Here is a 230,686-nt window from a genome sequence, read left to right on the forward strand (position 1 = left end):
TGCACGCGCTCTCGACGCACCGGGCCCCGACCCGAGTACGTCCAGTACTCGGGTCAGGGCCCGGCACGCCGAGAGCACGCACCTGACGCCGCGGGCCGCCCTTCGGGCGACGGCGGGATTTTGACGACAGGGCCTAGCGACCGGCTCCGCGCCCGTGGCCGCCCCCAGACCCGTGCCCGCCCTCGTGCCCGCCCTCGTCGTGCTCGTGCACGGAGTTCGTCGCCGCGATCTTCTTCCAGGACTTCGGTGCCTTCACGACCCCGGCCCCCCGCACGGTGACCCCCGTCCGCTCGGCCGCCGCGGCACTCGGCTTCACCGGCTGGTACAGCCACGTGTCGAACAGCGCGTCCAGGCGCCGACCCGACACCTCCTCCGCGTACGCGACGAAGTCGCCCACCGTCGCGTTGCCGTACGCGTACCTCGCCGGCCACCCCTTCAGGATCTCGAAGAAGGCCGCGTCCCCGATCTCGTTGCGCAGGGCCTGCAACGCCAGGGCGCCCCGGTCGTAGACGGCGATGTGGAACTGGTTCTCCGGCCCCGGGTCGCCGGGCCTGACCGTCCAGAAGGGGTCGCCGGCCGCGCGGGAGGCGTACACATGGTCGGCGATCTCCTGCGCCGTGCCCTCGTTCTCGTGCTCGGACCACAGCCACTGCGCGTACCGGGCGAAGCCCTCGTTGATCCAGATGTCCTTCCACCCGGCGACGGAGACGAGGTCGCCGTACCACTGGTGGGCCAGCTCGTGCACGACCACCGACACGTTCGACCCGCTCGCGAACTGGCGGGGACTGTAGAACGGCCGGGTCTGTGTCTCCAGGGCGTACCCCACCTGCGGGGTGGCGGGCACGTACCCGCCGAGCGCGTTGTACGGATACGGCCCGAAGTACTCGGTCAGCCAGGCCGCGACCTCGCCGGTGCGCTCCACACTCGCGCGGGCCGCGCCGGCGTCGTCGCCGAGGTCCTTGCTGTAGGCGTTGACGATCGGGATGCCGTTCTCGGTCCGCCCGGTCGTGATGTCGAACCTCCCGACGGCGAGCGTGGCGAGATACGTGGCCTGGGGCTTGTTGGAGCGCCAGTTGTAGCGGGTCCAGCCCGCGCGGGACGAGGTCGACTGGAGCGTGCCGTTGGAGAGGGCCTGCGTGCCGTCCGGGACGAGGACCGACACGTCGTACGTGGCCTTGTCGAGCGGGTGGTCGTTGCTGGGGAACCACCACCAGGCCGCCTCGGGCTCGCCCGCCGCGACACCGCCGTCGGGGGTGCGGAGCCAGCCGGTGAAGCCGTACGCCTCCTCGGTGGACGGCACCCCGGCGTAGCGCACGACGACGGTGGCCTCCGTGCCCTTCGGCAGCGGGTTCCTCGGCGTGATCTCCAGCTCGTGCTCGCCGGAAGTGGTGAAGGCCGCCTTGGTGCCGTTGACCCGTACCTCGCTCACGTCGAGGAGGAAGTCCAGGTTGAGGCGGGAGAGGTTCTCGGTGGTGCGGGCCAGCAGGGTCGCCGTGCCCTCCAACCGGTCCGTGCCCGGCTGGTACTTGAGCCGGAGGTCGTAGTGGGAGACGTCGTATCCGCCGTTGCCGTAGGCCGGGTAGTAGGGGTCGCCGATCCCCGGCGCACCGGGCTCGTAGGAGGCCGCCGATGCCGGGATCGCCAGCAGGAGGGAGGCCGCGAACGCGCCCGGGGCGATGAGTCTGCGGTGCACGAATCACTCCAAGTCGTCGGTGAAGGTGCCGCTTGTCTGCGCGGAGCCTATTGAGTCCCTGGGCGCCCAGCCGTGTCCATGACCACCGCTGTCACGCGATCGCCATTCGGCCGACATGAGTCACCCTCTCGACGCTCCTTTCGAGCCAACCCCGTGGCCGAACTCCCGCCCGCCCCAATGGGCCCTCTTTTGAACGGGAGTTGACAGCAGTACCGTCCGGCGCATGCCGATACCTGTGTGCCGTACACGCCTTTCGACCTGGAGATCGCTCGCGACGGTCGCCACGTCCGCCGCCCTGCTGGCCACCTTCGTCACCCCGGCGCTCGCCGACAGCGCGACACCCCGCGAGAGCCGGCCCGTCTACGCCTACGACAAGGCCATCCGCGAGGCCGTCTGGGTGGACACCGGGCTCGACGGCGACCGCGACGGGAGGAACGACCGCGTCGCCGTGGACATCGTCCGCCCGAGCGAACCGGCCCAGCGGGGCCGCAAGATCCCCGTGATCATGGACGCCAGCCCGTACTACTCCTGTTGTGGACGCGGCAACGAGAGCCAGCGCAAGACGTACGACGCGAACGGCGACGTCGTCCAGATGCCGCTGTTCTACGACAACTACTTCGTGCCCCGCGGCTACGCCTTCGTCGCCGTCGACCTGGCCGGAACCAACCGCTCCGACGGCTGTGTGGACGTCGGCGGCCGCTCCGACATCCAGTCCGCCAAGGCGGTCGTCGACTGGCTGGGCGGCCGCGCCAAGGCGTACACCACCCGCACGGGCTCCACGCGGGCCAAGGCCGACTGGACCAACGGCAGAACCGGCATGATCGGCAAGAGCTACGACGGCACCATCGCCAACGGCGTCGCCGCCACCGGGGTGAAGGGTCTGAAGACCATCGTCCCGATCGGTGCCATCTCCTCCTGGTACGACTACTACTTCGCCAAGGGCGCCCCCCTCTACGACTCGGGCCCCGACTGGCTGTCCGACGCCGTCGAGAGTCCCGAGGCCCGCGCCAAGTGCGCCCATGTGCAGCAGGCCCTCGTGGACGGCGCCCCGCGCACCGGCGACTGGACGCGGCTGTGGACCGAGCGCGACTACGTCAAGGACGTCCGCAAGATCCGCGCCAGTGTCTTCGTCATCCACGGGCAGCAGGACCTCAACGTCCGCCCCAAGCACTTCGGCCAGTGGTGGGACGCCCTCGCGAAGCACGGTGTGGAGCGCAAGATCTGGCTCTCCCAGACCGGCCACGTCGACCCCTTCGACTTCCGCCGCGCCGCCTGGGTCGACACCCTGCACCGCTGGTTCGACCACGAACTCCTCGGCTACGACAACGGCATCGACGACGAGCCCATGGCCGACATCGAACGCCACCCCGGCCAGTGGGTGAGGACGAAGGTCTGGCCGCCGCGCACGACGAAGCCCACCACCCTGCGCCCCGGCAAGGGCTCCCGGCCCGGCGTCGGCACCCTCGGCCTGCGCAAGCGGTCCGGCACCGAGACCTTCACCGACAACCCCGCCCTGAACGAGACCGACTGGGCCGCGCACATCGACCGGTCCACCCCCGACAAGGCGGGCTTCGTCACCGCGCCGCTCACCAAGAACCTGCGGCTGTCCGGCTCGGCCCGGGTGACCGTCACCGCCACGCCCACCACCTCCACCGCCCACCTCTCGGCGATCCTGGTGGACCTCGGCCCGGACACGATCCGCGACTACTCCGCCGAGGGCGAGGGCATCACCACCCTCACCGACCGCACCTGCTGGGGCGCGAGCACCCCCGGTGACAGCTCCTGCTACCTGAAGACCCGGGCGAAGACCGCCGCCGTCGACTACACCATCTTCAGCCGCGGCTGGGCCGACCTCGGCAACCACTCCGCTGACACCGGCGCCCCGCTCACCCCCGGCACCCCGTACACCCTCACCCTCGACCTGCACGCGAGCGACCACGTCGTTCCGGCCGGTCACCGGCTCGCCCTCATCGTCGCGGGCACCGACCAGGGCCTCATCGACCCGCCGTCGACCACCCCCACCCTGACCCTCGACCTCAAGCGCACCTCCGCCACGGTGCCGCTGGTCGGCGGACCCGCCGCCTTCGCCAGGGCGACCTCGGGCGCCACCGTCGCACCGACGGGCTCCGTCCTCGACGGCGTCGGCGACCCGCGCGAGGCCGCCCGCGTCCCCGGCGACGGCGTACGGGGTCCCGGATCGCGGCGCTGACCGCCACCGCCCGCGGACGAGCATTGCCGAAAACCACCACCGTGCTCGTCGTACCCACCGCCCGTCCCGACGGCAGGGCCGCCGGCACCCGGGGCGGCAGCGACGGCGTGGACAGCGACGGCGACCATCTGGGCCTGCGCACCGCCGAGGCCAGAGCGCTCGCCGCAGTCGTCTGCGATCGCAAATCCGACATTGTCCCCCATCCAGCGGTGACGGTGTCCTCGTTCCGTTGCGCCAGCAACTGCGCCCGCTCGTCCCCTTGCTCCTGGACGAGCGGGCGCAGTACCGCTGGACGGCGGCGGGACCCGACACCACCTGTTGAAGAAGAAAGGACCGGGGTCACATGTGGTAGGGCTCGCTGGGCAGGAGTAGCTCAGTTCCAGCCACTCGCGGAAAGGTTCCACCTGTGACGCACGATCACACCACCACCCACCACGGGGGAGGCGTGCTTCCCGGCTCGGAGGCGGGTCTCCCCGGCGGCGGGCGGCCCAGAACCGATCGCGTCGTGTTCGGCGTGACGGCAGCACTCACCTTGGCCTTCGTGCTCTGGGGCGCCCTCGCCACCGACTCGCTGGAGAGCGTCTCCGGCGCGATGCTGAGCGGCCTCATCCACAACGGCGGTTGGGCTTTCATGCTGGCCGCCTCCTGCTTCGTGGTCTTCGCCCTGTGGCTCGCCGCCAGCCGCTACGGCCGTATCCACCTCGGCGTGGAGGGGGAGAAGCCCGAGTTCCGCACGGTGTCGTGGGTCGCCATGATGTTCAGCGCCGGCATGGGCATCGGTCTGATGTTCTACGGCGTCAGCGAGCCCCTCGCGCACTTCACCACGCCTCCGCCGGGCACCGACCCGCAGGGGGCCGGTGAGCGCATGGAGACGGCGATGGCGACCACGCTGTTCCACTGGACGCTCCACCCCTGGGCGATCTACGGGGTGGTCGGCCTCGCCATCGCCTACAGCACGTTCCGCAAGCGCCGCCGCCAGACGATCAGCGCCGTCTTCACCCCGCTGATCGGCGAGAAGCACGCCAACGGCGCCGGCGGCCGGGTCATCGACATCCTCGCCATCGTCGCCACCATCTTCGGCTCGGCGGCCTCCCTCGGCCTGGGAGCGCTTCAGATCGCCTCCGGCGCGCAGGAGCTGGACTGGATGGACAAGGTGAGCACCGGGCTGCTCGTCGGCATCATCGCCGTACTGACCCTGGCCTTCGTCGCCTCCGCGGTGTCCGGCGTGGAGAAGGGCATCCAGTGGCTGTCCAACACCAACATGGTGCTGGCCCTGGTCCTGCTCGTCTTCGTCTTCGTGGCCGGCCCGACGATCCTCGCCCTCGACCTCCTGCCCACCTCGGTCTTCTCCTACCTCGGCGACCTGCCGCAGCTCGGCGGCCGCACCGAGGCGTCCGGCGGCAAGGGCGTGGCCGACTGGCTCAGCAGCTGGACGGTCTTCTACTGGGCGTGGTGGATGTCCTGGACACCCTTCGTCGGCATGTTCATCGCGCGCATCAGCCGGGGCCGCACCATCCGCCAGTTCATCGGCGGCGTCATCCTCGTGCCTAGCTCGGTCAGCCTCGTCTGGTTCGCGGTGTTCGGCGGCACGGCCATGAAGCTCCAGGACCAGGGGCGGCTCGGCGAGGAGTCCACGCCCGAGGGCCAGCTGTTCGCGGTCCTCAACCAGTTCCCGGCGGCCACCGTCACCTGTCTGCTGGTGATGGTCCTGGTCGGCATCTTCTTCGTCTCCGGCGCCGACGCCGCCTCCATCGTCATGGGCACGCTCTCCCAGCGCGGCGCCCTCGAACCGGGGCGCTTCGTCGTCGTCTTCTGGGGCGTCCTCACCGGAGCCGTGGCCGCGATCATGCTCCTCGTCGGCAGCGGCCAGGGCGACGCCCTCACCGGCCTGCAGAACCTCACGATCCTGGCGGCCGCCCCGTTCGTCCTGGTCATGATCGGCATGTGCGTGGCGCTGATGCGCGATCTGCGCCGTGACTCGGTGATCGTGCGGGAGGAGATGGCCTCCGAGGCCGTCGAACTCGCCGTCATCGAGGGCCACAAGCGCTACGACGGCGAGTTCGAGATCAGGGTCGGCCCCGGAGAGGGAACGGGGGTCGAGGGCGACCCCATCGGCCACCGCAAGGAATGACCTGCGCGGGGGAGCCGCGAACGTCCGCCCGGACGTGCGCGGGGGAGCCGCGAACGTCCGCCCGGACCCCCGCTCCGACGCCGCGCCCTCGCACTTACCCGCCCGCGAGTCGCGCCGCCTCTCGGGCGCAGCCCCAGGCGACCGTCACCCCCGCTCCGCCGTGCCCGTAGTTGTGCACCAACAGCCGCCCGCCCGCTCGCCGTTCACGCCCCAGCCGTACGGCGGGCCGGGTCGGCCGCAGTCCCACCCGGTGTTCGAGCACCCGCGCGCCGGCGATCTCCGGCCGTACGGCCGCGCACCGCCGCACGATCTGCTCGGCGATCAGGGGATCGGGCGTCAAGGACCACGCGTCCTCCTCCGCCGTCCCCCCGAGGATCAGTCCGCCCGGCTGCGGAATGAAGTACGTGCTCGTGGCGTCCCCGTGATCCACCGACGTCATCCACGTGGTGACACCCGGGTTCTCCACCACGACCAACTGCCCCCGTACCGGCCGCACCGACGGGTCCGGCACCAGATCGCGGGCGTCGAGCCCGGTGCAGTTGACGACCACACGGGCGTCGACCGCCGCGAGGTCCGTGACCGCGCGTTCCTCGACCGTCCCGCCCGCCGCGAGGAACCGCTCGCGCAGCCACCGCAGATGGACCGGCATGTCGATCACCGGCAGCCGCGCCCACAACCCGGTCCCCGCGTACTCCTCCGCCGTGGCCGCCCGCAGACCCGCCACCCGCGAGGCCCACGCACCGAGTCCGTCCAGCGCGGTCTCGCGATGTACGCCCTCGACCATGCGTACGCCCGTCTCGTCCGGCCGCGCCGCCAACTCCTCGTACACCGCGAGCGTGACGAGCGCCCACTCGCCGACGAGCGCCTCCGGCTCGATGCGATACGGCCACCACAGCCCGCCCGCGACGGCGGACGTGGTCCGCTCCACGGGCTCCCGTGCCCAGACCTCGACCCGTCTGCCGCTCTCCGCCAGCACGACTGCGGTCGTCAGACCGATGACGCCCCCACCGACCACGATCACATCGCTGTTCGATTCCTTGGTCACGAGGGGACGTTAACGGAATATGTCATGCCGTGCTCACAAGTCTGCCTTTGTGGGGATACTCACACCATGTCTGCCGAGTACGCGACCTTCGGCCTGGCACCGGCGATCCGAGCCGGTGGCGTCCTCGCCGACGGTGCCTACCAAGCCCACCGGGACTTCGTGGACTTCATCGTCGACGGACGCCCGCTGCTCTTCCAGCTCTCCGACCTCGACGCCGTCTCCCCGCTCGCCTCCGACGTCCCGCCCTCGATCTTCACCGCCCAGGTGCGCAGTCTGCTCCTGGAGGCCGACGCGCCCCTGACCGGCGGCCGGTACGTCATCTACGGCTGCCCCGAGTGCGCCGACCTCGCCTGCGGAGCCGTGACCGCGGTGATAGAGCGGGACGGCGACGACTACGTGTGGCGCGACTTCGCCTGGCAGACGGGGGAGGAGGCCGACCTCAAGCTGAACGGCTACACCGGCATCGGCCCCTTCCGGTTCCACGGCTCCGAGTACCGGAGCGCCCTGCAGTCGCTGCTGCGCGAGTCCGGCGACGAGGCGCCGCCCCGCCGACGGGTCCTCCTCATCGGTGCCCGGGTCGCCGTCCTCGCCAAACTCGCCGCCGCCCTGCGGGCCATCGGGATCGGCGCCGACATAGCGCACGACGCCGCAGGTGTGCCCGAGGAGGAACTGCGCGGCTACGGCGCGGTCGCCTTCGGCCGGGCCGTCGGCGAGGCGGACCGGGCCGCGGTACGGCGGGCCTTCGACCGGGCGGGGGTGACGGTCGCGTACGTCGACGGCTTCGCCCCGATCATTCCGCTCCTCGTCGCGCAGATCGAGAACGCGCTCGACCGCAGCCCGGCCGAACAGCGCCGGCTCACGCGGCTGATCGCGGCGGACGGGCAGGCCGGTGTCGAGATCACCTCCACCTGCCGGGTGGAGCTGACCGCGTACCGCCTCGACCGGCTGTACCGGACGCACACCTTCAAGTTCTTCGACGGGATCCTCCCGGCGGGCCGGCACCGGATCGGGCTGGACGCGAAGTCCGTGAAGGGCGAGTCGTTCATCGTGGCCCGGACCGCGGGGACGGTGCTGGTCGAGCCGATGGGGCGGTGACCGGAGGCGACGGTGACCGGAGGTGAGGGGGCACGTGGGGTGCTGGCCGGAGGTGAGGGGGCCCGCGGGGCGGTGACGGGCCGCGGTCGACGGCCGGCCGGGGGTCGTTAGGATCGCACCCTGTGACCGCCACCCTCGTCGTCAAGAACCTCGCCGCCGGCCACGGCGACCGCGCGCTCTTCTCCGGACTCGACCTCGTCGTCGCGCCCGGAGACGTGATCGGGCTGGTCGGCGCCAACGGCGCGGGCAAGTCCACCCTGCTGCGACTGCTCGCGGGCCTGCTCCCACCGGAACAGGGCGAGCTGCGGCTGTCCCCGCCCACGGCCACCGTCGGGCACCTCCCGCAGGAGCCGGAGCGCCGCGAGGGCGAGACGGTCCGGGAGTTCCTCGCCCGGCGCACCGGCGTCGCGGAGGCCCAGCGCGTGATGGACGACGCCACCCAGGCGCTCGTGGACGGGGCGCCGGGCGCGGACGACGCGTACTCGGCCGCCCTGGAGCGCTGGCTCGACCTCGGCGGCGCCGACCTCGACGAGCGGGCGGCGGAGGTCGTCGACTCCCTCGGCCTGGCCGTCGACCTGGACCAGCCGATGACCGGCCTCTCCGGCGGCCAGGCCGCCCGCGCCGGCCTCGCCTCCCTCCTCCTCTCCCGCTACGACGTCTTCCTCCTCGACGAACCCACCAACGACCTCGACCTCGACGGCCTGGAACGCCTCGAACGCTTCGTGGGCGGCCTGCGCGCCGGCACGGTCGTCGTCAGCCACGACCGCGAATTTCTCACCCGCACCGTCACCAAGGTCCTCGAACTCGACCTGGCGCAGCAGCAGATCAACCTCTACGGCGGCGGCTACGAGGCGTACCTGGAGGAGCGCGACACGGCCCGGCGGCACGCACGCGAGGACTACGAGGAGTACGCCGACAAGCGGGCCGCGCTCCAGGACCGGGCCCAGATGCAGCGCTCGTGGATGGACAAGGGCGTCAAGAACGCCCGGCGCAAGGCGGGCAACGACAACGACAAGATCGGCCGCAAGTTCCGCAGTGAGGCGAGCGAGAAGCAGGCCGCCAAGGCCCGGCAGACGCAGCGCATGATCGAGCGGCTCGACGTCGTTGAGGAGCCGCGCAAGGAGTGGGAGCTGCGCATGGAGATCGCGGCGGCCCCCCGCTCCGGCGCCGTCGTCGCGACCCTGCGCGACGCGCAGGTCCAGCGGGGCGACTTCGCCTTCGGCCCGGTGTCCCTGCAGATCGACTGGGCCGACCGCGTCGCCATCACCGGCGCGAACGGCGCGGGCAAGTCCACGCTCCTCGGCGCCCTGCTGGGCCGGATCCCGCTGGACTCGGGCGACGCCTCCCTCGGCTCCGGTGTCCTCGTCGGCGAGGTCGACCAGGCCCGCGCGCTCTTCCACGGCCCCGAGTCCCTCCTCGACGCCTTCTGCGCGGCCGTGCCCGACACCGAGCCGGTCGAGGTCCGCACCCTCCTGGCCAAGTTCGGCCTGAAGTCCCACCACGTCCTGCGCCCGGCCGTGACCCTCTCACCCGGAGAACGCACCCGCGCCGCCCTCGCCCTCCTCCAGGGCCGGGGCGTGAACCTCCTGGTCCTGGACGAGCCCACCAACCACCTCGACCTGCCCGCCATCGAGCAGCTGGAGTCCGCCCTCGACGCCTACGAGGGCACCCTGCTCCTGGTCACCCACGACCGCCGCATGCTGGACGCGGTGCGGGTGACCAGGCGCTTCGAGGTGACCTCGGGCAAGGTCACGGAGAGCTGAGCGACGGGGCGCACGGCACCGACGCGCCGGCTCAGCGCCGCTTCGGGTCCACCAGCCCGGCCTTGCGCAGCGCGTCGGCCATCGCGCTGTTCGCCGGAGCCGGCGCGGAGCCCCCCTGCCGGGAACCGCCCCCGCCGCCACCACCACGGCCCTGCCGCTGCTGAGGAGCCCGTGCCCCCCGCTGCGGCCGGGCGCCCCCGCCGGACTGCCCCTGCGGCGCGGCCTCGTCGTCCAACCGCAGGGTCAGCGAGATCCGCTTGCGCGGGATGTCGACGTCGAGCACCTTCACCTTGACGATGTCGCCGGGCTTGACCACATCGCGCGGGTCCTTCACGAACGTCTTGGACATCGCGGACACATGCACGAGCCCGTCCTGGTGCACCCCGACGTCCACGAAGGCACCGAAGGCCGCCACGTTCGTCACGACCCCCTCCAGCACCATCCCGGAGGCCAGGTCGGAGATCTTCTCCACGCCCTCCTTGAACGTGGCCGTCTTGAAGGCGGGCCGCGGGTCGCGCCCCGGCTTCTCCAGCTCCCTCAGGATGTCCGTCACCGTCGGCAGACCGAACGTCTCGTCCACGAAGTCACCCGGCCTCAGCGACCGCAGCACGCCCGTGTTGCCGATCAGCGCCGCGACCTCGCTGCCCGCCGCCTTCACCATCCGCCGTACCACGGGGTACGCCTCCGGGTGCACGCTGGAGGCGTCCAGCGGGTCGTCGCCGCCCCGGATGCGCAGGAAGCCCGCGCACTGCTCGTACGCCTTCGGGCCGAGCCGCGCCACGCCCTTCAGCTGGGAGCGGGAGGTGAACGGACCGTTGGCGTCCCGGTGGGCCACGATGTTCTCGGCGAGGCCGGAGGAGATGCCCGACACCCGCGCGAGCAGCGGCGCGGAGGCCGTGTTCACGTCGACGCCGACGCCGTTCACACAGTCCTCGACGACCGCGTCCAGCGAGCGCGACAGCTTCACCTCGGACAGGTCGTGCTGGTACTGGCCGACGCCGATCGACTTCGGGTCGATCTTCACCAGCTCGGCGAGCGGGTCCTGCAGCCGCCGCGCGATCGAGACGGCGCCGCGCAGCGAGACGTCCATCCCGGGCAGCTCCTGCGAGGCGAACGCCGACGCCGAGTACACCGACGCGCCCGCCTCGGACACCATCACCTTGGTGAGCTTCAGCTCCGGGTGCCTGGTGATCAGTTCACCGGCGAGCTTGTCGGTCTCGCGGGACGCCGTGCCGTTGCCGATGGCGATCAGCTCGACCGCGTGCTCCTTGGCGAGCCGGGCCAGCTTGGCGATGGCCTCGTCCCACTTGTTGGCCGGAACGTGCGGGTAGACGACGTCGGTCGCGACCACCTTGCCCGTCGCGTCGACCACGGCGACCTTCACGCCCGTACGGAAACCGGGGTCGAGGCCCAGCGTCGCGCGCGTCCCGGCGGGGGCGGCGAGCAGCAGGTCGCGCAGGTTCGCCGCGAACACGTTCACCGCCTCGTCCTCGGCGGCCGTGCGCAGCCGCAGCCGCAGGTCGATGCCGAGGTGCACCAGGATGCGGGTCCGCCAGGCCCAGCGGACGGTGTCCGTGAGCCACTTGTCGGCCGGCCGCCCACGATCGGCGATGCCGAACTTGTGGGCGACGATCCCCTCGTACGACGACGGGCCGTCCGTGGGCTCCTCCGGTTCCAGGACGAGGTCGAGGACGTCCTCCTTCTCGCCCCGGAGCATCGCGAGGACGCGGTGGGAGGGCAGCTCGGTGAACGGCTCGGAGAAGTCGAAGTAGTCGGCGAACTTGGCGCCCGCCTCCTCCTTGCCCTCCTTCACCTTGGCCGCCAGCCGGCCCCGCACCCACATGCGCTCGCGCAGCTCGCCGATCAGGTCGGCGTCCTCGGAGAACCGCTCGGTGAGGATCGCCCGCGCCCCGTCCAGCGCGGCCTGCGCGTCGGCGACGCCCTTGCCGGCGTCGACGAAGGCCGCGGCGGCGGCCAGCGGCTCCACGGTGGGGTCGCCCAGCAGGCCCTCGGCGAGGGGTTCGAGGCCCGCCTCGCGCGCGATCTGCGCCTTGGTGCGCCGCTTCGGCTTGAACGGCAGGTAGATGTCCTCCAGCCGCGCCTTGGTCTCGGCGCCGCGGATCTGCGCCTCCACCTCCGGCGTGAGCTTGCCCTGTTCGCGCACCGAGTCGAGGATCGCCGCGCGGCGATCCTCCAGCTCGCGCAGATACCGCAGCCGCTCCTCGATCGTGCGCAGCTGCGCGTCGTCGAGCATCTCGGTCGCTTCCTTGCGGTAGCGGGCGATGAAGGGAACGGTCGAACCGCCGTCGAGCAGTTCCACCGCGGCCTTCACCTGCCGCTCCCGTACGCCGAGTTCCTCGGCGATCCTGCCTTCGATGGACCCTACTTCGATGGATCCGGGTGTCGTCACGATCCCGTACCGCCTTCTCCACTGAGGTTGCGCGGCAATTGTGGCAGGTGACGCCGACAACGGGGGATCAGGGCGGCGCGTGCCGGTCACCCGGCCCGGAGGGACCGGGGAGCGGGTCCCGGACACGCCGGGAGCCGGACGCGTACGCGCGTCCGGCTCCCTCGGTCAGCGGCTCGGCCGGGATCAGGCCCGGCGGGCGCGTCCGGTGCGGCGCGTGGAGCTGGAGGCGCCGCCGAACAGTCGGGCCACAGCCCGGAACGGCAGGGTCACCACCGTGGCGACGGCCCCTCCGATCTGCCGCAACACATCTGCGATCGCACGGAACACGTACTTCCCCTTTCCTCTCCCGGCCGACCGGGCCGGGAGAGCACGGGTACCGCGTCGGGCGTCCTTCATGCGTGAACGGCGCGGGTCGGCCTGGGCAGGTCCCGGCCGGCGTGCCGGTCACTCCTTGCCGATCAACCCCGCCGGGAAGGCTCCCGCGTCGAGCATGGTCGTCACGATGCCGCTCATCAGTTCGGTGAGTCGTTCCACGCCGGCCGCGCCCAGGTGCTCGTACGGGGCCCGGTCGAGGCGGTCCGTCGCGGTCTCGATCTCCCCGCGCAGCGCGAGGCCCGCCTGCGTCAACTCGCCCTCCGCGTCGACCAGCCCGCGCTCCCGGAGCCGCCCGCGCGCCGCCTCCCAGTCGTCCTGCGTCCAGCCGCGGGTGCGGAGCAACCACTTCGGGGACATGCCCTTGCCGGTCGCGGTGTGGCTGACCAGGGCCTCGACCGGGTCGAGGCCGGCGCCGAGGAGGACCGTGAGATGCCCGTCCCCGCGGTGCTCGCGCAGCAGCGTGGCCGCGTGCCACAGGGCGAGGTGGGGGCGCTCGGGCACCGCGAGGTCGGCGTGCGCGGCGTAGAGGGGGCGGGCGGTCCGCTCGCACGCCTCGGTGGCGCGCAGGGCCAGCTCGGCCGCCTCCGCGACCTGCTCGGAGCCGATCAGCTCCTCGCCGAGCAGCCGCCGCAGCGTCGCGTCGGCGACCCGCTCACGGGCCGCCAGCACCACCGAGGGCGAGGCGGTCTCCCAGACGGCGGGCACGTGCTTCGCCACCAGCTCGTGCCGGAAGTTGAAGAACGTCGCCGTCACCACGCCCGCTCCGACCGGACCCATGGCGGCGGCCCGCACCGCGAAGTAGGCCGCGCTCGGATGCTCGATCCCCACGACCCCGAGCTCCCGCCCGAGTTCCGGGGAGAAGTAGTGCGCGGAGTGGAACGGATTGAGCAGGTGGTGGCAGCGCCGCTCGGCGCGCTCCGGCAGGGAGGAAGTCGTCATGCCCGGCAGGTTACCGACTGGTCGGTTCGTGGTGAGGGCGGCCCCGCGTGCCCCTGCTCACAGCGGCCGGGCCGGGCGGGGCCGGATGGCAGGAAAGGTGGGGTGCTCGTCATTGCGGCCATCGCCCGCGCTGCCAAGAATCGAGACATGCGCACAGTCCTGGTCGTCCTCTTCGACGGCGTGCAGAGCCTCGACGTCACGGGCCCCCTGGAGGTCTTCCAGGGCGGCGAGCAGCACGCCCCGGGCTCGTACCGCATCCGCACGGCCTCCCTGGACGGCGCCCCGGTGCGCACTTCCAGCGGCCTCACCCTCGTCCCCGACCAGGCGCTGACCGCCTCGGCCGCCCCGCACACCCTGCTCGTCCCCGGCGGCCAGGGCACCCGGCACCCGGCCGCGGACGTCGTCGCCTGGCTGCGCGAGCACGCCCCGCGCGCGGCGCGCCTGGTGTCGGTGTGCACCGGCGCGATCCTGCTCGCCGAAGCGGGCCTCCTGGACGGCCGCCGGGTGACGACCCACTGGGCGTACTGCGACAAGCTGGCCCGCGACCACCCCTCGGTGGAGGTCGACCCGGACCCCATCTACGTCCGCGACGGCCATGTCGCCACCTCCGCCGGGGTCACCGCCGGCATCGACCTGGCCCTGGCCCTCGTCGAGGAGGACCTCGGCCGCGAGGTCGCCCTCGGCATAGCCCGCCACCTGGTCGTCTTTCTGCGCCGCCCCGGTAACCAGGCCCAGTTCAGCGCCCAGCTCGCCGCGCAGACCGCACGCCGCGAGCCGCTGCGCGAGGTCCAGCAGTGGATCACCGAGCACCCCGGCGGCGATCTCAGCGTCGAGACCCTGGCCGCCCGGGCCCGGCTCTCGCCCCGCCACTTCGCCCGCGCCTTCCAGGCCGAGACCGGCACCACCCCGGGCCGCTACGTCGACCGGGTCCGCCTCGAACACGCCCGCCGGCTTCTGGAGGACACCTCCGACGGCGTCGAGGAGATCTCGCGCGCCTGCGGCTACGGCACCTCCGAGGCCATGCGCCGGGCCTTCGTCAAGGCCCTCGGCACGGCCCCGGCGGAGTACCGCCGCCGCTTCCGGCCGGCATCCGCCCCCACCCCCTGAAGGGAACCCCATGCAGATCGCCATCGTCCTCTTCGACCGCTTCACCGCCCTCGACGCCGTCGGCCCCTACGAGACCCTCGGCCGTCTCCCGGACGCCGAACTCGTCTTCGTCGCCGAGGAGACCGGTCCCGTCCGCAGCGACACCGGCGCCCTCGCCCTCACGGCGGACCGGACGCTCGCCGAGGTCCCGGCCCCGGACGTCGTCGTGGTGCCGGGCGGCCCCGGCCAGTTCGCGCAGATGGAGAACGAGACCCTGTTCGCCTGGCTGCGCGCGGCCGACCGCACGAGCGCCTGGACCACCTCCGTGTGCACCGGCTCCCTGATCCTGGCGGGCGCCGGCCTCCTCGAAGGCCGCCGGGCCACCTCGCACTGGCTGGCGCTGGACTTCCTCAAGCAGTACGGCGCCGAACCGACGGGGGAACGGGTCGTGTTCGACGGCAAGTACGTCACCGCGGCCGGCGTCTCCTCCGGCATCGACATGGGCCTCGCCCTGATCGGCCGGATCGCGGGCGACGAGCACGCCCAGGCCGTCCAGCTGATGACCGAGTACGACCCGCGGCCGCCGTACGACGCGGGCGCCCCGCACAAGGCGCCCGCCCACCTCGTGGAGGAGTTCCGCACCAACAGCCGCTTCGCCCTGATGTGACCCCCCGGGTCGCCCCGGCTTCTCACACCGTCCAGGTGAACCGGGGCGCCCTGCGCTCCAGGAACGCGGCGACACCCTCCGCGGCGTCGCCGCTGCCGCGCGCCTGCTCGGCCCAGTGGGCGTCCCGGTCCGTCCGGCCGTCGGCGAACTCCTTGGCCGCCGCCTGGGTCAGCCGGGAGCGCGAGACCAGCACCCGGGTGAACTGCGCGACCCGCTCGGCGAGCCCTCCCCCGGGCAGCACCTCGTCCACCAGTCCCGTACGCAGCGCCCGCTCGCTGTCGATCAACTCACCGGAGAACAGCAGGTACTTGGCGGTACCGGGTCCGACCAGCGACACCAGCCGCCGGGTGGAGGAGGACGGATAGACGAGCCCCAGCTTCGCCGGGGTGATCCCGAACAGCGCTCCCTCCTCCGCGAACCGCAGATCACAGGCCGCCGCGAGCTGCGAACCCCCGCCCACGCAGTGCCCCCGGATCGCCGCGAGCGTCGGCTTGGGAAAGGCCGCGAGGGCCTCCTCCGCGCGCACCGCCAGCCCTTGGGCCTCGCCCGGGGACTGCCGTAGCGTGGAGATGTCGGCCCCCGCACAGAACGTCCCGCCCTCCCCGGTCAGCACCAGTGCCCGCACGGAGGGGTCGGTGGCCAGCCGGTCGAGCAGCGGCGGCAGCGACCGCCACATCCCGGCCGTCATGGCGTTGCGCTTGGCCGGGTGGTGGATCACGACCGTCGCGACCCCGTCGGCGGTGGAATGCAGCAGCTGAGGGTCCATGCACGGGATGCTAGCCACCCCCCGCGTCCCTACGATCAAGAAGGGGCCCGAACGCGAGGGAGGCCCCGCATGCACGGATCCCGGCACACCAAGGACACACACACCCGGCACACCCACACGCCGCGCGGCACGAACCCGGCCACGGGCCGGAGGATCACCAGGGAAGCCGAGGCGGACACCGCCCGACTCGGCCGGGACTTCGGCTGGATCGCCGCGCTCGGCGTGATCCTGGTGATCGCGGGGCTCGTCGGCCTGTTCTACGTGGGGTTCGCCACCCTGACCTCGATGATCCTCTTCGGCTGGCTGCTGCTGATCGGCGGTGTGGTCGGCCTCCTGCACGCGGTGCAGGCCCGCGGCACCCATTTCTTCTGGCTCGGTGTGGTGGTCGCCGCGCTGAACATCGCGGCCGGCGTGGTCGTCCTCAAGACCCCGGAGGCGGCGGCCGAGGCGCTCACCATGTTCGCCGCGCTGCTGTTCCTCACCGGCGGGCTGTTCCGGCTGGTCGGCAGCCTCGTGGTGCGCGGCCCCCAGTTCGGCTGGACGCTGCTCCAGGGAGCCTTCGACCTGCTCCTCGGCATCCTGGTGCTCGCCACCTGGCCGAGCAGCAGCAAGTACGTCATCGGCACCTTCTTCTCGCTCGCCCTGCTGTTCGACGGTCTCGGGCTGATCGCCACCGGGTTCGGCGGGCGGCGCATCGTGGGCATGGTCTCCGAGAAACTCACGGAGAGTCACCATGTGACCGACGGGACGCGCGGGCACGGCACCGAACCCGTACAACCCGAATAGTTCCAAAAGCGGCATGCGGCCGACAGGATCGGTCATTCCGCTGGTCACTTCGAACGCGATCGGTCGGGAAAGCGTCGATACGCGCTGACTTGTGTTCAGTCATTTGTGGATGGCGTCGAGTCGCCAACACTTAACCCGTGGTGACAATCGAGCGCAAGGGCGGCGACCGGACCATGGACGACCGAGGGCGCGGGGGCGACCCACGCCCTGGAGGCGGCGGGCACGCTCCCGACGACCGGAGGCCGCCGGGACCGCTGCCGTACGAAGGGGTCTGGCGGTTCACCGCGGCCGCCGTCGACGCCTCGGTGCCGCAAGCGCGGCGCGCCGTCCGGGACCTGCTCGCCCGACAGGGCGTGCCGATCTCGGACGACCTCGTCCAGGGTTTACTGGTGATCGTCTCCGAGCTGGTGACCAACGCCGTCAAACACGCGGCGGTGCTCTCGCCGACCCTCGCCGTGGAGGTCGGGGTCGGAGCGGAGTGGGTGCGGGTCGCGGTGGAGGACAACCACCCCTACCGCCCGACCGCCCTGGAGACCGACCACGGTCGGCTGGGCGGCCGCGGGCTGCTGCTGGTGCGTGAGATCACCAGGGAGGCCGGCGGGGTGTGCGACGTCGAGCACACCGCGAGCGGCGGCAAGGTGATCTGGGCCGCCCTGCCGCTCAAACCCTCGCAGCTCCTCTGACGGGCGCGCCTCACCAGCCCGCGGACGGGCCCGTCAGCTCCCTGACCGCGGGACGGGCCGCGTCCAGCACCGTCATGAACCAGGCCGAGAAGGTGTCCTTCGCGTGCCGCTCGGCCAGCTCCTGGGGGGTCACGAAGGCCGTGGCCCCGACCTCCTCCGGGTCCGGCCGCAGCGGGGAGCGCACCAGCCCGACGAAGAGATGGTTGAACTCCTGCTCCACCAGGCCCGAGTCCGGGTCGGGGTGGTTGTAGCGGACCGTGCCCGCCTCACCGAGCAGCACCGGGGACACGCCGAGCTCCTCGTACGTCCGCCGCGCGGCCGCCGCGAACGGGGACTCGCCGGGGTAGGGGTGGCCGCAGCAGGTGTTCGACCAGACCCCGGGGGAGTGGTACTTGCCGAGCGCACGCTGCTGGAGCAGCAGGCGGCCCCGCTCGTCGAAGAGGAACACGGAGAACGCCCGGTGCAGCCGCCCGGGCGGCTGGTGCGCGGAGAGCTTCTCCGCCGTGCCGATCGTCGTGCCCTCCTCGTCGACCAGCTCCAGCAGGATCGCTTCCGTGGTGCTGTCCGGTGAATCGTGCACCGCGGTGGCAGGTGTGATCGGCATGCCCATCCTTCGCTTCGTTCCTCGAGCCCCAAGTCTGCCGTAGGGAACCGGCACTCCTGGCACTTCACGCCAACCCGCATGTCCTACCCCCGCACCCCCCACGGGGACACCCATGGATCGCGCGCCGCCCGGACGGGGTACCCGGATGCACGCACGAGGCGTGCCCGCGCCGCACCCGCGCGGGGACCGGTGGCGGGATCAGCGGCGGGGATCAATGGCAGAGCTTGGCCTCGTGCTCCGCGTGTCCGCCGGGCTCCAGCTGGAACGTGCAGTGCTCGACGTCGAAGTGGTCGCCGATGCAGCCCTGGAGCTCGTGGAGCATCTTCTCGTTGCCGATGGCGTCGAGCGTCTCGGAGCTGACCACGACATGGGCGGAGAGGACGGGCATCCCGGAGGTGATGGTCCAGGCATGCAGGTCGTGGACGTCCTCGACGCCCGGCAGGGCCAGGATGTGGGCCCGGACCTCCGCCATGTCGACGTTCTTCGGCGCCGCCTCCAGCAGGACGTCCAGGGTCTCGCGCAGCAGCTTCACCGTGCGCGGCACGATCATCACACCGATGATCAGCGAGGCGATCGGATCGGCGGCCTGCCAGCCAGTGAGCAGGATGATCAGGGCGGAGACGATCACCGCCAGCGAGCCGAGCGCGTCGGCGGCCACCTCCAGGAAGGCGCCCCGTACGTTCAGGCTCTCCTTCTGGCCCCGCATCAGCAGCGTCAGCGAGATCATGTTGGCGACCAGGCCGATCGCGCCGAACACGGCGGTCAGACCGCCCTCGGTGCCGACCGGGGTGAGGAAACGCTGGATCGCCTCGAAGAGCACATAGCCGCCGACGCCGAGCAGCAGCAGGCAGTTGGCGAGCGCCGCGAGTATCTCGGCGCGGGCGTAACCGAAGGTGCGGTTGCCGCTCGGCGGGCGGTTGGCGAAGTGGATCGCGAGGAGCGCCATACCGAGGCCCACCGCGTCCGTCGCCATGTGCGCCGCGTCCGCGACCAGCGCGAGGGAGTCGGCGAGGACACCGCCGACGATCTCGACCACCATGACGGTGAGCGTGATCGACAGCGCGATCCGCAGCCTGCCGCGGTACGCCGCTGCCGCCGTACCACTGGTCGGCGCGTGATGCGCGTGCCCGTGATCGTGCCCAGCCCCCATGGAATCCGCCCTTCCGCGTCCGTGTCTCGTGGTGTCTCCGGCTCCGGGATCACAGTCAACTACGGGTGGGGGGTATACGGCAACGCGGCATTGAACACCGTTGTCATATGCCCTGACCTGCGGAAACGATCCGCAGGTCAGGGCGGTGTCATGATCGGGAACCGGGTCGGAGGCCGTGGTGCAGGCACCAGCCCGCCCAGGCCGACTCGACCATCTCGCGCACCCCGCGCCGGGCCGTCCAGCCCAGCTCCCGCTCGGCCAGCGCCGCCGAGGCGACGGCCCGCGGCGCGTCACCGGGGCGGCGCGGTTCGACGAGCGCGGGCCGGTGGTCACCGGTCACCTCGCCGATGAGCGTGACCAGTTCGCGCACCGAGACGCCCTCGCCCCGGCCGATGTTCACGGTCAGGTCGCCGGACGCGTCCGCCGCACCGAGCCGCCGGACCGCGGCGAGGTGCGCCTCGGCGAGATCGGCGACATGGATGTAGTCGCGGACACAGGTGCCGTCCGGGGTGGGGTAGTCGTCACCGAAGACACGGGGCGCCTCGCCACGGGTGAGACGGTCGAAGACCATCGGGATCACATTGAAGACGCCGGTGTCGGCGAGCGCGGGCTCGGCCGCGCCGGCCACGTTGAAGTACCGCAGGCACACGGTGGCGATCCCGTGCGCCCGGCCCGCGGCGCGGACGAGCCACTCCCCGGCGAGCTTGGTCTCGCCGTACGGGCTCATCGGGGCGCATGGGGTGTCCTCGGTGATGAGGTCCGCATCCGGGTTGCCGTACACGGCCGCGGAGGAGGAGAACAGGAACCGCTTGACCCCCGCGCCCGCCGCCGCGTCCAGGAGCGTGGCCAGTCCGCCGACGTTCTCCTGGTAGTAGCGCGTCGGCTGGGCCACGGACTCGCCGACCTGCTTGCGGGCCGCCAGGTGCACCACACCGGTCACGGCGTGCTCGGCGAAGGTCCGCTTGAGGAGGTCGCCGTCCAGGGCCGAGCCGTGGACGAGCGGGATGCGGTCGGGGAGGCGGGCGGGAACGCCGGCCGAGAGGTCGTCCAGCGCGACCACCCGTTCTCCGGCGTCGGCCAGGGCCCTCGCCACGTGTGCGCCGATGTATCCGGCTCCGCCTGTGATCAGCCAAGTCATGGGCACCTACCTTAACCGGGTTCCCCGAGGTGTGCTGATTGTTTCTGTTGAGTAATGTTGATAACTGTTGGATCCAGCGAGGTGGGGGCGCCGACTTCGCCGCATATCGCCTATGAGCCGATATGCGAACCGGAGTTTGTGGCCCGGCCCCCGGATCCCCGATGATGATCGCGGCGGAGCCCCAGCAGCCCCACTTGATCGGGCCGTGAACGGGCGGTGAATCCTCGTTTCCCTTCATCCGATAACCTCTGCCGACACGCCGCCGGACCGTAGCGGGCCGGGGCGTCCCCACCACGCACATGCCCGGCGCGGTCGCGTCGGCACCCAGGGAGTGAGTTCGTCTGTCGACCGCCATCCTCACCGGTCAGCCGGTCCCCGGATCGTCGCTGGAGGGCGATCTGCGGTCGCTCGGCTTCGACGTGCGGGTCGCCTCCGACGCCGGTGACGCCGAGACGCTCCTGGCCACCGTTCCCGCCGGTCAGCGGGTCGCGATCGTCGACGCCCGGTTCGTGGGCCATGTGCACGCGCTGCGCCTCGGCCTCACCGACCCCCGCTTCGACGCCGCCGCCCTGCCCGGCGCCGTGACCGTCAGGCCCGCCGCCCGCCAGGCCCTCACCCGCGCCCTGGCCCGCGAGAACTCCGCCGCGAGCGGCAGCACCGCCGTCACCGTCGACAGCGTCGCCGACCGGATCGTCGCCGCGCTCGAGGCCGACGGCGTCCCCCTGCACCGGCCCGACCTCGGCACCCTGGTCGCCGTGGTCCCCGCCGACCCGCAGACCCGCAACGAGGCCCGCCAGGCGGTCGCCGCCGTCGACGACGAGGCCATACGGCTGCGGACGGCCGTGAAGTCCCGCGACGGCTTCTTCACCACGCACTTCATCAGCCCCTACTCCCGCTACATCGCCCGCTGGTGCGCCCGCCGCGGTCTCACCCCGAACCAGGTCACCACTGCCTCGCTGATCACCGCCCTGATCGCGGCGGGCTGCGCGGCCACCGGCACCCGCGGCGGGTTCGTCGCCGCCGGCCTGCTCCTGATCCTCTCCTTCGTCCTGGACTGCACGGACGGCCAGCTGGCCCGCTACTCGCTGCAGTACTCGACCCTCGGCGCCTGGCTCGACGCCACCTTCGACCGCGCCAAGGAGTACGCCTACTACGCGGGCCTCGCGCTCGGTGCCGCCCGCGGCGGCGACGACGTATGGACGCTCGCGCTCGGCGCGATGGTCCTCCAGACCTGCCGCCACGTCGTCGACTTCTCCTTCAACGAGGCGAACCACGACGCCACCGCCAACACCAGCCCCACCGCCGCCCTCTCCGACAAGCTCGACAGCGTCGGCTGGACGGTGTGGGTGCGCCGGATGATCGTGCTGCCCATCGGTGAGCGCTGGGCGATGATCGCCGTCCTCACGGCGGTCACCACCCCCCGGATCACCTTCTACGCGCTGCTCATCGGCTGCGCGTTCGCCGCGACCTACACCACGGCGGGCCGGGTGCTGCGCTCGCTGACCCGCAAGGCGCAGCGCACGGACCGGGCGGCGCAGGCGCTGGCGGACCTCGCGGACTCCGGTGGGCTGGCCGAACTGGTGGCCCGGGCCGGACGGCGACCGCGGGTCCGTCCGTTCTCCCGTTCGCCGGTGGTGATCGCGGCAGTCGGGGTGACGCTCATGCTGGTCTGCGCGGCGCTGGAGCCCTTCGGCAGCCCGCTCACGATCGTGGCCGCCGTCCTCTACGTGATCTTCGCGGGCGGTGCAGTCGCACGCCCCCTCAAGGGCGCCCTGGACTGGCTGGTTCCCCCGCTGTTCCGCGCCGCCGAATACGGCACCGTACTGGTACTGGCGGCCGAAGCCGACGTGAACGGAGCCCTTCCCGCGGCTTTCGGGCTGGTGGCGGCCGTCGCCTACCATCACTACGACACGGTGTACCGCATCCGCGGTGACGCCGGCGCGCCACCGCGGTGGCTGGTACGGGTGATCGGCGGTCATGAAGGCAGGACGCTGCTGGTCACCGTCCTGGCCGCGCTGCTCGCGCCCACAGATTTCAAGGTCGCGCTCACGGTTCTCGCCGTGGCCGTGGCGCTCGTGGTGCTCCTCGAGAGCATCCGCTTCTGGGTGATCGCCCACACAACCGGCGCACCCGCCGTACACGATGAAGGAGAACCCGCATGATCGGCCTCGTGCTGGCGGCCGGCGCCGGACGGCGTCTTCGCCCCTACACCGACACCCTGCCCAAGGCTCTGGTGCCGGTCGGCCCCGAGGGCAACGAGGAGAGCCTCACCGTTCTCGACCTCACGCTCGGCAACTTCGCCGAGATCGGCCTGACCGAGGTCGCGATCATCGTCGGGTACCGCAAGGAGGCCGTCTACGAGCGCCGCGAGGCGCTGGAGCAGAAGTACGGCCTGAAGATCACCCTGATCGACAACGACAAGGCCGAGGAGTGGAACAACGCCTACTCCCTGTGGTGCGGCCGTGACGCCATCAAGCACTCGGTGATCCTCGCCAACGGCGACACCGTCCACCCGGTCTCCGTCGAGAAGACCCTGCTCGCCGCCCGCGGCGACGGCAAGAAGATCATCCTCGCCATCGACACCGTGAAGTCGCTGGCCGACGAGGAGATGAAGGTCGTCGTCGACGCCGAGAAGGGCATGACGAAGATCACCAAGCTGATGGACCCGGCGGAGGCGTCCGGCGAGTACATCGGCGTCACCCTCATCGAGGGCGAGGCCGCCGACGAGCTGGCCGACGCGCTGAAGACCGTCTTCGAGACGGACCCGCAGCAGTTCTACGAGCACGGCTACCAGGAGCTCGTCAACCGCGGCTTCAAGATCGACGTGGCGCCGATCGGTGACGTCAAGTGGGTCGAGATCGACAACCACGACGACCTCGCCAAGGGACGTGAGATCGCGTGCCAGTACTGACGAGGCTCATCCCCTCGCCGGTCGTCGTGGACATCCGTCCCGGCGCGCTCGATGACCTGGCGACGATCCTGTCGGACCAGCGCATCGCGCCGTCGGGCCGGATGGCCTTCGCCATCAGCGGCGGCTCCGGTCAGGCGCTGCGCGAGCGGTTCGCGCCCGCGCTGCCGGAGGCGGACTGGTTCTGCGACGCCGACGGCACCATCGACGGCGCCGTACGGCTCGCCGACTCGATCAAGAAGGGCGGTCACTACGACGCCGTGATCGGTCTCGGCGGCGGCAAGGTCATCGACTGCGCCAAGTACGCCGCGGCCCGGGTGGGCCTGCCGCTGGTCGCCGTCGCCACCAACCTCGCCAACGACGGTCTGTGCTCCCCGGTCGCCACGCTCGACAACGACGCGGGCCGCGGCTCCTACGGTGTGCCGAACCCCATCGGGATCGTCATCGACCTCGATGTCATCCGTGAGGCCCCGGTGCGCTTCGTGCGGGCCGGCATCGGCGATGTGATCTGCAAGATCTCCGCCGTGGCCGACTGGGAGCTGTCCAGCCGCGAGACCGGCGAGAAGGTCGACGGACTGGCCGCCGCGATGGCCCGCCAGGCCGCCGAGGCCGTGCTCCGCCACCCCGGCGGCATCGGCGACGACGACTTCCTGACGACCCTCTCCGAGTCCCTCGTGCTGTGCGGGATCTCCATGTCCGTGGCCGGCGACAGCCGTCCCGCCTCGGGCGCCTGCCACGAGATCAGCCACGCCTTCGACCTCAGCTTCCCCAAGCGCAACGCCCTCCACGGCGAGCAGTGCGGACTGGGCGGCGCCTTCGCCACGTTCCTGCGGGGCGACAAGGAGATCGCCGGGCAGATGACCGAGGTCCTCAGGCACCACGGACTGCCCGTCCTCCCGGAGGAGATCGGCTTCACCATCGACGAGTTCGTCAAGGTCGTGGAGTTCGCGCCGCAGACCCGGCCGGGCCGGTACACCATCCTCGAGCACCTCGAACTGAGCACCGAACAGATCAAGGACGCATACGCCGACTATGCCAAAGCCATCGGTAGCTGAGCTCCGACCGGTCGTCCACCCCCCGGGTGTGAAGGACCGGCGGAGCGGTGAGCACTGGGCCGGCCGGCTCTACATGCGCGAAATCTCCCTGCGCATAGACCGGCACCTGGTGAACACCCGGGTCACGCCCAACCAGCTGACCTACCTGATGACCGTCTTCGGCGTCCTCGCCGCCCCGGCCCTGCTGGTGCCGGGCATCTGGGGCGCCGTCCTCGGTGTGCTGATGGTCCAGCTGTACCTGCTGTTCGACTGCGTCGACGGGGAGATCGCCCGCTGGCGCAAGCAGTACTCGATCGCCGGCGTCTACGTCGACCGGGTCGGCGCGTACCTGTGCGACGCGGCCGTGCTCGTCGGCTTCGGTCTGCGCGCCGCCGACCTGTGGGGCACCGGCCGGATCGACTGGCTGTGGGCCTTCCTGGGCACCCTCGCCGCCCTCGGCGCCATCCTGATCAAGGCGGAGACCGACCTCGTCGGGGTCGCCCGGCACCAGACCGGGAAGCCGCCGGTCCAGGAGTCGGCCTCGGTGCCCCGCTCCTCCGGCATGGCCCTGGCCCGCCGGGCCGCCGCCGCGCTCAAGTTCCACCGGCTGATCCTCGGGGTCGAGGCGTCCCTGCTGGTCCTGGTCCTCGCGATCGTCGACCAGGTCCGGGGCGACCTCTTCTACTCCCGGCTCGGTGTCGCCGTCCTCGCGGGCATCGCCCTGCTGCAGACCCTGCTGCACCTGGTGTCCATCCTCGCCTCCAGCAGGCTGAAGTGAGCGGCGGCATGAAGGTCGGCGCGGTCATCATCACCATGGGCAACCGCCCCGACGAACTCCGCGCCCTCCTCGACTCGGTCGCCAAGCAGGAGGGCGACCGGGTCGAGGTGGTCGTCGTCGGCAACGGCTCACCCGTCCCGGACGTCCCCGAGGGCGTCCGGACCGTCGAGCTGCCCGAGAACCTCGGCATCCCCGGCGGCCGCAACGTCGGCATCGAGGCGTTCGGCCCCGGCGGCGGGGACGTCGACATCCTGCTCTTCCTGGACGACGACGGCCTGCTCGCCCACCACGACACCGCCGAACTGTGCCGCGCGGCCTTCGCCTCCGACCCCCGGCTCGGCATCATCAGCTTCCGCATCGCCGACCCCGAGACCGGCGAGACCCAGCGGCGCCACGTGCCCCGGCTGCGCGCCTCCGACCCGATGCGCTCCTCCCGGGTCACCACGTTCCTCGGCGGCGCCAACGCCGTACGCACCCGGGTCTTCGCCGAAGTCGGCGGGCTCCCGGACGAGTTCTTCTACGCCCACGAGGAAACCGACCTGGCGTGGCGGGCCCTCGACGCGGGCTGGATGATCGACTACCGGTCCGACATGGTGCTGTACCACCCCACGACCGCGCCCTCCCGGCACGCGGTCTACCACCGCATGGTCGCCCGCAACCGCGTCTGGCTCGCGCGCCGCAACCTGCCCGCACTGCTCGTCCCCGTCTACCTGGGCGTCTGGCTGCTGCTCACCCTGCTCCGCAAGCCCTCGGGCCCGGCCCTGAAAGCGTGGTTCGGCGGTTTCAAGGAGGGCTGGACGAGCGCCTGCGGTCCCCGCCGGCCCATGAAGTGGCGTACGGTGTGGCGGCTGACCCGACTGGGCCGACCTCCCGTCATCTGACAAGCTCGATATCTGAGAGCATGCGGCGGTACCCGGTCCCAGGTTTCCGCCTCGGCCCGACCAGGCTGCGCACTTTGAGGACGAAAGTATCCATTTGTGAGTGAGACAACGCATGACGGCAGGCTCGCGGTGAGCGACCGTCCGTCGCCCGACGACGGGCTCTCAGCGGCGGAACTGGCCGCCAAGTACGGGCTGTCCGTGAGCGGTGCCCGGCCCGGACTCGCCGAGTACGTCCGCCAGATGTGGGGGCGGCGCCACTTCATCCTCGCCTTCTCCCAGGCGAAGCTCACCGCGCAGTACAGCCAGGCCAAGCTCGGCCAGCTGTGGCAGGTGGCCACCCCGCTGCTCAACGCGCTGGTGTACTTCCTGATCTTCGGCCTGATCCTCGACGCCGACCGCGGCATGTCCCGCGAGGTCTACATCCCGTTCCTGGTCACGGGTGTCTTCGTGTTCACCTTCACCCAGAGCTCGGTGATGGCGGGCGTCCGCGCGATCTCCGGCAACCTGGGACTGGTGCGCGCACTGCACTTCCCCCGGGCCTCGCTGCCGATCTCCTTCGCGCTCCAGCAGCTCCAGCAACTGCTGTTCTCGATGATCGTGATGTTCGCCGTGGCGATCGGCTTCGGCAGCTACCCGTCGCTGTCCTGGTTGCTGATCCTCCCGGCGCTGGCGCTCCAGTTCTGCTTCAACACCGGCCTGGCCCTCGTCTTCGCCCGGATGGGAGCCAAGACCCCCGACCTCGCGCAGCTGATGCCGTTCGTGATGCGGACCTGGATGTACGCCTCGGGCGTCATGTTCTCCATCCCGGTGATGCTCGCCGACCACCCCAAGTGGATCAGCGACGTCCTCCAGTGGAACCCGGCCGCCATCTACATGGACCTCATGCGCTTCGCGCTCATCGACGGCTACGGCTCCGAGAACCTGCCCCCGCACGTGTGGGCGGTCGCGGGGGGCTGGGCCGTTCTGGTCGCGCTCGGCGGCTTCGTGTACTTCTGGAAGGCGGAGGAGAGGTACGGCCGTGGCTGAGACCCGAGTCCCCACCGTCATCGCGGACGAGCTGCACATCGTCTACCGCGTCAACGGCGCCAAGACCGGCAAGGGCAGCGCCACCGCCGCGCTCAGCCGCATCCTGAAGCGCGGCGAGGAGCGAGGCGTCCGCAAGGTGCACGCCGTCAAGGGCGTCTCCTTCATCGCCTACCGCGGCGAGGCCATCGGCCTCATCGGCTCCAACGGCTCCGGCAAGTCCACCCTGCTGCGCGCCATCGCCGGTCTGCTCCCGGCGGAGAAGGGCAAGGTCTACACCGACGGCCAGCCCTCCCTCCTCGGCGTCAACGCCGCCCTGATGAACGACCTCACGGGCGAGCGGAACGTCATATTGGGCGGCCTCGCGATGGGCATGTCCCGCGAGCAGATCAAGGAGCGCTACCAGGAGATCGTCGACTTCTCCGGCATCAACGAGAAGGGCGACTTCATCACCCTGCCGATGCGCACCTACTCCTCCGGCATGGCGGCGCGACTGCGCTTCTCCATCGCGGCGGCCAAGGACCACGACGTCCTGATGATCGACGAGGCCCTCGCCACGGGTGACCGCAAGTTCCAGAAGCGCTCCGAGGCCCGCATCCGCGAGCTGCGCAAGGAGGCCGGCACGGTCTTCCTCGTCAGCCACAACAACAAGTCCATCCGGGACACCTGCGACCGGGTCCTGTGGCTGGAACGCGGCGAGCTGCGCATGGACGGACCGACCGAAGAGGTCCTGAAGGAGTACGAGAAGTTCACGGGCAAGTAGTCCGCCTCCACCCGGGCCCCGCCGGAACTGCTCCGGTGGGGCCCGGCGTCTGCGGAGGAGACGGGGACACGGCGTCCGCAAAGGAACCGCCAACTCCGGCAAGGAACAGTCAACTCCGGCCACCGGTAGGAATCTTGGGGGCAATCGGTGCGTTCCTGTGATGTGCCGGACACCCCGACGGAGCGTGGTGCGTTGTAGAACGTAAGCTGTACCGGTGCCGAATCGCGGCAAGTGGGTCCATAATGCGCGACACCCGGCATCCGCCGCAGACGCTGACGATTGGGCGGCGTGTCCGAAATAGTGCGTATTGGGTCGGCAGTGTAGAACGGGAGATGTGACGGCCATGGCTACGGAAACTCCCCAGCTCAACAACGCTGCCGCCGTCCCCGTGCCGGGTGACGGGCGGTGACCGAAACCGGGACGGCGCGCACCGGTGACCCGGAGCGCGACACCCTCGACAAGGCCGCGGCCGAGAACTTCCCCGTCGCGCCGTTCTTCCTGCCCCGGACCTGGCGCGACGACCTGACCGCGCTCTACGGCTTCGCCCGCCTCGTCGACGACATCGGCGACGGCGACCTCGCCCCCGGCGGCGCCGACGCCCGCCTCCTCGGCGTCTCCCCTAAGGACACCGACGACCGGCTCCTCCTCCTCGACGCCTTCGAGGCCGACCTCCGCAAGGTCTTCGACGCCACCCCGGCCCACCCGCTGCTCCGCGCCCTCCAGCGCACCGTACGTCGCCACTCCCTCGGCCCCGGCCCCTTCCTCGACCTGATCGCGGCCAACCGCCAGGACCAGCTCGTCACGCGGTACGAGACCTACGACGACCTGCTCGCCTACTGCGAACTGTCCGCCAACCCCGTGGGCCGCCTGGTGCTCGCCGTCACCGGCACCAGCACCCCCGAGCGGATCCGTCTCTCGGACGCGATCTGCACGGCGCTCCAGATCGTCGAACACCTTCAGGACGTGGCCGAGGACCTCCGCCGCGACCGCGTCTACCTGCCCGCCGAGGACCTGAAGCGCTTCCACGTCCAGGAGGCGGACCTCGCCGCCCCCTCCGCGGGCGCGTCGGTGCGCGCGCTGATCGCGTACGAGGCGGACCGCGCCCTGAAGCTCCTGGACGAGGGCACTGCGCTGGTGGGAAGCGTCCACGGCAGGCTGAGGCTGCTCCTCGCGGGGTTCGTGGCGGGAGGACGGGCGGCCGTCCACGCGATCGCCGCCGCCGAATACGACGTACTTCCCGGCCCACCCAAGCCCGGCAGGCTCCGGTTGCTGCGGGAAGTGGGCGCGACCCTGCGAGGAGAGAGGTGATCCGGACCGTGGAGTCGGACCCACACGCGTCCGCGCCGGTACTCGCCGCCTACAGCTACTGCGAGACCGTCACCGGACAGCAGGCCCGCAACTTCGCCTACGGCATCCGGCTGCTGCCGACGCCCAAGCGCCGCGCCATGTCCGCGCTGTACGCGTTCTCGCGGCGCGTCGACGACATCGGTGACGGCGCGCTCACGGCCGAGGTCAAGACGGCCCGGCTGGAGGAGACCCGGTCGCTGCTCGCCCGTATCCGCGCGGGCACCGTCGACGAGGACGACACCGACCCGGTGGTCGTGGCCCTCGCCCACACCGCGAGCCGCTTCTCCGTCCCGCTCGACGCCCTCGACGAACTCATCGACGGCGTCCTGATGGACGTTCGCGGCGAGACCTACGAGACCTGGGACGACCTGAAGGGCTACTGCCGCTGTGTCGCCGGGGCCATCGGACGCCTCTCGCTCGGCGTCTTCGGTACCGAACCGGGGGCGCGGGGAGCGGAGCGCGCGCCCGAGTACGCCGACACCCTCGGCCTCGCCCTGCAACTCACCAACATCCTCAGGGACGTTCGTGAGGACGCCCAGGGCGGCAGGACCTATCTGCCGAGCGACGACCTCGCGAAGTTCGGCTGCTCGGCGGGGTTCGCCGGGCCGCTCCCGCCGACGGACGCCGACTTCGCGGGTCTGGTGCACTTCGAGGTGCGCCGGGCCCGCGCCCTCTTCGCCGAGGGCTACCGCCTGCTGCCGATGCTGGACCGGCGCAGCGGCGCCTGCGTCGCGGCCATGGCCGGCATCTACCGGCGGCTGCTCGACCGTATCGAGCGCGAGCCGGAGGCCGTGCTGCGTGGCCGGGTCTCGCTGCCCGGACGCGAGAAGGCATATGTCGCCGTGCGCGGACTGTCCGGTCTGGACAGTCGGCATGTGTCCCGGCGTACCGTCAGGAGGCGTGTCTGATGGACAATCCGGTCCAAGGTCATCCCATCGGGGATAAGTGGTACGCAACCCTCCGCGACGCGGACGCGTCCCTGACTGCGACGGCCTGCCGCGGACCGATCCCTCGTACCGGCGGCCCGGCAGGGGAGGGGGCGCGATGACCGACGGAGCACACTCCGGGGGGCTGCCGGACGCGAACCGGACGGGACGGCCCGGCAGTACGGCCGTGGTGGTCGGCGGGGGACTGGCGGGCATCACCACGGCGCTCGCACTCGCCGACGCCGGTGTCCGGGTCACCCTGCTGGAGGGACGTCCGCGCCTCGGCGGCCTGGCCTTCTCCTTCCGACGCGGCACCCTGACCGTCGACAACGGACAGCATGTGTACCTGCGCTGCTGCACCGCCTACCGCTGGTTCCTCGACCGGATCGACGCCGCCGCGCTGGCCCCCCTGCAGAACCGTCTCGACGTGCCGGTCCTCGACGCCCTGGGCAGGCCCGGCCGACGGCTCGGCCGCCTGCGGCGCGACGCGCTGCCCGTCCCCCTGCACCTCGGGCGCAGCCTGGCCACGTACCCGCACCTCTCCCTCGCCGAGCGCGCCAAGGTGGGCCGTGCCGCGCTGGCGCTCAAGGCGCTCGACCTCGACGACCCGGCGCTGGACGAGCGCGACTTCGCCGGCTGGCTCGCCGCACACGGCCAGTCCGCGCGTGCCGTCGAGGCGCTGTGGGACCTCGTGGGCGTCGCCACCCTCAACGCGGTGGCCCGGGACGCCTCCCTCGGCCTCGCCGCGATGGTCTTCAAGACGGGGCTGCTGTCCGACCCCGGTGCGGCCGACATCGGCTGGGCCCACGTCCCGTTGGGCGAACTCCACGACCGGCTGGCCCGCAAGGCCCTGGACTCGGCGGGCGTCCGCACCGAACCGCGGACCCGCGTCACCTCCCTCACCGCCGCCGAGCACGGAGGCTGGCGTGTCGAGGTGCCCGGCGAGAGCCTGGACGCCGACACGGTCGTCCTCGCCGTACCCCAACGCGAGGCGTACGACCTGCTCCCCGAGGGCGCGCTCGACCGCCCCGAGCGGTTGCTGGAGATCGGCACCGCGCCGATCCTCAACGTCCATGTGGTGTACGACCGCAAGGTGCTGAGCCGCCCGTTCTTCGCGGCGCTCGGCTCGCCCGTCCAGTGGGTCTTCGACCGGACCGAGGCGTCCGGGCTGAGCGAGGGTCAGTACCTGGCGCTGTCGCAGTCGGCCGCGCACCACGAGATCGACGAGCCCGTGGCCGTGCTTCGCGAGCGCTATCTGCCCGAGCTGGAGCGGCTGCTGCCCGGCGCGCGCGGCGCGCGGGTGAAGGACTTCTTCGTGACCCGGGAGCGCACCGCGACGTTCGCTCCCACCCCCGGCGTCGGACGGCTCAGGCCCGGCGCCCGCACCAAGGCACCCGGCCTGTACCTGGCCGGAGCGTGGACCGCCACCGGGTGGCCCGCGACCATGGAGAGTGCGGTCCGCAGCGGCGTGAGCGCGGCGGACGCCGCCCTCGCCGCCCTGGGCCGGCCCCGGGACCACCTCTTCGCCTACGAGGAGGCAGCGTGACGCTCGAAGCGCACTCGAACGGTTCCCGCACTCTCGGCACCGCAACTAGAGGAGAGACTGTGCCCACTGTGCCCCCGGCCGCGACGGCAGCCGACGCGGTGGACGTGACCGCGCTCCTGGAGCGCGGGCGGACCCTGGCCACGCCCGTGCTGCGGGCGGCGATCGAGCGGCTGGCGCCCCCCATGAACACCGTCGCGGCCTATCACTTCGGCTGGATCGACACCCACGGCAACCCGGCCGCCGGGGACGGCGGCAAGGCCGTGCGCCCCGCGCTGGCCGTCATGTCCGCCGAGGTCACCGGCGCCGCCCCCGAGGTCGGCATCCCCGGCGCGGTCGCGGTGGAACTGGTGCACAACTTCTCGCTGCTGCACGACGACCTGATGGACGGCGACGAACAGCGCCGCCACCGCGACACCGTCTGGAAGGCGTACGACCCGGCCCAGGCCATCCTGGTCGGCGACGCCCTGATGGTCCTCGCCAACGAGATCCTCCTCGAACTCGGCACCGCCGAGGCGGCCCGCGCCACCCGCCGCGTCACCACGGCGACCCGCGCGCTCATCGACGGCCAGGCCCAGGACATCTCCTACGAGCACCGCGAGCGGGTCACCGTCGAGGAGTGCCTGGAGATGGAGGGCAACAAGACCGGCGCCCTGCTCGCCTGCGCCTGCTCCATCGGTGCCGTCCTCGGCGGAGCGGACGACCACACCGCCGACACGCTGGAGAAGTACGGCTACCACCTCGGGCTCGCCTTCCAGGCCGTCGACGACCTGCTGGGCATCTGGGGCGACCCGGTCTCCACGGGCAAGCAGACCTGGAGCGACCTGCGCCAGCGCAAGAAGTCCCTGCCCGTGGTGGCCGCGCTCGCGGCGGGCGGCCCCGCCTCCGAACGGCTCGGCGAACTCCTCGCCGCCGACGCCAAGAGCAGTGACTTCGAGAGCTTCTCCGAGGAGGAGTTCGCCGCCCGCGCCGCCCTCATCGAGCAGGCCGGCGGCCGGGAGTGGACCGCCGACGAGGCGCGCCGCCAGCACGCCGTCGCCATCGAGGCGCTCGACTCGATCCGGATGCCCGAGCACGTACGGGACCAGTTCACGGCGCTCGCCGACTTCGTCGTCGTACGGAAGAGATGACCGCCATCGGCCGAGCGCCGACCGTCATCGGTCGAATAGCCCTCGCGTAGTCGCCGGCCGGTGCCCGTTCACCGGAGACGCACCGGCCGACGGCTGACCCACCGCAGAGATCCGTCCACTGCACGAAGGGGAAGCCATGACAGCGACGACCGACGGAAGCGCCGGGGCCCTGCCGCCCCGCGCTGCCTCGGCCAGCGACACCACCACCGACACCCCGGTGGCGGCGGGGGTGGAGGACGCCGCCGAGCGCGCCCTGGGGCGTGCCACCGCGTTCCTCCTCGCACGTCAGGACGCCCAGGGCTGGTGGAAGGGCGACCTGGAGACCAACGTCACCATGGACGCCGAGGACCTGTTGCTCCGCCAGTTCCTGGGCATCCGCGACGAGGCCACGACCCGGGCCGCCGCCCTGTTCATCAGGGGCGAGCAGCGAGCGGATGGCACCTGGGCGACCTTCTACGGCGGTCCGCCCGAACTCTCCGCGACGATCGAGGCGTATGTCGCGCTGCGGCTGGCCGGTGACGATCCGTCGGAGCCGCACATGGCGATGGCGTCCGCCTGGATCCGGGGGCGCGGGGGGATCGCCGCGGCCCGTGTCTTCACCCGGATCTGGCTCGCCCTGTTCGGCTGGTGGAAGTGGGACGACCTGCCGGAGATGCCGCCGGAGCTGATCTACTTCCCGACGTGGATGCCGCTGAACATCTACGACTTCGGGTGCTGGGCGCGGCAGACCATCGTGCCGCTCACCATCGTCTCCGCCAAGCGCCCGGTGCGGCCCGCGCCGTTCCCGCTCGACGAACTGCACACCGACCCCGGCCGGCCCAACCCGCCCCGGCCGCTCGACCCGGTGGGCACCTGGGAGGGCGCCTTCCAGCGGCTCGACAAGGTGCTGCACGGCTACCACAAGGTGGCGCTGAAGCGGCTGCGCAGGGCGGCGATGAACAGCGCGGCCCGCTGGATCATCGAGCGGCAGGAGAACGACGGCTGCTGGGGCGGCATCCAGCCCCCGGCCGTGTACTCGATCATCGCGCTCCATCTGCTCGGCTACGACCTCCGCCATCCCGTGATGCGGGCCGGACTGGAGTCGCTGGACCGGTTCGCCGTGTGGCGCGAGGACGGCGCCCGCATGATCGAGGCGTGCCAGTCACCGGTGTGGGACACCTGCCTCGCCACCATCGCGCTCGCCGACGCCGGGCTGCCCGCCGACCATCCCCAACTGGTCAGGGCCGCCGACTGGATGCTCGGCGAGGAGATCGTCCGTCCCGGCGACTGGTCGGTCAGACGCCCCCACCTCCCGCCGGGCGGCTGGGCGTTCGAGTTCCACAACGACAACTACCCCGACATCGACGACACCGCCGAGGTGGTGCTCGCCCTGCGCAGGGTCAGACATCCCGACCCCGAACGCGTCGAGCGGGCCATCGCCCGCGGCGTGCGCTGGAACCTCGGGATGCAGTCGAGGAACGGCGCCTGGGGCGCCTTCGACGTCGACAACACCAGCACGTTCCCCAACAAGCTGCCCTTCTGCGACTTCGGCGAGGTCATCGACCCGCCCTCCGCCGACGTCACCGCCCACGTGGTGGAGATGCTCGCGGTCGAGGGCCTCGCCCACGATCCCCGCACCCGGCGCGGCATCGCCTGGCTGCTCGCCGAACAGGAGCCGAGCGGCGCGTGGTTCGGCCGCTGGGGCGTCAACTACCTCTACGGGACGGGGTCCGTGGTCCCCGCGCTGGTCGCCGCCGGCCTGCCCGCCGCACACCCCGCGATCCGCCGGGCCGTGGCCTGGCTGGAGACCGTCCAGAACGACGACGGCGGCTGGGGCGAGGACCTGCGCTCCTACCCCGACCCCGCCGAGTGGGGCGGCAAGGGTGCCTCCACCGCCTCCCAGACCGCCTGGGCGCTCCTCGCGCTGCTCGCCGCGGGGGAGCGCGACTCCAAGGCCGTGGAGCGCGGCGTCGCGTGGCTCGCACAGACCCAGCGCGACGACGGCGGCTGGGACGAGCCCCAGTTCACGGGGACCGGCTTCCCGTGGGACTTCTCCATCAACTACCACCTCTACCGGCAGGTCTTCCCGCTCACCGCGCTCGGCCGGTACGTCCACGGCGAACCGGCCGTCCTGAAGGCCGGGGCGAGCTGATGGACACGGCCGCCGTCCCCGCGCCGCTGCTGATCGCCTGCGCGCTCGGCATCGAGCAGTTCGCCCTGCGCAGCGGGGACCGGGGCGGCGCCGGGGGCCCGGTCACCGTCCTGCGGACCGGTATGGGGCCCAAGGCCGCCGAGCGTGCCGTCACCCGACTGCTCGCCGACCGGACGCTGGACGGGGCCGCCGTGCTGGCCACCGGGTTCTGCGCCGGACTCGCCCCCGGTATGCACCCCGGTGACCTCGTCGTCGCCGAGGAGACCTGGGGCCCCGGCGGCGCCGTCACGCCCTGTGTGGGTGTGGAACGGCTGGTCAAGGAGCTGGGACGGGCCGTGCCCGGACGCACGATCCACACCGGTCCGCTCATCGGATCCGGTCACGTCGTACGCGGCCAGGAACGGTCGGACCTGTTCGCCACCGGAGCGATCGCGGTCGACATGGAATCCGCGGTCACGCTCCACTGCGCCGTGCGATCGGGCGCGCGCCCGGTTGCGGCCGTCCGGGTGGTCGTGGACGCTCCAGAACATGAACTGGTCCGGATCGGCACGGTACGCGGTGGAATATCGGCTTTCCGCGTTCTTCGTGCCGTCCTCCCCGCTTACTACGAATGGCACCGTTCCTTGCTGCTCCCCAGGAGGTGAGCCAGATGGCCATGCCGCTCCGCCAGTCCATCAAGGTGGCGACGTATCTCGCTGAACAGAGGCTCCGCAAGCGCGACAAGTTTCCGCTGATCGTCGAGTTGGAACCGCTCTACGCCTGCAATCTGAAGTGCGAGGGCTGCGGCAAGATCCAGCATCCGGCGGGAGTGCTCAAGCAGCGGATGCCGGTGGCGCAGGCCGTCGGCGCCGTCCTCGAATCGGGTGCGCCGATGGTGTCCATCGCCGGTGGCGAGCCCTTGATGCATCCGCAGATCGACGAGATCGTGCGGCAGTTGGTGGCCCGGCGGAAGTACGTCTTCCTGTGCACCAACGCCCTGCTGCTGCGCAAGAAGATGGACAGGTTCAAGCCCTCGCCGTACTTCGCGTTCGCCGTGCACATCGACGGGCTGCGGGAGCGGCACGACGAGTCGGTGGCCAAGGAGGGCGTGTTCGACGAGGCCGTCGCCGCCATCAAGGAGGCCAAGCGGCGGGGCTTCAGGGTGACCACCAACTCGACCTTCTTCAACACCGACACCCCGCAGACCGTCATCGAGGTCCTCAACTTCCTCAACGACGACCTGAAGGTCGACGAGATGATGATCTCTCCCGCGTACGCCTACGAGAAGGCACCCGACCAGGAGCACTTCCTCGGTGTGGAGCAGACCCGCGAACTGTTCAGGAAGGCATTCGCGGGCGGCAACCGGCGCCGCTGGCGCCTGAACCACTCGCCCCTGTTCCTCGACTTCCTGGAGGGCCGGGTCGACTTCCCGTGCACGGCGTGGGCCATCCCCAACTACTCGCTGTTCGGCTGGCAGAGGCCCTGCTACCTGATGAGCGACGGCTATGTCCCGACCTACCGGGAGCTGATCGAGGACACCGACTGGGACGCGTACGGCCGCGGCAAGGACCCGCGGTGCGCCAACTGCATGGCGCACTGCGGCTACGAGCCCACCGCCGTCCTCGCCACCATGGGATCGCTGAAGGAGTCGCTGCGCGCCCTGCGCGAGACGGTCTCCGGGAACCAGGGGTGAGGCCATGACCGCCGTGTCCCTCGGGGTGCCGGAGATGCCCGTCCGGCCGATCGCCGAGCGCCGCAGGAGCCGGCAGATCCAGGTCGGGCCGGTCGCCGTGGGCGGCGGGGCCCCGGTGTCCGTGCAGTCGATGACGACCACCCGTACCTCGGACATCGGCGCCACCCTGCAGCAGATCGCCGAACTCACCGCGTCCGGCTGCCAGATCGTACGGGTCGCCTGCCCCACGCAGGACGACGCGGACGCCCTCGCCACCATCGCCCGCAAATCGCAGATCCCGGTGATCGCGGACATCCACTTCCAGCCGAAGTACGTGTTCGCCGCGATCGAGGCCGGGTGCGCGGCCGTCCGGGTCAACCCGGGCAACATCAAGCAGTTCGACGACAAGGTGAAGGAGATCGCGCGGGCGGCGAAGGACCACGGGACGCCGATCCGTATCGGGGTCAACGCCGGGTCGCTCGACCGGCGCCTCCTGCGGAAGTACGGCAGGGCGACACCCGAGGCGCTGGTGGAGTCCGCGCTGTGGGAGGCGTCGCTGTTCGAGGAGCACGACTTCCGGGATCTCAAGATCTCCGTCAAGCACAACGACCCGGTCGTGATGATCGAGGCGTACCGGCAGCTCGCCGCCCGCTGCGACTACCCGCTGCACCTGGGTGTGACCGAGGCCGGACCGGCGTTCCAGGGGACCATCAAGTCGGCCGTCGCCTTCGGGGCGCTGCTCGCCGAGGGCATCGGGGACACGATCCGCGTCTCGCTGAGCGCGCCGCCGGCCGAGGAGGTCAAGGTCGGCATCCAGATCCTGGAGTCGCTGAACCTGCGGGCGCGGCGGCTGGAGATCGTGTCCTGCCCGTCGTGCGGACGGGCGCAGGTCGACGTCTACCGGCTGGCGGACGAGGTGACCGCCGGACTGGAGGGCATGGAGGTGCCGCTGCGCGTCGCCGTCATGGGCTGCGTCGTCAACGGGCCAGGGGAGGCACGCGAGGCGGACCTGGGTGTCGCCTCCGGCAACGGCAAGGGACAGATCTTCGTCAAGGGCGAGGTCATCAAGACCGTGCCCGAGTCGAAGATCGTGGAGACCCTCATCGACGAGGCGATGAAGATCGCCGCGCAGATGGAGAAGGACGGCGTCGCGTCGGGGGAGCCGGCGGTCACCGTGAGTTGACGACACGGGCTGAAGAGCACGGATCGAGAGGGGGCCCGACGTGACGATTCTGGAGAACATCCGGCAACCGCGCGATGTGAAGGCGCTGACCGAGGCGGAACTCGGTGCACTGGCCGAGGAGATCCGGGAGTTCCTGGTGCACGCGGTCGCGAGGACCGGTGGTCACCTGGGGCCCAACCTGGGGGTGGTGGAGCTGACCATCGCGCTCCACCGGGTCTTCGAGTCACCCGTCGACCGCATCCTGTGGGACACCGGTCACCAGAGCTATGTCCACAAGCTGCTGACAGGACGTCAGGACTTCTCCAAGCTGCGCGGCAAGGGCGGCCTGTCCGGCTATCCCTCGCGTGAGGAGTCCGAGCACGACGTCATCGAGAACAGCCACGCCTCCACCGCCCTCGGCTGGGCCGACGGCCTTGCCAAGGCCCGCCAGGTGCGGGGGGAGAGCGGCCATGTCGTCGCCGTCATCGGCGACGGCGCCCTGACCGGCGGCATGGCCTGGGAGGCCCTCAACAACATCGCGGCCGCCAAGGACCGGCCGCTGATCATCGTCGTCAACGACAACGAGCGTTCCTACGCGCCGACCATCGGCGGCCTCGCGAACCACCTCGCCGCCCTCCGCACCACCGACGGCTACGAGCAGTTCCTCGCCTGGGGCAAGGACGTCCTGCTGCGCACCCCCGTCGTGGGCCACCAGGTCTACGAGGCGCTGCACGGGGCGAAGAAGGGCTTCAAGGACGCGTTCGCGCCCCAGGGCATGTTCGAGGACCTGGGGCTGAAGTACGTCGGACCGATCGACGGGCACGACGTCCAGGCGGTCGAGTCGGCGCTGCGCCGCGCCAAACGGTTCCACGGGCCCGTCCTCGTCCACTGCCTCACCCAGAAGGGCCGGGGCTTCGAGCCCGCCCTCGCCGACGAGGAGGACCACTTCCACACGGTCGGCGTGATGGACCCGCTCACCTGCGAGCCGCTCGGGCCCCCCGGAGGGCCGTCCTGGACATCGGTCTTCGGTGACGAGATCGTCCGGATCGCCGACGAGCGGGAGGACGTCGTCGCGATCACTGCCGCCATGCTGCACCCGGTGGGCCTCGGGAAGTTCGCCGAGAAGTTCCCCGACCGGGTCTGGGACGTCGGGATCGCCGAGCAGCACGCGGCGGTGTCGGCGGCCGGCCTGGCCACCGGCGGGCTGCACCCGGTGGTCGCCGTCTACGCCACCTTCCTCAACCGGGCCTTCGACCAGTTGCTGATGGATGTGGCCCTGCACCGGTGCGGGGTGACCTTCGTCCTGGACCGGGCCGGCGTCACGGGTGTCGACGGTGCCTCGCACAACGGCATGTGGGACATGTCCGTCCTCCAGGTCGTACCCGGGCTGCGGATCGCCGCTCCGCGTGACGCCGAACAGCTGCGGGCACAGCTGCGGGAGGCGGTCGCCGTGGACGACGCACCGACCCTGATCCGGTTCCCGAAGGAGTCGGTGGGCCCCGAGATCCCGTCCCTGGAACGGGTCGGCGGCATGGACGTCCTGCATCGCCCCCCGGCCTGCGCGGACCCCGAGGTGCTGCTGGTCGCCGTCGGCGTCATGGCGCCGGTGTGCCTGAAGGCCGCCGAGCTGCTGGAGGCGCGCGGCATCCGCTGCACCGTCGTCGACCCTCGCTGGGTCAAGCCGGTCGACCCGGCGCTGCCCCGGCTCGCCGACGAGCACCGGCTGGTGGCGGTCGTGGAGGACAACAGCCGGGCGGCCGGGGTCGGTTCGGCGGTCGCCCTGGCCCTGGGGGACGCCGACGTGGACGTACCCGTACGGCGGTTCGGCATCCCCGAGCAGTTCCTCGCCCACGCCAGACGGGGCGAGGTGCTGGCGGACATCGGGCTGACACCGGTCGACATCGCCGGGCGGATCAGCGCCTGCCTGGCCGCGAAGGAGAAGGAGCCCGGGTGGGGGACGCAGGCGACGGGCGCGCCGTCGCAGGGGGGTCCGACCGAGGCCGAGCCCGCCAAGGAGACACCACGATGACCACCGGCGAACCCGCCACCGCGACCGGGGAGTTCGACCTCGGCAGACTGCTCGCCGAGCGCGGAGCCGAGCGTTACGAACTCCATGCCCGGCACCTCAACCACCAACTGCCGCGCATGCTGCACACCATCGGCTTCGACAAGGTCTACGAACGGGCCGAGGGCGCGTACTTCTGGGACGCCGAGGGGCAGGACTACCTGGACATGCTCGCCGGGTTCGGGGTGATGGGCCTCGGCCGCCACCACCCCGTCGTCCGCAAGGCGCTGCACGACGTGCTGGACGCGCAGCTCGCCGACCTCACCCGCTTCGACTGCCAGCCCCTGCCCGGACTGCTCGCCGAACGGCTCCTCGCCCACAGCCCGCACCTGGACCGGGTGTTCTTCGGCAACAGCGGTACCGAGGCCGTCGAGACGGCGCTGAAGTTCGCCCGGTACGCCACCGGCCGCCCCCGCGTGCTCTACTGCGACCACGCCTTCCACGGGCTCACCACCGGCTCGCTGTCCGTCAACGGGGAGAACGGCTTCCGGGACGGCTTCGCCCCGCTGCTGCCCGACACCGCCGTACCGCTCGGTGATCTCGACGCACTGGCCAGCGAACTGGAGAAGGACGACGTCGCCGCGCTGATCCTGGAACCCATCCAGGGCAAGGGGGTGCACGAGGCGCCGCCCGGCTATCTCCGCGCCGCCCAGGAACTCCTGCGCCGGCACAAGGCGCTGCTCATCGTCGACGAGGTGCAGACCGGGCTCGGGCGGACCGGGGACTTCTACGCCTACCAGCACGAGGAGGGCGTGGAGCCGGACCTGGTGTGCGTCGCCAAGGCGCTCTCCGGCGGGTACGTGCCGGTCGGGGCGACCCTCGGCAAGGAGTGGATCTTCAAGAAGGTCTACTCGTCGATGGACCGTGTCCTCGTTCACTCGGCGAGCTTCGGCTCCAACGCCCAGGCCATGGCCGCCGGGCTCGCCGTCCTGTCGGTGATGGAGAACGAGGAGATCGTGGCGAACGCCCGCGCCACGGGCGAACTGCTCAAGAGCCGGCTGGGCGCGCTGGTCGACAAGTACGAGCTGCTCAGTGAGGTGCGTGGCCGGGGCCTGATGATCGGCATCGAGTTCGGACGGCCCAGGTCGCTGAAGCTGCGCGGCCGGTGGACGATGCTCCAGGCGGCGCGCAAGGGGCTGTTCGCGCAGATGGTCGTCGTACCGCTGCTGCAACGGCACCGCATCCTCACCCAGGTCTCCGGCGACCACTTGGAGGTGATCAAGCTGATCCCGCCGCTGATCATCGGGGAACGCGAGGTGGACCGCTTCGTCGAGGCGTTCACCGAGGTGATGGACGACGCGCACAACGGCGGCGGGCTGATGTGGGACTTCGGCAGGACCCTGGTGAAGCAGGCGGTGGCCAACAGGTAGCGCGTCCCGAGCGGCTTTTGCCTCTGAGACAAGAAATTTGCCCCGCAGGCAAAGCTGCGGCTGAATTGAGGGCATGAGCCCTTCCCAGGGTACGGACCCTCCCGAGCCCGTGGCCGAGGCGGATCTGCCCGTCGTCGCCCCGCAGCTGCGCGCCCTGCGCCGCCGGGCCTCCCTCACGCTGGAGGCGGCGGCCCGGGCCGCCGGGCTGTCGCCCGCACATCTCTCCCGGTTGGAGACCGGGCAGCGCCAGCCCTCGCTGCCGATGCTGCTCGCACTGGCCCGCGTCTACGGTACGACCGTCTCCGAGCTGCTCGGCGAGACCGTCGCCGAACGGGACGCCGTCCTGCGCGCCGACGACATGGAGCCCACCCGGGCCGGCGGCTGGACGTACTGGCAGGCGGGCGCCCCCGGTCGCGGGATGCAGGCGCTGCGCGTCCATGTGCCCTACGGCTCACAGGGCGACATCGTGCGCGTGCACCCCGGCGAGGAGTGGCTGTACGTCCTGAAGGGACGCCTGCGGCTGCGCCTCGGGGACACCGCGCAGCTGCTGGCCCCCGGGGACAGCGCGCACTTCGACTCGCTGACCCCGCACCGCATCGCCGCCGCCGATCACGACGGCGCCGATCTGCTCTTCGTCCACACCCTGCTGCAGAGCCCGACCGCCGCGCTGTGCCTCGGGCCGACCACCCCGGAGACCCCCCATGGCTGACATGGAAGAGAAGTTCCCCCGCGCCCTGTGGGTGCGGCTGATCATCTACATCGCCGTCGGCCATGTCTTCGCGGCCTTCATCTATCTGCTGTTCGAGGTGGGCGCCAAGCAGTGACCGGAGGCGGGAGTGCGGCAGACAGGCCCTAGTCGAGCAGGCGCTCGCGCAGCCGCTCGCGGTTGCCGGGGGTCAGCTTCAGGCCCTGCTCCAGATACGTGTCCACGTCGCCCCAGGTCTCCTCGATCGTGTCGAAGGCCGCCTGGAGGTACTCGGCGCGGGCGTCGAACAGGGGGCTCAGCAGCTCCATGATCTCCGGGGAGTAGGCGCTGGGGGAGTTGCTGCTGCGGCGCACCTTGTAGCGGCGGTGCTTGGCGTTCGACTCCAGGTAGTCGGCCACGATGGCCTCGCGCTCCACGCCGAGGGCGAGAAGGGTCACCGCTATGGACAGGCCCGCGCGGTCCTTGCCCGCCGCGCAGTGCATCAGCGCGGGCACGCTGTCCTCCGCCAGCGCGTGCAGCACTCGGGAGTGCTCGGCCGTGCGGTGCTTGATGATCATGCGGTAGGAGGCGATCATCCGGCCGGCCGCCTTGCCGTCGTCCAGCAGGGCGCGCAGCTGGTCCACGTCGCCGTCGCGGACCATCTTCCAGAACTCGGCGCCGTCCGCCGGGTCGGACAGCGGGAGGTTGACGTTCCGCACGCCGGGGAGTTCGACGTCCGGGCCCTCCAGCTTCTGGTCGGCCGCATTGCGGAAGTCGAAGATCGTGTGCAGTCCGAGGGAGCCGAGGAACGCGGCGTCCTCGTCGGTGGCGTGCGCGAGATGCCCGCTGCGGAACAGCACTCCGTGACGCACCCGGCGGCCGTCCACGGTGGGCAGGCCGCCCACGTCGCGGAAATTGCGCACCGCGGCCAACTCGGGCTCGGTCGACGGGATCTGCTGCGTCACGGGGGCTCCTCCCATCCGGCCGTCGGCGCCGATCGTCGACGGGCACGCGCTCGGCATCGAGGCGCCTCTCGACGATACGACACGCGTGGGCACCGCAATGAGTTGTCCACAGGCGTCCGCGGCGGTCCGGCGCGGGTTTTCCACAGGGGGCGGAGCGCTCCCACGACGACCTGCCATGATGTTGAAGCACGATCGCACCTGTTCGAATTTGTGAGGCCATGATGTTGGACATCGCCACGGACGGCCGGACCTGGCTTCTCACGGGCCCCCGGAGCAGTTACGCCCTGCGGCTCACCGAGAACGACGAGCTGCTGCACCTGCACTGGGGCCCGCGGATCGCCCTCGCCGACGCCGAGGAGCTGGTCGCCCGCCAGGAGTTGCCCTACTGGCCCTTCGAGGCCCCCCTGGACGGCCACGAGGAGTACCCCGTCGAGGGCGGGCCCCGTTTCACCCGCCCCGCTCTCTCGGTCCGCACCGAGGAGCGGCGCGGCACCGAGTGGACCTTCCAGGGGCACGAGGCGGACGGTGACGAGCTGCGTCTGCGCTTCCTCGACGACGGTCTGCGGATCACGCTGCACTACCGGATGCGCGACGACATCGTGGAGCGCTGGGTGACCCTCGCCAACGAGGGGCCCGCCGTGGAGCTGCTGCGGGCCGACTCGGCGACCTGGACCCTGCCCCGCCGCGAGGAGAGCTGGCGCCTGTCCCAGCTGCACGGCCGGTGGGCGGCCGAGTCCCGGCTGGTGCGCGGTGAGCTGACCTACGGGGAGAAGGTCATCGGCAGCCGCCGCGGGCACACCGGACACCAGCACCTGCCCTGGGTCGCTCTCGACACCGACGCCACCGAGGAGCGGGGCGAGGTCTACGGCTGCGCCCTCGGCTGGTCGGGCTCCTGGCGGATCGCCGTGGCCCAGCTGCCGGACGCGCGGGTGCAGATCACCGGCGGCGCCGGGTACGACGAGTCGGGCCTGCTCCGGCTGGAGACGGGTGAGACGTTCACCACGCCCGTCTTCGCCGGACTGTGGACCGACGCCGGCCACGGCGGGGCGAGCCGCGCCTGGCACGCCTACCAGCGGGCGTACATCATCCCGGACGCCGACCAGGACCGGCCGGTGCTGTTCAACTCCTGGGAGGCCACGGAGTTCGACATCTCGGAGGAGCAGCAGCGGGCGCTCGCCGAGCGGGCGGCGGCCATCGGGGTCGAGCTGTTCGTGGTCGACGACGGCTGGTTCGGGGCGCGCACCAGCGACCGGGCCGGCCTCGGCGACTGGACGCCCAACCCGGACCGCTTCCCCGAGGGGCTGAAGCCGCTCGCCGACCAGGTGCACGCCCTCGGGATGCAGTTCGGCATCTGGGTCGAGCCCGAGATGGTCAACCCCGACAGCGAGCTGTACCGGGCGCACCCCGACTGGGCGCAGTTCCAACCGGGACGAAAGCGGACGGAACTCCGCAATCAGCTCGTGCTCAACCTCGCACGGCCGGACGTCCAGGAGTACCTGTGGGAGAAGCTGGACGCCCTGCTCTCCAGTGCCCCGATCGACTATGTGAAGTGGGACTTCAACCGCTGCTTCACGGACGCCGGCTGGCCCGGTGAGCCCTACCCGCAGAAGCTGTGGGTCGAGCACGTGCACGCCTTCTACGCCCTGCTGGACCGGCTGCGGGCCGCGCACCCGGGCGTCGCCTTCGAGTCGTGCTCGGGCGGCGGCGGCCGGATCGACCTTGGGGTGATGTCCCGGACCGACCAGGTGTGGACCTCCGACAACACCGACCCGCTGGACCGGCTCGCCATCCAGCACGGGTTCAGTCACCTCCACCCGGCGCGGGTCATGGCCGCCTGGGTGACCGACAGTCCGAACAACCAGCTCAACGGCCGCGTCAGCTCCCTGCGGTTCCGCTTCGTCAGCGCCATGGCGGGCGTGCTCGGCGTCGGCGGCGACCTCACGAAGTGGAGCGACGAGGAGCTGGCCGAGGCGCGGGAGTGGGTGGAGCTGTACAAGGAGATCAAGCCCGTCGTGCAGCGCGGCGACCAGTACCGGCTGCGCCCGCCGGGCGGAGGCCTGAGCGCCGTGCAGTACGTCCACGGTGACGAGGTGGTCGTCCTCGCCTGCCTCCAGGCCCAGCACTACGGCGAGCCGCTCCCGCCGCTGCGGCTGCGCGGCCTCGACCCCGCGAAGACCTATGAATGCCGCGAAACGGGCGAAGTGCACCGAGGGGCTGTGCTGTTGCACCACGGCCTGCGGACCGGGCTGCGCGGCGACTTCGATGCGACGGTTATCCGCCTGCGTCGCATCTGAGCGTTCTGTCCGAAATGGAGCCATTAATCCAACTGGCCCTGGAATAAAGACTACTGAGGCGTAGGCGCGTGAGCAGCGTCATATCCGTGACGCACCGTCGCCGTCATGCTCACGTAATTCTTGGTCTTTTCCAGGGCGGTTGGAAATAGAAAGACGGCGCTCCATTACGGAGCGTAATCGGGATTCGTTGTATGGATCACGTAGGGAGACGCACGGGAAATCCCGATGGTTGTCTCTGTGGGGACAAGTCGCTTACGTTCACCCTCGATCCGGACGGACGCCCAATCCTGCCGCCGACCGGAGCCGCGTACCGACCCGATCCATGGCAGGAGCGGGGGACCCACAGGTAGTACCGCCTGTTCCGGTCTCCGGAACGGCTAGGGGTAAAGCCGAGCGCAAGCCCGGCCGGACATCTCCAGTCCGCACCCGACAGCTCACCTCGCAGGCGCCGGAGAGGAATTCGCCATGCCCGCGAAGGGTAAGCACCGCCGTCCGAAGTCCCAGCGTCTCACCCGCTCCATCGCCGCCGCCGGAACCGGTGGCGCCGCGCTCGCGCTGCCCCTGATGGGCGCCGCCGGCGCCCACGCCGCGACCCCCACGGCCGCCGTTTCCGGGCCTTCCGGGAAGACCGTCACGGCCACCCCCGAGAAGGGTGCCGTCGAACAGGTCGCCGCCAAGAAGAAGGCGACGAAGACCTACACGGTCAAGGCCGGCGACTATCTCGCGAAGATCGCGGACGAGCAGGACGTCCAGGGCGGCTGGAAGCGGCTCTACTCGGACAACCGCTCCGTGATCGGCTCCGACCCCTCGCTCATCCACCCGGGCCTGAAGCTCGCCATCGGCGGCAAGGCCACGTCCGCCGGGCTGACGCACACCTCGACGAAGACCCGGTCGCCGCAGCCGGCGAAGCCCTCCCAGCCGTCCAAGGCCTCCGGGTCCGCGGCCAAGGAGACGACCGCCGCGCCCGCCGGTCAGGCCGCCCAGACCAGCGGTTCCGGCTTCACCCTGCCCATCCAGGGCGCCACCGTCGGCACCGCGTACAAGACCGCCGGCAGCATGTGGTCCAGCGGCTACCACACCGGCGTCGACTTCGTGGCCCCGACCGGCACCAGCCTCAAGGCCGTGGGCGCGGGCACCGTCGTCTCGGCCGGCTGGGGCGGCGCGTACGGCAACCAGGTCGTCATCAAGCTCGCCGACGGCTACTACGCCCAGTACGCCCACCTCTCCTCGATCGGCGTCTCGGCGGGCCAGTCCGTCAGCGGCGGCCAGGAGATCGGCCTCTCGGGCGCCACCGGCAACGTTACCGGCCCGCACCTGCACTTCGAGATCCGGACGACCCCCGACTACGGCTCGGACATCGACCCGCTGGCCTACCTGCGGTCGAAGGGCGTCACCGTCTGACGTGCCGCCGACGGCGGACTGAGCGCGGCGCAGGCCGGACCCCGATCCCCGGGGTCCGGCCTGCGGCGTATTCCCTGGTTGAACGAATCTTGAAGCGTGGTCTATCTCACCGCCCGTCAACCCCTTATTACGGTCGCGTAGGTCACATCGGAAGGTGAATCATGACCCGATGTGGCAGACGATTCGAAGAACAGCAGATCAGTGATCGGGTCGTACGTGGCGGTGGGGGACAGCTTCACCGAGGGCGTCGGCGACCCCGGCCCCGACGGGGCGTTCGTCGGTTGGGCGGACCGGTTCGCGGTGCTCCTCGCGGACCGGGTGCCCGAAGGCGACTTCAGGTACACCAATCTCGCGGTACGGGGGAAGCTCCTCGACCAGATCGTCGAGGACCAGGTGCCGAGGGCTCTCGAACTCGCCCCGGATCTCCTTTCCTTCTGTGCCGGCGGGAACGACATCATCCGGCCCGGCACCGACCCCGACGAGGTCGCGGAGCGGTTCGAGCGGGCGGTGGCCCGGCTCACCTCGGCGATCGGCACGGTGATGGTGACCACCGGGTTCGACACCCGTGACGTGCCGGTGCTCCGGCATCTGCGCGGCAAGATCGCGACCTACAACGGGCATGTGCGGGCCATCGCCGACCGGTACGGGTGCCCCGTGCTCGACCTGTGGTCCCTGCGGACCGTGCAGGACCGGCGCGCCTGGGACCACGACCGGCTGCACCTGTCGCCCGAGGGGCACACCCGGGTCGCTCTGCGGGCCGGGCAGGTGCTGGGCGTGGAGGTGCCCGCGGACCCCGAGCAGCCGTGGCCGCCGTTGCCGCCGCGGGGGACGTTCGAGGTGCGCCGGGACAACATCCAGTGGGCCCGGGAGTACCTCGTGCCGTGGATCGGGCGGCGGCTGCGCGGGGAGTCGTCCGGCGACCATGTGTCGGCCAAGGGGGCGCTGTCGCCCGACGACATCAAGATGCGGATCGCTTCCGTGGCCTGAGGGCGTTCGGCCGGGTCCGCCCACAGTTCGTCGTGGGGCGGGCCCGCGCCGCCGCGGGGCCGCCCGTCCCCTCCCCAGGGGTCAGCTCGTCGGTGTCTCCGGCAGGTTCAGTTCGCGGGCCAGCGTCTCGTCCGCCCATAGCCGGGCCTTCGCGCGGGAGACCGCTCCGTCGTAGGACGTGAGCTGCACGGCCAGGCCGTCCAGGAGGGCGGTGAGGCGGAGGGCCGAGGCCCGGGGGTCGGGGCAGTGGAACTCGGCCGCGGCCACGCCCTCCTCGATGAGGCCGATGAGCGCGGCCTTCCACTGCAGGTCCAGGTCGCGGGTGACCTCGCGCAGGGCGGGGTCGCGGAGCGAGACCGCCCAGCCCTCGATCCACAGGCGCCAGCCCTTGGCCTGGCCGGTGGGGGCGTACCAGCGGACGGCCGCCCTGAGGCGGCGCAGCGCCGTCGTGCGCCGGGCGAGCAGCTTGCGGAGGCGGGCGAGGTCGTCCTCGGCGGCGTAGCGGAACGCCTCGGCGACCAGCTTCTCCTTCGTCGAGAAGTGGTACAGCACCAACGCGTTGCTCACGCCGAGGGAGGCGGCCACGTCGGCGATCCGCACCGCCGCCACACCCCGCGCCTCGATCTGTTCGATGGCCGCCCGCAGCAGCTCCTCGCGCCGCTCGGCCACGCTCAACCTGACCCTGCCCACGCGGCAACCTTACCTACGGGTCAGATCGGGCGGTGTCGCCCATAGCGTGCCTCGATGACGGGGAGGCGGTCGGCGGCGATGGCGTGGGCGGCCGCCCGGGGTGTCGTGCCGTCCCGCTCGGCGCGGGAGAGCATCAGATCCACGAGGGCGCGCATGGCGCGGCGGGTGTGGTCGAAGGAGCTCCGCGCGTCGGGGGCGATGTCGCCGAACAGGGTCCACCACCACCAGGCGTTCGTGGCGGAGTTGACCACGACGTCGGGGAGGATCGTCACCCCGCGGCCGGTCAGCAGGGCCTCGGCCTCGGGGAGGACCGGCATGTTGGCCGCCTCGACGATCAGGCGGGCGGTGATCAGCTCCTGGTTGGCCGGGTCGATGGCGTACGAGACGGCCGCGGGGACCAGGATGTCGGCGTCGGCGGCCAGCCAGGCGTCCGAGGAGGTCTCCCGGTCCTCCGGGCGGAGGGCGCGGCGGTCGACCGTGCCGTGGGAGTCGCGGGCGGCCAGCAGCGCCTCCACGTCCAGGCCGGCGGGGTTGAAGACGGTGCCCTTGATGTCGGCCACGGCGACGACGGTGAGCCCGGCCCGGGCGAGGAAGCGGGCGGTGGCGCCGCCCATGGTGCCCAGCCCCTGCACGGCGACCCGCGTCCCGGCGTACGGCGTGCCGGTCCGGTCCAGGGCCGTGAGGACGGACTCGGCGACCCCGCAGCCGCCCATCAGCTCGTCCAGTCCGATGCCGTCCACCTCGACGGCGAACGCGTCCGCCAGCCGCCGTCGGGCGGCCCGCTCGTCGTCGAGGAGGGGGTAGACGGCCTGGACCGTCGAGACGAGGCCCGCCTCCGCGGCCGCCCGGTCCACCAGGTCCTGGGTGAGTCCGAGATCCTCGCCGGTGGTCCAGAACTCCTCGATGTACGGGCGGGTCGCGCGCAGGTAGCGCACCAGGACGCCGTACGCCTCCGGGTCCCGGGGATCGCAGTCGATACCGCCCTTCGCGCCGCCCAGGGGGACGTAGCGGCCCTCGGGGTCGTAGTGCAGCGCTTCCTTCATGGTCATGCCGCGGGCCAGGCCGGCGACCTCGTCGAGGGTGCAGCCGGGCCGCATCCGCAGACCACCGCTGGCCACCCCGCGCACCAGCCGGTCCACCACGAGGAAGCCGCGCCGGCCCGTGACGTGATCGGTCCAGGTGAGGGAGAGGTACGGGGCGGACATACGGGCTCCTGAGGGTCGGCCGGGGCGGAAGTGGTGGCGGCGGTCGGGAACGGATGGCGGGCGCACCGGGTTGTAGGAGACAGGCGCCGACTCGGCGGTACCGGGGGAACGGCTGGCTCTACTGAACCGTTGGTCAGTATGTCACCGTGCCGGGACGGATCGGGCGCGGTGCTGTCAGAGGGGCGGACCATAATGGAATGCCTCAGCGAATCCACCAGGAGGTGCCGTGTCCGGTTCCCGTTCGCAGAGCTCGGGGCTGCGCGTCCAGCCAGCCGCCTTCGGTGCGGTTCCGACCGGTGCCAGGCTGGAGCGGATCCGCCGGTCCCCGCACTTCGCGAACGGCGCGTTCGTGAACCCGGAGGGTGCCCGTATCGCCCCCTCGCGCGGTGTCGCGCTGGAGATGGCCAAGGGGTACTTCCGCAAGGACGAGCGGGTCAGGCGCGCCCCCGCCGGACTGATCCCCGTGCACTCCACCACCCTCGCCGACCTGGCCAGACCCCCGGCCGGCGGTCTGCGCATCACCTGGATGGGCCATTCCAGCGTGCTCGCCGAGATAGACGGGCACCGGGTCCTGTTCGACCCCGTCTGGGGCGAGCGCTGCTCCCCGTTCGCCTTCGCGGGGCCCAAGCGGCTGCACCCCGCGCCGCTGCCGCTGGCCGCGCTCGGCCCGGTGGACGTCGTGGTGGTCTCGCACGACCACTACGACCACCTCGACATGCCCACGATCAAGGCGCTGGCCGGCACGGACACGGTCTTCGCCGTGCCCCTGGGCGTCGGCGCCCACCTGGAGCACTGGGGTGTCTCCGAGGGCCGCATCCGCGAGCTGGACTGGAACGAGGCGACGAAGGTCGGCGGCCTCACCCTGACCGCCACACCCGCCCGGCACTTCTGCGGCCGCGGTCTGCGCAACGCCCAGCAGACGCTGTGGGCGTCCTGGGTCGTCGCCGGGGACGAGCACCGGATCTACCACAGCGGCGACACCGGCTACTTCCAGGGCTTCGCGGACATCGGCGCCGAGCACGGCCCGTTCGACATCACCATGATCCAGATCGGCGCCTACAGCGAGTTCTGGCCCGACATCCACATGACGCCCGAGGAAGGGCTGCGGACACACCTCGACCTCCAGCGCGGTGAGGCCGCCGGTGTGCTGCTCCCCATCCACTGGGCGACGTTCAACCTGGCGATGCACTCCTGGGCCGAGCCCGGCGAGCGCTCCCTGTGGGCCGCGCACGAGGCGGGGGTCACCCTGGCCACACCGCGGCCCGGCGAGCCGTTCGAGCCGCGGAACACCCCGCCGGCCGACCCGTGGTGGCGGTCCGTCGCCCGCCGGCCGGCCGAGGGCTGGGCCGCCTGGCCCCCGGTCGGGGAACAGCTCGATCTGGTCGCCGAGAGCTGATCCCCCGGCCCCTTCGACGGGCCTCCGGGAAAAGGGACGACCGACATCGTCAACACACCGGGAATTCTCCCGACAGGGTGATTTTTCGATTGACGGCGAGGGCCGCGGAGCAGAGCGCTCCGCGGCCCTCGCCGCTTTTTGGCGCCCTGTTCCGATCGGCTCTGATCGAAATGGCGTCGCACAAAGAAAGCGAAAGGAACACCCGTCCGAAGAATGGTCGGTCTGTCGTGCGAAGCCTCATACCAGAGCCGCGCGCTTCGCGGGGCTCTTTGTCAACTGCGCACCGCACATGACGCGTTGGCGACTACTGTGAGTTGCCGTCGGACGACGCAGTGCCGAATTCTTCGACTCTCCCGACCGACACGCGATGGCGCATGCCCCATTCGCCCAGACGCGGCACCCCCCACACCCAGACGGACCAGTACGAGGACGCTGATGTCTCACCTTCGCGCACCGGCCGCACGCGCAGACCGCCGTGAGGGCGGGCGGCACGGGCGATCGGCCACCCGTGCCGTCCCCGCGTTGCCCGAGATCCACATACGGCCACAGCTGCTGCGTCTGGCCGTCCTGCCCCCCACCGCGGTGGCCCTGAGCGCCTGTGCCGCCGTGCTCTTCACCGTCCGCGCCGGCGCCCACCGTCCCGGCCCCACCCTGTGGGCGGTGCTCGCCGGCACGGCAGCGGTGGCCCTCGCCGCCGTCCTGATCGCCGCCGTGGCCGCCGGCCGCGCCGCCAGGTCCGTCCGCGAACGCCTCGGCGTCCTGCGCGAGTCGAGCGCCAAAGGGGAGGAGGACCTGAAGGCCCTCGTCGAGGCGCTCCGGCGCGGCGAGCAGCCGCCCGCGCGCGGTCCGCGCCCCAAGACCGGCCCGGACGCCGACGACTTCGGACTCCTCACCGCCGAACTGGCCCGCGCCCAGGACAGCGCCGTCACCGCCGTGGTCCAGGCCTCCCAACTGTCCAGCCACGCCGGCAACGAGCAGAAGCTGGAGGTCTTCGTGAACCTCGCCCGGCGGCTGCAGTCGCTGGTGCAGCGCGAGATCTCCATCCTCGACGACCTGGAGAACGAGATCGAGGACCCCGACCTGCTCAAGGGGCTCTTCCACGTCGACCACCTCGCCACCCGCATCCGCCGCCACGCCGAGAACCTCGCCGTCCTCGGCGGCGCCGTCTCCCGCCGCCAGTGGAGCAACCCCGTCCCCATGACCGAGGTGCTGCGCTCCGCGATCGCCGAGGTCGAGCAGTACTCACGGGTCAAGCTGGTACCCCCCGTCGACGGCACACTGCGCGGCCACGCCGTCGCCGACGTCATCCACCTGCTGGCCGAACTCGTCGAGAACGCCACCGTGTTCTCCGCTCCCCACACCCAGGTCCTGCTCCGCGCCAACCTCGTCACCTCCGGACTCGCCGTCGAGGTCGAGGACCGTGGCCTCGGCATGCCCGTCACCGAGCAGAACAAGATGAACGCCCTGCTCGCCGACCCCGACCAGGTGAACGTCGCGAGCCTCCTCCAGGACGGCCGCATCGGTCTGTTCGTCGTCTCCCAGCTCGCCCGCCGCCACGGCATCCAGGTCCGCCTCCAGAGCAACATCTACGGCGGGATCCAGGCCGCCTTCGTCGTCCCGCAGGGCCTGCTCGGCGCGGACCCGGCCGCCCCCGGCGAGGTCCCGCTGCCCCAGCCGCAGGGCCGGCAGCCCGGCGGCGCACGGCGTCCGAACCCCGGCCCCCGCCACGCCCAGCACGCCTCCGGGCGGCGGACGGCCCCGGCCGGACCCTCGGACGGCACCGTCCCCGCCCAGCAGTTCCCGGCCACCCCGTCCGGCCGGCCGGCGCAGCCCGGGCGCCCGGACTCCGGCCCCGCCGCCCCGGGCCCGCCCCGTCCCTCCGTGCCCCGGCAGCAGGGGCCCGGCCGAGGCGGTTCGCAGCAGGGCCTCCACACGGGCCGGGGCGGCGGGCAGAGCCAGGGCACCGGCCGGGGCAGCGGTCAGCAGGGTGCGGGCCGGGCCGGCGGAGGTATCACCCCGCTGCCCGTGCGCGGCGCGCGCGAGGACCGGCCCAACCCGTCCGAGGCCGTGCCCGGGATCCGCCCCGAGGACCGGCGCACCGTCGCCGACCACACCGGGACGCCCCCCACCCCGCGCGTCGGCGGCACGGTCCGCGGCACCATGGGCAAGCCCCAGCTGCCCCGGCGCCGCGCGCAGCAGCACATCGTTCCCCAGCTGCGGGGCGGGCCCGTCTCGACGTCCCGCCAGGACCCCGAGCACTACGTCGGCCACGATCCCGGGCTGATGGCCGCCTTCCAGCGGGGCATCGGCCTCGCGGAGGCCCGCCAGATGGAAAGCTCCGACTGGGACGCCGCCATGCTGGGCACGGCCTCGCTGGACCTGACGCCCCCGCAGAACCTGACCCGCGGGGAGACCGTCCGCCGGGACACGGACCGAGGGGACGCGACGTCGAACCCGGGCGCCGGCCGCGCGGACGCGACGTCCCACCTCGGCACGGGCCGCGCGGACGCCCTGCACATGGAGCCGGCGCCCATGGACGCGCCGCACAGGGACGCGACCCAGCCCCCGAGCGGCCCCACCCGGGGCGCCGCCCCCATAGCCGTACCGCCGTCGGGCCTCGACGCGGCACACGACCTGACGACCCGGCAAGACGGGAGCACACCGGCCGGATGAACACCCCCCTGCACACCTCCACCGCGGCCCCCTCCGCGGTGCCCGCCCCCTCCGCTCCCGCTGACCTTCGTACCCCAAGGAGTCGATCCACCATGGCGAGCGATGCGCCGACCGGCCATGTTTCCGACCTCGACTGGCTGATGAGCGGTCTCGTGCAGCGCGTACCGCACACCACGAGCGCGGTGCTGCTGTCCTGCGACGGGCTCGTGAAGTCGGTCCACGGCCTCGACCCGGACAGCGCCGACCACATGGCCGCCCTGGCCTCCGGCCTGTACTCCCTCGGGCGCAGCGCGGGCATCCGCTTCGGCGACGGCGGCGACGTGCGCCAGGTCGTCGTCGAACTCGACTCGACCCTGCTGTTCGTCTCCACTGCGGGCTCCGGCACCTGCCTCGCGGTGCTCGCCGGACGCGAGGCCGACGCGGCGGTCCTCGGCTACGAGATGGCGATGCTGGTCAAGAGCGTCCGCCCGTACCTGGTCACCCAGCCCCGCCAGGCCGTCGAACCCTCGGGATTGAGGCCTTGACCGTGGCCGCGTCCGGCGACGGGCCCCTGTACGACGACGCCGCCGGGCGTCTCGTACGGCCCTACACCGTCATCAACGGCCGGACCCGGCCGACCACCGCGCTCGATCTCCTCTCACAGGTGATGGCCACCGGGGCGACCCCCCTCGGCTATCTCGGCCCCGAACACGCACAGGCCCTCGACCTGTGCCGGGCACCCGTCTCGGTCGCCGAGGTCGCCGCCCACCTCAAGCTGCCGGCGGCGGTCACCAAGGTGCTGCTGTCCGACCTGGTCGACTGCGGGGCTCTCACCACGAAGCCCCCGGCCTTCCACCACAACCCGACAGACCGGTCTCTTCTGGAGGCAGTGCTCGATGGACTACGACGACAGCTCTGACCCCTTCCCCACCGCACTCAAAATCCTGGTGGCGGGAGGGTTCGGGGTAGGCAAGACGACCTTCGTCGGCGCGGTGAGCGAGATCGCGCCGCTGAGCACGGAGGAACTGCTCACCACAGTGAGCGCGGCGACCGACAGCCTCGAGGGCATCGAGAACAAGGTCGAGACGACCGTGGCCATGGACTTCGGCCGCATCACCCTCGATCCGCGGCATGTGCTCTATCTGTTCGGCACACCCGGACAGCAGCGCTTCTGGTTCATGTGGGACGAACTCTCCGAAGGCGCCCTCGGCGCGGTCATCCTCGCCGACACCCGGCGCCTGGAGGACTGTTTCGCCGCCGTGGACTTCTTCGAACAACGCGGCCTCGGATTCATCGTCGCGGTGAACGAGTTCGACGGGTCCTACCGCTACGACCCCGAGGAAGTGCGCGCGGCGCTCGACCTCGACCCGGAGATCCCCGTCGTCTGCTGCGACGCCCGGATCTCCAGCTCGGGCGTGCAGACCCTGCTCACCCTGGTGCGCCACCTCCTCGCGCACACCCCGGCCGAACTCCCGAGCCGTGGGGCCCACACGTGACGTACGACCCGCCCCGTCCCGTCGGCCGGCTGCTGCTCACCCCCGAGGACCGGGACGCCCCCGAGCGGGTACGGCGGCTACGGCTGCTGGGGCTCGGCGAGCACCCGGAACCCGCCTTCGACGCCTTCGCCGACCGGCTCGCCGAGGTCGCCTCCGTGCCGTACGCGATGGTCAACTTCATCGACGAGAAGCGCCAGTTCTTCGCGGGCCTGCACGCCCCGGCGGAGCCCACCGGTGAGGCCCCCGCACTCGGTGCCGTCCGCCATCTGGGCCGCGACCACGGCTTCTGCCCCCATGTGGTGGTCCGCCGCAAGGCGCTCGTCCTCGAAGACGTCGGCGACTACCCGAGATTCGCCGGCAACCCGATCGTCGACGACCACGGCATCCGCTCCTACCTCGGCGCCCCGCTCATCGACCGCACGGGCCTCGCCCTCGGCACGGTCTGCGTCCTCGACGTTCAGCCCCGGCCGTGGGGCAGGGGCGGCCTGGACACCATCAAGGCGATGGCGGCGGAGCTGGCCGGGCGGATCGAGGGGCGGGAGGCACTGCCCTGAGGGCGCCGTCCCCGAGCCCGGGAAACGGCACGGCACTTCATGGCGGATCAGCGTCCCCGCCGCTTCGTACGAACGGGTGAATGAACGGGGCCGGGGTGGGCGGGGTGTGAAGGAAAGCTGCGGCGGAGGTTAAGAAAACCTCGATGGACCCCATGGGCCGCCGTACGGCAGATTGCTCGGTGATCCCACCCCTCTCCCCGGTACGGGCGTACACGTCATGCCCGGCCGCGGGACCGCACCCACAGGAGCCGTGGCGTTGAAGGCGCTGGTCAAGGAGAAGGCGGAGCCCGGGCTCTGGCTCGTGGACGTTCCGGAGCCGGAGATCGGCCCCGGCGACGTACTGATCAAGGTGCTGCGGACCGGTGTCTGCGGTACCGACCTGCACATCCGGTCCTGGGACGGCTGGGCCCGGCAGACCATCCGCACCCCGCTCGTGGTCGGTCACGAGTTCGTGGGCGAGGTCGTCGAGACCGGCCGCGACGTCGTGGACATCAAGGCCGGTGACCGGGTCAGCGGCGAGGGCCACCTGGTGTGCGGCAAGTGCCGCAACTGTCTCGCCGGACGCCGCCATCTGTGCCGTGCCACCGTCGGCCTGGGCGTGGGACGCGACGGGGCGTTCGCGGAGTACGTGGCGCTGCCCGCGTCCAACGTGTGGGTGCACCGCGTCCCCGTGGACCTGGACGTCGCGGCGATCTTCGACCCGTTCGGCAACGCCGTGCACACCGCGCTGTCCTTCCCGCTCGTCGGGGAGGACGTCCTGATCACCGGGGCGGGCCCCATCGGTCTGATGGCCGCCGCCGTCGCCCGGCACGCCGGCGCCCGGCACGTCGTGGTCACGGACGTCAGCGAGGACCGGCTGGAGCTGGCCCGCAAGATCGGCGTCAGTCTGGCGATCGACGTCTCCGCGTCGAGCATCGCCGAGGGACAGCGCCGGCTCGGGCTGCGCGAGGGCTTCGACATCGGTCTGGAGATGTCGGGCAACCCCGCCGCGATGCGCGACATGATCGCCAACATGACGCACGGCGGCCGGATCGCCATGCTCGGGCTGCCGTCCGAGGAGTTCGCCGTCGACTGGTCCCGGATCGTCACCTCCATGATCACGATCAAGGGCATCTACGGCCGGGAGATGTTCGAGACCTGGTACGCCATGTCCGTCCTCCTGGAGGGCGGTCTCGACCTCGCCCCGGTGATCACCGGCCGCTACGACTACCGGGACCACGAGGCGGCCTTCGCGGACGCGGCGAGCGGGCGCGGCGGCAAGGTCATCCTCGACTGGACCGCGTGAGTCACCGGACCGCGTAAGCCATCTGTATCTCCGGACCCGTACCGCCGGGTCCGTACCCCTGGGAGCCTTCCGATGTTCGACTCCGTGCGCGACGACCTCCGCGCCACCCTCGACGAGATCCGCGCCGCCGGACTGCACAAGCCGGAGCGGGTCATCGGCACCCCGCAGTCCGCGACGGTGAACGTCACCGCGGGCGGCCGCCCCGGCGAGGTGCTCAACTTCTGCGCGAACAACTACCTCGGGCTCGCCGACCACCCCGAGGTCGTCGCCGCCGCCCACGAGGCGCTCGACCGCTGGGGCTACGGCATGGCCTCCGTCCGCTTCATCTGCGGTACGCAGGAGGTGCACAAGGAGCTGGAGGCGCGGCTGTCGGCGTTCCTCGGCCAGGAGGACACGATCCTGTACTCCTCCTGCTTCGACGCCAACGGCGGTGTCTTCGAGACCCTCCTCGGCGCCGAGGACGCGGTGATCTCCGACGCCCTCAACCACGCCTCCATCATCGACGGCATCCGGCTGTCGAAGGCCCGCCGCTTCCGCTACGCCAACCGTGATCTCGCCGACCTGGAACGGCAGTTGAAGGAGGCCACGGAGGGCGGCGCCCGCCGGAAGCTGATCGTCACGGACGGCGTCTTCTCCATGGACGGCTATGTGGCACCCCTCCGCGAGATCTGCGACCTCGCCGACCGCCACGACGCCATGGTCATGGTCGACGACTCCCACGCCGTCGGCTTCACCGGTCCCGGCGGCCGCGGCACCCCCGAGCTGCACGGCGTCATGGACCGCGTCGACATCATCACCGGCACCCTCGGCAAGGCGCTCGGCGGCGCCTCCGGCGGCTATGTCGCCGCCCGCGCCGAGATCGTCGCCCTGCTGCGCCAGCGCTCCCGCCCGTACCTGTTCTCGAACACGCTCGCCCCGGTGATCGCGGCGGCCTCCCTGAAGGTCCTCGACCTCCTCGAAGCGGCCGACGACCTGCGGGTCCGGCTCGCCGAGAACACGGCGCTGTTCCGCCGCCGGATGACCGAGGAGGGCTTCGACATCCTCCCCGGCGACCACCCCATCGCGCCGGTGATGATCGGGGACGCGGCGAAGGCGGGCCGGCTGGCCGAGCTGCTCCTGGAGCGCGGCGTGTACGTGATCGGCTTCTCCTACCCGGTCGTTCCGCAGGGCCAGGCCCGCATCCGCGTGCAGCTGTCCGCCGCGCACTCCACGGACGACGTGAACCGGGCGGTGGACGCGTTCGTCGCCGCCCGCGCCGAGCTGGAGGGCTGAGCGGGACCCGGTCAGGGGAAAAGCGGGGATTTGAGAGAATCGGTCCCATGATCGAGGCGCGGCGGCTCCACATCCTCCGTGCGGTGGCCGACCACCGCACGGTGACGGCGGCTGCCGCCGCGCTCTACCTCACCCCCTCCGCCGTCTCCCAGCAGCTCACCGCGCTGGAGCAGGAGACCGGTCACCGGCTGGTCGAGCGCAGCGCGAAGGGCGTTCGGCTCACACCGGCCGGTGAGATCCTGCTGAGTCACACCAACGCGGTCCTCGCCCAGCTGGAGCGGGCCGAGGCGGAGCTGGCCGCGTACCGCTCGGGCGCGGCCGGCACGGTCACCGTCGCCTCGTTCGCCACCGGGATCGCCCAGGTCGTCGCGCCGGCCGTGGCCCGCCTCGCGGTGTCCTCGCCCGGGATACGCCTCCGCGTGCAGGACGCCGAGGGGGACGCGAGCCTGCCGATGGTCCTGGACCGGCAGGTCGACGTCGCGGTGGCCGTCGAGTACCGGGGCGCTCCCGCCGCCGACGATCCCCGCCTCACCCATGTCCCGCTCTACGCCGAGCCCTTCGACGCCGTGGTGCCGCTGACCCACCGGCTGGCCGACGCCGGGGAGGTGCCGCTCGCCGAACTGGCCAAGGACCCGTGGATCGGCCCGTACCCCGGGAACCCCTGCCATGACGTGGTGGTCCTGGCCTGCGAGAACGCCGGGTTCCAGCCCCGCCTGGAACACTCCTCCGACGACTTCCGTGCCGTCGTCGCCCTGGCCTCGGCCGACGCGGGCGTGGCCCTCGTGCCCCGCTCCGCCCTGCGGGGCATGGACCTGACCGCGGTCGTCGTCCGCCCCGTCGACGGTGTGGCCCCCACCCGCCGCGTGTTCGCCGCGGTGCGGCGTGGGGCGGAGGTCCACCCGCTGATCAGCCCCGTACTGGAGGCACTGGGGGAGGCCGCCGGATAGGGCGGGGGAGCGGAGGCCTGCGGCGTCCAGCCTTGACCACCCCGCCGCGGGCTGTTTCATTTCTGGGATAGCATCCCGAATATGGGAATCGTAGAAGAGGTGCTGGACCCGGTCGATGTCCGCCTCGCCGCTCGTCTCGCCGAACTGCGGGCCGAACAGGGCTGGTCCCTGGGGGAGTTGGCCGAGCGGAGCGGGGTGAGCCGGTCGACGCTGTCCCGTGCCGAGCGGGCCGAGACCAGCCCGACGGCGGCGCTGCTGAACCGCCTCTGCCATGTCTACGGCCGGACCATGTCCCAACTGCTCAGCGAGGTGGAGACCGAGCCGGTCACCGTCGTCCGCGCCGCCGACCAGGTCGTCTGGGAGGACAGGGCCTCCGGGTTCGTACGGCGGTCGGTGTCGCCGCCCGCGGCCGGACTGCGCGGGGAACTGGTCGAGGGGCGCCTCGCGGCGGGCGCCGACATCGCGTACGACGGGCCTTCCGTGCCCGGCCTCGAACAGCACATCTGGGTCCTCGCGGGCGCCCTGCGCGTGACCGACCGGGGCGTGGAGCACGAGTTGGCCGCCGGTGACTGTCTGAGGATGCGGGTCTGGGGTCCGGTGCGGTTCCGATGCCAGGGGCCGGAGGACGTGCGGTACGCCCTGGTGGTGGTCGAACCGTGAGCGCGTCGGGTGTGCCGAGCGGGTCGAGCGCGTCGAGCGCGTCGGGCGGGGGTCCGTGGATCGAGCGGCTCGACGACCGTTCCCGACTGCTGCCGGTGCTGGAGGAGTTGGCGGATCTGCTGGTCCGCACCGTGAACGGCGGAGCCTCCGTCGGCTTTCTCGCGCCGCTCGACCCCACCGCGGCCGTCGCCTGGTGGCGGGGGCGTGTCGACGCGGTCCTGGCGGGAGAACTCGCCGTGTGGGTGGCGCGCGACGGCGACCGGGTGATCGGCACCGTGAGCCTCGCCTTCCCCGACAAGCCCAACAGCCGCCACCGGGCCGAGCTGGTGAAGCTGATGGTCCACCCGGACGGGCGGGGGCAGGGCGTCGGGAAGGCGCTGCTCGCGACCGCCGAGCGGGCCGCCCTCGATGCCGGGGTCACCCTGCTCCACCTGGACACGGAGACCGACAGCCCGGCCGAGCACCTGTACGCGAGGGCCGGCTGGACCCGGATCGGGGCGATCCCCGACTACGCGGCGGACCCGCACGGGAGCCTCAGGCCGACGTCCGTCTACTACAAGCGGGTCGGGGCGACCGCCGGTGACGCCGCGGGGGTGCCGGCTCCCGCCAGGTGATTGTCAGTGGTGGCCGCTACTGTGCGTCGCATGCCGGATGCTGAAGACGTACGACGTGTCGCCCTCTCGCTGCCCGACACCTCCGAGAAGGTCGCCTGGAGCATGCCCACGTTCCGGGTCGCGGGGAAGATGTTCGCCACTCTGCCCGAGGACGAGACGTCCATGGCCGTGCGCTGCCCCAAGGAGGAGCGCGACGAGTTGGTGCTGGCCGAGCCCGAGAAGTTCTGGATCGCCGACCACGAGGCGGGCTTCGCCTGGGTGCGGGTGCGGCTCTCCGCGGTGGAGGACGAGCCGGAGCTGCGGGACATCCTCGCCGACTCCTGGCGTCAGGCGGCCCCGAGCCGACTCCTCGACGCCCACCCGGAGTTGGGGATACCGGCTGCCGAGTAGGTCCGTGCGGAGGGGGGCGCGGCGCGCTGGACCGGGCCCGGCCGTGAAGGGCCGGGCCGGGGGACCGCGGTTGGACGGCGGCAGGGGATCGGGGTGTCCGACGCCGGCCGGGGCGGCGTCTCCGGCGCCGGCGGGCGACCGGCGTGTCAGACGCCGGTCCCGGATCCGAGGAAGCCGGTGATCCGCTGCCGGAGTGAGGCCGCGTCCAGGCCGTGCGCCATCACGTGCTCCTCGATCCGGCCGTACCGGCGCAACTCCGCGCGGCCGACCCCGAGTCCCAGGACGCGGTGCGGCACATCGGCGAGCGCGTCGTTCGCGGCGGTCGTGGAGGTGCCCGCCAGATACGGCTCCACGAGCACCACATCGGAGCCGGCCGCTCCGGTCGCCCGGCGCAGCGCCGTCGCGTCGAAGGGACGCACGGTGGTCGCGTACAGCACCGTCACATCGAGCCCCTCCGTCGCGGCGAGCACGGCGTCGAGCATCGGCCCGACGGCGACGACGACTCCCCGCCGCCCCTCGCGCACCGTGAGGAACCGCTGCCCGTCCACCGCCAGCGCCTGCCCGTTCGCCTGCACGGACAGCCGTACGTACACCTTGTCGTCCTTGTCCTCGCCCGCACCGACCGCGTGCCGGAGCAGGGTCTCCGCCTCGTCGGGGTGCCCCGGCACATGCACCGTCCAGCCGTCGAGCGTGTCGAGCAGGGCCACATCGCCCGGCGCCATGTGCGTGTAGCCGCCGGCGGGCCAGTCGAAGGAGGCGGCGGCGCTCACCAGCACCGCGCCCGCGTCCTGATGCCCGAGATCCAGCTTGACCTGCTCGAAGGGCCGCTCCACCAGGAAGCTCGCGAAGGTGTGCACCACCGGTCGCATCCCGGTCAGCGCGAGTCCCGCGCCCGCGCCGATCAGCAGCTGTTCGCGGATGCCGACATTGACGACCCGGTCCGGATGTCGTCGCTCCGCCTCCGTGAAGCCGTCCCTGCCGATCTCGGCGAGGACCACCGCGACCCTGGGGTCCTCGTCGAGCAGCCGGGAGACGACAGGGGCGAAGCGTTCCCGCATGGTGTCCATGAGCGCGCAGTGTCCTTTCGGAAGAGGGAGGGGAGTGCGAAGAGAGGTGGGGTGAGCCGTGGCGGGTCAGGGCTGCCGCGGTGCGGGGGCGTACTTGGACTCCACCCGGGCCACCACGACATGGGGGCGACCCGGATGCGGTGCGGTGAAGGCGGCGAGCAGCGCCTCGTGGTCCCGGCCGTCCACCGTCTGCGCGGACCAGCCAGCCGCCTCGAACCGCGCGGCGATACCGCCGGGCCGCGCATGGCTGGCGGAGGAGTTGTCGATCACGATCGTGTGCAGCCGGTCGAGTCCGGCCGGTCCCGCGAACGCGATCGCCTCGTGATTGCTGCCCTCGTCCAGCTCGGCGTCCCCGATGAGCACCCACACCGCCGGATCGGTCCGCCCCTGGGCCCGCAGGCCGAGCGCCGTCCCCACCGCGATCGGCAGGCCGTGCCCCAGCGAGCCGCTGCCGATCTCGGCGCCCGGCACCAGCACCCGGTCCGGGTGGTGACCGAGCGGCGAGTCGTACGAGCCGAAGCCGGGCAGCCACTCGACCGGCACGAAACCCTTGGCGGCGAGCACCGCGTAGTACGCCATCGGCCCGTGCCCCTTGGAGAGCAGGAACCGGTCGCGCTCGGGGTCGTCCAGCCGTCCGGGGTCCACCCGCAGCACCCGGTCGTACAGCACCCACAGCGCGTCCAGCGTGGACGTGGCGGCGGGGCCGTGCTTCTCGTCGCCCGTCATCAGCGCCATCAGCCGGGGCAGATCCGTGAACTCGTAGGTACGTTCCGTCGTGGTCGTCATGCACACGAGCCTCTTACCTCAACCAAGGTTGAGGTCAAGCGGTGAGCGGGGGCGAGTTCATGGCCAATAACGGGTGCGCGATCACCGGCCCGAGTGCGGTATTGTTTCCGTGCGCGTTCGGCCAGGGGAAAGCCCAGGTCAGACGGGCAACGGGACGTGGCGCAGCTTGGTAGCGCACTTGACTGGGGGTCAAGGGGTCGCAGGTTCAAATCCTGTCGTCCCGACTCGTGAGAGTCACAGGTCAGGGCCGGTTTTCGGAGTCATCCGAGACCGGCCCTCGGTCACTCCCGGGGACGTCACCGCCTCCGAGGGCCGTAGGGCCACCCCTGGGAACATCACAGCCGGACAGGCTTTTCGCCCGTGGGAAACGAAAAGTAGCTTGTGCTGCTGATCAGCTTTTCTTGTGTGCGAAAGAGGCTTCGCCGATGGGGCGTCCTGAACTACCGGTCGACCCGGCGGCGGGTCCGGTGCAGCGACTCGCCCACGATCTTCGCGAACTGCGCCGCTCGGCGGGCGGCGTGTCCTACCGGACCATGGCGCAGAAGGCCGGCTTCTCCGTGTCGACGCTGGCCAAGGCCGCGAGCGGCGAACGACTGCCGTCGTTGGCCGTGCTCCGGGCGTACGTCCAGGCATGCGGCGCCGACCCCGCCCCGTGGGAGGCGCGGTGGGCGGAGGCCGAGGCGCTGGCCGGGGAGGAGCGGCAGGAGGAGGCCGAGGCCGCCCCGCCCTACCGTGGCCTCGCGCGCTTCGAGCCGGACGACCGCGAGCTGTTCTTCGGCCGGGACCGGCTGATCGACGAACTGACCGAGCTGGCGTGCGGTTCCCCGTTCGCCGTGGTCTTCGGGGCGTCCGGCAGCGGCAAGTCCTCCCTGCTGCGGGCCGGGCTGATACCCCTGCTGCGGGAGAGGATCGCGGAGCAGGGACGTACGGCCGTCCTCCGGGTCCTCACTCCGGGAGACCGGCCCGCCGCCACCTACGGGCATCTGCTGACGCCGACGGCCGACGACCCCGAGTGCTGGGTGGTGGTGGATCAGTTCGAGGAGGTCTTCACCCTCTGCCGTGACCGGGCCGAGCGGGACCGTTTCCTCGACCTTCTGCTCTCCGCGCGGGACCCGGGAAGCCGACTGCGCGTCCTCATCGCCGTACGGTCCGACTTCTATGCGCGCTGCGCCGAGCACCCACGACTGGCAAAGGCGCTGCACAGGAGTGGGCTGCTGGTCCGTGCCATGACCGCCGACGAGCTGCGCGAGGCGGTGATCGGTCCAGCGCAGGCGGCCGGGCTCATCGTGGAGCGGGCCCTGACCGCACGGATCGTCGAGGACGTTCTCGACGAGCCCGGCGGACTGCCGATGCTCTCCCACGCCTTGTTGGAGACCTGGCGGCGGCGCAAGGGCCGGATGCTGACCCTGGCCGCGTACGAAGCGGCCGGCGGGGTACGCGGCGCGATCGCGGCGAGCGCCGAGGAAGCGTACGGGGAACTCTCACCGGCGCAGGCGCACGCCGCCCGGCACCTGCTCCTGCGGATGGTCGAGCCCGGCCAGGGCAACGCCGACACCCGCCGCCCGCTGACGTGGGAGGAGATGGCCGGGTGGCAGGATGCCGACGTGCGCGCCGTCGCCGGGCGGCTGACCCGGGCGCGGCTGCTGACCACCGACGACGACGGAGTGCAGCTCGCCCACGAGGCGCTCCTCACCTGCTGGCCGAGGCTGCGCGAGTGGATCGACGCGGACCGGGAGCGGCTGCGCCACCACCGGCAGCTGACCGACGCCGCCCGCACCTGGCTGGAGCACGACCGCGACCCGGGAACGCTCTACCGGGGCACCCGCCTGGCGCGGGCCGAGGAACTGTTCACCGACGACGACCGCGGCTACGAGGGGCTGACGTCCGAGGAGACGGCCTTCCTGGTCGCCGCGGCGGAGCAGCGAGCGGCGGAGGAGCGGGCCGCCACCCGGGCCCGGCGACGCAGCCGCACACTCGTCGTCTCGCTCTGCGCCGTGCTGGCGGTGGCCCTGGTCGTCGGCCTGACCGCCGTACGACTGCGTCAGGAGAGCGAGCAGCAGACCACCGACACGGCGGCCCGCCGGGTGGCCGCGGTCGCCGACGCGCTGCGGACCACGGATCCGCGCACCGCGATGCTGCTCGGTGTCGCCGCGTGGCGCCTGTCTCCGCTGCCGGAGTCACGCCGGGCCCTGCTGGGCGCGCTGGCCCAGCCCGAACTGGGCAGCTTCACCGACCCCGCGCCCGGTGACGAGCCGACGCGGTTCCTCGACGGCTCCGGGCGCACCCTGCTCAGCATCAGCGACGACACCGCCTGGCGGACGTGGGACGTGAACACCCACCGCCGTATCGCCTCGGGGCCGCTGCCTCACGGCCCGGTCCTCTCCGCGGGTCCGGACGGCCGGGTGCTCGTCATCCAGACCACCAAGCGGACCCAGCGGTTGTGGGACACCCGCACGAAGCGCTGGATCGGCGGTCCCCTGCCGTTCCGGGACACCGTGAGCTTCGGGGCCGGTGGCCGTCATTACCTGGTGTGGAGCACGTTCGACGACCGGGCCGGGCTCTACTCCGTCACCGACGGCCGTCTGGTCTTCCGGACCCGGTCGACCGGCGGAGGGGAACTGGCCCACGCGGCGGCCGGCGACGGCCGGCTGCTCGCCGTCTGCCCACGCGGCCGGACCCCGCAGGTCTGGGACGCCTCCACGGGCAGCGTCCGCTCCGGTGACTGGACGAGGGTTCGCGGCGTCTGCGGTGGCCACCCCTTCCTGAGCATCAGCGGCGGCCGGCTCCTCGCTGTCACCGGGGGCCGGGTGCGTGCGTGGGACACCACGTCGGGACGCCGGCTCGCCGACGTCACCCACGCGGGTCTCAGCGTCGTCGTCATGAGCGCGGACGGCTCGTTCCTGGCGACCGGCAGCGGCCAGGAGATCAGAGTGTGGCGTCTGCCCAGCCGCGGCGCCCCCGTCTTCCGGCACTCCCTGGGCAACGAGTCCCTGTCCGATCTCGCCTGGGACTCCTCGCGGCCGCTGTTGCGGTACCTCGAAGGGGGCACGGTCCACACACTCGACCTCACCACCACGCTCACCCGGGCCTGGCGCACGAGTCCCCTCGCCGGAGTCCGGCTCAGCCCCGACGGCAGGACACTCGCCACCGCCGAACGCATCGGGGGCCGCTACGTCTTCCGGCTGCGCACCACGCGCGACGGCCGTCTGCTGCGAACGCTGCCCACCCCGCCGTCTCCCCTCTTCCGCACCGGCGCACCGACGGCCCCCGCGGACATCACCGATCCCCTGATGTCCTTCAGCCCCGACGGCGACACGCTCGCGTATGGAATGTCCGTCTTCGGCGGCGAGGACATCGTGTCTCAGCGTCTGACGGTGTGGGACGTGGCCGCCGGACAGGTGAAGACCGCGGTGGACGTGGCGTCGGCGTCCGGGATGCCGACGCCCGAGATCGCCCTGGGGCCGGGCGGTCGTACGCTCCTCACCGCGCGCTCGACCGAGGACGGCTACGTCAACGAGACGTGGGACACCGCGCGACAGCGCAGGACGGCGGTCCTCCCCGGCCGGGGCGGTGATCGTCTGGCCGTCAGCCGGGACGGCAAGCTCCTCGTGACCGACAACCGCGTCGTGCGGGCGGGCCGCTCCCGCGCCCATGACCTCGTCCAGCACGACGGCATAGGAGCCGTCGCCTTCGCTCCCGACGGCGCCCGCCTGGCGGCGGGCGACTGGACGGGGCGGGTGGCCCTCTGGGACGGCGACCTGCGGCACCGGGCGGGCATCCTGCCGAACGTCTTTCCGGCGCCCGCCGATCCCTCCTCCGGTTCAGCCGAGTCGATCACGGCCCTCGCCTTCAGTCCGGACGGCAGCACGCTCGCCGTGGGGGGCGACTCGGGCACCCTCCAACTCTGGGACACCGCGACCCGCCAGCCTCTCGGCCCGCCCCTGCCCACCCCCGGCGAAAGCGTCGACACGCTCGCCTTCAGCCCGGACAGCTCCACGCTGTACGCGGGCGGCAGGCACGTCCCGCTCCAGCGGTACGTCGTGGATCCCGACCGAGCGGTGTCCCTCGTCTGCGCCCGTACCGGGAACGCGGAGCTGACCCGGGCGCAGTGGCGCACCTACGTCCCGGACCGGCCGTACCGGCGGGTCTGCCCCTGACCCTCCGGGTGCCTCGGGGTGAGCCCTCGCCAGGTCCTGGCCCGGGACCTATATTCGGCCAAATGATGTGGAACTCGATCCTCCGGAATTGTCTGCGGTGGGAGCAGGGGCCTGCCGGACAACCTTCTGGCTGTGAGGCTCGGTAGTGACACCGCTGCACGTAGAACAACCGGAGCACACCCATGCCCACCAGCGTCCTGGTCGTGGTCGCCTTGTCCGTCCTTCTCGGATTCCTGGTGATCATCCAGGGGTGGATGGACACCCACCGCAAGAAGCACATCGACTTCCCCCAGGTCCGCTGGAACATCAGCCGCGGCTCGGGCGCCTACCTGACCATGCTCGACCGGCTGCGGAACCTCGCTGAGACGTCCGCCGGCGACGACACGGAGAGCGGGAGTCTCGCCGAGGTCGTGATCAGCGGCGACGACGACACGCCCTCGGTGCGCGCGGTCGTACGGCTCGGCGACTTCTCCGTCGTGCGGTTCCTCTCCGACGACACCGCGCACGAGGTCGTGGCCCTCACCCGCTCCACGCACCAGTCGCCGACCTCCGTCAACCTCAGCCGGTCCAGCCTGGAGGAGAGCCTCAAGGACCTCGGTGCCCGCGACACCGACCGCACCGCCCGGGCACGCGGCACCCTGCGGTACCTCATCGCCATCACCGAGGCCGCCCGCTCCCGCACCGTCGCCGACCGCATCGCGAACGGTATGGACAGCGGGTCCGACGTCTTCATCACCACCCAGCGAAGCGACCCGCTCCCCTAGACCGGCCGCCTGCTCGGTGATCCGCTACCGGATGTGTTTCGCCGGCTTGGTCGCGGCGTGGAGGAGGTACTCCAGGGGGCCGCGGCGGAAGAAGCGGGACCAGATCGTGGCGAAGACGATCGCGGCCAGGATGTAGCTGAGCACGGGCAGCCAGGACGTCGCGGTGCCGGCGGCGGAGGCGGGCAACGCGGACTGGGCGAGGAAGTGGCCGACGTAGGCGGTCAGGGACATGGTGCCCACGGCGATGACCGGTGCGGCCAGGCGCCGCAGTCGCGGCAGGCGGTCCATCGCCACCGTCGCTCCCACGATCACGAGGATCGCGACGCCCACGCTGCCGATGATGTCGAACGTGGTGCCGCTGTGCGGCCCGGCCGCCAGGAGCGACGATGCCGGCAGGTCGGGGAACGAGCCGCCGCCGGAGGGCATCGAGGCACTGTCCAGGGGCATCGAACCGGAACCGCTGGAGGACGGCCCGTCCTCCGCGAGGCTCCGGAGCGCGCCCGGGCCGGCGAGCAGCAGGGACATGCCGTAGGCGGCCGCGGTGAGGGCGGCACCGAACGCGGCCAGACGCCGCCGGACCGTGCCGGAGGACAGGTCGAGGCGGCCCAGTGCCATGCCCGCGATCACGAACGACATCCAAGTGAGCGCCGGGTAGAAGCCGGTCAGCAGCAGATCGAGGACGCCCACCTCGCTGAGGCGGCGGAGCGGGTCGTAGGTGTTGACGCTCTCCTGGACCGACGGAGGCAGCAGCGAGTTCAGGACGTACGCCAGCTGGGGCGTGACCAGGGCGAACGCCGCCGCGACGATCGCGAGGGTCCGGGCGCTCAGTCGCACCAGGGGCAGGGCGAGCAGGAAGTAGACCCCGTAGAAGCCGAGGATGATCACTCCCCCGTACTCCCTCGCCAGCGCGGTTCCCAGCCCAAGGAGGATCACGGCGCGGATCGCGATGCGGGCCCGCGCCTGCCGGCCGGCCAGGCCGGTCTTCGGTTCACGGCGGCCCGCGATCAGCATCAGCGAGAACCCGGCGAGGGTGGCGAACAGGACCGACGAGTGACCGTCCGCGATGTACCGGATCCAGCTCGCGACACCGTGTGTGGCCGACAGCGGTGGGCCGATGTGCACGATGTACATGCCGAACACCGCCAGCGCGCGGGCCAGGTCCACCCCGACCAGGCGCCCCATCGAGGGACCGGACGCGGCGGACCCAGGGGACTCGGGGGCGGTCCGGGGCGGTGGAGACGCGTTCTCCGGGAGAGTCGTCGTCTCCTGCGGTGGCTGTGTCTGTGTCATACGGCAAACCTCGCGTGGACGGCCGGAGGCGGACCATCCGGCAGTTCGCGGTGACGGCACCGCCGATCGGCGGGAACCACCCTCCCGACCGGCGGAGCCCCGCCCGGCCCGTCCCGCGCGACCGGACGCCTCTTCAGCCACTCGGCGGGGGTGGAACCGACAGCTGCCGGATAGGCGCCGGCGGGCCCGGCTCCCAGGGTGGAGGCGCGGCACACCGGGCCGGTACGAGGAACGCGAGGACTCTCTCGGATACCTCGACCGTGTACCGGGTTGACGCCGCGCCACCGCAGAAGAAGGGAACGTCGTGAACACCGCATCCGCTCCGACGACGGAGGAGTCCCGTGAGACCTCCCTGTCCGCCCGGGAGACGGTCAGGGCGCTGTACGGATACGTCCGGCCGCACCGCTGGGCCGTCGTCCTCGGTCTGCTGTGTGCCCTGGTCGGGGCCGCCGGGGCCCTGTCGCAGCCGTTGGCCACGAAGGCGCTGGTGGACCGGATGGCCTCCGGGGGGACGATCACCGGGATCCTGATCGGGCTCACCGCGCTGGTGGTGGTGGGCACGGCGGTCGAGGCGTTCGGCGCGTACGTGCTGGAGCGGACGGCGGAGTCGGTGGTCCTGGCCGCCCGGCGCACCGTCGTGGGGCGGCTGCTGCGGCTGCGGATCGCGGAGTTCGAGCGGATCCCGCCGGGTGATCTGATGTCCCGGGTCACCTCGGACACGACGCTGCTGCGGGCGGTCAGCACCCAGGCGGTCGTCTCCGCGGCCACCGGCCTCGTGGCCTTCGTCGCGGCGGTCGTGATGATGGCGTTCCTGGACGTCGTGCTGCTGGGCGTGACGCTCGGCGTGGTCGTGGTGGTCGGCGGGGCCGTCGCGCTGGTGATGCCGCGGATCGCGCGGGCCACCGAGCGGTCGCAGCAGGCGGTCGGGGAGATCTCCGTCGCCTTGGAGCGGGCCTTCGGGGCGTTCCGCACGGTGAAGGCGTCCGGTGCCGAGGGACGGGAGACCGCCCGGGTGGAGGTGGCGGCGCGGCGGGCGTGGCGGCACGGCGTCAAGAGCGCCAAGTGGGAGTCCCTGGCGGGCTCGGCCGACGAACTCGCCGTCCAGCTGGCCTTCCTCGCGGTCCTCGCGGTCGGCGGGGCGCGCGTGGCGTCCGGGGAGATTCCCGTGTCCACCCTCATCGCCTTCCTGCTGTACCTCTTCTATCTGATCGAGCCGGTGTCCCGGCTGGTCGACGCGGTGTCCCAGTACCAGGAGGGGGCCGCCGCGGTCTCCCGGATCGCGCAGGTGGAACGTCTGGAGACGGAGCCGGTCATCGGGCGGCAGGACACTCCGCCCGCCCTGCTCCGGCAGGGGGCGGCGGTGACGGGCCCGGCGTCGGTCCGCTTCGAGGACGTGTCCTTCCGCTACCGCCCGGACCGGCCGTACGTCCACCAGCGGGTGAGCTTCGAGGTGCCGGGCGCCGGGATGACGGCCTTCGTGGGCCCGTCCGGTGCGGGCAAGTCGACGGTGTTCGCGCTCATCGAGCGGTTCCACGAGGTCACCGGCGGACGGGTCCTGGTCGACGGCGAGGACGTACGGCACTGGTCGCTGCCCCGGCTGCGGGCCGCGATCGGCTATGTCGAGCAGGACAGCCCGGTGCTGGCCGGCACGCTCCGTGAAAACCTCGTCTTCGCGGCGCCCGGCGCGAGCGACGACGACGTCCACGAGGTCCTGGCCCGGACGAGGCTCGACGCCCTCGTCGAGCGCCTGCCCCACGGCCTGGACACCACGGTCGGACACCGCGGCTCCCAACTGTCGGGCGGCGAGCGGCAGCGTGTCGCCGTCGCCCGCGCCCTGCTGCGCAGGCCCCGGCTGCTGCTCCTGGACGAGGCGACCTCGCAGCTCGACGCGGCCAACGAGCTGGCGCTGCGGGACGTCGTCACGGAGGTCGCCCGCGAGACCACGGTGCTGGTGGTCGCCCACCGCCTGTCGACGGTGACCGGCGCCGACCGGATCGTCGTCATGGACGCCGGACGGGTCCGGGCCGTCGGCACCCACGAGCACCTGGTGGCCGAGGACACGCTGTACGCGCAACTGGCGGCGACCCAGCTCCTGACCCCGGCGGGCTGACCCGCCACATCGCGGGCCCGCGCGACCGGCGGGACTTCTCTCAGTCCACGCTGAGGGGGACGCGCAGCCGCACCCGGTAGCCGCCTTCCGCGGTCGGGCCCGCCTCCAGGGTGCCGTGCAGGATGTCGGCACGTTCCCGCAGGCCCACCAGGCCCTGCTGGGAACCGGGGAGGGAGAGGGAGGGGCGCTTGGGCGGGGTGTTGGTGACGGTCACGCCGATGCTGTCGCCGTCCTGCCACAGCTCGACGCGGGCGGTGGCGCCGGGGGCGTGTTTGCGGACGTTGGTCAGGGCTTCCTGGACCGTGCGGTAGAGGGCTCGTTGGGCGGGTGTGCTGACGGTGGGTGGCAGGTCGCCCGTCAGCTGTGCGTGGGTTCCGCTGGTGTCGACGAGTTTGTGCAGGTCGGCCAGGGTGGGCTGGGGGGTCAGTTCGGTGGCGTTGCCGCCGGAGGCGCGCAGCAGGGTGACCATGGTGCGCAGCTCGTCGAGTGTGGTGACGCTCAGCGAACGGATCGTGCGGGCGGCCTCCTTGGCGTCCGCGTCCCGCGTGGCGACCTGCAAGGCCCCGGCCCGTACGGCGATCAGGCTGACCTGGTGGGAGACCACGTCGTGCATCTCGCGGGCCAGCTGGGCGCGTTCGCGGGCCAGCACGGCTTGTGCGTGCAGGGTCCGTTCGTGTTCGCGTGCTTCCTCGATCTCGGCCAGGCGCCGTGCCAGGTCGCGTTGTGCCTGGAGAAACTGGCCGAAGAGAACCGGGGCGGCGCTGGTGGCCAGGCCGTACACGAAGAAGATCAGGGTCATGGTCCGGTCGACCTCGGCCAGGGGCCAGGGAGTGCTGCTCGCGACGGCGGCCAGGGCGACGCACACGGCGAGAAGGCGGCGGTCGCGGGAACGTTCGGCCAGGGTGAACAGCGCCGCCAGCACCGCGACGGCGACATCCTGCATCAGGGCGATGGGCAGGGTGAGCAGGAAGACGACGAGCGGGAAGCGGCGCCGGAAGAGCAGCGCGGTGCAGCCGACCGCGGCCAGCGCGGCCTCGACGGGGGTGGGCGGCCACGTGTTCAGGCACGCGTCGACGGCCGCCGCCGCGACCAGGGCGAGGTCGGTCACCGGCGTGGGAAGCCGTTTCCACGCGGTGCGCGCGCGGCTCATCGCCCGGTCCGCCGCGGGTGCTCGTCGAGGAGTCCGGCTCGCTGGGCGAGGAGTGCGGCCTGGACGCGGCCGGCCACGCGCAGTTTCGTCAGGATGGCGCTGACGTGGTCCTTGACGGTGCCGGCGCCCAGGTGGATGCGGGCGCCGATGTCGGCGTTGGACAGTCCTTCGGCGACCAGGACGAGGACGTCGCGTTCGCGTGCGGTGAGCAGGCGGACCCGGGCGGCCTCCTCGTCGACGGCCGTCTGGGTGCCGGGGTGGCTGTGCAGGAGGGTGCGTGACGCCTTGGGGGAGAGCACGACGCCGCCGGCGGCCAGGGTGCGCACCAGCTGGGCGAGCTGTTCGGGCTCGGTGTCCTTGAGGAGGAAGCCGGCCGCGCCGGAGTGCAGCGCGGTCAGGATGTACTCGTCGGCGTCGAACGTGGTCAGCATCGCCACGACCGGCGCGTCCGGCATGGTCCGCAGTTCGCGCAGCACGGTCAGCCCGTCGACGTCCGGCATCCGGATGTCCAGCAGGACCACGTCGGGCCGCTCCCGGCGGACCGTCTCCACGGCCTCGCCGCCGCCCGCCGTCGCGACGACCTCGATGTCCTCGGACGCGCCCAGAATGAGCCCGAACCCCGACCGGATCAGGGCCTCGTCGTCCACCACCACCACCCGGATCACCCGCGCTCCGCCTCACCTTCATCCATGCCGTCCGGCCCCTGCCGACTCGACCCTAAAGCCCCGGTCGGTCCCGGCGGCCCGTCGAGCGGCAGCTCCAGCCAGACGGCGGGGTGACACCCACCGGTCGGCAGGGACACGGAAGCCTTCCGCCGGATGGTCCCATGATCGGCCCGGTCCTCAGCCTGGGGGGCATGACTCATCGCCCCGAGCCCGCGCTGCCGGGACCGCCGCGCCGGCCGGCGGCTGACGCGGCGAGCGCGGTGGCCGCGCGGGCATGCTGCACTCCTGGACCGAGCGATGGGGAGGCACCGCATGAGGATCGTCATCACGGGCGGCTTCGGCTTTCTGGGGCGGCTGGTCACCGGCGCGCTGCTGGAGCGGCGGACGTTCCGAGGGGCGCCGATCGAGCGCCTGGTGCTCGCCGACCGGGTCGTGCCGGCCGAGCAGTCGTCCGCCGCCGACCCGCTCGTGGAGATCGTGCCGGGCGAACTGGCCGACCGGCTCGACGCGGTGTTCGCGGAGCCGGTGGACCTGGTGATCCATCTCGCCGCCGCCGTCTCGGCCGAGTGCGAGGCGGACTTCGACCTCGGGATGCGCGCCAACGTCGACACGACCCGCGCGCTCCTCGAAGCGGCGCGGGCCCAGTCGGCGGCCGGCGGGCCGACACCGCGCCTGGTGTTCTCCAGCAGCGTGGCGGTCTACGGTTCTGACCCGGCGCTGCCGCTCCCACCGGTCGTCAGCGAGGCGACCCTGCCCACACCGCGATCCAGCTACGGGATCCAGAAACTCGTTTGCGAGCAGCTGATCGCGGACTGCACCCGGCGCGGGTTCGTCGACGGACGCGTCGCCCGCCTGATGACCGTGTCGGTGCGGCCCGGCAAGCCGAACGCCGCCGCCTCCGGGTTCCTCTCCGGCATCATCCGCGAGCCCCTCGCGGGTCTCCCCGCCGTCTGCCCCGTACGGCCCGACCTGCGGGTGGCCCTCGCCTCACCGCGCCGCACCGTCGACGCGCTCCTGCGCCTGGCGGAGGTCGAGCGCGGAACGGGGCAGGGCCGGCTCGACGGCCGACTGCCGGTCAACCTTCCGGCGCTCACCGTCTCGGTCGCAGAGATGATCGCCACGCTGCGGCAGCTGGCCGGTGACGACGTCGCCGACCTGGTCACGATCGCGCCCGACCCGGCCGTCGAAGCCATCGTCGGCTCGTGGCCGTCGGTCTTCGACCACTCCCGCGCCGCCGCGCTGGGGCTGGAACCCGACCCGAGCTTCGCATCCGTGCTGCGGGACCATCTCGCCGGTCTCCGGAGGGATTCCTGACCGGCCGGGATGTCGGGAGGGCGGCTCCGCGATGCCGCGGCCGGCGCAACGGTCAGTCCTTCAGCGCGACCAGGACGTGGCTCTCGCCGTACTGCCACACGGGGGTGACGTGGGCGAAGCCCGCCGCGTGCAGGAGTTCGACGTGGCACGTCAGGGGCAGGTCGTTGTCGTTGCCGTCGTGGTTGCCGGACGCGGCCCGGCGCTTCTCGCGCCGCGCGAAGAGGTCGGCCAGTTCCGGGTCCTCGGCGGCCGCGCTCCACCAGGACCCCCAGTCCTCGTGCTCGCCGGTGCGCGACCGCTCGGCGCGCCGCCGCCCCACCTCGGCGATGAGGTCCGAGCACCGGCGGTCGTCCACGGCGAAGTGGTCGCCGTTGACGAGGGCCCCACCGGGCCGCAGCAGGGCGAACAGGCTCCGGTACGTCCGCAGCAGGGTCCGCTCGGAGAGGTAGTGGAGTGCGGTGGTGGAGACCACCGCGTCCAGGGCTCGGTCCAGGCCGAGGGTGTCGGTCCAGCCGGTTTCGCCGATGACGGCGTCGACGAAACGGGCCGCGTACGCGTGGTGCGTACGGCCGAGTTCGAGGAGCAGCGGGTCCATGTCCACGGCGACGATCTCGGCGGCCGGGAGGCGTGCGGCGAGCCGGGCGGCCATCGACCCCGGGCCGCAGCCGAGGTCGAGCAGGAGCGGTCGGGGCCGGCCGGTGGTGACGTGCTCGACGACGTCGGCGATGACCGTGAACCGTTCCTCGCGGGCGACGGCGTAGTGCTCCTGCTGGCGTTCCCAGCGCTCGATCCACACCTCGGCCGTCTCCATGCTCACACCCATGGCCTCGCGTCGCCTCTTCCGTCTCGCACCGCCGGTCGTGATCAGAAGCTACCGGTTGTTGGAAACGGTTTCCATTCGCGTGGGTGTGCCGGGTGCCGGGCTCCGGGTGCCCGGGGCGGGCGTGCGGTCTACGCCAGCCCCGCCAGCACACCCAGCAACTCGTCGATCTCCGTGGCCGTGTTGTACACGTGGACGCTGACCCGTACCGAGCCGTCCCGCTTGTCGGTGCCGGCCTGGCAGAGGTTGTCGGCGCGGACCATGAAGCCGTGGCTGTACAGGATGAAGCCGAGGTCGTCCGAGGGGATGTCGCGGTGGCGGAAGGTGACGATGTCGTGGCGCCGCTGGACCGGGGAGTCTGCGGCCAGACTGGCCTGGCAGCCGAGGATCTCGTACGGCGCCAGGCGGCGCAGCCCCTCCGTGAACCGGGCCGTGAGCGCCGTGGTCCAGCGGGCGATCCGGTCCGTGCCCGTGGTGTCCAGCCAGTCCAGGGCGGCCTCCAGCGCGGCGATCCCCACCGTGTTGGGGGTGCCCTGCCAGCCGCCCGGCCGGAACTCCGGCCCACGGCCGGGGGAGTTGCGGGCCCACACGGCACCTGATCCGGGCAGGGCCAGCGCCTTGTGCCCGGAGAAGACCACGAAGTCCACGTCCAACCGGTCCACGGACAGCGGCACATGGCCGACGCTCTGCGCGGCGTCCAGACAGATCGGCACCCGCGGGCCGACGGCCTCGCGGACACGGTGCACGTTCATGTCGCCGCCGTACACATGGTGGACGTGGGTGACGGCGACGAAGCGGGTGCGCGGGCCGATGACCGAGGGCAGCGCCCGGTGGTCGTAGTCGCCGGACGACTCCTGGTACGGCAGCGGCCTCACCCGCACGGTGACGCCCTGCCGCGCCAGCAGGTCCCGGACCTCCAGCCAGGGGTCCAGGTTGGCCCGGTGGTCGGCGAAGGGGACGAGGATCTCGTCGCCTTCCGCGAGCAGGCCGGGGAGCCAGTCGCGGGCGATCGTCCGCAGCCCCTCGGTGGTGCCACCGGTGAAGTGGACGTCCGAGCGGTCCGGCTCGGGGTCGCCGAGGAAGTCCTTCACCCGCCGCCGGGTGCGCTCCACCAGGGCCGTCGTACGGTTGGCCCAGGGGTAACCGCCACGCCCCGCGTTGGCGTTGGCGGTCGTCAGATACGTCCGCACGGCGTCCAGGACGGCCCGCGGTTTCTGTGTGGTGGCCGCGCTGTCGAAGTAGGTGACGTCCGGGTGCGCGGTGATGATGGGGAACTGCTCCCGCACCTCCCGCTGCCAGCCGGCCAGTTCCTCCAGATCGTTTCCCGTCACCGGCTCAGTCCCTCACCAGCGGGGCGCCGGCGTCGCGCCACGCGACGATCCCGCCGGACAGACTGCGGACGTCGGGATGACCCATCCGGGTCAGCAGCGCCGCGTACCGGGCCGACTTCTCGCCGACCGGACAGGCCAGCAGCACCGGTTGCCGCTTGCTGAACGGCAGGCCACCGCGGACGAGTTCCTCGAACAGCTCGTCGGTGATGTTCACCGATCCGTCGATGTGCAGTGCGGCGTACGCCTGCGGCCCGCGCAGATCGACCACCAGCGGCCGGGGCTCACCGTGCTCGATCCACCGCCGCGCGTCCGCCGCGTCGACGACCGCGGCCTCCGCCCGCACCTCCGCGTCGGACAGGGCCGACGCGGAGTGCCGGCGGGCCGGCCGGCCCAGCAGCTCGGGGCGGCGCTGCCGTACGTACCCGAGATAGCTCTCGGCGCGGTCGCAGACGATGAAGACCGCCGTCCGCCGCTCGCCGTCCGCCGACTCCGCGTCCAGCGGACGGAGATGGCGCACCGCCCCCTGGAAGGCGGCGCCGCCCGTGGGGCCGGTCAGCAGTCCGCAGCGGCGGATCAGGGTCAGCATCCCCTCGATGGCCTCGTCGGAGGTCACCGACTCGATCGTGTCGTACGTCGCCGGGTCGAACAGGCCCACCTGGTGCACCTCGTCGATGGTGCGGATACCCGGGATGAAGTCCGACTTGTGGGCGACGAGGCCCACCACCCGTACCGCCGGGTCGTGTTCGCGCAGGACACGGGCCACGCCGGTGGAGGAGCCCGCCGTGCCCACGCAGGCGATGAACCAGTCGGGGGCCCGGCCGTCCAGGTCCTTGACGATCTCCGGCCCGGTGCCCGCCGCGTGGGCCTCTGTGTTGCGCGGGTTGAAGTACTGGTCGGTGTGCAGATAGGTGTCGTCCGGGCCGCTGAGCGTCTGGTGGAAGCGGGTCAGCGGGTCGTCGGTGTCGGTCGGGTCCAGGCACTCGCTCTGTCCGGGAAGCTCCTCGATCTCCGCGCCCAGCAGCAGGAGCAGGTCCTTGATCTCGGGCACCCGCATCCGGTTGGTGACGCTCTTGAAGCGCAGCCCGTGCATCCCGGCCAGCAGGGCCAGGGCCTTGGCGGTGTTGCCGCTGGACAGTTCCACGACCGTCGCCCCGCGTTCCGCCGCCGAGGCCAGTCCGGGCCCGGCCATGTGCCAGGCGGCCCGGTCCTTCACCGAGCCGAACGGATTGAGCATCTCCAGCTTGGCGTACAGGTCGATGTGGCGCAGCCCGTGCACGGCCGGGTCGATCCGCACCAGCGGCGTGTTGCCGATGGCCTCGGTGATGCTGTCGTACCTCATGAAACCGGTCCACCCGCTTCCGTGATCGGCCAGTACTCCTCGTCGAGGCGCCACCTCCAGGAGTCCCGCTCCCGGGTGACGGCGACCGTGCGGGCGAGCGGCTGCCGCTGCGCACGGTGGGCGTGGAAGTCCATCGCGTAGCCGGCCGTGTTGGCGAACGCCAACAGGTCGCCCACGGACGGCGGTCGGGGCAGGTGGACCTTGCGGCGGGTGATCAGATCGGCCTCCAGGCAGAGATTTCCAGCGAGATAGACCCCCACCGGTTCCTCGTCGTCGTTCGAGCGCGATCCGGCGTCATCCGGCCGCGATCCGTCGGTGTCCGCCCGCGGCCCGGGGCGGGCGACGAGGACCGGGTCGACGAGCACCCCGTGCTCCTCCAGGCTCACGTCACCGGCGTTCATGCCGAGCCGCACCAGCAGGTCGCCCGAGTCCGCGCCCGCCCGGCGGACGTCGAGGACCCGTGCCAGCGTCAGTCCGCACTGGTCCACCAGGGCCCTGCCCGGCTCGCAGGCCAGGTCGTAGAGGTGCTCCAGGAGCAGGGTGGCCGCCGGACGGCCCGAGGCGGGGGCGGGGTGGCGGAGCAGTTCGTCGAGGTAGCCGGGGCCCGCGGTGGGGCGGTGGGCCGGGTAGAGCGCCGGTGCCCCGCGCAGGGTGCCGCCGTCGTTGCGCAGCCCGTAGCCGTGGCCGCGCCAGGTCAGGGCGGGGCGGGTGCCGAGCACGGCCTCGGCCAGCTCGGTGGTGTAGCGCTCCCACTGGCCGGCGTCGGCGACGTACCCGACGCCGAAGCCGCCGCCGATGTCGATGACCCTGGGGTCCAGACCGCGGGCGCGGCACGCGTCCATGACCGCGACACACGTCTCCAGCGCGACGGCCTTCTCCGCGATGCCGGTGGTGTCCAGGTGGTAGGCGACCCCCGTCAGCCGGACCGCGTCCGCGTGCCGTTCGACCGCGTCGACCAGGGCGTCCACCTCGCGCACGGGGGAGCCGAAACGGCTGCGCCGGAACAGGACCCGGGTGCCCGCCGCGGCGGACGCGGACGCCTCGAACTCCGACAGCCGTAGCAGGACGTCGGTGTGGGGCAGGTCGTACTTCCGTATCAGCCCGGCCAGTTGCTCCAGTTCGGCGGGGGAGTCGAGGTTGACGCAGGTGCCGGTGCGGGCGGCCAGCCACAGGAACTCGGGGTCCTTGGGACCGGTGGCCATGATCCGGTCCGGGGTGAAGCCGCACTCCAGCGCGTGCCGCAGCTCGCCCAGCGAGGCGACGTCGATGCCCACCGCGGCCGGGTCGGTCGCCGTCAGCCGCCGTACCAGGCTGTGCGCCTGGTTGGCCTTGTGCGCGTAGTACACCCGCCCGCCGAGGTGGTGCTCGCGGTACACGGCGCGGAACGCGGCGGCGTTGTCCGCGATCCGGTCGGGCAGCAGGACGTTGAGCGGTGAGCCGAGCGAGTCGGCGAGGGAGTGCAGGAAGGGAACGGCTCGCAGTAACGCGTCGAGCGGTGGTTCCAGTCGTGGTCGCAGATACAAAGGCGTACGCACGGCAGGCGGCCCCCTCTGGTGTGCACCCGGCGTTGGCGGTTCCCGGCAGTCGAGCACCGCCGCGGAGTACCCGGCGGGCCTCACACAGCCGTTCGGGGATCAGCATTTCCCGGCGAATGTCCCTTTAAGCCCGGGGATGCGCCCTGGTCTCCGCGATCCTGTGGTCCGGGAAGCACCGTCCGGCGAAGGGTTCACGCCGGGGCGCCCGAGGGGCGCGGGGCGCCGCGCACGGTGGCGACAGTGCCGTTGGCGTATGCGGCACGCGCGACAGGGAGGGGAGACACCCCCAGGGCACCCTTCCCCGGACGGCCGGCACACCCGGACCCGGCGTCCGCCGACCGGCGCCGACCGGGGGCGCACGGTGGCGGGTCGCGTCGCTCCGCGTGTTCCCGGTGGACCGGACGGAGCGCCCCTCGCTTTGATGGGGGCGGCGCGGACCCCCGTGCCGCCCCGGGGCAGGAAGGCCCCACCGCACACGCGCCGGAGTGGAGCTGCCATGGTGACGGATCGGTACGGCAACCCCCTGTTCGAGTGCACCGCCGAGGCGGCGGCGCATCTGGACCGGGCCGTGGAGGGGCTGCTGTTCTTCCGCCCCGAGTTCCCCGCGGCGGTCGCCGACGCTGTCGCGGCCTGCCCCACGGCGCCGCTGGCCCAGGCGTTCTCGGCCTATCTGGGTGTGCTGGGCACCGAGCCGCGCGACGCCGCCGAGGCCCGCCGTCGTTTCTCCGAGTACCGCGCCGGAGTGGACTTCTCGACGCTGCCCCGCCGCGAGCGCGCGCACCTCGCCGCCGCCGAGGCATGGCTCGGGGGAGACATGGGGACGGCGGCCCGCCTCCTGGAGGAACTCGTCGTCCACACCCCCCGTGACCCGCTGGCCCTGGCGGTCGGCCACCAACTGGACTTCTTCACCGGCGACGCGACCCGGCTGCGGGACCGGATCGGCGGAGCACTCCCGGCCTGGGATGCCGACGACCCCCACCGCGGCCCCCTGATGGGCATGTACGCGTTCGGCCTGGAGGAGTCCGGGCACTACGACCGCGCCCAGGAGGTGGCCCTCGCCGCCGTCGAGCAGAACCCCCGCGACGTCTGGGCCATCCACGCCGTCGTCCATGTCCACGAGATGCGCGGCCGGTTCGCCGAGGGCATCGACTACCTCGACGCACGGCTCGACGACTGGGCGAGCGGAACCCTCCTGACCGTGCACAGCTGGTGGCATTACGCCCTCTACGCGCTGGAGGCCGGCGACACCGAAACGGCCACCCGGATCTACGACGCCGTACTGCACCACAAGGGCTCCAGCGGATTCGTCATGGAACTCCTCGACGCCGCCTCCCTGTTGTGGCGGTTCCTGCTCGCGGACCTGGACCAGGACGCCCGCTGGCAGGCCCTCGCCGACGCCTGGGCGGCCCGCGCCGACCCCCCGTACTACGCCTTCAACGACGTGCACGCCGTCATGGCGCTCGCCGGTGCGGGCCGGCTGGCCGAGGCGGACGCGTTCCTCGCCGAACGGCGCCGCTGGCTGGAACGGGACGACGCCCGCCGGACCACCAACCACGCGATGACCGCCGGGGTCGGGCTGCCCGTCGGTGAGGCGCTGGTCGCGTACGTCCGAGGGGACCACGAGACGGTGGTCGACCTGCTGTGGCCGGTCCGCCGCCGCGTGCACACCTTCGGCGGCAGCCACGCCCAGCGGGACGCCGTCCAGCGCACGCTCCTGGAGTCGGCCCTGCGCGCCGGACGCGACGACCTGGCCCGGCAGCTCCTCGGGGAACGCACCGGTCTGAGCCCCCACAGCCCCTACAACTGGCTGGGCCAGGCCCGGCTCGCCGACGCACTGGGCGAGGCCGGCCGCGCCGCCGTCGCCCGCGACACGGCGAACGAACTGGCGGCCCCGGCCGCGACCAGGCTGAACCGGCGACTGCACCGGCCGTATCTCGCCCGCACCCCCTGACTGCCACCGTCAAGCTCCCTGCGGAGCGACGGCGTCGACCTGGCTAGGCCCTGTCGTCACATTCCCACCTGCCCCGCGACGCCATGCACGCGCTCTCGACGCACCGAGCCCCGACCCGAGTACGTCCAGTACACGGGTCAGGGCCCGGCACGCCGAGAGCACGCACCTGACGCCGCGGGGCCGCCCTTCGGGCGACGGCGGGAATGTGACGACAGGGCCTAGGAGATGCAGCCGACATGGGCGAGGGCCTGCTTCAGCAGGACTCCCTGGCCGCCCGGCATCTCGTTCTGGACCGACGGCGACGCGGCCTCCTGCGGGCTGAACCACACCAGGTCGAGCGCGTCCTGCCGCGGACGGCAGTCGCCGGCGACGGGGACGATGTACGCGAGCGCCACCGCGTGCTGCCGGGGGTCGTGGAACGGCGTGATGCCCTGCGTCGGGAAGTACTCGGCGACCGTGAAGGGCTGCAAGGAGGCCGGTACGCGGGGCAGCGCCACCGGGCCGAGGTCCTTCTCCAAGTGGCGCAGGAGCGCGTCGCGCACCCGCTCGTGGTGCATCACGCGGCCGGACACCAGCGTGCGGCTGACCGTTCCGTCCGGGCCGATACGCAGCAGCAGGCCGATGCTGGTCACTTCACCGCTGTCGTCGACGCGCACGGGCACGGCCTCGACGTACAGGATCGGCATACGGGCGCGCGCCGATTCGAGTTCGTCGGATGTCAGCCAGCCAGGCGTGGTTTCGGTCATGTCAGACATTGGCCGATCATACGTTCAACGTCACCTGGCGTGCGCGTCGCTCCGATCACATGTCGTATGCCCGTGTCGACCGGCCCTCATGCCCCGCCGCGCCCCTGTCGCGTGCCACTCACTCGGGGGAGGCCCACTGGCCCCGCACATGACCGAGGTGGCGGGTCATCACCGCCCGGACGGCGTCCTCGTCGCGGTCGAGAAGGGCGTCGAGGAGCTCCAGGTGCTCCTGGGCGGACGCCGGCAGACGGCCCGCCTCGACGAGTGCGGTCAGCCCGTACAGACGGGAGCGTTTGCGCAGGTCGCGCACCACCTCGACCAGATGCGCGTTGCCCGCGAGGGCCAGCAGACCGAGGTGGAAGCGGGTGTCGGCCTCCACGTACGCGATGAGGTCCCCGGTGGCCGCGGCGGCCACGATCTCCCGGGCGGCGGGCCGCAGCGCCTCCAGGGAGACGGGGTCGGCGGTCCGCGCCAGGGCGACGGTGGTCGGGATCTCGATGAGCGAGCGGATCTGCGTGTACTCGTCGAGCTGCTTCTCGGTCACGGCGGTGACCCGGAAGCCCTTGTTCGGGACAGTGTCGACCAGGCCCTCCTTGGCCAGGTCCAGCATGGCCTCGCGGACCGGGGTGGCCGACACGCCGAAGCGGGCGGCGAGCGCGGGCGCGGAGTACACCTGTCCCGGCCGCAGCTCACCGGCGATCAGCGCGGCCCGCAACGCGTCGGCGACCCGTTCCCGGTAGCTGCTCCTCTTGCCGCCGAGCACCGGCAGGACGGGCGCCGGGGGAGCGGCGCCCTGAACGGCGGAGGCGGTCGGCGAAACGGGGGCGCCCGGTGCCGGGGAGGTGGCGCCGGTGCGCTGCGGGGCCATGGGGGACATGCGGTCTCTCCTGGAGTCCTGGAGCCCGGAATCCTAGGCCCTGTCGTCAAATTCCCGCCGTCGCCCGAAGGGCGGGGCAGGTGGGAATTCGACGACAGGGCCTAGAGGACGAATCCGGCGGGGAACGGGTCGGTCGGGTCGAGCAGATACTGGGCCGTGCCGGTGATCCAGGCGCGGCCCGTGAAACTGGGCAGCACGGCCGGGATCCCGGCCACCTCGGTCTCCCCGAGGAGCCGTCCGGTGAACCGGGTGCCGATGAAGGACTCGTTCACGAACTCGGTGTGCAGGGGCAGTTCGCCCCGTGCGTGCAGTTGCGCCATGCGCGCACTGGTGCCCGTGCCGCAGGGTGAGCGGTCGAACCAGCCGGGGTGGATGGCCATCGCGTGCCGTGAGTGCCGGGCGGTGGCGCCGGGCGCGTACAGGTGGACGTGGTGGACGCCGTGGATGGACGGGTCCTCGGGGTGGACGGGCTCCTCCTCGGCGTTGATGGCGTCCATCAGATCCAGGCCCGCGCGGAGGATGTCGTCCTTGCGGGAGCGGTCGAAGGGCAGCCCGAACTCCGCCAGCGGCAGGATCGCGTAGAAGTTCCCGCCGTACGCGAGGTCGTAGGTGACCGTCCGCCCGTCGGCCAGGGTGATCCGGCGGTCCAGACCGACGGAGAACGACGGCACGTTCCGCAGGGTGACCGCCTTCGCCGCGCCGTCCTCCACAGCGACCTCGGCGACGACGGGCCCGGCCGGGGTGTCGAGACGGATGGTGGTGACCGGCTCGACGACCTCGACCATCCCGGTCTCGACCAGGACCGTCGCGACCCCGATCGTGCCGTGGCCGCACATGGGCAGATAGCCGGAGACCTCGATGTAGACCACGCCCCAGTCGCAGTCCGGGCGGGTCGGTGGCTGGAGGATCGCACCGCTCATCGCCGCGTGACCGCGCGGTTCGTTCATCAGCAACCGCTTGACGTCGTCCCGGTGTTCACGGAACCACAGCCGCCGTTCGTTCATGGTCGCGCCGGGGATGGTGCCGATCCCGCCGGTGATCACCCGGGTCGGCATGCCCTCGGTGTGCGAGTCGACGGCGTGCAGGACGAGCTTGCTGCGCATGACCGTTCTCCTTCTTCCGCTCTCCCACCGCTTGCGCGCGCGTCAGGCGAGGCCCGCCGCGACGGCCTTCTCGGTGGCGGACCGGATCACGGCCTCCTGCTCCGGCAGCAGCTCCACCCGAGGCGGCCGGCAGCGCCCGCCGTGCCGGCCCACGATGTCCATGGACAACTTGATGGCCTGCACGAACTCCACCTTGGAGTCCCAGCGCAGCAGCGGGTGCAACTGCTCGTACAGCCCCTTCGCCGTGGCGAGGTCCCCGTCCACCGCCGCGTGGTACAGCTCCACGGTCGCCGCGGGCAGCGCGTTCGGGTACCCGGCGACCCAGCCCTTGGCGCCCGCCAGCGCGAGCTCCAGCAGCACGTCGTCGGCGCCGATCAACAGGTCCAGCTCCGGGGCCAGTTCGGCCAGCTGGTAGGCCCGGCGCACATCCCCGGAGAACTCCTTCACGGCCCGGATGTACCCCTCGCCGTGCAGCTTGGCCAGCAGCTCCGGGACCAGGTCGACCTTGGTGTCGATGGGGTTGTTGTACGCCACGACGGGCAGACCCGCCTTCGCGACCTCCGCGTAGTGCGCCACCACCGAACGCTCGTCGGCGCGGTAGGCGTTCGGCGGCAGGAGCATCACCGACGAGCAGCCCGCGTCCCGCGCCTGCTCGGCCCAGCGGCGGGACTCGGCGGAGCCGTACGCGGCGACGCCCGGCATCACCCGCGAGCCGCCGATCGCCGCGACGGCCGTCTCCACGACCCGCGCCCGCTCCTCGGGCGTCAGCACCTGGTACTCGCCGAGGGAGCCGTTCGGCACGACGCCGTCACAGCCGTTCTCGACCAGCCAGGCGCAGTGCTCGGCGTACTTGTCGTAGTCCACGGACAGATCGTCGCGGAGGGGGAGTGCGGTGGCGACGAGGACACCGCGCCAGGGGCGGTTGCCGGTGCGGGGCGAGCGCGCGGACGTGGTCATCTGCGGTTCCCTCCATGGGATGTGACATGGCACTGGGGTTGACGGTGACGTTCGGACAGGCGGCGGGGGAGCCCCGGCGGCCGCGGGCAGGGGTCTTCACGAGGGTCACTCCACGGGCGGGCCTCCCCGCTCCTCGGTCTCCCCGGCCCGCGCCAGGACACCGAGCGGCACGGGTCGGGCGAACGGCCGCCGCGCCACCGTCTCCGCGCACCCGGCGAGTCCCGCGACGGCCGGCCCGCACATCCGGCCCTGGCACCAGCCCATCCCGGCCCTGGTGAGCAGCTTCACCGTCCGGACGTCCCCGGCACCCAGCTCCCCGGCGGCCTCGCGGACCGCCCCGGCGGTGACCTCCTCGCACCGGCACACCACCGTGTCGTCGGTGACCTGCTCGGCCCAGTGCGCCGGCGGCGCGTACACGGAGTCGAGCGCGGCGAAGAACTCCCGCAACCGTGTACGGGAGGTGGCCGCTGCGGCCCACTCCCGCGGATCCGGTTCCCGGCCCCGGAGCCGGGCCGCCGCCGACCGCCCGGCGACATGCCCCTCGGCGAGGGACAGGGCCGCGCCGCCGATACCGGTGGCCTCGCCCGCCGCCCAGACGCCCGGCACGTCGGTGCGCTGCTCCTCGTCGACCGCGACCCTCGTGCCGTCCGCGTCGACCCGGCAGCCCAGGGACTCGGCGAGGTCGGTGTGCGGGACCATGCCGTGCCCGACGGCGAGCGTGTCGCAGGGGACGCGCCGCCGGCTTCCGGGCCGGACCCGCCCCCCGGCGTCCAGGGCGGCGACGGTCACGGCCTCCAGCCGGTCGGTGCCGTGCGCCTCGACCACGGTGTGGCGGACGAGGGTGCGCACCCGGCGGCGCAGCAACTCCACCGCGTACCCGGCTCCTTCGGCCAGCTTGTCCGCCCGCCCGGCCAGCGCCCCCGCCCGTCGCACCAGCGCCCGGGGATCGGCCGACTCGACCAGCGCGGCCACCCGGACACCGGCCGCCGCGAGCCCGGTCGCCACCGGCAGCAGCAACGGGCCGGTCCCGGCGACGACCGCCGTACGGCCGGACACCACGAGCCCGCCCTTCAGCATGGCCTGGGCGCCCCCGGCCGTGACCACGCCCGGCAGGGTCCAGCCGGGGAAGGGCAGCACCTTCTCGTAGCCGCCGGTCGCGAGCACGACGGCGTCGGCCGGCACCTCGACGGGTTCCTCCTGGCCGGGCCCGAGCAACGCGTGCACGACGAAGCCGCCGGGCGCCGTGGTGTGCGCGTGCCCGCCGGAGGAGGCGTCGGGCCGCCGCTCCACACACCACACGTGGTGGTCGGGGAGAGGGGTGAGGCGCCCGGCGGCGATATGCCGTTCGAGGCCGTCGCGCAGCCGCAGCCAGGTCCGCCACTGGTGGTGGAGCGACTGGGGGCGCCGTGCCCCGAGCCCCGCGGCGGGCTGCCGGTAGAACTGGCCGCCGGGCGCCTCCGCGGAGTCGACGACCGTCACATGGACGCCGCGCCCGGCCGCCGCCAGCGCCGCGGCGAGGCCCGCCGGCCCCGCGCCGACGACGGCGAGGCGGGGCGGTCGTCCTGGACGCGGCCCGACCGGTTCAGTGCTCATGCCCCGTCCCCTCCTGTGTGCGGATGACGTCGCCCGGCCGGACCGGCACCAGACAAGCCCGCTGGTTGGGGCGGTCGTTGACGGTCACCAGGCAGTCGAAGCAGACGCCGATCCCGCAGAAGACCCCACGCGGCCGGCCCTCGCCCCGGGTGGCGCGCCAGGAGGTCACCCCGGCCGCCCAGAGCACCGCCGCGACCGTCTGACCGGGCAAGGCCGACAGTTCCCGGCCGTCGAGGGTGACCCCGAACGCGGGCCCCGGCGCGGCCTGCGCCAACTCCAGCGGATTCATCCCGCCTCCTCCTGTGCGACGAACCGGCCGGGACGCTCGGGGGTCCCGTTCTCCTCGGCGAACCGGTCCGGGCGGAACGGCGTCAGATCCAGCTCGGGTGTTCCGCCGATGAGTACCTGGGCGATCAACCGCCCCGTTCCGGTGGCGAGCCCGATGCCCGCCCCCTCGTGCCCGCACGCGTGGAACAGCCCCGGCACCCGCGGGTCCGGCCCGATCGCGGGCAGATGGTCGGGCATGTAGGGCCGGAACCCGACGTACGTCCGTATCGCGCGCACCCGTTCCAGGAACGGGAACAACCGGGTAGCGCCCGCCGCCAGCGCCCGTACCACGGGCAGCGAGAACGAGCGGTCGAAGCCGACCCGCTCCCGGCTCGCCCCGATGAGCACCGGCCCGGCGGCCGTGCCCTCGACCACCGGGGAGGTCTGGAGCGCCGCCGAGTCGCTGGCCACGTCGGCCACGTAGTCGGCGGCGTACACCTTGTGCCGTACCAGGGGCGGGAGCGGCTCGGTGACGAGGACGAATCCGCGCCGGGGGAGTACGGGCAGCCGGACCCCGGCGAGCGCGGCCACCTCACCGCCCCAGGTGCCGGCGGCGTTCACCACCGCCGGCGCGTGGATCTCGCCCCGGTCGGTCCGTACGCCGCGTACGGCGCCGCCGGGTGAGCGCAGCACCCCGGTCACCGGGCGGCCGGTGAGCAGGCGGGCGCCCGAGGCCCTTAGGAGACGGGCGGCGGCCAGGGTGGGCATGACCTGGGCGTCCTGCGGGTAGTACACGCCGCCCGCGAGGCCGCGGGCCAACTCGGGTTCCAGTTCGGGCAGTCGCTGGGCGGCGACGGTCTCGGCCGTGACCCCGGCGGTGCGCTGCCCGGCCGCGAACTCCTCCAGCGCGGCGAGCCCTTCCGGTGCCGAGGCGACCACGAGCCCGCCCTTCGGGTCGTACTCGAACGCCGCCCCGAGTCCGGGTTCGCGGGCCAGTTCGGTCCACAAGCGGTGCGACAGCAGGGCCAGTTCGAGCTCGGGACCGGGCTCCTTGTCGGAGACCAGGACGTTGCCCTCGCCCGCCCCGGTCGTGCCACCGGCCACCGGGCCGCGGTCCACCACCGTCACGTCCAGACCCGCCCGGGCCGCGTACAGGGCGCACGCCGCGCCCACCATTCCCGCTCCGACAACCACGACGTCGCAGGTCAGTCGCTCGGTCACGCCAGTACTATGTCACATGGCGCAGTAGCCCGGAATACCACGGAACGAGCGGGGCGGTGGACTCAGCGCCAGTCGTCGATCACATAGGCGTCCGGGTGGCTGTAGCCGGGTTCGTTGGGCCGGTGCATGGTCACGCCTTGCAGCCAGGTGCGGAAGCCGCGGCCGGCCATGCGCCGGTAGGCGTCCTGGCGGGCCAGGTTGATCCCGGCGTCCAACTGCCCGAGTCCCTTCTCGCGGGCCAGCCGCTCGCACGCGTCCAGCAGTCGTTCGAACCGGTCCGCGGCGCCCGGACCGGGGCGTACGGCGCCGAACTTGACGAAGCACACGTCCTCTCCGGCCTCCGACCCCGCGCCGCAGTGACAGACGGCCAGACCGTCGAGACCGGAGTCGGCGCCCGCGAGGAGGACGGTGTCACCGAGCCCCTGCGCCTGGACGGCCGTGATCTCGCGCTCCAGGCTCAGGCCCTCGTACACGGACTCCGTCAGCGCGCGACAGAGGCTCAGCGCGTCGGGCCGCTCGGCGGCGGTCAGTTCGCCGTAGAGGAGGCGGCCGGGGACCGGGGCGGGGTCGGCGACCTGTTTCTTCATGATGGCTGTCAGGAACCGGGGCCAGAAGCCGTACCGGCGGTAGAGCTCCAGGTGCTTGGGGCTGTGCGAGAAGGTGAACAGGCCGAGGTGGCGGTTCTCCCAGGTGGCGAAGCAGGCCATGACCGGTTCCATCAGGCGCCTGCCGATGCCCTGGTCCCACAGGCCCGGTCGTACGGTCAGCGGGCCGAAGTACCCGACGCTGCCCCAGTGGGCGGCGAAGTTAGTTCCGACGACCTCGCCCTCGACGGTCGCCGCGAACGCCGCGTGCGGATCCGCCGCCCAGCGGGTGCGGACGTAGTCGGCGCTCCCGAAGAACGTCTCCGGCTCAGGGAACCCGAGGAACGTCCCGAAGGCGACCCGGAAGATCTTGTCGGCCCGGTCCAGATCCGGCTCGACCAGCGGGCGGACCGACACCGGGGCGGCGACACCCGTTCGCTGCGCTGCGGACATGACCGCTCTCCTTTCCGCCGCGGCCCCCGGTTCCATCGCACCACGGACGCGCGCCACAGGCGAAACGAGAGCCCCGGCAGGTACCGCGAGGCCCCCACGCTCCCCGAGGACCGGCCGCCCGCCCCCCAGGCCCCGACACAGCACCCCGGTCCCCGCGACTCGAACGCCCCACCCCGCATGCCCCCGCGCCCCCCAGGCCCCGACACAGCACCCCGGTCCCGCGACTCGAACGCCCCGCCCCACATGCCCCCGCGCCCCCCAGGCCCCGACACAGCACCCCGGTCCCGCGACTCGAACGCCCCACCCCGCATGCCCCCGCGCCCCCCAGGCCCCGACACAGCACCCCGGTCCCGCGACTCGAACGCCCCGCCCCGCATGCCCCCGCGCCCACCCGCCCCGACACTGACCCCATGCCAGGACACGCCCCCGGCGCCCGGTCGGGACCCAGCCCCATCGAGGACTACGCCCTGATCGGCGACCTCCTCACCGCGGCCCTGGTGGCCAAGGACGGCGGCATCGACTGGCTCTGCCTCCCCCGCTTCGACTCCCCGGCCTGCTTCGCCGCCCTGCTCGGCGACGAGGACAACGGCCGCTGGCGCGTCGCCCCCGCCGACGAGACCGGCGCGGTGGCCCGCCGCCGCTACCGGGACGACACACTGATCCTGGAGACCGAGTGGGAGACCCCGGCCGGGCGGGCCCTGATCACCGACTTCATGCCGCCGCGCGGCGAGGACGCTCCCTGTGTCGTACGGATCGTCGAGGGCCTGGCCGGCGCCGTGGACATGCGGATGGAGCTGCGGCTGCGCTTCGACTACGGCCGGGTGCTGCCGTGGATGCGGCACAAGGACGGCCAGCTGACCGGCATCGCCGGGCCGGACGCGGTGTGGCTGGGCACGCGGGTCCGGCTCACCGCGCACGGCACCTCCCACCGCGCGGTCTTCCGCGTCACCCCCGGCGAGCGCGTCCCCTTCGTCCTCGTCTGGCGCCCCTCCCATCTGCCGGCCCCCGACCCGGTCGACGCCTTCGACGCGTTGGCCGCCACGGAGACGTACTGGCGGCTGTGGCTGCGCCGGCTGACCTACGCCGGCCCGTACCGCGACGCCGTAGCCCGCTCCCTCATCACCCTCAAGGCCCTCACCTACGAGCCCACCGGAGGCATCGTCGCCGCCCCGACCACCTCCCTGCCCGAGGAGATCGGCGGCGTCCGCAACTGGGACTACCGCTACTGCTGGCTGCGCGACGCGGGGATGGCGCTGGAGGCGCTGCTGCGCAGCGGGTTCACCGCCGAGGCGGACGCCTGGCGCGGCTGGCTGGCCCGGGCTCTCGCCGGCCGCCCGGAGGACGCGCAGATCATGTACGGCATCGCCGGGGAGCGGCGGCTGACCGAGTGGGAGGCCGACTGGCTGCCGGGGTACGAGGGGTCGCGCCCGGTGCGGATCGGCAACGCCGCCGCGGCCCAACGGCAGCTCGACGTGCCCGGCGAGGTCATGGACACCATCCATCTGTCCATCGGCTGCGGACTGCGCCCGCGCCGGCACCTCGTCGACCTCCAGGCGGTCCTCCTCGACCATCTGGAACAGGTGTGGACCGAACCCGACCAGGGCCTGTGGGAGATGCGCGGCACCCCACGCCACTACACCCACTCCAAGGTGATGTGCTGGGTCGCCTTCGACCGTGCGATCCGCCTCGCGGAGACGCACGAACGCCCCGGCCCGGTGGAGCACTGGCGCCGGATCCGGGACCGTATCCACCGCGAGGTCTGCGAGCGGGCCTTCGACCCGCGCCGGGGCACGTTCACCCAGTCGTACGGCTCCGACGCGCTCGACGCCGCGCTGCTGCAGATCCCGCAGACCGGGTTCCTGCCCCCCGACGATCCCCGCGTCGTCGGCACCGTCGAGGCCGTACGCCGCGAACTCCTCGTCGACGGGCTGGTGGCCCGCTACTCGGCGGGCGGACCCGACTCCCCGGACGGCCTCCCCGGTGGCGAGGGCGCCTTCCTGGCCTGCTCCTTCTGGCTCGCGGACGCCCTGCTGTCCATCGGCCGCGAGGACGAGGCCCGCGCCCTGTACGAGCGGCTCCTCGGCCTGCGCAACGACGTGGGGCTCCTCGCCGAGGAGTACGACCCCCGCGCCCGTCGCCAGCTGGGCAACTTCCCGCAGGCGTTCACCCACGTGCCGCTCATCCGGGTCGCCTACGAACTCGACCGGCACGCCCCCCACGCCCGCCGAGGCCACCCCGAGGCGCTGCCGGGCACGGGGGAGGCATGAACCCCCCCGTCCGTCAGGTGAGACAGGCGACCGCTTCTCGGACACCCCCTTGACGGGGACCGGGAGGGCGCCGACACTCCATGAGGGGTATTTCCTAGTGAACAGGTAGGGAATGATGGGGCGCCTGGAGCCGGTGGTGACTCGTGTGCGACGCGCACACCGGCAGTCCCTCCTGCTGACCTCCCGCCGTCACATCGACCTGCTGCGCGTCTGCAGCGCGACCCACCCCTCCGGCTGAACCGGCGCGCGCCGCCGCGCCCCGCCCGCCGATCCGGCCGGCCCGCGAGGACCGTGCGCCCGCACGCGCGCGGGCGCAGCCGCCGTCCGTACGTCACGTTCGCGCACTCGACCCCCGGGAGACCCATGCCCGCCCTGTCCGTCCACGCCCTGAACGCCGTCCCGACGCAGCGGCCGCAGCCCGCCTTCCGGGGCCGGATCGGCTGTGACGCCCGCAGCGGTCACTACGCCGTGCCGCGCCGCTACCGGTTGCACCTGTCCCTGTCCTGTCCGGGCGCCCTGCGCATCGCCGTCGTCCACGGCCTCCTCGGGCTCGCGGACGTCTGCCCGGTCACCCTCCTGCCCGCCGTCCCCGACGGGCCGGACGGCGAACACTCCGAGCTGCGCCCCCTGTACGAGGCCAGCGCGCACCGCTACTCCGGTGCGGCCACGGCACCGGTCCTCAGCGACGACTGGTCCGGACGCATCGTCAGCACCCACACCCCGGACATCATGCGCGACCTCGCCCGCCGCTTCGGCGGCGGCCGCCCCGAGCTGTACCCGGCGGGCGCCGAGGCGGAGATCGATGGCGTCGCCCGCCTCTGCGCCCAGGGCGTCGACGCGGCCGCCCAACGCGCCGGACAGGCCGACACCGACGAGGGCGTACGCCGGGACGCGCTCGGCTCCCTGCTGCGCACCCTGCGCTCACTGGATGCCCGCCTCGCCCGGCAGGAGTACGCCCTCGGCGACCGGCTCACCGTCGCCGACGTCGAGTTGTGGACCAGCCTGGTGCGCCTGGACACCGTGCACCGCTGGCACCTGGACGCCTCCGCCGTGCACCGCGTCGCCGACCACCCGCACCTGTGGGCGTACGCACGCCGGCTGACCGCCCACCCCGCCTTCGGCCCCCGTCTCGACCTCGACGGCATCGCCCGCAGGCACCACGCCCACTGCCAGGGCCTGGAGGCCGCCGGAGCCGCCGTACAGATCCTGGACTGGGCCTCCCACGTCCCGGACCAGGACGTATCGGCCGACGGACACACGTCCCAGGGCGTGGACGGACCTTGACAGCGGCGTACCCGGCCTGTGTTGCTTACAGCCACCCGAAGAGCGCGAGGCCCCCTGGGGCCGGAAGACGATGGTGACGGACATGTACGCAACCCCGAGGCCGGCCGCATGGCGGCGCCACGGTTGCGTACCGCTCTGCGCCGACCGCGCCGTCGATCTGCTCCGGGTCAACAGCGCACTGTGTAGCGCACGTCGTACGGCCTAGTGCCGTTCCTCCGTCGAGGCTGACGGTTCACTGAACCCCTGGGGCGCCGCGTCCGCGGGTCCGCCCTCCTTTCCGCCGGCCCCGGTGTCGTGCGCATCCGTGCGTCCTCTCGCCCCCGAGCGGCTCCCGTCCGCCGTACGGGCCGAAGCCGCCTGCGCCGCCTGGGGTTTTCCCACACTCCTCCGGAGCTCTCGATGGGTGAACCCCCAGGCGCCGCCGTGTCCGTCGCCGAAGCACCACCGCCCCGCCGACACCCCGTCAAAAGACTTGCCCGCACAGCGACAGGGGGGCCGGCCCTACGACCTGAGCGGGTCGTGCCCCAGCGTCATCAGCCGGTGCCGGCGGTGCGTGCCGTCCGCGTCCGGCTCGTCCTTCCGCTGCGCTTCGACCGATTCCACGACCTCGTACATCACCCGGAAGTCGTCCTCGGTGAGGTCCGTGCGCCGCTTCTGCAGGATCTCCAGCACATGCCGGCCGGTGGGGGAGCCCAGCCGGTCCGGCCCCGGCTCCTCCTCGGCGTACCGGGTCTGGAGCCAGGCCCCCAGCTCCTGCGAGGTCATGTTCACCACGCGGTGGAACTCGTCCCACAGCGCGTCCCGTTCCAGGGCGTCGGTCATCGCAGCCCCCTTAGCTGCTCGTGCTCGCGTACGACCGCGGGACCCGTGCTCAGGCGTCCTCGCGCGGCCAGTTCTCCGCCTCGAACATCCAGCGCTGCTTCTCCAGCTCGGCGGTGAGGGAGATCAGCAGGTCCTGCGACACCTTGTCCGCTTCCTCGGTGGCCTCGATACGCTCCCGCAGCCGGCCGACCGCGGTCGTCAGCGCCTCCACCAGGAGCCGCACGACGTCGTTGTCCCGCAGCCAGCCCTCCTTGGTGCCCGGCAGGGCGAACCGGGCCGCGACCGTCTCCGGGCGGCCGTCGGGCGCGATACCGAGCGCCGCCGCGCGTTCGGCGACCTCGTCGGCGTACGTCCGCGCGGTGGAGACGACCTCGTCGAGCTGGAGGTGGATCGAACGGAACCTCGGGCCCACGATGTTCCAGTGGGCCTGCTTGCCGATCAGGGACAGCCCCAGCAGGTCGACCAGGGTCTCCTGCAGCGCGTCCCCGGTGACCCGGAGGGCCGACTCGGGCAGGGTGCTCCTCACTATCGTCATCAGGTGAAACTCCTCATCGCATCAATGGCGCGTCATCGCTTCTCGGCGCGCCGTCCCGTGCCGCGCCAACGCTTCGTGCCGGGCCGCCTCGACGCTCCCGGCCGTGCGGAGCAGTGCGGAGCGTTCCGCCTCGCACATGCCGCCCCACACGCCGGACGTCTGCCCGCTGCCGAGCGCCCAGTGCAGACACTCGCGCAGCACGGGGCAACGGGCACATACGCGCTTGGCGGCCTCGATGTCGTCGAGCGCAGGTCCTGTTGTGCCCACGGGGAAGAACAACTCCGGGTCCTCACCCACGCAGGCCGCTTGCCGCAACCACTCCATGCGGGGCCGGGTGCCCAGGACGCATGGGGGAAAACGCGGCACACCCCGGTAGTGGAGGCGGGCCTTCCACACCGGTGGGCGAGGGCCTCCCACACCGGTGAACGCGGCCTTCCGCACGGGGATGAGGCCCTTCCGGTCCTCCGCGCCCCCGGTCGCCGGGGCTCGCGCGCTCCTCAGCGGGCGAGCACGCCGTCCACGAACTCCAGGACGTCCGCGAGGACTTCGTCGCGGTTCGTCTCGTTGAACACCTCGTGCCGGGCACCCGGGTAGACCCGCTCCGCCCACTCGGTGCCGCGCAGCTCCTCGACTCCGGTACGGCTGCCGGCCAGCGGCACGATCCGGTCGTCGTCGCCGTGCACCCACAGCAGCGGCAGCGCCCCGACGCTGCCGTTCGCGGAGACGGTCTCCAGGGTGCGCGCGAACGCCTCCAACGTCGGCCGCTTGAACGGGCCGTGCCACACCAGCGGATCGTTCGCGTACGCGGCGCCGACCGCGGGGTCCCGCGACAACTGCTTCGGGTCGAGCGGCACGTCGGGCACCTTCGGCGGCGCGAGCAGCGCCCACACCGCCTTCCAGTCGCCGATCACCGGGCCGGACAGCACGAGCGCGGCCAGCCCGGCGCCGTACCGCTGGGCGTACCGGGCGGCGATCAGACCGCCCATCGAATGGCCGATCAGCACCACCGGCACCCCCGGGTACGCGGCGCGGGCCAGCTCCTCCACCGCGCGCACATCGGTGACCACGTCCTCGAAGTCCTCGATCAGCACCCGCTCGCCCGCCGACCTGCCGTGCCCCATGTGGTCCGGGCCGAACACCGCCGCGCCATGGGCGACCAGGGCGTCCGCCACGTGCTCGTACCGGCCGATGTGCTCTCCGTAGCCGTGGACCAGCAGCGCCACGTACCGCGCCCCCTGGCGCGGCCACTCGCGTGCGGTGACACCACCCCGGGTACCGGCGAAGGCGTGCTCCCGCGAGTCGGCCATGACTCCTCCAACTGCGTCGGTGAAGGTAACCCCGTGGATCTTGCCAGGCCGCCCGCCCCACGGTCCACGCCCCGCCCGACACCCCACCCCGAACCGGACACCCGGCGCACACCACCCGACGACCCCCGCCCGCGCCAACCCTCCCAGGGGCCGACTGGCGAGACGGTTCTCTAGGGGACCGTTAGGTGCGCATAGCATCGGTCTCCGCATGAACACGATGACTCTCTGGCACCTGTCCGCGGCCGAGTTCGCCGCACTCGCCTTCGCCGCCCTCCTCGTCGGTTTCTCCAAGACCGCCGTGAGCGGCGCCAACACCGTCAGCCTCGCGATCTTCGCGGCGGTGCTGCCGGCCCGCGCCTCGACCGGTGTCCTCCTGCCGATCCTCATCGTGGGGGACGTCCTCGCCGTGCTGACCTACCGCCGGCACGCCCACTGGCCGACCCTCTGGCGGCTCTTCCCCGCGGTCGGCGCGGGCGTCGTGGTCGGCACGCTGTTCCTCATGTGGGCCGACGACCAGGTCGTACGGACCTCGATCGGCGCGATCCTGCTGCTGATGACGGCGGTCACGGTGTGGCGCCGCCGCACCGCCGACCAGGACGATGAACCGGACTCCATCACCACCCGCGCCGGCCGTGTCAAGGCCCGCTCGTACGGGGTCCTCGGCGGCTTCACCACCATGGTCGCCAACGCCGGCGGCCCCGTGATGTCGATGTACCTGCTCTCGGCCGGCTTCCGCAAGCTGGGCTTCCTCGGCACGTCGGCGTTCTTCTTCCTGATCGTCAACGTCTCCAAGGTCCCCTTCAGCGTGGGCCTCGGCCTGATCGACGGCCCCTCCCTGCTGCTGGACGCGGCGCTCGCCCTGTTCGTGGTGCCGGGCGCCCTGCTGGGCAAGTGGGCGGTGCACCGCATCAACCAGCGGCTGTTCGAACAACTGGTGATCGCGGCGACGGTCCTCGGCGGCCTCCAGCTACTGCTGCGCTGACGACGCCCCTTCGCCGAGCCCCAGCAGCGCGGGCAGATCCGCGAACGAGTCCACCACGTGGTCGGGGCGACCGCTCGCCGCGCGATGCGTCTCCGGCTGGTACTTCCCGGTCCTGACGAGCACCCCGGTGACACCGGTCCGCTGCGCCGCCAGCACGTCCGACTCGATGTCGTCCCCGACCATCAACGCGTCCCCGGCCCCGACGCCGAGGTGCTCCAGCGCCGCCTCGAAGAACGCGGCGGACGGCTTGCCCGTGATCTCGGCCTCCCTGCGCGCCGCCCGCTCCAACCCGACGAGGAACGCACCCGAGTCCAGCTGGAGGCCCTCGTCCGTCCGCCAGTACAGGTTGCGGTGCATGGCGACGAGCCGTGCCCCGCGCTGGAGATGTCCGAAGACGCGGTTGAGCGCCGCGTAGTCGAAGCCGGGCCCCGCCCCGCCGACGACCACCACGTCCGGGTCCGCCTCGTCGTCGCCGGTCAGCCGGACCCCGGTGAGGTCCTCGCGGATGTCGTCGCCGCTGTTCAGCAGCGCGCAGCGCGCTCCCGGACAGTGGCGGGCGAGATACGCGGCGGTCCCGGTCGGCGCCGTCAGGATGTCGTCGGCCGTCACGGGGAACCCGGCGCCGGCCAGGACCCCGGCGATCGACGCCCGCGTACGGGACGTCGTGTTGGTGACCAGCGCGACCCCCAGACCGGCCTCGCGGATCTCCCGCAACGCCCCGACCGCACCCGGCAGCGGCTTCCACGAGACGGTGAGCACACCGTCGATGTCGACGAGAACAGCACGTTTCTCGGCCATAAAGGGACGATACGTCGGAGATCGCCGACGGGCAGTCGACCGGCAGCGACGGGCATCGTTCCGGCAGCCGGCCGGTGATCGCCGACGGGCAGTCGACCGGCAGCCGACGGGCATCGTCTCGGCAGTCGGCCGGTGATCGCCGGCGGTCAGCCGGTGGTCGCCGTCGCGCCGGACGGGACCGACTCGCGTTCCCGGGCCGGCAGGCCGTGCGTGAGGCCTCCCTCAGCGGCCACCAGCCGCGAGGCCGCTACCGGGACCCGTCCCCTCCCAGACGCGGCGCCCAGCTCCCCGCGTCCACCGGGCGCGCCTCACCTTCCACGACCCCGGCCAGCTCGCGGGCCCAGGTCGCGACATGCGCCAGGTCGATGCCGTACGGCCGCGCCCGGCCCTCGGCCGCCGCCCACTCCTCGACCGCTCCTGCCCCGCGGCGCAGCAGCCGGGCGCCGCCTGTCGCGTTGCCGCGCGCGGAGTGCGTGAGCCCGACGGCGAGCTGGGCCAACCCCCGCCACAGGGCGCGCTCCTCCTCCGGTCCCGACTTCCACGCATCCTCGAAAACCTCGTGCGCGTGGAACGGCTTCCCCGCGTCCAGCAGCGCCTGCGCCTCCGCGACGGTCTCCTGCGGCCCCCGTACGACGCCCTCCGGCTGCCGCTCCACACCGTCCGCCCCGTACGGCAACGGCCGCCCCAGCCCGTCCCGGGGCCGCGCGTTCCGGGCGCGCCCCTCCGTGTCGCGGTCCCGCCGCCGTGTCGTCCCGTCGCCCGATGTCGCGTCCATGCCCCGATTGTCCCTCGCCCCTCACCGGCCGCGGAGCACCGGCCGACGTACGGTAAAGTTCTGTCTGCGCTGATCACTCGGTTCCACCGCGGACAGCGCACCGGGACGTGGCGCAGCTTGGTAGCGCACTTGACTGGGGGTCAAGGGGTCGCAGGTTCAAATCCTGTCGTCCCGACTTTACGAAGTCGCAGATCAGGGGCCGTTTCAGGAGAAATCCGAAGCGGCCCCTTGATCGTTCTTGCGGACCGCGTGGGATCAACATGCTCGGAGGGGCGAACGCTTCCGGGGGCCCGCTGCTCCGATCAACCACTCCAGGCGGGGGCCGGCCGGCCCCGCACCGGGACCCTGCTCCAAGTCAGCGGAAAGCGGTCGATTTGCGATTTGGGTCGAAATTGGTGGCTGGACACCGTGCAACCTCTGATGCTTTACTTCTCAAGTAGGAATTCTTGTATTCCACTTCCGGTTGCCATTGTCGCCTGACTGTCGAAGCTCTCCGCAATGATTCCTGCAAGAGCCCGGAGTGTCGTTCTTCTCTGCCGCTCTCTCATGCCTTGTTCGCGCACCAAGAATGAGTGATAAATGAGTCGCACGTTTCCACTTCTCGCTTCGCAGCGCGAAGTGTGGCTGGGACAGCAGATCGATCCGACCAGCTCGGTCTACAACTTGGGGTTATATGTCGCCCTTCCCGGTGAATTATCTCGCTCTTCCCTTGAGGTCGCGTTAAACAGGGCGCTTTCGGAAACCGATGCTCTTCACGCACGCTTCGTTGAGGAATCGGGAACGCCCTTCCAGGTTCTCGACGGATCGGGTGACTGGTCCGTGTCGGAGGTCGACACCAGTGGTGCGGCCGATCCCGAGGCCGCGGCGCTCGCCTGGATGAGGGCCGAGGTCGCCACCCCGATCGACCTCTCCACATTCCCCACCTTCGCGTCGGCGCTCATCCGCATCGGAGCCGACCGGACCTGGTGGTATCAGCGTTTCCACCACATCACGCTCGACGCCGCGGGCTGTATGCGATTCGCCGCACGCGTCATGGAGTTGCTCGGTCGGTCCGGCGAAACCGGGACGGTGACCGACGACAACGCCGATTCCTCCATCAGGCTTCTCCTGGAGGCCGAGGAAGAGTACAAGCACTCCGCGGACTTCCGGGCCGACGAGAGCTACTGGAAAGCGAACGCGCGCGGACGGTACCCCCGGACCGCTCTTGGCTCGGCGCCGCCGGCGTCCCCCGCGCAGTTCCCGCAGCGGCGCTCCGTCGAGCTGTCGTCCGAGGTCAGGGCGGCCCTGATCGATGTCTGTGACAAAGCCGGTGTGCTCTGGCCCGCCGTCGCGTTCGCGACTGTGGCCGCCTATCTGCACCTGTACGACGGTGCGACGGACATCACGCTCAGCGTCCCGGTCAGGGCTCGTACCAGTCCCCGGACGAACACCGTTCCAGGGATGACCGTCAATATCCTTCCGCTGCGCCTGAGGGTCCACGGTGGCATGACGCTCAACACCCTGGTTCCGAGGGTCACCGCTGAACTCGACGATCTCCTCCTGCACCAGCGTTACCGCGGAGAGGATCTCCGCAGGCAGATCCGAGGCCAGGGAAGCGACACGCGGCTCTTCGGGCCGACGGTGAATGTTGTCACCATCGACGCCGGTGCGGAGCATTCCATGCCCACCTTTCTCTGTGGTGGACCGGTGGAAGAGTTCCAGTTCCAGTTCACCGGCGGATTGGACTGCCGGCAGCTCGGGATCGATCTTCTGGCGAATCCGGCGATATATTCACCGGAGGCCCTCGCGACGCATGCCGACCAGTTCTGTTCGCTGCTGGAGCAGTTGACGCGGCAGCCTGACAGGCGGCTGGGTCAGGCGACAGATCTGGTGCCGGTGACGTCCCAGCAGGATCTCGGACGTCCGGCGCCCTCACGGAACGAGGATTCCAAGGAATCGACGGGCACGACGGACGCTGCGGAGTCCAGCCTTCCCCCCGGTGACTCCGGGCACTCCCAGAGTCCCGGTATGCGCGGCTCCTCCCTCTCCCGTGAGGTCGCCATGGAAGGGCTGACCGAGATCTGGCAGCGAATACTCGAAATCGACGGGATCAAACCCGACGAACACTTCTTCGACCTCGGCGGTCACTCGCTCCTCGCCATGGACGTGATTGCCGCAGTGGAGGATGAGTTCCAGGTAAAGGTCTCCGTCCGGCAGTTCTTCGCCTGCCCCACCGTGCGGGAACTCGCGAACATCGTCCTCGATTCCGCCGTGGATGGCGATATGGGTGACATGGGTGGTCCGGACGACTCGATCCTCGACGTCGTGGCAGACCTTTCCGACGCCGAAGCCGCCACGCTGTTGAACCGTCTGCGAACAGGCGGTTCCACACCTGGCGAGGTGGACGCGTGACCCAGACCTCCGGCCGGGAGCTGTCCGCCACCCAGCGGGCGCTGTACCGGGAACTGGCCGAGCGGCGCGCGCGGACCCGCGCGTTTCCCTCCCTGCCGGCGGAAACCGCGGCCCCGTTGTCGTCCGCGCAGCAGCAGATCTGGTTCGCCCAGCAACTGGACCCGCAGACGCCGAAGTACCACATCCCCATGGCCTGTCGGATCCGCGGCCCACTGGACATGCCCGCCGTACGGGCCGCCCTGGACATCGTGACCAGGCGCCATGACGCGCTGCGGACCGTCTTCGAGGCCGACGGGGAATCCCAACGGGTGCTGGGGGACGTCGACATCGACGTTCCGGTCGTCGCGCTGGACGACAGCGGCGCCGAGGAACGGGAAGCGGAGGCGCGGCGTCGATGTGAGCGAGACGCCCTGCTTCCCTTCGACCTGGTCACCGGCCCGCTCCTGCGGGTACTGGTCCTGCGGCTGGCCGACGACGATCACATACTCCAGATCACCGTTCACCACATCGTCTTCGACGCCAGGTCACAGGCTGTCTTCTGGCGCGACTTCGGCGCGGCCTACGGTGTGGTGGTGCGCGGCGGCGATCCTGTGGACGACCTGCCGCCGCGACCGCCGGTGCGGTTCTCCGAGTTCGCGGCGTGGCAGCGACAGGCCCTCCGTGAGGGCGCGTTCGACTCCGATCTGCTCCACTGGGAAAAGCGGCTGGCCGGAGTCGCCCCGGTACTCGAACTGCCCTCCGACGGTCATGGCGGCGCCGACCGGCCGGCCCGGCCGTCGCGTGTGGCGAGACTCCGCGTCGACGAGCAGCTCGTCACCCGCGTGCGCGGGGTCGCCCGGCGGCGCGGCACCACCGACTACGTGGTTCTCCTCGCCGCCTTCCAGGTGCTGCTGTCCCGGTACTCGGGCAGCGACGACGTAGTCGTCGGTTGTCCCGCGTCCCTGCGCGGCCGTGCCGAACTGCGCGATGTCGTGGGCCCCTTCATCAACACCGTGGTGTTACGCGGGGACCTGGGGGGCGACGGACTGACCTTCGACGCCCTCGTCACCCGGGCGAAGGAGGTGACACTCGACGGTTTCCAGCATGCCGAGGTGCCCTTCGCCCACCTCGTCGAGCGGCTCAACCCACCCCGCGTTCCCGGGCGTCCGCCGTTGGCGCAGGTGCTGTTCCAGCTGCTGCACGGCGGACCCGCCGCGGGTGTACCGGCGCTGCCCGGCTGCGACGTCAGCCCCTTCCTGTCGGACCTCGGACTCAGCCGGCTGGACCTGGAGTTCATCGTCAAAGACGAACGCCCCGGTCCGAGGCACTCCGCACCGGGCCGTGAGAGCGGCATGACCATCGATGTGTACTCCGCGCCCGAGCTGTTCTCCGGCGCGGCCGTCGACGAGATGCTGCGGTGCTACCGGGATCTCCTCGACGCCCTGACCGCCTCACCCGAACTGCCGATCGACTCGGCGCGGACGGACGAGACGCGGTCGGCGGCAGCCGAGTCCGGACCCGTCGTGGAACCGCCGGACACCTCGCTGGTGGACATGTTCGCCGAACAGGCGGCGCTGACACCGGACCGCGTCGCTCTGGGCGGCGACGGCACCGAACTCACCTACCGCGAGCTCGACGACCGGGTCTGTTCCCTGGCCAACGCGCTGATCCGGCGCGGGGCGGGGCCGGAGCAGATCGTGGGCATCAGACTTCCGCGGTCCGTGGACCTGGTCGTCGCCATCCTGGCCGTCCTGCGCACGGGTGCCGCCTACCTTCCGCTGGATCCCGACTATCCGGCGGACCGGACCGCCTTCATGGTGGAGGACGCGCGGCCTGTCGTCGTCATCGACGATCCGCAGTCGTTGGTGGCACCGGAAGACCGGGCGAGCCGGCCGCCGCGTCCCCGGATCGGTCCGGGCTCGGCCGCCTACGTCATCTACACCTCGGGTTCGACCGGACGCCCCAAGGGTGTGGTCGTCCCGCACGGCGGCATCCTGAACCGGATCCTGTGGATGCAGGACACCTACCGGCTCGACGAGCGCGATGTCGTGCTCCAGAAGACGCCCGCGAGCTTCGACGTATCGGTGTGGGAGTTCCTGTGGCCGACGTCGGTCGGGGCGAAGCTCGTGCTGGCGGCGCCGGGCGGCCACCGGGATCCCGCCCTTCTCGCGCGACTGATCCGGGAACAGGGCGTCACCGTCACGCATTTCGTCCCCTCGATGCTCCGGGCCTTCCTGCGCGAACCGGCGAGCCGGGGCTGCACCGGGCTCAGAGACGTGTTCTGCAGTGGTGAGGCACTGGGCGCCGACCTGGCGGACTCCTTCCACGAGGCGCTCGGCGGTGTGCGTCTGCACAACCTCTACGGCCCCACCGAGGCGTCCGTGGACGTCACCGCGTTCCGCTGTGCGCCGGGCGCGGCGTCCGTGCCGATCGGCAAGCCGGTCCGGAACACGCAGACGTACGTGCTCGACGGCCGGTTGCGCAGAGTTCCGGTCGGCGTCGCGGGGGAGCTCTACCTCGCGGGCGTCCAACTGGCCCGCGGTTACCTCGGCAGGCCCGGACTGACCGCCGAGCGCTTCATCGCGAATCCGTTCGGTCCGCCCGGCAGCAGAATGTACCGAACCGGTGATCTGGTCCGCCGGAACGCCGACGGCAGCCTGCTCTACCTGGGCCGGACCGACCATCAGGTGAAGATCCGCGGGTTCCGCGTGGAACTCGGCGAGATCGAGGCGGCGTTGTGCGCGGACCCGGCCGTGGAGTCGGCGCAGGTCGTGTACCGCGACGAGCGGCTCGTGGCGTACGTGGTCACCAAGGGCGCGGCAGCGGGTGAGCACGAAGGTGGGGGCGCGGGCGAGGACACCGGCGGTCGCGTCGACGTACGTCGGCTTCGCTCCCGAGTGCGGAGCCTGCTGCCCGACCACATGGTTCCGACCGACTACGTCGTCCTTCCGGCCTTCCCCCTGACCCCCAGCGGCAAGGTCGACAGGAAGGCACTGCCGGCGCCGTCCCCCGTCGCCTCCTCCGACCGGTCGTACGTCAAGCCGCGGAGCCCCTTCGAGGAGCGGCTCTGCGACATCTGGAAGGAGCGTCTGGGTGTGCCGCGCGTGGGCCTCACGGACGACTTCTTCGACCTCGGCGGGCACTCACTGCTGGCCGTGCGGATCGTCGCCGACGCGCGTGCCCGGCTCGGTGTGGAGTTCTCGATCGAGACCCTCTTCACGGCCCGTACCGTCCAAGCCCTGAGCGACACGCTCGCGGAGAAGACCACCCTGCCCGGCCACGACCTCGTCGCCGACAGCGAACTGGACCTCCGCGTCGACGCGGGCGGCGGGAGTATGGCAGGCGTCCCCGTCGATGCGCCCCGCCGGATCCTGCTGACGGGCGCGAACGGCTTCCTCGGGGTCTTCCTGCTGCGCGAACTGCTGGAGCAGACAGAGGCGGACATCCACTGCCTGGTCCGCCGGGCAGGGGAGGAGAGCCCGCGAATCCGGCTGGAGCGGGAGCTCGACCGGCACGGCCTGCGGATCGACGAGCACCGGCATCGCGTGGTCGTCGTCGAGGGAGACCTCGCCCGCCCGTGTCTCGGCCTCGGTGAGGAGGGGTTCGACCGGCTGGCGCAAGACGTCGACCTCGTCGTGCACAACGGATCCGAGGTCAACCTCGCCCTGCCCTACGAACGGCTGCGCGCCGCGAACGTGGAGGGAGTCCGAGAGGTCCTGCGGCTCGCGGGCCGGCATCACGTCAAGCCCGTTCACTACGTCTCCACGGCAAGCGTCTCGGCCTGTCTCGCACCGGCCTCGGCACCCGTGCGAGCGGACAGCCTGCCACGCCTGGAGGCGCTGCCCATGAACGGCTACGTACGCAGCAAGTGGGTGGCCGAGAACCTGGTCAGGGCCGCGCGTGAGCAAGGCGTTCCCACGACGATCCACCGGCCCAGCACGATCAGCGGGCACTCGGTGACCGGCCTCGGCGGGGGTGCGGTGGCGTACTGGCAGTTCCTCCGGGCGGTCGTCGCGACGGGCACGGCCCCCGAGGGACTCGGCTGGCCGGAGAACCTGGTCCCGGTGGACTTCGTGGCCCGCGCCCTGGTGCGGCTCGCGCTCCGGCCGGAGTCGGCGGGGCAGTCGTTCCACCTGACCAACAACTCGACGGTCAGCTTCGCCGAACTGGTGGAGCAAGCCCGCTCGTTGGGGTATTCCATCCGCCCGGTCGACCCGGCCCGATGGCGCGAGGAGATCCAGGCCGCCGCGGTCGACCCGGACGGGCCCGGCCCCGACTCCCCGGTTGCCTCCGTGGCGGTCGTGCTCTCCGCTCTCGACACCGAGACCGTCGCACCGCCGCCCGCGTTCGACGTCACCGCCACCCGCGAGCTGCTGGGACCGGACCTGGCCTGCCCGGTCGTCGACGCCGGCCTGCTGGAGCTCTATCTGCGCGGTCTGGTCGAGACGGGCCAGTTGCCCCCGCCACCGACTGGCTCCGCCCGTACCTGGAGTGCCTGATGCACGTACTCGACGACCCGGACGGGAACTACGCGGTCCTCGTCAACGACGGCCAGGAGTACTCGCTCTGGCCGGCCGCGACCGCTCCGCCGCCGGGCTGGCAGGTCGTGCTGACCGGCAGCCGTACCACCTGCCTGGAACACATCGACCGGGCATGGCCGCCCGGAGCCCTCGGCCGGCCCTGAACACGCCGTAGGAGCGGCCTGGAGCGACCTGGAGCGACCCGGAGCGGCCTGGAGCGGCACGAGCGCGTGCCGCTTCGACCGGCCGACGGGCTGTCCGGTGGCCTCCGGCCGCTCGCCGGGCCTACCCGGTGCCTTGACCGGGCCTGCGTGGTGCCTGACCGAGCCGACGTGGCGCGGGCAGGCCGACGCGGTGCCGGACGGACTGCTGCCGCCGGACGGCCGAGTCACTCTGCCTTCCCCCGAACCGACGGGCCGCCTCCCGTCGACGTGTACATGAGGACTGACCATGGTGCGAACAGACGAAGACCATCACGATCCCGACCGGCTCATCGCGGTCGTCGGCATGGCCGGACGTTTCCCCGGGGCACCGGACATCGACGGTCTCTGGGATCTGCTGATGGCCCGCGGCGACGCGATCCGCCCGGTGCCCGCGGACCGCTGGGACACCTCGGCGCAGCTCGACCCCGAGAAGGACATCCAGGCCGTGGGCGGGTTCCTGGAGGACGTGGACCGCTTCGACCCCACCTTCTTCGGCATCTCGCCCCGTGAGGCGGAGGACATCGACCCCCAGCACCGGCTCCTGCTGGAGGAGAGCTGGCGGGCCCTGGAGGACGCCGGCCAACCCGCGGCGGACCTGCGCGGGACGCGTACGGGTGTGTACGTCGGCGCCACCTGGCACGACTACGAGATCCTCGGCAAGGAGCGTGGCCGGGGCGCCGGGCAGCACACCCTCGTCGGCAACTCGCTGGACATGACGGCCACCCGTGTCTCCTACTTCCTCGGGCTCAGAGGTCCGAGCATGGCGGTGGAGACCGGCTGTTCCTCGGGGCTGGTGTCGCTGCACCTGGCCGCGCGGGCGTTGCGGAACGGCGAGATCGACGGCGCCCTGGTCGGGGCGGTCACCTTGATGCTCGACCCGCACCCGACCATCGGCCTGACCCATTTCGGAGGGCTGTCCCCCACGGGCCGCTGCCACGCGTTCTCCGCCGCCGCGGACGGCTTCGTCCGCGGCGAGGGCGTGGTGATGCTCTACGTCAAGACGCTCGCCCGGGCGCTCGCCGACGGCGACCGCGTGCACGGCGTGATCGTACGGACCGCGGTCAACAACGACGGGGGAGGCCAGAGCCTGGTCACCCCCAGTCCGGACGGCCAGGAGGCGTTGCTGACCGAGGCCTACGGGGAGGACGCGATCCCCCTGGACCGGCTCGTCTACGTCGAGGCCCATGGCACCGGGACCCGGCGCGGCGACCCGATCGAGGCGGGAGCCATCGGCCGGGTCCTCGGCCGTCGGCGCGACCGTGCGCGGGGTCCGCTCGGGATCGGGTCCGTGAAGACCAACATCGGCCACCTCGAACCCGCGGCGGGCCTCGCGGGCCTCGTCAAGGCGCTGCTGTCGCTGAAGCACGGCGTCGTCCCGCCGAGCCTGCACTCGGAGAACCTCAACCCTGACATCCCCTTCGAGGAACTGGGCCTCCAGGTTGTACGCGAGCCGCTTGCACTGCCGTCAGAGGGGCCCGTCTACATGGGCGTCAACTCCTTCGGCTGGGGCGGCACCAACGCGCACGCCGTGCTGATGGGGACGCCGTCCAGGACAACCGAGCCGGAGCCGGCGGACACCGGCATGGACGGTGGAACGGACCCGTCCTCCCCGCCCGTGCTGCTCCCCCTGTCGGCGCACCGCGAGGAGGCGCTGCGGCAGCGTGCGCTGGATCTCGCGGAGCTGCTCGAAGCAGGGCCAGGTGTCACCGATCCGGTAGCGCCCGGTGTCACCGATCCGGTGGCGCCCGGTGCCACCGCTCCGGCCGTGCCACGGGCCGTGGCCCCGAACGGGCCGCTTGCCGTCGACCCGGCCGCGCTCGCCGGAACGCTGGCCCGGCGCCGCGACCACTTCCCCGTCCGGGCGGCTTTCGTCGGCTTCGGCGCCGAGGACCTGGCCCGGGGGCTGCGGAGATTCGCCGCCGATCCCACGGCCGAGATTCCGGGCGTCGTCGCCGGCCGGGCCCGGCGCCGCGGCCGTACCGCCTTCGTCTTTCCCGGCCAGGGTTCCCAGTGGGCGGGCATGGGGCGCGACCTCTGGGCGAGCAGTGAGGTGTTCGCCGATGTCGTCCGGCGCTGCGCGAAGGCGCTGGAGCCGCACTGGGACGCCGACCTCGAACAGATCGTCTCCGGCCGGGACTCGTCGGACGAGTGGCTGTCCCGTATCGACCTGGTGCAGCCTGTGCTGTGGGCCGTGTCGCTGGGCCTGGCCGAGTTGTGGCGCGAAGCCGGCGTGGTCCCCGACGTGGTGGTGGGCCACAGCCAGGGCGAGGTCACCGCCGCGACGCTGGCCGGGATCCTGTCCTACGAGGACGCGGCCCTCGTCATGGCGCGGCGCAGCGCCATCGCCCGCCGTGCCGCGGGCAACGGCCGGATGCTCGCCGTGGATCTCGACGTCGTGGCCGCCGAGCGGGCGCTGGCGGGCTTCGAGGAAAGCGTCTCGCTCGCCGTCGACAACGGCCCCAACTCCTGTGTCCTGTCCGGCGACACGGACGCGGTGCTGGAACTCAGGGACAGACTGGAGGCCGACGGTGTCTTCTGCCGCCTGGTCAAGGTGGACTACGCCTCGCACAGCCACCAGATGGACGCGCTGCGCGAGGACCTCCTCGACGCCCTGCGGCCGGTGAGCCCCCGCGTCGGCGACATCCCGCTGATGTCCACCGTGCGGGTGAGCCCGCTCAAGGGCCCCGAGATGGACGCCGGGTACTGGACGGCGAACCTGCGGCAACCGGTGTTCTTCGCCGACACGATGAGCGCCCTCTTCGACGAGGGGGTCACCCATGTCGTCGAGATCAGCCCGCATCCCGTTCTCGTCCCCGCCATCGAACAACTGGCCGCCTCGCACACGGACCCGCCGGTGGTCGTCGGAACCCTGCGCCGGGACGCCGGCGCCCCCGCCGACCTCGCGCGTGCCTTCGCGCGGGGCTACACCCAGGGCCTGGCGCCCTTCGCCGCCGGCCCATGCCGAACTCCCGCGCCCGTGCCCGTACCGGGATACCCCTGGCAGCGCGACCGGCACTGGATCGGTTCCCGCGCGCGCCGCGCCGGCTCGCACGGCGCGCTGTCGTTCGCCCTCACTCCCTCCGCCGGTGAGCGGGACGCCTGGCAGGGCATGCTGGAGCTGTCCCTGGACGACCACCCGTGGCTGCGGGACCACCAGGTGTACGAGGCGGTCGTGCTGCCCGGCGCCGCGATGATGGCGTTCGCCCTCCAGGCCGCCCGGGCCCGCCTGGGCGAGATGCCGGGCACGCTCACCGCCCTCGCCTTCCACGACCATCTGACCCTCACCGAGGACGACTCCGCCCGGATCAGCCTGCTGTGGCGTGACGACGTCCCCGGGGGCGGCGCTGTGAGCCTGCTGTCGCTGGCCCCCGGCGCGACGTCCTGGACGGGGCACGCCACCGCGCGTGCGGCCCGGCGCCGTACGGCCGAGGAGGCGAGGCCCTTTCCCGAGCGACTCGCGGCCGTGGAGCCGGGCGGCCCCGAGGAGTTCTACGCGGCCTGCTCGTCCCGCGGCCTCAGGTACGGCCCGTCGTTCCAGGGCGTCCGCGCCCTGCACGTGGACGGTTCCGCCGCCCTCGGCCGACTCGAGCTGCCGGCCCGCTGCCACACCGGCAGCCGCTCGTACGCGCTGCACCCCGCCCTGTGGGACGCGGCTCTGCAGGTGTCCCTGGCGCTCGGCGGGGGCGAGCAGCCGGTGGTGCCGGTCGCAGTCGAACGGGTCTGCTTCCACGCCGACTTCACCGACCCGGTCCTCGAACTGTGGTCGTACGCGGTACGCGACGACACCGGACGGCTGGACCTGACCCTCTACGACGCCGACAGGCAGCCTCTGCTCACCATGGAGGGCCTTGTCCTTCAGCCTCTGGCATCGGCCGGGACGGCCGGGCCCGGCACCGAGCGGGAACTGCGGCTGCGGTTCCGCGAGGCGCCGAGGCCCGAGGCCGAGCAGGCGACGGAGGGCACCGTGGCCGGAAGCTGGGCCGTGTGCGGGGGAGTCGGGACCGGGGAGGCCGCACGGCGGATGGGCGCGGCCCTCTCCGACGCCGGCGCCGCTGCCGATGTCGCGGTGATCTCGCTCGATGACGGCGACGAGGCCGCGCTGGCCGGACGGCTGCGCGGGTCCGGGGTCCCGGACGCCCTCGCGTTCCTCGTCCCCCCGGCCGCTGCCGGGCTCGCCGAACAGCGCCGGAGCCTGGTCACGCTGACCGCGCTGGTACGGGCGGTGCTCTCGCTCGGCGAGGCCCCGAGGCTGGCTGTCGTCACCTCGGGCGCGCAGGCCGTGACCCCTGCCGATCGCCCCGACCCGGGCGGCGCGCTGTTCTGGGGCTACACCCGGGCACTTCGGCGTGAGCATCCCGAACTGCGGCCGCTGCTCCTGGACGCCGGGGCCGACCCGGAGGCCGCCGACTGGGCCCGCGAGACGGTGTCCGAGCTGCTGAGCGGCGACGACGAGGACCAGGTGGCGTCGCGCGGCGGACGCCGGTACGTGGCCCGCCTGGTGCGGGGACCCGAGGGGGCCTTGGACCTGGTGGACCCGGTGGAACCTGTGGACCCGGCGGACCCGGCGGACCCGGCGGACCCGGTGGAGTCGGCCGACCTGGCGGCCGAACCGTGGCAGGGGCCGCCGCAGCCGTTCCGGCTCGCGCCCGGCCGGCGGCACACGGAGGACGGCCCCCGATACCTGGCGCTGGAGCGCCGTGCCCCCGGCCCCGGCGAGGTGGAGGTCGAGGTGACGGCGGCAGCCCTGCACTCGACCGAGGTGCCGACGGCGCCCGGCAGCCACCCCGGCACGGCCCGGACCGAGGCATCGGGCTTCGGCTGCGCCGGCCGGATCACCGCCGTGGGCGAAGGGGTCACCGGTGTGCGCCCCGGCGATCGTGTGGTGGCCTGTGCGTCGGGCCCGCTCGCCACGCACGTCACCGTGCGCGAGGACCACACGAGGCCGGTCCCGGCCGCGTTGGCCGACCACGACGCGGCGGCGCTCGTGCTGGTGACGGCGACCGCGTGGTACGGCCTGGTCGAGCTGGCCCGGCTCACGGACGGCGAGACGGTGCTCGTCCACTCAGCCCCCGACGGACTGGACCTGGCCGCGGTGCGGATCGCCCGGCGGCTGGGGGCCACGCCGATCGCCACGGCGGGCAGCGAGGCGAAACGCGCCCAACTGCGCGCCCTGGGCGTGGAGCAGGTCTTCGACTCCTCGGACCCCTTGTGGGCGGAGGAGGTCATGACCGCCACCGACGGACGGGGAGTGGACGTGGTGCTCAACTCGCTCCCCGGGCCGGCCGTTCCGCTCGGCCTGAGCGTGCTGGCCGCGGACGGCCGGTTCGTCGAGGCCGGCGAGCAGGCACTCCGCGAGGGCCGCACCGTCGGCCTGGACGTCTTCCGCAAGGGCATCAGTCTGGCCGCGGTCGACGTGCCGGGGCTCATGGTCCGGCGCCCGGAGCGGTTCGCGCGACTGCTGGCGGCGGCATGGGAGTCAGTAAGGGCAGAGGCAGAGGCAGAGGCAGAGGCAGGAGCAGGAGCAGCGGGGCCGGTGCCGCGACCGGTTGTCGCCACGTACGCCTTCCGGGAAGCCGCCGAGGCGCTGCGCGACCTGGCCTCCAGCGACCACACCGCCATGTTCGCGCTGGTCGGGCCCGAGACGGTCGGCGGTGTGGCCCCGGAGCCGATGCCCGGCGGCCGGTTCCGGGCGAACGGCACGTATGTGATCAGTGGCGGGCTGGGCGCGCTCGGTCTGTCGCTGGCGGAGTTCCTGGCGGCGGGCGGGGCCGGCGCCATGGTCCTGCTGGGCCGGTCGGAGCCGGGCGAGGAGGCGCTGGCACGGGTGGAGCGCGTACGGGCGCTGGGCACCCGGGTCCACGTGGCCCGGGTGGACGTGGCCGACGCCGACGCGGTGGACCGTGCGCTCGATCGCGCACGGGCCGAACTGCCGCCGCTGCGCGGGGTGTTCCACGCCGCCGGGTTGCTGGACGACGCCACTGTGCTCAGTCTGCGGCCGGAGCAGGTGGAGCGGGTGCTCGCCCCGAAGATCGACGGGGCGATGTGCCTGGACCGGGCGACCGAGGACGATCCGCTCGACCTGTTCGTGCTCTTCTCCTCGGCCGCGGCCCTGGTCGGCAACGCGGGGCAGGCCGCTTACGCCGCCGCCAACGCGTTCCTGGACACCTTCGCCGAGGCCCGCCGCCGCCGGGGCCGCCCCGCGCTGAGCGTGCAGTGGGGACCGTTCGAGGACATCGGACTCGCCACCGCCGACGCGGCCCGCGGCGCCCGGCTGGCGGAGCGCGGCATGGGCGGCTTCACCGCCGACGAGGCATGGCAGGCCCTGGCGCGCTTCCTGGACCGGGATGACGAACAGGTGACGGGCTACGTCCCCCTCGACCTCCCACGGTGGTTCGCCGCCTATCCGGACAGCGCGGAGCTCCGCAGCTGGGAGCTGCTGCGGCAGGCAGCGCAGGAGGGCGGTTCCGCCCAGGCGGGCGGAGGCGGGTTCCTGGCACGCTTCGAGGCGGCTCCGCAGCGGGAGCGGGTCGGGCTGGTCGAGGCGAGAGTCCGTCAACTCGCGGGCCCAGTACTGCAGTTGGACGCCGGGGCCATGGACGCCGAGGCCCCGTTCAAGGCGCTCGGCCTGGACTCGCTGATGAGTCTGGAGCTGCGCAACAGGCTGGAGGCAGACCTGGGCCTGAAGCTGTCGCCGACCCTGCTGTGGACCCACGGGACCGCCCGGGCCCTGGCCGGAGCGCTCACCGAGCGGCTCACCGAGCGGTTGGGCGAGCGACTCACCGAGACGGCGGCCGTCACCAACGCCCGCAGCGAGCAGCCGTGACCGGCCCCACCGATCTGCCCGAAGAGGGAGCAATGAGCACGCCTGACCTGAACCAGCGACTCGCCGACGTCGTCGCACGGTTCCCCGACCGGCCCGCGGTGCGCGACGAGTCGTCCCATCTCACCTACGCCGAACTGGACGCCGCGGTCGCCGCCGCGTCGACCACCCTGACCGCCCGGGGGGTGACACCGGGGTCGACGGTCATGGTGCGCTGCGAGGCCGGCGCGGAACTCGTCGTCGTCCTGCTCGCCATCCTGCGGGCCGGCGCGTGCTACCTACCGCTGGACCCGGCCACTCCCGCGACACGGGCCGACATGATTCTCGCCGACGCGTGTCCGGCGGCGATCGTGGAGCAGACGTCCGGGGCCGCCGAGAACACGACACCGCTCACCGCGACGACCCGGGTGCGCGTACTGGACCCGGGGCCGGGTTCGCGCCCGGTCCCCTACGCCTCGCCGGCGGTTCCCGCGGACCGGACGGCGTACATCATCTACACCTCCGGAACCACGGGCGTTCCCAAGGGCGTCCCGGTCACCCACCGCTCCCTGGCCGCCCTGTTCGACGCCGCGAGCGACGTGGTCGAACTGAACGAACAGGACCGCTGGCTGCTGCTCCACTCGACGAACTTCGACTTCTCGGTGTGGGAGATGTGGGGGGCGCTGCTGCACGGCGGTTACCTGTACGTGCCCGAACGCTGGTCCCTCATGGACGTCCGCGCGACGGCCGCGCTGGTTCGCGATCAGCGGATCACGGTGCTCAACCAGACACCCACGGAGTTCGGCGCGCTCGCCTCCGAACTCGTCCGCACGAAAGACGCGCCCGATCTGCGGTATGTCGTGCTCGGCGGGGAGCGGCTGCTCCCGGCGACTCTCAAGCCGTGGGCCGAGGCGTTCGGGCTCGATCGCCCGGCGGTCGTCAACGCCTACGGCATCACCGAGACGACCGTCGTCGCGACCATGCACCGGATCGTTCCCGAGGACCTCGACCAGGAAGACTCGGTGATCGGCTCCCCGCTGCGGGGCTTCCACGCGGTCGTGGTGGACGAGGACGGACGCCCCGCCACGCGTGGTGAACTGCTGCTCGCCGGCGAGCAGGTGGTCGCGGGGTATCTGAACCGCCCCGAACTGACGGAGCGACGATTCATCCGCCTCGATGACGACTTCGACGACGACTTCGACGGCGACTTCGACGGCGGCCGCGACGACGCCTTCGGCAGCGGCAAGGACCAGGACCAGGACCAGGACCGGGTCCACTACCGGAGCGGCGATGTCGTGGAGTACCGGCCGGACGGGCTTCTGCGGTATCTCGGCCGGATCGACGACCAGGTGAAGGTCCGCGGCTACCGCATCGAACTGGGCGAGATCGAGCACGCCGTCACGGCGGTGGAGGGCATCGCCGACGCGTGCGCCCTCACGATCCCGGGTGCCAAGGGTGACGTACTCGCCTGCGCCTACACCACCCGCGACGGAGTGGAGCTGAGCCCCCGTCAGGTGCGGTCCGAGATCCGTTCCCGGCTTCCGCTCTACATGGTGCCCACGAAGATCCGACCGGTGAACGCGCTGCCGCGCACCATCAACGGAAAGACGGACCGTGCCGCCCTGCGCTCGATGGCGTGGGACGTTCGCGACGAAACACAGCCCCTCGACCCCCCTCGAAAGGTGAACAGCATGCTGCACAGCAACGGCCGGATCGACGAAAGCGCCATCGACCGGTGGCTGGAACTCGAGAACACCGATCCGCGCCAGGTCATCGACACCTTCTACGCCGAGGACGTCGAAGTGTCGTTCCCCGGCCTGCCCGAGTTGACCATCCGCGGGCGCAAGGAACTCCACGGCTTCAAGGACGTGGCCGACAGCGCGTTCCGGGACCGCCGGGTGGAGATCTTCAGGTCGTATGTGTCCGGTGACTCGGCCGTGGTCTCGGAGGGCGCCCTGCGGGCCGTGAGCATACGGACGGGAGAGGCCGTCGAGCTGTTCTTCTGCTTGGTGTGGACCGTAAACGGTGAGGGGTTGATCGCCGCGGAACGGCAGTACCTGCAGAACGGTCCGATCCTGGCGGTGGCCCTCGGCCTCGGCGGCGAGGACGCGGGCGAGGCGGGCTGAGGATCCCGCCCCGCACCGGAGCGAGCGGGCGCACTCCCGCCGCTCCGGCGCCCCGCCTTCCCGGCGCACTTCTCTGTCCGCACGACGCGGCGCTCGGGCGGGTCCTCGGGCGCCGTCGATGCGCCGCCGACCACGGGGGGCGCGGCGCGGAGTGCCGGCCGCTCACACGAGGCCGGCATGCGCCAACGCGGTGCATGACGCGAGGCCGCACCTGATCCGCCAGGGCTGAGGGACGCGCGGAGTGCGGCAGACGAAGTGCCGCCTCGCGCGGGACGTCCCGGACGTGGCCGTGGGGTCAAGCAGGGTCCGGACTTCGCTGGACGGGGCCAGGGCGCCAGGTGACGGGTCGGCCGCAGGCGCGTGGGGATCCACCGCGCCCGGCGAAAGGGGCGCCGCGAGACTCGGCGGCGCCCGTCATGGGAAGGGCGGCGCGGTCGCTCAGATGGATCCGACGGCCAGGGTTTGGAACTCTCTGGGGAGATCGGCGCGCCTGGTGACGTTGAGCTTGCGGTAGACGCGGGTCAGATGCTGTTCCACCGTGCTGATGGTGACGCACAGTTGGTCGGCGATCTCCCGGTTGGAGTTGCCCAGGGAGGCAAGGGACGCGACCCGTCGCTCCGCGGCGCTGAGGGGATCGCGTGGAACGGTGCCCGGGTCGGGCGGTGTCTCCTCCCTGCCGCGCGGCGGCAGGGAGGGCTGCAGAGGTCCGGCGCCGCACATATCGGCCAGGTGCAGCGCCTGGTACAGCGCTCGCCGTGCCTGTTCCGCCTCACCGATCGCGCGCTGCGCGGAACTCAACGCGGCCAGGGCCCGGGCCAGTTCGAGCCTGTCCCCGGTGAGCCGCAGGACGCTGACTGCCTCCAGCAGCAGGCTCGCCCGGCGCCGCGGTTCGGCGATCTCGGCGAGCAGGCACATGGCGACGCCGCGGCTGCGGGATTTGGCGCTGCCGGGGCGGGCCAGCTCCGCATCCGCGAGTCGGCGGACCTGGTCCCGCTGCCCGAGGCGCAGATGTGCGGCCGCCGCGCCGCTGCGCCAGGGCAGAAAGGCGGGCAGATCCATGTCCCAGGCGCGGGCCTGGTCGCCGCAGCGCAGAAAGTCGTCGAGGGCCGCGTGCACCCGGCCGGTGGCCAGGCGGTGATGGCCCCGGGCGTAGAGATACTGCAGGCCGTACCGTGACTCGGAGATCGCCTCCGGTACCGAGTGCCGCAGGTACTCCTCGGCGACGTCGTCCGCCCCCATGGCGGTCGCGGCCAGGACGAGCGTGCTCAGCGGCGCACCGACGGCGACTCCCCAACTGCGGGGCGAGACGTGGGTCATGGCGGAGCGGGCGAGGGCGCAGGCCTCCTTCAGATCGCCCTGTCGCAGGGCCAGTTCGGCGCGGATCGCGGTGAACTTCGCCTGCCAGGTGGGCGCCTGCCGGACGGTGGCCTCCTGCAGGAGTTTGGCCGACCAGACGGACGCCTGGCCGAGCCGGTCCGCGTAGACGAGAGCGAGCAGCGCCGACTCCAGGGCGTACACACTGGTGTCGTCCAGGGGGCAGGAGCGCAGCACCTGTTCGGCGTTCCAGGCGCTGGACTCGTCGCCGCCGTTGCGCAGTGTCGAGCCGAGAACGGTCTCGGCGAGCAGGGAGGCTCTGGCGGTCGCGGGCTCTCTGCTGTCGCGGATGCCCGATCCGTCCTCGGCGGCGGGGAGGAGAGGCACCATCGCGGGATAGCGGTTCCGCAGCCACTCCCTGGCTTCCGTGAACAGGCCCTGCGGGCCCGGAATCTTCGGGCCCAGCGCGCGGATCACCTCGGCGGCCTCGTCGAAGCGCCCGTGCCACAGCAGGGCACGGGAGAGCGGGACGGCCAGGTGGGCGGGCAGGACGCCCGTCAGCAGCGCTTCGGACAGCGGTCCCAGACGGGGAGCCACCGTGGAGGGGTTGAGCTGCCACTCCAGCCGCGCGAGCATCATCGTCGTGAGCGCCCGCTCCCGCGCGTCGTCGGAGCCGGACAGCGCCAGTTCCAGGCACTCCAGGGCCAAGCCGACGTCGCCGCTTCGGCGCGCCTGCTCGGAGGCGTCCATCAGCACCGGGACGCCCCAGCAGGGTGGCACGTGTCGCGCGGCGACCAGATGCCGGGCGACCGTGGGTGTCGGAAGTCCTTCGTGGTGGAGCAACTTGGCGATTTCCAGCTGCTGTTGCCGTAACACGCCCCAGGGGATGTCGTCCAGGACGGCGGACCGTGCCGCCGGATGACGGAAACGGTTGCCGGCGACGAGCCCGGCGGCCTCCATGTGCCGCAGCGCGTTCGCCACCGAGGACGGATCGAGCCGGCGCAGGCGGCCTATTCGGTCGGGGGAGGAGCAGGAGTCCAGCAACGCCATCGTGCGGGCCACGCCGATGACGTCCGGCTCCCAGCCGTGCAGACAGGCGAGCACCGCTTGGGCGAACTCCTCACCCGCAGGCGGGACTTCGGACTCCCCGTCGCCATCACCGTCCGCCGGCCGGTCGCGGTGGTCCCTGAGCAGGGCGTGGACGAGCAGGGGATTTCCTCCGCTGAGGGAGTGGTAGACGGGGCCGAGGGCCTGTGCATCCTCCGTGCCCAGGGCCTTCGTCGTGAGCTCGGTCGTGCCCTCCGGGGACAGGGGAGCCAACCGGACACGTCGGTAGAAGGGATGGCGGAGCAGTTCGGTGCTCAGCAGCGGGAGACTGTGGCGGGCACTGTCCGGGCGGCTGAACAACAGCATCACAGGGGCGGATCTCGTGTGCGGAAGCAGTTGCAGCAGACAGCTCAGGGAAGCGGGGTCGGTGTGCTGGACGTCGTCGACGCAGAGCAGCAGGCCGCCGCCCGCCCCGGCCGCGTGCAGCAGCGCACGGCACAGTCCGCGGGCGACATGGGCCTGCAGGGCGCCCGACTCACGACGGGCGGGCGGATCGGAGGCGAAGCTGTTCTCCAGGATGGCCATCTGCGTACGGAGCGGGGTGGGCAGCGACATGTCCCGGACGAGCTGATGGACGATACCGAACGGGACGTCGCGCTCGTGTTCCCGGCCGACGGCTCGCAGGACCTCGGAACCGGTCGCGGACGCCTCCTCGGCAAAGGCATAGAGCAACTCGGACTTGCCGATGCCCACGGAGCCGCTGACGAGGGCCACGTGTCCATTGCCGCGGCGGCTGCTCGCGAGTAATTCGTGTAACGTGAATAGTTCGTCTTTGCGGTCGATCAGTATCATGCATGTACTCTTTGCAGCACGTCGGAACCTATTCGTAAACTGACGAGTAGTTTTCCGGAGGCTTGAGATTTCGTTACAGAGTCTTAGTAGAGCCCCTCGGGAGCCGAAGTGGTCTGTAGCGGAGTCACATTCGCGACTCCCTCGGACCGCCATCTCGAGTCGGTGTCGTAGCGCGGCGCCTGGTCGCGTTCGAGGATGTGGGGAAGGAACAGGTCTTCGTGCGGCACGGTCAGTCGAACCTGTCCTACGGTGCCGTAATCCAACGCCGTTGACCAGTCCTTCTGGGCACGACACTCATTGTCGCCTGCGGTCAATCCGGAACATAGGTCATGATTCCGCCGTTCTCGGCAGATGGGTGGTGTACTCGGCCGCGTCTGCCAGTCGGCCGGCCCGGACGAGTCGCTCGCCCCGGCGCGACGCTGTATCGAGCGGCACCAGGTCGGCCGGGTCCCGGGAGCGCGGGATGCCCATCGGACTCCACGCGTCGAGGTCGGTTTCGAGCCAGTTTTCGATCAGCGTGTCGCACTCCGCGCCCCGCACGGTGGCGACATGTCGGCCGCCGCGCTCACCGGGCCCGCGCGAGCGAACGTGCCGTGGTCAGGGTCTTGCGCTCCAGGCAGGAGACCAACGGTAGTTCGGCGGCGACGGTGCCCGGCGGAAGGTCGGCCGTCAACGCGTCCGGTGCCTTCCGCTCGCCCGGCAGCGTCAGGATCCGCACGGCCCCGTCGACCGCCGGCACGAGATCCCCGGCACATGCGCCCCGGCCCGGCCCTCGCCCCGGTACGCCGCCACAAGGTCGCCCTCGGCCGGCGCGGGCGCCGGCGCGAGCCCCTGCTCCGGCTCCTCGGGGGACGGTTCGCATGTGGGACGGGCGTGCGCCGGGATGTCACGGGATGGGCCTCGTACATCTCCAGACCATGCACTTCCGTGCCGACTCCGCCGCCGAACAGAAAGCCCGATGCCATAGCCGACTCCCGTGTATCCCGAACAAAAAAGGCGAGAACAGGACAATGGTGCTCTCGGTGTGCCAACTGCGCGACAAGGCCTTCGAGACCACTGATGCGCAGCTACCGTACCCATCGCCCGGCCCTGCGAAAAGAGTCATCTGACTCTGTTTCCAGCCACCGTGGGGTGTCGCGGGCCGCGCTACCGAAACGATATGCGGGACTGCGAGAGTTCTTCCGTGGCCCGAGTAATTCCTCTTGCCCGGATGGCCGGGAAGCCGGAAACGGAAGAAATGCCGAACAAGGACGACGGGGATCCCCGCGTGCCGATTGCGGTCGTCGGATACTCCTGCCGACTGCCCGGCGCGCCCGACCCGGAGGCGTTCTGGCGGCTGCTCGCGACGGGGCGGCACGCCATCACCGAGGCGCCGTCCGACCGCTGGGACGCCGACGCGATCACGGCGGCCGGGGCGGCACCGGACGCCGAACGCGTGCGGTGGGGCGGCTTCCTGGACCGGGCCGACCTCTTCGACGCCTCCTTCTTCGGGATCTCCCCGCGCGAGGCCACCGCCATGGACCCCCAACAGCGCCTGGTCCTGGAACTCGGCTGGGAGGCCCTGGAACACGCCGGCATCGTCCCCGGCACCCTGGCCGACACGCCGACCGCCGTCTTCGTCGGCGCCGCCACCGACGACTACGCGACCCTGCGCGCCCGCCTGGGCGCCGCCGGCATCACCCGCCACACCGCCGTCGGCACCCAACGCACCATGATCGCCAACCGGCTCTCCCACACCCTCGACCTGCGGGGGCCGAGTCAGACCGTCGACAGCGGACAGTCCTCTTCCCTGGTCGCCGTCCAACTGGCCTGCGAGAGCCTGCGCGCGGGCGACTGCACGGCCGCCCTGGCCGGCGGCGTCAACCTCAACCTCGCCCTGGACGGCGCGCTCGTCGCCGCCGGCTCCGGCGCCCTCTCGCCGGACGGGCGATGCCACACCTTCGACGAACGCGCCAACGGCTATGTACGCGGCGAGGGCGGAGCCCTGGTCGTCCTCAAGACCCTCGACCGGGCCATGGAGGACGACGACCGCATCCGCTGCGTGATCCTCGGCGGCGCCGTGAACAACGCCGGCAACGCCTCCTCCGGGCTGACCGTCCCCGACGAGAGCGCCCAGCGCGAGGTGATCCGGCTCGCCCACCGGCGCGCCGGGACCCGCCCCGACCAGGTGCAGTACGTCGAACTGCACGGCACCGGCACGAAGGCCGGCGACCCCGTCGAGGCCGCGGCCCTCGGCGCGGCCCTCGGCGCCATGAGGACACCCGGCAGGCCCCTGGCCGTCGGCTCCGCCAAGACCAACGTGGGTCATCTGGAGGCCGCCGCCGGTGTCGTGGGCCTGCTCAAGGTCATCCTGTCCATCGAGTACCAGGCCCTTCCACCCAGCCTCAACTTCACCGCCCCGCCCCCCTCGGTGCCCTTGGACCGCCTCAATCTGACGGTCCAGCGAGAACTGGCGCCCTGGCCCCACGACGACCTGCCGAGGACCGCGGGGGTGAGCTCGTTCGGCATGGGCGGCACCAACTGCCATCTGGTGCTGTCGGACTGGCGCGGCCGGGGCACCCCCGCGGCCCCCGACCCGTCGTACGCCCCGCTGCCCGCCCCCGTGGCCCTCTCCGGCCGCGACGAGGCCGCCCTGCGCGCCCAGGCGGCGCGCCTGCTCGGCCATCTCGCCGACCGCCCCGAACTCGGGACCGGCGAGATCGCGTACTCCTGCGCCACGACCCGTACCCACTTCGCGCGGCGCGCGGTCGCCCTCGCCACCGATCGCGACGACCTCCTCGCGTCGATCACGGCCCTGGCCGAAGGCCGCCCCGCGCCGCGACTGGTGGAGGGCACCGCACGCGAGGGCGGCCTCGCGTTCCTGTTCACCGGACAGGGCAGCCAACGGCCCGGCATGGGCGCGGCGTTGCACGCCACCTTCCCCGTCTTCGCGGACGCCTTCGACGCGGCGTGCGAGGAGATGGACCGCTATCTCGACCGGCCGCTGCGGGACCTGGTCCTCGACAGCGGCGGCACCCCCGACGCGGCCCTGCTCGACCGGACCGGCTACACCCAGCCGGCGCTCTTCGCCTTCGAGGCCGCGCTCTACCGGCTGCTCGAACACTGGGGTCTGACGCCGGACGCCGTCCTGGGCCACTCCGTCGGCGAGCTGGTCGCGGCACACGCGGCCGGCGTACTGGACCTGCCGGACGCCTGCTCGCTCGTCGCGGCCCGAGGCCGTCTGATGGACGAACTGCCGGGTGGCGGCGCCATGGTGTCGGTCCAGGCGTCCGAGGAGGAACTCCGCTCCGACCTGGAGGGTTTCGCCGGCCAGGTCACCGTGGCCGCGTTCAACGGACCCGCCTCGACCGTGCTCTCCGGCGACGAGGGCGCCGTGCTCCGCCTCGCCGGACGCTGGCGCGACCGCGGCCGCAGGACCAGACGGCTGCGGGTGAGTCACGCCTTCCACTCACCCCACATGGACGGCATGCTCGACGCGTTCCGCCAGGTCGCCGAGAGCCTCACCTACCGCACACCGCGCCTCCCCGTGGTCTCCAACCTGACCGGCCGAACCGCCACCGAGGACGAACTCCGCTCTCCCGACCACTGGGTCCGCCACGCCCGCGACGCGGTCCGCTTCCTCGACGGGGTCAGGACCCTGCACGCCCGCGGCATCGTCCTCCACCTGGAGATCGGGCCGGACGCGGTGCTCTCCACCATGGCCCGCGACTGCGCGCCCGACGGCGCCGACCAGCTCTTCGTCTCCGCCGTGCGGGGGGACCGCGACGAAGGGGCCACTCTCTACTCGGCACTCGCGGAGCTCCACGTGGGCGGCGCGGCCGGGACCCTGAACCAGCTCTTCTCCCGCTCCCGAGCACGCCGCGTCGCCCTGCCCACCTACGCCTTCCAACGGCAGCGCTACTGGCTCGGCTCCCCCGGCGCATCGCTCCCGCAGGGCCCGGCCGCGCCGGAACTCCCGTCGCCGGAACCCGACATGGCCGCCCCGACCGCCCCCGGCGACCGCCGGCCCGCACCGGCGGAGCTGGTGCGCGCACACGTGGCCCAGGTCCTCGGCCACGACTCGCCCGACGCCGTGCAGATCGGCACCTCCTTCAAGGAACTCGGTTTCAGCTCCCTCATGGGCGTCGAACTGAGCGACCTCCTCAGCAGATCGACCGGCACACGCCAGCCCAGCACCCTGATCTACGACCACCCGACACCCGAGGCCCTGATCCGGTACTTACGGAACGCGGCGGACGACGGCACGCCGGACGGTGAGACGCCGGGCCCGGAGGCCCTCACCCAGGCGGGTGTGGGGGAGCCGGTGGCGGTGGTGGGGATGGCGTGCCGGTTGCCGGGTGGGGTGGTGTCGCCTGCCGGGTTGTGGGAGTTGGTGGCGGAGGGTCGGGACGGTGTGTCGGGGTTTCCGGTGGACCGGGGTTGGGATGTGGAGGGGTTGTTCGATCCGGATCCGGATCGGCCGGGGACGTCTTATACGCGGCATGGCGGGTTTTTGCATGATGCGGCGGAGTTCGACGCGGAGTTCTTCGGGATCTCGCCGCGTGAGGCGTTGGCGATGGATCCGCAGCAGCGGTTGTTGCTGGAGGCGTCGTGGGAGGCGGTGGAGTCGGCGGGTGTCGATCCGCACGCGTTGCGGGGCAGCCGCACCGGAGTCTTCGCCGGCACCTTCACCTTCCGGGACTCCGACAACGGCCTCAGGCTGCCCGACTCCTCCGAGGGGCGCCGGCTGACCGGTGGTGCCGCGAGCGTCCTCTCGGGTCGGGTGGCGTTTTCGTTGGGGCTTGAGGGTCCTGCGGTGACGGTGGATACGGCGTGTTCGTCGTCGTTGGTGGCGGTGCATCTGGCGGTGTCGGCGTTGCGGGCGGGGGAGTGTTCGCTGGCGTTGGCGGGTGGGGTGACGGTGATGTCGTCGCCGGGGACGTTTGTGGAGTTTTCGCGGCAGCGTGGGTTGTCGGTGGATGGGCGGTGTCGGTCGTTCGCGGCGTCGGCCGGCGGGACGGGTTGGGCCGAGGGGGTCGGTCTGCTGGTCCTGGAGCGGTTGTCCGATGCCCGTCGTCTGGGGCATCGGGTGTTGGCGGTGGTGCGGGGGAGTGCGGTCAATCAGGACGGTGCGAGTAATGGGTTGACGGCGCCGAGTGGTCCGGCGCAGGAGCGGGTGATCCGGGCGGCGTTGTCGTCGGCGGGTGTGTCCGCTGCTGATGTGGATGTGGTGGAGGCGCACGGGACTGGGACGCGGTTGGGTGATCCGATCGAGGCGCAGGCGTTGCTGGCGACGTACGGGCGGGAGCGGCCGGCGGGGCGGCCGTTGTGGCTGGGGTCGTTGAAGTCGAACATCGGGCATGCTCAGGCGGCTGCGGGTGTGGCTGGTGTGATCAAGATGGTGATGGCGCTTCAACGGCGTGCGTTGCCGAGGACGTTGCATGTGGATGAGCCGACGCCGCTCGTGGACTGGGCTTCGGGCGGGGTCGAGCTGCTGACCGAGCAGCGGGAGTGGGAGGCGGTCGAGGGGCGTCCGCGCCGGGCGGGGGTGTCCTCGTTCGGGATCAGCGGCACCAACGCCCACCTCGTCCTGGAGGAAGCGCCGCCCGCCCCCGAACCGGAAGCGACCCCCGTCCCCGAACCGCAAGCGACCCCCGAGCCGTCGCCCGGAACGGTCCTGTGGCCGTTGTCCGGGCGGACCGAGCAGGCACTGCGCGCGCAGGCGCGGCGGCTGCGTGAGCATCTGAGCGTGACGCCCCGGGCGGGACTCGCCGACGTGGGTTTCTCGCTGGCCACCACGCGCGCCGCGCTGGAGCACCGGGCGGTGCTGGTCGGCGACGACCCGGACCGGATGCTCCTGGATCTGGCGGCGCTCGCGGACGGCGACCCGCCGTCCCGTGTGCCGTACGGCGTGCCGAACGGCGGGAAGACGGCGTTCCTCTTCACCGGACAGGGCAGCCAGCGCGTCGGCATGGGACGCGAACTCCACGCCAGGTTCCCGGTGTTCGCCGAGGCACTGGACGAGGTCTTCGAGGCGTTCGGCAACCGCCTCGGGCGGCCGCTGCGCGACGTCGTGCTCGCCGGGGCGGACTCCCCGGACGCCGCCCTGCTGGACCGGACCGTGTTCACCCAGGCCGGGCTGTTCGCCGTGGAGGTGGCCCTCTTCCGGCTCCTCGACCACCTCGGGGCGCGGCCGGACCGGGTGGCCGGGCACTCGGTCGGCGAACTGGCGGCGGCCCACGCCGTCGGGATGATGTCGCTGCCGGACGCGGTGACGCTGGTCGCCGAGCGCGGCCGTCTCATGGAGGCGCTGCCCGAGGGCGGCGCGATGGTCTCGGTCCGGGCGCCGGAGGAGGAGGTCGCCGCACTGCTGCGCGGCCAGGAGACGCGGGTGGCGATCGCCGCCGTCAACGGCCCGCTCTCCTGCGTACTCTCCGGCGACGAGGACGCGGTCGTGGAGATCGCCGACGAGCTGTCGGCGCGCGGTCACAGGACCAGGCGGCTGCGGGTCAGCCATGCCTTTCACTCGCCCCGCATGGATCCCATGCTGGAGGAGTTCCGCCGGGTGGCTCAGGGGCTCGACCTGTCGGCGCCCGCCGTACCGCTGCTGTCGGACATGACGGCACAGCCCGTCACCGGGCCGGCCGACGGCAGCCCGGCCGACGCGGACTACTGGGCGCGGCACGTCCGGGAGACGGTGCGGTTCGCCGATGTCGTACGCGCCCTGCGGGCGGACGGAGTGACGACGTTCGTCGAGATCGGCCCGGACGCCGTGCTGACCGCCATGGGCCGCGACTGTCTCCCTGACGACGACGAGGCCGCAGACGCCCAGGTGGAGTTCGTCCCCCTGCTGCGGCGTGACCACCCCGAGGAGCGGACCCTCGCGGAGGCACTCGCCCGGCTCCACGTCCGAGGCGTCGGCCCCGACTGGGCGGCGGTGTTCGCCGGCACGGGCGCCTCCCGCGTCGACCTGCCCACCTACGCCTTCCAGCGCAGGCGCTACTGGCCGAGCGCCGGACCGGCCACCGCCGGGGACGCTCCCGCGCTCGGGCTCGGTGCCGGCGGGCATCCCCTCCTCGGTGCCGCGGTGCGACCCGCGGACTCCGACACGCTGGTGCTCACCGGGCGGCTGTCCCTGGACGCCCATCCCTGGCTCGCCGACCACACCGTCCTCGGCACCGTCCTCTTCCCCGGCACGGGGCTCGTGGAACTGGCCCTGCACGCCGCCCGCCGCACCGGCTGCGACCTGCTGGAGGAGCTGACCCTGCAGGCACCGCTCGGGCTGCCGGACGAAGGCGCCGTCGAGCTCCAGCTCCAGGTGGCGGGTGCCGACGCCGACGGCCGGCGGTCCGTCACCGTGCACACCCGGCCCGCGGCGGCCCCGGCCCGCGACCAGCAGAACGGCGAGACGGACGGCGGCGACTGGACGCTGCACGCCGTCGGGGTGCTCGCCCCGGCCGCCGGGGCGGTGGCCGATACCGACCACTTCGCGAACTGGCCGCCCGACGCCGAGGAGGTGGACCTGACCGGCTGGTACGACGCGCTCGCCGCACAGGGCTTCGGCTACGGCCCCGCCTTCCGCGGGCTGCGTGCCGCGTGGCGGCGCGGCACGGAGGTCTTCGCGGAACTGGCCCTCCCCGAGGAACAGGCCAGCGCCGCGGCCGGGTACGGACTGCACCCCGCGCTGCTCGACGCCGCACTGCACGCCATCGAACTGGGCGCGCTGCCCGGCGGCGACGAGACCCGGCTGCCCTTCGCGTGGAGCGGGGTACGCCTGGACACGGCCGGGGCCACCGTGGCACGCGTCCGGCTGGCACCCGCCGGACCCGACGCGGTCACGCTCGCCTTCGCCGACGCGGCGGGTCGTACGGTGGCGTCGGTCGGCGCGCTGTCGCGGCGGCCGGTCTCCGCCGAGCGACTCCGCGCGGCACAGCGCGGGGGACGTGACCCGCTGTACCGGGTGGAGTGGACTGTGCTGCCCGGCATCGCCGGTCCGGGCTCCGGCGCGACCCCCGAGCGGTGGGCGGTCGTCGGCGACGCGGCCGACGCGGCCCGCATGGCCGGAGCGCCGACGGCCGCCGGTGCAGATGTCCGGACCCATCCGGATCTTCCGGCGCTCGCCGAGGACATCGACCGTACGGCGGACGTCCCGGCCGTCGTCCTGGCACCCCTGACCGGTTCCTCCCCGGACGGTACGGACGTGGCACGGGCCGCCGGGCGTGCGCTGGCCCTGGCCCAGGGCTGGCTGGCCGACGAGCGTTTCGCCGCCTCCCGTCTGGTCGTCGTCACCCGGGGCGCGGTCGCCGCGGGGCCCGACGAGGACGTGCCCGACCTCGCGCACAGCGCTGTCTGGGGGCTCGTCCGCACGGCACAGACCGAGCACCCGGACCGGATCATCCTGCTCGACCTCGACGACGAACCCGCCTCGCGGCGGGTCATGGCGGCCGCCCTCGCCGCCGCGGAGGTTTCGGGCGAAGCCCAACTCGCCGTCCGTGCCGGGCGCGTACTCGCCCCCCGAATGACACGTGCCACGACGCCCGTGCCTCCCGGGCCCGGTGAGGGGCCGTGGCCGGCGGACGGCACCGTACTGATCACCGGCGCGACCGGCGCCCTGGGCGCCGCCGTGGCCCGCCACCTGGTCACCGAGCACGGCGTACGCGATCTGCTGCTCGTCGGCCGACGCGGCGCCGCCGCCCCGGGCGCCGTCGAACTCCGCCAGGAACTGGGCGAGTTGGGAGCCAGAGCCACTTTCGCCGCCTGCGACGTCGCCGACCGTGCGGCGCTCGCGGCACTGTTCGCCACCGTGCCCGCGGACCGTCCGCTGAGGGCCGTCGTCCACGCCGCCGGTGTCCTGGACGACCGCGTCTTCGACGCCCTCACTCCCGAGAGCCTCGAAGCGGTCCTCCGGCCGAAGGCGGACGCCGCCCGGCACCTCAGCGACCTGACCCGCGATCTCGACCTGGCCGCCTTCGTCCTCTTCTCCTCCGTGCAGGGCCTGCTCGGCGGCGCGGGACAGGCCAACTACGCGGCGGCCAACACCTGCCTGGACGCCCTGGCACAGCATCGGCGCGCCCGCGGTCTCGTGGCCACCTCACTGGCCTGGGGCCCGTGGGCGGAGGGCGGCATGGCCGCCGGACTCGGCGAGGCGGACCGCCGCCGGTTCGCCCGCGCGGGCATCCACGCGCTCACCCCCGACCAGGGTCTGCGCCTCCTCGACGCCGCGCTGGCCTCCGGCGACGCCTGCCCGGTGCCGCTCGCCCTCGACACCGCCGCGCTACGGGCCGCCGGCACCGGCGTACCGCCGTTGCTGCGCGGACTCGTCCCGGCGCGCGTCCGCGAAGCGGCGGGCCCCGGCCCGAGCCCGTCCGGCGAAGCGCCGGGCGACCGGCTCATGGCCCGCCTCACCGAACTCGACGCCGCCGCGCAGGAGAAGCAACTGCTCGCCCTGGTGCGGACCGAGGCCGCCGCCGTCCTGAACTACGACCGCGCGGAGACGGTCGACGCGCGCAGGAGCTTCAAGGAACTCGGCGCCGACTCCCTCAGCGCCGTGGAACTGCGCAACCGGCTCGGCAGGGCGACCGGACTACGGCTGTCCGCGACCGTCGTCTTCGACCATCCGACCCCCACCGCACTGGCCGGACGGCTCCGGGCCGAACTTTTCCCCGCCGCAGGCCCGGAGGTCACGGAGAGCGAGGAGGACCGGGCTCACGACACCGTCCCCGACGGATCGGACCCCGCGGCCGACGCGGAGGAACTGGCCGCCGAGGAACAACTGATCGACGCCATGGATGTGGCGGAACTGGTCCGGATGGCCCGCGAAGGCATCGAGTCCTGAACAGCACTGGGAGAAGAAAGCTCATGACCCGAACGCCGTCGTCCTCCTCCGACACGACCGTCGTGGAGGCGCTCAGGGACGCCCTCAAGGAAACCGCCCGGCTGCGCCGCGAGAACCGGCAACTCCAGGCCGGTGTGGGGGAGCCGGTGGCGGTGGTGGGGATGGCGTGCCGGCTGCCGGGTGGGGTGGAGTCGCCTGCCGGGTTGTGGGAGTTGGTGGCGGAGGGCCGGGACGGTGTGTCGGGGTTTCCGGTGGACCGGGGTTGGGATGTGGAGGGGTTGTTCGATCCGGATCCGGATCGGCCGGGGACGTCGTACACGCGGCATGGCGGGTTTCTGCATGATGCGGCGGAGTTCGACGCGGAGTTCTTCGGGATCTCGCCGCGTGAGGCGTTGGCGATGGATCCGCAGCAGCGGTTGTTGCTGGAGGCGTCGTGGGAGGCGGTGGAGTCTGCGGGTGTCGATCCGCACGCGTTGCGGGGCAGCCGCACCGGAGTCTTCGCCGGAATCATGTACCACGACTACGGACCCGCACTGCACATACCCGCCGGAGGCGTGGACGGCCAGCGGCTGACCGGCGGTGCCGGCAGCGTCCTGTCGGGTCGGGTGGCGTTTTCGTTGGGGCTTGAGGGTCCTGCGGTGACGGTGGATACGGCGTGTTCGTCGTCGTTGGTGGCGGTGCATCTGGCGGTGTCGGCGTTGCGGGCGGGGGAGTGTTCGCTGGCGTTGGCGGGTGGGGTGACGGTGATGTCGTCGCCGGGGACGTTTGTGGAGTTTTCGCGGCAGCGTGGGTTGTCGGTGGATGGGCGGTGTCGGTCGTTCGCGGCGTCGGCCGGCGGGACGGGGTGGGCGGAGGGGGTGGGGCTGCTGGTGTTGGAGCGGTTGTCGGATGCCCGTCGTCTGGGGCATCGGGTGTTGGCGGTGGTGCGGGGGAGTGCGGTCAATCAGGACGGTGCGAGTAATGGGTTGACGGCGCCGAGTGGTCCGGCGCAGGAGCGGGTGATCCGGGCGGCGTTGTCGTCGGCGGGTGTGTCCGCTGCTGATGTGGATGTGGTGGAGGCGCACGGGACTGGGACGCGGTTGGGTGATCCGATCGAGGCGCAGGCGTTGCTGGCGACGTATGGGCGGGATCGTGCGGCGGGGCGGCCGTTGTGGCTGGGGTCGTTGAAGTCGAACATCGGGCATGCTCAGGCGGCTGCGGGTGTGGCTGGTGTGATCAAGATGGTGATGGCGCTTCAACGGCGTGCGTTGCCGAGGACGTTGCATGTGGATGAGCCGACGCCGTTGGTGGACTGGGCTTCGGGTGGCGTGGAGTTGCTGACGGAGCAGCGGGAGTGGGAGGCGGTCGAGGGGCGTCCGCGTCGGGCGGGGGTGTCGTCGTTCGGGATCAGCGGCACCAATGCCCACCTCGTCCTGGAGGAAGCGCCGCCCGCCCCCGAACCGGAAGCGACCCCCGAACCGGAAGCGACGCCCGAGCCCGACACCTCCCCCGTGCCGCTGGTGCTCTCCGCCCGTACCCCGGACGCACTGCGCGACCAGGCACGTCGCCTGCTGCCCCTGCTGCGGGACACCGCCGGGCCCGCCGCCCGCGACCTCGCCTTCTCCCTGCTGACGTCCCGTTCGCTGTTCGACCACCGTGCCGTCCTCGGCGGGGACCGGCGGGCATGGGAGGAAGGGCTCGCGGCGCTCGCCGACGGTGAGCCCGGCGCGGACGTGGTGGCGGGCGAGGCCGCCGCCACCGGACCGGTCGTGTTCGTCTTCCCCGGTCAGGGTTCGCAGTGGACCGGCATGGCGGCGGAGCTGCTGGCGGAGTCGCCGGTGTTCGCGGCCCGGATGGAGGAGTGCGAGCGGGCTCTGGCACCGTTCGTGGACTGGTCGTTGCTGGACGCCGTGCGCTCGGGACAGGCGTGGGAACGCGTCGATGTGGTCCAACCCGCCCTCTTCGCGGTGATGGTGTCGCTGGCGGCGGTGTGGCGGTCGTTCGGTGTGGTGCCGGACGCGGTCATGGGGCACAGCCAGGGTGAGATCGCCGCCGCCGTCGTGTCGGGCGCGCTGTCCCTGGAGGACGGGGCCAAGGTCGTGGCCCTGCGCAGCCAGGCGCTGGGTGTGCTGGCCGGACGCGGCGGCATGGTCTCCGTGGCCCTCGCGCACGACCGCCTGACCGACCTGCTCGCCGACCGCCCCGGACTGTCGGTCGCCGCCGTCAACGCCCCCTCCGCCGGGGTGGTGTCCGGCGACCCCGACGCCCTGGCCGCGTTGCTCGCGCACTGCGAGGCCCAGGGCGTACGGGCCCGGCGCATCGACGTCGACTACGCCTCGCACTCCGCCCACGTGGAGGAGATTCGCGAGACGCTCCTGGATGCCCTGGTCGGACTGCGGCCGACGGCCGCCCACGTGCCGTTGTACTCCACCGTCGAGGGCGGCTGGCAGGACACCGCCCGGATGGACGCCGACTACTGGTACCGCAACCTGCGGGCCACCGTCGGCTTCGCACCCGCCGTCCGCACCCTCGCCGAGTCCGGGTACACGGGGTTCATCGAGGTCAGCCCGCACCCCGTGCTCACCATGGGCATCGAGGAGACCGTCCACGAGGCGGGCTGCGAGGCCGTGGTGCTCGGTACGCTCCGGCGTGACGAGGGCGGGCTGCGGCGCCTGCACCACGCGCTCGGCGAAGCCTTCGTACGCGGGCTCCCCGTCGACTGGAAGCCGGCCCTCGCCGGCACCGGTGCCCGTCTCGTGGACCTGCCCACCTACCCGTTCCAGCGCCGCCGCTACTGGCTGGAGGCCCCGCGGGCGTCGGACTCCGCCGCCCCGGCCGACGACGGACTGTGGCGCGAGATCGAGGCCCAGGACTCAGCGGCCCTCGCCGACACCCTGGGGGTCGACCCCGGGGCGGTGGGTGAGGTGCTGCCCGCCCTGTCCGCGTGGCGTTCCGAACGCATCCGGGGGCGGCGCGCCGACAGCTGGCGTCACCGGGTGGGATGGCGTCCGCTGACGCTCGCGCCGAGGGCGTCGCTGTCCGGGCGGTGGCTCGTCGTGCTTCCGGCGGCCGACAGCGGCGCCGATGTGCTGGCCGCGCTGACGGCGGCCGGGGCCGAACCGGTCCCCGTCGTCGTCTCCGCCCCCGACCAGGACCGGGAATCCCTCGCGGCCTCCCTGCGTGCCGCGTCGGGCGCGGACCCCGTGGCCGGCGTGTTCTCGTTGCTGGCCGAGGAGATGCGCCCGCACCCCGCCCATCCCGACGTGCCCGCCGGGCTGTCCCTGACCCTCGCCCTCGTCCAGGCACTCGGCGACACCGGCACGGACGCCCCGCTGTGGTGCGCCACCCGGGCCATGGCGGCCGTGGGCGGCGGCGAGCGGCCGGGCACCAGTGCGCAGGCCGCGGTCACCGGACTGGGCCGGACGGTCGCCCTGGAACGGCCCGGCCACTGGGGCGGCCTCGTCGACCTGCCCGCCGTGCTCGACGAGCGGGCCGCGGACCGGCTGGGCGCGGTCCTCGCCGTCGTCACCGACGAGGACCAGGTCGCCGTGCGCTCCTCCGGCGTCTACGGGCGCCGCCTGCTCCCGGTCGGTCCCGGCCGCGCGGCCGAGGCCCACCACAGCCCGAGCGGCACCGTACTCATCACCGGCGGCACCGGCGGGATCGGGGCCCAGGTCGCCCGCGAACTCGCCGAGCGGGGAGCCGCCCACCTGCTGCTGCTCAGCCGCCGCGGCCCCGACGCCCCCGGCGCGGACGAACTGCGCGCCGAACTCACCGCGCTCGGCGCACGGGTGACCCTCGCCGCCTGCGACGTCGCCGACCGCGCGCAGCTGACGGCGGTCGTCGCCGCGATCCCCGAGGAGGAACCGCTCACCACGGTCGTGCACGCCGCCGGGGTCCTCGACGACGGCACCCTCGACGCCCTCGACCCGGCCCGCCTCGCCACCCTGATGCGCGTCAAGGTCACCGCCGCCCGCGCCCTGCACGAGGTCACCGACGGCATCGGCCTCGCCGACTTCGTCGTGTTCTCCTCCTTCATGGGCGTCCTCGGCAGCGCCGGCCAGGGAAACTACGCCGCCGCCAACGCCGCGCTCGACGCCCTGGTCGCCGAACGCCGGGCCGCCGGACTGCCCGGCACCTCCCTCGCCTGGGGCGCCTGGGGCGGCGGCGGCATGGTCGACGACCGGATCGCCGACCGCCTCCGCCGCCTCGGCATCACCCCCATGGAACCCCGGGCGGCCGTCCGGGCCATGACGGCCGCCCTCGCGGACCACGACGAACTCTGCGTCGTCGCCGACGTGGACTGGCAGCGCTTCCGGGAGGCCGTCGGACTGCGCGCCACGGCGCTGCTGAGCTGCCTGCCCGGATCCGCCGACGCGCGGACCCCGGCACCGGCCGGACCCGCCGAGCAGGACGGGCAGGACGGGCAGTTGCGTGGGCAACTCGCCGCGCTCCCCGCCGCCGAACGGTCCCGCCACATCACCGACCTCGTGCGCACCCACGCCGCGACGGTGCTGCGCCACGGCGCGGCCACCGACATCGCCCCCGGCCGGGCCTTCGCCGAACTCGGCTTCGACTCGCTCACCGCCGTGGAACTGCGCAACCGGCTCGGCACAGCCACCGGACTGCGGCTGCCCACCACCCTCCTCTTCGACCACCCCACACCCCAGGCACTGGCCACCCATCTCCTCGCCGAACTCGCCCCGTCGGACCCCCCGACCGAGGAGGCCGGCGCGGCCCTCCCCGGGGGGACGGCCGCCGTCGACGACGACCCGATCGCGATCATCGGCATCGGTTGCCGCTTCCCCGGCGCCGTCCACGGCCCGGACGCCTTCTGGCAGCTGCTCACCGAGGGACGGGACGTCATCGCCGACTGGCCGCCGGACCGGGGCTGGGACACCGACCGCCTCTACGACCCCGACCCGGACCGGCCCGGCACCACCTACAGCCGGCGCGGCGGATTCCTCCACGACGCCGGAGGCTTCGACGCCGCCTTCTTCGGGATCTCGCCCCGCGAGGCCCTGGCCATGGACCCGCAGCAGCGGCTGCTCCTGGAGACCTGCTGGGAGACCGTCGAACACGCCGGTATCGACCCCACCGCCCTGCGCGGCCGCCCGGTCGGCGTGTTCGTCGGCACCAACGGCCAGGACTACCCCGGCGCCCTCGACGGCGCGCCCGGCGTCTCCGAGGGCCACGTCATGACGGGCAACACCGCCAGCGTGATGTCGGGCCGGATCTCGTACGAACTGGGCCTCGACGGGCCCGCGCTGACCGTGGACACCGCGTGCTCCTCCTCGCTGGTGACCCTGCACCTGGCGGCCCAGGCCCTGCGCCGGGGCGAGTGCGCGCAGGCCCTCGCCGGGGGTGTCACCCTCATGACCACGCCCAAGCTGTTCGTCGAGTTCAGCCGCCAGCGCGGACTGGCCCCGGACGGCCGCTGCAAGGCGTTCGCGGCCGGCGCCGACGGCACGGGCTGGGCCGAGGGCATCGGCATGCTCCTCCTCGAACGCCTCTCGGACGCCCGCCGCGAAGGCCACCGGGTGCTCGCCGTGCTCAGCGGCACCGCCGTCAACCAGGACGGCGCCAGCAACGGCCTGACCGCGCCCAGCGGGCCGGCCCAGCAGCGCGTCATCCGGGCCGCGCTCACCGACGCCCGGCTCACGGCCGCGGAGATCGACGCCGTGGAGGCGCACGGCACCGGCACCCGGCTCGGCGACCCCATCGAGGCCCAGGCCCTCCAGGCCGTGTACGGCGCCGGACGGACCGCCGACGAGCCGTTGTGGCTGGGCTCGGTCAAGTCCAACATCGGCCACACCCAGGCCGCCGCCGGTGTCGCGGGCGTCATCAAGATGGTGCTCGCCCTGCGCCACGGCGAACTGCCCCGGACCCTGCACGCCGACGAACCCAGCACCCACATCGACTGGGACACGGCGGGCCTGCGGCTCCTCGGCGAGCACACCCTCTGGCCCCGGACCGGGCGCCCGCGCCGCGCCGGCGTCTCCTCGTTCGGCATCAGCGGCACCAACGCACACGTGATCGTGGAACAGGCACCCGATGCGGGCGATGCGGACGGCCCGGCCGGACAGACCGCGACCGGTGGCGCGGGGCGGACCCGCCCCTCCCCGGCCCGGACGCTGCCGCTGCTGCTGTCCGCCCGGACGCCGGCCGCGCTGCGCGACCAGGCCGCCCGACTGCTCGCCCACCTCGACACCGGCCCCGGCACCCCGCTGCCCGACGTGGCCCTGGCCCTCGTCCGCGGACGGGCCGCCCTGGAGCACCGGGCCGCCGTGCCCGGGAACGACGAGTCGGCCGCGCGCCGCGCGCTGGGCGCCCTGGCCGCCGGGACGTCGGACCCGGATCTGGTCACCGGCCTGGCGGCACCCGGGCGTACCGTCCTGCTCTTCCCCGGTCAGGGAAGCCAGCGGGCCGCCGCCGGAGCCGCGCTCTACCGCGACGAGCCGGTGTTCGCCGACGCGTTGGACGACGTACTCGCCCACTTCGCCCCCCACCTCGACCTGCCGCTGCGGGACATCCTGTTCGCCGCCGAGGACGACGAGCGGGCCCCGCTGCTGCACCGCACCCGGTACACCCAGCCCGCGCTGTTCGCGCTGGAGGTGGCCCTGTTCCGGCTGCTGGACCACTGGGGAGTCGTCCCGGACCTGCTCATCGGCCACTCGGTCGGCGAACTCGCCGCCGCGCACGTCGCCGGGGTGCTGGACCTGCCCGACGCCTGCGCCCTGGTCGCCGCCCGCGGCCGTCTCATGGACGAACTGCCCGGCGGCGGCGCCATGGTGGCGGTCGAGGCCGGCGAGGACGAAGTGCTCCGGGTGCTCGGCGAACTCGGTCTCCTCCGAGAGGCCGCCGACGGCACGGTCGGCATCGCGGCCGTCAACGGACCGGCGGCAACCGTGCTCAGTGGTGACGAGGACGCCGTCCTGCGCGCGGCCGAGGAGTTCCGCCGCCAGGGGCGCCGGACCCGGCGGCTCACGGTGAGCCACGCGTTCCACTCCGCCCGGATGGACGGCATGCTCGACGCCTTCCGCGAGGTGGCCGAGGGCCTGTCGTACGCCGAGCCCCGCATCCCCGTGATCTCCAACCTCACCGGTGAGCCCGCCTCCGCCGCCGAGTTGTGCTCCCCGGAGTACTGGGTGCGGCACGTGCGCGGCGCGGTGCGGTTCATGGACGGCGTACGGCGACTGGCCGACGAGGGGGCGACGACGTTCCTGGAGGCCGGGCCGGGCGGCGTGCTCTCCGCCCTGGTGCCGGCCTGTCTGCCGGAGGACGGGCCCGGCGTCGCGGCGGTCCCGCTGCTGCCCAAGGGACAGCCGGAGGGGGCCTCGGTCGTCGCGGCCCTCGCCCGCCTGCACGTCCGCGGGGTCGCCGTCGACTGGACCGCCGGGCACGGGGACACCACCGCCCCGCATGTCGACCTGCCCACCTACCCCTTCCAGCACGAACGGTTCTGGCCGCGCCCGGCCGCCCGGAAGGGTGAGGACGGCGCCCCCTCGGGCTCCGACGCCTTCTGGGACCTGGTCGGCACGGCCGACGCACCGTCGGTCGCCTCGCTGCTGGGACTCGACGAACGGGCGCCGCTCGGGGACGTACTGCCCGCGCTGTCCGCCTGGCGTGCGCGCCGGGACCAGGAGTCGGCCGCCGCCCGACACCACTACCGCGTCGCATGGCAGCCGCTGGCCCTGCCCGCCCGCATCCGGTTGTCCGGGTCGTGGCTCCTCGCGGTGCCGGACGACCCCGCGGTCACGGAGACGGCCGCGGCCGTCGAACGAGCCCTCGCGGAGCACGGCGCCGAGACGACCGTCGTCCGGATCGCCGCCGGCGCCGGACGCGCGGAACTGGCCGAACGGCTCCCCGCCGGGGCCACCGGTGTGCTCTCGCTGCTGGCGCTGACCGACCTCCCGCACCCGGACGACGCTCCGCTCGGGGCGGGGCTCGCCCTCACCCTGACCCTTCTCCAGGCCCTCGGCGACACCGGCAGCCGCGCCCGGCTGTGGTGCGTCACGTCCGGCGCGGTCGGGGCGGGCCAGGACACGCCGCCGTCGCCCGCCCAGGCCCGGGTGTGGGGACTCGGCAGGGTCGCCGCCCTGGAACACCCCGACCGCTGGGGCGGCCTGGTCGACCTCCCCGAACGGCTCGACCCCGCCGCCCTGCGCGGTCTGTGCGCGTGCCTGAGGGGTGCGGACGGCGTCGACGCCGGGCACGGCGACGGCTCGACGGCAGGGCTCGCCGGTGAGGATCAGATCGCGATCCGCCCGTCCGGTCTGCTCGGCCGACGGCTGGTAGGCGCCCCGGCGGGCCTCCCGGCCTCCGGCGGCCGTGTCATCGCCGTCGCCGATGCCGCCGCCACCGGCGACGATGTCACCCCCGACGCCGTACCGGCCCCGACCGACGCCGTACCGGCCCCCACCGGCTGGCGCCCCCGGGGAACCGTGTTGGTCACCGGCGGCACGGGCGGTATCGGGCGGCACGTCGCCCGCTGGCTGGCCCGGGAAGGGGCCGGGCACCTCGTGCTGGCCGGCCGGCGGGGAACGGCCGCCCCCGGCGCGGCGGCGCTCGTGGCCGAGCTGGAGCAGGCGGGGGCCCGGGTCACCGTGGCCGCCTGCGACCTCGCCGACCGGGCCGCGACGGCCGCGCTCGTCGAGCGGCTCCGGGCGGCCGGGGACACACCGCGCGCGGTCTTCCACGCCGCGGGCACCGTCTCCGACACCCGCACCGAGCAGTGCACACCCGCACAGCTCCACGCCGAACTGGCCGCCAAGGCGGACGGAGCCGACCACCTCGACGCACTCCTCGCCGACGAACCGCTCGACGCCTTCGTGCTGTTCTCCTCCATCGCGGGCACCTGGGGCAGCGGCGGCCAGGCCGCGTACGCCGCCGCCAACGCGCACCTGGACGCCCTCGCCGCCCGGCGCAGGGCCCACGGGCGCACCGCGCTCTCCGTCGCGTGGGGCCCCTGGGAGGGCACCGGCATGGCCGACGGCGACGCCGGCGCCGGGCTGCGCCGGCAGGGCCTCGTCGGCCTGCGGCCCGAAACGGCGCTGACCGCACTCCGCCAGGCCCTGGACACGGGACGCACCGAGGTCGTCGTCGCCGACGTGGACTGGCGGCGCTTCGTCCCCGTCTTCACCTCCGGACGCCCCAGCAGGCTCCTGGAGACACTCCCCGAGACCGCCGGGACCGCCGTTGCCCCCGAACCGTTCGAGGGCCGGCCGCCGGCCGGCACCGCAGCACCGGAGGACCACGCCGGCCGGTGGCGCGACCGGCTCACGGCTCTCCCCGAGGCTGAGGGCGACCGGCTACTCGTCGAACTGATCACCACCGAGGCGGCGGCGATCCTCGGCCACGGATCTGCCGGACGCGTCGACCCCGAACGCCCGCTGCGCGACATCGGCTTCGACTCCATCACGGCCGTCGAACTCCGCAACCGGCTCGTCGCCGCCACCGGCTTCCGCCTCCCGGTCACCGGCCTCTTCGACCACCCCACGGCGACCGGCCTCGCCCGGCACATCCGCGAGGGCCTCACGGGCGCCGCACGACCCCCCGCCGACCCGGACACCACCGCACCCCCGGCCCCGCACGTCACCGATCCCGCCGACGACCCGCTCGCCGTGGTCGCGATGGCCTGCCGCTTCCCCGCGGGCGTGCGCGCCCCGGAGGACCTGTGGCGGCTGGTGACCGACGAGGTGGACGCCATCGGCGCCTTCCCCACCGACCGGGGCTGGGACCTGGACTCCCTGTACGACCCCGACCCGGACCGGCCGGGCACCTTCTACAGCTCCGGCGGCGGATTCCTCGACGGGGCGGGCGACTTCGACGCCGCCTTCTTCGGGATCTCACCCCGTGAGGCGCTGGCCATGGACCCGCAGCAGCGGCTCCTCCTGGAGACGTCCTGGGAGGTCCTCGAACGCGCCGGGATCGACCCGCTGTCGGTCCGCGGCAGCCGCGGTGGCGTCTTCGTCGGCGTGGCCTCCCAGGGCTACGGCACCGGACCGGGCACGGCGACCGACGGAGTCGAAGGGCACCTGCTGAGCGGCAACGTCACCAGCGTGGCGTCCGGCCGGATCGCCTACACGCTCGGCATCGAGGGCCCGGCCGTCACCCTCGACACCGCCTGCTCCTCCTCACTGGTCGCCCTGCACCTCGCCGGTCAGGCGCTGCGCGCCGGTGACTGCTCCTTCGCGCTCGTCGGCGGCGCCGCCGTGATGGCCGCCCCGGACGTGTTCGTGGAGTTCAGCAAGCAGGGCGGTCTCTCGCCCGACGGCCACTGCCGCTCGTTCGCCGACGGCGCCGACGGCACCGGCTGGGGCGAGGGTGCCGGCATGATCCTCGTCGAGCGGCTGTCCGACGCCCGGCGCCTCGGCCACCCCGTGCTCGCCCTGGTCCGGGGTACGGCGGTCAACCAGGACGGCGCAAGCAACGGCCTCACCGCCCCCAACGGCCTCGCCCAGCAGCGGGTGATCCGCGAGGCACTCGCCCACGCCCGACTGACCACCGCCGACGTCGACATGGTCGAGGCACACGGCACCGGCACCGTCCTCGGCGACCCCGTCGAGGCACAGGCACTGCTGGCCACCTACGGCCAGGGCCGCCCGGCGGACCGGCCGCTCTGGCTGGGCTCGCTGAAGTCCAACCTCGGCCACACCCAGGCCGCGGCGGGCGTCGCGGGACTGATGAAGACCGTCCTGGCCATGGGGCACGGAACGCTGCCCAGGACCCTGCACGCCGCCGAACCCACCTCCCGGGTCGACTGGTCCGGCGGCGCCGTCCGGCTCCTCGACCGGGCCCGCCCCTGGGCGGCCCCCGGCCGCCCCCGGCGCGCCGGAGTCTCGGCGTTCGGCATGAGCGGCACCAACGCCCATGTGATCCTGGAGGAGGCGCCCCCGGAGCCGGCCATCCCGGAGCCGACCGCCGCTCAGGACAGCGGCGCCCGGCACGACGCCCCCTCGTCGCCCGCGCTGCCCTGGCTCCTGTCCGCCCGCTCGCAGCCGGCCCTGCGCGCACAGGCCGCGCGGCTGCACGCCCACCTCACCGACCGACCCGAACTGCGACCCGCCGACGTCGCCCACGCGTTGGCGACCACCAGGTCCGCCCTCCCGCACCGGGCCGTCGTCGTCGGCACCGGCCGCCGTGAACTGCTGGACGCGCTGGCCGCCCTCGCGGACCGGTCGGCCGCGTCCGGGGCCGTCGAGGGACAGGCCCGCGGCGGCGGCCGCACCGTCTTCGTCTTTCCCGGTCAGGGGTCGCAGTGGGCGGGGATGGGGGCGGATCTGCTGGACTCGGCTCCGGTCTTCGCGGAGCGGGTGGCGCAGTGCGAGCGGGCGCTGTCGCCGTACGTGGACTGGTCGTTGACCGGTGTGCTGCGGGGTGAGCCCGGTGCGCCCTCGTTGGAGCGGGTGGATGTGGTGCAGCCCGCGTTGTGGGCGGTGATGGTGTCGTTGGCCGCGCTGTGGCGGTCCTGCGGCGTGGAGCCGTCGGCAGTGGTCGGGCACAGCCAGGGGGAGATCGCGGCCGCCGTGGTGGCGGGGGCGTTGTCCCTGGAGGACGGGGCCAAGGTCGTCGCCCTGCGCAGCCGGGCCCTCGTGGCGCTGGCCGGGGCCGGCGGCATGGTGTCCCTCGCCGTCTCCGAGGACCGGGCCCGAGCCCTCCTGGCACCCCACGGCGACCAGGTCTGCGTGGCCGCCGTGAACGGCCCCGACGCGGTGGTGGTGGCCGGCCGGACGGACGCGCTCACGGACCTCCTCGCGGCCTGCGAGAGGGACGGCGTACGGGCCCGGCGCATCCCCGTCGACTACGCGGCCCACTCGGCCCAGGTGGCCCGGGTCCGCGACGACCTGCTGGCCGCACTGGCCGACGTGACGCCCCGCACGGGCGGGACACCGCTGTACTCCACGGTCACCGGCGAACCCCTCGACGGATCGCTGCTGACGGCGGACTACTGGTACCGGAACCTGCGCGAACCCGTCGAGTTCGCGCGGGCCACCGCACGGCTGCTGGACGCCGGGTTCGACCTCTTCGTCGAGACGAGCCCGCACCCCGTGCTCACCGCCGGAGTCGAGGGAACCGCCGAACGGGCGGGCCGGACCGTCACCACCGCAGGGACGTTGCGGCGCGACGACGGCACCCCCGCGCGGTTCCTCGCCTCGCTCGCCGAAGCCTGGACCACCGGAGCTCCGGTGGCCTGGCCGGATGTCGTGGCCCAGGCCGCGCCCGGCGCCCGACCCGTCCCCCTGCCCACCTACGCCTTCCAGCGGACCCGGTTCTGGCTGCCCACCCCGGGCCGCACCGCCCCGGCGGCCGCCCTGGCGGACGGCGCCGCACAGGACCGCTTCTGGGCGGCCGTGGACAGCGGCGACCCGGCCGGGCTGGCCACAGCCCTCGGCGCGGACGCCGACGCCACACCGGAGGGCTTCGTCCCGGCGCTGCGCGAGGTGCTGCCGGTGCTGTCCGGCTGGCGTCGCGCCCGGCTCGACCGGGACGCCGTAAGGTCCCTCGGCTATCGGGTCCACTGGCAGCCGGTGGCCGACCCGCCCGCCGCGCCGCTCGACGGCGACTGGCTCCTCGTCGTACCGAAGCAGCACACCGACGACCCGCTCGTCGGCGCGTGCCAGGACGCGCTGCGGCTCGGGGGTGCGCGGGCCCGTACCGTCACCGTCGACGCGGGCGACGCGGCCCGTACGGCGCAGGACGTCGCCGACTCCGTCGCGGACGCGGCCCGGCCGGTGTCCGGCGTGCTGTCCCTGCTGGCCCTGGACGAGCGTGCGGCGGCGCGGGAGGCCCTGGTGCTCGCCGGAACCGCCGCCACCCTCGAACTGCTCAAGGCCCTGGACACCCTGGGGATCGACGCCCCGCTGTGGTGCGTGACCGGCGGCGCGGTCGCCGTCCACCCCGACGAGCGGCTCACCCGTCCGGGCGGGGCCCAGCTGTGGGGGCTCGGCCGGGTCGTCGGCCTGGAACAGCCCGGGCGCTGGGGCGGCATCGCCGACCTGCCACCGCACCCCGGCCCCGACGAGGTACGCCGCCTCGCCGCGTTCCTCGCGGGCGGTCACGAGGAGGACCACCTCGCCGTACGGCCCACCGGCGCTCACGCGCGCCGACTCGTCCACGCCCCGGCGCCCGACGCCTCGGCGGGCCGCGACCGGACACCGGCCGGAGGGACCGCCCTGATCACCGGCGACACCGGGACGCTGGGCGCGGACATCGCCCGCTGGCTGGCCCGGCGCGGCGCCCGCCAGGTCGTCCTGGCCGGGGACCGGAACGCGGATCAGGAGGCCGTGGCCGCCCTGCGCGACGAACTCGCTGAACTGGGAGCCGAGTTGACCGTGCCCGACGGCCCGGACGCCCTGGCCGGCCTGCCCGGCGAAGCACCCCTGACCGTCGCCGTCCACCTCGCCCGCGCCCATGACCCCGGCGCGTCGCTCGCCGAACTCACCCCCGAGGACCTGGAGGGCGCCCTGCGTTCCGTCCTCGGCCCGGTGGCCGACCTCGACGCGCTGCTCGACGGCCACCCCGCACCGGACTCCGTCGCCCTCGCCGTGCTGTTCCCGCTGAGCGGTGTCTGGGGGGCCGCCCGGCGGGGCGCCGCCACCAGTGCCTACGCCGCCCTCGAAGCGCTGGCCCGCGACCGCCGGGACCGGGGCAGCCGCTGCGTCACCCTCGCCCTCGGCGGTCAGGAACCCGCGCCCGCCGGCTCCGACGCGGTGGAGCGCCCCCTGGAAGCGGACACGGTCCTCGCGGCCCTGCAGCAGTCGCTGGACCACGACGAACCCGCCGCGATCCTCGCCGACGTCCGCTGGGACCGCGTCGTGGCCGCCGTGCCCGACCCCCGCGCGCTGCGGCTGCTCAGCGAACTGCCCGAGGCCGCCTCCGCCCCGGACGACACCACGCGGGACGACGAGGACGACGCGGCCGCCGAACTCGCCCGCCGGCTCGACCCGTTGGACGAACCCGCGCGCCGCCGTCTGCTGCTCGACCTGGTGTGCGACCACGCGGCCGCCGTCCTCGGCCACACCGGCCGTCAGGCCGTCCCGGCCGACCAGGCGTTCTCCGCCGTCGGGTTCGACTCGATGCTCGCCGTGTCCTTCCGCAACCGGCTGCGCACGGCGACCGGTGTCCCCATCGCCGCGACGGTGGTGTTCGACCATCCCACCCCCACCGCCCTGGCCGACCACCTGTACGACGGGTTGTGCGCCCGTCCCCAACCGGCCGTCCCAGCGCTCGCCGAACTCCGGGCGCTGGAGGCGGCCCTGACCTCCGCCGACCCGCGCGCCCAGGGCGCCGACGAGCTCGGCGCGCGCCTGCAGGACCTCGTACGGACCTGGGCCCGGCGCACAGCGCCCGACACCGGCCCGGCGGACGCCGACGCGATCGGTTCGGCCAGCGCCGACGAGCTGTTCGACCTGCTGGACAACAACTTCGGAATGGCCTGAGGAGCACCGCGAAGATGCCGGACGAACAGAAGCTTCTTGAGTACCTCAGGCGGGCGACCGCGGACCTCGGGCAGGCGCGCCAGCGGCTGCGCGAGGAGGAGGACGCCAGGCACGAGCCCATCGCGATCGTCTCGATGAGCTGCCGCTACCCCGGCGGCGCCGACGACCCCGAGCAGTTGTGGGACCTGGTGTCCTCCGGCACCGACGCCATCTCCGAATGGCCGGCCGACCGGGGCTGGGACACGGCCGCCCTCTACGACCCGGACCCCGACCGGCCGGGCACCTCCTACACCCGGCACGGCGGATTCCTGCACCGGGCGGGGGACTTCGACGCCGCGTTCTTCGGCATGTCACCGCGCGAGGCCCTCGCCACCGACCCGCAGCAGCGGCTCCTCCTGGAGACCTCCTGGGAGACGCTGGAACGCGCGGGCCTCGACCCGGCGGCCCTGAAGGGCTCCGCGACCGGCGTCTTCGTCGGCGCCATGACCAACGACTACGGCGACGGCTCCCGAGACCGGTCCGACGTCCAGGGCCTGCTCCACACGGGCACCGCCGGCAGTGTGATCTCCGGCCGGATCTCCTACACCCTGGGCCTGGAGGGCCCGGCGGTGACGGTCGACACCGCGTGCTCGTCCTCGCTGGTCGCCCTGCATCTCGCGATACGCGCGCTGCGCTCCGGCGAGTGCTCCCTCGCCCTCGCGTGCGGTGTCACGGTCATGCCGCACCCCGACCCGTTCGTCGCGTTCAGCCGCCAGCGCGCCCTGGCACCCGACGGCCGCTGCAAGGCATTCGCGGCCGGCGCCGACGGCACCTCGTGGTCCGAGGGCGCGGGTGTGCTGCTGCTGGAGCGGTTGTCGGACGCCCGTCGCAACGGCCACCGGGTGCTGGCGGTGGTGCGGGGCAGCGCGGTGAACCAGGACGGGGCCAGCAACGGTCTGACGGCGCCGAACGGTCCCTCGCAGCAGCGGGTGATCCGGGCGGCGCTGGCGGACGCCCGGCTGCTGCCCGGCGATGTGGACGCGGTGGAGGCGCACGGCACGGGGACCCGGCTCGGGGACCCGATCGAGGCGCAGGCGCTGCTCGCGACGTACGGCCAGGACCGGCCCGCCGACCGGCCCCTGCTGCTCGGCTCCCTCAAGTCCAACATCGGGCACACCTCGGCCGCTGCCGGGGTGGGTGGCGTGATCAAGATGGTGCAGGCGCTGCGGCACGGGGTACTGCCCCGGACGCTGCACGTGGACGCGCCGTCCCCGCAGGTCGACTGGTCGACGGGCGCGGTCGAACTCCTCAGGGAGGAACGCCCCTGGGCCTTCGACCCCGACCGCCCCCGCCGGGCCGCCGTCTCCGGGTTCGGTGTGAGCGGCACCAACGCCCACGTGATCCTGGAGGAGGCACCGGAGTCCGCCGAGACCCCGGAGGCTCCGGAAACCGCCACCCCCCTGCCGCTGGTGCCCTGGGTCCTCTCCGCCCGTGGCGAGGACGCCCTCACCGACCGGGCCCGCCAACTGCTGGCCCTCGCCGACGCGGACGCCTTGATCCCGGGCGCCGTCGCCCGCGCCCTCGCCACCGGCCGCTCGCCGTTCGAACACCGCGCCGTGGTGGTCGCGGGCGACGCCGAGGGATTCCGTACGGGACTCACCGCGCTGGCGACCGGCGGCGAGGCCGCCAACCTGGTCCGAGGGCTCGCGGGACCCGCCGGCCGGACCGTGTTCGTGTTCCCCGGCCAGGGGACCCAGTGGACCGGCATGGCCCTCGAACTCCTCGACTCTTCACCGGTGTTCGCCGCCCGCATGATCGAGTGCGAACGTGCTCTCGCCCCCTACGTTCCATGGTCTCTGGCTGAGGCTCTGACCTCGTCCGAGGGCCTGGAACGCGTCGACGTGGTCCAGCCCGCGCTGTGGGCCGTCATGGTCTCTCTGGCAGCGCTGTGGCGCTCGGCCGGTGTCGAGCCGGACGCCGTGCTCGGCCACAGCCAGGGTGAGATCGCCGCCGCTGTCGTGGCGGGTGCGTTGTCCCTGGAGGACGGCGCCAAGGTCGTCGCCCTGCGCAGCCAGGCCATCACGGCCATCGCCGGACGCGGTGGAATGGCCTCCGTCCCGCTGCCGCCGGGGGAGTTGGCCGGCTATCTCGGCCCGTGGGGCGACCGGCTGTCCGTCGCCGCCGCCAACGGCCCGGCAGCCACGGTGCTGTCGGGCGACACCGAGGCGATCGACGGCGTGGTGGCCGAGCTCCAGGCCGACGACGTACGGGCCCGTCGCATCCCCGTCGACTACGCCTCCCACTCCGCGCACGTCGAGGAGATCCGCGAACGGCTCCTGGAGTGCCTCGCGGACATCGAGCCGACGGCCGGCCAGGTGCCGTTCTTCTCCACCGTGGACCTGAACTGGCAGGACTCCGGCGCGCTGGACGCCGAGTACTGGTACCGCAACCTGCGGCAGACCGTGCGGTTCGAGGAGGCCACCCGCACCCTGCTCGCCCAGGGCTTCCGCTTCTTCGTCGAGTCCAGCGCCCACCCGGTGCTCACCGTGGGCATCAGCCAGACCGCCGAGGCCGAGGAGTCCGACGCCGTCGCCGTCGGCACCCTCCGCCGCGACCAGGGCGGCCTGGACCGGTTCCTGCTCTCCCTCGCCGAGGCCCACACGGGCGGACTCGCGCCGGACTGGGACACCCTGCTCGCCGGGCAGCCGGGCGACACCGTCGACCTGCCCACGTACCCCTTCCAGCGGCGCAGGTACTGGCTGGAACGGCCTTCGGCCGACGCCGAGAACACCGTCGGCGCCACCGACCCGGCGGACGCCGCCTTCTGGGAGAGCGTCGGCGGACAGGATCTCCCGGCGCTCACCAAGACGCTCGGTGTCCGCCCCGAGGATCCGCTGACCGTCGTCCTGCCCGCCCTGGCCGACTGGCGCAGGCGGCGCGACGAACGCGCGACCGTGGACTCCTGGCGCTACCGGATCGACTGGCGGCCCCTCGCCGACGCCCCGGCCGGCCGCACCGCCGCCGCCCCGACCGGCACCTGGCTGGTGGCGGTCACCGACGGCACGGAGGGCGACCCGGTGCGGGACGCCGTCGTCCGGGCGCTGCGCGAGGCCGGCGCCGACCCCGTGCCCGTCGTCCTGACCGAGGCCCACACCGACCGGGCCACGCTGACCGCGCACCTGTCCGAGGCGAGCACCGGCCCCGTCCACGGCGTCCTCTCCCTCGTCGCCCTCGACGAGCGCCCCCACCCGAGCCACCCCCACCTTCCCCTCGGCCTCGCGCTCACCCTGACCCTCGTGCAGGCCCTGGGTGACACCGGCATCACCGCCCCGCTCTGGTGCGCCACCCGGGGAGCGGTCACGACGGGCCGCGACGACGCGGTGACCAGTCCCGGACAGCACATGGTCTGGGGCCTCGGCCGGTGCGCCGCGCTGGAGCACCCGCAGCGCTGGGGTGGTCTGGTCGACCTGCCCGACACGCTCGACGAGCGGGCCGCCGCCCGGCTGTGCGGCATCCTGGCCGGCCGGGACGACGAGGACCAGGTCGCCGTACGCCACTCCGGCGCGTACGGCCGGCGGCTGGTCCGCGCCCGCCCCGCCGACCCCGCCCGCGCGGACGCCTGGCAGCCGCGCGGCACGGTCCTGGTCACCGGCGGCACCGGCGGCGTGGGCGCGCACCTAGCGCGCTGGCTGGCCGAGGGCGGTGCCGAGCACCTCGTGCTGGTCGGCCGCCGGGGCGCCGACACCCCCGGCGCGGCCGAGCTGACCGCCGAACTGACCGCGCTCGGCACCCGGGTCACCGTCGCCGCCTGCGACGTCGCCGACCGCGACCGGCTCGCCGAACTGGTGGCCGGGATCGAACAGGACGGCTCCCGGATCAGGACCGTCATCCACGCCGCCGGCACGGGCCTGCTCGTGCCGCTGTCCGACACCGACCCCGACGAGTTCGCCGACATCCTCTACGCCAAGGTCGCCGGCGCGGAGAACCTCGACGCCGTCTTCGACCGGGACGACCTGGACTCCTTCGTCCTGTTCTCCTCCATCTCCGGCGTCTGGGGCAGCGGCGACCACGGCGCGTACGCCGCCGCCAACGCCCACCTCGACGCGCTCGCGGACCGGCGCCGCGCTCGGGGCCGCACCGCCACCTCCGTGGTGTGGGGCATCTGGGACCCCGAGGGCGGCGCGGGCATGGCCGCCAACCTCGTCGAGGAGCAGCTGCGCGGCCGGGGCATCCCCTTCATGGCCCCCCGGGTCGCGCTGACCGGGCTCCAGCAGGTCCTGACCGACGACGAGACCGTCGTCCTCGTCACCGCCGTCGACTGGGACCGCTTCGCGCCCGTGTTCACCTCGGCCCGGCCCAGCCCGCTCATCGGCGACCTGCCCGAGGTCCGCCGCGCGCTCGCCGAGGAGACCGCGCCCGGCCAGGACGGCGACGACACCGCCTCCTCGCTGCGCGACCGCATCGCGGACCTGCCCCCCGCCGACCGCGACCGCCTGCTCACCGACCTCGTACGCGCTCACGCCGCCGCCGTGCTCGGCCACGGCTCCGCCGACGCCATCGCCCCCGAACGGGCCTTCCGTGAACTGGGCTTCGACTCACTGACCGCCGTGGAGATGCGCAACCGGCTCAACGGCGCCACCGGTCTGCGGCTCCCGCTCACCGTCCTCTTCGACTACGCCTCGGCCGACGCGCTCGCCCGGCATCTGCGCGAAGAACTCCTGGGCCCCGACACCGCCGCCCCGACCGGGCCTGCCGTCCCCGCCCATGTGCCCGCCGACGCCGACGACCCGATCGCCATCGTCGGCATGAGCTGCCGCTACCCCGGCGACGTCCGCACCCCGGAGGACCTCTGGCGGCTCGTCGTCGAGGGCCGGGACGTCATCTCCGCACTGCCCGCCGACCGCGGCTGGGACCTGGACGGCCTCTACGACACCGACCCCGACCGGCCCGGCACGACCTACAGCTCCGAAGGCGGATTCCTCTACGACGCCGGGCAGTTCGACCCCGCCTTCTTCGGGATCTCGCCCCGCGAGGCGCTGGCCATGGACCCGCAGCAGCGGCTGCTCCTGGAGACCTCCTGGGAGGCCCTGGAGCGGGCCGGCATCGACCCCGCCTCCCTGCGCGGCGGCCAGGTCGGCGTGTTCGCCGGCGCCGCCTACCAGGGCTACGGCGGCCTGAGCGACGTACCCGAGGAGGTCGAGGGGCACCTCATCGCCGGTATCTCCACCAGCATCCTGTCCGGCCGCATCGCCTACACCCTCGGCCTCGAAGGACCGGCGGTCACCGTCGACACGGCCTGCTCGTCCTCGCTGGTCGCCGTCCACCTGGCGGCCCAGGCCCTGCGCTCCGGCGAGTGCTCCCTGGCGCTCGCGGGCGGTGTGACCGTCATGGGCACCCCGCTGTCCTTCACCGGCTTCAGCAGGCAGCGCGGTCTCGCCGCGGACGGCCGCTGCAAGTCCTTCGGCGCCGACGCCGACGGCTTCGGCATGGCCGAAGGCGTCGGACTGCTGCTCCTGGAGCGGCTGTCGGACGCCCGCCGCAACGGCCACCGCGTGCTCGCCCTCGTACGAGGCTCGGCGGTCAACCAGGACGGGGCCAGCAACGGGCTGACCGCCCCCAGCGGCCTGGCGCAGCAGCGGGTCATCCGCAGCGCGCTGGCCGGTGCGGGCGTGGCACCGGCCGAGGTCGACGTCGTGGAGGCGCACGGGACGGGCACCCGGCTCGGCGACCCGATCGAGGCGCAGGCGCTGCTCGCGACGTACGGCCAGGACCGCCCCGCGGACCGGCCGCTGCTGCTCGGCTCGCTGAAGTCCAACATCGGGCACAGCCAGGCCGCCGCGGGCGTCGCCGGGATCATCAAGATGGTCCAGGCGATGCGCCACGAAGTACTGCCCCGCACCCTGCACGCCGAGGAGCCGACCCCCAACGTCGACTGGTCCCTGGGCGCCGTGGAACTCCTGACGGAGCCCCGGCCGTGGACCCGGGGCGGCCACCCGCGCCGCGCCGGCGTCTCCTCCTTCGGCCTCAGCGGCACCAACGCCCACGTGATCATCGAAGAGCCGTACGGCGAGGAGCCCGCGCCGGAGCCCGAGGGGGACGCACCCGCGACCGCCGTGCCGTGGCTGCTCTCCGGCCGGACCCCGGAAGCGCTGCGCGAGCAGGCCGCGCGGCTGCACGCCCATCTGACGGACCGTCCGGAACTGCGGCCCCGCGACGTCGGCCTCACCCTGGCCACCGCCAGGTCCGCCTTCGAACACCGTGCCGTCGTCGTCGGCGCCGACCACGCCACCCTGCTCACCGGCCTGGCCGCGCTCGCCGCCGGACAGGACGACCCCGCCGTGGTCCACGGCACCGCGGCCACCCCGGGCCGTACCGTCTTCGTCTTCCCCGGTCAGGGTTCGCAGTGGGCGGGCATGGCGGTGGGGCTGCTGGATGCGGCTCCGGTCTTCGCGGAGCGGGTGGCGCAGTGCGAGCGGGCGCTGGCGCCGTACGTCGACTGGTCGTTGACCGATGTGCTGCGCGGCGAACCCGACAGCCCGCCGCTCGACCGGGTCGACGTCGTCCAGCCGGTGCTGTTCTCGGTGATGGTGTCGCTGGCCGCGCTCTGGCGGTCGTACGGTGTCGAGCCGTCGGCGGTGATCGGGCACAGCCAGGGGGAGATCGCCGCCGCCGTGGTGGCGGGGGCGCTGTCCCTGGAGGACGGCGCCAGGATCGTCGCCCTGCGCAGCCGGATCCTGACCGCGCTGGTCGACCGGGGCGCGATGCTCTTCGTCGCCCTCCCCGGCGACCAGGTGCGCGAGCGGATGGCGCCCTGGGCCGACCGGCTGTCCGTCGCCGCCGTGAACGGGCCCGCCGCCGTGACCGTCTCCGGCGACCCGGAGGCCCTGGAGGAGTTCGGCGACCGGCTGTCCGAGGACGGCGTCATGCGGTGGATGATCCCGGGCGTCACCTTCGCCGGGCACTCGCCCCAGGTGGAAGGGGTGCGCGAGGAACTGCTGGACGCGCTCGCCGGGGTGACACCGCGCCAAACCGACGTCGCCTTCTACTCCACCGTCACCGGGGGCGCCCTCGACACCACCGCCCTGGACACCGAGTACTGGTACCGCAACCTCCGCGAGCCCGTGGAGTTCCACCGCGCGGTCGCCGCGCTGATCGACGCCGGCCACGACACCTTCGTCGAGGTCAGCCCGCACCCGGTGCTGGCGGTGTGGGTGGAGAGGAGCCTGGAGGCGGCGGACGTCGCCGGGCTCGTCACGGGCACGCTGCACACCGACGACGGCGGCACCGGCCGGTTCCTGACGGCGCTCGCCGCGCCGCATGTCCACGGTGTCCCGGTCGACTGGCGGGCCGTGTTCGCGGGCACCGACGCCCGCCCCGTCGAACTGCCCACCTACGCCTTCCAGCGCCGCCGGTACTGGCTGGAGCCGACGGCGGCGCCCGCTGCCGGGGAAGGCGGTGCCCAGCCCGCCGACACGGCCTTCTGGGACGCCGTCGAACGGCACGACCTGCCCGCCGTCGCCGCCGCGCTGAACCTGCCGGACGAGGACGCCACGGCCCGTGCCTCCCTCGACGGGGTGCTCCCCGCACTCGCCGACTGGCAGCGCGGCCGCCGCGGCCGCACCACCATCGACGGCTGGCGCTACCGCGTCACCTTCAAGCCCCTGCACCTCACCCCCGGCACCCCCGCCCTCACCGGCACCTGGTGGGTCGTCGTACCGGCCGGCGCCGCCACCCACCCCGTGGTGGCGGGCGCGCTGCGCGCCCTCGAACGGCACGGCGCCACCGCCGTACCCGTCGAGATCGGCACCGCCGGCACCGACCGGGCCGAACTCGCCGCCCGGCTGGGGGCCATGACCGCCCCGGACGGCGGCGTGCTGTCGCTGCTCGCCCTCGCCGAGCAGCCGTACACCGACGGGACGGCTCTGCCGACAGGGCTCGCCCTCACCACCCTCCTCCTCCAGGCGCTCGGCGACGCCGGGATCAACGCCCCCCTGTGGTCCGCGACCTGCGGCGCGGTGTCCGTCGGGCGCTCCGACGCCCTCACCGCACCCGCCCAGGCGACCCTGTGGGGACTCGGCGCCGTGGCCGGCGTGGAGTACCCGGAACGCTGGGCCGGAATGCTCGACCTGCCCTCCGACCTCGACGAACGCGCCGGAGGCAGGCTGGCCGCCGTACTGGCGGGCCTCGACGGCGAGGACCAGATCGCGATCCGGCCCTCGGGCGTCTACGGCCGCAGGCTCGTCCGGGCCCGGCCGGCCGAGGAGACGACGGCGGACGCCTTCGAGCCCGACGGCACGGTACTGATCACCGGCGGCACCGGCGCCCTCGGCGCCCATGTCGCCCGCAGGCTCGCCCGCTCCGGCGCCCGGCACCTGCTGCTCACCGGCCGCCGCGGCCCCGACACACCCGGTGCGGCGGAACTGGTCGCCGAACTCGCCGGCCTCGGCGCGGAGACGACGGTCGCCGCCTGCGACGCCGCCGACCGGGACGCGCTCGCCGCCCTGCTCGCGGACATCCCCGAGGACCGCCCCCTGCGCACCGTCGTGCACGCCGCCGGCCTCCTGGACGACGGTGTCCTCGACACCCTCACCCCCGAGCGGGCCGCCGGGGTCCTGCGCCCCAAGATGGACGCCGCCCTCAACCTGGACGCCCTCACCCGCGACCTGGACCTGACCGCGTTCGTCCTGTTCTCCTCGCTCGCCGGCACCCTCGGCGGCACCGGACAGGGCAGCTACGCCGCGGCCAACGCGTTCCTGGACGCCCTCGCCGAGCAGCGGCGCTCCCTCGGCCTGCCGGCCACCTCCGTGGCCTGGGGCCTGTGGGCGGGCGACAGCGCCGCCGACTCGGCCCGCGAACGGCTGGTGCGCAACGGACTGCCGCCGATGGACCCGGAGCTGGCGGTCACCGCCCTGGAACAGGCCATGGGCCGGTCCGAACCCAGGCTGGTGGTCTGCGACTTCGCCTGGGACCGCTTCGCGCCGGCCTACACCGCCCTGCGGCCCAGCGCCGCCCTGCGCGACCTGCCCGACGCCCGCGACGTCCTGGCCGCCACCGGCGCCGACCGGCAGGAGACGGAGGCGGACTCCCTCGCCGCCCGCCTCGCGGCCCTGTCCCCACAGGAGCGGCAGGAGGAACTGACCCGCCTGGTCGCCACCGAGGTCGCCGCCGTCCTCGGCCACCCCGACCCCGACGGCATCGACCCCGACCGTGTCTTCAAGGACCTCGGCTTCGACTCGCTCACCGCGGTCGACCTGCGCAACCGGCTCTCCGAGGCCACCGGGCTGCGCCTGTCGGTCACCCTGGTCTTCGACCACCCCACCGTCACCGCCCTGGTGGACCACGTACGGTCCGAACTCGGCGGTACGGCACCGGTCCCGGCCTCCGCACCCGCGCCGGTCTCCGCATCGGCGCCGACCACGGTGGCCGACGACGACGCCATCGCCGTCGTCGCGATGAGCTGCCGCTACCCCGGCGGCGTCACCACCCCGGAGGAGCTGTGGCGGCTGGTGACGTCGGGCTCCGACGCCATCACCGAGTTCCCCACCGGCCGGGGCTGGGACCTCGACGAGCTGTACGACCCCGACCCGGAGAAGGTCGGCCGGACGTACGCCCGCCACGGCGGCTTCCTGCACGACGCGGACCACTTCGACCCGGCGTTCTTCGGGATCTCCCCGCGTGAGGCGCTGGCGATCGACCCGCAGCAGCGGTTGCTCCTGGAGATCTCCTGGGAGGCGTTCGAGCGGGCCGGTATCGACCCGGCGTCGCTGAAGGGCAGCCGGGCCGGGGTCTTCGTGGGCTCCAGCTACCGCGACTACGGCTCCCGCGTCCAGCAGCCCACCGAGGAGACCGAGGGCTACCTCGGCATCGGCAGCGCGGGCAGCGTCGCATCCGGCCGGATCTCCTACACCTTCGGCCTCGAAGGACCGGCGGTCACCGTCGACACGGCCTGCTCCTCCTCGCTGGTCGCCGTGCACCTCGCGGCCCAGGCGCTGCGCGGCGGCGAGTGCTCGCTCGCCCTCGCGGGCGGTGTCACGGTGATGTCCACCCCCGACGCGTTCATCGAGTTCAGCCGGCAGCGCGGGCTCGCCGCCGACGGCCGCTGCAAGCCCTTCGCCGCCGCGGCCGACGGCACCGCCTGGGCCGAGGGCGCCGGCATGGTCGTCCTCGAACGGCTCTCCGACGCCCGGCGCAACGGCCACCCGGTGCTCGCCCTGGTGCGGGGCTCGGCGGTCAACCAGGACGGCGCCAGCAACGGTCTCACCGCCCCCAACGGCCCCTCCCAGCAGCGCGTCATCCGCCAGGCCCTCGCCTCCGCCGGGCTCGGCAGCGCGGATGTCGACGCGGTGGAGGCGCACGGTACGGGCACCCGGCTCGGCGACCCGATCGAGGCGCAGGCGCTGCTCGCGACGTACGGCCAGGACCGCCCCGCGGACCGGCCGCTGCTGCTCGGCTCGCTGAAGTCCAACATCGGGCACGCCCAGGCCGCCGCCGGCATCGCGGGCCTGCAGAAGATGGTGCTGGCCATGCGGCACGGAGTCCTGCCGCGCACCCTCCACGTCGACGCGCCGACCCCGTTCGTCGACTGGTCGGCGGGCGCCGTGTCGCTGCTCACCGAGGACACCCCGTGGCCCGACCAGGGGCGACCGCGCCGGGCCGCGATCTCGTCCTTCGGCGTCAGCGGCACCAACGCGCACACGATCCTGGAACACGTCCCGGACGAGCACATGCCGGACGGCGTGACGGCTCCGGCGGGCGCCGACGAGCGGCCCGCGGGGGAGGAGGCCGAGACCGGCGAGGGCGCGGCGGCCGCCCCGGTGCCGTGGCTGCTGTCGGCGCGCAGTCGCGTCGCCCTGCGGGCCCAGGCCCGGCGGCTGCTGGAGCACGTCGACGCCCGTCCCGCCCTGCGTCCGGCCGACGTCGCGTTCACGCTGGCCACGGGCCGCAGCGCCTTCGAACACCGGGGCGCTGTCGTGGGCGACAGCCGCGAGGCGCTGATCGGCGGCCTCAAGGCGCTCGCCACCGCCGACGGCGCGCCCGGCGTCACCCAGGGCACGGCCGTGGCGGGCCGGACCGCGTTCCTCTTCGCCGGGCAGGGCAGCCAGCGCGCCGGGACGGGCGCCGAACTGTACGCCCGCCACCCGGTCTTCGCGGACGCCTTCGACGCGATCTGCGCCGAGCTGGACCCGCTGCTCGACCGGCCGCTGCGCGAGGTCGCCTTCGCTCCCGCCGGGTCGCCCGAGGCGGCCCTGCTGGACCGCACGGAGTACACACAGCCGGCGCTCTTCGCGGTCGAGGTCGCCCTCTTCCGCCTGGTCGAACACTGGGGCGTGGTGCCGGACCTGCTGCTCGGGCACTCCATCGGCGAGCTGGCGGCCGCGCATGTGGCCGGGGTGCTGTCGGCGCCCGACGCCGCCGCGCTGGTCGCGGCCCGGGGCCGGCTGATGCAGGCCCTGCCCGAGGGCGGCGCCATGGTCGCGCTGACCGCCTCCGAGGAGGAGGCCGCCGGGCTGCTCGCCTCCCACGAGGGCCGTGTCGCGGTGGCCGCCGTCAACGGGCCGGCCTCCGTCGTCGTCTCCGGCGACGCGGACGCCGTCCTGGACATCGCCGAGCAGTGGCGCGCACGCGGCGGCAAGGCCCGGCGGCTCACCGTCAGCCACGCGTTCCACTCGCCGCACATGGACGGCATGCTCGACGAGTTCCGGCGGGTCGCCGAACGCCTGGAATTCCGGGCGCCGCGCATTCCCCTGGTCTCCGACGTCACCGGTGAACTGGCCACCCCCGAGCAGCTGACGTCGCCCGAGTACTGGGTGCGGCATGTCCGTGAGGCGGTCCGCTTCCACGACGGCATGCGGCGGCTCGCCGCCGAGGGCGCCGTCACCTACCTCGAACTCGGCCCCGACGGCTCGCTGACCGCCATGGGACGCGACTGCCTCGCCGAGGACCCGGCGGACCCCGCCGACCCGTCGGCCGCGGGCGCCCTGGTGCCGCTGCTGCGCAAGGACCGGCCGGAGTCCCGTGCCGTGACCGACGCACTCGCCCACCTCCACGTCCGGGGCACGGCGGTGGACTGGCCGACCGTGCTGGACGCCGGTGCCCCCGGCGGGCCCGGAAAGGTCGACCTGCCCACCTACGCCTTCCAGCGCGAGCGCTACTGGCTGGAGGCCACCGCACCGGCCGGCGGCATGGCCGCCGCCGGGCTCCTCCCGGCCGACCACCCGCTGCTGGGCGCGGCCGTCCCGCTCGCCGACACCGACGGAGTCCTGTTCACCAGCAGGCTGTCGGTACGCACCCACCCGTGGCTCGCCGACCACGGCGTCTACGGCACCGCCCTCCTCCCGGCCACCGCCCTGCTCGAACTGGCGGTGCGGGCGGGCGACCAGGTCGGCTGCGGCCAGGTCGAGGAACTCACGCTGGAGGCCCCGCTGGTGATCCCCGCGCGGGGCGCGGTGGTCCTCCAGCTGTCCGTCGGCGCGCCGGACGCCTCGGGCGCCCGGCCGGTCAGCGTCCACACCCGGCCCGAGGACACCTCGTCCGCCGGCCTGCCGTGGACCTGCCACGCCCGGGGACTACTGGTTCCCGCCGTGGAGGAGGCGGCACCCGCCCCGTCCGTGGCATGGCCGCCGGCCGGCGCGGAGCCCGTGGCACTGGACGGGCTGTACGAGCGGTTCGCCGAAGGCGGGTTCGGATACGGGCCCGCGTTCCAGGGGCTGCGCGAGGTGTGGCGGCTCGGGGACGAGGTGTACGCGGAGGCGAGCCTGCCGTCCGAACAGCAGGCCGAGGCCGCGCGGTTCGGGCTGCATCCCGCGCTCCTCGACAGCGCCCTGCACGCGCTGATCTTCGGCGTCCTCGAAGGGACCGACCAGGGGTGGCTGCCGTTCTCCTGGAACGGCATACGCCTGCACGCCTCCGGGGCCCGCGCCCTGCGCATCCGACTGACCCCCGCGGGCAACAACGCGGTCTCCGTCCAGGCCACCGACACGGCCGGGCAACCGGTCGCCTCCATCCGGTCCCTGGTGCTCCGCCCGGTCTCCCCGGGCCAGGTACGCGCCGCCCGGACCGCGCACCACGAGGACCTGTACCGCCTCGAATGGCCCACACTGCCCCAGCCTGGCGACGCCGGCTCCGACACCTGGGCCGTCATCGGCGCCGAGGCACCCGACTGGGCGGCTCACGGCATCACCCGCTCCGCCACCGACCTCAAGGCGCTCTCCCGGGAGATCACCGAGGGAGCCGCCCGGCCCACGGCCGTCCTCGCCCACGTCCCCGCCGCACCAGCGGAACAGGGCACGGCCGACGCCGTACGGCATGTCACCGGCCGAACCCTCACCCTCGTACGGGACTGGCTGGCCGACAGCACGTTCGCCGACGCCAAGCTGGTGCTCGTCACCCAAGGCGGCGTCCCGACGAGCGCCGACGGCGACGCGCCGGACCTGACCCACGCCGCCGCATGGGGGCTGGTGCGGTCCGCGCAGACAGAGAACCCGGGCCGTTTCGTCCTCGCCGACCTAGACGGGACGGAAGGCTCCAGGGACGCTCTCGCCGCCGCCGTCGCGTCCGGCGAACCCCAACTGGCTTTGCGCGAGGGCCGTGCGCACATTGCCCGGCTCGCCCGCGTACCCGCCGCCGAGCAGTCGCAGACACCCGAATGGGGACGCCCCGGCACGGTCCTGATCACCGGCGGCACCGGCGCCATCGGCTCCGTGCTCGCCCGCCACCTGGTCGCCGAACACGGCGTGAAGCGCCTGCTGCTCACCAGCCGCCGGGGCCCCGCCGCCGAGGGCGCCGCCGACCTGGTCGTCGACCTCGCCGCACTCGGCGCCCACGCGGAGGTCGTGGCCTGCGACGCCGCCGACCGGGACGCACTGGCCCGACTGCTCGGCTCGCTGCCGGACGCCCACCCGCTGACCGCCGTCGTGCACGCGGCGGGGACCATCGCCGACGGGGTCGTCGACGCGATGACACCGGCCCGGCTGGACACCGCCCTGCGGCCCAAGGTCGACGCGGCCTGGAACCTCCACGAGCTGACCGAGGGCATGGACCTGTCGGCGTTCGTGGTGTTCTCCTCCATCGCCGGGATCTTCGGTGGCATGGGCCAGGGCAACTACGCGGCGGCCAACGCCTTTCTGGACGCGCTGGCCCACCACCGCCGGGCGAACGGCCTGCCCGCCGCGTCGCTCGCCTGGGGCCTGTGGGCCAACAAGGGCGGCATGAGCGGAGGCCTCGACGAGGCCGACTTCCGGCGCATCGCCCGCGGCGGCATCGTCGCCTTCTCCCCGGCCGAGGGCGCCGCCCTGTTCGACTCGGCCAACGCCACCGGCGAACCCGTCGTCCTGCCCCTGCGGCTGGACACCGGGGCCCTTGCCGCCCAGACCGGCACCGGCGGCGTTCCGGCGCTGCTGCGCGGACTCGTACGCCCGCCCGCCCGCCGCAGCGCGGCGGTCGGCGAGGCGGCCCCGGACGCGGCCGACACCCTGCGCCGCACCCTGGCCGGCCAGCCCGAGCAGCGGCGCGAACGGACCCTGCTCGACCTGGTGCGCGGCCACGCCGCCACCGTGCTCGGCTTCCCCGGCCCGGCCTCGGTGGACGCCGAACGCGGCCTGCTGGAACTCGGCTTCGATTCGCTGACCGCGGTCGAACTGCGCAACCGGCTCGGCGCCGCCACCGGCCTCAGGCTGCCCGCCACGCTGCTCTTCGACCACCCCACCTCGGCGGCGATCGCCCGCCAACTGTCCATCGAACTCGCCCCCGGGACCACCGGACCCGATCTCGCCGCCCACACCGCGGGCCTGGCCGAACTCGGCCTGCTGGAAGGCGCCCTGGACAACGGCACGGCCGGGCCGGAGCTGCTCGGCCGACTTGAAGAACTGATCAGCAGGCTGCGCCCGGGAACCGGTGGCGCGGCGCGGGACCGCCTGGAGGAGCGGATGGACACGGCCAGCGACGACGAGCTCTTCGAGTTCATCGACAACGAACTCGGCATGTCGTGACCCCCCTGCCCCCATCCGCGCGACGGCGGCTCCCCCTGCCCGGCCCCTCCCGCACGAAGGCCCCGAAGGTGACGGTGCACAGTGACTGACGGCACGCTCAACGACGACAAGCTCCGCGACTACCTCAAGCGGGTCGCGGCCGACCTGCACCGCACCCGGCGCCGGCTGCAGGAGGTGGAGGCCCGGCAGCAGGAACCCGTGGCCATCGTCGGCATGGGCTGCCGCTACCCGGGGGGCGTCGTGTCCCCCGAGGAGCTGTGGCAGCTCGTCGCCTCCGGCACCGACGCCGTCGCCGGCTTCCCCGCCGACCGCGGCTGGGACCTCGCCGCCCTGCACGACCCCGGCCGGGAGCGCCCCGGCACGACGTACGCCGCCGAGGGCGGATTCCTCACCGGCGCCGCCGACTTCGACCCCGGCTTCTTCGGCATCTCGCCCCGCGAGGCGCTCGCCATGGACCCGCAGCAGCGGCTGCTGCTGGAGACCACCTGGGAGGCCTTCGAACGAGCGGGCCTCGACCCGGGCGCGCTGCGCGGCAGCGACACCGGGGTCTTCGTCGGCGTGATGTACCAGGACTACGGACTACGGCTGCGCCAGGTCCCGGACGACATCCAGGGGTACATCGGCAACGGCAACTCCGACAGCGTCGCCTCCGGCCGCCTCTCCTACACCTTCGGCCTTGAGGGCCCGGCGGTGACGGTGGACACGGCCTGCTCGTCCTCCCTCGTCGCCCTGCACCTGGCCGTCCAGGCCCTGCGCCGCCAGGAGTGCGGGCTGGCGCTGGCCGGCGGCGCCATGATCATGTCGACACCGGTGCCGTTCGTCGAGATGAGCCGGCAGGGCGGGCTCGCCGCCGACGGACGCTGCAAGTCCTTCGCCGCCGGGGCCGACGGCACCGGCTGGGGCGAGGGCGTCGGCATGCTCCTGCTGGAGCGGCTGTCCGACGCCCGCCGCAACGGCCACCCCGTGCTCGCCCTGGTACGCGGCACCGCCGTCAACCAGGACGGCGCGAGCAGCCGCCTGACCGCCCCCAACGGGCCCGCCCAGCAGCGGGTCATCCGACGGGCGCTCGCCGACGCCGGGCTCACCCCCGCCGACGTCGACGTGGTCGAGGCGCACGGCACCGGTACGCCCCTCGGCGACCCCATCGAGGCACAGGCCCTGCTGGCCACGTACGGGCAGGACCGGCCCGCCGACCGGCCCCTGCTGCTCGGCTCGCTGAAGTCCAACATGGGCCACACCCAGGCCGCGGCGGGCGTCGGCGGTGTCATCAAGATGGTGATGGCGATGAGCCGGGGCGTCGTGCCGCCCACCCTGCACGTCGAACGGCCCACCCCCACGGTCGACTGGTCCTCGGGCGCGGTGGAACTGGTCACCGAGGCGGTGCCCTGGCCGGAGAGCGGAGCACCGCGCCGGGCGTCCGTGTCGTCCTTCGGGATCAGCGGCACCAACGGACACGTCGTCCTCGAACAGGCCGGACCCGAGCCGGAGCCCGAGTCCGCCCCCGCTCCGGGAACCGAACCGGACACCACCGACGAGCCCGGCCTCCCGACCGCCCTGCCCTGGCCCCTCTCCGGCCGCAGCCGCGAGGCCCTGCGCGCCCAGGCCCGCCGCCTCGCCGCCCACCTCGACACACACCCCGGACAGCGGCCCGTCGACATCGGCCACGCCCTGGCCACCACCCGGGCCGCGCTCGAACACCGTGCCGTCGTGGTCGCCGCCGACGAGGAGGGGTTCCGGCGCGGTCTGCGGGCCCTGGCCGAGGACACCCCCGAGCCCGGACTGCTCCGCGGCACCGGCAGCCCCGCGGCCGACACCGCGTTCGTCTTCCCCGGCCAGGGCTCTCAGTGGACCGGCATGGCAGCCGAACTCCTCGACACCGCCCCCGTCTTCGCGGAGCGGATCGCCGACTGCGAACGCGCCCTGGCCCCCCACACCGACTGGTCCCTGATCGACGTACTGCGCGACGCCCCCGGCACCCCGCCGCTGGACCGCGTCGACGTGGTCCAGCCCGCGCTGTGGGCCGTGATGGTGTCGCTGGCCGCGCTGTGGCGGTCGTACGGCGTCGAGCCGTCCGCCGTCGCGGGGCACAGCCAGGGCGAGATCGCCGCCGCCGTGGTCGCCGGGGCGCTGTCCCTGGAGGACGGCGCCAAGGTCGTCGCGCTGCGCAGCAGGGCCATCGTCGCGCTCGCCGGGGCCGGCGGCATGGCGTCCGTGCCGTTGCCGGTCGACGAGGTCCGCGCCCTGCTGAGCGACGGGGACGGCCGTCTGTCCGTCGCGGCCGTCAACGGGCCCGCCTCCGTCGTCGTCTCCGGCGACCGGCCGGCGCTGGACGACCTGATCGACCGGCTCACCGCCCGCGACCTCAGAGTCCGGCGGATCCCCGTGGACTACGCCTCGCACAGCGCCCACGTCGAGCGCATCCAGGACGAACTGCTCCGGCTGCTGGCCGACATCGCCCCCCGCCCCTCCGACATCCCCTTCTACTCGACCGTCACCGCCGAACCGCTCGACACCACCGGCCTCGACGCCGGCTACTGGTACCGCAACCTGCGCCGGACCGTCGAGTTCGAACAGACCACCCGCGCCCTGTTGGCCGCCGGCCACCACGTCCTCGTCGAGGTCAGCCCCCACCCGGTGCTCACCGTCCCGATGGAGGAGACCGCCAGGGCGGCCGGGGCCGACCGTGCCGATGGTGCCCTGGTCATCGGCACGCTGCGCCGCGACGACGGCGGCCGGGCCAGGTTCCTCGCCGCCGTCGGCGAGCTGTACGTCCACGGTGTACGCGTCGACTGGCGCGCCGCCTACGCCGCATGGCGCACCCGCCGGGCCGACCTGCCGACGTACGCGTTCCAGCGCCGCCGGTACTGGCTGGAGGACTCCGCCGCACCGCAGGGCGACATGGCCTCGGCCGGGCTCGCCGCCGCCGACCACCCGCTGCTCGGCGCGGTCGTGGCCCTCGCCGACGGGGACGGACTGCTCCTCACCGGCCGTCTCTCCACCCGCACCCACCCCTGGCTCGCCGACCACGCCGTCCGTGACGCCGCCCTGCTGCCCGGCACCGCCTTCCTGGAGCTGGCGGTCCGCGCGGGCGACCAGGTCGGCTGCGGCCAGGTCGAGGAACTCACCCTGGAGGCCCCGCTCGTCCTGCCCCCGGAGGGCGGCGTCGCCGTACAGCTCGCCGTCGGCGCGCCGGACCGGGACGGGCGCCGCCCGCTGAGCCTGCACGCCCGCCCGGACGGCACCGACGACGTGCCGTGGACGTGCCACGCCCGGGGGTTGCTGGCTCCCGCCGCCGAGGAGGCGGAGCCGGAGGCGGTGGCCTGGCCGCCGGCGGGCGCGGAGCCGGTGGATCTGGACGGGCTGTACGAGCGCTTCGCGCAGGGCGGCTTCGCGTACGGGCCGGCGTTCCAGGGGCTGCGTGCGGCGTGGCGGCTGGGGGAGGAGGTGTTCGCGGAGGCGAGCCTGCCGTCGGAGCTGCAGGCCGAGGCCGCGCGGTTCGGGCTGCATCCCGCGCTCCTCGACGGCGCCCTGCACGCGACCGCCCTCGGCGAGGCCGCCGAGGGCCGGATGCCGTTCGTCTGGACCGGCGCCGTCCTCCACGCGCAGGGCGCGACCGGTCTGCGGATGCGCATCACCCCCGCCGGCCCCGACACCGTGAAACTGCGCGCCCTCGACCAGGCCGGACGGCCCGTCCTGACCGTGGCGGGCCTGGCCCTGCGGCCGGTCGGCGCCGGGAGTTTCACGGCTCCGGCCGCCGGACGCCACCACGACTCCCTGTTCCGCCTCGACTGGACGCCGGTCCGCCCGGTGCCCGGCCCCACGACGGCCACCTGGGCGGTCCTGGGCCCCACCGAAGACACCCTGGGAGTCGCCCGCCACGCGGACCTCGCCGCGCTCCGCGACGCCGACGGGCCACTGCCGGAGTTCGTCCTCGCCGACCTCGGCGCGGCCCCGGACGACCAGGCCGACGGCCTCGCCGACACGACCCGCACCGCGGTGCACGACGCCCTGGCCCTCGTCCAGGACTGGCTCGCCGACGACCGGTTCACCGGGACACGGCTCGTCCTGGTCACGCGCGGCGCGATCGCCGCCCGGCCCGGCGAGGACGTACCGAACCTGCCGCACAGCGCGGTGTGGGGGCTGGTGCGCTCCGCGCAGACCGAGCACCCGGGCCGCCTCCACCTCGTCGACCTCGACGCGGACGCCGGCCTGCCGGCCGCCGTCGCCGCCGTGCTCACCGACATCGGCGAGACGCAGTTCGCGGTGCGCGGCTCCGAGGTCCTCGTACCCAGGCTGGCCAGGGTCCCCGTGCGGGACGACGACGCGGCCCCGCCCCTGGACCCCGACGGCACCGTCCTGATCACCGGCGGCACCGGTCTGCTCGGCGCCCGCGTCGCCCGTCACCTCGTCACCGGACACGGCGTACGGCACCTGGTGCTGACCAGCCGCGGCGGCCCGGAAGCCCCCGGTGCGGACGGACTGCGCGACGAACTGGCCGCGCTCGGCGCGCAGGTGAGCGTCGTCGCCTGCGACGCGGCCGACGCGGAGCGGCTCGCCGAGGTCCTGGCCGGCATACCCGTCGGGCACCCGCTGACCGCCGTCGTCCACGCCGCCGGAGTGCTCGACGACGGCGTAATCTCCTCGCTCACCCCCGAGCGGGTCGACGCCGTCCTGCGGCCCAAGACCGACGCGGCACTCAACCTGCACCGGCTCACCGCCGGCCTGGACCTCGCGGCGTTCGTGCTCTTCTCCTCCGCCGCCGGTACCTTCGGCGGCCCCGGGCAGGGCAACTACGCCGCCGCCAACGCGTTCCTGGACGCGCTGGCCCACCACCGCCGGGCCCAGGGCCTGGCCGGGCGGTCCGTCGCCTGGACGCTGTGGGAGCGGCGCAGCGCCATGACCGGGCACCTCGGCGACGACGAGGTCCGCCGTATCGCCCGCTCGGGCCTGCCGCCCCTGACCGACGCGCAGGGCCTCGCCCTCCTCGACTCCGCGCTCACCGTCGACGAACCGCTGCTGGTGGCCCTCCGGCTGGACACGGCCGCGCTGCGCGCCCGCGCCGAGAGCGAACCCGTACCCCGTCTGCTGCACGGTGTGGTCCGGCTGCCGGCCCGCCGCCAGGCCGCCCCGGCCTCCGCCACCGACGGTGACGGAGACCGCGGCCCCTTGGCCGAGCGGCTCGCCGCCCTGGACGCCCCCGGCCGCCGCCGTGAACTCCTCGACCTGGTCCGGGGTCAGGTCGCCGCCGTACTCGGCCACCCGTCGCCCGAGGCCGTCGAGGCGGGCCGTGCCTTCCGTGACCTCGGCTTCGACTCGCTGGCCGCCGTCGACCTCCGCAACCGCCTCGGCAACGCCACCGGACTGCGGCTGCCCGCCACCCTCGTCTTCGACCACCCGACCCCCGAGGTCCTCGCGGCCCACCTCGGCGGCGAACTGCTCGGCGCGGACACCGGCCGCGTGCCGACCGCCGCCCCGGCCGCCGGCGGCGCGGGCGCGGCGACCGACGACGACCCGATCGCCGTCGTCGCCATGGGCTGCCGTTACCCCGGCGGCGTCCGCTCGCCCGAGGACCTGTGGAACCTGGTCTCCTCCGGCACCGACGGCATCGCCGCCTTCCCGGCCGACCGCGGCTGGGACCTGGACGCCCTCCACGACCCCGACCCCGAACGCCACGGCACCTCGTACGCGCGCGAAGGCGGCTTCCTGTACGACGCGGGGGAGTTCGACGCGGGCTTCTTCGGTATCTCGCCGCGCGAGGCCCTCGCGATGGACCCGCAGCAGCGGCTCCTGCTGGAGACCTCCTGGGAGACGCTGGAGCGCGCGGGCCTCGACCCGGCGGCCCTGAAGGGCACCGCGACCGGCGTCTTCGTCGGCGTCATGCACCAGGACTACGCCGCCCGGCTCCTGCCCCACATCCCCGAGGAGGTCGAGGGCTTCCTCGGCGCCGGCAACTCGGGCAGCGTCGTCTCCGGCCGCGTCGCCTACGTCCTGGGCCTGGAGGGCCCGGCGGTCACCGTCGACACCGCGTGCTCGTCCTCGCTGGTCGCCCTGCATCTCGCGACCCGGGCGCTGCGCTCCGGTGAATGCTCCCTCGCCCTCGCCGGCGGTGTCACCGTCATGTCCAGCCCCGAACTGTTCGTCGAGTTCAGCCGCCAGCGCGGCCTGGCCTCCGACGGCCGCTCCAAACCCTTCGCGGCGGCCGCCGACGGTGTCGGCTTCGGCGAGGGCGTGGGCATGGTGCTGCTGGAGCGGTTGTCCGACGCCCGCCGCAACGGCCACCGGGTGCTGGCCCTCGTGCGGGGCAGCGCGGTCAACCAGGACGGCGCCAGCAACGGGCTCACCGCGCCCAACGGTCCCTCGCAGCAACGCGTGATCCGCGCGGCGCTCGCCGACGCCCGGCTGTCACCCGGTGACGTGGACGTCGTCGAGGCGCACGGCACCGGAACCCGGCTCGGGGACCCGATCGAGGCGCAGGCGGTGCTGGCCACCTACGGCCAGGACCGTGAACAGCCGGTGTGGCTCGGGTCGTTGAAGTCGAACATCGGGCACACGTCGGCGGCCGCCGGCGTGGGCGGTGTCATCAAGATGGTGGAGGCGATGCGGCACGGGGTGCTGCCCCGGACGCTGCACGTGGACGCGCCGACCCCGCAGGTCGACTGGTCCGCCGGCGCGGTGGAACTGCTGACCGAGGAACGCTCCTGGCCCGCCGGCCCCGACCGGCCCCGCCGCGCCGGAGTCTCCTCCTTCGGTATGAGCGGCACCAACGCCCACCTGGTCCTGGAGCACGTCGACGAGCACGTCGACGAGGACGTCGCGCGGCCCGCGCGCCCCGAGGGACCCGCCGTCCCCTGGGTCGTCTCCGGCCACACCCCCGAAGCACTGCGCGCCCAGGCCGAACGGCTCGCCGACCACGCCGACGCCCACCCCGGGCAGGGCGCCGCCGCGATCGGCCTGGCCCTCGCCACCACCCGCACCCGGCACGACCACCGGGCCGTCCTCGTCGGCGACCGCGAGCGACTGACCGCCGGACTGCGGGCCCTGGCGGCCGACGCACCCCTCGCCACCGTGGCCAGGGGCACCGCGACCGCCGTCGGGCGCACCGTGTTCGTCTTCCCCGGCCAGGGCGCCCAGTGGACCGGCATGGCACTCGACCTGCTCGACTCCTCACCGGTCTTCGCCGCCCGCATGGCCGACTGCGAACGCGCCCTCGCCCCGCACGTCGACTGGTCCCTGACCGGGGTCCTGGCCTCCGCCACGGACCTGGAGCGCGTGGACGTGGTCCAGCCCGCGCTCTGGGCCGTCATGGTGTCGCTGGCCGAGACCTGGCGGTCCTTCGGCGTCGAACCGGACGCCGTACTCGGCCACAGCCAGGGCGAGATCGCGGCGGCGGTCGTCGCCGGGGCGCTCACCCTGGAGGACGGCGCCAAGGTCGTCGCCCTGCGCAGCAGGCTGCTGCGCGCCGTCGCCGGACACGGCGGCATGGCCTCGGTGGCGCTGCCCGTCGACCGCACCCGCGAACTGCTGGCCGGCTGGGGCGAGAAGATCTCGGTCGCCGCCGTGAACGGCCCGCGCTCCACCGTGGTCGCGGGCGAGACCGCGGCCCTGGCGGAACTCCTCGCCTGCTGCGAGAAGGACGGCGTACGCGCCCGGCGCATCGAGGTCGACTACGCGTCCCACTCCGCCGAAATGGACCCCCTCCGGGCCGAACTGCTCGACGTCCTCGCCGACATCACCCCCGCCACGGCAGGCACCCGGATGTTCTCCACCCTGGAGGCCGACTGGATCGAGGGGCCCGAACTCACCGCCGACTACTGGTTCCGCAACCTCCGGGGCACGGTCGAGTTCGCGCCCGCCGTACGGGCCCTGACCGGCGCCGGATTCACCACCTTCGTCGAGTCGAGCCCGCACCCCGTGCTCGCCCCGGCCGTCCAGGAGGTGCTGGAGGACGGTGCCGTGACGGGCGTGGTCGTCGGCTCGCTGCGCCGCGACGACGGAGGCCGGGAGCGGCTGCTGCTGTCGCTGGGCGAGGCCCACGTCCAGGGCGTGCCCGTCGACTGGTCCGCGGCCCTCGGCCGCACGAGTCGGCCCGTGGACCTGCCGACCTACGCCTTCCAGCGCACCCGCTACTGGCTCGACGCCCCCGTCCGCACCGGAGACGTGGCCGCCGCCGGGCTGGGCGCCACGGACCACCCGCTGCTGGGGGCCGCCGTGGACCTGGCCGATTCGGGGGAGCAGTTGCTCACCGGGCGGCTGTCGACCCGGACCCACCCGTGGCTCGCCGACCACGTCGTCTCCGGGACCAACCTGCTGCCCGGCACCGCCTTCCTGGAACTCGCCCTGCGCGCCGCCGACGAGGCCGGGAGCGCCCTCGTCGACGAACTCACCCTCCAGGCCCCGCTGATCCTCCCCGAACGGGACGCCGTCCACATCCAGCTGCGCGTCGGACCGCCCGACGACAGCGGCAGGCGCCCCCTCGGCCTCTACTCCCGCCCCGAGGCCGACCCCGGCGCGGACTGGACCCCGCACGCCACCGGCACCCTCGCCCCCGGCGAGCGCGCCGACGGCCCGCCCGCGCCGCGCACCTGGCCCCCGGCCGGTACCGAGCCGGTCGACCTGGACGGCGTCTACGACCGCTTCACCGACGCCGGTTACCGCTACGGCCCCGCCTTCCAGGGGCTGCGCGCCGCCTGGCGCGACGGCACCGACGTGTACGCGGAGGTCGCGCTCGAACGGCAGTCGGACAGCGGCGGTTACCTCGTCCACCCGGCCCTGCTGGACGGCGCCCTCCAGGCGTCCGCCCTCCTCGGCGACCGGCCCGGCCCCGCCCGGCTGCCCTTCTCCTGGAACGGTGTCACCGCCCACGCCGCCGGCGCGTCAGCGTTGCGCGTCCGGATCGGCCCGGCCGGACCCGACGCGGTGAGCCTGGACGCCTGGGACCCGACCGGGCAGCCGGTGCTGTCCGCCGAGTCGCTGGTGCTGCGCCCGCTGTCCCCGGACCTTCTCACGGCGGCCGGGACGGGCCGGGACGGCCTGTACCGCCTGGACTGGACCCCGGCCCCCGGCGGCGCCGACACCGCCACCCCGCTCACCGGCTGGGCGGACCTCGACGACACCGGCTCCGGCGCGCAGCCCACGGCGGTCGTCTGGACCTGCCCCACCGCCCCCGGCCCCGACGAGGCCGCCCGCGTCCGGGACACCGCGACCGCCGCCCTCGCCGTCGTCCAGCGGTGGCCGTCCGACCCCCGCTCCGCCGACGCCCCCCTCGTGGTCGTCACCCGGCACGCGGTCGCGACCGGGCCCGGCGGACACCCCGCCGACCCGGCGCAGGCCGCCGCCTGGGGCCTGGTCCGGGCCGCCCAGACCGAACACCCGGACCGTTTCGTCCTGCTGGACCTGGACGACAGCGACGAGTCGGCGGACGCCCTGCCCCGCCTGCTCGGCCTCGCCCTCGCCACACGGGAACCACAGCTCGCCGCCCGCGCGGGGAACCCGCTCGTGCCCCGGCTGGCCCGGGCGGGGCGGCCCGGCACGCTGACACCGCCGGCCGGCGAAGCGGTCTGGCGGCTGGACACCACCGGTGAGGGCAGCCTCGACGGCCTCGCGCTCGTACCGTCCCCGGAGGCGGCTGCCCCCCTGGCCCCCGGCGAGGTCCGGGTGGCCGTCCGCGCCGCCGGCCTGAACTTCCGGGACATCGCGGTCTGCCTCGGCCTCGCCCCCGACCAGCGGATCCTCGGCAGCGAAGGGGCGGGCACCGTCCTGGAGACCGGCCCCGGCGTGACCGACCTCGCCCCCGGCGACCGCGTGTTCGGTGTCTTCGGCGGTGCCTTCGGCCCCGTCGCGGTAGCCGACCGGCGCACCCTCGCCCCGATCCCGCCCGGCTGGTCGTACGCCCGCGCCGCCACCGTGCCCATCGCCTTCCTCACCGCCCACTACGGCCTGTTCGACCTCGGCGGCCTGAAAGCGGGGGAGACGGTCGTGGTGCACTCCGCGGCCGGCGGTGTCGGCATGGCCGCCGTCCAGCTCGCCCGGCACGCCGGGGCCGAGGTGTACGGCACCGCGAGCCCCGGCAAGTGGGACGTCCTGCGCGGCCTCGGCCTCGACGACGCCCACATCGCCTCCTCCCGCACCCTCGACTTCGCCGACCGCTTCCTCGACGCGACCGGCGGACGCGGCGCCGACGTCGTACTGGACTGTCTGGCACGCGAGTTCGTCGACGCCTCCCTGCGGCTGCTGCCGCGCGGAGGGCGGTTCCTGGAGATGGGCAAGACCGACATCCGCGACGCCGGCACCGTGGCCGCCGCCCATCCCGGGGTCCGCTACCGGGCGTACGACCTGGCGGAGGCGGGCCCGGAGCGGATCGCGGAGACGCTCGACCTGATCCTCGGCCTGTTCCGAGAGGGCACGCTCACCCCGCTGCCGCTCACCTGCTGGGACGTACGGCGGGCCCCCGAGGCGTTCCGGTACGTCGGCCAGGCCCGGCACACCGGCAAGAACGTGCTGCTGCCGCCCACCGCCCTCGACGTCGACGGCACCGCTCTCGTCACCGGCGGCACCGGCACCCTCGGCCGCCTGGTGGCCCGTCACCTCGTCGCCGAACACGGGATACGGCACCTGCTGCTGACCAGCCGCAGCGGCCCCGACGCCCCCGGCGCGGACGCACTGCGCACCGAACTGGCCGCACTCGGCGCCGAGGTGAGCGTCGTCGCCTGCGACGCCGCCGACCGCGAACGGCTCGCCGAGGTCCTGGCCGGCGTGACACGCCCCCTCACGGCCGTCGTGCACGTCGCCGGACTCCTCGACGACGCCGTCGTCTCCTCCCTCACCGCCGAGCAGTTGGAGCGCGTACTGCGTCCGAAGACGGACGCCGCGGTGAACCTGCACGAGCTGACCCGGGACCACGACCTCGCCGCCTTCGTCCTGTTCTCCTCCGCCGCGGCCCTGCTCGGCGGCGGCGGACAGGCCAACTACGCGGCCGCCAACGCCGCCCTCGACGCGCTCGCCGAACGCCGCCGCGCCGAGGGCCTGCCGGGCCTCTCCATCGGCTGGGGCATGTGGGAGGAACGCAGCGGCATGACGGGCCATCTCGGCGACGTGGACCTGCGGCGGATGAGCCGCAGCGGGGTCACCCCCCTGACCTCCGCTGACGGGCTGGCCCTCTTCGACGCGGCCCTGCGCTCCGAGGACGCCTATCTGCTGGCCGCGCGACTGGACACCGCCGCGCTGCGCGCCGGCGGTGGGCAGGACGTACCGGCGCTGCTCCGCGGCCTGGTCCGGGCGCCGCGCCGTCGGGCCGCCGCGGCGAACGGCGACGGCGGTGGCCGGGCCGCGGGCCTCGCCGAACGGCTCGCCGGGCTGTCCGAGGCGGACGCCCACGCCGCGCTGCTGGACCTGGTGCGCGGCCACGCGGCGGCCGTCCTCGGCCACCCCTCGCCCGAACTGGTCCAGCCCAACCGGGCGTTCAAGGAACTCGGCTTCGACTCCCTCACCGGCGTCGAGCTGCGCAACCGGCTGTCGTCCGCGACCGGCGTCCGGCTGCCGGCGGGCATGGTCTTCGACCACCCCACCCCCGACGTACTGGCCCGCCACCTGGCGGCCACCACCGGCCGGCCGGCCCCGGCCAAGGCGGCCGCGCCGCTCGTGGAGCTGGACCGGTTCGCGGAACTGGTCGCCGGCCTCGCGCCGGACGCCCCCGACCGCGACCGGCTCTCCCAGCGGCTGCGCGAGGTGCTGGCCCGCCTCGAAGCCACCGAACCCGCCGGCCAGGTCACCGCGGACCACATCGAGTCCGCCTCACACGACGAGATCTTCGACCTCATCGACAACCAGCTGGGCATCTCGTGACGCCCCGGATCCACGTACAGCCGTTTCCAGGAGAAGGCGAGAACGCACAGTGAGCGACCGGACCGAGCAGAAGCTCCGCGACTACCTCAACCGCGTCACCATCGACCTCCAGCAGACCCGGCGACGGCTGCGGGACGTCGAGGAGCGCAGCCGTGAGCCCATCGCCGTCGTCGCGATGAGCTGCCACTTCCCCGGCGGGGTGCACAGTCCGGAGGACCTGTGGGAGCTGGTGGCGGACGGCCGCGACACCTACGCCGGGATCCCCGTCGACCGGGGCTGGGACGCCGCCGGGCTGGCCGTCTCCGGCGTCCCCGTCACCGGGGCCTTCCTGGAGGAGGCCGGCGGCTTCGACCCCGCCTTCTTCGGCATCTCGCCCCGCGAGGCGCTCGCCATGGACCCCCAGCAGCGGCTGATGCTCCAGACCTGCTGGGAGGCCGTCGAACGGGGCGGCATCAACCCCGTGTCGCTGCGCGGCAGCCGTACCGGCGTGTTCGCCGCCTCCATCGACCAGGGGTACATGTCGCTGGCCGACGGGGCGCCCGAGGGCGTCCAGGGCTTCCTGATGACCGGCAACGCGATCAGCGTCATGTCCGGGCGCGTCTCCTACGTCATGGGACTGGAGGGGCCCTCGGTCACGGTCGACACCGCCTGCTCCGCCTCGCTGGTGGCCCTGCACCTCGCGGCGCAGTCGCTGCGCAACGACGAGTGTTCGCTCGCGCTCGTCGGCGGCGTCAACGTGATGGCCATGCCGGGCGCCTTCGTGGAGATCTCCCGCCAGGGCGGCCTCGCCGCGGACGGCCGCTGCAAGCCCTTCGCGGCGGCGGCCGACGGCACCGGCTGGGGCGAGGGTGTCGGCGTGCTGCTCGTGGAGCGGCTCTCCGACGCCCGCGCCAACGGCCACCCGGTCCTCGCGGTGCTGCGGGGCAGCGCCGTGAACCAGGACGGCGCCAGCAACGGCCTGACCGCCCCCAACGGTCCCTCGCAGCAGCGTGTGATCCGCGCCGCGCTCGCCGACGCCCAGCTGGCACCGGCCGACGTCGACGCCGTCGAGGCGCACGGCACCGGCACCCGGCTCGGCGACCCCATCGAGGCCGACGCCCTGCTCGCCGCCTACGGCCAGGACCGCGCCGAGGACCGGCCGCTGTGGCTCGGCTCCATCAAGTCCAACATCGGCCACACCCAGGCCGCGGCGGGCCTGGCCGGTGTCATCAAGGTCGTCATGGCGATCCGGCACGGCGTCCTGCCGCAGACCCTGCACGTGGACGCGCCCACCCCGCACGTCGACTGGGGCTCCGGCGGCGTGCGGCTGCTCACCGAGCGCCGCGACTGGCCCGTCGCGGACCGCCCCCGCCGCGCGGGCGTCTCCTCGTTCGGCATGAGCGGCACGAACGCGCACGTCATCATCGAGCAGGCACCCGAGGCCGAGCAGCGGCCCGCCGACGAGCAGGCGCCCGAGGGCGGTCGGCAGGGCGCGGCCGAGCCGATCGCCGATGCCGGGCCGCGTACCGCGCCGGACGCCGGGTCCGGTCTCGCGTCCGTTTCCGCGTCCGGCGCGGACCCCCTGCCGACCGTGCCCTGGCCGCTGTCCGGCCGCAGCCCCGAGGCGCTGCGCGACCAGGCCGCCCGGCTCGCCTCCTGGCTCGCCGACCGGCCCGGCCTGCGCCCGGCCGATGTCGGCCACTCGCTGGCGGCCACCCGCTCCGCCTTCGAGCACCGGGCCGTCGTCGTGGCCGACCGGCCCGAGGGCTTCCTGCGCGGGCTCGCCGCCGTCGCCGCGGGCACCAGCGCCGCCGAGACGGTCACCGGCCGTACCGGCGCGGGCGACGGCAAAACCGTCTTCGTCTTCCCCGGCCAGGGCTCGCAGTGGGCGGGCATGGCACGGCGCCTCCTGGACGAGTCACCGGTGTTCGCCGCCCGCATGGCCGCGTGCGAACAGGCCCTCGCCCCGCACCTGGACTGGTCGCTGTCGGCGGTCGTGCGCGGCGAGCCCGACGCGGCGCCGCTGGACCGCATCGACGTCGTCCAGCCGGTGCTGTTCGCCGTGATGGTCTCCCTCGCCGCGGTCTGGCAGTCCTACGGGGTCGAACCCGACGCCGTCGTGGGCCACTCCCAGGGTGAGATCGCCGCCGCGTACGTCGCCGGCGCCCTGTCGCTCGACGACGCCGCCCGCATCGTCGCCGTACGCAGCCGCGCCCAGCTGGCACTGGCCGGCACCGGCGGCATGGCCTCCGTGGCGCTGCCCGCCGACACCCTGCGGGACCGCCTGCGCGCCTGGGAGGGCCGCCTGTCGGTCGCCGCCGTCAACGGCCCGGCCTCCGCGGTCGTCTCCGGGGACCTTGAGGCCCTGGAGGAGTTCCTCCGCCAGTGCGAGGAACGCGAGGTGCGGACCCGGCGGGTCGCCGTCGACGTGGCGGGCCACTCCGCGCACATGGACCGGCTGCGCGACGGCCTGCTCGACACGCTCGCGGGCGTCCGGCCCACCGCCGCCACGATCCCGTTCTGCTCGACGGTGACCGGCGGATCCCTCGACACGACCGGCCTGGACGCCGACTACTGGTTCCGGAACATACGGCAGACCGTCGAGTTCGACGCCGCCGTGCGCGACCTCGTCCGGCGCGGCCACAGCGTCTTCGTCGAGATCAGCCCGCACCCCGTGCTCACCGTCCCGACGCAGGACACCCTCGACGACCTCGCCGACCCCGACGCGGTGGTCCCGGCCCCGCCGACCCTGGTCACCGGCACCCTGCGCCGCGACGAGGGCGGCCTGCACCGGGTGCTCACCTCCCTCGCCCAGGTGCACGTGCACGGCGTGCCGGTGGACTGGGCGGCGGTGTTCGCCGCTCACCGCCCCGAGCGGGTCGAACTGCCGACGTACGCCTTCCAGAACCGGCGCTTCTGGCTGGAGCCGCAGACCCGGCCCGGCACCCCGCAGGACACCACCGACCCCGCGGACGCCGCCTTCTGGGCCGCCGTCGAACGCGAGGACGTCGCCGCGGTCGCCGCCACACTCGGCGTCGAGGCCGCCAGCTGGAGCGACGTCCTGCCCGCTCTCTCCGCCTGGCGCCGCGACCGCCGTGACCGGGCCGTCCTCGACGGCTGGCGCTACCGCATCGCCTGGCAGAGGCTCACGGCCAAGGCCGCCGGACCGCTGCGGGGCCGCTGGCCGGTCCTCGTCCCGGACGGCCACACCGCCGACCCGGCGGTGACCCGTGCCGTCGAGGCCCTGCGCGAGCGCGGCGCCGACCCCGAACTCGTCGTCCTCGACCACACCCACACCGACCGGTCCCGGCTCACCGGCCACCTGCGTGAACTGCTGGAGACCGGGCCCGGCACGGAGGCCGCCCCCGCCGGAGTGCTGTCCCTGCTGGCTCTCGACGAGCGGCCGCACGAGGGCCTGCCCGCCCTGCCCGTCGGCCTGGCGCTCACCACGGCCCTTGTCCAGGCGCTGGACGACCTCGGGGTCCGGACCCCGTTGTGGTGCGTCACCTCGGGCGCCGTCCCGGTGCACCCGTCCGAGCCGGTGCCCCACCCGGTCCAGGCCCTCGTCTGGGGCTTCGGCCGCACGGCGGCCCTGGAACACCCGACCCTGTGGGGCGGTCTGATCGACCTGCCCGAGCAGTGCGACGAACGCGCCGGACACCTGCTCGCCGACCTCCTGGCCGGCGCCGGCGACGAGGACCAGCTCGCGATCCGGGCCTCCGGCGCCCACGCCCGCCGACTGGTCCGCGCCACCCCCTCCACCCCCGCGCCGTCGGCTCCCTGGCGGCCCTCCGGCACGGTCCTCGTCACCGGCGGCACGGGCGGGCTCGGCGCGCACGCCGCCCGCTGGCTCGCCCGGGGCGGCGCCGACCACCTGGTCCTCGTCAGCCGCCGGGGCGCCGACGCCCCCGGCGCCGACGAACTGGCGGCCGAACTCACCGCCCTGGGCACCGGTGTGACCCTGGCCGCCTGCGACATCACCGACCGCGAGGCGCTCGCCGCGCTCGTCGACCGGGTCACCGCCGAGGGCCACCCGGTCCGCGCCGTCCTGCACACCGCCGCGGCCGCCCAGCTGTTCCCCATCCGCGACGAGAACCCCGAGAGCATGGCCGCCACCCTGGCCGCCAAGGTCCAGGGCGCCGCCAACCTCGACGCCGTCTTCGCCGACACCGACCTCGACGCGTTCGTCCTGTACTCCTCCGTCTCCGGTGTGTGGGGCAGCGCGGACCACGCCGCCTACGCGGCGGGCAACGCCTACCTCGACGCCCTCGCCGCCCACCGACGCGGCCGGGGCCTCGCCGCCACCTCCGTCGTCTGGGGCATCTGGAGCGCCGAGGGCGGCGGCCTCGCCACCAGCGACCTCGAACGCGCCCTCCTCGAACGCGGTATCCCCTTCATGGACCCGCGGCTGGCCGTCGGCGGGCTCCAGCGCGTCCTGGACGACGACGAGACCGTCGTCGTGGTCGCCGACGTCGACTGGGCCCGCTTCGTGCCCGTCTTCACCTCCGTACGGCCCAGCCCCCTCATCGCCGACCTCCCCGACGTCCGCGCCCTGGCCACCGCCGAGGACCGGACCGACCCCGACCCGGACGACGCCGACGGCGCCGCCGGACTGCGCCGCACCCTCGCGGGACTGCCCGAGCCCGAGGTCCGGCGGACCCTGCTGGAACTCGTCCGCACCAACGCCGCCGCGGTCCTCGGCCACGACTCCGCCGACGCCGTCCTGCCCGACCGGGCCTTCCGCGAACTGGGCTTCGACTCACTGATCGCCGTCGAACTGCGCAACCGGCTCAACCAGGTCACCGGCCTGCGGCTGCGCGCCACCGTCGTCTTCGACTACTCCTGCGCCGCGCTCCTCGCGGAACACCTGCGCACCGAACTCCTCGGCGACACCGCTCCGGCCGCGGCCACGGCGGCCGTCGTCCCCGTCGCCGACCCCGACGAGCCCATCGCCATCGTCGCGATGAGCTGCCGCTTCCCCGGCGGCATCGACACCCCGGAGCGGCTGTGGCAACTGCTCCTCGACGGCGGCGAGGTGCTCTCCGGCATGCCCGCCGACCGCGGCTGGCCCCTGGACCGCCTCTACCACCCCGACCCCGACCACCCGGGCACCTCCTACGTCCGCGAGGGCAGCTTCCTGCACGACGCGGGCGACTTCGACCCGGCCTTCTTCGGCATCTCGCCGCGCGAGGCCGTCGCCATGGACCCGCAGCAGCGGCTGCTCCTGGAGACCTCCTGGGAGGCGTTCGAACGGGCGGGCATCGACCCGGCGTCCCTGCGCACCACCCCCACCGGCGTCTTCGCCGGCGTCAACTACCAGGACTACACCTCGCTCGCGGGCTCCTCGCCGGAGGGCGGCGAAGGACATCTGGTCGCGGGCGGAGCCGCCAGCGTGGTCTCCGGGCGCGTCGCCTACACCCTCGGTCTGGAGGGCCCGGCGGTCACCGTCGACACCGCCTGCTCCTCCTCGCTGGTCGCCACACACCTCGCCGCGCAGGCCCTGCGCGGCGGCGACTGCTCGCTCGCCCTCGCCGGCGGTGTCGCCGTGATGGCCACCCCGGGCGTCTTCGTCGGCTTCTCCCGGCAGCGCGGCCTCGCCGCCGACGGCCGCTGCAAGGCGTTCGGCGCCTCCGCGGACGGCATGGGTCTCGCCGAAGGCGTCGGCGTGGTGCTCCTGGAGCGGCTCTCGGACGCCCGCCGCAACGGCCATCCGGTGCTCGCCGTGCTGCGCGGCAGCGCCGTCAACCAGGACGGCGCCAGCAACGGCCTGTCCGCCCCCAACGGCCTCGCCCAGCAGCGGGTCATCCGGCAGGCCCTCACCAACGCCGGGCTGACCGCGGCCGACGTCGACGTCGTCGAGGCGCACGGCACGGGCACCACCCTCGGCGACCCCATCGAGGCGGACGCCCTGCTCGCCACCTACGGGCAGGACCGCCCGCACGGCCGTCCGCTCTGGCTCGGCGCGCTCAAGTCCAACATCGGCCACACCCAGGCCGCCTCCGGAGTCGCCGGAATGATCAAGACCGTGCTCTCGCTGCGGCACGGCGTCCTCCCGCGCACCCTGCACGCCGACGAGCCCTCCCCGCACGTCGACTGGGCCTCCGGCGAGGTGGAACTGCTCACCGAGGCACGCGACTGGCCCGACACCGGCGCACCCCGCCGCGCCGGCATCTCCTCCTTCGGCTTCAGCGGCACCAACGTGCACGCCATCCTCGAACAGGCACCGCCCGCCTCCGACGCGGACACGGACGCAGGCGCCGGACCGGAGCCGCGGCACGCGCCCACCTTGCCGGTCGTGCCCTGGGTGCTGTCCGCGAGGTCGCCGCGGACCCTGGCCCACCAGGCGCAGCGGCTGCGCAGCCACCTCGCCGGGGGCGCCAGCGCCGACCCGCTGGACACCGGCTACTCCCTGGCGACAGGCCGCACCCCCTTCGAACACCGCGCGGTGCTCCTCGGTACCGGCGGCGACGCCCCGTCGGCCGCCCTCGACGGGCTGGCCGGCGGCGAGGACACCCAGGGGCTGATCCGTGGCGTGGCCGACACCGACGGCCGACGGGTGTTCGTCTTCCCGGGCCAGGGCGCGCAGTGGGCCGGCATGGCGCGGGAACTGCTGGACACCTCCCCGGTGTTCGCCGCCTCCATCGCCGCCTGCGAGCAGGCACTGACGCCGTACGTCGTCTGGTCGCTCGACGCCGTGCTGCGCGGCGCCCCGGACACGCCACCCTTCGAACGGGTCGACGTGGTCCAACCCGCGCTGTGGGCCGTGATGGTCTCGCTGGCCGCGCAGTGGCGCTTCTGGGGCGTCGAGCCCGACGCCGTACTGGGCCACAGCCAGGGCGAGATCGCCGCCGCCGTGGTCGCCGGGGCCCTCTCCCTGGACGACGGCGCCAAGGTCGTCGCCCTGCGCAGCCGCGCGATCCTCTCCCTCGCCGGGCACGGCGGCATGGTCTCCGTGGCCGTCCCGCGCGAGCGCGCCGTCGAACTCGTCGCCCGGTGGTCCGGGCGGCTCTCCCTCGCCGCTGTCAACGGACCGTCCGCCGTCGTCGTCTCCGGCGACGCGGAGGCCCTGACCGAGCTGATCGCCGTCTGCGAGAAAGAGCGCGTACGGGCCCGCACGATCGCGGTGGACTACGCCTCCCACTCCGCGCACGTCGAGCGCATCCGCGCGGAGGTGCTCGACGCACTGGACGGCATCGCGCCGGTGGCGGGCCGGGTGCCGCTCTACTCCACCCTCACCGGCGACTGGCTCGACACGACGGAGATGGACGCCGGGTACTGGTACCGGAACCTGCGCGAGACCGTCGAGTTCGACGGCGCCGTACGCGCCCTCGCCGACCAGCGCCACCACGTCTTCGTCGAGGTCTCGCCGCACCCGGTGCTCACCATGTCCGTGCAGGAGACCGTCGAGTCCGCCACGGCCGCCGAGTCGGCCGAGGCCCCGCGGACCGTGGTGACCGGCACGCTCCGCCGTGACGAGGGCGGCCTCGCCCGCGCGCTCACCTCGGCCGCCGAACTGTGGGTGCGCGGCGTCCCGGTGCTGTGGCCGGTCCTCTTCGAAGGCACCGGCGCCCGCCGCACCGACCTGCCCACCTACCCGTTCGAGCACCGGCGCTACTGGCTCGGGTCCGGTGAGCCGGCCGGCCCGTCGGGCACGACCGGCACGGTGGACGCGGAGGGTGCGGCCGACGCGATCGACGCGATCGATTCTGCGTTCTGGCGGATCGTGGAGCGCGGTGACGCCGCCGAGGCCGCCGGAGACCTGGCGGTGGACGCCGAGACGCTCGGCACGGTGCTGCCCGCCCTGAACGCCTGGCGCCGCAGGCAGCGCGAGGGCGCCGCCGTCGACAGCTGGCGCTACCGCGTCGACTGGCAGCCGGTCCCCGACCCGCCCGCCGCGCCCCTGTCCGGCACCTGGCTCGTGGTCCTGCCCGAAGGGCACGACGAGGAGCCGGGCGCCCAGCTCGCGCGGGACGCCGTGACGGCCCTCACCGAAGCCGGGACCGACGTCGTGACCGTGCGGCTCACCGACGCGGACGCCGACCGCGCCACGCTGGGGGAGCGGCTCACCACCGCCCTGGACGGCCGCACCCCGCAGGGCATCCTGTCGCTGCTGGCGATCGCCGGGCGACCGCACCCCGACCACCCCGCCGTCTCCGCCGGTTCGGCCCTCACCCTCGTCCTGGTCCAGGCGCTCGGCGACCTCGGCGTCGAAGCCCCGCTGTGGTGCGCCACCCACGGCGCCGTCTCCACCGGCGCCGGCGACCCGCTCACCGCACCCGACCAGGCGCTGGTCTGGGGCACCGGCATGGTCGCCGCCCTGGAGCACCCCACCCGCTGGGGCGGTCTGGTCGACCTGCCGCCGGCCCTCAACTCCCTGGCCCGCGACCGGCTCCGCGCGGTCCTCGCCGGTGCCACCGGTGAGGACCAGCTCGCCGTCCGCTCCGCCGGACTGCTCGGCCGGCGCCTGGTCCGCGCCCCCCGCCCGCCCGGCACCCGGCCCGGGTGGAAGCCCCGGGGCACCGTCCTCGTCACCGGCGGCACGGGCGCCCTCGGCCCTCACGTCGCGCGCTGGCTCGCCCGCGGCGGCGCCGAACACCTCGTCCTTCCCGGGCGGCGCGGCGCCGACGTCCCCGGAGCCGACGAACTGCGGGCCGAACTCGCCGAACTGGGCACCCGGCTGTCCCTGCCCGCCTGCGACGTCGCCGACCGCGCCCAGGTCGCCCGGCTGCTGACCGGACTGGAGGAAAAGGGCACCCCCGTCACCGCCGTGTTCCACGCCGCCGCCTACATCCAGCTGGCCTCCCTGGACGACACCCCGCTCGACGCCTTCGCCGAGGTCGTCGCCGCCAAGGCGGAGGGGGCCCGGCACCTGGACGAACTGCTCGACCGCGAACTCGACGCGTTCGTGCTGTTCTCCTCCGTCGCAGGTGTCTGGGGCAGCAGCAACCACGCCGCCTACACCGCCGGCAACGCCTATCTCGACGCCCTAGCCGAACACCGCAGGGCCCGGGGCCTGAGCGCCACCACCGTCGACTGGGGCGTCTGGTCGGCCGCCAACCCGTGGGCCGTCCGCGAGACCGTCGACGAGTCCGACTTCTACCGGGTGCAGAAGCAGGGCCTGCCGCTCATCGAGCCCGACCTCGCGCTCGCCGGACTCCAGCAGGCCCTCGACGACGACGAGACGGTCATCGCCCTCGCCGACGTCGACTGGGAACAGTTCGCCGCGGTCTTCGGCTCCGTACGCCCCAGCCGTCTGCTCACCGGCGTACCGGAGGCCAGGCGGCAACTGGAGGAGGCCGCGACGCCGGGTACGAGCGCCGCCACACCGGCCGCCGACGTGCTGCGCGAGCGCCTGGCCGGACTGGCCGGGGCCGAGCAGCGCCGCGTCGCCCTGGACCTCGTCCGCACCCACGCCGCGGCCGTCCTCGGCCATGACTCCCCGGAGGAGCTGCGGCCGGGCAGGGCGTTCCAGGAACTCGGCTTCGACTCACTGACCGCCGTCGAACTGCGCAACCGGCTCCGCACCGCCACCGGCCTCCCCCTGCCCGCCACCCTCGTCTTCGACTACCCGTCCGCGGCCGTGCTCGCCGAGCACATCCGCGCCGAACTGCTCGGCGAGCACCGGACGCCCGCCACGCGGGAGCCCGCGCCGGCCGGCACCGGGGTGGCCGACGAGCCGATCGCCATCGTCGCGATGAGCTGCCGCTTCCCCGGCGGGGTGCACACCCCCGAACAGCTGTGGCGGCTGCTGGAGGAGGGCGGCGACGTCGTCTCGGAGTTCCCGACCGACCGCGGCTGGCCGCTGGAGTCCATGTTCGACCCCGACCCGGACCAGCCCGGCACCAGCTATGTACGGCACGGCGGATTCCTCTACGACGCCGGTGACTTCGACGCCGACTTCTTCGGCATCTCCCCGCGCGAGGCGGTCGCCATGGACCCGCAGCAGCGACTGCTCCTGGAGACCTCCTGGGAGGCATTCGAACGCGCAGGACTCGACCCGGACCGCCTGCGCGGCACCGACACCGGTGTCTTCACCGGTGTCAACTACCAGGACTACGGCGCTTCCGTGGCCCAGACCCAGGAGAACGAGGGCCACCTCCTCACCGGCAGCGCGGCGAGTGTGATCTCCGGCCGGATCTCCTACACCCTCGGTCTGGAGGGCCCCGCGGTCACCGTCGACACCGCCTGCTCCGCCTCCCTCGTCGCGGTGCATCTGGCCGCCCAGGCGCTGCGTGCCGGGGACTGCTCACTCGCCCTGGCCGGCGGCGTCGCGGTGATGTCCAGTCCCGGCGCCATCATCAGCTTCGCCCGCCAGCGCGGCCTGGCCGCCGACGGCCGCTGCAAGGCGTTCTCCGACGCCGCCGACGGCATGGGCATGGCCGAGGGCGTCGGCGTGATCCTCCTCGAACGGCTCTCCGAGGCACGGCGCAACGGGCACCCCGTGCTGGCAGTCCTGCGCGGCAGCGCCGTCAACCAGGACGGCGCCAGCAACGGCCTGACCGCCCCCAACGGCCCCTCCCAGCAGCGGGTCATCCGCGCCGCCCTCGCCAACGCCCGGCTCTCGGCGGCCGACGTCGACGTCGTCGAGGCCCACGGCACCGGCACCACGCTCGGCGACCCCATCGAGGCCCAGGCCCTGCTCGCCACGTACGGGCAGGAGCGCACCGACGGGCGCCCCCTGCTGATCGGCTCCCTGAAGTCCAACATCGGGCACACCCAGGCCGCCGCGGGCGTAGCCGGTGTGATCAAGACCGTCCTGGCGCTCCGGCACGGGCAGGTGCCGCGCACCCTGCACGTCGACCGGCCCTCGACCCAGGTCGACTGGACGGCCGGTGCCGTGGACGTGGTCACCGACACGACCCCGTGGCCCGCGACGGGCCGCCCGCGCCGCGCCGGGATCTCCGCGTTCGGCATGAGCGGCACCAACGTGCACGCGATCCTGGAGGAGGCGCCCGAGGAGAGTCGGCCCCGGACACCGGACGAGGTGCCGGCCCGGTCCGTGGCCTGGCCGTTGTCCGCGAAGTCCCCGGACGCCCTGCACGGTCAGGCCGCGCGCCTGACCACCCACCTTTCCGAGGCACCGGACGCCACGCCCGCCGGCATCGGCGGGGCCCTGGCCGCCCGCACCGCCTTCGAACACCGCGCCGTCCTCGTCGGCGACGGCGCCCGGCTCCCCGCCGCGCTGACCGCGCTCGCCGACGGAGGCACCGCCCCCGACCTCGTACGCGGCGTCGCCGGCGCCGTGGGCCGTACGGTATTCGTCTTCCCGGGCCAGGGCTCGCAATGGGCCGGTATGGCACGGGAGCTGCTGGACGAGTCCCCCGTGTTCGCGGCCCGGATGGAGGAGTGCGAACGGGCACTGGCTCCCTTCGTCGACTGGTCACTGCTCGACGCCGTGCGCTCGGGCGGCGTCTGGGACCGGGTGGACGTCGTCCAGCCCGCGCTGTTCGCGGTGATGGTGTCGCTGGCCGAGGTCTGGCGGTCCTTCGGTGTCGTACCGGACGCCGTCGTCGGCCACTCCCAGGGCGAGATCGCCGCCGCCGTCGTGGCGGGGGCGCTGTCCCTGGAGGACGCCGCCCAGGTGGTCGCGCTGCGCAGCAAGACGCTCGACGCGCTGGCCGGTCGCGGCGGCATGGCCTCGCTGTCCCTGCCCGCCGACCAGGCCGAGGCCGCCCTCGCCCCCTGGTCCGGCGCCCTGTCGGTCGCCGCGCTGAACGGCCCCGCCACCACCGTGGTCGCGGGCGAGGCGGAGGCCCTGGCGGCCCTGCTCGCGCGGTGCGAGGCCCAGGGCGTACGGGCCCGGCGCATCGACGTCGACTACGCCTCGCACTCCGAGCACGTCGAGGAGATCCACGGCGTCCTGATGGACGCCCTGGCGGGTATCAAGCCGCTGCCGAGCGAGGTCCCGCTGTACTCCACGGTGGACGGCGGCTGGCTCGACACCACCGGCATGCACGCCGGTTACTGGTACCGCAACCTGCGGCAGACCGTCGGCTTCGACCCCGCCGTCCGCGCCCTGGCCGCCGAGGGGTTCACCTCCTTCGTCGAGGTCAGCCCGCACCCCGTGCTCACCATGGCCATCGAGGAGACCACCGAGACCGCCGGACGCGAGGCCGTCGTCCTCGGCACCCTGCGCCGCGACGAGGGCGGCCTGCGACGCTTCCTGCTGTCGGCGGCCGAACTGTGGGTGCGCGGAGGCGCGGTCGACTGGACCGCCGCGTTCCCCGGCGCGAGCACGGCCGAGCTGCCGACGTACGCCTTCCAGCGGCGCCGCTACTGGATCCAGCCGCCCGCGGCGACGCCCCGCGGGCCCGGTGCCACCGGTCACCCGCTGCTCGGCACGGCCGTCGAGGTCGCCGACACCGGCGACCTCGTGCTCACCGGCACCCTGTCGACACGCACCCACCCCTGGCTCGCGGACCACGCGGTCTCCGGCGTGGTCCTGCTGCCCGGCACCGGCTTCGTCGAACTGGCCGTACGCGCCGGTGACGAGGCGGACTGCCCCCGCGTCGAGGAACTGACACTCCAGGCACCGCTGGTGTTCGACCGGGACGCCGCCGTCCGGATCCAGGTGCGGGTCGGCGCGCCCGACGACGCCGGGCGGCGCACCCTCGGTGTGTTCTCCCGGGCCGAGGACGGCGCCGGCACTCCGTGGACCGGGCACGCCACCGGTGTCCTCGCCCCGGCCGGGTCCACCGACGGGGCGGCCCACCCGTACGGCACGGCATGGCCGCCCGCCGGGGCGGAACCGGTGCCCGTCGACGGCCTCTACGAGCGGTTCGCGGACGCCGGCTACGGATACGGCCCCGCCTTCCACGGCCTGCGCGCCGCCTGGCGCCTCGGCCAGGACGTCTACGCGGAGGTCCGGCTGCCGGAGGAGCTGCACACGGGGGCCGTCGGCTTCGGTCTGCACCCCGCGCTGCTGGACGCGGCCCTGCACGGTCTGTGGCTCGCCGACGGCGCCGACCAGAGCGACGCGCCCGGCACCGCCAGGCTGCCCTTCTCCTGGGAGGGTGTCCGCCTGCACGCCTCCGGCGCGACGGAACTGCGCGTACGGCTGAGCTACGACGACACCGGCTCGGTGGCGCTGGCCGCCGCCGACCCGGCCGGCCGGCCGGTCGCCGACGTGGCGGCGCTGGCCATCCGGCCCATCGCCGTCGACGCCCTGCGCGACGCCGCGGCGCCGGGACGCGATGCGCTGTTCACCCTGGGCTGGACCGCCCTGCCCGCCGCCACCGAGCCGCCCGTCGGCCGGTGGGCCGCCCTCGGCACCGAGCACCTGCTGCCCGAGACCCACGAGAACCTCGACGCGCTCACCGCCGCCGTGGACGGGGGCGCCGCCGTGCCCGACGTGGTCGTCACGCTCTGCCCGCCCGGCGGGAACAGCGCGGACGCGGCCCGCACCGCGCTCGCCGGCACCCTGCGCCTGCTGCAGACCTGGCTGGCCGACGACCGCTGGGCCGACACCCGCCTGGTCCTCGTCACCCGGGGCGGCGTCGCGACCGCGCGCGGCGAGGACATCGGCGACCTGGCCGCCGCCGCCGTGTGGGGGCTCGTGCGCTCCGCGCAGTCCGAACACCCCGACCGGTTCGTCCTCGTCGACGCCGAGGACCCGGCCGAGGCCCTCAAGGCCCTGCCCGCCGCCCTGTCCGCCACGGAACCCCAGCTCGCGGTACGCGACGGACGGACCCTCGCACCCCGCCTGACCAGGACCCCGCCGACGGATGCCGGGGCCGCGGCCGGCAAACCGTGGGACCCCGAGGGCACGGTGCTCGTCACGGGCGCCTTCGGCGTCCTCGGCGGCCTGGTGGCCCGTCACCTGGTCACCGAGCACGGGGTACGCCACCTGCTGCTGACCGGGCGGCGCGGCGCCGACACCCCCGAGGCGACCGCCCTGGTCGACGAGCTGACCGCCTTGGGTGCCCGGGTGGAGACCGCCGCCTGCGACGCGGCCGACCGGGACGCCCTGGCCGGACTCCTCGCGGGCGTCCCCGACACCCACCCGCTGACCGCCGTGGTCCACTCGGCCGGCGTCCTCGACGACGGGGTCATCGGCTCGCTGACCCCCGAGCGCCTCGACCGCGTCCTGCGCCCCAAGGCGGACGCCGCGCTCAACCTGCACGAACTGACCCGCGACCTGCCGCTGGCCGCGTTCGTGCTCTTCTCGTCCGCCTCCGGCACCGTCGGCAGCTCCGGGCAGGGCAACTACGCGTCGGCCAACGCCTTCCTGGACGCGCTCGCCCAGCACCGTCGCGCCCGGGGCCTGCCCGCACAGTCGATCGCCTGGGGCATGTGGGCGGAGCGCTCCGCCCTGACCGGCACCCTCGACGAGGTCGACCTGCGGCGCATGGCCCGGGGCGGCGTGGGGGCACTCACCTCCGACGAGGGCCTCGCCCTGTTCGACACCGCGCTCCAACGGGACGACGCAGTGCTGGTCCCGGTCCGGCTCGACCTGGCCAGGCTCCGCGCCAGGGCGGGCACCGGCGCCGTACCCGCCCTCTTCCGCGCACTGGTACGCGGCGCCACCCGCCGGACGGCGGCCACCGGTGGCGCCGTCGACGGGGCGGACGCCCTGCGCGGGAGGCTCGCGGGCCTGTCCGCCGACGACGCCCGCGCCGTCCTCGCCGACCTGGTGTGCGCGCACGCCGCCGACGTGCTCGGGCACGCCGGAGCCTCGGCCGTCGACCCCGAACGCGCCTTCCGGCAGCTCGGCTTCGACTCGCTGACCGCGGTGGAACTGCGCAACCGCCTCAACGCGGCGACCGGACTGCGGCTCCCCGCCACCCTGGTGTTCGACTACCCGAGCCCGGCGGCCGTCGCCGGGTACTGCGCCGACCGTCTCGCCCCGGCCGGCTCCGCGCAGGCCGCGGCGGCGCCGGCCCCGGCCGACGAGGAGATCACCCGCGCGCTGTCCACGATCCCGCTGGACAAACTGCGCGACTCCGGCCTGCTGGAGGCACTGCTGCGCCTGGCCGGACCGGACCGGGACGGCGGCACACCGGAGTCTTCCGAACGGACGGCCGACATCCAGGAGATGGACGTGGACGGCCTCGTACGGCTGGCACTGGGGAGCGAGAGTGCCTGACCGCGTACCGGCCCGGAACGGGATGTGAGGAGAGGGATGTCCACGGACAAGGTGGTCGAGGCGCTGCGCGCCTCCCTGCTGGAGAACGAGCGGCTGCGCGGCGAGAACACACGGCTGCGCGACGAGTCCCGGGAACCGGTCGCCGTCGTCGCCATGAGCTGCCGCTTCCCGGGCGGGGTCCGCACCCCGGAGGACCTGTGGCGGCTCCTCGTCGAAGAACGCGACGCGGTCAGCGAGTTCCCCACCGACCGGGGCTGGGACGCCACCGCGCTGTACGACCCCGACCCCGACACCCCGGGCACGTCCAACACACGCGAGGGCGGCTTCCTGCACGACGCCTGCGAATTCGACGCCGGTTTCTTCGGGATATCGCCCCGTGAGGCCCTCGCCATGGACCCCCAGCAGCGACTCCTGCTGGAGACCTGCTGGGAGGCCGTCGAGCGCGGCGGCATCGACCCGCTGTCCCTGCGCGGCAGCCGCACCGGCGTCTACGCGGGCGTCATGTACAACGAGTACGGCGCCCGGCTGGCCCGGATACCGGAGGACGTCGAGGCGTTCATCGGCACCGGCACCGTGCCCAGCGTGGTCACCGGCCGGATCGCCTACACCCTCGGCCTGGAGGGCCCGGCCGTCACCATCGACACCGCGTGCTCGTCGTCGCTGGTTGCCCTCCACCTGGCCTGCCAGGCGCTGCGGGCGGGTGAGATCTCCCTCGCCTTGGCGGGCGGCGTCACGGTGATGTCCACACCGAGCCTGTACGTCGGCTTCAGCCGCCAGCGCGGACTGGCGCCGGACGGCCGCAGCAAGTCGTTCGCCGCGGCCGCCGACGGCGCCGGCTTCGGCGAGGGCGTCGGCGTGCTGCTCCTCGAACGGCTCTCGGACGCCCGGCGCAACGGCCACCCCGTGCTCGCCCTGGTGCGGGGCTCGGCGGTCAACCAGGACGGCGCCAGCAACGGCATGACCGCGCCCAACGGCCCTTCCCAGCAACGGGTGATCCAGCAGGCCCTGGCGGCGGCCGGCCTCTCGCCGGCCGAGGTCGACGCGGTGGAGGCCCACGGCACGGGCACCCGCCTCGGCGACCCCATCGAGGCCCAGGCGCTGCTGGCCACCTACGGTCAGAACCGCCCGGCGGGCCGGCCGCTGCTGCTCGGCTCGCTCAAGTCCAACCTCACCCACACCCAGGCCGCCGCCGGGGTCGGCGGCGTCATGAAGATGGTGCTGGCGATGCGCCACGGCCTGCTGCCCCGCACCCTGCACATCGACCGTCCCACCCCGCAGGTCGACTGGAGCGAGGGCGACATCGCCCTGCTCACCACGGCCACCCCCTGGCCGGACAACGGCCACCCCCGCCGCGCCGGAGTCTCCTCCTTCGGCGCCAGCGGCACCAACGCCCACACCGTTCTGGAGGCGGCGCCCGCCGACGTACCCGCCGACGACGAGGTACGTGACGAGGTGCCCGGCCCCGTGGCCTGGGCGCTGTCCGCGAAGGGCGAGGCGGCACTGCGCGGACAGGCCGCCGCCCTGCACGCCCATCTGACCGACACCCCGCAGGCGCACCCCCTGGACGTGGGCTTCTCGCTGGCCACCGCCCGGTCCGCGTTCGCCGACCGCGCCGTCGTCGTCGGCGACGACCGTCCCGCCCTGCTGTCCGGCCTGGCCGCGCTGGCCGCCGGACGGCCCGACCCGGCGGTCGTCTCCGCCCGCGCGCGGCCCGGACGCAAGGCCGTCTTCGTCTTCCCCGGCCTCGGCTCGCAGTGGCCCGGTATGGCCGCCCAACTGCTCGACGAGTCACCCACGTTCGCGGCCCGCATGGCGGACTGCGCACAGGCACTCGCCCCGTACGTCGACTGGTCGGTCACCGACGTCCTGCGCGGCGCGCCCGGCGCGCCGTCCCTGGACCGGGTGGACGTCCTCCAGCCCGTGCTGTTCTCCGTGATGGTGTCGCTGGCCGCGCTGTGGCGGTCGTACGGCGTCGAGCCCGCCGCCGTCGTCGGCCACAGCCAGGGCGAGGTCGCCGCCGCCTGTGTCGCGGGCGCGCTCACCCTGGAGGACGGGGCCCGCGTGGTGGCGCTGCGCAGCCGGGCCCTCGCCGGACTCGCCGGTGGCGGCGGCATGGCCACCGTCGTGCTCTCCGCCGCCGAACTCGCCCCGTACCTGGAACGCCGCTCGGGCAAGGTCACGGTCGCCGCCGTCAACGGGCCGCGCGTGCTCGTCGTTGCCGGACCCGGCGACGAGGTCGGCGCCCTCGTCGACGAACTCTCCGCCGAGGGCGTCATGGCCTGGCGCATCCCGGTGGACTACGCCTCCCACTCGGACGACGTGAGCACCGTACGCGACCGGCTGCGCGAGGACCTGTCCTCGCTCGCCCCCAAGGCCCCGGCCGTGCCCCTGCTGTCCACGGTGGACGCCGACTGGGTCGGTGCCGGTGACCTCACCCACGCGTACTGGTACCGCAACCTCCGCCAGACCGTCCGCTTCCACGACGCGATACGCCTGCTCCTCGACGCCGGGCACCGCACCTTCGTCGAGGTGAGCCCCCACCCGCTGCTCACCTACGGCATCGGCGACACCGCGGCCGACGCCGGCGCGGACGACGCCGTGGTGCTGGGCACCCTGCGGCGCGACGAGGGCGGTCTGCACCGGATGCTGCTGGCGCTCGGCGAGGCGCACGCGAACGGCGTGGCCGTCGACTGGCGGCGCGTGTTCGACGGCACCGGAGCCCGTCTCACCGACCTGCCCACGTACGCCTTCCAGCGCACCCACTACTGGCTCGACGTGCCCGCGCACGTCGGGGACCCCGGGTCGGCGGGCCAGACGGAGACGGGCCACCCGCTGCTGACCGCCGCCGTGGATCTGCCGGACGGCGACGGAGTGCTCTTCACGGGGCGCATGTCAGCGCGCACCCATCCGTGGCTCGCGGACCACGCTGTCTCCGGCACGGTGCTGCTGCCCGGCGTCGCCTTCGTGGAGATGGCCGCGCACGCCGCCGTCCACGTCGGCTGCACCACGGTCGAGGAACTCACCCTGGCCGCACCCCTGGTCCTCGCCGCCGACGAGGCCCGACTGCTCCGCCTGACCGTGGACGCGCCCGATCCCGAGGGCCGCCGGGCCGTGGCGCTGTACTCCCGCCCCGACGACGCCGCCTCCACCGCACCGTGGGTACGCCACGCGGGGGGCACCCTGGCCGGGACGCCCGCCTCCGCACCGGGTGACCCCGGTCGGTGGCCGCCCGGCGACGGCGCCGAACGCCTCGACCTCGACCACCTGTACGCGGACTTCGAGGCGGCCGGGGTCCACTACGGCCCGCTCTTCCAGGGCCTGCGCGCCGCCTGGCGGGTCGGCGACGAGATCCACGCCGAGGTGGCTCTGCCCGAGTCGGCGCCGGGGACCCGCGCGAGCGGCTTCGCCGTCCACCCGGCCCTGCTCGACGCCGCGCTGCAGACGGTGGCCCTGCGCCCCGGCGGCACCCGCGACACGGACGCGCGCACGGGAGGCGTACCGCTGCCCTTCTCCTGGCACGACGTGACGATCGCCCCCACGGCCGACCCGGTCCTGCGGGTGGTGCTGAGCCCTACCCCGCAGGACGGTGACGCCGTGTCGGTGCGGGTCACCGACCGCACCGGCCGCCCGGTCGTGACCGTCGGCGCGCTGACCCTGCGGGCGGCGGGCGCCCCCGCCGCACCCGAGCGGTCCCTGTTCCGCCTCGACTGGACCCGGCTGCCCGGCACCGGACCGGCCACCGGAACCTGGGCCGTGCTCGGCACCTCCGGCGGCGGTCTGCTGCCGGCCGGCTTCCAGGCCGCGCCGTGCCCGGACCTCGCCGACGTGCCCCCCACGTGCGACGCCGTGCTGGCCCTGTGCCCGCCCGTCGGCGGCGCGGGCCCCGAAGCGGCCCGCGCCGCCCTGAACGCCGTACTGGACCTGCTGCACCGCTGGCTGGCGGAGCCGAAGTCCACCGAAACCCCCCTGGTGCTGCTCACCCGTGGCGCGGTCGACCTCGACGGCGCCCCCACGGATCTCGGGGGCGCCGCCGGCTGGGGGCTGCTGCGCACCGCCCAGCTGGAGCACCCCGGCCGCTTCGTCCTGCTGGACACCGACGGCGGCGACGGCCTCGAAGCGGCCCTCGCCACCGCCCTGGCCGAGGGCGAACCCCAACTGGCCCTGCGCGAAGGCATCGTGTACGCACCCCGACTGGTCCGCCCGCCCGTCGCCGACCGGCCCGCCGGGTTCGGCCCGGAGGGCACCGTCCTCGTCACCGGCGGCGGAGGCACCCTGGGCGGACTGGTGGCCCGTCACCTGGTCACCCACCACGGCGTACGGCGTCTGCTGCTGCTCGGCCGCCGGGGCGCCGCTGACGAGGGCATGGCCGCGCTCACGGAGGAGCTGAGCGCGGCGGGAGCCGAGGTCACCGTCGCGGCGTGCGACGTGGCCGACCGGGAGGCGCTGGCGGCCCGCCTCGCGGCGATCCCACCGGAGCACCCGCTGCGCGCCGTGGTGCACACGGCGGGTGTGCTGGACGACGGGCTGTTGACCGACCTCACCCCCGAGCGGCTGTCGGCCGTCCTGCGCCCCAAGGCCGACGGCGCCTGGAACCTGCACGAGCTGACCCGGGACCAGGATCTGACGGCGTTCGTGCTGTTCTCCTCCGCCGCCGGGGTCTTCGGCAGTCCGGGCCAGTCCGCCTACGCCGCCGCCAACGCCTTCACCGACGCCCTGGCCGCCGTCCGCCACCGGGCGGGGCTGCCCGGCACCTCCCTGGCCTGGGGCCTGTGGGAGCAGCGCACCGCTCTCACCGACGGCCTCGGCGACACGGACCTGCGGCGGATGGCCCGCAGCGGGGTGCGTGCCCTGCCCACCGAGGAGGGCCTGGCACTGTTCGACGCCGCACTGGCGGGCGACGACCCCGTCCTCGTCCCGGTGGGCCTCGACCTCCGATCCCGCCCCGGCGGCCCGGTGCCCCACCTGCTGCGGTCGCTGGTCCGGACCCCCGCCGCACGCCGGCGTGGCCCGGCGCCCGAGGCGTCGCTGCGGCCCCGGCTGGCCGCCGTGCCGGAGGCCGAACAGGGCGAGATCCTGCTGCGGCTGGTGCGGACCCAGGCGGCCGAGGTGCTCGGCCACGCCGACCCGGACGCGCTGTCCGAGGGGGACGCCTTCCTGGAGAGCGGGTTCGACTCGCTGACCGCAGTCGAGCTGCGCAACCGCCTCGCCGCCGCACTCGACCTACGGCTGCGCCCCACCGCCGTACTCGACTCGGGAACCCCCGCCCGGCTGGCCGGGCACCTGCGGGCGGAACTGACCCGGAGCACCGCTCCCGGAGCCGGGCGGGGGGTCGGTGAACCGCCGCACGACGCGGTCAGCGCCCTGTTCCGGCAGGCGTGCGAGGTGGGCCGGATCCACGAGGGCATCCAGATCCTCCAGCAGGCCGCGAAGCTCCGCCCCGATTTCGGGTCCGGCCCCGAGCTGCTGAACTCGTCCGGACGCCGTCCGGAGCTTTTGCGGCTGCACGTCCGCGACGACGCGCCCGAACTGGTCTGCTTCGCCTCGGTGGTGGCGCTCGGCGGAGCCCATCAGTACAGCCGCTTCGCGTCCGCCTTCGAGGGCCGCTACGGCGTCAGCGCGCTGGACGCGCCCGGCTTCGCCCCCGACGAGCCGCTGCCCGCCGGCATGTCCGCCCTGCTGGACTTCCAGACCGAGGTCCTCCTGCGGCGCCTCGGTGACCGGCCGAAGGTGCTGCTCGGCTCCTCGTCGGGCGGCACCCTCGCCCACGCCGCCGCCGCCCGCCTGGAAGCGCTCGGAGCCGGCCCGGCCGCCGTGGTGCTGCTGGACACCTATCTGTCCGGGGACGAGGCGATGACCCAGTTCGACGACGTCCTGGTCAGCGGCATGTTCGAGCGCGAGGACCGGGCCGCCCCGATGGACGGCACCCGGCTGACCGCCATGGGCCGCTACTTCCAGCTCCTGGACGACTGGGAGCCGCCCCCCGTCGCGGCGCCCGTGCTGCTGGTCCGCGCGTCGAGCCCCCTGGCGGAACCGGCACCGGACAGCGACATCGACTGGCGGGCCTCATGGCCGTCCGCGCATTCCGTCCTGGACGTTCCGGGAAATCACTGGTCGATGATGGAACAGCATCTCAAAACGACGGTCGAAGCCGTCGATGGATGGCTCGGCGAAACTGTGAAAAATGAAGGGGAGTGAAATGTCGGAAAACAATGCTGGTGGTGCCGAAAAGGCGCCTCGCCTCACTGTCCTGGGCGCAGGCGTCATGGGTGTCGGCATCACCACACTGGCGGTCGGTCACGGTGTGCCGGTGACGCTGGTCGACGTCGACCAGGCCAAACGTGAGGCGGCCGAAGCCCGCATCGCCCACGAACTGAGGATCGCGCGACTGATGGGCGCACTGCCGGACGACCTTCCCGCCGGGGAACTCGTCATCAGCGATTCCGTGTCCGACGCGGCCGGTTCCACCGCGGTCATCGAAGCCGTCACGGAAATAGCGGAGATCAAGGAGAAAGTGATCGCGGAGGTTTCCGCGGTCGTTTCCCCTGGTACTGTCCTGGTGTCCAACACCTCGTCCATTCCCATTGACGAACTGGCCTCGGCCGCCGTGCGTCCGGCAGAACTCGTCGGCACGCATTTCATGAACCCGTCCTATCTGATCCGCACGGTCGAGGTCATCCGCGGCGCCCGCACCGGCGATGCCGCCATGGACTCCGTACGGGCCCTGCTCACCACCCTGCGCCGTCAGCCCGTCGTGGTCAGGGACGCCCCCGGCTTCGTGACCAGCCGGGTCCTGCACCCGATGATCAACGACGCGGCCCGGGTGGTGCAGGAGGGGACCGCGACCGCCGAGGACGTCGACGCCCTGATGCAGGGCTGCCTGGGGCACGCCACGGGGCCGCTGCGCACCGCGGACCTCATCGGCATCGACAACCTCGTCGACTCGCTGAACGTGCTGTACGAGCGCACCGGTGACAGCGGCTGCCGTCCGTGCGACCTGCTGCTGGAGAAGGTGCGAGCGGGCCACATCGGCCGGAAGTCCGGCCGTGGTTTCTACGAATACGAGGGATGAAAGTCATGACCATGCCATCCGAGGCGACCGTCGAGAAGGAACTCCTCGACTTCCTGCACGTCCGCACCAAGACCGTCTGGGAGGAGGACACCGACCTCTTCGCGGCCGGCGGGCTCTCTTCCCTGTTCGCCATGGAACTCGTCGTCCACCTGGAGAAGTCCTACGGCATCGCGATCCGGGGCGCCGACCTGCGGCTGGACAACTTCCGTACCGTCACGGGAATGGCGGCACTGGTCCGCCGTCTGCGCGCGGCCGCCGGGGACGGCGGTGAGTGAGCGCCTCGCCGAGGCGACGGCCTCGGTCACCGGCCTCGTCGGTGACCGGGCCGGTGACTGGGACCGCTCGGGCCTGCTCCCCGCCGAGCTGCTGAGGAAGCTCGGCGCCGCCGGGCAGTTGTGCGCCGGTGTGCCCACCGAGTACGGCGGCCTCGGCTGGGACAGCCGCACCGGCGGCGAGTTCACCGCCCACGTCGGCAGCCTGTGCAGCTCCCTGCGCAGCGTCATGACCTCCCAGGGCATGGCCGCCTGGACCGTCGAACGGCTCGGCGACGAGGCCCAGCGCCGCGCACTGCTGCCCCGCCTCACCTCGGGCGAACTGGCCGCCGTCGGCTTCAGCGAGAGCCAGGCCGGCAGCGATCTGTCGGGCATCGACACCCGGATCACCGTCGACGGCGACACCGTCGTGGTCGACGGCCACAAGGTGTGGATGACGGCTGCCCACTACGCCGACCTGCTCATCGTCTTCGGACGGATGGGCGACGGCGCCGCCGCCGTGGTCGTACCCGCCCGGGCCCCGGGCGTCGACGTACGACGGGTTGCCGACCCCCTGGGCTGCCGCGCCGCCGGACACGCCGAGGTCCGCCTCGACTCCGTACGCCTTCCCGCCGACAGCGTGCTGGGCGGCGGGGGCCTGTCCCTGCCGCTGCTCGTGACCACCGCCCTGGCCTACGGACGGATGTCGGTCGCCTGGGGATGCGTCGGAATCCTGCGCGCCTGCCTGGCCGCGACGACCCGGCACGCCGCGTCCCGCGAGCAGTTCGGGCAGCCGCTGGCCCGTCACCAGCTCGTCGCCAAGCACCTCGCCGATCTCTTCGTCGCGGAACAGGTCGCCTCCCGCGCCTGCGAACACGCCAGCCACCGCTGGGACACCGGGTCCCCCGACATGGTGGTCGCCACCATCCTCGCCAAGCACGTCAGCGCCGGCCACGCCGCCCGCGGGGCCGCCTCCGCCGTACAGGTCATGGCGTCGGCGGGAGCCCAGGACGGCCATCCGGTGGCCCGCGCCTACCGGGACGCCAAACTCATGGAGATCATCGAGGGCAGCAACGAGATGTGCGAACTCCTGCTCGCCCAACACGCGTTGACAAGTGTGGAGCCGACATGAGCGACAAGTCCGGCGCCGACGCGCCGGCCCTCGTGAAGTGCCTGGTCTGGGACCTGGACAACACCCTCTGGCAGGGCACGCTGCTGGAGGACGCGGAGGTACGGCTGCCCGACGCGATACGGGCGACGATCGTCGAACTCGACGCGCGGGGCGTCCTGCAGTCCGTCTGCAGCCGCAACGACCACGACCTGGCCTGGGCCCGTCTCGAAGAGCTGGGCGTCGCCGAGTACTTCGTGCTGCCCGAGATCGGCTGGGGACGCAAGTCCGAAGCGGTACGGCGGATCGCCGAGGGCCTGAACTTCGCCCACCGGACCATCGCCTTCATCGACGACCAGCCCGCCGAACGGGCCGAGGTCGCCCACCACCTCCCGGACGTCCGCTGCTACTCCGCCGAGGAAGCGGTCACCCTCACCGGCCTGCCCGAGTTCAGCCCCGCCGTGAGCACGGTGGACTCCCGGCGCCGGCGCGAGATGTACCAGGCCGGCTTCCGCAGGGAGACCGAACGGTCCGCCTACGAGGGCCCCGACGAGGAGTTCCTCCGCTCCCTCGACCTGGTCATGCGCATCGGACGGGCCACCGAGGAGGAGATCACCAGGGTCGAGGAACTCACCCTGCGCACCAGCCAGATGAACGCCACCGGAGTGCACTACTCCGACCGGACGCTGCGCGAGTTGTCGGCGGACCCCGGCCACGAGGTCCTGGTCACCACCCTCACCGACCGGTTCGGGCCGCACGGGGCCGTCGGCGTCACGCTGGTCGAGAAGCACCCGGCCGTGTGGCACCTGAAGCTGCTCGCCACCTCCTGCCGCGTGGTCTCCTTCGGCGCCGGATCGGTCATCCTGAACTGGCTCGTGGACCAGGCCGCCGCGGCCGGCGTCCATCTCGTGGCCGACTTCCGGCGAACGGACCGCAACCGCATGATGGAGGTCGCCTACCGGTTCGCGGGCTTCGACGAAGAGCCCTGCGCCTGCCGCGACGCCGTGCGGCCCGCGTCGGCAGGGGCGGCAGAGGGAGCGGAAGAGGGAGCGGAGGAGCAGGAGACAGCGGAGGTCGAACGACTGCATCTCGTCGCCGCACCCCGGCCCGCCTCCACGACCGTCCGGTTGATCGCCCCCGACCTGACGGCGCGGCCCGCCACGGACACCTCGGTCGTGGCCCCGGCGTGACGGTCCCGCTGCCGAGGGCAGCTCACGGCGGGCTCCCGGACCACCTCGTCCGGGAGCCCGCCGAGGACTCGTACGACGTGGCGGTGGGGGGGGGGGGGGGGGGGGGGGGGGGGAGGAAAAAACACCCCCCCCCCCCCCCCCGGGGGAACTCACACCCCCAAACGGGGGGGGGGGAACTCCCCCCGGCCCCCCCCCCCCCCCCCCCCCCCCCCCCCCCCCCCCCCCCCCCCCCCCCCCCTTCTCCCCCCCCCCCCCCCCCCCCCCCCCCCCCCCCACGACCCGACCCTCCCCGAGGCCTCCGGGGGCCTCAGCCGCCCGACCGGATGCGGGCGACCGACTCCCTCGATGCCGACGACCGCGACCCGGGACGGCGAGATCGCAGACGAGGGGCAGGGCACCGAACCGACGCAGCGGCCCCGTGTCGGCGCCGGTGCGCGCCGGCCACGCGCTCTCAGGCGGGCTGCCGGCGCTTGAGGGGCTCCCACCAGTCCCGGTTGTCGCGATACCAGGCGAACGTCTCGGCCAGCCCGGACTCGAAGTCGTGCCGCGGACGGTAGCCCAGCTCGGTCCGCAACCTGGTGCAGTCGATCGCATAGCGCCTGTCGTGGCCCTTGCGGTCCGGTACCTGCCGTACGCGCGCCCAGGTCGCGCCGACCGCCGCGAGCAGCCGCGCGGTCAGTTCCCGGTTGCTCAGCTCGACACCGCCGCTGATGTTGTAGACACGGCCCGCGACACCGCCGGCGCGGACCAGCTCGATGGCCGCGCAGTGGTCCTCGACGTGCAGCCAGTCGCGCCGGTTGAGCCCGTCGCCGTACAGCGGGACGTCACCACCGTCGAGCAGCGTCGTGAGGAACAGCGGGATGATCTTCTCGGGGAACTGCCGCGGCCCGTAGTTGTTGCTGCACCGGGTGACCCGCACGTCAAGGCCGTGGGTGCGGTGGTACGACAGGGCCAGAAGGTCCGAGGCCGCCTTGGAGGCGGCGTAGGGGGAGTTGGGGTCGAGGGGGTCCCGCTCGGTGCGGGAGCCGCTCTCCACCGAGCCGTAGACCTCGTCCGTGGACACGTGCACGAAGCGGTCGACGCCGTGTCGCAGCGCGGCGTCCAGCAGGGTCTGGGTGCCCATGACGTTGGTGCGCACGAAAGCGTCGGCGGAGACGATCGAGCGGTCCACATGGGACTCGGCGGCGAAGTGCAGCACCTGGTCGGCGTGTTGCATCAGCTTGTCGACGAGGGGAGCGTCGCAGATGTCGCCCCGGACGAACGTCAGCCTGGGATCGCCGAGGTCGAGATTGTCCAGGCTCCCGGCGTAGGTCAGGCTGTCCAGCACCGTGACCTGGGACACCCCGCTGCGCTGTGCGGTGTCGCCCGCGAGCAGCATCCGTACATAAGCGGAGCCGATGAAACCGGCGGCGCCGGTGACCAGCAGATTCACAGCCCCTCCGAAGGAAGCGGAAGCAGCACGCCCGCCTTGCACAGGCGCGCCCGCTCCATGACGTACTCGCCGTAGGGCGAATTGCCCATGCTCGCACCCAGGGCTTGGCAGTCGTCCGGGTCGATGTATCCCATGTGCATGGCGATCTCCTCGATGCAGCCGAGGCGGGTGCCCTGCCTGCGCTGCGTGTCCCTCACGAAAGTGCTCGCTTCGAGCAGGGATTCATGCGTGCCGGTGTCCAGCCACGTGACGCCCCTGCCGAGCCACACCAGTTCGGCGGTGCCCATCTTCAGGTAGACGCGCAGCACGTCGGTGATCTCCAGCTCGCCCCGGGGGGACGGCTCCAGGTCTCTGGCGATGTCCGTGACCTGGGCGTCGAAGAAGTACATCCCCGGGATGGCGAGCTTCGAGCGCGGATTGAGGGGCTTCTCCTCGATGGAGACGAGTTCGCCCTGCGCGTCGATCTCGGCGACTCCGAACCGCTCCGGGTCGGCCACCTCGTGACCGAACAGCACACAGCCACCCATCTTGAGCGCGGTACGCCGCAGCATGGTGGGCAGATTGGCGCCGTGGAAGAAGTTGTCGCCGAGGATCAGCGCGCACTGCTCGCCGCGGATGTGGTTCTCGCCCACGAGGAAGGCGTCGGCGATGCCGCGCGGCTTGTCCTGCGTGGCGTAGCCGAGGGACAGCCCCAGCTGCCGGCCGTCGCCCAGAAGCGCCTGGAAGGCGGGGAGGTCGGCAGGACGCGTGATGATGAGGATGTCCCGGATGCCCGCCAGCATGAGCATGGAGAGCGGGTAGTAGATCATCGGCTTGTCGTAGACCGGCGCCAGTTGCTTGGAACCCGCGAACGTGAGGGGCTGCAGGCGGGTGCCGTTGCCGCCCGCCAGAATGATGCCCTTCATGCGCTCCACGCTCCCTCGTGATCGGTGTTTGGGCATCCGTCGGGGGCCCGTCCTGAGCCGTTCTCATGCGCGTCTTGGGGGAGCGGGGCCGACTACCGGCGCGGGGACTTCGAGCAGGGTCATCGCATGTTCGGGATCACCGGCGCGGTGGCCCGTACCCATGAGAACCGAGCGAGACCGTGCCTGCCCGAACGGTCATTCCGCCGGACGGGGCGTCAGGCCGGGGTCAGCGTCAGGTACCGCTGCTGCCAGACGTCGTACAGCTCGGCACGCACCTCGTCGGTGACGACGCCGGCCTCCTTCGCCAGCTCGCCGACGGTGCGCACGCCGTCCACGACGCCGAGCAGCGCGAACAGCTCCTCCGACACCCTGGTCACCGGAGCTCCGTAGTAGTCCAGGGAGATCTCGTGCCATGCGGGGCCTGCCGCGGCGGCCCCGGTGCCGAGCCGTCGCGCCAGCCTGGTCACCGGCCGCAACCGGGGAACGAGCGCGTCCAGGTCGGCCGATGGGGCCGCCGAACGCCGGCGCACCAGGAAGTCCTCGACCACCAGGTAATCCAGATCGGTGGTGAGGAAGCACGTCACCACGTCGTCGATGGTCTGCACGATCGGCTCCGCGTTGTTGTTGAAGGACGTGTTGAGCAGTACCGGTGTCCCGGTGCGCTCGCCGAAGGCCGTGACGAGCCGGTGGAACCGTTCGTTCGCGACCGGGTCGACGACCTGCACTCGCGCGGTGCCGTCGATGTGGGTGACCGCGCCCAGTTCCGGCCGGCGCTCCTCGCGGACGGGAACCACGTAGGACATGAAGTCGTAGTTCGCCTCGGTGGCGGGCAGGTCGAAGTACTCGGCGGCGGCCTCGGCGGTGACCACGGGCGCGAACGGCCGGTAGCTCTCCCGCTGCTTCACCATCGCGTTGATCCTGGTCTGGTTCTCCGCCGGCCGGGCGTCCGCGATGATGCTCCGGTTGCCCAGCGCCCGCGGGCCGAACTCCGAACGTCCTTGCGCCCAGCCCAGGACCGCGCCGTCGGCCAGCAGTCCGGCCGTGACCGGCACGATGTCCTCGTGCCGCTCGAAGTCGAGCACCGCACCCCACGCGCCCAGTCGGTCGCGGATTTCCGCCTCGGTACCCAGCGCGGGGCCTGAACTCGCGGTGCGGGACCGGCGGACGGGCCGGGCCGCACCGCCCAGCTGGTCGGCCGCGAGGAAGGCGGCACCCTCGCTCGCGCCGGCGTCGTGCGATGCCGGGTGCACGAACACCTCGCGGAACAGCCCGGAGCGCAGGATGTTGCCGTTCAGGGTGGAGTTGTGGGCCACGCCGCCGCCGAAACACAGCCGGGACAGGCCGGTCGACTCGGCCCAGTGTGTCAGCACGTGCAGCACGATCTTCTCCAGCGCCTCCTGGGTCGCGGCGGCGAAGTCCTTGTGCTGCTGGGTGAACGGCTCGCCCTTGCGGCGAGGCGTGATGCCCCTCGCGAGCATCGACGGGCCGACCAGGTCGGGCACCGACATGTTCGGCAGCAGGTTGTAATCGCCCTTGTCGCCCAACATGTACAGCGAGCTGACGGCGTCGCGGAAGGTCGCCGGGTCGCCGTAGGGCGCCAGACCCATCACCTTGTACTCGTCGCCGAAGCCGTAGCCGAGCAGCTGGGTGGCGTTGAGGTAGAGCATGCCCAGTGACTTGAAGACCGGGTAGTCGGCCAGCTTCTCCAGCCGTCCCCCGCCCGACCGGTAGACGGTGCCGGAGTTCTCCTCGCCGCGGCCGTCCAGGACCAGCACCAGCGACTCCGGCATCCCGGACCTGGCCACCGCCGCGATCGCGTGCGCGTCGTGGTGCGGGGTGAAGACGAGCTTGTCGTCGCTGAGATCCCAGGCGAACTCCTCGGCGAACCACTGCTTGATCAGCTGGCGGCAGTACACCGTGGGCACCTTCGGGTGGACGGTGTAGAAGAAGTTGAGCGTGGTGTCGACGAAGTCCTCACGGAAGTAGTACGCCACGCCGTCGAGCTGGTCGACCGTCACCCCCGCCACGTCCAGGCACGCGCGGATCGCGTTGACCGGGAACTTGGTGGTCTTCTTGATCCGGTTGAACCGTTCCTCCTCGACGGCGGCGATCACCTCGCCGTCCCGCACCAGACACGCGGCCGAGTCGTGGAACAACTGGTCCGGCATGAGGGGGACCAGATCCGAGTCCCGCGCGGAGAAGTTTCCGCTCAACCCGAGCACCAACATCGTGACCACCCCAACTCGTCGATGACTTGCCGACCCGCCTGCCGTCAGGCTCGGGCCCCTGTCGGACCACGACACTGAGCTGATGCGGGGTCCTGAGGGTGCGCTAGCAGCCTAGGAGGGACGGATAGCGGATGAATATCGCCGACGGCTGGACCGGACGCGCCAGGTCAGGACGGCAGTCCGTTGCGCGGACGAGTCCGACAAGCAGTTCGGCGCGCGATACCCCGGCCGGCTCGGCGCGCGATACCCCGGCGCGGTCGCTGGAGGGCGGAACGCCTGGGACAAGGCACCCCACCGGCTGGGGGCGAGCTCAGCCGGCGTAGTGGGCCACGTACCGGTCGAGTAGCCGATCGAGGTGGCCGGCGCCGCCCGGCAGGACGGCGGTCGGCAGCAGGGCCCGCAACCGGGCGGTGGAGACCGTCGTGCGCACCGGCGGGGCGTCGACGACCTCCAGCCGGGCCGGCAGGCCCATCCGAGCCCGCACCCCGGCGGCGATCGCGGTCACCGGCACCGGTGTGCCAGAGGCGACGTGCACCACCTCGCCCTGCACGCCGGCCGCCAGCAGACCGTCCACGGTGGACACGACATCGCGCACGTCGACCAGATCCCGGTAGGTGTCCCGGTACAGCCGGACGGTTCCCGAACGCACCTGCTCGACGAACGCGGGCAGCAGTTGGTGCGGCCGCTGTCGTGCGCCGACGACATGCGCCAGCCGCAGCACGAGCCAGTTCGCGCCCGAGTCCGCCACCTGCCGCTCCAGCCCGAGTTTGTGCCGCCCGTAGGGCGAACTCGGCGAGACGGGTTCCCGTTCCTCCACGACGTGGTCGGTCGAGCCGTACATCGCGTGCGACGCGGTCGACAGCACCACCGCCGTCAGGTTCTCTCGCAGGCAGCGCTGCGTCACATCGGCCATGAGCGCCCGCTCCCTGGCGAACTCCGCCGGATCGGTCACCCGTACGCTGGACACACCGGCAGCCACCACCACGGCGTGCGGGTGCCGGTCGGCGATCGTGCTGAGGTGGCTTGCGATGAAGCCCCGGCCGATGACGAGCATCAGTGTCCTCCGGACACGGTGACGACGCGAGCGGATGCCCTGATGGCGTCAAGAAGTCGGGCGGTGCACAGGGTGTCGGCATTGGAGGCCGCTGCCGGGTCCGGCACGCCGGCTCGGCGGGCTCGGACCTCGGCGGTGAAAGCGGCAGCCGATCGGGCGAACTGGTCGGCGGCCGGCGTCACGATCTCCTCGGCATGGTCCTGTTCATCGATGCGCAGCACCGGCTGGTGGGTCGGGGGTGGGGTGAACGCGCGCTCCAGCAGCAGCTGGGCGGACGAGCCCCACAGCCGGTAGCGGGAACCGTAGCTGTGCCGGAAGCCGAACTCGGCCGTCACGACCACGTCGCCGGTCGTGAGCAGCACGCTGCCGGACACGTCGACTCCGGTGACCGGATCCACGTGCAGCACCGCGCCGGCGACCTCGATCTCGTTGCCGAACAACAGTTGCGCCGCCCGGATCGGGTAGACACCGGCGTCCAGCAACGCCCCGCCGCCCAGTTCGGGCCGGTAACGCACGTCGGTGTCGGGAAGCGGCGGGAAGCAGAACGAACTGGTGAAGTGCCGAGGCTCGCCGATCCGACCGGCGCTCACCAGGTTCCGCACGACGGCGTGCACCGGGTGGTGCACGAACGTGAAGTTCTCGCGCAGCACGAGATTGTTCACTTCGGCCAGGCGCACCAGATCAGCCGTGTCGGCGGCGCACGTCGTCAGCGGTTTCTCCGCCAGGACGTGCTTTCCGGCCGCGAGCGCGGCCGCGGCCCACTCGTGATGGAGGGCGTTCGGCAGCGGGACGTAGACGGCGTCGATGTCGGCGCGCTCCAACAGCGCCGCGTACCCTTCGATCGGCTCGCCACCGAACCGCTCGGTGAACGCCGCGGCCCTGGACCGGTCCCGGCTCGCGATGGCCGCGACCGACACCCCGGCCGTACCGGTCAGAGCAGGTAGCATTCGCCGCCACGCGGTGGATGCCGTCCCCAGCACACCGATCCGCACTGTCGCCGCCGGGTCGAAGTCCGCTCCGGGGGCGGAGTCAGCGAGAGGCCGGGCCATCAGGCGCCCCCACCCGGCGCGACCGGACCGTCGTCGTCGCGAGCCACGAGGCTGTGCAGGCACGCCACCAGACTGCGGGCCTGCACGTTCACGTAGTGGCTGTGCCGTAGCAACCCGACGATCTGGGCCATGGTCATCCACCGGTGCCGGGCCGGTCCGGCACCGTTCTCCAGCACCGGGTCGACCTCGACGATCATGTGCCGGGTACGGGCGTGGAGGAACCGGCCGCCCTCCTCGGAGAGCTCGCTGTCGAACCGGATCCGGTCGGCCGGCGCGGCCAGCACGTCGTCCAGGAAGGGCGGCCTGGCTTCGGCCGGCAGGTGCTCGTAGTTGTCCGGCGTGCACTGCACCGTCGGCGCCAGCTCGACGAAGTCCAGGCCCGGCTCCGCATGGGCGCCGACCAGTATGTGCAACACCCCGGAGAACCGGGCGACCAGGAACGCCACGACGCCGAGCCCGTGCGGGGCGATGACCGGCTGCGTCCAGCTGTCGATCTCGCGGCCCCCGCCGTCCACCGCGACCGCGCGGACGTCGAAGAACACGCCCGTGTCGTGAGTGATCCGGTCGGGCTGCCGGCGCCAGCCGCGCACCTCGCACAGCGGGATCGGGGTGGCCTCGACCTCGCGGCGGGACCGCAGGTCGGTGATCCAGCTCAGGAGCTCGCCGTCGGTGTGCAGTGCGCCCCACTCCGTTCCGATCGACCGCACGAGGGCCGCCCGGAACCCGGACGCGCCACAGCCCAGCTCGCCGACGAGGTTCGGTCCGGACAAGGACAGGCAGGACAGCACAGTGCGCGTGTCCATGTTGACGAGGTGGTCCTCGGCGAGCAGCGCGTGCACCTGGCCCAGTGACAGCCAGCAGAAGCCGGGCAGCACCTCGACGTCCGCGGTGGCCTCCACGACGATGTTGCGGTTGCGTTTGCGGTAGAACCACGAGCCTTGCTCGGACTGCAGCACGTCGGCGAGCACCGACCGCGGTGGCGCGGACAGGAACATGTCCACATAGGGCACCGGGCGGCCGCGGTGTACCGCGGTGTAGTTGCTCTGCGTGGCCTGCACGGTCGGGGACAGTTGCAACACGTTGCAGTTGCCCGGCTCCATCTTGGCCTGCATCAGGCAGTGCAGCACCCCGTCGAACTCCTTGACCAGGATGCCCAGCACGCCGGTCTCCGGCTGATTGATGATGGGCTGCGACCAGCTCGCCACCGGGCCGTGAGCGGCGGCCACCGACAGGCCCTCGATGGTGAAGAACTTCCCGCTGTCGTGCACCAGGTTGCCGGTGTCGTCGGCGAAACGCCAGCCGACCAGGTCGGCGAAGTCGATGCCGACGACCGTGGTGGTCCCGGCCAGGGCCAGCCGTTCGGCGAACCAGGACCGGAAGTCCGGTGTGGCCGTCACGGTGCCCTCGGTGGACAGTGCTGACCGGACGACACGCAGCGCCGCCGACGGGTCGCGGGTCCGAAGCAGACCACCGGGGGCGACCGGGGATGCGGTCATTCGGACTCCTTCGTGGATACCCCGACCTTCGGGCCGGGAAGAGAACGAACTTCTGCGGGGCAGGGCAAGAAATCGCAGGACCGACGGCCGGCACTCCGGCCATCGCCGTGACAGCGGGTCGACAGCGGGCCGTGCGGCAGAAAGCGCGACTGGCGAGGGTCGGAACTCCCTGCCGCAGCCGGGAGAGCGGTCAAGGTTCCTCCAGTTCCGGCTGGGGAAGGGCTGCCACCGGAAGCCGTCAGCGCCGGGTGGCGGCGTGCTTCTCGATGACGTCCGCGGCGGCGGCCACGCCTCGATCAGCGCGCACCGAAACCGCCAGCGCCGCCGCCCGAGTGGCGATCGCCGGATCGTCGACGGCGGTTCGCACGGCGGCGGCCAGCCGGTCGCCGGTCAACCGGGAGAACGGCACCGGCGGCGGTGCGACGCCCAGCGCGGCCATCCGGCCCGCCCACACCGGCTGGTCGGCAAAGCAAGGTACGACGACCTGTGGCACGCCGGCGGACACCACGGCCGCGGTGGTGCCCTGGCCGCCGTGGTGCAGTACGGCGGCGGCGCGGGGCAGCAGCCAGACGAAGTCGGCGCTTTCGGTCCGGATCGCCTCGACGCCGGCGGGCAGCGGGCCGTCCGGGCCGCCGACGACCAGCAGCCGGTGTCCGGTCGCCGCCGCTGCCGCCACGCTCGCCGCGAGCAGTCCGGGACCGTCCACCGCCCAGGAGCTGCCGAAGGTGGCCACCAGGGGCGGATCGCCGCGTTCGACGAACTCGGTCACCTCCGCCGGGTTCTCCCAACGCGCGTTGTCCGACCAGTACCCGGTGATGTGACACTGCTCCGGCCAGTCCGCGGGCGGCGCGAACACGTGCGGGCTGAACTGGTACAGCAGCGGCCGGGTGACCCCGTCGTCACGGAAGGGTGAGCGGAGCCCGAGTCGCGGCAGCCCGGCGGCGGTCCGGCCGCGGTTCACGCTGGGCCGGTACACCAGCCACTCCAGCGTGCCCATGGCCCGGTGGGTGAACCGGTTGTAACCGCCGCCCAGCGACAGCTCCGGCGCGCCCAGCGCGGGCCACGCGGCGGTCTCGGTCACCGGCCAGGACGCGACCGAACACCACGGCACGTCCGGCCGGGCCAGCGCGCCGATCCGGGTCAGCGTGGTGTTGACGACCAGGTCCGCGCCCTTGCCGGCGGCCACCATCTCGTCGATCAGGGCCTGCTGCTGGGCACCGGTCAGCCGTGGCGCCGCCATGGCCATCCGGTACATCGACGGCCCACGTCGCAAGGCGGCCCGCACCTTAGGATCGCTCAGCACCGACTCGGCGTAGCCGGCGGGCAGCGCTTCGAGAGCCCGGAAGCCGAGACCGGCCCGGTCGGCCAAGCTCCTGAACTCCGCCCCGGCTGCCAGCACCACCTCGTGCCCACGAGCCTTCAGCTCGACGCCGAGCACCACGAACGGCTGCACGTCACCGCGCGAACCGATGGTCAGCAGGACGATCCGCATCGTTCTCCTCGAGTCCGTCACTCCGCCGGACGGGCGTCAGGCCGGGGTCAGCGTCAGGTACCGCCGCTGCCGGTGGTCCTCGCCCGTCGAATGAGCTGACGACCCGCCCGCCATCGAGCCGTCCCGGCCAGGCCGAGCCTAGGCGGGACGGATAGCGTCCGAATATCGCCGGACGTCTCGCCCGAGCGCGTCGCCGTCGAGGCGTTGCAGCAGACGGCGGATGGTGGCCGGATGCGGTACGGCCCCGGACGCCGGTGAGCGGGTCGGGTGGGAAGCCGAGGTCGCCCAGGACGGACGGCGCGGCGTCGGTGGTCCGTCCGTTCGCCGATCGGGACAAGGCAGCGGGCGCCGGCCGGCACGGCCGCGGCGGCCGCGACAAGGGCAGCGTCGGATACCGCCGTCCTCGATGGCCGCGTGGAACCACATGAGCACCGGCGCCGGCCACTGACGGCGTCGGCCCGCCGACGCGGCACATGGCCGGGCCCGAGCCCTGGAAGCGACGTGCCACGGCCCCAGGGATCGTGGTCCGGCCCGGGGTCCTTCTCCCGCGGAGACCGTCGGAAGGGCCCGCCCCTCGCCCGGAGCCCGGCGCCGTCAGGCGTCCTTGCGCCGGGCGAGCGTGATGCCGTCGGCCATGGTGAGCATGCTCAGGTCCACCCGCTCGTCCGCGCGCAGGCGGGTGTTGAGTTCACGGATGCCCGCGGTGTCGGCGTCCGTGAACTGCGGATCGGTGACCCGGCCGAAGAAGAGCGTGTTGTCCACGACGACGAGGCCGCCGGGTGCGAGCAGTTCCAGGGAGAGCTCGTAGTAGCGCGGGTAGTTCGCCTTGTCCGCGTCGATGAACACCAGGTCGAAGACGCCCCGGCCCTCGTCGGCGAGCAGCTTCTCCAGGGTCTCCGTCGCGTCGCCGACCCGGAGGTCGATCAGTCCGTCCACCCCGGCCCGCTTCCAGAACTCCGCGCCGATGGAGGGCCAGCGATCGGTGATGTCGCATGTCACCAGTCGTCCGTGGGCCGGCAGGGCGCGGGCCATGCACAGGGTGCTGTAGCCGGTGAAGGTGCCGATCTCCAGGACCGCGGCCGCCCGGGTGAGCCGGACCAGCAGCGCGAGCAACTGTCCTTCCTCCGCGGGCACCTGAAGGGCGACGCCGCCGGGCAGCCCGGCGGTCGCTTCGCGCAGTTCCAGCAGGATGTCGTCCTCGCGCAGCGAGGTCTGCCTGACGTACTCGAGAAGCTGTGGCGTCATGCCGATCTGCTCGGCCATGGGGGGGGTCTCCGTCCCGGTGGGAGTCGGTGTGAGCGGCACGCCAGGCGGCGGGGGAGCGCCGGGCGACGAGCCGTGCGTGCTCGGGTACGGACCCGCCTCGGCGTCGTTCCGCGCGATCAGAGCCCGGCGTGCCCGGGGGCGGGGGAAACCTGGGGGCCGTGGCCGCCCACGCCCTCGTCGTCCGCGCCGTGCCACAGCTTGGCGTCGTAGGGAATGTCGGACACCGCGATGGTGTCTCGTTCTCCGGCCGGCGGGCCGGCCGACACAGCGTCGGCCGGTTCACCGACGAGTGCGCGCACATGCAGGCGCAGCCGTTCCACGTCGTCGGCCAGTCTGGTGAGCGAGGGAGGCTCGCCGAATCCGGAGGACCGCAGTGAGCCGACGCAGTGCGCCAGCCGGTCGACGGTGTGGAGCAGTTCTCTGATGGCGGCTGGGGGCATCGAGCTTCCTCCGAGTCTGCCTAGTGAGTGCCCGCGCCGAAGACCGGGAGCGAGCTCAGGCGGTCGCGGACCATGCTGTGCACCGCGTCCGCGTGATCATTGAGAAAGAAGTGACCGCCCTTGAACACCTGCGTGGCGAACGGCCCCTCCGTGTACTCGCGCCACGCCTCGACCTCGGCCACGGCCGCACGCGGGTCGGCGTCCCCCGTCAGCGCCACCACCGGGCAGCGCAGTGGCGGTCCCGGCACATGGACGTAGGTCTCCGCCGCGCGATAGTCGCCCCGTATGGCGGGCATGACCATCTGGAGGATCTCCGGGTCGGCCAGCGCCACGGCGCCGGATCCGCCCAGCAGCTCCAACTCCCGCAGGATTCCCTGGTCGTCGCGCTGGTGGATGTACTCACTGCGTTCGAAGCGCGGCGCCCGGCGCCCGGAGAGGAACACGGTGACCGGACTGTTCGCCCCGCCCTCCCGCTCCAGTCGGCGGGCCACCTCGTAGGCGAGGGTGGCGCCCATGCTGTGCCCGAACAGCGCCAGCGGCCGGTCGTCGGCCGACGCGGTCAGGACCGGCACCAGCCGGTCGACCAGCTCCGGAACGTTGTCGACGCACTTCTCGGCCCGACGGTCCTGACGGCCCGGGTACTGCACGGCCAGCACCTCCGCGGCGGGCGGCAGCGCGCCCGCCATGGCGTGATAGGCACTCGCCGATCCGCCGGCGTGCGGGAAACACACCAGCCGTGTCCGGGCCCGGGGGGCGGCCACGAAGCACCGGAGCCACAGGTCCGTTTCCTCGGCGCTTCGATCCATCGTCCGTCCTTCGCCCTGGTAGGTCATGTGCCTGGCGGCAACGTAACGGAGGTTAGGCAGCCCGAATCGGTGGCGGCCACCCCTAGCCACCCCCTACCACCCCCAGAGATCCTCCCGGCCACCCCAGATCCGCTGCCTCGGCGCGGGCGGCAGCCGGTAGAAAGTGCTGCATGAGATCTTCCGGACGGGTATCAGGCAGGCTCATGGCAACAAGTGATCTTCATGTGGCCTATCCGGAGAACCGGCACATCGTGGCCGGCATGCGTCCCCGGTCCGACGACGACTGGCTCATCGTGGCCGGCGACGTCGGTGAGATTACCGAGGACTTCACGTGGGCGCTGACCCTGCTGCGAGAACGATTCGACACTGTGATCTGGGCACCGGGGAACCACGAACTCTGGACCCCTCCCGGCGACCCCGTCCAGTTGCGCGGCGAGGAACGCTACCGCCATCTCGTGGACATCTGCCGCGGGCTCGGCGTCCTCACCCCGCAGGACCCCTATCCCGTGTGGGACGGACCGGGCGGCCCCGTCACCGTCGCACCCCTCTTCGTCCTCTACGACTACAGCTTCCGCACCCCCACCGCCGCGACCAAGGAGCAGGCGCTCACCCAGGCATACGAGGCCGGTGTGGTGTGCACCGACGAGATGCTCCTGCATCCCGACCCCTACCCGAGCCGCGAGGCGTGGTGCCACGCCCGGCTGGTGGAGACCGAGCGCCGGCTCGCCGAGCGCGATCCCGAGCTGCCGACCGTACTGGTCAACCACTTTCCCCTGGTACGGGATCCGACAAGGGTCCTGTACCACCCGGAGTTCGCCCAGTGGTGCGGAACCGAACAGACCGCCAAGTGGCATGTGCGGTTCGACGCCAAGGTCGTGGTCTACGGCCATCTGCACATCCCCCGCACCACCTGGCACGACGGAGTCCGCTTCGAGGAGGTCTCGGTCGGTTACCCGCGCGAGCACCGGCAACGCGGCATGCCCCGAGGCGTCCTGCGCCAGATCCTTCCGGCGGTGACCGCGTGATCGACCAGTTGCTGCCCGCCACGGTGGCCTCCGCCTGGGCCAGGGAGGACCATCCCGACACCTGCCTGTTCCCCGAGGAGGAAGCGGCACTCGGCGACGCCGTCGACAAACGCCGCCGCGAGTACACCACCGTACGGGCCTGCGCCCGCAGGGCCTTCACCCAACTCGGCATGGAACCGGCCCCCGTCGTCCCCGGCCACCGCGGGGCGCCGCGGTGGCCGGACGGACTGGTCGGAAGCATGACGCACTGCGCCGGCTACCGTGCCGCCGCCCTCGCCCGGGCGTCCGACGCCCTCGCCCTGGGGATCGACGCCGAGCCCCACCAGCCCCTGCCGGAGGGGGTCCTCGACGTCGTGGCCCGGCCCGAGGAACGCTCCTGGATCGCAGGGCGGGGCGGTGGTACCGGAGTGTGGTGGGACCGGCTGCTGTTCGGTGCCAAGGAAGCCGTCTTCAAGGTCTGGTACCCACTCACCGGCCGAGAACTGGACTTCGACGAGGCCGTCGTCGATTTCCGTCCCCGGGAAGTCGCCCCGGGACACGCGTCGGGTGACTTCGACGCCCGGCTGCTGGTGCCCGGTCCACGCATGCTCACGGAACTCTCCGGCCGCTGGCTGGTGCGGGACGGCCTGTCCGTCACCGCGATCGTCCTGCCCGCTCGGCCACCCGTACACGGGTGACGGCTGCGGAGAGGGTTCCACCCACTGTCGCGTCGCGTGGTGCGCGCCCAGCGTGCCACGGGGGACCTCGCGATCGACGGAATCGCATCATGTTTTCGTAGGGGTGAGGCAGTTATGGAGTTCTTGTTGTTAGGTCCCCTGGTCATCCGGTCGGGCGGGAACGAGGTGAGAGTGCCCGCCGCGAGGCAGCGGGTCATTCTCGCCGCCCTGGTGCTCAACGCGAACCGAGTGGTCCCGGTGGACAACATCGCGAGCTTTGTCTGGGACGGCACCCCGCCGCCCAGCGCCACCGCCACGATCCGCACCTATGTCATGAGGTTGCGCCAGGTCCTGGGCATGGCCGGGAGGGCGCGGATCACCACCCGAGCGCCCGGCTATCTGATCGAACTGGAGGAGGACGAGACCGACCTCGGACGGTTCACCGCCCACCGGAAGACCGCCGACGCCCTCGTCCAGGCGGGCCGCACCGCGCAAGCCGCTGAGGAACTCCGCAAAGCGCTCGCCCTGTGGCGGCACGACCCGCTGATGGACGTACCCTCGCGCACCCTTCAGGACACGGAGGTCTCTCATCTGCAGCGGCTCCATCTGCAGACCCGCATCTGGTGCGTGGACCTCGACCTCGATCTTCAGCGCCATGCCGAGATCCTGCCCGAGCTGTGGCAGATGGTGCGGGAACACCCGCTCCACGAGGGGCTCATCGGCCGTCTCATGCTGGCGCTGTTCCGCTCGGGCCAGCAGCCGGAGGCCCTCGACCTGTTCCAGCGGACCCGCGCCGCGCTCATCGACCAGCTCGGCACGGAGCCCGGCTCCGAACTGCGGGCCGTCCAGCGGCGCATCCTGCGCGCCGAGGACGAGCCGCCGCGGCACCGGGCCGCCTTCGAGGAGCGCCCCGAGGTACACGGCGGCCCCGGCCGACCCTGGCCCGGCTGGCCGACCCCGGCCCAACTGCCCCAGGGCGTCACGGACTTCACTTCCCGAGACCGGGAGACCACCGCTCTGGAACGGCTGCTGCGGGGCAAGGCGCCCGCCGCGGACCCGGCCACCACGGTCGTGATCAACGGTGCGGCCGGCATCGGCAAGACCGCGCTGGCACTGCACGCGGCCCACGCCGTCCGCGGTGACTTCGCCGACGGACAGGTCTACGCGGACCTGGAGGGCAGCACGGGGAAACCCGCGCAACCCGCCGAGGTCCTCACCCGGCTGCTCGTCGGCCTCGGGGTGCCCGATGTCGCGGTGCCGAGAACGATGGTCAACCGCACCTCCCTCTTCCGGTCCCTGGTCGCCGACCGCCGCATCCTCATCGTGCTCGACGACGCCGTGAGCACCGCCCAGGTCCGCCCCCTCATCCCCGGCAGCGGGGGAAGCCGGGTGATCGTCACCAGCCGCCACCGGCTCGCTGACCTCGAAGGGGTCCACGACGTCAGCCTGGACGCGCTCGGCGAGGAAGCCTCGCTGCGACTGCTGGAACGATTCGTCGGTCGTTCCCGCATGGACGCCGAACGCGCCGCCGCACACCGGCTCGTCGAAGCGTGCGCCGGTGTGCCGCTGGCCCTGCGCATCGTCGGCACCCGGCTGCGCTCACGACCCCGCCGCAGCCTCGGAGCCCTGGCCCACCGCCTGCTCGAACAGCGGCGCCTGCTCGACGAACTGCACATCGGCGACCTGTCGGTCCGCACCGGACTCGACGCGGGATACGCCGCCCTGCGCGGCCGGTCCGTGCACGGCGTCGATCTCGCGGCGGCGTTCCGCAGACTCGGCGCGGGCAACATGCCGTACGTCCGCGGCGAGACCGCCGCGGTGCTGCTGGGCTGCTCCCAGGAGAACGCCGAGGACGTGCTCGACGTGCTGGTCGACGCACACCTGCTGCGCGAGCACGACCACTTCCGCTACCACCTCGACGCCCTGGTGCGCGCCTACGCCCGTGAGCGCGCCGAAGCCGAGGAGCCTCCGGAGTACCGGACGGAGACACTGCGCTGCCTGCTCCGGTGGTATCTGCAGACCCTCCTCCGGAGCGTTCGTCCAGGCCGGGCGGAGGAACCGGAAGGGACGTACCTACTGCGCCCGCCGACCGTGAACTGGACGGACGACGACCGCGCCGGACTCGTCGAGGCCCTCGCCGAGGCGGAGCGGATCGGCGTCGACCTGGTCGGCAGCCGACTGGTCGGTGAACTACGGGCACGGCTGCCACAGGTCGTGGCGCCCCACGCCGCGTCCGGATGAACCCCGCGCGACCACGGACCGCCGCCCGTCCCGTCCTCCCCGCCGCCGTTCCTACGGCACCTGGTCGAGGCCGGTGCGCCGGGCCGCAGGACGGGCAGGGGGCACTTGGTCCCGATGCGGGGCCGGCGGGTCCGCCGCATACGGCGGGCCCGCTGCTCGTTCTGGCGCCGTATGCGGCGCGTCCGCATTGAATCGCACCTGTGTGTGGCCCATCGCCGACAGGGGAAAAGGCTTGGACCCCGTGCGTCCCGGCGCGGGAGACTTCGTTTTATGCCCTCTTTATGCGCGTATGGCGCGGCCGTTCAGGCAGGGCATGTCCCCCAGGAGGCACGTGGCCGACGGCCACACGACAACACAGGGGCGGGATGGGATCACCTGAATCACGCACAGCGATGCCGGGCAAGGGCCCGGTCCTCCTCGCACTCCGCTACTACGGACGGGAGCTCGCCCGGCTCCGGCTGCTGGCCGTCCCCGGCATGCTCCTGCCGGCCCTCGGCAACATCGGCATCTACTACCTCGCACCGCTGGTCGTCGCGAAGCTCGTCGGCCGCATCGCCGACGACGCCGACGTCACCGTCGGCTCGGCGCTGCCCTACATCCTCGGCTTCGCGGGCGTCCTGCTGTTCGCCGAGGCGCTCTGGCGCCTCGGCCTGCACTGCCTGAACCGTCTCGACGCCCTCGGCATCGAGCGCCTGTACGTCATCGGCATGGACGAACTGTTCGCCAAGGACGCCGCGTTCTTCCACGACAACTTCGCCGGTTCGCTGACCAAGCGGGTCCTGAGCTTCGCCTCCCGCTTCGAGCAGTTCGTCGACACCCTGACGTTCTCCGTCCTCGGCAACTTCGTTCCGCTGCTGTTCGGGGCGGTCGTCCTGTGGCGCTACGAACCGCTGCTCGTCGTCGGGCTCCTGGTGATGATCGCGCTGACGGCGGTCTGCGTCGTGCCCCTCATCCGTCGCCGGCAGGCACTCGTGGGCCTGCGCGAAGAGGCCATCGCCCGGGTGTCCGGCCATGTCGCCGACAGCCTGATGAACATGGACACGGTCCGCGCGTTCGCCGCCGAGGAGCGGGAGGCCGCGGAGCACCGCTCCCGGGTCGCCGAGTCCCGGCGGCTCTCCCTGCGGTCGTGGGACTACGGCAACCTCCGCATCGACACCCTGGTCGCCCCACTGTCCGTGCTGACCAACGTGCTGGGCCTGGTGCTCGCGATCGCCCTCGGCGCCGGCGGGAACGGCGTCGAGGCGGTCGTCGTCGCCTTCACCTACTACACCAACGCGACGCGGATCATGTTCGAGTTCAACCAGATCTACCGTCGTATGGAGAGCGCGATGACGGAGGCCGCGCAGTTCACCGACCTGTTGCGGAACCCGCCCACCGTGCTCGACCCGCCGGAACCGGAGCCACTGCGCCCCGGCCCCGCCGACGTGCGCTTCGAGAAGGTGACCTTCGCCCACGCGGGCGCCGAACCGCTCTTCCGGGGCCTCGACCTGACGGTGCCCAGCGGCGCGAAGGTCGGTCTCGTGGGTCGTTCCGGCGGCGGAAAGACAACGCTGTCCCGGCTCCTGCTGCGCATGACCGACATCGATGCCGGCCGCATTCTCATCGGCGGCCAGGACATCAGCCGGTTACGCCAGGCCGACCTGCGCAGCCTCATCGCGTACGTGCCGCAGGACCCGGCGATGTTCCACCGCACCCTGCGGGACAACATCGCCTTCGCCCGGCCGGACGCCACCGACGCCGAGATCCGGCGGGCGGCGGAGGCCGCCCACGTCACGGAGTTCGCCGACGCCCTGCCCGACGGATTCGAGACGCTGGTGGGCGAGCGCGGCGTCAAGCTGTCCGGGGGACAGCGCCAACGGGTCGCGCTTGCCCGGGCGATCCTGCGCGACGCGCCGATCCTGCTGCTCGACGAGGCGACCAGCGCGCTCGACTCCGAGAGCGAAGTGCTCGTGCAGGAGGCGCTGTGGCGGCTCATGGAGGGCCGTACGGCACTCGTGGTCGCCCACCGGCTGAGCACGGTCGCCGGCATGGACCAGCTCGTCGTCCTCGACCGCGGCCGGATCATCGAGCAGGGCACGCACCAGGAACTGCTCACCTCCGACGGCGCCTACGCGAAGCTGTGGCAACACCAGTCGGGCGGCTTCCTGGACGACGGCCCCACGGACGACGGTTCGACCGACACCAAGCCCACCGACACCAAGCCCACCGACATCGAGCCCTCCGAGGCCGAGCCCGTCGACATCAAGTCCGCCGACCAGACCTCCGCCCATGACCGGCCCGCCGATCCGCTGGGCGTTCAGCCCCGGTAGCCCCGTAGTTTCCGGTACAGCGTGGCGCGGGCGATGCCCAGGGCCGCCGCCGTCCTGGCCTTGTTGCCGCCGTGGCGGTGGAGGGCGTCCAGGATGGCGGCGCGCTCCGCCCGCTCCATCGGGCTGAGCTGCCGGGCGGCGGGTCCCTCCCGCACCGGGCCCGGCAGCTCGGCCCGCCGGACGGGCCCAGTCGCCCGGCGCCGCTCGGCCAACGCGCGCACCAGGTGGGCCAGTTCGGTGACATTGCCGGGCCAGGGATGCTGCTCCAGCGCGCGCAGCGCGTCCAGGGTCCAGGTGAGCGGCGGCTGTCCCGGCGCCGGCCGGGGAGTGAGGGAGTCGAGCAAGTCCCTGATGTCCTCCGGCCGTTCGCGCAGCGCGGGCAGGGTGACCGAGCGCGCCGCCAGGCTGTCCAGCAGCCGTTGCAGGCAGGGGCCGGGAGGAGGGCCCGGGGTGTAGGTCACCAACAGGGGTGCGTCGGGCGGCACTTCGAGGAGGGAGTTGAGGGCCGCCACATCGCGCTGGGTCAGACGCTCGGCATGCCGGACGAGGACCGCCCGACCGCCCGCCAGCGCGTCCAGCGCCGTCCGGACCCCGCCCTCGGCCGCGTCCGCCGTCAGCAGCGGGGCTCCGGCCAGTTCCCGGGCGAGGGACGTCTTCCCGGTGCCGCGCTCCCCGACGAGCAGCAGCGGCTCCGACGACGCCCGCGCCAGCTCCGTCGCCCGTTCCACCGCGTGCCGCCAGGCCACCGAACGCCCGCCCGACCCCACGTCACCACGGCCACGACCACGGCCACGGCCACCGACACCGACACGGCGTCCAACGCCGCGATCGATGCCGCCACCGTCACCGCCGCCGAGCCCGGTCGCCGCCGCCCCGCCCCGCTCGCCCGCCCCGCCCGCCACCTTCCCCGCCTGCCGCACTCGCCCCACCGGTTCCACCGGTTCCACCGGTTCCACCGGTTCCACCGGTTCCACCGGTTCCACCGGTTCCACCGGTTCCACCGGTTCCTCCGGCTCTACCGGTTCCTCCAGTTCTATCGGTTCCAGCTCGGCGACCACGCCGATCACCGAGCCCAGGTGCGTCACCGGGGTCAGGATCGCGCGACACCTCGATCCCTCCGGCAACGTGAGCGCGTACCAGGGAGGGGCCGCCGTGGACGGGGACGGGGGGACCGCGAAGGCCGCCCCTCCCACCGCGGCGGCCGCACCGCGCTCCAGCGCCTCCAACCCCTCCGGTGACAGCAGCCGCCCCGCGGCCTCGCTGACCAGCCGGCTGCGCCCGTCCAGGGCGACGACCGCACGCTCTGCCCCCGGTCGCCCGCGCCCACCGCGCTCCCGGCCCTCCTCACCGTCCCGGCCGTGACGCCCCGCACCCCCCGACGCCGCCACATACGCGTCCAGCAGAACCCGTTCCGCCCCCTGCGACCGCGCGAGGAGTTCCGCCTCGACGGCGTCGGCGGCGGCCTCCGCGAGGGCGGCGCCCGGGTGCGGGCCGCACTCCGCGCAGAGCGTGGAGGCCACGGTCACCGTGCCCAGCGGCCGCCCGGTGCCGGGGGCGAGCACGGGCACGCTGACCGCGGAGACCTCCTGCCAGAGGTCGAGGAAGTGTTCGGGCCCGTGGACCTCGGCCCGCCGACCGGTGCTCAGCGCGCGGGCCGCGCTGTTGACACCGACCGCCCGCTCGGAGAGGTCGAAGCGGCAGAGGTCGTCCCGTCCGCCGCCGGTCGCCCACAGCACCCGCGGCCGCTCGTCGGTGAGGAGGAGGGCCGCCTGTTCCGCGGCGAGGGCGGGCGCGATGCGTTCGAGGACCGGCCGGGCCGCCGCCAGCAGGGCGGACCCCTCCGGCCGTACGGCAGGCGGTACCGGGTCGGGGGCCGGGCCCCGCGTGTCGTGCCGTACGCCGAAGAACCGGGCACGCTTCCACGCGGCGACGACCTCTTCCGGTACGTCGTCCGGCAGTTGCCGCCCCAGCAGGAACAACTCCCGGGCCCTGCGCAGCGAGGTGAGGGTGGGGCGGACGGAGACGGAGGGCTGCTCTGTGGTGGTCACGACACCACTCACCGTACCGGCACTCGTTGAATGAGAAACAAGCGCCCTGTTTCCGTACTCCGTGCCGTGGGCAGCCCGAAACGGGCGCCCGACCCCGTACGCGGAACCGTCACGTACGCCCAACCCTCCCGTACGCCGAACTGTCTCGAATTGAGACACCCACGCTCCCGCCCACCCGTCCATGATCTTGGACGGTCGGTGCCTGTTCTCATGTCCCTGGAGCGTTCCCCGTGCACACCGTCGAGCCCGATGTCGTGACCGACGTACTGATCGTGGGCAGTGGCCCCGCCGGCGCCTCCGCCGCGCTCGCGCTGAGCACGTACGGCGTGCCGAACATCGTCGTCACCCGCTACGCCCGTCTCGCCGACACGCCCCGTGCGCACATCACCAACCAGCGCACCATGGAGGTCCTGCGAGACCTCGGGGTCGAGGACGAGGTCGTCGCGAAGGCCACCCCGCAGCACCTGATGGGCGACACGACCTTCTGCACCAGCCTCGCGGGCGAGGAACTGGGCCGGGTCCGCTCCTGGGGCAACGACCCGCTCGTGCAGGCCGCGCACGAACTCGCCAGCCCCACCCGTATGTGCGACATGCCGCAGCACCTGATGGAGCCCGTGCTCGTCGACGCGGCGGTCGCGCGCGGCACCAACCTGCGCTTCAGCACCGTCTACAAGTCCTTCGTCCAGGACGCCGACGGCGTCACGGTCACCGTCGAGGACCGGCTGCGCGGCGACGAGTACACCATCCGCGCCAAGTACCTGATCGGTGCCGACGGCGGCCGCTCCCAGGTCGCCGAGGACGCGGGGCTGCCCATGGGCGGCCAGATGGGCGTGGCCGGCAGCATCAACATCGTCTTCGACGCGGACCTCACGAAGTACACCGCGCACCGGCCGTCCACCCTGTACTGGGTGCTCGCCCCGGGCGCCACCGTCGGCGGCATCGGCGCGGGCCTCGTGCGCTGCGTCCGCCCCTGGAACGAGTGGCTGATCGTCTGGGGGTACGACGTCACCGCCGGCGCCCCCGACCTCACCACCGAGTACGCCGAGGGAATCGTCCGCAAGCTGATCGGCGACGACGAGATCCCGGTGACCGTCAAGTCGTCCTCGGCCTGGACGGTCAACGAGATGTACGCCGAGACGTACTCCAACGGCCGGGTCTTCTGCGCCGGCGACGCCACGCACCGCCACCCGCCGTCCAACGGCCTCGGCTCCAACACCTCCATCCAGGACTCGTACAACCTGGCCTGGAAGCTCAAGCTCGTCCTCGACGGCACCGCCTCCCCGAAGCTGCTGGACACCTACACCGCCGAGCGCGCCCCGGTCGGCCGGCAGATCGTCACCCGGGCCAACAAGTCCATCGGTGAGACCGCCCCCGTCTTCGAGGCGCTCGACGGGCTCTCCCCGCAGACCCCCGAGCAGCTGTGGGCGAACATCGCCGCCCGCAAGGACGCCACCGAGGCCGCCGAGAAGCAGCGGGCGCGGCTGCGCGAGGCCATCGCGTACAAGGTGTACGAGTTCAACGCGCACGGCGTCGACCTCAACCAGCGGTACGCCTCGGACGCGATCGTGCCCGACGGCACCCCCGATCCCGGCTTCGACCGCGACCCCGAGCTGTACCACCAGCCCACCTCCCGCCCCGGCGCCAAGCTGCCGCACGCGTGGATCACCTCCGGCACCCGCACCCTCTCCACGCTCGACACCGTCGGGCAGGGCCGCTTCACCCTGATCACCGGCATCGGCGGCGCCCACTGGACCCGGGCGGCCAAGGCCCAGGTCCCGGAGGTCGCCACCGTCGTCATCGGGCCCGGTCAGGAGTACGAGGACCCCTACGGCGACTGGTCGCGGCTGAGCGAGGTGGCCGACGGGGGAGCCCTGCTCGTACGCCCCGACGGGTACGTCGCCTTCCGGCACGCCACGGCCGCCGCGTCCGCCGAGGACGCGGAGCGTTTGCTGACGGCGGCGTTGCGACGGATCCTCGGACATGCCTGACGGGAAGGATGCCCGGACATGAGCATCGACGCGAAGACCGACGCGAAGACCGACGCGAAGACCAAGACCGACGCGAAGACCGACACGAGCAACGACGTGAGCGGCGCGTTCACCACCCGGATCACCGAAGCGGTCGTCGACAGCCTGGCGGGCACCCCCGACCCCCGCCTGCGCGAGCTGCTCGCCGCCCTCACCCGCCATCTGCACGCCTTCGTCCGCGAGACCGAGCCGACCATGGCCGAGTGGGAGCGCGCCATCGCCTTCCTCACCGCGACCGGACAGACGTGCACCGCCACCCGGCAGGAGTTCGTCCTGCTGTCGGACGTGCTCGGCGTCTCGATGCTCGTGGAGACGATCAACAGCGAGCGGGGCGCGCACGGGGCCGACGGCGAGGGCGGCGAGCAGAGCGGCGGGGGAGACCGTCCCGGCACCGCCGTGACCGAGTCGACCGTGCTCGGCCCCTTCCACATGACCGAGTCCCCGGCCCGCGCGCTCGGCGCCGACATCGACCTCGTCGGCGGCGGCGAACCGTGCGTGATCAGCGGCCGGGTGCTGTCCCGCGACGGCACCCCGCTGCCCGGCGCGGCACTCGACGTCTGGCAGGCGAACGCCGAGGGCTTCTACGACGTGCAGCAGCCGGACGTACAGCCGCCCGGCAACGGCCGCGGACTGTTCACGACCGACCACGAGGGCCGCTTCTGGTTCCGCACCTGTGTGCCGAGCCCGTACCCCATCCCGACGGACGGCCCGGTCGGCGCGCTCCTGACAGCGACGGCCCGGCACCCCTACCGCCCGGCCCACATCCACTTCATCGGCTCGGCCGAAGGACATCGGCCGGTCACCACGCACATCTTCGTGGCCGGCAGTGACCACCTCGACTCGGACGCGGTGTTCGCCGTCAAGGAGAGCCTCGTCAAGGACTTCGCCGCGACCGACGACCCCGCGCTGGCACGGGAGTTCGGGATCCCTAACCCGTTCCGGCACGCCCGCTTCGACCTGGTGCTCGACACCCTCGACCGGGAGGGGGCGTGATGGAGTTCGTCCACGAGTCCCCGCCCGTGCGGGTCGTCCTCCGCCCCGGCGCCGCGGTCACCGCCGTGCCCGGGGAGGCCGAACGCCTCGGTCTGCGTCGGCTGCTGGTGGTGTCCGGCCCCCGGGGCGCCAAGACGGCCGGGGCGGTCGCCGGCTCACTGGGCGACACCTGCGCCGGACTGCACACCGAGGCCCGTATGCATGTGCCCGTCGAGGTCGCCGCACGGGCCGTCGAGGTGGTGCGCGCCGCCGGGGCCGACGGGTGCGTGGCCGTCGGCGGCGGCTCCGCGATCGGCCTGGGCAAGGCGATCGCGCTGCGCACCGGCCTGCCGCTCATCGCGGTGCCGTCGACGTACTCCGGCTCGGAGATGACCCCCGTCTGGGGCCTGACCGAACACGGCGCGAAACGCACCGGACGCGACCCGTCCGTCCTGCCCCGCAGCGTCGTCTACGACCCCGAACTGACCCTCTCCCTCCCCGTGCCGCTGACCGTGACCAGCGGCGTCAACGCCGTCGCCCACGCGGCGGAGGCCCTCTACGCACCGGACACCACCCCGCTGGTGTCGCTGACGGCGGCGGAGGGCGCCCGGGCCATGACGCGCGCGCTGCCCGAACTGGCGGCCGACCCGCACGACCTCGACGCCCGGGGCCGCGCGCTCTACGGCGCCTGGCTGTGCGGTGCCGCGCTCGGCGCGACCACCATGGGGCTGCACCACAAGCTCTGCCACGTCCTCGGCGGCACCTTCGGCCTGCCGCACGCCGAGACCCACACGGTCGTCCTCCCGTACGCGCTGGCCCACAACGCCCCCGCCGCCCCCGAGGCCCTCGCGACGCTCGGCCGGGCCCTGGACACCGACGACGCCCCCACCGCCCTGTGGGAGCTGGCCGGCCGCCTCGGCGCACCCCGCTCCCTCGCGGAACTCGGCCTGAAGAAAGCCGAGTTGACGGTGGCGGCGGCCCAGGCGGCCGGGCAGGCGTACCCCAACCCGCGCGAGGTCACCGCGGCGGGCGCGCTGGACGTACTGAGAGCGGCGTTCGCGGGCGGCCGGCCGTCACCCACCTGATCCATCCCCAGCGAACACCGCGAACTGAAAGGTGAACAGCATGCCCCTCGGACTGCTCCGGCGGCGCTCCTCCCAAGCCACCCGGGGGGCCGCGGGCCTGACGCTTCCGGTCCCGCCCGGCGCGGGCGCCCTCGTCCGCGAGGTCCTGGACCCGGTGAACCAGCCCATGGGTGCGGCCGAGGTCACGGTGACGGAACTCCGCAGCCACCGGGTCGCGGCCCGCGGCACCACCGACCCGTACGGCTACTTCATGGCCGTCCTGCCGCCCGGCGCGTACAGCCTGCTGATCGTGGCCGAAGGGCTCGAACCCCACCGGGAGTCCGTCGAGATCGTCCCGGACGCCGGCCCGACCCCGGAACGCGTCTGGCTGCGCTCGGCCCGTCAACTGGAACTCCCCGCCCCCGGCACCTGGCTCTTCGACCCGCCGCACACCGCTATCCGCTTCATCGCCAAGCACGTCGGCATGGCCCACGTCCACGGCCGCTTCGAACGCTTCGAGGGCGGACTGCAGGTCGCCCAGGACGTCACCGAGTCCCGCGTCCACGTCCGCATCGACGCGTCCAGCATCAACACCGGCAACCACACGCGGGACACGCACCTGCGTTCCGCCGACTTCCTCGACGTCGAGCGCTTCCCCCACATCGACTTCACCAGCCACCGCTTCGCCTACCGGGGCGGCAGCAAGTGGACGCTCCAGGGCTCCCTCACCATGCACGGCGTCAGCCGTTCCGTCGCCCTCGACACGACCTACCTGGGCACCGTCAACGGCGGCTACGGCGAGGAACTCCGCTGCGCCGCCCTCGCCAAGGCCGAACTGCACCGCGAGGAGTACACCCTCAACTGGCGCACCATGCTCGCCCGGGGCATAGCCGTCGTCGGCCCCACGGTCCAACTCGAACTCGACGTCCAGGCCATGTACCGCACCCACGACACGCCCACCCCGCCGGAGTAGGGAGCGGTCGGCGCTCCATGACCCGGTTGGCGCCAACTGTCTTGTGGACGTGCGAACGGCACTGACAGAGCATGGACAGGGAATGTATCCGGGCGGGGCACCTTCTCCGCACCCAGCGGCTCTCAGGGAGGCAGCAAGGCATGGACGCGCCTCAGAACAGCCACGACAGCACACGACTGGTCGACATCTCCACCGTGCCGGCCTGTCGGCTGACGGCGGTGGCACGGAAGAACACGGCGTGGGGTCATGCCGTGCGGCGCCACCTCCAGGAGCGAGACGGCTCGACGAGGACGATCGACGTCGTCTTCGACAGTGCGCTGTGACGACGACGAAGGCCGGTTCGGGGGACGCGCCCGTGGTTCCCTTCCGGCAGTTCCTGCTGAAGATCCACAGTTCATGCAACTTGTCGTGTGACTACTGCTATGTGTACTTCGCCGCCGACCAGAGCTGGCGCCGACGGCCCGGAGCGATGTCCCTCGACATCGTCCGCCGGGCCGCCGACCGGATCGCCGAGCACGCCCGTGAGCACCGGCTCCCCGCGGTCCGCGTCATCCTCCACGGCGGCGAACCCCTCCTGGTGGGCAAGGCCCGCCTCGGCGAACTCCTCACCGTCCTCGCCGAACGCCTCGCCCCCGAGGTCGAGGTCCGCTGCTCGATGCAGTCGAACGGCATCCTCCTCGACGAGGAGTTCCTCGCCCTGCTGCACCGCCACCGGGTCGGCGTCGCCGTCAGCCTGGACGGGGCCCCGGCGGCACACGACCGGCACCGCAGGTTCGCCAACGGCCGCCCCAGTCACGCCCGGGTCGCCGAGGGACTGCGCCTGCTGAACGACCCCCGCCACCGCGACCTCTTCGTGGGGCTGCTCTGCACGCTTGACCTGGCCAACGACCCCGTCGAGACCTACGAGGCACTGCTGGAGTTCGACCCGCCCCGCGTCGACTTCCTGCTGCCGCACGGCACCTGGCGACACCCTCCACCCGGCCTGGAGCACCGCCGGACCCCTCCCGAGCGCGCCCCGGCCGGCGTGTCGCCACCGGACGAGCCGACCCCGTACGCGCGCTGGCTCGGCGCCGCGTTCGACCGGTGGTTCGACGCCCTCCACAAGGAGACACGGGTGCGCATGTTCGAGGAGCTCATCTCCGGGGTGCTCGGCGGCGCCGTGAACACCGAGGCGTTCGGGCTCGCCCCGGTCGACCTCGTGGTCATCGAGACCGACGGGACCATGGAGCACTCCGACTCGCTGAAGGTCGTCGCGCCGGGCGCCCCCGAGACCGGCTTCGACGTCTTCAGGAACTCCTTCTCCGAGGCGCTGACGACCCCGACCGTACGCCGCAGACAGGCCGGCCTCCTCGGCCTCGCCCCCGTCTGCCGGGGCTGCGCCCTGGTCCAGGTCTGCGGAGGCGGCCTCTACACCCACCGCCACCACCCGTCCTCCGGCTTCGTCAACCCGTCGGTCTACTGCCACGACCTCGCCGCATTCATCACTCACGTCAGCTCTCGTATCCACACGGAACTGGCACAGGTCACCGAGGCCCCGCCGGAACAGCCGTCAGCCCTCCCCTGAGCCCGGAGCGCGCATCAGGGCGCACGCGTGAGTGCCGTGCAGCCTTCTGGGAACAACCACGCGGAGAAAGGGAGTTGGACGCGGAGATCAGGGGAATGCATGCATCGGGTCCTGCCGAGTAAGGGGCCCGTCAGGCCGGAGCGGAGTATCCTTCTCTGTCTCGGCACGACTCAACCAAGGCAATGGCTGAGGGGTACCGGTTGGGGGGTGAGGAGGTGTGGGAGGCAACCGAACCGCGCGCACTTCCGCCGGTGCCGGTCACCTCCCGAGGCACGAGAATCCATCCACCCCACGGTAGGGACCCCGCGATCGCGGCACGTCGGGGGCTCGTTGGAACCGTACTTCTTCCTGAGCTATGCGCGCAGGCGCGGACCGAGGGTCCTCGTCAAGCGTTTTTACGACGACCTGTGCGCCGAATTGCGCCAAGAGCTGCGGCGATTACGCAAGGGCAGGCCCGCGCCCTTCGACCCTCCTTTTCTCGACGTCCAGTCCATACAAATCGGCCAGGACTGGAACGCGGCCCTGGGGGACGCCCTGGGCCACTGCCGCACCATGCTGGCCCTGTACACACCGGACTACTTCCGCAGCGACTTCTGCGGCCGCGAATGGAAGGCATTCGAGGACCGGCAGCGCAGCCACCGGGAAGTGGCCGGAGTGGACGCCAAGGCCCTCATCCCCGTCCTGTGGGAGCCGGTGCGGAGCATTCCGGCGGGCGCCGCGCACATCCAGTACGACAACCTCGACTTCGGCGAGAACTACGCGCAACGGGGCCTGCGCCGCATCCTGGCGGCCGACCCGGGCGGCGAGGAGTACCGCCGCATCGTCAACCTCCTCGCACGGCAGATCCTCGTGGCCGCCGAACACTTCCGCATACCGGTGGCCGAGGGCCTGGACCTCACCGCACCCGAATCCGCCGGACCCTTCCCGTCCGCCGCCCAGCGCGCGGAACCGGGCAGCCACGCCCTGCTGCTCGTCGCCGCCCGAACCTCCGCGACCGCCCACCACCAGAGGTCGACGGACCCGGGGTGCCACGGGGAGAGCCCGACCGACTGGAACCCCTACCACACCGAGTCCCCGGAACCCCTGGTCAGGAGAGCGACCCAACTCCTGGAGGAGCGGGGCTTCACCGTGCGCACCGACGTCGTCTCGGACGTCCTCGGCGCCACGCTGGACGAGGCCCGTGGGCAGGGGCAGGTCGCGGTCCTCCTCGTCGAGGCGCGGGCCGCCGCGGACGAACCGTACGGAAGAGCCCTCCGCGCCTACGACCGGAGCAACCATCCGGGCAGCGCGGCCATCGTTCCCTGCGGTCCCGACGAGGCGGGTGACGGACCCCGGAGCAAACCCTACTGGGAGGCGGTCCGCAGCGCCCTACCGCTGAACTGGGCGAAAGGAGCGGGGGATCCCCTGCCGCTGCTCCAGTCCGGAATCGGCTCGGACGAATTCGACGGGGCACTCCACGCCGTCGTGGCCAAGGTGCAGAACCACCTCTTCTCCTTCCTGGAGACGATCCAGCTCGACTCGCTGGAGAGGACCCGGATCACCTCCACGTCGCTGCCCGTCCTGAGCACCGTGACCGTCGCCCGGCCAGAGCCGAACGGCCCGGTGCGCCCGAAGCCTGCCCGCCCCTCCTCCGATCCCTTTCCCTTAGAGCAGGAGCAGGACAGATGACCCATGACGACCGCGGCCGTGGCACCATCATCACCTTCTACTCCTTCAAGGGCGGTACGGGGCGCACGATGGCGCTGGTCAACACCGCCTGGATCCTCGCGAGCAACGGTCTGCGCGTCCTCGTCGTGGACTGGGACCTCGAAGCACCCGGACTCCACACCTATCTCCAGCCCCTGCTGGCCGACCCCGAACTCACCGAGAGCGCCGGCGTCATAGAGATGGTCAGCGACTTCGCCCGCCGCTCCGTGGCCCAACGCGTCGGCTCCGGTGCGGAGAACGCGGGCGCCGCCGGACCACCCCCGCGCAACGGCGGCCTCCCCGACGGCCCCGATGCCCGCGAACTGGCCCGCGTCGACCGCTACGCCGTCGGCACCGAACTGCGGCTGCCCCCCGGCGGCAAACTCGATCTGCTCCCCGCCGGCGTCCAGGACCCCGACACCTACGCCGTCACCGTCAGCACCTTCGACTGGGGCACCTTCTACCGCATGGGCGGCGCCGACTTCCTCACCGCGCTGCGCGACGACATGGCCGCACGGTACGACTACGTCCTCATCGACAGCCGCACCGGCCTCAGCGACACCGCGAGCATCTGCACGGTCGTCATGCCCGACATCGTCGTGGACTGCTTCACCCTCAGCCGGCAGGGCGTCAACGGCGCGGCACACGTGGCGCGTTCGGTACGCCGCAACTCCCACGCCCAGCGCGACATCCGTATCGTCCCCGTCCCCATGCGCGTCGAGGACGCCGGACGCGACCGCCTGGAGGCCGGCCGCCACCAGGCCCGCAGCCTTTTCGCGCCCTTCCTCGACTGGGTACCGGCCGACGAACAGGACCAGTACTGGAGCAGCGTCGAGATCCCCTACAAGCCCAGCTACGCCTACGAGGAGATCCCCGCGACGGTGGGGGAGCGCCGCCAGGACGGCACCCTGCTCGCCGCTTTCGAACGCCTCACCGCCCGGCTGACCGACAACCGGGTGACCCGGCTGAACAACATGCCCGAGCCGTACCGCCGGACCCTGCGCGCCGAGTACGAACGCACGGCCCCGACCCTCCGCAAGGACTTTTACGTCACCTACGCGGCGAGCGACCGGCTGTGGGCGGACTGGACCGTCAGCGTGCTGCGCGCCGCCGGCTACGAGGCGACCCTCGCCCCCATCGAGACGGACGACCCCGCGGCCGCCCCCGCGACACCGGCCGCCCCCGCGACACCGGCCGGACTCGACCGCACCCTCGCCGGCGAGGGGCGCATGATCGTACTGCTCTCCCCGCAGTACACCGCCCTGCCGCAGGCCCGCGAGATCTGGCAGCAGATCCGGCGCCGGGACCCGGCCGGCCAGATCGGCATGGTCGTCCCCCTGCGGGTCGACGACTCCCCGCCACCGCCGGAGTTCGCGCCCCCCTCGACGGTCAGCCTCGCCGGGGTCTCCGCCGAGGAGGCGGTGGCCCGGCTGCTGACCATGGTCGACCGCGGCAGCCCCACGGAACCGGGACCCCGCGCCACCGCCGTCGCCCTGGCCGCCGCCACCCGGCTCCCCGGCACCCCGCCCCAGGTCATAGGAGGACGTCCCCAGCGGAACGTCGCCTTCACGGGCCGCCGGACACTCATCGAACGACTGCGCGACAGCCTGCTCGCCGGCACGACCGCCGTACTGCCCCAGGCCCTCTACGGACTCGGCGGCGTGGGCAAGACACAGGTCGCCCTCGAGTACGCGTACCGCTTCGAGTCCGATTACGATCTGGTGTGGTGGATCAACGCAGCGGAACCGACGCAGATCCGCCAGGACCTGAACACGCTGGCCGGGCATCTCGGTGTGCCCCTCGGTGGCAAGGATTTGACGGCCATATGCAACGAGGTGCTGGACAAGCTGCGCCGCGGCACCCCCCACGCGCGCTGGCTGCTCGTCTACGACAACGCCGAGAAACCGGCCGACCTGGACGGTCTGGTTCCGGTCAGTGGACCCGGTCACCACATCCTCATCACCTCGCGGAACCCGGCATGGGCCGAACGCGCGGCACGCATCGAGGTCGACCTCTTCACCCGTGAGGAGAGCGTCGCGCTGCTGCGCCGCTACAACCAGGCCCTGGAGCCCGCCGAGGCGGCTCGGGTGGCCGAGGAACTCGGGGACTTCCCACTGGCCGTGAGCCTGGCCGCCGCCTCTTTGCAGGAGTCGGCGATGCCCGTGGCCACCTATGTGGAGATGCTCCGTACCCAGATGACCGACATCCTGCGCAACCAGTCAGCCCCCGATTACCCGACGTCGGCAGCGGCCAGCTGGTCACTCGATCGGCTGAAGTCCCGCACGCCCGCCGCGGCCGTCCTCCTCCAGCTCTGCGCGTTCTTCGGGCCGGACCCGATCCCCCGGGACATGCTCAGCAGCCGTCCCGCCCTCGAACTGCTCGAACGCCATGACCCGAGCCTCTCCGACCCGCTGATGATGAGCAGGCTCTACGGGGAGATCGTCCGCAACGGCCTCGCCCAGGTGGACCAGCGGACCGACACCCTGACCCTGCACCGCCTGATCCAGCGGGTCCTGCGCGACCAGCTCAGCCCGGAGGACCAGACCGCCATGCGGGAACGGGCCCACGCCGTCCTCGGGCAGGCCAACCCCAAGAGCCCGGACGAGTCCGAGAGCTGGCGCCGCTACAGCGCCCTGCTGCCGCACCTGTGGCCGACCCGCGCCCAGGAGAGCGACGCCCTGCCCGTACGGCAGTGGATCTGCGACACCGTCCGCTACCTGTGGCGCAGCGGCGACGCCGACACCGCCAACCGGACGGCCGAACGGGTCCTCACCAGCTGGCAGCCCCGCTTCGGCGAGGACGACGCGCTCGTCCTGCGTCTGCGCACCGAACTGGGCAACGCCCTGCGCGACCAGGGCCGCCTGCCCGAGGCGTACGACGTGACACGCGACGTCCACGAGCGGGCCACCCGGATCCTCGGCGAGGACCACCCCTACACGCTCGGCGCGGCCATGAGCCTCGGCGCGGACCTGCGCGGTGTCGGCAGGTACGCCGACGCGATGGAGAGCGACCGGGCCACGCTGCGGCGCACCCGCAGGGTCTTCGGCGACGGCCACCCGCGCACGCTGGCCGCGGCCAACAACCTCGCGGTGTCGGAGTTCCTGTCCGGCGACCGGCAGGCGGCCCGCGACACCAACCGGGACATCCTCAAGCAGCGCAGGGAGATCTCCGGACCCGACGAGCGTTCCACGCTCAACTCCGCCAACAACTTCAACCGCGACCTGCGGGCCGCCGGACGCTTCCAGGAAGCGCGCAAACTCATCGAGGACACGCTCAAGCGCAGCCGGCGGGCGCTCGGCCCCGAGCACCTGGTCACCTTCCGCGCCTCACTCGGCGCGGCGATCATCTACCGCCGGCTGGGCTCCTACGAGGCGGCCCACAAACTGACGAACGACACCTATGAACAGGCCCTCAAAGAGCTGGGCCCCGACCATCCCGACACCCTGGCCATCGCCACCAATCTCTCCGCGGACCTCTACGACCGCGGTGAGTCGGTGCGGGGCCGCGAACTGGCCAAGGACACGCTCGACCGCTACGAGCGCAAGTTCGGGCCGGACCATGTGTTCACCCTGGCCTGCGCCAACAACCTCTCCGTCCTGCTCCGGCTGACGGGGGAGCGGGACGCCGCACGGGAGCTGTCGACCCGCACGTTCGACCGCTTCCGCCGTCTCCTCGGCCCGCGCCACCCCTACACCCTCACCTGCATGCTCAACCACGCGACGGACCTCTCCGAGGGCGGAGACCACGAACGAGCCGTCGCGGTGGGCCGCGAGGCGTACGAAGGGCTCAAGGAGGTGCTCGGCGCCGACCACTACCTCGCCATCGCCGGCGCCTCGAACCTCGCGGTGGAGCTGCGCCGTGACGACTCCGACGACGCCGAGGAACTCCACGAGGAGGCCGGCCGGCTCCACGCCGACGCGGAACGCCGAGCCACCGGCAGTCCGGAGCTCGGCGGCGACCACCCCCTGACCCGGGCGGTCACCCGCTGGCAGCCCATCGACGCGGACATCGAACCCCCGGTGACCTGACACCACCGCGCCGGACGGAACCCGAGCGACAGGCCCTGCGGACGGCACCGTCCGCAGGGCCTCCTGCGCGGGACCGTGCGTAGGGTAGGGTTAACCTGCGTGTTCACACGGAGCACGGGCCGTCGGCCCGGCATCGTGGAGAGCGCGACGGGACGTGGCGCAGCTTGGTAGCGCACTTGACTGGGGGTCAAGGGGTCGCAGGTTCAAATCCTGTCGTCCCGACTCTACGGAGTCACGGATCAGGGGCTGTTCAGGGAAACCCGAACAGCCCCTCGATCATTCTCGCTGCCGCTCTGGGACCTGGACGCGGCCGTCGAGTCGGCGAACCACCCGTCAGACCTCGACCAGCACCTTCCCCCGGTTTCCCTCCCGGTTCACATACAGGCTGCGGTACGCGTGCGGGATCGTGTCGAAGCCGTGGTGCACGGTCTGGTCGTAGCGGATCTCACCGGCGCGGACGAGTCCGCCCAGCTCCTCGTGCATCCGCGTCAACAGCGGCTCGTGGAACCACTCCTGGGCGAAGATGCCGCGGATCGTGGTGCGCGGGAACATGATGTACGGCAGCAGCCCGGGCCCGGTCGTCGGGTAGAGCCGGCCGGCGCCAGACCTTCAGGTGGCTCGCGACCACCTCACCGGTCCGGGGGGAAGTCCGCCGGGTTCCGCAGCCCCACCGCGACGGGCCGCCGGCCGGGTCGCCAGGTGAAACTACCGAACGCGTGGTCCCGGACGGAGAGTTCGGAGCCCTGGTGACCGGCCTCCGACAGGTCGACGCTGTGATGCAGCCGGTGCTGTGAGGGTCCCGCGAGGACGTGGTCGAGCGGGCTTCCGCCCAGAGCGGCAGCACCGGGTGCCGTGGCGCGGCCCAGCGGACGACGGCCGCCACCGGCAGTTGGGCCAGGGCCCCGCCGGTCGTCGTGAGGACGAAGTAGACGCCGTAGCAGCCCCATTCACGAGAGCTCGGTACCCATTCCCGTGCGTACGGGATCAGCTGTTCGAGCAGGGTGAAGTAGGCGATGGTGCCGACGAGGAAGAGCTGGCTCACCCGGCCCGGGTCCCAGTGCTGGTGCAGGACGGTGATCGCGAATCACCGAAAGTATTCGTGCCGATATGAAGAGTGGCCACCGCTTTGGAGCGAGGGGCCTCCGAGGAAAATCAGAAAGGGTTGGATTATCCGATAGGCATTGGACGATGTGCGAGGTCGCGCCGACCGGTGCAGGCTGAGGATCATGCCAGGCAAGCGGGTGAGGCGCCCGGAGGCCGACGGGTCCGACCGGCCCGGCCGGTCGGACGGACCCGACGTCGAGACGGTGCTCGACGAGCTGTATGTGACCCCGCCGTCCGACTTCGTCGCCCGTCGGGAGGTGTGGGCGGCCGCCGCCAGGACGTCCGGTCGCGGGGACGACGCGCGGGCCATCCGGGGCGCGCGCCGGCCCACCCTGGCCGCGTGGGCGGCCAATCTGCTGCTGCGCTCCCGGCCCGAGGAGAGCCGGCAGTTCCTTGAGCTGGGGGAGTCCCTGCGCGAGGCGTACCGCACGCTGGACCCCGACGGGCTCAAGGAGCTGTCCGACCAGCGGCGTCGTGTCGTCGCCGCGCTGTCCCGGGAGGCCGCGGGGCTCGCCCGCGAGGCCGGGCAGCGGCTGTCCGGCTCGGTGCTGCAGGAGGTCGAGGCCACGCTGCGTGCCGTCCTGGCCGACGCGGACGCCGCCCGGCGGTGGTCCGGAGGTCGGCTGGAAACCGCCCTTGCCCCGCCGTCGAACTTCTCCCCCGACGCCGTACCGGCCCCCGCCGCCGAGGCGAAACGGCCCGCTGCCGCGAAGGGTAAGCGGCCCGCCTCCGCGAAGGGCGAGCGGCCGGCCCCCGCCGAGGCGTCCACGGCGCCGACCGCGTCGACGCGGGGCCGTGCCGGGAAGGACGAGCTGGCCGAGCGGCGTCGTGAACGGCAGCGGCGGCTGGAGCAGGAGCGGGAGCGGCGGCTCGCGGAGGCCCGCGAGGCGGCCGAGGCCGCCGAACGGCGGCTCCACGACCGGCGCGCGGAAGCGGAGGACGCCGACACGTCGCTGCGGCGGGCCCGCGACCGGTGGGACGAGGCGGGGCGCCGGGCGTCGGCCGCCGAGCAGCGGCTGCGCACGGCGAGGGAGGCCCTCGAACGCGCCGAGGAGGACGCCGGCCGTGCCGCGGAGGACCTCGACGGTGCCGAGCGGGAGCGGCGGCAGGCCGAGGAGAGACGGCGGGCGGCCACCGCCGCCCTGACCGAGGCCGAGCGAGAGGCCCAGGCCACCACCCGGACCCTTCACCGCCTCACCCGCTCAGACGGCGACTAGGCCGCCGCCCCGGCTGCCGCCCGGAGTGGGTCGACGCGCTCGCTTGACTTCGCGCGCGCTCCAAGCTGAAGACTGCCTCCGACGGCCCGACGAACGGGCCGGACGGGAGGTATCGGTATGAAGTACCGCACGGTCGGCAGTGACCCGAGAACCCGTCGCGAGGTGAGCGTGCTGTCGCTCGGCGCCATGCTGTTCGGTTCTCGGACCGACGAGAAGACGTCGTTCGCCGTGCTCGACCGCTATGTCGAAGCCGGCGGCAATTTCATCGACACGTCCGACAACTACGCCTTCTGGATCGACGGCGGTCAGGGCGGCCAGAGCGAGGAACTGCTCGGACGGTGGCGCCGCAGCCGGGGGATCGGCGACGAGGTGGTCGTCGCCACCAAGCTCGGCGCCCGCCCCCTCGCCCCCGGCACCAGCTACGTCGACAACGCCGAGGGCCTGTCGGCGAAGGTGATCCGGGAGTCCGCGGAGCGGAGCCGGGAACGCCTCGGCGTGGAGCGGCTCGACCTGCTCTACGCGCACGTCGAGGACCGTACGGTCCCGCTGCGGGAGACCGTCGAGGCGTTCGCGGAACTCGTCGCCGAGGGCACCGTCGGGCTGCTCGGCGTGAGCAACCACGCCGTCTGGCGGGTGGAGCGGGCCCGCGCCCTCGCCGCCGCGGCGGGACTGCCGGGCTACGAGGTGCTCCAGTACCACCACAGCCATCTCCGGCCGCGGACCGACGTCCCCAACGCCCTCTGGCCGCACGGCACGCTCGGCGCGGCCACCGCCGAACTGCTGAGCTATCTGGAGGCCGAGCCCGGCCTCACCCTGGTGGCCTACTCACCGCTGCTCACCGGCGGCTACATACGCCCCGAGAAGCTCCAGCCCGACTACGACCACCCGGGCACGCCCGCCCGTATGAAGGTGCTGCGGGACGTGGCGCGGGAGACCGGGGCGACCGTCAACCAGGTCGTGCTGGCCTGGCAGATGACGGGCCCGCTCCCGATCGTGCCGCTCGCGGGGGTCTCCTCGGTGGCGCAGCTGGAGGAGAACCTCGCCGCCGTCGACCTGGAGCTGACCCCGGATCAGCGGGAGCGGCTGGACACGGCTCACTGACCGAGGGGGAGACTTCCGGGCCGTACGCCGGTCAGTCCTGGCCGACGTTCGCGGTGAGCAGGCGCAGCAGTTGTTTGGCGAGGGCGTGCTGCTCGGGGGTGAGGCCCATGGCGGCGCCGATGTCCACCGGCACGGTCCGGGCCCGGTCCTTGAGCTGTGCCCCGGCCTCGGTGAGGCGGATGGCGACGGAGCGCTCGTCGTCGGGGCGGCGCTCACGGCGGAGCAGGCCGCCGGCCTCCAGGCGCTTCAGGAGCGGGGAGAGCGTGCTGGACTCCAGCTGGAGTGCGGCACCCACGTCGCGTACGGAGATCGAGTCCTGTTCCCAGAGGACCAGCATGACCAGGTACTGCGGGTAGGTGAGACCCAGTTCCTCCAGCAGCGGCCGGTAGCGGGCAGTGACGGCGCGCGAGGCGGCGTACAGCGCGAAACAGAGCTGGTCGTCCAGGAGCAGGGTGCGGCCCTGCGCTGTTTCCGCTCCGCCGGTGCTCACGAGTTCGCCGACTGTGCCGACTGTGCTCACGGTGTCGCTCCTCCGTCCCATGCTGTCCCTGTGCGCTTCAGCGCTTCAGCGCTTCAGCGATGCAATCGCACGCTATCGTTCCGCCGCCCCGTCCTTGACCACGCCGCCGCGGCCTTCGTCGAGGGCGTCACCACAGCACGCCGCCCCGACCGGGAGTGATCCCGGTCGGGGCGGCGGTGTGTGGCCGAGCGGAGCGTCAGGCGAAGTTCGCCAGCGCCTCGTTCCACGTGGCCGACGGACGCATGACCGCGGCGGCCTTCGCCGGGTCGGGCTGGTAGTAGCCGCCGATCTCGGCCGGCCGGCCCTGGACGGCGATCAGCTCGTCGACGATCTTCTGCTCGTTCGCGGAGAGCGTCTCGGCGAGCGGGGCGAACGCCTTCGCCAGGTCGGCGTCGTCGGTCTGCGCGGCCAGCTCCTGCGCCCAGTACAGGGACAGGAAGAAGTGGCTGCCGCGGTTGTCGATGCCGCCGAGACGACGCGAGGGGGACTTGTCCTCGTTGAGGAAGGTCGCCGTCGCGCGGTCCAGGGTGTCGGCGAGGACCTTGGCGCGGGTGTTGCCGGTGGCCTCGGCGTACTGCTCCAGCGACGGGACCAGGGCGAAGAACTCGCCGAGGGAGTCCCAGCGCAGGTAGTTCTCCTTGACCAGCTGCTGGACGTGCTTCGGGGCGGAGCCGCCGGCGCCCGTCTCGAACAGACCGCCGCCCGCCATCAGCGGGACGACCGACAGCATCTTGGCGCTGGTGCCCAGCTCCAGGATCGGGAACAGGTCGGTGAGGTAGTCACGCAGGACGTTGCCGGTGACGGAGATGGTGTTCTCCCCGCGGCGGATGCGCTCGACCGACAGCTTGGTGGCCTCGACGGGGGCGAGGATCCGGATGTCCAGGCCCGCGGTGTCGTGGTCCGCCAGGTACGTGTTGACCTTGGCGATCAGGTTGGCGTCGTGGGCGCGGGTCTCGTCCAGCCAGAACACCGCCGGGTCGCCGGTGGCGCGGGCGCGGGTGACGGCCAGCTTCACCCAGTCCTTGATCGGCGCGTCCTTGGTCTGGCAGGCGCGGAAGATGTCACCGGCGGAGACCGCCTGCTCGATGACCGCGACGCCGTTGCCGTCGACCAGACGGACCGTGCCCGTGGTCGGGATCTCGAAGGTCTTGTCGTGGGAGCCGTACTCCTCGGCCTTCTGCGCCATCAGACCGACGTTCGGGACCGAGCCCATCGTCGACGGGTCGTAGGCGCCGTGGGCGCGGCAGTCGTCGATCACGGCCTGGTAGACACCGGCGTACGAGGAGTCCGGGAGCACCGCGAGGGTGTCGGCCTCCTGGCCGTCCGGGCCCCACATGTGGCCGGAGGTGCGGATCATGGCCGGCATCGAGGCGTCGACGATGACGTCGGACGGCACGTGCAGGTTGGTGATGCCCTTGTCGGAGTCGACCATCG

At 73.1% G+C, this 230,686-nt stretch carries 130 protein-coding genes, 3 tRNA genes, 2 pseudogenes and 1 riboswitch (1 of these 136 cut by a window edge); of the genes and pseudogenes, 84 read left to right on the forward strand and 51 right to left on the reverse strand.

All coding sequences use genetic code 11. The features are described from left to right. Positions 1 to 133: 133 nt before the first annotated feature. Positions 134 to 1,693 (reverse strand): M1 family metallopeptidase, encoded by a 1,560-nt coding sequence (locus ACZ4Z2_RS07500; RefSeq protein ID WP_468073374.1) that lies wholly within the window; start codon positions 1,691 to 1,693, stop codon positions 134 to 136. 223 nt (positions 1,694 to 1,916) lie between these two features. Here ACZ4Z2_RS07500 and ACZ4Z2_RS07505 point away from each other — a divergent pair, with 223 nt between their 5' ends. The 3 genes and pseudogenes from ACZ4Z2_RS07505 to ACZ4Z2_RS07515 all read left to right on the forward strand — a co-directional run bounded on the left by ACZ4Z2_RS07505 (position 1,917) and on the right by ACZ4Z2_RS07515 (position 6,033). Further along, on the forward strand, positions 1,917 to 3,902 hold the full coding sequence (locus ACZ4Z2_RS07505) for a Xaa-Pro dipeptidyl-peptidase (RefSeq protein ID WP_468073376.1): 1,986 nt from the start codon (positions 1,917 to 1,919) through the stop codon (positions 3,900 to 3,902). 8 nt (positions 3,903 to 3,910) lie between these two features. Then, a pseudogene (locus ACZ4Z2_RS07510) lies at positions 3,911 to 4,099 on the forward strand (carboxypeptidase); the annotation flags it as partial. A 209-nt stretch (positions 4,100 to 4,308) separates the two neighbouring features. Continuing rightward, entirely contained in the window at positions 4,309 to 6,033 is a 1,725-nt protein-coding gene (locus tag ACZ4Z2_RS07515; protein ID WP_468073377.1) for a BCCT family transporter, read from the forward strand. 94 nt (positions 6,034 to 6,127) lie between these two features. Here ACZ4Z2_RS07515 and ACZ4Z2_RS07520 read toward each other — a convergent pair whose 3' ends face one another. Next, positions 6,128 to 7,078: an FAD-dependent oxidoreductase gene (locus ACZ4Z2_RS07520; RefSeq protein ID WP_468073378.1), complete on the reverse strand. Its 951-nt coding sequence runs from the start codon at positions 7,076 to 7,078 to the stop codon at positions 6,128 to 6,130. Positions 7,079 to 7,144: 66 nt separating this feature from the next. Between ACZ4Z2_RS07520 and ACZ4Z2_RS07525 the strand changes: the two genes are divergently transcribed. After that, entirely contained in the window at positions 7,145 to 8,173 is a 1,029-nt protein-coding gene (locus ACZ4Z2_RS07525; protein ID WP_468073380.1) for an oxidoreductase, read from the forward strand. Between the two features lie 122 nt (positions 8,174 to 8,295). Beyond that, complete coding sequence (locus ACZ4Z2_RS07530) at positions 8,296 to 9,936, forward strand: ABC-F family ATP-binding cassette domain-containing protein (RefSeq protein WP_468073382.1); 1,641 nt, start codon at positions 8,296 to 8,298, stop codon at positions 9,934 to 9,936. Between the two features lie 31 nt (positions 9,937 to 9,967). Here the strand turns inward: ACZ4Z2_RS07530 and ACZ4Z2_RS07535 are convergent, their stop codons facing one another. The 3 genes from ACZ4Z2_RS07535 to ACZ4Z2_RS07545 all read right to left on the reverse strand — a co-directional run bounded on the left by ACZ4Z2_RS07535 (position 9,968) and on the right by ACZ4Z2_RS07545 (position 13,660). Continuing rightward, a complete protein-coding gene (locus tag ACZ4Z2_RS07535) occupies positions 9,968 to 12,346 on the reverse strand; it encodes a Tex family protein (protein ID WP_468073384.1) in 2,379 nt (792 codons plus the stop codon). A 183-nt stretch (positions 12,347 to 12,529) separates the two neighbouring features. Further along, positions 12,530 to 12,673, reverse strand: coding sequence for an LPFR motif small protein (locus ACZ4Z2_RS07540; RefSeq protein ID WP_169800313.1), 144 nt, complete (start codon positions 12,671 to 12,673; stop codon positions 12,530 to 12,532). Between the two features lie 117 nt (positions 12,674 to 12,790). Further along, the gene (locus tag ACZ4Z2_RS07545; protein ID WP_468073386.1) at positions 12,791 to 13,660 is read right to left on the reverse strand and encodes an SCO6745 family protein; all 870 of its coding nucleotides are present in this window, start codon (positions 13,658 to 13,660) and stop codon (positions 12,791 to 12,793) included. Positions 13,661 to 13,807: 147 nt separating this feature from the next. Here ACZ4Z2_RS07545 and ACZ4Z2_RS07550 point away from each other — a divergent pair, with 147 nt between their 5' ends. Continuing rightward, positions 13,808 to 14,767, forward strand: a complete 960-nt coding sequence (locus ACZ4Z2_RS07550; RefSeq protein WP_468073388.1) for a GlxA family transcriptional regulator — start codon at positions 13,808 to 13,810, stop codon at positions 14,765 to 14,767. Between the two features lie 10 nt (positions 14,768 to 14,777). After that, positions 14,778 to 15,413, forward strand: coding sequence for a DJ-1/PfpI family protein (locus tag ACZ4Z2_RS07555; RefSeq protein ID WP_468073390.1), 636 nt, complete (start codon positions 14,778 to 14,780; stop codon positions 15,411 to 15,413). Positions 15,414 to 15,435: 22 nt separating this feature from the next. On the opposite strand, the gene ACZ4Z2_RS07560 is transcribed toward ACZ4Z2_RS07555, so the two are convergent. Further along, a complete protein-coding gene (locus tag ACZ4Z2_RS07560; RefSeq protein ID WP_468073391.1) occupies positions 15,436 to 16,179 on the reverse strand; it encodes an enoyl-CoA hydratase/isomerase family protein in 744 nt (247 codons plus the stop codon). 69 nt (positions 16,180 to 16,248) lie between these two features. Between ACZ4Z2_RS07560 and ACZ4Z2_RS07565 the strand changes: the two genes are divergently transcribed. Both ACZ4Z2_RS07565 and ACZ4Z2_RS07570 read left to right on the forward strand, forming a co-directional pair. After that, on the forward strand, positions 16,249 to 16,965 hold the full coding sequence (locus ACZ4Z2_RS07565) for an HdeD family acid-resistance protein (RefSeq protein WP_468073393.1): 717 nt from the start codon (positions 16,249 to 16,251) through the stop codon (positions 16,963 to 16,965). A 173-nt stretch (positions 16,966 to 17,138) separates the two neighbouring features. Continuing rightward, positions 17,139 to 17,648, forward strand: a complete 510-nt coding sequence (locus ACZ4Z2_RS07570) for an ATP-binding protein (RefSeq protein WP_468073739.1) — start codon at positions 17,139 to 17,141, stop codon at positions 17,646 to 17,648. 10 nt (positions 17,649 to 17,658) lie between these two features. Here the strand turns inward: ACZ4Z2_RS07570 and idi are convergent, their stop codons facing one another. The 3 genes from idi to galE form a co-directional block, all read right to left on the reverse strand. Further along, positions 17,659 to 18,252 carry an isopentenyl-diphosphate Delta-isomerase gene (gene idi / locus ACZ4Z2_RS07575; protein ID WP_468073395.1) on the reverse strand — a complete coding sequence of 198 codons (594 nt, stop codon included), beginning with the start codon at positions 18,250 to 18,252 and terminating at the stop codon, positions 17,659 to 17,661. A 211-nt stretch (positions 18,253 to 18,463) separates the two neighbouring features. Next, positions 18,464 to 19,402 (reverse strand): cation diffusion facilitator family transporter, encoded by a 939-nt coding sequence (locus tag ACZ4Z2_RS07580; RefSeq protein ID WP_468073397.1) that lies wholly within the window; start codon positions 19,400 to 19,402, stop codon positions 18,464 to 18,466. Between the two features lie 148 nt (positions 19,403 to 19,550). Next, positions 19,551 to 20,540 carry a UDP-glucose 4-epimerase GalE gene (gene galE / locus ACZ4Z2_RS07585; protein ID WP_468073399.1) on the reverse strand — a complete coding sequence of 330 codons (990 nt, stop codon included), beginning with the start codon at positions 20,538 to 20,540 and terminating at the stop codon, positions 19,551 to 19,553. Positions 20,541 to 20,881: 341 nt separating this feature from the next. Between galE and ACZ4Z2_RS07590 the strand changes: the two genes are divergently transcribed. The 20 genes from ACZ4Z2_RS07590 (at position 20,882) to ACZ4Z2_RS07685 (ending at position 42,076) form a co-directional block, all read left to right on the forward strand. Continuing rightward, positions 20,882 to 22,702 (forward strand): DUF5941 domain-containing protein, encoded by a 1,821-nt coding sequence (locus ACZ4Z2_RS07590; RefSeq protein WP_468073741.1) that lies wholly within the window; start codon positions 20,882 to 20,884, stop codon positions 22,700 to 22,702. Then, on the forward strand, positions 22,699 to 23,451 hold the full coding sequence (locus ACZ4Z2_RS07595) for a phosphocholine cytidylyltransferase family protein (protein ID WP_468073401.1): 753 nt from the start codon (positions 22,699 to 22,701) through the stop codon (positions 23,449 to 23,451). The genes ACZ4Z2_RS07590 and ACZ4Z2_RS07595 overlap by 4 nt, the downstream gene beginning before the upstream one ends. Next, complete coding sequence (locus tag ACZ4Z2_RS07600; protein WP_107461799.1) at positions 23,439 to 24,503, forward strand: iron-containing alcohol dehydrogenase family protein; 1,065 nt, start codon at positions 23,439 to 23,441, stop codon at positions 24,501 to 24,503. Before ACZ4Z2_RS07595 ends, ACZ4Z2_RS07600 begins: the two co-directional genes overlap by 13 nt. Positions 24,504 to 24,531: 28 nt before the next feature. Next, positions 24,532 to 25,260 carry a CDP-alcohol phosphatidyltransferase family protein gene (locus tag ACZ4Z2_RS07605; RefSeq protein ID WP_099966168.1) on the forward strand — a complete coding sequence of 243 codons (729 nt, stop codon included), beginning with the start codon at positions 24,532 to 24,534 and terminating at the stop codon, positions 25,258 to 25,260. Positions 25,261 to 25,268: 8 nt separating this feature from the next. Then, positions 25,269 to 26,141 carry a glycosyltransferase family 2 protein gene (locus ACZ4Z2_RS07610; protein WP_468073403.1) on the forward strand — a complete coding sequence of 291 codons (873 nt, stop codon included), beginning with the start codon at positions 25,269 to 25,271 and terminating at the stop codon, positions 26,139 to 26,141. Between the two features lie 96 nt (positions 26,142 to 26,237). Then, positions 26,238 to 27,167, forward strand: coding sequence for an ABC transporter permease (locus ACZ4Z2_RS07615; protein ID WP_468073405.1), 930 nt, complete (start codon positions 26,238 to 26,240; stop codon positions 27,165 to 27,167). Then, positions 27,160 to 27,927: an ABC transporter ATP-binding protein gene (locus ACZ4Z2_RS07620; protein ID WP_468073407.1), complete on the forward strand. Its 768-nt coding sequence runs from the start codon at positions 27,160 to 27,162 to the stop codon at positions 27,925 to 27,927. Before ACZ4Z2_RS07615 ends, ACZ4Z2_RS07620 begins: the two co-directional genes overlap by 8 nt. Positions 27,928 to 28,332: 405 nt before the next feature. Further along, entirely contained in the window at positions 28,333 to 29,235 is a 903-nt protein-coding gene (gene hpnC, locus ACZ4Z2_RS07625; protein WP_468073409.1) for a squalene synthase HpnC, read from the forward strand. Then, positions 29,232 to 30,182 (forward strand): presqualene diphosphate synthase HpnD, encoded by a 951-nt coding sequence (hpnD, locus tag ACZ4Z2_RS07630; RefSeq protein ID WP_468073411.1) that lies wholly within the window; start codon positions 29,232 to 29,234, stop codon positions 30,180 to 30,182. Before hpnC ends, hpnD begins: the two co-directional genes overlap by 4 nt. After that, the gene (locus ACZ4Z2_RS07635) at positions 30,182 to 30,322 is read left to right on the forward strand and encodes a DUF6380 family protein (protein WP_468073413.1); all 141 of its coding nucleotides are present in this window, start codon (positions 30,182 to 30,184) and stop codon (positions 30,320 to 30,322) included. The genes hpnD and ACZ4Z2_RS07635 overlap by 1 nt, the downstream gene beginning before the upstream one ends. Continuing rightward, on the forward strand, positions 30,319 to 31,746 hold the full coding sequence (gene hpnE / locus ACZ4Z2_RS07640; protein ID WP_468073415.1) for a hydroxysqualene dehydroxylase HpnE: 1,428 nt from the start codon (positions 30,319 to 30,321) through the stop codon (positions 31,744 to 31,746). Before ACZ4Z2_RS07635 ends, hpnE begins: the two co-directional genes overlap by 4 nt. Before the next feature lie 59 nt (positions 31,747 to 31,805). Then, entirely contained in the window at positions 31,806 to 32,873 is a 1,068-nt protein-coding gene (locus ACZ4Z2_RS07645) for a polyprenyl synthetase family protein (RefSeq protein WP_468073417.1), read from the forward strand. A gap of 136 nt (positions 32,874 to 33,009) precedes the next feature. Further along, a complete protein-coding gene (shc, locus tag ACZ4Z2_RS07650) occupies positions 33,010 to 35,004 on the forward strand; it encodes a squalene--hopene cyclase (protein WP_468073419.1) in 1,995 nt (664 codons plus the stop codon). Continuing rightward, the gene (locus ACZ4Z2_RS07655; RefSeq protein ID WP_468073421.1) at positions 35,004 to 35,648 is read left to right on the forward strand and encodes a phosphorylase family protein; all 645 of its coding nucleotides are present in this window, start codon (positions 35,004 to 35,006) and stop codon (positions 35,646 to 35,648) included. Before shc ends, ACZ4Z2_RS07655 begins: the two co-directional genes overlap by 1 nt. A 5-nt stretch (positions 35,649 to 35,653) precedes the next feature. Continuing rightward, positions 35,654 to 36,676 carry an adenosyl-hopene transferase HpnH gene (gene hpnH, locus ACZ4Z2_RS07660; protein ID WP_468073423.1) on the forward strand — a complete coding sequence of 341 codons (1,023 nt, stop codon included), beginning with the start codon at positions 35,654 to 35,656 and terminating at the stop codon, positions 36,674 to 36,676. A gap of 4 nt (positions 36,677 to 36,680) precedes the next feature. Then, the gene (ispG, locus tag ACZ4Z2_RS07665) at positions 36,681 to 37,838 is read left to right on the forward strand and encodes a flavodoxin-dependent (E)-4-hydroxy-3-methylbut-2-enyl-diphosphate synthase (RefSeq protein ID WP_468073425.1); all 1,158 of its coding nucleotides are present in this window, start codon (positions 36,681 to 36,683) and stop codon (positions 37,836 to 37,838) included. 40 nt (positions 37,839 to 37,878) lie between these two features. Next, the gene (gene dxs / locus ACZ4Z2_RS07670; RefSeq protein ID WP_468073427.1) at positions 37,879 to 39,846 is read left to right on the forward strand and encodes a 1-deoxy-D-xylulose-5-phosphate synthase; all 1,968 of its coding nucleotides are present in this window, start codon (positions 37,879 to 37,881) and stop codon (positions 39,844 to 39,846) included. Next, complete coding sequence (locus ACZ4Z2_RS07675; protein WP_468073429.1) at positions 39,843 to 41,252, forward strand: aspartate aminotransferase family protein; 1,410 nt, start codon at positions 39,843 to 39,845, stop codon at positions 41,250 to 41,252. The genes dxs and ACZ4Z2_RS07675 overlap by 4 nt, the downstream gene beginning before the upstream one ends. Before the next feature lie 73 nt (positions 41,253 to 41,325). Beyond that, positions 41,326 to 41,961: a helix-turn-helix domain-containing protein gene (locus ACZ4Z2_RS07680; RefSeq protein WP_468073431.1), complete on the forward strand. Its 636-nt coding sequence runs from the start codon at positions 41,326 to 41,328 to the stop codon at positions 41,959 to 41,961. After that, entirely contained in the window at positions 41,954 to 42,076 is a 123-nt protein-coding gene (locus ACZ4Z2_RS07685) for a DUF6126 family protein (RefSeq protein ID WP_055521055.1), read from the forward strand. Before ACZ4Z2_RS07680 ends, ACZ4Z2_RS07685 begins: the two co-directional genes overlap by 8 nt. A gap of 28 nt (positions 42,077 to 42,104) precedes the next feature. Here the strand turns inward: ACZ4Z2_RS07685 and ACZ4Z2_RS07690 are convergent, their stop codons facing one another. Then, positions 42,105 to 42,902 carry a tyrosine-protein phosphatase gene (locus tag ACZ4Z2_RS07690; protein WP_468073433.1) on the reverse strand — a complete coding sequence of 266 codons (798 nt, stop codon included), beginning with the start codon at positions 42,900 to 42,902 and terminating at the stop codon, positions 42,105 to 42,107. 221 nt (positions 42,903 to 43,123) lie between these two features. Between ACZ4Z2_RS07690 and ACZ4Z2_RS07695 the strand changes: the two genes are divergently transcribed. The 3 genes from ACZ4Z2_RS07695 (at position 43,124) to ACZ4Z2_RS07705 (ending at position 47,584) form a co-directional block, all read left to right on the forward strand. Further along, positions 43,124 to 45,196, forward strand: coding sequence for an alpha-galactosidase (locus ACZ4Z2_RS07695; RefSeq protein WP_468073743.1), 2,073 nt, complete (start codon positions 43,124 to 43,126; stop codon positions 45,194 to 45,196). A 302-nt stretch (positions 45,197 to 45,498) separates the two neighbouring features. Then, positions 45,499 to 45,657, forward strand: a riboswitch (cyclic di-AMP (ydaO/yuaA leader). 4 nt (positions 45,658 to 45,661) lie between these two features. Next, complete coding sequence (locus tag ACZ4Z2_RS07700; protein ID WP_468073435.1) at positions 45,662 to 46,597, forward strand: M23 family metallopeptidase; 936 nt, start codon at positions 45,662 to 45,664, stop codon at positions 46,595 to 46,597. Between the two features lie 201 nt (positions 46,598 to 46,798). After that, positions 46,799 to 47,584 carry an SGNH/GDSL hydrolase family protein gene (locus ACZ4Z2_RS07705; RefSeq protein ID WP_468073745.1) on the forward strand — a complete coding sequence of 262 codons (786 nt, stop codon included), beginning with the start codon at positions 46,799 to 46,801 and terminating at the stop codon, positions 47,582 to 47,584. Between the two features lie 81 nt (positions 47,585 to 47,665). Here ACZ4Z2_RS07705 and ACZ4Z2_RS07710 read toward each other — a convergent pair whose 3' ends face one another. Continuing rightward, complete coding sequence (locus ACZ4Z2_RS07710) at positions 47,666 to 48,274, reverse strand: TetR/AcrR family transcriptional regulator (RefSeq protein ID WP_468073436.1); 609 nt, start codon at positions 48,272 to 48,274, stop codon at positions 47,666 to 47,668. Positions 48,275 to 48,294: 20 nt separating this feature from the next. Continuing rightward, the gene (locus ACZ4Z2_RS07715; protein ID WP_468073438.1) at positions 48,295 to 49,479 is read right to left on the reverse strand and encodes a Glu/Leu/Phe/Val dehydrogenase dimerization domain-containing protein; all 1,185 of its coding nucleotides are present in this window, start codon (positions 49,477 to 49,479) and stop codon (positions 48,295 to 48,297) included. Positions 49,480 to 49,705: 226 nt separating this feature from the next. Between ACZ4Z2_RS07715 and ACZ4Z2_RS07720 the strand changes: the two genes are divergently transcribed. The 12 genes from ACZ4Z2_RS07720 (at position 49,706) to ACZ4Z2_RS07775 (ending at position 60,745) form a co-directional block, all read left to right on the forward strand. After that, positions 49,706 to 50,875 (forward strand): MBL fold metallo-hydrolase, encoded by a 1,170-nt coding sequence (locus ACZ4Z2_RS07720; RefSeq protein ID WP_468073440.1) that lies wholly within the window; start codon positions 49,706 to 49,708, stop codon positions 50,873 to 50,875. A 435-nt stretch (positions 50,876 to 51,310) separates the two neighbouring features. Further along, positions 51,311 to 53,548 (forward strand): sensor histidine kinase, encoded by a 2,238-nt coding sequence (locus tag ACZ4Z2_RS07725; RefSeq protein WP_468073442.1) that lies wholly within the window; start codon positions 51,311 to 51,313, stop codon positions 53,546 to 53,548. A 92-nt stretch (positions 53,549 to 53,640) separates the two neighbouring features. Continuing rightward, positions 53,641 to 54,072, forward strand: coding sequence for a roadblock/LC7 domain-containing protein (locus ACZ4Z2_RS07730; protein WP_468073444.1), 432 nt, complete (start codon positions 53,641 to 53,643; stop codon positions 54,070 to 54,072). 2 nt (positions 54,073 to 54,074) lie between these two features. Then, a complete protein-coding gene (locus tag ACZ4Z2_RS07735; RefSeq protein WP_107461818.1) occupies positions 54,075 to 54,446 on the forward strand; it encodes a DUF742 domain-containing protein in 372 nt (123 codons plus the stop codon). Further along, the gene (locus ACZ4Z2_RS07740) at positions 54,424 to 55,023 is read left to right on the forward strand and encodes a GTP-binding protein (RefSeq protein ID WP_468073446.1); all 600 of its coding nucleotides are present in this window, start codon (positions 54,424 to 54,426) and stop codon (positions 55,021 to 55,023) included. The genes ACZ4Z2_RS07735 and ACZ4Z2_RS07740 overlap by 23 nt, the downstream gene beginning before the upstream one ends. Further along, positions 55,020 to 55,577 (forward strand): GAF domain-containing protein, encoded by a 558-nt coding sequence (locus ACZ4Z2_RS07745; protein ID WP_468073448.1) that lies wholly within the window; start codon positions 55,020 to 55,022, stop codon positions 55,575 to 55,577. Before ACZ4Z2_RS07740 ends, ACZ4Z2_RS07745 begins: the two co-directional genes overlap by 4 nt. A gap of 256 nt (positions 55,578 to 55,833) precedes the next feature. Then, a complete protein-coding gene (gene tdh, locus ACZ4Z2_RS07750; protein ID WP_468073747.1) occupies positions 55,834 to 56,862 on the forward strand; it encodes an L-threonine 3-dehydrogenase in 1,029 nt (342 codons plus the stop codon). A 72-nt stretch (positions 56,863 to 56,934) separates the two neighbouring features. Further along, positions 56,935 to 58,134, forward strand: coding sequence for a glycine C-acetyltransferase (locus ACZ4Z2_RS07755; protein ID WP_468073450.1), 1,200 nt, complete (start codon positions 56,935 to 56,937; stop codon positions 58,132 to 58,134). Positions 58,135 to 58,181: 47 nt separating this feature from the next. Continuing rightward, positions 58,182 to 59,081, forward strand: coding sequence for a LysR family transcriptional regulator (locus ACZ4Z2_RS07760; protein WP_468073452.1), 900 nt, complete (start codon positions 58,182 to 58,184; stop codon positions 59,079 to 59,081). Between the two features lie 81 nt (positions 59,082 to 59,162). Next, positions 59,163 to 59,741, forward strand: a complete 579-nt coding sequence (locus ACZ4Z2_RS07765) for a helix-turn-helix domain-containing protein (protein WP_468073454.1) — start codon at positions 59,163 to 59,165, stop codon at positions 59,739 to 59,741. Positions 59,742 to 59,800: 59 nt separating this feature from the next. Further along, positions 59,801 to 60,355, forward strand: coding sequence for a GNAT family N-acetyltransferase (locus ACZ4Z2_RS07770; RefSeq protein WP_468073749.1), 555 nt, complete (start codon positions 59,801 to 59,803; stop codon positions 60,353 to 60,355). A 30-nt stretch (positions 60,356 to 60,385) separates the two neighbouring features. Next, positions 60,386 to 60,745, forward strand: a complete 360-nt coding sequence (locus ACZ4Z2_RS07775; RefSeq protein WP_468073456.1) for an MmcQ/YjbR family DNA-binding protein — start codon at positions 60,386 to 60,388, stop codon at positions 60,743 to 60,745. Between the two features lie 146 nt (positions 60,746 to 60,891). Here ACZ4Z2_RS07775 and ACZ4Z2_RS07780 read toward each other — a convergent pair whose 3' ends face one another. Beyond that, complete coding sequence (locus ACZ4Z2_RS07780) at positions 60,892 to 61,812, reverse strand: transketolase family protein (RefSeq protein ID WP_468073458.1); 921 nt, start codon at positions 61,810 to 61,812, stop codon at positions 60,892 to 60,894. A 66-nt stretch (positions 61,813 to 61,878) separates the two neighbouring features. After that, a complete protein-coding gene (locus tag ACZ4Z2_RS07785) occupies positions 61,879 to 62,598 on the reverse strand; it encodes a transketolase (RefSeq protein WP_468073460.1) in 720 nt (239 codons plus the stop codon). Between the two features lie 150 nt (positions 62,599 to 62,748). Between ACZ4Z2_RS07785 and ACZ4Z2_RS07790 the strand changes: the two genes are divergently transcribed. The 3 genes from ACZ4Z2_RS07790 to ACZ4Z2_RS07800 all read left to right on the forward strand — a co-directional run bounded on the left by ACZ4Z2_RS07790 (position 62,749) and on the right by ACZ4Z2_RS07800 (position 67,519). After that, positions 62,749 to 62,822 (forward strand) — tRNA-Pro (locus ACZ4Z2_RS07790). A gap of 201 nt (positions 62,823 to 63,023) precedes the next feature. Further along, a complete protein-coding gene (locus tag ACZ4Z2_RS07795) occupies positions 63,024 to 66,755 on the forward strand; it encodes an nSTAND1 domain-containing NTPase (RefSeq protein WP_468073462.1) in 3,732 nt (1,243 codons plus the stop codon). A gap of 182 nt (positions 66,756 to 66,937) precedes the next feature. Further along, the gene (locus tag ACZ4Z2_RS07800) at positions 66,938 to 67,519 is read left to right on the forward strand and encodes a ribosome-inactivating family protein (protein ID WP_468073464.1); all 582 of its coding nucleotides are present in this window, start codon (positions 66,938 to 66,940) and stop codon (positions 67,517 to 67,519) included. Between the two features lie 24 nt (positions 67,520 to 67,543). Here the strand turns inward: ACZ4Z2_RS07800 and ACZ4Z2_RS07805 are convergent, their stop codons facing one another. After that, on the reverse strand, positions 67,544 to 68,701 hold the full coding sequence (locus ACZ4Z2_RS07805) for a DUF418 domain-containing protein (protein WP_468073466.1): 1,158 nt from the start codon (positions 68,699 to 68,701) through the stop codon (positions 67,544 to 67,546). A gap of 412 nt (positions 68,702 to 69,113) precedes the next feature. On the opposite strand from ACZ4Z2_RS07805, the gene ACZ4Z2_RS07810 reads away from it, so the two are divergent. Beyond that, complete coding sequence (locus ACZ4Z2_RS07810) at positions 69,114 to 70,919, forward strand: ABC transporter ATP-binding protein (RefSeq protein WP_468073468.1); 1,806 nt, start codon at positions 69,114 to 69,116, stop codon at positions 70,917 to 70,919. Between the two features lie 40 nt (positions 70,920 to 70,959). On the opposite strand, the gene ACZ4Z2_RS07815 is transcribed toward ACZ4Z2_RS07810, so the two are convergent. Next, on the reverse strand, positions 70,960 to 72,069 hold the full coding sequence (locus ACZ4Z2_RS07815) for a sensor histidine kinase (protein ID WP_468073470.1): 1,110 nt from the start codon (positions 72,067 to 72,069) through the stop codon (positions 70,960 to 70,962). After that, entirely contained in the window at positions 72,066 to 72,722 is a 657-nt protein-coding gene (locus ACZ4Z2_RS07820; protein ID WP_468073751.1) for a response regulator, read from the reverse strand. The genes ACZ4Z2_RS07815 and ACZ4Z2_RS07820 overlap by 4 nt, the downstream gene beginning before the upstream one ends. A 324-nt stretch (positions 72,723 to 73,046) precedes the next feature. On the opposite strand from ACZ4Z2_RS07820, the gene denD reads away from it, so the two are divergent. Further along, the gene (gene denD, locus ACZ4Z2_RS07825; protein WP_468073472.1) at positions 73,047 to 74,048 is read left to right on the forward strand and encodes a D-erythronate dehydrogenase; all 1,002 of its coding nucleotides are present in this window, start codon (positions 73,047 to 73,049) and stop codon (positions 74,046 to 74,048) included. Positions 74,049 to 74,100: 52 nt separating this feature from the next. Here denD and ACZ4Z2_RS07830 read toward each other — a convergent pair whose 3' ends face one another. The 4 genes from ACZ4Z2_RS07830 to ACZ4Z2_RS07845 form a co-directional block, all read right to left on the reverse strand. Further along, on the reverse strand, positions 74,101 to 74,871 hold the full coding sequence (locus ACZ4Z2_RS07830) for a class I SAM-dependent methyltransferase (protein ID WP_468073474.1): 771 nt from the start codon (positions 74,869 to 74,871) through the stop codon (positions 74,101 to 74,103). A gap of 128 nt (positions 74,872 to 74,999) precedes the next feature. After that, positions 75,000 to 76,199, reverse strand: coding sequence for an aminotransferase class V-fold PLP-dependent enzyme (locus ACZ4Z2_RS07835; protein WP_468073476.1), 1,200 nt, complete (start codon positions 76,197 to 76,199; stop codon positions 75,000 to 75,002). Positions 76,200 to 76,203: 4 nt separating this feature from the next. Continuing rightward, positions 76,204 to 77,538, reverse strand: coding sequence for a pyridoxal-phosphate dependent enzyme (locus ACZ4Z2_RS07840; RefSeq protein WP_468073478.1), 1,335 nt, complete (start codon positions 77,536 to 77,538; stop codon positions 76,204 to 76,206). Continuing rightward, positions 77,535 to 79,073: a Y4yA family PLP-dependent enzyme gene (locus tag ACZ4Z2_RS07845; RefSeq protein ID WP_468073480.1), complete on the reverse strand. Its 1,539-nt coding sequence runs from the start codon at positions 79,071 to 79,073 to the stop codon at positions 77,535 to 77,537. Before ACZ4Z2_RS07845 ends, ACZ4Z2_RS07840 begins: the two co-directional genes overlap by 4 nt. Before the next feature lie 496 nt (positions 79,074 to 79,569). Between ACZ4Z2_RS07845 and ACZ4Z2_RS07850 the strand changes: the two genes are divergently transcribed. Next, the gene (locus ACZ4Z2_RS07850) at positions 79,570 to 81,024 is read left to right on the forward strand and encodes a tetratricopeptide repeat protein (RefSeq protein WP_468073482.1); all 1,455 of its coding nucleotides are present in this window, start codon (positions 79,570 to 79,572) and stop codon (positions 81,022 to 81,024) included. 218 nt (positions 81,025 to 81,242) lie between these two features. Here the strand turns inward: ACZ4Z2_RS07850 and ACZ4Z2_RS07855 are convergent, their stop codons facing one another. The 8 genes from ACZ4Z2_RS07855 to ACZ4Z2_RS07890 form a co-directional block, all read right to left on the reverse strand. Then, positions 81,243 to 81,770: an NUDIX hydrolase family protein gene (locus tag ACZ4Z2_RS07855; RefSeq protein ID WP_468073753.1), complete on the reverse strand. Its 528-nt coding sequence runs from the start codon at positions 81,768 to 81,770 to the stop codon at positions 81,243 to 81,245. A gap of 118 nt (positions 81,771 to 81,888) precedes the next feature. Then, entirely contained in the window at positions 81,889 to 82,638 is a 750-nt protein-coding gene (locus ACZ4Z2_RS07860) for a GntR family transcriptional regulator (RefSeq protein WP_468073755.1), read from the reverse strand. Positions 82,639 to 82,748: 110 nt separating this feature from the next. Continuing rightward, positions 82,749 to 83,750: a proline racemase family protein gene (locus ACZ4Z2_RS07865; protein WP_468073484.1), complete on the reverse strand. Its 1,002-nt coding sequence runs from the start codon at positions 83,748 to 83,750 to the stop codon at positions 82,749 to 82,751. Between the two features lie 42 nt (positions 83,751 to 83,792). Beyond that, positions 83,793 to 84,707: a dihydrodipicolinate synthase family protein gene (locus tag ACZ4Z2_RS07870; protein ID WP_468073486.1), complete on the reverse strand. Its 915-nt coding sequence runs from the start codon at positions 84,705 to 84,707 to the stop codon at positions 83,793 to 83,795. A 105-nt stretch (positions 84,708 to 84,812) separates the two neighbouring features. Then, positions 84,813 to 86,300 carry an FAD-dependent oxidoreductase gene (locus ACZ4Z2_RS07875; protein WP_468073488.1) on the reverse strand — a complete coding sequence of 496 codons (1,488 nt, stop codon included), beginning with the start codon at positions 86,298 to 86,300 and terminating at the stop codon, positions 84,813 to 84,815. Continuing rightward, complete coding sequence (locus ACZ4Z2_RS07880; protein ID WP_468073490.1) at positions 86,290 to 86,589, reverse strand: (2Fe-2S)-binding protein; 300 nt, start codon at positions 86,587 to 86,589, stop codon at positions 86,290 to 86,292. Before ACZ4Z2_RS07880 ends, ACZ4Z2_RS07875 begins: the two co-directional genes overlap by 11 nt. Next, positions 86,586 to 87,788 carry an NAD(P)/FAD-dependent oxidoreductase gene (locus tag ACZ4Z2_RS07885; protein ID WP_468073492.1) on the reverse strand — a complete coding sequence of 401 codons (1,203 nt, stop codon included), beginning with the start codon at positions 87,786 to 87,788 and terminating at the stop codon, positions 86,586 to 86,588. Before ACZ4Z2_RS07885 ends, ACZ4Z2_RS07880 begins: the two co-directional genes overlap by 4 nt. A 62-nt stretch (positions 87,789 to 87,850) precedes the next feature. Beyond that, positions 87,851 to 88,825 (reverse strand): GNAT family N-acetyltransferase, encoded by a 975-nt coding sequence (locus tag ACZ4Z2_RS07890; RefSeq protein ID WP_468073494.1) that lies wholly within the window; start codon positions 88,823 to 88,825, stop codon positions 87,851 to 87,853. Between the two features lie 410 nt (positions 88,826 to 89,235). On the opposite strand from ACZ4Z2_RS07890, the gene ACZ4Z2_RS07895 reads away from it, so the two are divergent. Together ACZ4Z2_RS07895 and ACZ4Z2_RS07900 are read left to right on the forward strand one after the other, a co-directional pair. After that, a complete protein-coding gene (locus ACZ4Z2_RS07895; protein WP_468073496.1) occupies positions 89,236 to 91,092 on the forward strand; it encodes a glycoside hydrolase family 15 protein in 1,857 nt (618 codons plus the stop codon). Between the two features lie 363 nt (positions 91,093 to 91,455). Then, a complete protein-coding gene (locus ACZ4Z2_RS07900; RefSeq protein ID WP_468073498.1) occupies positions 91,456 to 92,376 on the forward strand; it encodes a glutathione S-transferase C-terminal domain-containing protein in 921 nt (306 codons plus the stop codon). A 501-nt stretch (positions 92,377 to 92,877) separates the two neighbouring features. On the opposite strand, the gene ACZ4Z2_RS07905 is transcribed toward ACZ4Z2_RS07900, so the two are convergent. The 4 genes from ACZ4Z2_RS07905 to ACZ4Z2_RS07920 form a co-directional block, all read right to left on the reverse strand. Next, positions 92,878 to 93,198, reverse strand: coding sequence for a DUF3140 domain-containing protein (locus ACZ4Z2_RS07905; protein ID WP_468073500.1), 321 nt, complete (start codon positions 93,196 to 93,198; stop codon positions 92,878 to 92,880). Between the two features lie 49 nt (positions 93,199 to 93,247). Then, positions 93,248 to 93,733 carry a Dps family protein gene (locus ACZ4Z2_RS07910; protein ID WP_468073502.1) on the reverse strand — a complete coding sequence of 162 codons (486 nt, stop codon included), beginning with the start codon at positions 93,731 to 93,733 and terminating at the stop codon, positions 93,248 to 93,250. 21 nt (positions 93,734 to 93,754) lie between these two features. After that, positions 93,755 to 94,057, reverse strand: coding sequence for a WhiB family transcriptional regulator (locus ACZ4Z2_RS07915; RefSeq protein ID WP_468073504.1), 303 nt, complete (start codon positions 94,055 to 94,057; stop codon positions 93,755 to 93,757). Positions 94,058 to 94,230: 173 nt separating this feature from the next. After that, a complete protein-coding gene (locus ACZ4Z2_RS07920; protein WP_468073506.1) occupies positions 94,231 to 95,040 on the reverse strand; it encodes an alpha/beta hydrolase in 810 nt (269 codons plus the stop codon). A 208-nt stretch (positions 95,041 to 95,248) separates the two neighbouring features. Here ACZ4Z2_RS07920 and ACZ4Z2_RS07925 point away from each other — a divergent pair, with 208 nt between their 5' ends. Further along, the gene (locus tag ACZ4Z2_RS07925) at positions 95,249 to 96,022 is read left to right on the forward strand and encodes a sulfite exporter TauE/SafE family protein (protein WP_468073508.1); all 774 of its coding nucleotides are present in this window, start codon (positions 95,249 to 95,251) and stop codon (positions 96,020 to 96,022) included. Here ACZ4Z2_RS07925 and ACZ4Z2_RS07930 read toward each other — a convergent pair. Both ACZ4Z2_RS07930 and ACZ4Z2_RS07935 read right to left on the reverse strand, forming a co-directional pair. Then, positions 96,008 to 96,820: an HAD-IIA family hydrolase gene (locus tag ACZ4Z2_RS07930; RefSeq protein WP_468073510.1), complete on the reverse strand. Its 813-nt coding sequence runs from the start codon at positions 96,818 to 96,820 to the stop codon at positions 96,008 to 96,010. The two genes, ACZ4Z2_RS07925 and ACZ4Z2_RS07930, sit on opposite strands and share 15 nt — an antisense overlap. A gap of 247 nt (positions 96,821 to 97,067) precedes the next feature. Next, a complete protein-coding gene (locus ACZ4Z2_RS07935; protein WP_468073512.1) occupies positions 97,068 to 97,595 on the reverse strand; it encodes a DUF309 domain-containing protein in 528 nt (175 codons plus the stop codon). Positions 97,596 to 97,696: 101 nt separating this feature from the next. On the opposite strand from ACZ4Z2_RS07935, the gene ACZ4Z2_RS07940 reads away from it, so the two are divergent. From ACZ4Z2_RS07940 to ACZ4Z2_RS07965, 6 genes are all read left to right on the forward strand, one after another. Further along, positions 97,697 to 97,770 (forward strand) — tRNA-Pro (locus ACZ4Z2_RS07940). 404 nt (positions 97,771 to 98,174) lie between these two features. After that, positions 98,175 to 99,986, forward strand: a complete 1,812-nt coding sequence (locus ACZ4Z2_RS07945; protein WP_468073514.1) for a condensation domain-containing protein — start codon at positions 98,175 to 98,177, stop codon at positions 99,984 to 99,986. Further along, positions 99,983 to 104,464, forward strand: coding sequence for a non-ribosomal peptide synthetase (locus tag ACZ4Z2_RS07950; RefSeq protein WP_468073516.1), 4,482 nt, complete (start codon positions 99,983 to 99,985; stop codon positions 104,462 to 104,464). The genes ACZ4Z2_RS07945 and ACZ4Z2_RS07950 overlap by 4 nt, the downstream gene beginning before the upstream one ends. Continuing rightward, the gene (locus tag ACZ4Z2_RS07955; RefSeq protein WP_468073518.1) at positions 104,464 to 104,649 is read left to right on the forward strand and encodes an MbtH family NRPS accessory protein; all 186 of its coding nucleotides are present in this window, start codon (positions 104,464 to 104,466) and stop codon (positions 104,647 to 104,649) included. Before ACZ4Z2_RS07950 ends, ACZ4Z2_RS07955 begins: the two co-directional genes overlap by 1 nt. A gap of 286 nt (positions 104,650 to 104,935) precedes the next feature. Beyond that, complete coding sequence (locus ACZ4Z2_RS07960; RefSeq protein ID WP_468073520.1) at positions 104,936 to 111,511, forward strand: type I polyketide synthase; 6,576 nt, start codon at positions 104,936 to 104,938, stop codon at positions 111,509 to 111,511. A gap of 32 nt (positions 111,512 to 111,543) precedes the next feature. After that, positions 111,544 to 113,613 carry an amino acid adenylation domain-containing protein gene (locus ACZ4Z2_RS07965; protein WP_468073522.1) on the forward strand — a complete coding sequence of 690 codons (2,070 nt, stop codon included), beginning with the start codon at positions 111,544 to 111,546 and terminating at the stop codon, positions 113,611 to 113,613. Between the two features lie 438 nt (positions 113,614 to 114,051). On the opposite strand, the gene ACZ4Z2_RS07970 is transcribed toward ACZ4Z2_RS07965, so the two are convergent. Both ACZ4Z2_RS07970 and ACZ4Z2_RS07975 read right to left on the reverse strand, forming a co-directional pair. Beyond that, positions 114,052 to 116,979, reverse strand: a complete 2,928-nt coding sequence (locus ACZ4Z2_RS07970; protein WP_468073524.1) for an AAA family ATPase — start codon at positions 116,977 to 116,979, stop codon at positions 114,052 to 114,054. A gap of 412 nt (positions 116,980 to 117,391) precedes the next feature. Further along, complete coding sequence (locus tag ACZ4Z2_RS07975; RefSeq protein WP_468073525.1) at positions 117,392 to 117,565, reverse strand: hypothetical protein; 174 nt, start codon at positions 117,563 to 117,565, stop codon at positions 117,392 to 117,394. 498 nt (positions 117,566 to 118,063) lie between these two features. Between ACZ4Z2_RS07975 and ACZ4Z2_RS07980 the strand changes: the two genes are divergently transcribed. From ACZ4Z2_RS07980 to ACZ4Z2_RS08025, 10 genes are all read left to right on the forward strand, one after another. Then, complete coding sequence (locus ACZ4Z2_RS07980; protein ID WP_468073527.1) at positions 118,064 to 126,640, forward strand: type I polyketide synthase; 8,577 nt, start codon at positions 118,064 to 118,066, stop codon at positions 126,638 to 126,640. Between the two features lie 23 nt (positions 126,641 to 126,663). Beyond that, positions 126,664 to 141,060 carry a type I polyketide synthase gene (locus ACZ4Z2_RS07985; protein WP_468073529.1) on the forward strand — a complete coding sequence of 4,799 codons (14,397 nt, stop codon included), beginning with the start codon at positions 126,664 to 126,666 and terminating at the stop codon, positions 141,058 to 141,060. Positions 141,061 to 141,074: 14 nt separating this feature from the next. After that, positions 141,075 to 156,026, forward strand: coding sequence for a type I polyketide synthase (locus tag ACZ4Z2_RS07990; RefSeq protein ID WP_468073531.1), 14,952 nt, complete (start codon positions 141,075 to 141,077; stop codon positions 156,024 to 156,026). Between the two features lie 81 nt (positions 156,027 to 156,107). Continuing rightward, positions 156,108 to 167,867 (forward strand): SDR family NAD(P)-dependent oxidoreductase, encoded by an 11,760-nt coding sequence (locus ACZ4Z2_RS07995; protein WP_468073533.1) that lies wholly within the window; start codon positions 156,108 to 156,110, stop codon positions 167,865 to 167,867. A 49-nt stretch (positions 167,868 to 167,916) separates the two neighbouring features. Then, positions 167,917 to 182,931 carry a type I polyketide synthase gene (locus ACZ4Z2_RS08000; RefSeq protein WP_468073534.1) on the forward strand — a complete coding sequence of 5,005 codons (15,015 nt, stop codon included), beginning with the start codon at positions 167,917 to 167,919 and terminating at the stop codon, positions 182,929 to 182,931. Positions 182,932 to 182,967: 36 nt separating this feature from the next. Further along, the gene (locus tag ACZ4Z2_RS08005; protein WP_468073536.1) at positions 182,968 to 189,126 is read left to right on the forward strand and encodes a type I polyketide synthase; all 6,159 of its coding nucleotides are present in this window, start codon (positions 182,968 to 182,970) and stop codon (positions 189,124 to 189,126) included. Position 189,127: 1 nt separating this feature from the next. Next, the gene (locus ACZ4Z2_RS08010) at positions 189,128 to 190,000 is read left to right on the forward strand and encodes a 3-hydroxyacyl-CoA dehydrogenase family protein (RefSeq protein WP_468073538.1); all 873 of its coding nucleotides are present in this window, start codon (positions 189,128 to 189,130) and stop codon (positions 189,998 to 190,000) included. Then, the gene (locus ACZ4Z2_RS08015) at positions 189,997 to 190,275 is read left to right on the forward strand and encodes an acyl carrier protein (protein ID WP_468073540.1); all 279 of its coding nucleotides are present in this window, start codon (positions 189,997 to 189,999) and stop codon (positions 190,273 to 190,275) included. The genes ACZ4Z2_RS08010 and ACZ4Z2_RS08015 overlap by 4 nt, the downstream gene beginning before the upstream one ends. Further along, the gene (locus tag ACZ4Z2_RS08020) at positions 190,268 to 191,383 is read left to right on the forward strand and encodes an acyl-CoA dehydrogenase family protein (RefSeq protein ID WP_468073542.1); all 1,116 of its coding nucleotides are present in this window, start codon (positions 190,268 to 190,270) and stop codon (positions 191,381 to 191,383) included. The genes ACZ4Z2_RS08015 and ACZ4Z2_RS08020 overlap by 8 nt, the downstream gene beginning before the upstream one ends. Next, positions 191,380 to 192,549, forward strand: coding sequence for an HAD-IIIC family phosphatase (locus ACZ4Z2_RS08025; RefSeq protein ID WP_468073544.1), 1,170 nt, complete (start codon positions 191,380 to 191,382; stop codon positions 192,547 to 192,549). Before ACZ4Z2_RS08020 ends, ACZ4Z2_RS08025 begins: the two co-directional genes overlap by 4 nt. 451 nt (positions 192,550 to 193,000) lie before the next feature. Here ACZ4Z2_RS08025 and rfbB read toward each other — a convergent pair whose 3' ends face one another. From rfbB to ACZ4Z2_RS08075, 10 genes are all read right to left on the reverse strand, one after another. After that, positions 193,001 to 193,981, reverse strand: a complete 981-nt coding sequence (rfbB, locus tag ACZ4Z2_RS08030; RefSeq protein ID WP_468073545.1) for a dTDP-glucose 4,6-dehydratase — start codon at positions 193,979 to 193,981, stop codon at positions 193,001 to 193,003. Next, on the reverse strand, positions 193,978 to 194,886 hold the full coding sequence (gene rfbA / locus ACZ4Z2_RS08035; protein WP_468073547.1) for a glucose-1-phosphate thymidylyltransferase RfbA: 909 nt from the start codon (positions 194,884 to 194,886) through the stop codon (positions 193,978 to 193,980). The genes rfbB and rfbA overlap by 4 nt, the downstream gene beginning before the upstream one ends. Positions 194,887 to 195,101: 215 nt before the next feature. After that, a complete protein-coding gene (locus tag ACZ4Z2_RS08040) occupies positions 195,102 to 197,054 on the reverse strand; it encodes a carbamoyltransferase family protein (protein ID WP_468073548.1) in 1,953 nt (650 codons plus the stop codon). Positions 197,055 to 197,424: 370 nt separating this feature from the next. After that, on the reverse strand, positions 197,425 to 198,168 hold the full coding sequence (locus ACZ4Z2_RS08045) for an NAD-dependent epimerase/dehydratase family protein (RefSeq protein WP_468073550.1): 744 nt from the start codon (positions 198,166 to 198,168) through the stop codon (positions 197,425 to 197,427). Beyond that, on the reverse strand, positions 198,168 to 199,160 hold the full coding sequence (locus tag ACZ4Z2_RS08050) for a Gfo/Idh/MocA family protein (protein ID WP_468073552.1): 993 nt from the start codon (positions 199,158 to 199,160) through the stop codon (positions 198,168 to 198,170). The genes ACZ4Z2_RS08045 and ACZ4Z2_RS08050 overlap by 1 nt, the downstream gene beginning before the upstream one ends. A gap of 56 nt (positions 199,161 to 199,216) precedes the next feature. Then, the gene (locus ACZ4Z2_RS08055; protein WP_468073554.1) at positions 199,217 to 200,713 is read right to left on the reverse strand and encodes an NDP-hexose 2,3-dehydratase family protein; all 1,497 of its coding nucleotides are present in this window, start codon (positions 200,711 to 200,713) and stop codon (positions 199,217 to 199,219) included. A 238-nt stretch (positions 200,714 to 200,951) separates the two neighbouring features. Beyond that, positions 200,952 to 202,205: a glycosyltransferase gene (locus tag ACZ4Z2_RS08060; protein WP_468073555.1), complete on the reverse strand. Its 1,254-nt coding sequence runs from the start codon at positions 202,203 to 202,205 to the stop codon at positions 200,952 to 200,954. Between the two features lie 594 nt (positions 202,206 to 202,799). Beyond that, positions 202,800 to 203,468 (reverse strand): O-methyltransferase, encoded by a 669-nt coding sequence (locus tag ACZ4Z2_RS08065; protein ID WP_468073557.1) that lies wholly within the window; start codon positions 203,466 to 203,468, stop codon positions 202,800 to 202,802. Between the two features lie 119 nt (positions 203,469 to 203,587). Beyond that, positions 203,588 to 203,911, reverse strand: a complete 324-nt coding sequence (locus ACZ4Z2_RS08070; RefSeq protein ID WP_468073558.1) for a hypothetical protein — start codon at positions 203,909 to 203,911, stop codon at positions 203,588 to 203,590. 20 nt (positions 203,912 to 203,931) lie between these two features. After that, positions 203,932 to 204,717: a thioesterase II family protein gene (locus ACZ4Z2_RS08075; protein WP_468073559.1), complete on the reverse strand. Its 786-nt coding sequence runs from the start codon at positions 204,715 to 204,717 to the stop codon at positions 203,932 to 203,934. Between the two features lie 203 nt (positions 204,718 to 204,920). Here ACZ4Z2_RS08075 and ACZ4Z2_RS08080 point away from each other — a divergent pair, with 203 nt between their 5' ends. From ACZ4Z2_RS08080 to ACZ4Z2_RS08095, 4 genes are all read left to right on the forward strand, one after another. Further along, positions 204,921 to 205,742: a metallophosphoesterase family protein gene (locus tag ACZ4Z2_RS08080; RefSeq protein ID WP_468073560.1), complete on the forward strand. Its 822-nt coding sequence runs from the start codon at positions 204,921 to 204,923 to the stop codon at positions 205,740 to 205,742. Continuing rightward, positions 205,739 to 206,419: a 4'-phosphopantetheinyl transferase family protein gene (locus ACZ4Z2_RS08085; RefSeq protein ID WP_468073562.1), complete on the forward strand. Its 681-nt coding sequence runs from the start codon at positions 205,739 to 205,741 to the stop codon at positions 206,417 to 206,419. Before ACZ4Z2_RS08080 ends, ACZ4Z2_RS08085 begins: the two co-directional genes overlap by 4 nt. A 171-nt stretch (positions 206,420 to 206,590) precedes the next feature. Continuing rightward, a complete protein-coding gene (locus ACZ4Z2_RS08090) occupies positions 206,591 to 208,639 on the forward strand; it encodes an AfsR/SARP family transcriptional regulator (protein ID WP_468073564.1) in 2,049 nt (682 codons plus the stop codon). 392 nt (positions 208,640 to 209,031) lie between these two features. Beyond that, positions 209,032 to 210,948: an ABC transporter ATP-binding protein gene (locus ACZ4Z2_RS08095; RefSeq protein WP_468073566.1), complete on the forward strand. Its 1,917-nt coding sequence runs from the start codon at positions 209,032 to 209,034 to the stop codon at positions 210,946 to 210,948. Here the strand turns inward: ACZ4Z2_RS08095 and ACZ4Z2_RS08100 are convergent. Beyond that, a complete protein-coding gene (locus ACZ4Z2_RS08100) occupies positions 210,936 to 212,996 on the reverse strand; it encodes a helix-turn-helix domain-containing protein (RefSeq protein WP_468073568.1) in 2,061 nt (686 codons plus the stop codon). The two genes, ACZ4Z2_RS08095 and ACZ4Z2_RS08100, sit on opposite strands and share 13 nt — an antisense overlap. Before the next feature lie 230 nt (positions 212,997 to 213,226). On the opposite strand from ACZ4Z2_RS08100, the gene ACZ4Z2_RS08105 reads away from it, so the two are divergent. The 9 genes from ACZ4Z2_RS08105 (at position 213,227) to ACZ4Z2_RS08145 (ending at position 225,532) form a co-directional block, all read left to right on the forward strand. Then, a complete protein-coding gene (locus ACZ4Z2_RS08105) occupies positions 213,227 to 214,984 on the forward strand; it encodes an FAD-dependent monooxygenase (protein ID WP_468073570.1) in 1,758 nt (585 codons plus the stop codon). Between the two features lie 96 nt (positions 214,985 to 215,080). Then, a complete protein-coding gene (locus tag ACZ4Z2_RS08110; RefSeq protein WP_468073757.1) occupies positions 215,081 to 216,016 on the forward strand; it encodes a dioxygenase family protein in 936 nt (311 codons plus the stop codon). Beyond that, positions 216,016 to 217,080 carry a maleylacetate reductase gene (locus tag ACZ4Z2_RS08115; protein WP_468073759.1) on the forward strand — a complete coding sequence of 355 codons (1,065 nt, stop codon included), beginning with the start codon at positions 216,016 to 216,018 and terminating at the stop codon, positions 217,078 to 217,080. The genes ACZ4Z2_RS08110 and ACZ4Z2_RS08115 overlap by 1 nt, the downstream gene beginning before the upstream one ends. 40 nt (positions 217,081 to 217,120) lie before the next feature. After that, the gene (locus tag ACZ4Z2_RS08120; RefSeq protein ID WP_468073572.1) at positions 217,121 to 218,032 is read left to right on the forward strand and encodes a YceI family protein; all 912 of its coding nucleotides are present in this window, start codon (positions 217,121 to 217,123) and stop codon (positions 218,030 to 218,032) included. Between the two features lie 140 nt (positions 218,033 to 218,172). Continuing rightward, the gene (locus ACZ4Z2_RS08125; protein ID WP_468073574.1) at positions 218,173 to 218,355 is read left to right on the forward strand and encodes an FxSxx-COOH cyclophane-containing RiPP peptide; all 183 of its coding nucleotides are present in this window, start codon (positions 218,173 to 218,175) and stop codon (positions 218,353 to 218,355) included. Continuing rightward, on the forward strand, positions 218,352 to 219,596 hold the full coding sequence (locus ACZ4Z2_RS08130; protein ID WP_468073576.1) for an FxsB family cyclophane-forming radical SAM/SPASM peptide maturase: 1,245 nt from the start codon (positions 218,352 to 218,354) through the stop codon (positions 219,594 to 219,596). The genes ACZ4Z2_RS08125 and ACZ4Z2_RS08130 overlap by 4 nt, the downstream gene beginning before the upstream one ends. A 330-nt stretch (positions 219,597 to 219,926) precedes the next feature. Beyond that, positions 219,927 to 221,264: a TIR-like protein FxsC gene (locus tag ACZ4Z2_RS08135; protein WP_468073578.1), complete on the forward strand. Its 1,338-nt coding sequence runs from the start codon at positions 219,927 to 219,929 to the stop codon at positions 221,262 to 221,264. Further along, a complete protein-coding gene (fxsT, locus tag ACZ4Z2_RS08140) occupies positions 221,261 to 225,310 on the forward strand; it encodes an FxSxx-COOH system tetratricopeptide repeat protein (RefSeq protein WP_468073580.1) in 4,050 nt (1,349 codons plus the stop codon). Before ACZ4Z2_RS08135 ends, fxsT begins: the two co-directional genes overlap by 4 nt. Before the next feature lie 148 nt (positions 225,311 to 225,458). Next, positions 225,459 to 225,532: transfer RNA gene (locus tag ACZ4Z2_RS08145), tRNA-Pro, on the forward strand. 111 nt (positions 225,533 to 225,643) lie between these two features. On the opposite strand, the pseudogene ACZ4Z2_RS08150 reads toward ACZ4Z2_RS08145, so the two are convergent. After that, a pseudogene (locus tag ACZ4Z2_RS08150) lies at positions 225,644 to 225,889 on the reverse strand (MDR family NADP-dependent oxidoreductase); the annotation flags it as partial. 647 nt (positions 225,890 to 226,536) lie between these two features. Between ACZ4Z2_RS08150 and ACZ4Z2_RS08155 the strand changes: the two are divergent. After that, positions 226,537 to 227,631: a hypothetical protein gene (locus ACZ4Z2_RS08155; RefSeq protein WP_468073582.1), complete on the forward strand. Its 1,095-nt coding sequence runs from the start codon at positions 226,537 to 226,539 to the stop codon at positions 227,629 to 227,631. Positions 227,632 to 227,748: 117 nt separating this feature from the next. Beyond that, positions 227,749 to 228,732, forward strand: coding sequence for an aldo/keto reductase (locus tag ACZ4Z2_RS08160; RefSeq protein ID WP_468073584.1), 984 nt, complete (start codon positions 227,749 to 227,751; stop codon positions 228,730 to 228,732). A 31-nt stretch (positions 228,733 to 228,763) separates the two neighbouring features. Here the strand turns inward: ACZ4Z2_RS08160 and ACZ4Z2_RS08165 are convergent, their stop codons facing one another. Further along, positions 228,764 to 229,183: a MarR family winged helix-turn-helix transcriptional regulator gene (locus ACZ4Z2_RS08165; RefSeq protein ID WP_468073761.1), complete on the reverse strand. Its 420-nt coding sequence runs from the start codon at positions 229,181 to 229,183 to the stop codon at positions 228,764 to 228,766. Positions 229,184 to 229,448: 265 nt separating this feature from the next. Continuing rightward, on the reverse strand, positions 229,449 to 230,686 hold the 3' portion of the coding sequence (locus ACZ4Z2_RS08170; RefSeq protein ID WP_468073586.1) for an NADP-dependent isocitrate dehydrogenase. 982 nt of this gene lie beyond the right edge of the window; 1,238 of the gene's 2,220 nt are visible here — the last part of the coding sequence; its start codon lies off the right edge, out of view; the stop codon is at positions 229,449 to 229,451.

It is taken from the genome of Streptomyces sp. NPDC030183 (assembly GCF_055573455.1).

Excerpts from the sequence above, each read along its gene's own strand:
- ACZ4Z2_RS07685 (WP_055521055.1), top strand. The coding sequence starts at position 41,954 with ATGGCTGACATGGAAGAGAAGTTCCCCCGCGCCCTGTGGGTGCGGCTG.
- ACZ4Z2_RS08065 (WP_468073557.1), bottom strand. The coding sequence starts at position 203,468 with ATGGCCGAGCAGATCGGCATGACGCCACAGCTTCTCGAGTACGTCAGG.
- ACZ4Z2_RS07595 (WP_468073401.1), top strand. The coding sequence starts at position 22,699 with ATGATCGGCCTCGTGCTGGCGGCCGGCGCCGGACGGCGTCTTCGCCCC.
- ACZ4Z2_RS08015 (WP_468073540.1), top strand. The coding sequence starts at position 189,997 with ATGAAAGTCATGACCATGCCATCCGAGGCGACCGTCGAGAAGGAACTC.
- ACZ4Z2_RS07860 (WP_468073755.1), bottom strand. The coding sequence starts at position 82,638 with ATGGCCCCGCAGCGCACCGGCGCCACCTCCCCGGCACCGGGCGCCCCC.
- ACZ4Z2_RS07865 (WP_468073484.1), bottom strand. The coding sequence starts at position 83,750 with ATGCGCAGCAAGCTCGTCCTGCACGCCGTCGACTCGCACACCGAGGGC.
- ACZ4Z2_RS08040 (WP_468073548.1), bottom strand. The coding sequence starts at position 197,054 with ATGCCGGACCAGTTGTTCCACGACTCGGCCGCGTGTCTGGTGCGGGAC.
- ACZ4Z2_RS07555 (WP_468073390.1), top strand. The coding sequence starts at position 14,778 with ATGCAGATCGCCATCGTCCTCTTCGACCGCTTCACCGCCCTCGACGCC.
- ACZ4Z2_RS07985 (WP_468073529.1), top strand. The coding sequence starts at position 126,664 with ATGACCCGAACGCCGTCGTCCTCCTCCGACACGACCGTCGTGGAGGCG.
- ACZ4Z2_RS07945 (WP_468073514.1), top strand. The coding sequence starts at position 98,175 with ATGAGTCGCACGTTTCCACTTCTCGCTTCGCAGCGCGAAGTGTGGCTG.
- ACZ4Z2_RS08120 (WP_468073572.1), top strand. The coding sequence starts at position 217,121 with ATGCCCCTCGGACTGCTCCGGCGGCGCTCCTCCCAAGCCACCCGGGGG.
- rfbA (WP_468073547.1), bottom strand. The coding sequence starts at position 194,886 with ATGAAGGGCATCATTCTGGCGGGCGGCAACGGCACCCGCCTGCAGCCC.
- ACZ4Z2_RS07970 (WP_468073524.1), bottom strand. The coding sequence starts at position 116,979 with ATGGCGGTCCGAGGGAGTCGCGAATGTGACTCCGCTACAGACCACTTC.
- ACZ4Z2_RS08080 (WP_468073560.1), top strand. The coding sequence starts at position 204,921 with ATGGCAACAAGTGATCTTCATGTGGCCTATCCGGAGAACCGGCACATC.
- ACZ4Z2_RS08045 (WP_468073550.1), bottom strand. The coding sequence starts at position 198,168 with ATGCTCGTCATCGGCCGGGGCTTCATCGCAAGCCACCTCAGCACGATC.
- ACZ4Z2_RS07635 (WP_468073413.1), top strand. The coding sequence starts at position 30,182 with ATGGACAATCCGGTCCAAGGTCATCCCATCGGGGATAAGTGGTACGCA.
- ACZ4Z2_RS07855 (WP_468073753.1), bottom strand. The coding sequence starts at position 81,770 with ATGACCGAAACCACGCCTGGCTGGCTGACATCCGACGAACTCGAATCG.
- ACZ4Z2_RS07890 (WP_468073494.1), bottom strand. The coding sequence starts at position 88,825 with ATGTCCGCAGCGCAGCGAACGGGTGTCGCCGCCCCGGTGTCGGTCCGC.
- ACZ4Z2_RS07915 (WP_468073504.1), bottom strand. The coding sequence starts at position 94,057 with ATGGAGTGGTTGCGGCAAGCGGCCTGCGTGGGTGAGGACCCGGAGTTG.
- ACZ4Z2_RS08115 (WP_468073759.1), top strand. The coding sequence starts at position 216,016 with ATGGAGTTCGTCCACGAGTCCCCGCCCGTGCGGGTCGTCCTCCGCCCC.
- ACZ4Z2_RS07725 (WP_468073442.1), top strand. The coding sequence starts at position 51,311 with ATGTCTCACCTTCGCGCACCGGCCGCACGCGCAGACCGCCGTGAGGGC.
- ACZ4Z2_RS07920 (WP_468073506.1), bottom strand. The coding sequence starts at position 95,040 with ATGGCCGACTCGCGGGAGCACGCCTTCGCCGGTACCCGGGGTGGTGTC.
- ACZ4Z2_RS07675 (WP_468073429.1), top strand. The coding sequence starts at position 39,843 with ATGACCACCGGCGAACCCGCCACCGCGACCGGGGAGTTCGACCTCGGC.
- ACZ4Z2_RS07895 (WP_468073496.1), top strand. The coding sequence starts at position 89,236 with ATGCCAGGACACGCCCCCGGCGCCCGGTCGGGACCCAGCCCCATCGAG.
- ACZ4Z2_RS08025 (WP_468073544.1), top strand. The coding sequence starts at position 191,380 with ATGAGCGACAAGTCCGGCGCCGACGCGCCGGCCCTCGTGAAGTGCCTG.
- ACZ4Z2_RS07580 (WP_468073397.1), bottom strand. The coding sequence starts at position 19,402 with ATGGGGGCTGGGCACGATCACGGGCACGCGCATCACGCGCCGACCAGT.
- ACZ4Z2_RS08095 (WP_468073566.1), top strand. The coding sequence starts at position 209,032 with ATGCCGGGCAAGGGCCCGGTCCTCCTCGCACTCCGCTACTACGGACGG.
- ACZ4Z2_RS08060 (WP_468073555.1), bottom strand. The coding sequence starts at position 202,205 with ATGCGGATCGTCCTGCTGACCATCGGTTCGCGCGGTGACGTGCAGCCG.
- ACZ4Z2_RS08010 (WP_468073538.1), top strand. The coding sequence starts at position 189,128 with ATGTCGGAAAACAATGCTGGTGGTGCCGAAAAGGCGCCTCGCCTCACT.
- ACZ4Z2_RS07785 (WP_468073460.1), bottom strand. The coding sequence starts at position 62,598 with ATGACGACCACGACGGAACGTACCTACGAGTTCACGGATCTGCCCCGG.
- fxsT (WP_468073580.1), top strand. The coding sequence starts at position 221,261 with ATGACCCATGACGACCGCGGCCGTGGCACCATCATCACCTTCTACTCC.
- ACZ4Z2_RS08070 (WP_468073558.1), bottom strand. The coding sequence starts at position 203,911 with ATGCCCCCAGCCGCCATCAGAGAACTGCTCCACACCGTCGACCGGCTG.
- ACZ4Z2_RS07875 (WP_468073488.1), bottom strand. The coding sequence starts at position 86,300 with ATGAGCACTGAACCGGTCGGGCCGCGTCCAGGACGACCGCCCCGCCTC.
- ACZ4Z2_RS07910 (WP_468073502.1), bottom strand. The coding sequence starts at position 93,733 with ATGACGATAGTGAGGAGCACCCTGCCCGAGTCGGCCCTCCGGGTCACC.
- hpnH (WP_468073423.1), top strand. The coding sequence starts at position 35,654 with ATGGCCATGCCGCTCCGCCAGTCCATCAAGGTGGCGACGTATCTCGCT.
- ACZ4Z2_RS07560 (WP_468073391.1), bottom strand. The coding sequence starts at position 16,179 with ATGGACCCTCAGCTGCTGCATTCCACCGCCGACGGGGTCGCGACGGTC.
- ACZ4Z2_RS07570 (WP_468073739.1), top strand. The coding sequence starts at position 17,139 with ATGGACGACCGAGGGCGCGGGGGCGACCCACGCCCTGGAGGCGGCGGG.
- ACZ4Z2_RS07840 (WP_468073478.1), bottom strand. The coding sequence starts at position 77,538 with ATGAGGTACGACAGCATCACCGAGGCCATCGGCAACACGCCGCTGGTG.
- denD (WP_468073472.1), top strand. The coding sequence starts at position 73,047 with ATGAGGATCGTCATCACGGGCGGCTTCGGCTTTCTGGGGCGGCTGGTC.
- ACZ4Z2_RS07870 (WP_468073486.1), bottom strand. The coding sequence starts at position 84,707 with ATGACCACGTCCGCGCGCTCGCCCCGCACCGGCAACCGCCCCTGGCGC.
- ACZ4Z2_RS07505 (WP_468073376.1), top strand. The coding sequence starts at position 1,917 with ATGCCGATACCTGTGTGCCGTACACGCCTTTCGACCTGGAGATCGCTC.
- ACZ4Z2_RS07695 (WP_468073743.1), top strand. The coding sequence starts at position 43,124 with ATGTTGGACATCGCCACGGACGGCCGGACCTGGCTTCTCACGGGCCCC.
- ACZ4Z2_RS07740 (WP_468073446.1), top strand. The coding sequence starts at position 54,424 with ATGGACTACGACGACAGCTCTGACCCCTTCCCCACCGCACTCAAAATC.
- idi (WP_468073395.1), bottom strand. The coding sequence starts at position 18,252 with ATGCCGATCACACCTGCCACCGCGGTGCACGATTCACCGGACAGCACC.
- ACZ4Z2_RS08055 (WP_468073554.1), bottom strand. The coding sequence starts at position 200,713 with ATGACCGCATCCCCGGTCGCCCCCGGTGGTCTGCTTCGGACCCGCGAC.
- ACZ4Z2_RS07765 (WP_468073454.1), top strand. The coding sequence starts at position 59,163 with ATGGGAATCGTAGAAGAGGTGCTGGACCCGGTCGATGTCCGCCTCGCC.
- ACZ4Z2_RS08155 (WP_468073582.1), top strand. The coding sequence starts at position 226,537 with ATGCCAGGCAAGCGGGTGAGGCGCCCGGAGGCCGACGGGTCCGACCGG.
- ACZ4Z2_RS07800 (WP_468073464.1), top strand. The coding sequence starts at position 66,938 with ATGCCCACCAGCGTCCTGGTCGTGGTCGCCTTGTCCGTCCTTCTCGGA.
- ACZ4Z2_RS07905 (WP_468073500.1), bottom strand. The coding sequence starts at position 93,198 with ATGACCGACGCCCTGGAACGGGACGCGCTGTGGGACGAGTTCCACCGC.
- ACZ4Z2_RS07775 (WP_468073456.1), top strand. The coding sequence starts at position 60,386 with ATGCCGGATGCTGAAGACGTACGACGTGTCGCCCTCTCGCTGCCCGAC.
- ACZ4Z2_RS07980 (WP_468073527.1), top strand. The coding sequence starts at position 118,064 with ATGCCGAACAAGGACGACGGGGATCCCCGCGTGCCGATTGCGGTCGTC.
- ACZ4Z2_RS07700 (WP_468073435.1), top strand. The coding sequence starts at position 45,662 with ATGCCCGCGAAGGGTAAGCACCGCCGTCCGAAGTCCCAGCGTCTCACC.
- hpnE (WP_468073415.1), top strand. The coding sequence starts at position 30,319 with ATGACCGACGGAGCACACTCCGGGGGGCTGCCGGACGCGAACCGGACG.
- ACZ4Z2_RS07550 (WP_468073388.1), top strand. The coding sequence starts at position 13,808 with ATGCGCACAGTCCTGGTCGTCCTCTTCGACGGCGTGCAGAGCCTCGAC.
- ACZ4Z2_RS07930 (WP_468073510.1), bottom strand. The coding sequence starts at position 96,820 with ATGGCCGAGAAACGTGCTGTTCTCGTCGACATCGACGGTGTGCTCACC.
- ACZ4Z2_RS07805 (WP_468073466.1), bottom strand. The coding sequence starts at position 68,701 with ATGGGGCGCCTGGTCGGGGTGGACCTGGCCCGCGCGCTGGCGGTGTTC.
- ACZ4Z2_RS07955 (WP_468073518.1), top strand. The coding sequence starts at position 104,464 with ATGCACGTACTCGACGACCCGGACGGGAACTACGCGGTCCTCGTCAAC.
- ACZ4Z2_RS07715 (WP_468073438.1), bottom strand. The coding sequence starts at position 49,479 with ATGTCCGCCCCGTACCTCTCCCTCACCTGGACCGATCACGTCACGGGC.
- ACZ4Z2_RS07935 (WP_468073512.1), bottom strand. The coding sequence starts at position 97,595 with ATGGACGCGACATCGGGCGACGGGACGACACGGCGGCGGGACCGCGAC.
- ACZ4Z2_RS07780 (WP_468073458.1), bottom strand. The coding sequence starts at position 61,812 with ATGGACACCATGCGGGAACGCTTCGCCCCTGTCGTCTCCCGGCTGCTC.
- ACZ4Z2_RS07655 (WP_468073421.1), top strand. The coding sequence starts at position 35,004 with ATGGACACGGCCGCCGTCCCCGCGCCGCTGCTGATCGCCTGCGCGCTC.
- ACZ4Z2_RS07565 (WP_468073393.1), top strand. The coding sequence starts at position 16,249 with ATGCACGGATCCCGGCACACCAAGGACACACACACCCGGCACACCCAC.
- ACZ4Z2_RS07880 (WP_468073490.1), bottom strand. The coding sequence starts at position 86,589 with ATGAATCCGCTGGAGTTGGCGCAGGCCGCGCCGGGGCCCGCGTTCGGG.
- ACZ4Z2_RS08075 (WP_468073559.1), bottom strand. The coding sequence starts at position 204,717 with ATGGATCGAAGCGCCGAGGAAACGGACCTGTGGCTCCGGTGCTTCGTG.
- ACZ4Z2_RS07545 (WP_468073386.1), bottom strand. The coding sequence starts at position 13,660 with ATGACGACTTCCTCCCTGCCGGAGCGCGCCGAGCGGCGCTGCCACCAC.
- ACZ4Z2_RS07730 (WP_468073444.1), top strand. The coding sequence starts at position 53,641 with ATGGCGAGCGATGCGCCGACCGGCCATGTTTCCGACCTCGACTGGCTG.
- ACZ4Z2_RS07755 (WP_468073450.1), top strand. The coding sequence starts at position 56,935 with ATGTTCGACTCCGTGCGCGACGACCTCCGCGCCACCCTCGACGAGATC.
- ACZ4Z2_RS07900 (WP_468073498.1), top strand. The coding sequence starts at position 91,456 with ATGCCCGCCCTGTCCGTCCACGCCCTGAACGCCGTCCCGACGCAGCGG.
- ACZ4Z2_RS07760 (WP_468073452.1), top strand. The coding sequence starts at position 58,182 with ATGATCGAGGCGCGGCGGCTCCACATCCTCCGTGCGGTGGCCGACCAC.
- ACZ4Z2_RS07850 (WP_468073482.1), top strand. The coding sequence starts at position 79,570 with ATGGTGACGGATCGGTACGGCAACCCCCTGTTCGAGTGCACCGCCGAG.
- ACZ4Z2_RS07990 (WP_468073531.1), top strand. The coding sequence starts at position 141,075 with ATGCCGGACGAACAGAAGCTTCTTGAGTACCTCAGGCGGGCGACCGCG.
- shc (WP_468073419.1), top strand. The coding sequence starts at position 33,010 with ATGACAGCGACGACCGACGGAAGCGCCGGGGCCCTGCCGCCCCGCGCT.
- ACZ4Z2_RS08005 (WP_468073536.1), top strand. The coding sequence starts at position 182,968 with ATGTCCACGGACAAGGTGGTCGAGGCGCTGCGCGCCTCCCTGCTGGAG.
- galE (WP_468073399.1), bottom strand. The coding sequence starts at position 20,540 with ATGACTTGGCTGATCACAGGCGGAGCCGGATACATCGGCGCACACGTG.
- ACZ4Z2_RS07680 (WP_468073431.1), top strand. The coding sequence starts at position 41,326 with ATGAGCCCTTCCCAGGGTACGGACCCTCCCGAGCCCGTGGCCGAGGCG.
- ACZ4Z2_RS08125 (WP_468073574.1), top strand. The coding sequence starts at position 218,173 with ATGGACGCGCCTCAGAACAGCCACGACAGCACACGACTGGTCGACATC.
- ACZ4Z2_RS07610 (WP_468073403.1), top strand. The coding sequence starts at position 25,269 with ATGAAGGTCGGCGCGGTCATCATCACCATGGGCAACCGCCCCGACGAA.
- ispG (WP_468073425.1), top strand. The coding sequence starts at position 36,681 with ATGACCGCCGTGTCCCTCGGGGTGCCGGAGATGCCCGTCCGGCCGATC.
- ACZ4Z2_RS07795 (WP_468073462.1), top strand. The coding sequence starts at position 63,024 with ATGGGGCGTCCTGAACTACCGGTCGACCCGGCGGCGGGTCCGGTGCAG.
- ACZ4Z2_RS07925 (WP_468073508.1), top strand. The coding sequence starts at position 95,249 with ATGAACACGATGACTCTCTGGCACCTGTCCGCGGCCGAGTTCGCCGCA.
- ACZ4Z2_RS07960 (WP_468073520.1), top strand. The coding sequence starts at position 104,936 with ATGGTGCGAACAGACGAAGACCATCACGATCCCGACCGGCTCATCGCG.
- ACZ4Z2_RS07525 (WP_468073380.1), top strand. The coding sequence starts at position 7,145 with ATGTCTGCCGAGTACGCGACCTTCGGCCTGGCACCGGCGATCCGAGCC.
- ACZ4Z2_RS07815 (WP_468073470.1), bottom strand. The coding sequence starts at position 72,069 with ATGAGCCGCGCGCGCACCGCGTGGAAACGGCTTCCCACGCCGGTGACC.
- ACZ4Z2_RS07830 (WP_468073474.1), bottom strand. The coding sequence starts at position 74,871 with ATGGGTGTGAGCATGGAGACGGCCGAGGTGTGGATCGAGCGCTGGGAA.
- ACZ4Z2_RS07965 (WP_468073522.1), top strand. The coding sequence starts at position 111,544 with ATGAGCACGCCTGACCTGAACCAGCGACTCGCCGACGTCGTCGCACGG.
- ACZ4Z2_RS08160 (WP_468073584.1), top strand. The coding sequence starts at position 227,749 with ATGAAGTACCGCACGGTCGGCAGTGACCCGAGAACCCGTCGCGAGGTG.